183 protein-coding genes, 1 tRNA gene and 1 riboswitch (2 of these 185 only partly in view) are annotated in these 230,686 nt (G+C 43.6%); of the genes, 102 read left to right on the forward strand and 82 right to left on the reverse strand.

The window, feature by feature from the left end; all coding sequences use genetic code 11:
* Positions 1 to 151, forward strand: the 3' end of a protein-coding gene (locus tag M1L62_RS01640; RefSeq protein WP_254411259.1) for a M14 family metallopeptidase. It extends 1,583 nt beyond the left edge of the window; 151 of the gene's 1,734 nt are visible here — the last part of the coding sequence; the start codon falls outside the window, past its left edge; it ends in the stop codon at positions 149 to 151.
* 119 nt (positions 152 to 270) lie between these two features.
* On the opposite strand, the gene M1L62_RS01645 is transcribed toward M1L62_RS01640, so the two are convergent.
* The 3 genes from M1L62_RS01645 to M1L62_RS01655 form a co-directional block, all read right to left on the reverse strand.
* The gene (locus tag M1L62_RS01645; RefSeq protein WP_374760284.1) at positions 271 to 1,308 is read right to left on the reverse strand and encodes a DUF6807 domain-containing protein; all 1,038 of its coding nucleotides are present in this window, start codon (positions 1,306 to 1,308) and stop codon (positions 271 to 273) included.
* A gap of 124 nt (positions 1,309 to 1,432) precedes the next feature.
* Positions 1,433 to 2,773 carry a Gfo/Idh/MocA family protein gene (locus M1L62_RS01650; RefSeq protein ID WP_254411260.1) on the reverse strand — a complete coding sequence of 447 codons (1,341 nt, stop codon included), beginning with the start codon at positions 2,771 to 2,773 and terminating at the stop codon, positions 1,433 to 1,435.
* A gap of 31 nt (positions 2,774 to 2,804) precedes the next feature.
* A complete protein-coding gene (locus tag M1L62_RS01655; RefSeq protein WP_254411261.1) occupies positions 2,805 to 4,181 on the reverse strand; it encodes a 3-keto-disaccharide hydrolase in 1,377 nt (458 codons plus the stop codon).
* Between the two features lie 221 nt (positions 4,182 to 4,402).
* Between M1L62_RS01655 and M1L62_RS01660 the strand changes: the two genes are divergently transcribed.
* The gene (locus tag M1L62_RS01660; RefSeq protein ID WP_254411262.1) at positions 4,403 to 4,864 is read left to right on the forward strand and encodes a DUF6934 family protein; all 462 of its coding nucleotides are present in this window, start codon (positions 4,403 to 4,405) and stop codon (positions 4,862 to 4,864) included.
* Positions 4,861 to 5,019 (forward strand): hypothetical protein, encoded by a 159-nt coding sequence (locus M1L62_RS01665; RefSeq protein ID WP_254411263.1) that lies wholly within the window; start codon positions 4,861 to 4,863, stop codon positions 5,017 to 5,019. The genes M1L62_RS01660 and M1L62_RS01665 overlap by 4 nt, the downstream gene beginning before the upstream one ends.
* A gap of 54 nt (positions 5,020 to 5,073) precedes the next feature.
* Here the strand turns inward: M1L62_RS01665 and M1L62_RS01670 are convergent, their stop codons facing one another.
* The 15 genes from M1L62_RS01670 to M1L62_RS01740 form a co-directional block, all read right to left on the reverse strand.
* Positions 5,074 to 5,991 (reverse strand): sugar phosphate isomerase/epimerase family protein, encoded by a 918-nt coding sequence (locus tag M1L62_RS01670; protein ID WP_254411264.1) that lies wholly within the window; start codon positions 5,989 to 5,991, stop codon positions 5,074 to 5,076.
* Between the two features lie 116 nt (positions 5,992 to 6,107).
* The gene (locus M1L62_RS01675) at positions 6,108 to 7,964 is read right to left on the reverse strand and encodes a RagB/SusD family nutrient uptake outer membrane protein (protein ID WP_254411265.1); all 1,857 of its coding nucleotides are present in this window, start codon (positions 7,962 to 7,964) and stop codon (positions 6,108 to 6,110) included.
* A 26-nt stretch (positions 7,965 to 7,990) separates the two neighbouring features.
* Positions 7,991 to 11,182 (reverse strand): SusC/RagA family TonB-linked outer membrane protein, encoded by a 3,192-nt coding sequence (locus M1L62_RS01680; protein ID WP_254411266.1) that lies wholly within the window; start codon positions 11,180 to 11,182, stop codon positions 7,991 to 7,993.
* Positions 11,183 to 11,494: 312 nt separating this feature from the next.
* Positions 11,495 to 13,186 carry a RagB/SusD family nutrient uptake outer membrane protein gene (locus tag M1L62_RS01685; RefSeq protein WP_254411267.1) on the reverse strand — a complete coding sequence of 564 codons (1,692 nt, stop codon included), beginning with the start codon at positions 13,184 to 13,186 and terminating at the stop codon, positions 11,495 to 11,497.
* Positions 13,187 to 13,232: 46 nt separating this feature from the next.
* Positions 13,233 to 16,379 carry a SusC/RagA family TonB-linked outer membrane protein gene (locus M1L62_RS01690; protein ID WP_254411268.1) on the reverse strand — a complete coding sequence of 1,049 codons (3,147 nt, stop codon included), beginning with the start codon at positions 16,377 to 16,379 and terminating at the stop codon, positions 13,233 to 13,235.
* Between the two features lie 682 nt (positions 16,380 to 17,061).
* Positions 17,062 to 19,263 carry a polysaccharide lyase family 8 super-sandwich domain-containing protein gene (locus M1L62_RS01695; RefSeq protein WP_254411269.1) on the reverse strand — a complete coding sequence of 734 codons (2,202 nt, stop codon included), beginning with the start codon at positions 19,261 to 19,263 and terminating at the stop codon, positions 17,062 to 17,064.
* Between the two features lie 50 nt (positions 19,264 to 19,313).
* Complete coding sequence (locus M1L62_RS01700) at positions 19,314 to 21,191, reverse strand: heparinase II/III domain-containing protein (RefSeq protein ID WP_254411270.1); 1,878 nt, start codon at positions 21,189 to 21,191, stop codon at positions 19,314 to 19,316.
* A 96-nt stretch (positions 21,192 to 21,287) separates the two neighbouring features.
* Positions 21,288 to 22,064: a hypothetical protein gene (locus M1L62_RS01705; protein WP_254411271.1), complete on the reverse strand. Its 777-nt coding sequence runs from the start codon at positions 22,062 to 22,064 to the stop codon at positions 21,288 to 21,290.
* 185 nt (positions 22,065 to 22,249) lie between these two features.
* Positions 22,250 to 23,236 carry a DUF4466 family protein gene (locus M1L62_RS01710; RefSeq protein ID WP_254411272.1) on the reverse strand — a complete coding sequence of 329 codons (987 nt, stop codon included), beginning with the start codon at positions 23,234 to 23,236 and terminating at the stop codon, positions 22,250 to 22,252.
* A gap of 19 nt (positions 23,237 to 23,255) precedes the next feature.
* Entirely contained in the window at positions 23,256 to 23,663 is a 408-nt protein-coding gene (locus M1L62_RS01715) for an SGBP N-terminal domain-containing protein (protein ID WP_254411273.1), read from the reverse strand.
* A gap of 41 nt (positions 23,664 to 23,704) precedes the next feature.
* The gene (locus M1L62_RS01720; protein ID WP_254411274.1) at positions 23,705 to 25,546 is read right to left on the reverse strand and encodes a RagB/SusD family nutrient uptake outer membrane protein; all 1,842 of its coding nucleotides are present in this window, start codon (positions 25,544 to 25,546) and stop codon (positions 23,705 to 23,707) included.
* 12 nt (positions 25,547 to 25,558) lie between these two features.
* Complete coding sequence (locus tag M1L62_RS01725) at positions 25,559 to 29,098, reverse strand: SusC/RagA family TonB-linked outer membrane protein (RefSeq protein ID WP_254411275.1); 3,540 nt, start codon at positions 29,096 to 29,098, stop codon at positions 25,559 to 25,561.
* A 109-nt stretch (positions 29,099 to 29,207) separates the two neighbouring features.
* Positions 29,208 to 30,257, reverse strand: a complete 1,050-nt coding sequence (locus M1L62_RS01730; protein WP_254411276.1) for a FecR family protein — start codon at positions 30,255 to 30,257, stop codon at positions 29,208 to 29,210.
* A gap of 148 nt (positions 30,258 to 30,405) precedes the next feature.
* Positions 30,406 to 31,110 (reverse strand): RNA polymerase sigma factor, encoded by a 705-nt coding sequence (locus tag M1L62_RS01735; RefSeq protein ID WP_254411277.1) that lies wholly within the window; start codon positions 31,108 to 31,110, stop codon positions 30,406 to 30,408.
* Positions 31,111 to 31,239: 129 nt separating this feature from the next.
* Positions 31,240 to 31,629 carry a hypothetical protein gene (locus M1L62_RS01740; RefSeq protein WP_254411278.1) on the reverse strand — a complete coding sequence of 130 codons (390 nt, stop codon included), beginning with the start codon at positions 31,627 to 31,629 and terminating at the stop codon, positions 31,240 to 31,242.
* Positions 31,630 to 31,989: 360 nt separating this feature from the next.
* On the opposite strand from M1L62_RS01740, the gene M1L62_RS01745 reads away from it, so the two are divergent.
* Entirely contained in the window at positions 31,990 to 32,703 is a 714-nt protein-coding gene (locus tag M1L62_RS01745) for an MBL fold metallo-hydrolase (RefSeq protein WP_254411279.1), read from the forward strand.
* A 357-nt stretch (positions 32,704 to 33,060) separates the two neighbouring features.
* Positions 33,061 to 35,709, forward strand: a complete 2,649-nt coding sequence (alaS, locus tag M1L62_RS01750; RefSeq protein ID WP_254411280.1) for an alanine--tRNA ligase — start codon at positions 33,061 to 33,063, stop codon at positions 35,707 to 35,709.
* Between the two features lie 75 nt (positions 35,710 to 35,784).
* On the opposite strand, the gene M1L62_RS01755 is transcribed toward alaS, so the two are convergent.
* The 8 genes from M1L62_RS01755 to M1L62_RS01790 form a co-directional block, all read right to left on the reverse strand.
* On the reverse strand, positions 35,785 to 36,276 hold the full coding sequence (locus M1L62_RS01755) for a CHRD domain-containing protein (RefSeq protein ID WP_254411281.1): 492 nt from the start codon (positions 36,274 to 36,276) through the stop codon (positions 35,785 to 35,787).
* Between the two features lie 205 nt (positions 36,277 to 36,481).
* Positions 36,482 to 37,291, reverse strand: coding sequence for a lysophospholipid acyltransferase family protein (locus tag M1L62_RS01760; protein ID WP_254411282.1), 810 nt, complete (start codon positions 37,289 to 37,291; stop codon positions 36,482 to 36,484).
* Positions 37,292 to 37,360: 69 nt separating this feature from the next.
* Complete coding sequence (locus M1L62_RS01765) at positions 37,361 to 38,410, reverse strand: hypothetical protein (protein WP_254411283.1); 1,050 nt, start codon at positions 38,408 to 38,410, stop codon at positions 37,361 to 37,363.
* A 212-nt stretch (positions 38,411 to 38,622) separates the two neighbouring features.
* Positions 38,623 to 40,449, reverse strand: coding sequence for an STN and carboxypeptidase regulatory-like domain-containing protein (locus M1L62_RS01770; RefSeq protein WP_254411284.1), 1,827 nt, complete (start codon positions 40,447 to 40,449; stop codon positions 38,623 to 38,625).
* 15 nt (positions 40,450 to 40,464) lie between these two features.
* Positions 40,465 to 41,448 (reverse strand): FecR family protein, encoded by a 984-nt coding sequence (locus M1L62_RS01775; protein ID WP_254411285.1) that lies wholly within the window; start codon positions 41,446 to 41,448, stop codon positions 40,465 to 40,467.
* A 12-nt stretch (positions 41,449 to 41,460) separates the two neighbouring features.
* The gene (locus M1L62_RS01780) at positions 41,461 to 42,027 is read right to left on the reverse strand and encodes an RNA polymerase sigma-70 factor (RefSeq protein WP_254411286.1); all 567 of its coding nucleotides are present in this window, start codon (positions 42,025 to 42,027) and stop codon (positions 41,461 to 41,463) included.
* Between the two features lie 200 nt (positions 42,028 to 42,227).
* Complete coding sequence (locus M1L62_RS01785; protein ID WP_254411287.1) at positions 42,228 to 42,548, reverse strand: hypothetical protein; 321 nt, start codon at positions 42,546 to 42,548, stop codon at positions 42,228 to 42,230.
* Positions 42,549 to 42,880: 332 nt separating this feature from the next.
* On the reverse strand, positions 42,881 to 44,377 hold the full coding sequence (locus M1L62_RS01790; RefSeq protein ID WP_254411288.1) for a catalase: 1,497 nt from the start codon (positions 44,375 to 44,377) through the stop codon (positions 42,881 to 42,883).
* A 178-nt stretch (positions 44,378 to 44,555) separates the two neighbouring features.
* Between M1L62_RS01790 and M1L62_RS01795 the strand changes: the two genes are divergently transcribed.
* The gene (locus M1L62_RS01795) at positions 44,556 to 45,488 is read left to right on the forward strand and encodes a hydrogen peroxide-inducible genes activator (RefSeq protein WP_254411289.1); all 933 of its coding nucleotides are present in this window, start codon (positions 44,556 to 44,558) and stop codon (positions 45,486 to 45,488) included.
* 59 nt (positions 45,489 to 45,547) lie between these two features.
* The gene (locus M1L62_RS01800; RefSeq protein ID WP_254411290.1) at positions 45,548 to 46,540 is read left to right on the forward strand and encodes a 2-hydroxyacid dehydrogenase; all 993 of its coding nucleotides are present in this window, start codon (positions 45,548 to 45,550) and stop codon (positions 46,538 to 46,540) included.
* Positions 46,541 to 46,693: 153 nt separating this feature from the next.
* On the opposite strand, the gene mtgA is transcribed toward M1L62_RS01800, so the two are convergent.
* Positions 46,694 to 47,380, reverse strand: a complete 687-nt coding sequence (mtgA, locus tag M1L62_RS01805) for a monofunctional biosynthetic peptidoglycan transglycosylase (RefSeq protein WP_254411291.1) — start codon at positions 47,378 to 47,380, stop codon at positions 46,694 to 46,696.
* A 135-nt stretch (positions 47,381 to 47,515) separates the two neighbouring features.
* Between mtgA and M1L62_RS01810 the strand changes: the two genes are divergently transcribed.
* Complete coding sequence (locus M1L62_RS01810) at positions 47,516 to 48,820, forward strand: DUF2851 family protein (protein WP_254411292.1); 1,305 nt, start codon at positions 47,516 to 47,518, stop codon at positions 48,818 to 48,820.
* Here the strand turns inward: M1L62_RS01810 and M1L62_RS01815 are convergent.
* The 4 genes from M1L62_RS01815 to M1L62_RS01830 all read right to left on the reverse strand — a co-directional run bounded on the left by M1L62_RS01815 (position 48,817) and on the right by M1L62_RS01830 (position 51,591).
* The gene (locus M1L62_RS01815; protein ID WP_254411293.1) at positions 48,817 to 49,017 is read right to left on the reverse strand and encodes a hypothetical protein; all 201 of its coding nucleotides are present in this window, start codon (positions 49,015 to 49,017) and stop codon (positions 48,817 to 48,819) included. The genes M1L62_RS01810 and M1L62_RS01815 overlap by 4 nt on opposite strands.
* Positions 49,018 to 49,115: 98 nt before the next feature.
* Positions 49,116 to 50,531, reverse strand: coding sequence for a CCA tRNA nucleotidyltransferase (locus M1L62_RS01820; RefSeq protein WP_254411294.1), 1,416 nt, complete (start codon positions 50,529 to 50,531; stop codon positions 49,116 to 49,118).
* A 244-nt stretch (positions 50,532 to 50,775) separates the two neighbouring features.
* Complete coding sequence (locus M1L62_RS01825; protein ID WP_254411295.1) at positions 50,776 to 50,934, reverse strand: hypothetical protein; 159 nt, start codon at positions 50,932 to 50,934, stop codon at positions 50,776 to 50,778.
* A 285-nt stretch (positions 50,935 to 51,219) separates the two neighbouring features.
* Entirely contained in the window at positions 51,220 to 51,591 is a 372-nt protein-coding gene (locus M1L62_RS01830) for a globin domain-containing protein (protein WP_254411296.1), read from the reverse strand.
* Between the two features lie 172 nt (positions 51,592 to 51,763).
* On the opposite strand from M1L62_RS01830, the gene M1L62_RS01835 reads away from it, so the two are divergent.
* Positions 51,764 to 53,155: a glycoside hydrolase family 140 protein gene (locus M1L62_RS01835; protein ID WP_254411297.1), complete on the forward strand. Its 1,392-nt coding sequence runs from the start codon at positions 51,764 to 51,766 to the stop codon at positions 53,153 to 53,155.
* Positions 53,156 to 53,167: 12 nt separating this feature from the next.
* On the opposite strand, the gene M1L62_RS01840 is transcribed toward M1L62_RS01835, so the two are convergent.
* On the reverse strand, positions 53,168 to 53,938 hold the full coding sequence (locus M1L62_RS01840; RefSeq protein ID WP_254412053.1) for an AMP nucleosidase: 771 nt from the start codon (positions 53,936 to 53,938) through the stop codon (positions 53,168 to 53,170).
* Between the two features lie 50 nt (positions 53,939 to 53,988).
* On the opposite strand from M1L62_RS01840, the gene M1L62_RS01845 reads away from it, so the two are divergent.
* Positions 53,989 to 54,435, forward strand: coding sequence for a type I restriction enzyme HsdR N-terminal domain-containing protein (locus tag M1L62_RS01845; RefSeq protein WP_254411298.1), 447 nt, complete (start codon positions 53,989 to 53,991; stop codon positions 54,433 to 54,435).
* Positions 54,436 to 54,532: 97 nt separating this feature from the next.
* On the opposite strand, the gene M1L62_RS01850 is transcribed toward M1L62_RS01845, so the two are convergent.
* Together M1L62_RS01850 and M1L62_RS01855 are read right to left on the reverse strand one after the other, a co-directional pair.
* Entirely contained in the window at positions 54,533 to 55,150 is a 618-nt protein-coding gene (locus M1L62_RS01850; RefSeq protein WP_374760293.1) for a YceI family protein, read from the reverse strand.
* Positions 55,151 to 55,193: 43 nt separating this feature from the next.
* Positions 55,194 to 55,658 (reverse strand): MarR family winged helix-turn-helix transcriptional regulator, encoded by a 465-nt coding sequence (locus tag M1L62_RS01855; RefSeq protein WP_254411300.1) that lies wholly within the window; start codon positions 55,656 to 55,658, stop codon positions 55,194 to 55,196.
* A gap of 180 nt (positions 55,659 to 55,838) precedes the next feature.
* On the opposite strand from M1L62_RS01855, the gene M1L62_RS01860 reads away from it, so the two are divergent.
* From M1L62_RS01860 to M1L62_RS01870, 3 genes are all read left to right on the forward strand, one after another.
* Positions 55,839 to 56,417 carry a Maf family protein gene (locus tag M1L62_RS01860; protein ID WP_254411301.1) on the forward strand — a complete coding sequence of 193 codons (579 nt, stop codon included), beginning with the start codon at positions 55,839 to 55,841 and terminating at the stop codon, positions 56,415 to 56,417.
* 36 nt (positions 56,418 to 56,453) lie between these two features.
* A complete protein-coding gene (locus M1L62_RS01865; protein WP_254411302.1) occupies positions 56,454 to 57,986 on the forward strand; it encodes an alpha-amylase family glycosyl hydrolase in 1,533 nt (510 codons plus the stop codon).
* Between the two features lie 70 nt (positions 57,987 to 58,056).
* Positions 58,057 to 59,073: an SMP-30/gluconolactonase/LRE family protein gene (locus M1L62_RS01870; protein WP_254411303.1), complete on the forward strand. Its 1,017-nt coding sequence runs from the start codon at positions 58,057 to 58,059 to the stop codon at positions 59,071 to 59,073.
* A gap of 40 nt (positions 59,074 to 59,113) precedes the next feature.
* Here the strand turns inward: M1L62_RS01870 and M1L62_RS01875 are convergent, their stop codons facing one another.
* Together M1L62_RS01875 and M1L62_RS01880 are read right to left on the reverse strand one after the other, a co-directional pair.
* On the reverse strand, positions 59,114 to 59,683 hold the full coding sequence (locus tag M1L62_RS01875) for a hypothetical protein (protein WP_254411304.1): 570 nt from the start codon (positions 59,681 to 59,683) through the stop codon (positions 59,114 to 59,116).
* Between the two features lie 11 nt (positions 59,684 to 59,694).
* Positions 59,695 to 60,207 carry a hypothetical protein gene (locus M1L62_RS01880; protein WP_254411305.1) on the reverse strand — a complete coding sequence of 171 codons (513 nt, stop codon included), beginning with the start codon at positions 60,205 to 60,207 and terminating at the stop codon, positions 59,695 to 59,697.
* Between the two features lie 276 nt (positions 60,208 to 60,483).
* On the opposite strand from M1L62_RS01880, the gene M1L62_RS01885 reads away from it, so the two are divergent.
* The gene (locus M1L62_RS01885; RefSeq protein WP_254411306.1) at positions 60,484 to 60,981 is read left to right on the forward strand and encodes a GtrA family protein; all 498 of its coding nucleotides are present in this window, start codon (positions 60,484 to 60,486) and stop codon (positions 60,979 to 60,981) included.
* 70 nt (positions 60,982 to 61,051) lie between these two features.
* On the opposite strand, the gene M1L62_RS01890 is transcribed toward M1L62_RS01885, so the two are convergent.
* The 4 genes from M1L62_RS01890 to M1L62_RS01905 all read right to left on the reverse strand — a co-directional run bounded on the left by M1L62_RS01890 (position 61,052) and on the right by M1L62_RS01905 (position 64,683).
* The gene (locus tag M1L62_RS01890; RefSeq protein ID WP_254411307.1) at positions 61,052 to 62,236 is read right to left on the reverse strand and encodes an acetyl-CoA C-acyltransferase; all 1,185 of its coding nucleotides are present in this window, start codon (positions 62,234 to 62,236) and stop codon (positions 61,052 to 61,054) included.
* Positions 62,237 to 62,468: 232 nt separating this feature from the next.
* Complete coding sequence (locus tag M1L62_RS01895) at positions 62,469 to 62,720, reverse strand: DUF6814 family protein (protein WP_254411308.1); 252 nt, start codon at positions 62,718 to 62,720, stop codon at positions 62,469 to 62,471.
* Between the two features lie 46 nt (positions 62,721 to 62,766).
* Positions 62,767 to 64,299, reverse strand: coding sequence for an MFS transporter (locus M1L62_RS01900; protein ID WP_254411309.1), 1,533 nt, complete (start codon positions 64,297 to 64,299; stop codon positions 62,767 to 62,769).
* Positions 64,300 to 64,479: 180 nt separating this feature from the next.
* Positions 64,480 to 64,683 (reverse strand): hypothetical protein, encoded by a 204-nt coding sequence (locus M1L62_RS01905; protein WP_254411310.1) that lies wholly within the window; start codon positions 64,681 to 64,683, stop codon positions 64,480 to 64,482.
* Between the two features lie 307 nt (positions 64,684 to 64,990).
* On the opposite strand from M1L62_RS01905, the gene M1L62_RS01910 reads away from it, so the two are divergent.
* Together M1L62_RS01910 and M1L62_RS01915 are read left to right on the forward strand one after the other, a co-directional pair.
* Entirely contained in the window at positions 64,991 to 65,728 is a 738-nt protein-coding gene (locus M1L62_RS01910; protein ID WP_254411311.1) for a carbohydrate-binding family 9-like protein, read from the forward strand.
* A 27-nt stretch (positions 65,729 to 65,755) separates the two neighbouring features.
* The gene (locus M1L62_RS01915) at positions 65,756 to 66,862 is read left to right on the forward strand and encodes a lactonase family protein (RefSeq protein ID WP_254411312.1); all 1,107 of its coding nucleotides are present in this window, start codon (positions 65,756 to 65,758) and stop codon (positions 66,860 to 66,862) included.
* Between the two features lie 75 nt (positions 66,863 to 66,937).
* On the opposite strand, the gene M1L62_RS01920 is transcribed toward M1L62_RS01915, so the two are convergent.
* Positions 66,938 to 69,052: a hypothetical protein gene (locus M1L62_RS01920; protein ID WP_254411313.1), complete on the reverse strand. Its 2,115-nt coding sequence runs from the start codon at positions 69,050 to 69,052 to the stop codon at positions 66,938 to 66,940.
* 556 nt (positions 69,053 to 69,608) lie between these two features.
* Between M1L62_RS01920 and M1L62_RS01925 the strand changes: the two genes are divergently transcribed.
* From M1L62_RS01925 to M1L62_RS02020, 20 genes are all read left to right on the forward strand, one after another.
* Positions 69,609 to 70,151, forward strand: coding sequence for an RNA polymerase sigma factor (locus M1L62_RS01925; RefSeq protein WP_254411314.1), 543 nt, complete (start codon positions 69,609 to 69,611; stop codon positions 70,149 to 70,151).
* A 69-nt stretch (positions 70,152 to 70,220) separates the two neighbouring features.
* Entirely contained in the window at positions 70,221 to 71,258 is a 1,038-nt protein-coding gene (locus M1L62_RS01930) for a FecR family protein (RefSeq protein ID WP_254411315.1), read from the forward strand.
* 131 nt (positions 71,259 to 71,389) lie between these two features.
* Positions 71,390 to 74,833 carry a SusC/RagA family TonB-linked outer membrane protein gene (locus M1L62_RS01935; protein ID WP_254411316.1) on the forward strand — a complete coding sequence of 1,148 codons (3,444 nt, stop codon included), beginning with the start codon at positions 71,390 to 71,392 and terminating at the stop codon, positions 74,831 to 74,833.
* An 11-nt stretch (positions 74,834 to 74,844) separates the two neighbouring features.
* Positions 74,845 to 76,422, forward strand: coding sequence for a SusD/RagB family nutrient-binding outer membrane lipoprotein (locus tag M1L62_RS01940; protein WP_254411317.1), 1,578 nt, complete (start codon positions 74,845 to 74,847; stop codon positions 76,420 to 76,422).
* A gap of 239 nt (positions 76,423 to 76,661) precedes the next feature.
* Complete coding sequence (locus tag M1L62_RS01945; protein WP_254411318.1) at positions 76,662 to 77,882, forward strand: aminotransferase class V-fold PLP-dependent enzyme; 1,221 nt, start codon at positions 76,662 to 76,664, stop codon at positions 77,880 to 77,882.
* 42 nt (positions 77,883 to 77,924) lie between these two features.
* On the forward strand, positions 77,925 to 79,175 hold the full coding sequence (locus M1L62_RS01950) for an amidohydrolase/deacetylase family metallohydrolase (RefSeq protein WP_254411319.1): 1,251 nt from the start codon (positions 77,925 to 77,927) through the stop codon (positions 79,173 to 79,175).
* A gap of 38 nt (positions 79,176 to 79,213) precedes the next feature.
* The gene (locus tag M1L62_RS01955; protein ID WP_254411320.1) at positions 79,214 to 79,765 is read left to right on the forward strand and encodes a RidA family protein; all 552 of its coding nucleotides are present in this window, start codon (positions 79,214 to 79,216) and stop codon (positions 79,763 to 79,765) included.
* Positions 79,766 to 79,828: 63 nt separating this feature from the next.
* Positions 79,829 to 81,547 carry a PQQ-dependent sugar dehydrogenase gene (locus tag M1L62_RS01960; protein ID WP_374760285.1) on the forward strand — a complete coding sequence of 573 codons (1,719 nt, stop codon included), beginning with the start codon at positions 79,829 to 79,831 and terminating at the stop codon, positions 81,545 to 81,547.
* Between the two features lie 41 nt (positions 81,548 to 81,588).
* A complete protein-coding gene (locus M1L62_RS01965) occupies positions 81,589 to 82,029 on the forward strand; it encodes a c-type cytochrome (protein WP_254411321.1) in 441 nt (146 codons plus the stop codon).
* A 19-nt stretch (positions 82,030 to 82,048) separates the two neighbouring features.
* Positions 82,049 to 83,530, forward strand: coding sequence for a PQQ-dependent sugar dehydrogenase (locus M1L62_RS01970; protein WP_254411322.1), 1,482 nt, complete (start codon positions 82,049 to 82,051; stop codon positions 83,528 to 83,530).
* A gap of 35 nt (positions 83,531 to 83,565) precedes the next feature.
* Complete coding sequence (locus M1L62_RS01975; RefSeq protein ID WP_254411323.1) at positions 83,566 to 84,021, forward strand: RidA family protein; 456 nt, start codon at positions 83,566 to 83,568, stop codon at positions 84,019 to 84,021.
* Between the two features lie 218 nt (positions 84,022 to 84,239).
* On the forward strand, positions 84,240 to 84,851 hold the full coding sequence (locus M1L62_RS01980; protein WP_254411324.1) for an RNA polymerase sigma factor: 612 nt from the start codon (positions 84,240 to 84,242) through the stop codon (positions 84,849 to 84,851).
* A 145-nt stretch (positions 84,852 to 84,996) separates the two neighbouring features.
* On the forward strand, positions 84,997 to 86,115 hold the full coding sequence (locus tag M1L62_RS01985) for a FecR family protein (RefSeq protein WP_254411325.1): 1,119 nt from the start codon (positions 84,997 to 84,999) through the stop codon (positions 86,113 to 86,115).
* A gap of 313 nt (positions 86,116 to 86,428) precedes the next feature.
* Positions 86,429 to 89,863, forward strand: a complete 3,435-nt coding sequence (locus M1L62_RS01990) for a SusC/RagA family TonB-linked outer membrane protein (protein ID WP_254411326.1) — start codon at positions 86,429 to 86,431, stop codon at positions 89,861 to 89,863.
* A gap of 21 nt (positions 89,864 to 89,884) precedes the next feature.
* The gene (locus M1L62_RS01995; protein ID WP_254411327.1) at positions 89,885 to 91,447 is read left to right on the forward strand and encodes a SusD/RagB family nutrient-binding outer membrane lipoprotein; all 1,563 of its coding nucleotides are present in this window, start codon (positions 89,885 to 89,887) and stop codon (positions 91,445 to 91,447) included.
* 39 nt (positions 91,448 to 91,486) lie between these two features.
* Positions 91,487 to 91,951, forward strand: a complete 465-nt coding sequence (locus tag M1L62_RS02000) for a RidA family protein (protein WP_254411328.1) — start codon at positions 91,487 to 91,489, stop codon at positions 91,949 to 91,951.
* An 87-nt stretch (positions 91,952 to 92,038) separates the two neighbouring features.
* Positions 92,039 to 93,268, forward strand: a complete 1,230-nt coding sequence (locus M1L62_RS02005; protein WP_254411329.1) for an aminotransferase class V-fold PLP-dependent enzyme — start codon at positions 92,039 to 92,041, stop codon at positions 93,266 to 93,268.
* Between the two features lie 118 nt (positions 93,269 to 93,386).
* Positions 93,387 to 94,664 carry an amidohydrolase/deacetylase family metallohydrolase gene (locus tag M1L62_RS02010; protein ID WP_254411330.1) on the forward strand — a complete coding sequence of 426 codons (1,278 nt, stop codon included), beginning with the start codon at positions 93,387 to 93,389 and terminating at the stop codon, positions 94,662 to 94,664.
* Positions 94,665 to 94,789: 125 nt separating this feature from the next.
* Positions 94,790 to 95,719 carry an RraA family protein gene (locus M1L62_RS02015; RefSeq protein WP_254411331.1) on the forward strand — a complete coding sequence of 310 codons (930 nt, stop codon included), beginning with the start codon at positions 94,790 to 94,792 and terminating at the stop codon, positions 95,717 to 95,719.
* Positions 95,720 to 95,807: 88 nt separating this feature from the next.
* A complete protein-coding gene (locus M1L62_RS02020; RefSeq protein ID WP_254411332.1) occupies positions 95,808 to 96,914 on the forward strand; it encodes a bile acid:sodium symporter family protein in 1,107 nt (368 codons plus the stop codon).
* Positions 96,915 to 97,008: 94 nt separating this feature from the next.
* Here the strand turns inward: M1L62_RS02020 and M1L62_RS02025 are convergent, their stop codons facing one another.
* Entirely contained in the window at positions 97,009 to 97,512 is a 504-nt protein-coding gene (locus M1L62_RS02025; RefSeq protein ID WP_254411333.1) for a GNAT family N-acetyltransferase, read from the reverse strand.
* A 141-nt stretch (positions 97,513 to 97,653) separates the two neighbouring features.
* A riboswitch (TPP riboswitch) is annotated at positions 97,654 to 97,749 on the forward strand.
* Positions 97,750 to 97,815: 66 nt separating this feature from the next.
* Between M1L62_RS02025 and thiS the strand changes: the two genes are divergently transcribed.
* The 10 genes from thiS to M1L62_RS02075 all read left to right on the forward strand — a co-directional run bounded on the left by thiS (position 97,816) and on the right by M1L62_RS02075 (position 107,926).
* Complete coding sequence (thiS, locus tag M1L62_RS02030; protein WP_254411334.1) at positions 97,816 to 98,019, forward strand: sulfur carrier protein ThiS; 204 nt, start codon at positions 97,816 to 97,818, stop codon at positions 98,017 to 98,019.
* Positions 98,020 to 98,113: 94 nt separating this feature from the next.
* Positions 98,114 to 99,997 carry a phosphomethylpyrimidine synthase ThiC gene (gene thiC, locus M1L62_RS02035; protein ID WP_254411335.1) on the forward strand — a complete coding sequence of 628 codons (1,884 nt, stop codon included), beginning with the start codon at positions 98,114 to 98,116 and terminating at the stop codon, positions 99,995 to 99,997.
* Positions 99,998 to 101,293, forward strand: coding sequence for a thiamine phosphate synthase (locus M1L62_RS02040; protein ID WP_254411336.1), 1,296 nt, complete (start codon positions 99,998 to 100,000; stop codon positions 101,291 to 101,293).
* Complete coding sequence (locus M1L62_RS02045) at positions 101,287 to 102,057, forward strand: thiazole synthase (RefSeq protein ID WP_254411337.1); 771 nt, start codon at positions 101,287 to 101,289, stop codon at positions 102,055 to 102,057. Before M1L62_RS02040 ends, M1L62_RS02045 begins: the two co-directional genes overlap by 7 nt.
* Positions 102,047 to 103,159, forward strand: coding sequence for a 2-iminoacetate synthase ThiH (gene thiH, locus M1L62_RS02050; protein ID WP_254412055.1), 1,113 nt, complete (start codon positions 102,047 to 102,049; stop codon positions 103,157 to 103,159). The genes M1L62_RS02045 and thiH overlap by 11 nt, the downstream gene beginning before the upstream one ends.
* Positions 103,160 to 103,289: 130 nt before the next feature.
* Entirely contained in the window at positions 103,290 to 104,339 is a 1,050-nt protein-coding gene (gene moeB, locus M1L62_RS02055) for a HesA/MoeB/ThiF family protein (RefSeq protein ID WP_254411338.1), read from the forward strand.
* Positions 104,340 to 104,408: 69 nt separating this feature from the next.
* Complete coding sequence (locus M1L62_RS02060) at positions 104,409 to 105,227, forward strand: helix-turn-helix transcriptional regulator (RefSeq protein ID WP_254411339.1); 819 nt, start codon at positions 104,409 to 104,411, stop codon at positions 105,225 to 105,227.
* A gap of 78 nt (positions 105,228 to 105,305) precedes the next feature.
* The gene (locus M1L62_RS02065; protein ID WP_254411340.1) at positions 105,306 to 106,253 is read left to right on the forward strand and encodes a nitrilase family protein; all 948 of its coding nucleotides are present in this window, start codon (positions 105,306 to 105,308) and stop codon (positions 106,251 to 106,253) included.
* A 204-nt stretch (positions 106,254 to 106,457) separates the two neighbouring features.
* Entirely contained in the window at positions 106,458 to 107,342 is an 885-nt protein-coding gene (locus M1L62_RS02070) for a sulfite exporter TauE/SafE family protein (RefSeq protein ID WP_254411341.1), read from the forward strand.
* Between the two features lie 113 nt (positions 107,343 to 107,455).
* Positions 107,456 to 107,926, forward strand: a complete 471-nt coding sequence (locus M1L62_RS02075) for an NADH-quinone oxidoreductase subunit A (RefSeq protein WP_254411342.1) — start codon at positions 107,456 to 107,458, stop codon at positions 107,924 to 107,926.
* Positions 107,927 to 107,991: 65 nt separating this feature from the next.
* Here M1L62_RS02075 and M1L62_RS02080 read toward each other — a convergent pair whose 3' ends face one another.
* Positions 107,992 to 108,753 (reverse strand): hypothetical protein, encoded by a 762-nt coding sequence (locus tag M1L62_RS02080; RefSeq protein ID WP_254411343.1) that lies wholly within the window; start codon positions 108,751 to 108,753, stop codon positions 107,992 to 107,994.
* Between the two features lie 143 nt (positions 108,754 to 108,896).
* Between M1L62_RS02080 and nuoB the strand changes: the two genes are divergently transcribed.
* The 4 genes from nuoB to M1L62_RS02100 all read left to right on the forward strand — a co-directional run bounded on the left by nuoB (position 108,897) and on the right by M1L62_RS02100 (position 113,767).
* On the forward strand, positions 108,897 to 109,418 hold the full coding sequence (gene nuoB, locus M1L62_RS02085; protein ID WP_256527619.1) for an NADH-quinone oxidoreductase subunit NuoB: 522 nt from the start codon (positions 108,897 to 108,899) through the stop codon (positions 109,416 to 109,418).
* A 30-nt stretch (positions 109,419 to 109,448) separates the two neighbouring features.
* Positions 109,449 to 109,952, forward strand: coding sequence for an NADH-quinone oxidoreductase subunit C (locus tag M1L62_RS02090; RefSeq protein ID WP_254411344.1), 504 nt, complete (start codon positions 109,449 to 109,451; stop codon positions 109,950 to 109,952).
* Positions 109,953 to 110,110: 158 nt separating this feature from the next.
* Entirely contained in the window at positions 110,111 to 111,796 is a 1,686-nt protein-coding gene (locus tag M1L62_RS02095) for a hypothetical protein (protein ID WP_254411345.1), read from the forward strand.
* 126 nt (positions 111,797 to 111,922) lie between these two features.
* Positions 111,923 to 113,767 carry a BamA/TamA family outer membrane protein gene (locus M1L62_RS02100; RefSeq protein ID WP_254411346.1) on the forward strand — a complete coding sequence of 615 codons (1,845 nt, stop codon included), beginning with the start codon at positions 111,923 to 111,925 and terminating at the stop codon, positions 113,765 to 113,767.
* A 17-nt stretch (positions 113,768 to 113,784) separates the two neighbouring features.
* Here M1L62_RS02100 and M1L62_RS02105 read toward each other — a convergent pair whose 3' ends face one another.
* Entirely contained in the window at positions 113,785 to 114,492 is a 708-nt protein-coding gene (locus M1L62_RS02105) for a hypothetical protein (RefSeq protein WP_254411347.1), read from the reverse strand.
* Positions 114,493 to 114,741: 249 nt separating this feature from the next.
* Between M1L62_RS02105 and carB the strand changes: the two genes are divergently transcribed.
* A complete protein-coding gene (gene carB, locus M1L62_RS02110; protein ID WP_254411348.1) occupies positions 114,742 to 117,585 on the forward strand; it encodes a carbamoyl-phosphate synthase large subunit in 2,844 nt (947 codons plus the stop codon).
* A 114-nt stretch (positions 117,586 to 117,699) separates the two neighbouring features.
* On the opposite strand, the gene M1L62_RS02115 is transcribed toward carB, so the two are convergent.
* The 5 genes from M1L62_RS02115 to bshA form a co-directional block, all read right to left on the reverse strand.
* The gene (locus tag M1L62_RS02115; protein WP_254411349.1) at positions 117,700 to 117,939 is read right to left on the reverse strand and encodes a DUF2442 domain-containing protein; all 240 of its coding nucleotides are present in this window, start codon (positions 117,937 to 117,939) and stop codon (positions 117,700 to 117,702) included.
* A gap of 3 nt (positions 117,940 to 117,942) precedes the next feature.
* Positions 117,943 to 118,176: a DUF4160 domain-containing protein gene (locus M1L62_RS02120; protein ID WP_254411350.1), complete on the reverse strand. Its 234-nt coding sequence runs from the start codon at positions 118,174 to 118,176 to the stop codon at positions 117,943 to 117,945.
* A 407-nt stretch (positions 118,177 to 118,583) separates the two neighbouring features.
* A complete protein-coding gene (locus tag M1L62_RS02125) occupies positions 118,584 to 118,823 on the reverse strand; it encodes a DUF4834 family protein (protein ID WP_254411351.1) in 240 nt (79 codons plus the stop codon).
* Positions 118,824 to 118,965: 142 nt separating this feature from the next.
* Complete coding sequence (locus M1L62_RS02130; RefSeq protein WP_254411352.1) at positions 118,966 to 120,297, reverse strand: NAD(P)/FAD-dependent oxidoreductase; 1,332 nt, start codon at positions 120,295 to 120,297, stop codon at positions 118,966 to 118,968.
* Positions 120,298 to 120,353: 56 nt separating this feature from the next.
* On the reverse strand, positions 120,354 to 121,490 hold the full coding sequence (bshA, locus tag M1L62_RS02135; protein ID WP_254411353.1) for an N-acetyl-alpha-D-glucosaminyl L-malate synthase BshA: 1,137 nt from the start codon (positions 121,488 to 121,490) through the stop codon (positions 120,354 to 120,356).
* A 201-nt stretch (positions 121,491 to 121,691) separates the two neighbouring features.
* Between bshA and M1L62_RS02140 the strand changes: the two genes are divergently transcribed.
* The 6 genes from M1L62_RS02140 (at position 121,692) to M1L62_RS02165 (ending at position 127,126) form a co-directional block, all read left to right on the forward strand.
* On the forward strand, positions 121,692 to 122,573 hold the full coding sequence (locus M1L62_RS02140) for a geranylgeranylglycerol-phosphate geranylgeranyltransferase (RefSeq protein ID WP_254411354.1): 882 nt from the start codon (positions 121,692 to 121,694) through the stop codon (positions 122,571 to 122,573).
* Positions 122,574 to 122,645: 72 nt separating this feature from the next.
* Complete coding sequence (locus M1L62_RS02145; protein ID WP_254411355.1) at positions 122,646 to 123,341, forward strand: TapB family protein; 696 nt, start codon at positions 122,646 to 122,648, stop codon at positions 123,339 to 123,341.
* Between the two features lie 192 nt (positions 123,342 to 123,533).
* Complete coding sequence (gene purN, locus M1L62_RS02150) at positions 123,534 to 124,106, forward strand: phosphoribosylglycinamide formyltransferase (protein WP_254411356.1); 573 nt, start codon at positions 123,534 to 123,536, stop codon at positions 124,104 to 124,106.
* Between the two features lie 10 nt (positions 124,107 to 124,116).
* A complete protein-coding gene (locus tag M1L62_RS02155; RefSeq protein ID WP_254411357.1) occupies positions 124,117 to 125,040 on the forward strand; it encodes a hypothetical protein in 924 nt (307 codons plus the stop codon).
* A gap of 195 nt (positions 125,041 to 125,235) precedes the next feature.
* Positions 125,236 to 126,303 (forward strand): hypothetical protein, encoded by a 1,068-nt coding sequence (locus M1L62_RS02160; RefSeq protein WP_254411358.1) that lies wholly within the window; start codon positions 125,236 to 125,238, stop codon positions 126,301 to 126,303.
* 181 nt (positions 126,304 to 126,484) lie between these two features.
* Positions 126,485 to 127,126 carry a porin family protein gene (locus M1L62_RS02165; RefSeq protein ID WP_254411359.1) on the forward strand — a complete coding sequence of 214 codons (642 nt, stop codon included), beginning with the start codon at positions 126,485 to 126,487 and terminating at the stop codon, positions 127,124 to 127,126.
* A gap of 58 nt (positions 127,127 to 127,184) precedes the next feature.
* Here the strand turns inward: M1L62_RS02165 and M1L62_RS02170 are convergent, their stop codons facing one another.
* Together M1L62_RS02170 and fabF are read right to left on the reverse strand one after the other, a co-directional pair.
* Positions 127,185 to 127,622, reverse strand: a complete 438-nt coding sequence (locus M1L62_RS02170; RefSeq protein ID WP_254411360.1) for a DUF6526 family protein — start codon at positions 127,620 to 127,622, stop codon at positions 127,185 to 127,187.
* 62 nt (positions 127,623 to 127,684) lie between these two features.
* Complete coding sequence (gene fabF / locus M1L62_RS02175; protein WP_254411361.1) at positions 127,685 to 128,944, reverse strand: beta-ketoacyl-ACP synthase II; 1,260 nt, start codon at positions 128,942 to 128,944, stop codon at positions 127,685 to 127,687.
* Between the two features lie 302 nt (positions 128,945 to 129,246).
* Between fabF and M1L62_RS02180 the strand changes: the two genes are divergently transcribed.
* The 3 genes from M1L62_RS02180 (at position 129,247) to M1L62_RS02190 (ending at position 132,395) form a co-directional block, all read left to right on the forward strand.
* Positions 129,247 to 130,521, forward strand: coding sequence for a BamA/TamA family outer membrane protein (locus M1L62_RS02180; protein WP_254411362.1), 1,275 nt, complete (start codon positions 129,247 to 129,249; stop codon positions 130,519 to 130,521).
* A gap of 77 nt (positions 130,522 to 130,598) precedes the next feature.
* Positions 130,599 to 130,967: a DoxX family protein gene (locus M1L62_RS02185; protein ID WP_254411363.1), complete on the forward strand. Its 369-nt coding sequence runs from the start codon at positions 130,599 to 130,601 to the stop codon at positions 130,965 to 130,967.
* Between the two features lie 99 nt (positions 130,968 to 131,066).
* Positions 131,067 to 132,395: a DEAD/DEAH box helicase gene (locus M1L62_RS02190; protein WP_254411364.1), complete on the forward strand. Its 1,329-nt coding sequence runs from the start codon at positions 131,067 to 131,069 to the stop codon at positions 132,393 to 132,395.
* 14 nt (positions 132,396 to 132,409) lie between these two features.
* Here the strand turns inward: M1L62_RS02190 and M1L62_RS02195 are convergent, their stop codons facing one another.
* Both M1L62_RS02195 and M1L62_RS02200 read right to left on the reverse strand, forming a co-directional pair.
* Positions 132,410 to 133,156: a LytR/AlgR family response regulator transcription factor gene (locus M1L62_RS02195; RefSeq protein ID WP_254411365.1), complete on the reverse strand. Its 747-nt coding sequence runs from the start codon at positions 133,154 to 133,156 to the stop codon at positions 132,410 to 132,412.
* A gap of 11 nt (positions 133,157 to 133,167) precedes the next feature.
* On the reverse strand, positions 133,168 to 134,775 hold the full coding sequence (locus tag M1L62_RS02200; protein WP_254411366.1) for a sensor histidine kinase: 1,608 nt from the start codon (positions 134,773 to 134,775) through the stop codon (positions 133,168 to 133,170).
* Between the two features lie 282 nt (positions 134,776 to 135,057).
* Between M1L62_RS02200 and M1L62_RS02205 the strand changes: the two genes are divergently transcribed.
* Entirely contained in the window at positions 135,058 to 135,312 is a 255-nt protein-coding gene (locus tag M1L62_RS02205) for a hypothetical protein (protein WP_254411367.1), read from the forward strand.
* Positions 135,313 to 135,352: 40 nt separating this feature from the next.
* Positions 135,353 to 135,556 carry a hypothetical protein gene (locus M1L62_RS02210; RefSeq protein WP_254411368.1) on the forward strand — a complete coding sequence of 68 codons (204 nt, stop codon included), beginning with the start codon at positions 135,353 to 135,355 and terminating at the stop codon, positions 135,554 to 135,556.
* Positions 135,557 to 135,642: 86 nt separating this feature from the next.
* Here the strand turns inward: M1L62_RS02210 and M1L62_RS02215 are convergent, their stop codons facing one another.
* Complete coding sequence (locus M1L62_RS02215) at positions 135,643 to 137,217, reverse strand: capsule assembly Wzi family protein (RefSeq protein ID WP_254411369.1); 1,575 nt, start codon at positions 137,215 to 137,217, stop codon at positions 135,643 to 135,645.
* A 462-nt stretch (positions 137,218 to 137,679) separates the two neighbouring features.
* On the opposite strand from M1L62_RS02215, the gene M1L62_RS02220 reads away from it, so the two are divergent.
* Together M1L62_RS02220 and M1L62_RS02225 are read left to right on the forward strand one after the other, a co-directional pair.
* Positions 137,680 to 138,384, forward strand: a complete 705-nt coding sequence (locus M1L62_RS02220) for a ferritin-like domain-containing protein (RefSeq protein ID WP_254411370.1) — start codon at positions 137,680 to 137,682, stop codon at positions 138,382 to 138,384.
* A gap of 28 nt (positions 138,385 to 138,412) precedes the next feature.
* Positions 138,413 to 139,222: a ferritin-like domain-containing protein gene (locus tag M1L62_RS02225; RefSeq protein WP_254411371.1), complete on the forward strand. Its 810-nt coding sequence runs from the start codon at positions 138,413 to 138,415 to the stop codon at positions 139,220 to 139,222.
* 147 nt (positions 139,223 to 139,369) lie between these two features.
* On the opposite strand, the gene hemA is transcribed toward M1L62_RS02225, so the two are convergent.
* Positions 139,370 to 140,629 (reverse strand): glutamyl-tRNA reductase, encoded by a 1,260-nt coding sequence (gene hemA, locus M1L62_RS02230; protein WP_254411372.1) that lies wholly within the window; start codon positions 140,627 to 140,629, stop codon positions 139,370 to 139,372.
* A gap of 276 nt (positions 140,630 to 140,905) precedes the next feature.
* On the opposite strand from hemA, the gene M1L62_RS02235 reads away from it, so the two are divergent.
* Positions 140,906 to 142,201 carry a sensor histidine kinase gene (locus M1L62_RS02235; protein WP_254411373.1) on the forward strand — a complete coding sequence of 432 codons (1,296 nt, stop codon included), beginning with the start codon at positions 140,906 to 140,908 and terminating at the stop codon, positions 142,199 to 142,201.
* 155 nt (positions 142,202 to 142,356) lie between these two features.
* Here M1L62_RS02235 and M1L62_RS02240 read toward each other — a convergent pair whose 3' ends face one another.
* The gene (locus M1L62_RS02240; RefSeq protein ID WP_254411374.1) at positions 142,357 to 144,954 is read right to left on the reverse strand and encodes a BamA/TamA family outer membrane protein; all 2,598 of its coding nucleotides are present in this window, start codon (positions 144,952 to 144,954) and stop codon (positions 142,357 to 142,359) included.
* A 172-nt stretch (positions 144,955 to 145,126) separates the two neighbouring features.
* Positions 145,127 to 145,636: a hypothetical protein gene (locus M1L62_RS02245; RefSeq protein ID WP_254411375.1), complete on the reverse strand. Its 510-nt coding sequence runs from the start codon at positions 145,634 to 145,636 to the stop codon at positions 145,127 to 145,129.
* 192 nt (positions 145,637 to 145,828) lie between these two features.
* Here M1L62_RS02245 and M1L62_RS02250 point away from each other — a divergent pair, with 192 nt between their 5' ends.
* The 6 genes from M1L62_RS02250 (at position 145,829) to aqpZ (ending at position 152,341) form a co-directional block, all read left to right on the forward strand.
* Complete coding sequence (locus M1L62_RS02250) at positions 145,829 to 146,857, forward strand: acyl transferase (RefSeq protein WP_254411376.1); 1,029 nt, start codon at positions 145,829 to 145,831, stop codon at positions 146,855 to 146,857.
* A 250-nt stretch (positions 146,858 to 147,107) separates the two neighbouring features.
* Positions 147,108 to 147,710, forward strand: coding sequence for a gluconate 2-dehydrogenase subunit 3 family protein (locus M1L62_RS02255; protein ID WP_254411377.1), 603 nt, complete (start codon positions 147,108 to 147,110; stop codon positions 147,708 to 147,710).
* 97 nt (positions 147,711 to 147,807) lie between these two features.
* Positions 147,808 to 149,526 (forward strand): GMC family oxidoreductase, encoded by a 1,719-nt coding sequence (locus M1L62_RS02260; RefSeq protein ID WP_254411378.1) that lies wholly within the window; start codon positions 147,808 to 147,810, stop codon positions 149,524 to 149,526.
* A 209-nt stretch (positions 149,527 to 149,735) separates the two neighbouring features.
* Positions 149,736 to 150,929, forward strand: coding sequence for an acyltransferase family protein (locus tag M1L62_RS02265; RefSeq protein ID WP_256527620.1), 1,194 nt, complete (start codon positions 149,736 to 149,738; stop codon positions 150,927 to 150,929).
* A gap of 118 nt (positions 150,930 to 151,047) precedes the next feature.
* On the forward strand, positions 151,048 to 151,437 hold the full coding sequence (gloA2, locus tag M1L62_RS02270; RefSeq protein WP_254411379.1) for an SMU1112c/YaeR family gloxylase I-like metalloprotein: 390 nt from the start codon (positions 151,048 to 151,050) through the stop codon (positions 151,435 to 151,437).
* Positions 151,438 to 151,660: 223 nt separating this feature from the next.
* A complete protein-coding gene (gene aqpZ / locus M1L62_RS02275) occupies positions 151,661 to 152,341 on the forward strand; it encodes an aquaporin Z (RefSeq protein ID WP_254411380.1) in 681 nt (226 codons plus the stop codon).
* Here the strand turns inward: aqpZ and M1L62_RS02280 are convergent.
* Positions 152,338 to 152,817 (reverse strand): hypothetical protein, encoded by a 480-nt coding sequence (locus M1L62_RS02280; RefSeq protein WP_254411381.1) that lies wholly within the window; start codon positions 152,815 to 152,817, stop codon positions 152,338 to 152,340. The genes aqpZ and M1L62_RS02280 overlap by 4 nt on opposite strands.
* A gap of 365 nt (positions 152,818 to 153,182) precedes the next feature.
* On the opposite strand from M1L62_RS02280, the gene M1L62_RS02285 reads away from it, so the two are divergent.
* The 5 genes from M1L62_RS02285 (at position 153,183) to M1L62_RS02305 (ending at position 160,590) form a co-directional block, all read left to right on the forward strand.
* A complete protein-coding gene (locus tag M1L62_RS02285; RefSeq protein ID WP_254411382.1) occupies positions 153,183 to 155,474 on the forward strand; it encodes a peptidylprolyl isomerase in 2,292 nt (763 codons plus the stop codon).
* 98 nt (positions 155,475 to 155,572) lie between these two features.
* A complete protein-coding gene (locus tag M1L62_RS02290; RefSeq protein ID WP_254411383.1) occupies positions 155,573 to 156,943 on the forward strand; it encodes a peptidylprolyl isomerase in 1,371 nt (456 codons plus the stop codon).
* 53 nt (positions 156,944 to 156,996) lie between these two features.
* A complete protein-coding gene (locus M1L62_RS02295) occupies positions 156,997 to 157,959 on the forward strand; it encodes an AAA family ATPase (RefSeq protein ID WP_254411384.1) in 963 nt (320 codons plus the stop codon).
* Between the two features lie 192 nt (positions 157,960 to 158,151).
* Positions 158,152 to 159,741 carry an aldehyde dehydrogenase (NADP(+)) gene (locus M1L62_RS02300; RefSeq protein ID WP_254411385.1) on the forward strand — a complete coding sequence of 530 codons (1,590 nt, stop codon included), beginning with the start codon at positions 158,152 to 158,154 and terminating at the stop codon, positions 159,739 to 159,741.
* 99 nt (positions 159,742 to 159,840) lie between these two features.
* Positions 159,841 to 160,590, forward strand: a complete 750-nt coding sequence (locus M1L62_RS02305) for a DUF1835 domain-containing protein (protein WP_254411386.1) — start codon at positions 159,841 to 159,843, stop codon at positions 160,588 to 160,590.
* Between the two features lie 120 nt (positions 160,591 to 160,710).
* On the opposite strand, the gene truA is transcribed toward M1L62_RS02305, so the two are convergent.
* Complete coding sequence (gene truA / locus M1L62_RS02310) at positions 160,711 to 161,445, reverse strand: tRNA pseudouridine(38-40) synthase TruA (protein ID WP_254411387.1); 735 nt, start codon at positions 161,443 to 161,445, stop codon at positions 160,711 to 160,713.
* A 260-nt stretch (positions 161,446 to 161,705) separates the two neighbouring features.
* Between truA and M1L62_RS02315 the strand changes: the two genes are divergently transcribed.
* The 5 genes from M1L62_RS02315 (at position 161,706) to M1L62_RS02335 (ending at position 165,606) form a co-directional block, all read left to right on the forward strand.
* Positions 161,706 to 163,379 carry a glutamine--tRNA ligase/YqeY domain fusion protein gene (locus M1L62_RS02315; protein ID WP_254411388.1) on the forward strand — a complete coding sequence of 558 codons (1,674 nt, stop codon included), beginning with the start codon at positions 161,706 to 161,708 and terminating at the stop codon, positions 163,377 to 163,379.
* A gap of 195 nt (positions 163,380 to 163,574) precedes the next feature.
* Positions 163,575 to 163,922, forward strand: a complete 348-nt coding sequence (locus M1L62_RS02320) for a hypothetical protein (protein WP_254411389.1) — start codon at positions 163,575 to 163,577, stop codon at positions 163,920 to 163,922.
* Positions 163,923 to 164,034: 112 nt separating this feature from the next.
* The gene (locus tag M1L62_RS02325; protein WP_254411390.1) at positions 164,035 to 164,559 is read left to right on the forward strand and encodes a ferritin; all 525 of its coding nucleotides are present in this window, start codon (positions 164,035 to 164,037) and stop codon (positions 164,557 to 164,559) included.
* Between the two features lie 133 nt (positions 164,560 to 164,692).
* Complete coding sequence (locus tag M1L62_RS02330; protein ID WP_254411391.1) at positions 164,693 to 165,139, forward strand: MarR family winged helix-turn-helix transcriptional regulator; 447 nt, start codon at positions 164,693 to 164,695, stop codon at positions 165,137 to 165,139.
* 29 nt (positions 165,140 to 165,168) lie between these two features.
* Positions 165,169 to 165,606 (forward strand): organic hydroperoxide resistance protein, encoded by a 438-nt coding sequence (locus M1L62_RS02335; protein ID WP_254411392.1) that lies wholly within the window; start codon positions 165,169 to 165,171, stop codon positions 165,604 to 165,606.
* Between the two features lie 186 nt (positions 165,607 to 165,792).
* Here the strand turns inward: M1L62_RS02335 and M1L62_RS02340 are convergent, their stop codons facing one another.
* Genes M1L62_RS02340 through M1L62_RS02355 form a run of 4 tightly spaced genes read right to left on the reverse strand, consistent with a single transcriptional unit; the run spans position 165,793 to position 168,788 of the window.
* Entirely contained in the window at positions 165,793 to 166,350 is a 558-nt protein-coding gene (locus tag M1L62_RS02340; RefSeq protein ID WP_254411393.1) for a GNAT family N-acetyltransferase, read from the reverse strand.
* Between the two features lie 11 nt (positions 166,351 to 166,361).
* Positions 166,362 to 166,844, reverse strand: coding sequence for a GNAT family N-acetyltransferase (locus M1L62_RS02345; RefSeq protein WP_254411394.1), 483 nt, complete (start codon positions 166,842 to 166,844; stop codon positions 166,362 to 166,364).
* 45 nt (positions 166,845 to 166,889) lie between these two features.
* Positions 166,890 to 168,161 (reverse strand): chloride channel protein, encoded by a 1,272-nt coding sequence (locus tag M1L62_RS02350; protein WP_254411395.1) that lies wholly within the window; start codon positions 168,159 to 168,161, stop codon positions 166,890 to 166,892.
* Positions 168,162 to 168,206: 45 nt separating this feature from the next.
* Positions 168,207 to 168,788: an HPP family protein gene (locus M1L62_RS02355; protein ID WP_254411396.1), complete on the reverse strand. Its 582-nt coding sequence runs from the start codon at positions 168,786 to 168,788 to the stop codon at positions 168,207 to 168,209.
* A gap of 199 nt (positions 168,789 to 168,987) precedes the next feature.
* On the opposite strand from M1L62_RS02355, the gene M1L62_RS02360 reads away from it, so the two are divergent.
* A complete protein-coding gene (locus M1L62_RS02360) occupies positions 168,988 to 171,225 on the forward strand; it encodes an FUSC family protein (protein WP_254411397.1) in 2,238 nt (745 codons plus the stop codon).
* Here M1L62_RS02360 and M1L62_RS02365 read toward each other — a convergent pair whose 3' ends face one another.
* A complete protein-coding gene (locus M1L62_RS02365; RefSeq protein WP_254411398.1) occupies positions 171,226 to 172,404 on the reverse strand; it encodes an MFS transporter in 1,179 nt (392 codons plus the stop codon).
* A gap of 428 nt (positions 172,405 to 172,832) precedes the next feature.
* Here M1L62_RS02365 and M1L62_RS02370 point away from each other — a divergent pair, with 428 nt between their 5' ends.
* The 3 genes from M1L62_RS02370 to M1L62_RS02380 all read left to right on the forward strand — a co-directional run bounded on the left by M1L62_RS02370 (position 172,833) and on the right by M1L62_RS02380 (position 176,143).
* On the forward strand, positions 172,833 to 173,033 hold the full coding sequence (locus M1L62_RS02370; RefSeq protein ID WP_254412058.1) for a YwbE family protein: 201 nt from the start codon (positions 172,833 to 172,835) through the stop codon (positions 173,031 to 173,033).
* Positions 173,034 to 173,048: 15 nt separating this feature from the next.
* A complete protein-coding gene (locus M1L62_RS02375; protein ID WP_254411399.1) occupies positions 173,049 to 173,906 on the forward strand; it encodes a DMT family transporter in 858 nt (285 codons plus the stop codon).
* A 101-nt stretch (positions 173,907 to 174,007) separates the two neighbouring features.
* Positions 174,008 to 176,143 (forward strand): alpha-amylase family protein, encoded by a 2,136-nt coding sequence (locus M1L62_RS02380; RefSeq protein ID WP_254411400.1) that lies wholly within the window; start codon positions 174,008 to 174,010, stop codon positions 176,141 to 176,143.
* Between the two features lie 84 nt (positions 176,144 to 176,227).
* Here M1L62_RS02380 and M1L62_RS02385 read toward each other — a convergent pair whose 3' ends face one another.
* From M1L62_RS02385 to M1L62_RS02395, 3 genes are all read right to left on the reverse strand, one after another.
* Complete coding sequence (locus M1L62_RS02385; protein WP_254411401.1) at positions 176,228 to 179,428, reverse strand: PAS domain S-box protein; 3,201 nt, start codon at positions 179,426 to 179,428, stop codon at positions 176,228 to 176,230.
* Positions 179,429 to 179,499: 71 nt separating this feature from the next.
* Positions 179,500 to 179,949, reverse strand: a complete 450-nt coding sequence (locus M1L62_RS02390; RefSeq protein ID WP_254411402.1) for a response regulator — start codon at positions 179,947 to 179,949, stop codon at positions 179,500 to 179,502.
* A 254-nt stretch (positions 179,950 to 180,203) separates the two neighbouring features.
* Positions 180,204 to 182,693 (reverse strand): TonB-dependent receptor, encoded by a 2,490-nt coding sequence (locus tag M1L62_RS02395; protein WP_254411403.1) that lies wholly within the window; start codon positions 182,691 to 182,693, stop codon positions 180,204 to 180,206.
* 240 nt (positions 182,694 to 182,933) lie between these two features.
* On the opposite strand from M1L62_RS02395, the gene M1L62_RS02400 reads away from it, so the two are divergent.
* From M1L62_RS02400 to hslV, 5 genes are all read left to right on the forward strand, one after another.
* Positions 182,934 to 184,169: a DUF819 family protein gene (locus M1L62_RS02400; protein WP_254411404.1), complete on the forward strand. Its 1,236-nt coding sequence runs from the start codon at positions 182,934 to 182,936 to the stop codon at positions 184,167 to 184,169.
* 49 nt (positions 184,170 to 184,218) lie between these two features.
* Entirely contained in the window at positions 184,219 to 186,006 is a 1,788-nt protein-coding gene (gene lepA / locus M1L62_RS02405) for a translation elongation factor 4 (RefSeq protein WP_254411405.1), read from the forward strand.
* Between the two features lie 117 nt (positions 186,007 to 186,123).
* On the forward strand, positions 186,124 to 187,770 hold the full coding sequence (locus M1L62_RS02410; protein ID WP_254411406.1) for a pyruvate dehydrogenase complex dihydrolipoamide acetyltransferase: 1,647 nt from the start codon (positions 186,124 to 186,126) through the stop codon (positions 187,768 to 187,770).
* 25 nt (positions 187,771 to 187,795) lie between these two features.
* The gene (locus tag M1L62_RS02415; protein ID WP_254411407.1) at positions 187,796 to 188,074 is read left to right on the forward strand and encodes a hypothetical protein; all 279 of its coding nucleotides are present in this window, start codon (positions 187,796 to 187,798) and stop codon (positions 188,072 to 188,074) included.
* A gap of 138 nt (positions 188,075 to 188,212) precedes the next feature.
* A complete protein-coding gene (hslV, locus tag M1L62_RS02420; protein ID WP_254411408.1) occupies positions 188,213 to 188,755 on the forward strand; it encodes an ATP-dependent protease subunit HslV in 543 nt (180 codons plus the stop codon).
* Positions 188,756 to 188,805: 50 nt separating this feature from the next.
* On the opposite strand, the gene M1L62_RS02425 is transcribed toward hslV, so the two are convergent.
* Positions 188,806 to 189,219 (reverse strand): GNAT family N-acetyltransferase, encoded by a 414-nt coding sequence (locus tag M1L62_RS02425; RefSeq protein WP_254411409.1) that lies wholly within the window; start codon positions 189,217 to 189,219, stop codon positions 188,806 to 188,808.
* Between the two features lie 7 nt (positions 189,220 to 189,226).
* The gene (dacB, locus tag M1L62_RS02430) at positions 189,227 to 190,699 is read right to left on the reverse strand and encodes a D-alanyl-D-alanine carboxypeptidase/D-alanyl-D-alanine endopeptidase (protein WP_254411410.1); all 1,473 of its coding nucleotides are present in this window, start codon (positions 190,697 to 190,699) and stop codon (positions 189,227 to 189,229) included.
* Positions 190,700 to 190,985: 286 nt separating this feature from the next.
* Between dacB and M1L62_RS02435 the strand changes: the two genes are divergently transcribed.
* The 7 genes from M1L62_RS02435 to M1L62_RS02465 all read left to right on the forward strand — a co-directional run bounded on the left by M1L62_RS02435 (position 190,986) and on the right by M1L62_RS02465 (position 198,452).
* Positions 190,986 to 192,410, forward strand: coding sequence for an MBL fold metallo-hydrolase RNA specificity domain-containing protein (locus M1L62_RS02435; RefSeq protein ID WP_254411411.1), 1,425 nt, complete (start codon positions 190,986 to 190,988; stop codon positions 192,408 to 192,410).
* Positions 192,411 to 192,436: 26 nt separating this feature from the next.
* On the forward strand, positions 192,437 to 193,390 hold the full coding sequence (locus M1L62_RS02440) for an acetyl-CoA carboxylase carboxyltransferase subunit alpha (protein ID WP_254411412.1): 954 nt from the start codon (positions 192,437 to 192,439) through the stop codon (positions 193,388 to 193,390).
* A 19-nt stretch (positions 193,391 to 193,409) separates the two neighbouring features.
* Entirely contained in the window at positions 193,410 to 194,045 is a 636-nt protein-coding gene (locus M1L62_RS02445; protein ID WP_254411413.1) for an HAD family hydrolase, read from the forward strand.
* Positions 194,035 to 195,231: a site-2 protease family protein gene (locus M1L62_RS02450; RefSeq protein ID WP_254411414.1), complete on the forward strand. Its 1,197-nt coding sequence runs from the start codon at positions 194,035 to 194,037 to the stop codon at positions 195,229 to 195,231. Before M1L62_RS02445 ends, M1L62_RS02450 begins: the two co-directional genes overlap by 11 nt.
* Before the next feature lie 37 nt (positions 195,232 to 195,268).
* Positions 195,269 to 195,853, forward strand: a complete 585-nt coding sequence (locus tag M1L62_RS02455; RefSeq protein WP_254411415.1) for a 1-acyl-sn-glycerol-3-phosphate acyltransferase — start codon at positions 195,269 to 195,271, stop codon at positions 195,851 to 195,853.
* A gap of 84 nt (positions 195,854 to 195,937) precedes the next feature.
* Entirely contained in the window at positions 195,938 to 196,945 is a 1,008-nt protein-coding gene (locus M1L62_RS02460) for a phosphotriesterase family protein (RefSeq protein WP_254411416.1), read from the forward strand.
* Between the two features lie 43 nt (positions 196,946 to 196,988).
* Entirely contained in the window at positions 196,989 to 198,452 is a 1,464-nt protein-coding gene (locus M1L62_RS02465; protein WP_254411417.1) for a hypothetical protein, read from the forward strand.
* On the opposite strand, the gene M1L62_RS02470 is transcribed toward M1L62_RS02465, so the two are convergent.
* From M1L62_RS02470 to M1L62_RS02505, 8 genes are all read right to left on the reverse strand, one after another.
* Entirely contained in the window at positions 198,380 to 199,678 is a 1,299-nt protein-coding gene (locus M1L62_RS02470; protein WP_254411418.1) for a sensor histidine kinase, read from the reverse strand. The two genes, M1L62_RS02465 and M1L62_RS02470, sit on opposite strands and share 73 nt — an antisense overlap.
* Before the next feature lie 15 nt (positions 199,679 to 199,693).
* Positions 199,694 to 201,064 (reverse strand): sigma-54-dependent transcriptional regulator, encoded by a 1,371-nt coding sequence (locus tag M1L62_RS02475; RefSeq protein WP_254411419.1) that lies wholly within the window; start codon positions 201,062 to 201,064, stop codon positions 199,694 to 199,696.
* A 259-nt stretch (positions 201,065 to 201,323) separates the two neighbouring features.
* A complete protein-coding gene (locus tag M1L62_RS02480) occupies positions 201,324 to 202,490 on the reverse strand; it encodes an ABC transporter permease (protein ID WP_254411420.1) in 1,167 nt (388 codons plus the stop codon).
* Between the two features lie 5 nt (positions 202,491 to 202,495).
* A complete protein-coding gene (locus M1L62_RS02485; protein WP_254411421.1) occupies positions 202,496 to 203,740 on the reverse strand; it encodes an ABC transporter permease in 1,245 nt (414 codons plus the stop codon).
* A gap of 146 nt (positions 203,741 to 203,886) precedes the next feature.
* Complete coding sequence (locus tag M1L62_RS02490; RefSeq protein WP_254411422.1) at positions 203,887 to 204,549, reverse strand: ABC transporter ATP-binding protein; 663 nt, start codon at positions 204,547 to 204,549, stop codon at positions 203,887 to 203,889.
* An 83-nt stretch (positions 204,550 to 204,632) separates the two neighbouring features.
* Complete coding sequence (locus tag M1L62_RS02495) at positions 204,633 to 206,081, reverse strand: TolC family protein (RefSeq protein WP_254411423.1); 1,449 nt, start codon at positions 206,079 to 206,081, stop codon at positions 204,633 to 204,635.
* 5 nt (positions 206,082 to 206,086) lie between these two features.
* The gene (locus M1L62_RS02500; protein WP_254411424.1) at positions 206,087 to 207,331 is read right to left on the reverse strand and encodes an efflux RND transporter periplasmic adaptor subunit; all 1,245 of its coding nucleotides are present in this window, start codon (positions 207,329 to 207,331) and stop codon (positions 206,087 to 206,089) included.
* A gap of 179 nt (positions 207,332 to 207,510) precedes the next feature.
* Positions 207,511 to 208,773, reverse strand: a complete 1,263-nt coding sequence (locus M1L62_RS02505; RefSeq protein ID WP_254412059.1) for an asparagine synthetase B — start codon at positions 208,771 to 208,773, stop codon at positions 207,511 to 207,513.
* Between the two features lie 246 nt (positions 208,774 to 209,019).
* Between M1L62_RS02505 and M1L62_RS02510 the strand changes: the two genes are divergently transcribed.
* Positions 209,020 to 210,264, forward strand: coding sequence for an ABC transporter permease (locus tag M1L62_RS02510; protein ID WP_254411425.1), 1,245 nt, complete (start codon positions 209,020 to 209,022; stop codon positions 210,262 to 210,264).
* Positions 210,265 to 210,379: 115 nt separating this feature from the next.
* Positions 210,380 to 210,463, forward strand: a tRNA-Leu gene (locus tag M1L62_RS02515).
* Positions 210,464 to 210,508: 45 nt separating this feature from the next.
* Here the strand turns inward: M1L62_RS02515 and M1L62_RS02520 are convergent.
* The 5 genes from M1L62_RS02520 to M1L62_RS02540 form a co-directional block, all read right to left on the reverse strand.
* Positions 210,509 to 213,946 (reverse strand): NACHT domain-containing protein, encoded by a 3,438-nt coding sequence (locus M1L62_RS02520; protein WP_254411426.1) that lies wholly within the window; start codon positions 213,944 to 213,946, stop codon positions 210,509 to 210,511.
* 41 nt (positions 213,947 to 213,987) lie between these two features.
* Positions 213,988 to 215,073 (reverse strand): P-loop NTPase family protein, encoded by a 1,086-nt coding sequence (locus M1L62_RS02525; RefSeq protein WP_254411427.1) that lies wholly within the window; start codon positions 215,071 to 215,073, stop codon positions 213,988 to 213,990.
* 54 nt (positions 215,074 to 215,127) lie between these two features.
* Entirely contained in the window at positions 215,128 to 216,375 is a 1,248-nt protein-coding gene (locus tag M1L62_RS02530; RefSeq protein WP_254411428.1) for a type II toxin-antitoxin system HipA family toxin, read from the reverse strand.
* A gap of 4 nt (positions 216,376 to 216,379) precedes the next feature.
* On the reverse strand, positions 216,380 to 216,676 hold the full coding sequence (locus M1L62_RS02535) for a helix-turn-helix domain-containing protein (protein WP_254411429.1): 297 nt from the start codon (positions 216,674 to 216,676) through the stop codon (positions 216,380 to 216,382).
* Between the two features lie 458 nt (positions 216,677 to 217,134).
* The gene (locus M1L62_RS02540) at positions 217,135 to 217,509 is read right to left on the reverse strand and encodes a Rid family detoxifying hydrolase (RefSeq protein ID WP_254411430.1); all 375 of its coding nucleotides are present in this window, start codon (positions 217,507 to 217,509) and stop codon (positions 217,135 to 217,137) included.
* 582 nt (positions 217,510 to 218,091) lie between these two features.
* Here M1L62_RS02540 and M1L62_RS02545 point away from each other — a divergent pair.
* The 3 genes from M1L62_RS02545 to M1L62_RS02555 all read left to right on the forward strand — a co-directional run.
* Positions 218,092 to 222,378, forward strand: a complete 4,287-nt coding sequence (locus tag M1L62_RS02545; protein WP_254411431.1) for a T9SS type A sorting domain-containing protein — start codon at positions 218,092 to 218,094, stop codon at positions 222,376 to 222,378.
* 25 nt (positions 222,379 to 222,403) lie between these two features.
* Entirely contained in the window at positions 222,404 to 226,654 is a 4,251-nt protein-coding gene (locus M1L62_RS02550; protein WP_254411432.1) for a T9SS type A sorting domain-containing protein, read from the forward strand.
* Between the two features lie 238 nt (positions 226,655 to 226,892).
* Positions 226,893 to 230,686, forward strand: partial view of a T9SS type A sorting domain-containing protein gene (locus M1L62_RS02555; protein ID WP_254411433.1) — the 5' portion only. It continues 451 nt past the right edge of the window; 3,794 of the gene's 4,245 nt are visible here — the first part of the coding sequence; the start codon lies at positions 226,893 to 226,895; its stop codon lies beyond the right edge, outside the window.

Raw genomic sequence — 230,686 nt, forward strand, 5'->3', positions numbered from 1 at the left:
CGAGCTGCAAAAATCTCTTGAAGATAAAAGAAAAACGGATGAGACTTTTGCAAAAAGCGGAGACGCCCAGCTTCGTTTTATCTATGAAAATTCACCTTATCGCGAAAAGGAATATTTAAGATATGCCATCTTCCGGGTGCTGGAAAAATAATTACTGAGCCAAAAAATCGCCGCCTTTTTTTCTCCAAATTTTTGGTAGTAAAAAAGGCGGCGAAATATTTTTCAGATGGTCTATTGCCCATTAAGTCATACGCAATTCATACATCCGTATTATTTTACTTTGGCAAAATCTGCTGCAATAGCATTCAGGGAAGCATCTGAAAGATGTTCTGAGGCCACGACCAGTCTGTAACGGAACGTTGTTGATTCTCCCTTTTTAATTTTAAAGTTCAACACTTCTTTTCCGTCACTGAAAGCTTTCTGTCCAAGCGGATTCACGGCGAATAATCCATAACCTCTTGCGTGGAAATAAGCAGGATAACCAACATTTTTTGGATGGTCAACAATAGCGATGCTGATGTTTTCATCTTTGATCTTTCCGGTCAGATTACACCAGGTAGCTCTTTTAGCCCAAACGGCTTCGCCTTCTACGCCGTTGCTGTTGCGGTAATTTCCCGTAATTCCTTCGTTATTCAAAGAAGGTACTTTGGTGGCAATACCGGCAGCATCCGTGAAAATCTCCGGCTTAGTCGACGGAAGTTCCAGCTCACGGGCAACGCGGATTGCAAACATCCCGTCCTTGATGTCCGGCATGTCAACGTCACCGTTAACGGCGGTCAAAGTGGTAATGCGGTCAACAGTCCGATTATTACCTTTGCCACTGAAAACATAGGTTGTTTTCTCCTGCAAAGTCAGTTTTCCATCTTTATCGATCCAATCGGCGGTTACAGCAAGCTCACCTTTATCCTTTCCACCTTTGATAGAAGTGATCCCCGTGTGTTTGATGGTTCCGTAAGCACGTTTGGCGTGATCAACCGCGTCAGAATTATTCCAGTAATCGTTTCCGTTTACATCCTCATAATTCAGCCAGATTCCTACGTGGTGCGGGTGATCCACACGCTCACCCGGACGCGGGTCCAGCGGCCAGCCACGTGTTACCAGCGTACCTTTTGCAGTCAAAACCGGATAAAGCACTGCTTTTTTCAAAACATCTTCGCCGGGATAGAAATAAGACGTGAATGGTTTTCCATCAATGCTTACTTCCACTTTTTTGTCTTTTTTATTATCGACCAGGTCAACTTTCTGAGCCTGCACCAATCCTGTCATTGCCAAAGAAAAAGCAGCAATTGCTATGCCGGTATGTTTCACTTGTATTTCGGTTTAAAGGTTAAACGCAGAGGTAAGGGGTGTTTTGCACGGAGTTACACTGAGATTTTATTTAATAAAAACGCTGTGTGACTCTGCTTTAAACTGGCTCTGCGTTTAAAATAATTTAACTTAGAATGATATCGCTTTTCTTTGAATCCCAGGTTACTTTTTTACCGGTATGCAAAGCTTGTGTTGACATAATGTTTGCCACAGAGTGGTTAAATCCGGCACGTGCAGGAGCATTTGGCTGCTTACGGCTGCGAATACATTCCATCCAGTTGCGCATGTGAAGCGAAGTCATCGGATCAGATCCTGTGTTGGCGTCAGTAGCAATTTTATCTCCTGCTTTAAGTGACATTTCAGGTAATAAATTTGCCTTCATACCCATTGCCTCAGCAGCTTTGGCTGTAAGCCCGCCTTCCGAAGTAATTTTGTTGGTATCAAGGTTAATCATACCGCCATTTGAGTAGTAATATTCTTTCACGTCTCCGGCTGCCTGGTGCATACGTGCCGAGTAAATTACCTGGAAACCTTTATCCGGGTTATCAAAAGGACCGTAATCGAAGGTTGCTGAGAAAGTATCCGCATTTACACGGCCGTCTTTCCAAACATAAACCCCTCCGTTTGCCACTACGCTGCGTGGCGCTTCCAATCCTGAAAACCAGTGAACTGTATCAATCTGGTGCGACATCCACTGTCCCGGAAGACCCGATGAATAGGGGTAAAACAAGCGATATTCAAGATAATGGCGTGGATTCCACTCTGTTTTTGGGCGGTTCATCAGGAAACGATCCCAGTCTGTATCTTCTTTTCTAATCTGGGCAACCAGGTCAGGGCGTCTCCAACGGCCAGGCTGGTTTACATTCCAGGTCATTTCCACCATTGAAATATCCCCAAATTTACCTGATCTGATAAAGTCATTGGCAGCATGGTAGTTCGGCGCGCTACGACGCTGAGATCCTACCTGAACAATTTGCTTCGAGGCTTCAACAGTTTTCAACGCCAGTTTACCATCGGCCAAAGATTCAGCGAAAGGTTTTTCAACATATACATCACGACCGGATTTCACGGCTTCAACGCAATGCAGTGCATGTTGAAAATCAGCAGTACTGATGATAACCGCGTCAACATCCTTACGCGCCAGTAATTCTTCGTTATTACGTGCCTTTACAAATTCGCTGGCAGACCAGCCTTTTCCTTTTATAAACTTTTCAGCTTCGTCACGGCGACGGTTCCATAAATCGGAAACGCCCATAAACTCGAAATTCAATTCCTTGGAATGCTCAGCAAAACTTGGCGCCAATGAGCTGCGGAAACGATCAGAAAAACCGATAATTCCTACACGTACGCGGTCGTTTGCACCTAAAATGCGGCGATAACTTGACGCATTAACCGAGTTAACACTTACTGCAACTCCGGCAGAAGCCAAAGCGGCCTTTTTGATAAAATCTCTTCTACTGGTCATGATTATAAATGAAAATTTGTAAGATTTTAAACTATTTACTTAACACTTTAACTTTAAGACTACGGAAAGAAACATTATCTCCGTGATCCTGTAAAAGAAGGTAGCCTTTTTCGGAAAGACCAAAACCCTCAAAGCCTTTGAACTTCGAACCTGCTACCAAGTCCTTAAAAGACTGCGATCCGCGAACATACTCTACAACTTTATGATTATTTAAGAAATGCTGCACAGTTCCGTCAGGATTTACAACAATTCGTCCCAAATTCCACTCGCCGATTTTTTTAACTGCACCATTGGGCTTCTCAGAAGTGATAATATCGTAAAGAGAAGCGATGGTACGGTTACCATTTTTACCCATTTTTGCGTCCGGATGTTTGGCATCGTCAAGTACCTGAAATTCCAGACCAACACCTGATTTTCCGTTTGAATTAAATTTCTTATCGACAAAATACTTCACACCGCTATTGGCTCCCTCAGTCAATTTAAACTGAAACTGGTATTCGAAAGCCGGGCCGTAAAGCTGTTTGGTAACAATGTCATTTCCCGTTTCCGATCCATCTGATTTTGCAATGGTAATCGTACCATCATTGTAAGTCCAGCGTTTGGTCGGGAAGTCCGCGCCGCTGTATGACTGCCACTGCTCCACTGATTTTCCATCGTAAAGCAATTTCCAGCCCTGTGCTTTTTCAGCATCCGTAAGCGTATTCGGAATCAGGTTAACGATACGAATATTGGTTTTCGGGCTTGGTTTCAGATTCGTTGTTTTGATACGAACGTTTTTCCAGCTTACCTGTGTACCTTCCAAACTTTTGTCCTTATTCCCGATCGAATGCACCTGCAGGCAGATAAACCCGCTCCGCGTCACATCATCCACCACGTCAGCTACCGGAATCCCGTTCACAAATGTGCGGATTGAATTTCCGATCGCTTCCACACGATACTTGTTCCATGCATCCTTTTTGAAAGCTTTTTTTGCATCCGGATTGATATCCAGGGAATATAACCAACCGCGGCGTGCTTCATCATACAATCCACCCGACCAGGCTCTGTCACTAGGATCAATTTCTACCTGATAGCCATGGACACGGCCGTTCTGATAATCAGGAGTGGAAAGACTTCTGATCTGGATGCCTGAATTCAGTTTATTGTCAACTTTTACATCACATTCAAAAATAAAATCGCCGTAGTTTTTTTCAGTGGTCAGAAACGAGTTTGGCGTGTCCAGTACCGAAGTCCCGACAATAGCACCATCCTTTACTTCATACTTCGCTTTTCCGTTCAGTTGTTTCCAGCCCGAAAGGTCTTTTCCATTAAACAAGTCCTGCCATCCGTCTTTGGATTTTTGCGCGTTGGCAACTGAGAATGACAGTGTTAAAAATAAAAAAGCAACATGTATTTTATATCTTTTCATATTCATTTTGAGCCGAATGGCTGTTTGCAAATTATCAATATTATTTAGGCTTATGTTAAGGAAATACTTTTAACGATATAACGATATATTAGGCTGCATACCCTGACAAAGGTTTAAACGTTTATAAATTATTCTTACTATCTTGTATGATTAAGACAATTTATTTATGCTGCCTTGAATACACACATTAAATCAATATTACACACGCTAGAATCTAAATAGTGAAATATCCAAGATATGAATACCAAACCGAAAGTGAGCTTCATTTTTTTGAATTTACAAGTGTCGGTATCAGAGGAAATGTCAAAAAAATTGTGCAATATTCCAGAGTAAGTATAGACAATATTTACAATCTAGCTTTTGGTGATTATGATGAAACTACTGATCAAATAAACGACCAGATTGTCACTAATAACGGTGATAGTAGAAAAGTATTGGCAACAGTGGTGTCAACCGTTTATGCCTTTACCGGCAGATATCCGGATCGTTGGATTTTCGCAACTGGCAGTTCAGAAGTGAGAACAAGATTATATCGCATGGGGATCACAAATAATTTATCTGAACTAAAGAAAGATTTTTTGGTTTACGGAATGAAAAGGAATGAAACTTTTGAAGAATATTCGATAGGCCAAGATTATCAGGGATTTTTGATTAGAAGAAAAAATAAAGATATAAGCTTATGAAAATTGAAGAATTGAATAATGCTAAAATTCCAATAGTTAAAATTGACACCGAATTGGAAAGATTCAGAGGCAGGGAATTGTTCCCGAAAAAATTGGCATTAGCAAAGAAAATGCTCGCTAATGCCCGATTGCCTAAACATCCAACGGAAGAATAATATTTAACTTATCAATAAAAAAGCCATTCTGCGAATGGCTTTTTTATTGATAAGTTACCCCAACGGATACTTCAACGTTTCAGTAATATATTTCTTATTAATCTGTGCACAGATCAAGGCTGATTTTTCCGGATCAGGCACACCATCCAGCTCTACAACGGCCCATCCTTTAAACTTAATCTTGTTGAGTGACTCAAAAACCGCAGGCACATTCACACGTCCCTGTCCCAGTTCGACGAACTTGTAACCATTTTTTGTATCAGCCGGTTTTGTATCTTTCAGGTGAAGAGAATGGATCATGTCTTTATATTTAATGACTGCATCCTGGGGCTCTCCCCCGCCCTGTTTGTAATGCGCGATATCCAAAAGCAGTTTGATATATCTCGGATCCATCGCCTGCACAATCACATCTACCTCTTCGGGGGTTTCACCCAGCTGGTTCATGTGGTTATGGTAAACGGCCTGTACACCTAAATCGGCTGTTTGTTTACCGATTTCATTCATAACCTGAGCCAGTTTTTTGAGTTCTTCTACTGACGGCGCCCGGTCTTTCGGACGCAAACTGTTTGTCAGCTGCAAAGCGCTTCCGCCCAAGGCCTTCACAAAACTTGCGTGGGCAACATGCGTATCCACCGTACTTTCAAATTTGGCCGGATCAATTTCTACATTGCCGCTGGAAAACATGCACAATGTCAGATTATGTTTCACGAGCGCATCCTTTAATTCAGACACCTTGTTCCGGTAAGGCCCGAACGTATTAGCTCTGAGCTGAATTCCTCTAAAACCAAGCCCCGCCAGATCGGCTATTGCCTGCTCATCTTTTCCTCCCCAGGTAATGGCAGAATAGCCAATCTTCACATCTCCTTTTTTCAGGAGCGTTTCTGCCCAGGCAGAAGATGTCAAAAGCGCGGCGGTACCCAGAGAAAAATTGCGTAAAAAAAGTCTTCTGTCTGCGGCTTCAATTGTTTTCATAGTTGTCTTTTTAGGCAAGGTTCAGAAATTTGTATCACTTTTTTACAAGACGAATATAATGCAGAAAAGCCCCCGAAAACGAGAGCTTTTCTGCAAAATCAATGTAAGGGTTCCGGTTATTTTCCCGGAATGGACGTCAATGCCGGAATGTTATTCTGGAATCCGTTATAACCTTTGTTCTGGTTAATGATCCCTTGCGTGTTGCCGGCAATCGCGGCTTGTGGGATAGGCCACAATACGTGATAGGGACTGATCAGATACTCATCCCCGTGACGCGTCTTCACACCTTTGTTGTAAAAATCGCTTTTTGCAATAATACGGTCAAAGAAATAGTTATTGTCCGAAAAAGCACCCAGGCTGTACGTTTTTCCATTGGGTGCCGGTTTTCCTGTCATCGCAAAAATATAGGCAATCCGGGTAAGTTCCGTTTTGCGCGGCTCTTCAAAATAAAGCTCCCGGGCACGTTCATCCAATACGACGCCGATATCGATTTTCGAGGCATCAAGCGGATCACAATTTGCGCGGGTTCGCACGGCATTTAAATCCGCCGCCGCTTTGGTAAGATCGCCTTTCCAAACATAAGCTTCCGCTCTTAACAAATAGGTTTCAGCCAATCGGAACACATACCAGTCGGAATTACCACCGCTCGGCTGGATTCGGGACGGATCCTCAATGAACAGTTTATAATTCGGCCAGTCAAACCAGCAGCGGATGGTGTCAATGGTCAGCAACACGCCTGCGTCATTTCTCATCTGAAGGTTTTTGCCATAAAAAGGATCTTTCAGGGTCGTACTCAACGCAGGGTTGTTGTAAACGATATCTTCCATTTTCGTCCAGTTACCCTTGATATGCCTTAAATCTTTCTTGTCGTCCCAAACACCGTCCTGCGAATAATACGTCGGACGAACACGGCCAATCCCCCGCCCGAGCGACGATACCTGGTCAATCGCGATGCCATAGGTATCAATGGTGCCACGGTTACCGGCCGGTGTGTTTATGTTATTGTGCCAGAAAGGTACCGTATTACGCATCATCTGTGTTCCGATATTCGATCCGTTATCGATATTTCCGTCAATACCGATCCGGTCAATCACCATCATCAGTCCTTCGGTATTAGCGCCGAGCGACTTGTTGGCCGGACGATGTAAATCCCAGATCACATTTCGCGCAGCGTTATTGGCATCAAGGCCAAAACGGTTGGTCATTAGTTTGTGCTGACCGCCGTCAATCACGTTGCTGGCAGATTTAATCGCATCGTCAAACAACCCCAATGCCAGGTTGACTTTGGTAAGCAAATGACTGACCGAACCCCTGTTTACCGTTCCCTTGTCTGTGACAACCGGCACCCATTTTTCGGCAAATTCAAGATCAGTCTTCATTTTTTGAAGAATTACCTCGCGTTTTGTCGATTGAAAATCCAGTTTCGGGCCAATGATTTCTTCCAAAATCAGGGGCACATCACCAAACTGCTGCGTGAGACGGTAGTAGCGGTAAGCGCGATGAAAATAAGCAGCGCCAAGAATTGCATTTTTTTCAGCCTCATCTTTATAGTTTTTCGGCTGATCAATTCTTGAAATAACCACGTTGGCATATTTTACGCCTTTGTAACCTTCCTCCCAGTACCACCCGATTTTGTTATAGTCACCGCTGTTCAGCTGTGCATCCGGGGTGATCAGCAAATTCATATTTTGCGCAGGCCCTGACTTATCGGTTGTTCCTTCGACGGCAACTTCCGAAAAAATGGCTTCGGTTACCATCGGCGGTGCATCGCCATACCATTCCAGACGCATGTTTCTTTCACAGGCCACAAGTGCGGCTCTTAATCCTCCCGCCTCATTAAAGGTATTGTCGGGGTCATAAAATGACAAAGGTTCGGGTTTAAGATAACTATCCTTACAGCTTACCACCAATGTACCGGAGGCAATGATGGCAAGCGTTAAAATCCTTTTTGATCGTCTATATATTGCGTTCATTATTTCTCAGATTAGGGGTTTGAATTTTACAGCGTAATATCCAGACCTATGGTAAAAATACGCGGGCTTGGTACGGAATAGGCCAGGTTGGTCATCTTATCCCCGTCCGTTCCGTTCTCAGGATCCCAGAATTTCCAGCTTGATAAATATCCCAGATTTCTCACATTTCCATAAATGCGCAGGTTGTCGATATTTATTTTCTGGACAAGCGTTTTAGGAAGTGTGTAAGCCAATGCTATGCTTTCAAACCGGACAAATGATTTTTTCTGATAAACGGTATACCCTGTGGCCGAACCTTCACTGGAATATAGGCGGGCCCACTCGTTGTTCCGGTTCTCTGCGGTCCAGTATGGCAATACATAAGAGCTGCTGCGATCCGGAAATCCCTGGCGGTTTTTCATCTGATTGAATTCTCCTTTTTGTCCCAGATAAGAATACATCATAAAAGACAGATCAAATCCTTTGAAAAGTTTAAATTCATTGCGAAGCGTCAGACGAGCGCGTGGCGAAGTGTATCCCTGAAATACCTTATCATCGTTGGTATATTTTCCATCACCGTTCACGTCAAGAATCTTGTGATCTCCCGGTTTTACACCATATTTGGCGGCGGCATCCGCCTCTTCCGTCTGCCAGACACCAAGGACTTTATAGTTCCAGATTTCATCCACTGCGTGACCGATAAACCATTTATTGGTAATATCGTCAGACTCTCTCTGAGAAATGATATTGCCTGATGCATCTTTCACTACCGTTTGATTTCCGTACAGGTGAACAATCTTGTTTCTGTTCATCTGAAGGTTAAAAGTCGTTCTCCAGCTGAAATTCTCACGTTTCATGTTATTGGAGTTCAAACTCAGTTCAAGCCCCTTGTTATCCACCTGGCCAAGATTGTCCAGTACAAATGCAAAACCGAGTACGTTCGGCAATGCTCTTTTCACGAGCAGATCCCGCGTGGAAGATTTGTAAAGTTCCAGGCTACCATCGATAATGGTGTTGAACAAAGAGAAATCCAGACCAAAGTTTAATGAATTGGTCCTTTCCCATTTCAGGTTCGGATTGGCCATTCTGTCTACATAAAGCTGGCTGGTCTGATACACTGTACCTGCTGCATTGACGTGCAGATATTTCCCGGTAGCCAGGTTGGAAAGGGCGTCATAACGCGCGATATCCCTGTTCCCGTTGCTTCCATAAGAAACCCTCAACTTTCCGTAATTCAGCCAGCTGCTTTTGAAAAACGGCTCATCTGTAAATACCCATCCCAATGCCGCAGAAGAAAATAACGCGGTCGGATTTTTCTGGCCAAATGCCGAATAGCCATCTTTACGAGACGATAAAGTCACCATATACCGGTCTTTGTACGAATAAAACAACCTGGCCATCAATGCACTTGCAGTACTGGTCTGGTCGTCACTCCACAAAATCGGAGAATTTCCTGCCTGGATATTATGATAACCCAGATTATCATTTGGCGCAAAGCCCTTGTTGGAAACGCTGTCGTCCCACATCCGGAACCGCTCGGCATTGACCAGAAAAGTCGCATCAAGGTTGTGTTTCTGCGCAATGGTTTTATTCCATTTAAAAATGTTATCAACCTGCCAGCTCAACGTTCTTGAGTTACGTCGTGAAGCCCTTCCGCCTTCTGCTGCCCAGTCAAGGCTTTTGGACGATTCAGCATTGTAGCGGTGGTACACTTCGTACCGGGGTGTAAAATTTGCCTGATACGTTATTCCGAGCGGAAGCGCCACTTTGGCAAAAATCACGTTGTTTATCGTGATCGACCCTTTGTCTCGGTTGGTAAAACTGCGGGCGTAATACGGGTGGTTACCACCGCTGGCCTCGTCATTTGGCCGCCATTTGTAACTTCCGTCTGCATTTAAAGGCGTTCCCCAGGGTGATAAGTTGGCCGCGACATCATAATTCACCGGTACCTGGCTTTCATCGCGGTCGGCAAATTGTGAGCTGATACCGACAGAGAGAAATTTGCTCACCTTCCCTTCCAGATTAACCCTGGCCCGAACCGTGCTGTATTTATCTCCCACAATGATACCTTCATTGCTGAGATATCCGAGTGACATATAGTAGGAAACCTTATCTGTTTTTCCGGACAAACTGACCGTATGATCCTGGCGCAGAGCCCTCTGAAATACCATCTTCTGCCAGTCGGTACTTTTGCCGTCCTTGTAATTCTGGATTTCTGCCGGCTGCATATTCAGGCGCTGCAACCAGACCGTTGTCGGGTCTCCTTTCGAGCCATCGAAGGCCAGCCACTGGTCCAAAGTCACATCCGAAGGAAGGTTGTTCGGGTTGGTAAAACGGCTCGGCTGTGCCGAAACGTTAATGTTGCGCATCACCTCCTGACGCCAGGAAATAAAACCGTCGGGACTGAGCACATCCTGTTTTTTTGCCACTTCCCCCATCCCGAAATTGGAATTGATATTGATGATAGTCTTTCCTTCTTTTCCTTTTTTTGTCGTGACAAGAATAACTCCGCTTGCTGCTTTTGCACCAAAAACCGCAGCTGAACTGGCATCCTTCAAAACATCGACAGTCTCAATATCATTGGGGTTAATATCCTCTAAACCACCATAATATATTGCACCATCAAGCACAACCAGCGGGCTGCTTCCTGCTGTCAGCGAGTTCGATCCACGAACCGAAAGATTACCTCCGCCCTTCGCGGAAGCAGAAAACCCGACGTTCATTCCGGGAACATTTCCGCGCAGAACATCCTGCACAGATTGTGGATTTTCGTTTTCAAGTTTGGCAGGGCTGATCTGTGAAACAGCTCCGGTAAGGTCCCGTTTTTTAAGGGTGCCATAACCAACCACAACCACCTCATCCAGAGTCTTTTGATCGGATGCCAGTATGATTTCGATGTTGCTCTGGTTGCCAATCTGCTTTTCCTGTGAAAGAAATCCAACGGCTGAAAACACAAGAATCGCATCGTCACTGGGTACGCTTATTTCATATTTTCCGTCCACATCCGTGGTAGTTCCTGTGGTTGTATTTTTCACAAGAACCGTAACACCGGGAACCGGCGTATTGTCGTCTTTGGCTAAAACCCGCCCTGTAATTTTTCTGTCGATACGGGTCCGGATACTTGTTCCGGGCTTGGACCGCGGAACTCCGGCAAAGGTAAATGAAGGGGAAATAAGCAATGCCATCAGCACGCATCCCTTGACCATTCGCAAAGGGATTTGGGAAGATCCTTTGTTCATTGAGTGTAGGTTTAGAATTGGTGAGTAAATCGGTTTAGGTAGATATGCAATCGGTTGAAAATCGTATTTCAACCGATTGCATATCAAAAAACCCCGACGAAATAGAAAGATTCCAACCCCTACAAGTGATTAATTCAATTTTTTAGCAGAATTATTAAAAACAGCGCATATATGTGTCTGGTGGGCTCAAAACGAATATTTATGAAGAATAAAAAAAAGTAAAAAAATAGAGGAGGCCACTCTGAAACAGGGTGGCCTCCTCTATAAAAATTCAAATTTCAGTTAATCAAACTCCATCAGAAAACATCTGAATCAATAACCAGGGTTTTGTGCAAAAACCGATACACCTTCTGCATTTTTTGCACTACGGTCAATCTGGGTTTGCGGGATAGGTCTTAGCAAATGCCGGTCTGTCACGTTGGCCGCTGCCTGAGGGTTGTATTTTTTAACGCGGTCAACTAAATTTCCCCAACGTTTAAGGTCCATCCATCTTGTTTGCTCACCAGCCAACTCTCTCGCACGCTCTTCCATCAGCATTTCAAAAGTCATCTCGGATTCCTTGATCACCATCGCATCTTTTTTTCCTGGCCAGCCTGCTCTTACACGTACTGCATTGATTGCGTCTGTGGCATCCTTCACTTTCCCGGCGCCCAGCTGAGCCTCGGCAAGCATCAAATAAGTATCGGCCAGACGGAATACGAAATAATCGCGGCTTCCTGCCTCATATGTCATATCAGGACGCTTTGTATCAAAAAACTTCTTCAAAGTAGGAAACAATGCTTCTGAATATTTGCTCGGCACCAGAACCTGATATTTCTTTTTAGCTCTGTCCGCTTTTGACATTTCAAACCCAGGAATGAATATTGTTGTGTCACCTGAGGCAAAAGTTACGCTGGTTTTTGAGTCATCAAATGCGGTATTATACGTACCAGGCTTGTTGGATAACCATGTATCCTTAAAGGTCTTTTTGTATCGGGAGTCATTAACTCTTTCTCCAAAAACAACATCGGTAAGGTACGTAGTGGGTCTAAGACGCTTGAACGGACGTCCGTTCAAGATATCGCGCTGCATGCCAGCCTGAACGTCATACTGCATTCCAAAGAAAAGATGCAGGTTATTTCCTCCATTGGTTGCTCCTGTATTGTTGGTCAGGTTGGTAAGCGGGTCAGAAGTATATTGAGCCGCCCATACGATCTCGGTATTTTTTTGGTTTCCTTCATCAAATACACTTGCAAAATCGTCAAGTAATTTGAAGCCGTAGTTGGTTGTAACGCTCTTGCAAAGATCAGCAGCCTTGGTAAAATCGTCAGCGGCTTTCTGTGCAGAGTATGCTTTTGCCAGGTAAACCTTTGCCAATCCCATCTCAACAACAGGTTTGATGATACGGCCATACTGCGCCGAAGTTGCAGGCACACCAGCAAGGGCTTCATTCATGTCCTTGATAATTGCCGCATACATTTCCGCATCCGTATATCTTTTTGTTTCCTTCGTTGCTACCACCGTTTCAGTCAATCGCAGATCGACGCCGCCATATTGCTGAAAAAGAATAAAGTAATAATGAGCACGAAGAAATTTCATCTCAGCGATGCGTAGCTTTTTAGTATCCTCACTGATGCCTGTCACATTAGGCGCTCTGTCAATAATAGCGTTACAGGTATTGATCCCACGATAAAACTCATCCCATAAAGTCGCCAGATAGTCAACAGTCGGGTTCATTTGTGTGTCATAGAAATGGAAACCTTTATAACCACCATCGGCTCCGGTGGCATAGATATCCGTTCCGTATTCGGTCATAGTCAAACCCAGCTGGGTTGCGTAATAGATACGCAAAGCGGAATAAGCAGAGTTAACACCATCCTCAAATCCTTTTGCTGTATTGAGGTAGTTATTGTCGATTCCCGAAACCACTACTTCGTCCAGAAGGTGATTACAAGCCTGTCCCGATAGCATCAAAGCCGCTATGGCAACAACTCTTGCAGGTTTTATGATATATTTAAAATTCATGTCTTGGTCAATTAAAATTTTACAAACTTCTTTGAGAAAACCGTCCTTAGAATTTAACATTCAAACCAACTGTCCAAACTTTGGTAGCCGGTGTAATGCCGTTGTTGACAGATGTTCCATCCGTTTCAGGGTCTACACCATTATACTTCGAGATAAAGCTCGACCAGATTTTTGGCTGCTGGATACTTGTGAAAATTCTCAGCGATTCTAAACCCAATCTTTTGGTAACGTTGTTGGAAAAAGTGTATCCGGCGTTAATATTACGAAGTTTAATGAACGATCCGCTAAAATAGATAAGCGTAGTGTTGTACTGAGGAAACTCCTGGCTGCTGAACGGTCTTGGGTACTGTGCGTTCGGGTTGTCAGGTGTCCAGTAATCCACTTTGATCTGCTGATAGCGACCTGCCAGAGCATTGTTATTTTGGTGGAAACCGCTCACAATTTTTTGTCCAAAGCGTCCGAAAAAGAAGAAAGATAAGTCAAATCCTTTGTAAGCAAAACGGTTGGTTATCCCGGCGCTGAAATTTGGTACATCTGATCCAAGTAAAACGCGGTCTTGTGCATTGATCACACCATCATTGTTAGTATCCTGAACTTTCACCTGACCTACACCGGCACCCAGCGCATTGTTCTGGTCGCCTGGATAGTATTTTTTAGCTTGTTCAGCCTCACTCACCTGCCAGATACCAATTTTTTTGTAGTCATAGAAAGAGTTAAGCGGTTGTCCGATGAACCATTTGTTTCCAACATCGTCTACTTTTCCATTGTACAGAGATATAATTGCTTCACTATTTTTAGTGAACTGCAAATCAGTATTCCATTTAAATCCGCCTTTTGTATTGATGTTGGTAGTTGTGATACCCAACTCAACACCTCTGTTTCTTGTTTCGCCCACATTACGTGTTACCGCGCTGAATCCAATAGATCCCGGAAGCTGATCGGATAACAAAAGATCCGTAGTATTGGTCTGATACACTTCAAGAGATCCCTGAACACGGCCAGCAAAAATACTGAAGTCAACACCAAGGTTTGTAGAAGCTGAACTTTCCCAGCGCAGATCACTATTTCCGATGGTACCAGGTCTGTAACCAAATGCGCCCGTGTTATCCCACGCATACACTGTTCTGGTAAGCAAACCTTGTGTTTGATACGGAGCCACCCCCTGATTACCCACTTTACCCCAGCCAGCTCTCAATTTAAGCAGGTCAAGCCAGGAAGTACCTTTCAGGAACGGTTCATTACTGATATTCCATCCCACAGCAACCCCAGGAAAATTACCCCATTTGGTATTCTCTCCAAAACGGCTTGAACCATCACGGCGCAATGTCAGTGTTACAAGGTATTTATCATTGAAATCATAATTGATACGGCCAAGGAAGGAGTTAATCGTCCATTCAGTCAGGTTACTAACCGTTTGTAGTATTGAACTTGCATTTCCCATGTTATAAAACTGCTGCGACTCAACCGGCACTCCCTGTACATTGGTTCCATAGTTTTCAGTCCTGTCGCGCTGAATGGACTGCACCAATGTTACACCAAGATTATGCTTGTTGGCAAAAGTTTTGTTGTAGCTAAGAATATTCTCAAGAGTCCAGTTGAAGCCGAAACGGTTTAGGTTGAGAGCCTGAGCATCACCACCTTTACGTGCATTGGTTTGAGCACCAACAAATCGTCCCCAACGTGACACAGTAATATCCGGTCCGAAATTAACACGGTATTTCAAACCATTCATGATCTGTGCTTCTGCGTAAATACTGTTAAAGATTCTATATCTTTTCGTATTATCAACCTGTGCACCTTTCACAATTTCAGCCAATGGGTTGGTTAGCAGGGCGTCGTTGGTTGGAGAGAAATTGATACTTCCATCCTCTTTGTAAGGAGCACCCAGCGGATTCTGCTGGATTGTAAAGCTGTATGGATTCAGGTTTTCACCATTCCGGTTGCTGTACATCAAGTACGAAGAGATCCCAACTTTTATCCTTTTATTAATACTGTGGTCAATATTTGTCCTGACAGATGTACGGGTGTAATCTAACCCCTCTGTGATCCCTTTATCCTGGAAAACACCTGCTGAAATATAAAACTGCGTCCGCTCATTTCCTCCCTGAACACCAAGGGTATGGTTTTGCTGAAACCCTTTTTTCAGAATGAGGTCCTGATAATCGGTGCTGCGTCCTGCATCAATCCCTGCCTTTACATTGGGGTCACCACCCAATACAGCGATTTTTGCATCAGCTGCCGGATCGGATTTCCCGGTTGGTACATACACGCCATTGGCATCAGTATAGATAATTTCACCCTTGCTGTTTTTGGTTGAGCGGTAAGCCTCTCTTACATACTCGGCAAATTCAGCGCCATTGAAAAGATCTATTTTGTTCAGTGCCTGCGATTGTCCAAAATAGGTATCATAAGTCACTGTAGTCTTGCCTTTTGCGCCACCACGTTTTGTTGTTACAAGCACAACCCCGTTGGCACCACGAGCACCATAAATGGCTGTGGCTGTTGCATCCTTCAACACCTCCATCGATTGAATATCATTCGGGTTAATATCCTCATAACCAGCTGACAGAGGTATTCCATCAACTACATACAAAGGATCATTTCCGGCGTTGAATGAACGGCGGCCACGGATAAGGATCTTTGGTACGGTTCCAGGCTTGGATCCTGCCTGGCTCACATCAACACCGGCAGTACGTCCCTGAAGTGCTTGTCCAAGGTTGGTAATCGGCATTTCGGTAATTTCCTTGGCTGAAACAGATGAAATAGCACCGGTAGTCTGACTTTTTCTTTGGGTACCATACCCCACAACAACTACCTCACTCAGATTCTTCATGTCGCTCGCCAGTGTCACTGAAACAACACTTTGCGCGCCTACTGAAATCTCCTGTGTAACAAAACCTACGGATGAGAATACCAGAACTGCGCCGTTATCCGGGACATCAATTTTGAATTTACCGTCCGCGTCGGTATTGGTTCCCGTTCTGCTACCTTTTAATACTACTGACACACCGGGAATTGGGGTATTATCATCTGCTGAGAGAACCTGCCCCGTCACCGCTTTGTCGATCGTTGTTCCTTTGATAAAAACAGAAGAACTTAATGGGGCTCCATGAGCAACGGCGCCCAAGCCCATTACACTCACCACGGCACAACCTAATAAGTATTGCCTGATACATGTAAAGTGTTTTTTCATATAAACTGGTTATGTTAGAATTACAAAATATTCCTTAACTCAATGTTGCTGACGAAGAAATAACGATCTACCCTTATGTAAATGATATAATTTTTTCGCCAAATAATTATATCAAAACAGACAAATCGCAGAAACTGGCTTCGGGTGCTCACACTGAGCTAATTGACTTATTTTCAACGACGTAGAAATCTACTTTTGAAAAAGTCACTGTCGATAATTGTTCCGTAGTCATATAGAGATTGGTTAGGTGTATTCAGTAGCAGGCAATCTTTGATCTGCGGTTTGAAAGCAAACTCAGCAGATCACTAAAAATCTAATTAGTCCTTTACTCCATTCATTTCAACCGATTGCATAAATTAGAACAAAACCAATAAGTCTACTTTTTTGCACGCAAAGTACAATTGTTGATTAATAGCTGAGATTATAGAAAGGAGCAGACAATTGAAAAGGAAAGGCGAATTTTTTTTACGCAATCGTTCTCGGGAACGTTGCCAGAATAGGGATTCTTAAATATTAAATTGTAAAATACGACTAACAGGCCACAATTTCCGGACTGCGTGCTTCGACGGATGCGATAAAATTATTGTATTATATTGCTATTAACTAAAACAAAAATAGCATAACAATGACTACGAAACGAGATTATGTAACCTATAAACAACTTTGCTACAATGGGTTAAATTCAATTCGACATTTCGGCCACCACAGTGTTACCGGCCAGCCCTTCGGAAGGCAGTTTAATGGTGACGATGCTTGCCTTTTTTTCCGTGCTCCATGCAGCCTTCCACATTCCCCCCTTACCATGAACCTTACACGTAACACCCAACTGCACTGATTTCAATTTTGCGGTAGGGTCCGACACACTGATCTTTTCTATCAAATTACCTTTCGTTTTAATCATAACCAGACACGGGTTTTCGGCGCTTACCACAATGCCGTTGCCAATTGCAACCTGACCTGCTTTATAAAAAACAATTCCGGTTTGGTTTAGTATCTTGTGCTGAACCGCCTGTATGTCGGCAGTGTTTGCCAGCACGCTGATTACCGGATGTGCGGCGTAATCCTGCAAGCCGTTTTTCCCAATACCCGGAACGACGATGTATTGATAAGAACCATTTTCCGGTCTCGGTCCGTGATCCAGCCAGGCCGTGAAAACCTCCGCCTTTACGTCCTCATTTGTCGCCCAGGCCTGATGATTGATACTGCGCCAGTTCCCAATCTCCGTTTTGTTACTTACAGTTAAATTTGTTTCTTTCGAAAACAAATAAGCGACGCTGTCATGTAATATCCAGCTGACATTTTCCAGCTTGTGACTTCCTGCTTTCAGCGTCTCAACGTTTTTATCGTGATTGACCAGCACAGGTCCTTTCAACAAACACTGATTCAATGTAGTCACAACCGGCAGCTCGGACTGCGCGCTTATGCCCGCTCCCAGACTTACATATTCCTTATCGAAAAAGAACCATGATTTCCTGGCTTTCAACGGATCGTGCACACTGGCAAAATCAAAGGCTGCAACACCGTATCTGCCATCGGTAACACCTCCTGAAAAATCAGTAAGGCCTTTTTTAGCAAGCTCTTTCCAATGTGCTACGGCCGGTTTTTGCAAGACCGTGGTCCCTGGTATTTTTTGCCAGTCCCAAACCGGGAATATCTGGTAATACTCATTTCCGTTACGCGAAATAAAATTGCTGCCATCGCCGTAGTGGTGATTTTGTAATCCCTCCTCGTTGTGCGGCTGCTCCATATTGTTTGCCCGGCTGGAATGCATGCGTACCGAAACATAGTAATCTGGCCGCTGATGCGTGTAATAATGAGAATGCCAGAAATAGCGATCCTGGCTCAAATTCGATTTTATTTCTCCTTTTCTTATCCTGACAATATTTTCCAGTTCGGCTTTGCGGTAAGACGATGCGGCCAGGAGATTCTCAGCCAGTTCAGGCCCGACCGGGTTCAACGCACCTTTTCGGGTTATGCCACGGTTTTCAGCACCCGGGTCCGGATATTTTCCATAAATCAGGGACTGACAAATGCCGTCAAGAAAATAATCGACCAGCAATTTCATGGCCTGATCGGGCAACTTGTATTTTGTCCCCTCAATTTTCACAGCCCAATAGGCAAACGCACTGGCATAACCGGTCCCGTAAGCCAGCGTGGAAATGACATTGTCGGTACGGTGATGAAAACTCAGATCCGGTTTCATTCCCCGTCCGGTGGTGACCTTAATTTCTGATGCCATCACACCAATAACGATCGCGAGTTCCTGCGAATTTCGTTGAAAGAGCGCCTGTTTTCCGCGCATCCCGGCAATCTGGATCAGGTCACCACCTGGCCTTGCACCCGAAGCTTCCAGGTTCGCGCGTCCGGCAATAAAACTCCCCTCCTTCTTTTGTCTTTCAGTCAAATCATCGTCCATCACTAGAAGAATATTGACCATAAGCTGCGGCGTTCCCATTTCATTCCACCACCAGTTGTCACAAATAAAATCATGGTCAAGCCAGAAATCCAGGGCCACTGAGAATGCTTTCTTTACTTCCTGATTTTTGTGAAAAGCCGATCCTTGTTTTTTATACGCACGGCTCAGTTCCAGCATGTTTCTTAAATGTTCGCTATGCTCAAAACCGGTTCTGGACACATCCTGATAGTTGATATCAGGCCAGGTACCATCCGGTTTCTGATTTTTTATCAGTGTGGTAATCTCCCGTTCACTAATCGCCGGTTCCATCAGGTCAGCAACCACTCTTTTTCTGATCAATTCAAGATCCGGATCCGTTTGTCCGTTGCTTGGCATTACAGGCACCGACTTGTGCGGTTCGGAAACGATATTGTTTTGAGCGATGGTCTGAAAATGTAGCAAAAGCAGAATGAACAGAAGTTTTTTCATGGGTCAGGATTTAGAAAAACCCGAAACGAACGCTCCGGGTCAATGGTATCTTATTTCTTGTTAACGTTCCACGAAGCCAGGGCCGGTATAACATCTACCTGCTCTTCATTTGTAAAATGTACATTAAAATGCTGCTCAGAATTGGCAGGAAGTTGGGCTTCAAAACCTACAAACTGCGTATCCGGATTGGGCGCATCATAGTCATGGGTTGGCGTAGTCGACCAGGTTTTTATCTCAATTTTCGCTTCTGTGTCGATGATCAAAAGCATTTTTTTGCCGTGCTGGGATAACTCCACCGTCTTTCCGTTGACAATACGCACAGTCGCCGGCGTGAGTAAATTCCAGCGCATGGTGACCGGTTTGTCAAGTGTTTTTACCTCGTCCCTTACCACTACCGAACGCTGATTCAGAATGGAAATCCCCCGTTTGGCTGATGCGACCTGGCCTTCATACATTTTGGAGAGATCGGAAATAACCGCCGGCTTATCCGCGACGTCGGACCAGGCATCCACTTTGGCATACCCTTTCGCCTGCTGCAACTGGCCGTCGAACGTAAGCGTATTATGTGCCAGATTATTTAAACGGAAAACTTCCCAGCGTTGAGAGTTTTGCGCCCGGTTCCATAAGTCGACACCTTTTGTTTCAAGAGAATTGTAATCCTGCATCCCAAAATCCATTGCCCAACGCTCCCCGTTGGCATCGAGCACAAAAGAACCCACATCCATGTGTGCGTGATTGACGGAAGGCGAGCCGGCTTTAAAACCGACAAAAATTGCATTTGGATCCGTCCAGGACGTGCGCATCAGACCGACAGGATTCGGCCCCTGCCCTACCCAGATTTTCTTCTTGGGCTCTCTGACCGATTCCAGATCCGTTTTAACACCCCAAACCAGCAAGGCCGGCAAAATACGGTTACGTACAAAACCAGTTCCTGGATTATCCAGCAGCTTTTTCTGATTCCATAGAAGTGAGGGATCCCGGGTCTTATCTGCAAACCAGAACATAGCAGGACTTAATCCGTCCCGTAAACCGCTGTCTCCCCAATTGTCGGCCAGTCCCGTAGGTCCCACCAGGTTTTGCAAAAATCCGGCTGTTTTTAAAAATCCGGGCGTGTTGGACAACCCGAAATCTGTGCCCAGCGCTTTTTCTATAACACTGTTAAACAACACATTAAAACTGGTACCGTATTCCCAATAACTAAACCCTTCCGGATAAGCACCGTCTGGTTCATACGACGTCTTCATAGCGCGCGGAATAGAGGCTACGGCACGGGTTATTACCTTTCTGGCCAGTTCAGGTTCGTGTTCCGCGATCGCCAAAACCCCGAAAGTCATCCCGGCATTACATACCTGATTCCAGTTGTGTTCGGCCTTTAAAAATGAGTTGTATTTATCTTCAAAAGAAGGATTGATTCCCTTGGTAATGATCGCTTCCCGGATCGTTTTACGGCTATCCTCCGGAAGTTCATCAAATAGCCAGTCATAGCCAATCGCGACTGCCATGGTCATTTCGGCCACATCCAGAAAATGCGTAGGATTCCAGTCTTCAAAAGCGGAAACGGCAAGCAGTTCCTGTTCCGCTCTTTTCAAATATTTCTTATCTCCTGTGGTTCGGTAAGCATATGACAATTGAAAAACACGCCGCAAACATTCCCTGGACTTATCCAGCAAACGCCTCCCGATTTTGATTCTTTCCACAGGAGGCTGGTCGATAATTTTATTGCATTCTGCCAGAATACCCTGGTGAATGGTATTCCATTGTTTATGTTTTTTGGTCTGGTCAATGATTAATTGCTCTTCGCCTTTTAACAAAAGCAGTCTAGGATGTGCTTGTTTCAGCGACTTAAGAACATCGGGGGAAGACTTGTTTTCCTGGGCAAACACGATATTGTTTAGCAACAGGCAAATCAGGATCAGGACTTTTTTCATGGTTCAGGATTACGTTGTGATTTAGAAAATTCAATCAATAACACTTGAAAACCGCAGCTTTATAAAAAGCGTAAAAACATAAAAAGGCTACTTCATTTATTGACGATCTTTTACGGCAACCAGTTGAAAAACAAGTTCTGAGCCGTCAATATTCCGGTACTCGGTTTTTACAAAACCCCACTGTTCATTAAAATAAAATGTTGCGAACGTGTCGCCCAACGATGTTTTCGCAACGGCTTCAATTTTTTTGCAAACGATTATGCCAATTCTGGTATTGATGTTCAATTCACCGGTAACTCTGTATTCCTGATTGACATGAAAAAGTCCATCAGCAGATTCAAACTTGATTTTCGCCCTATCACAATAAATATCTGTGAAACTGGTATACTGCTTCCAGCTCATTCCGTTATTGAGGGGGAATTTTATTATCGGTATAGGATTAAATGTTGTAAAAACGAATCCATGACTCCCTGGCGGCGTTAGCATGATCATCTTGTCAGATTCGATCGCAGACTTGCCATCCCCGAGAAATATTCTTTTCTCATCATTGTAATATTCATATTTGATCCGGGTTAATCCAGGGTTCCCGTTAAAATCGGGCTCCCGATCAAATACAGTCAGTTCTACCTTGTTGACCGGATAAATTTTATCGTTGTTAAAAACGGAATCTATCGGCACGTACATCCAGTCTACATATTTGTACGAGGAATCTAAAAGTGCTCTCTCATCTTGTACGACAGCATAATGGTACATCGCGCCATTTCTTTTCAATGTATAGGTATAGGTAAATATCCGCCCCCTTACATAGATTCTGCTTTCACCATTTTGCTCATTGAAAGTCGCGCTGTCTTCCATTCCGGCAGGAATTTCCATATCATAAAAACTTTTTTTCAGCTGAGCGAACGCGGCGCAACTGAAAAAAAGAGGCAAAAAAATTGCGGATATGATAGCAGGAAATTTCATCAACTTTTAAGATGTAGTTGCACTTCAAAGCGATTATCAAAATTTTTTCCCGCACGACGGAAAACGTCATGCGGGAAGAATTTTGGGCAGATCATTTATTTCAATGCGTAGCGCTTCATACTGATCTTGGCACTTTTGGTTGTGTTGTTTATCGAATTAATGTAGATATATGCCCTGTACTTTCCATCGGCAGTTTCTACCCAGGCACCGGCCTCTGCCCGCATGTTGATGGCAAAATCAGGTGCGTCGGCTATGCTCAGCTGCTGAAAATCCAGATCATCAATAAAAACACCAAATTGTAATCTTGCCAGCTGCTGATCGCGCAGAGCCCAAACCTTACTGATTTTCGCGCTGCGGGTAACGCCCGCCGGCAATTTCACGCCCGGAAGATATTCCTTGCTGGAAGGAGCCACAAGCGCGTGATTAAAAGTGATGTTGGGAATCGACCGGTAAAGATAAACCAGGTCTATTTTGTCAGCTTTTGCAGCGGCATCAGCAGGGCCGTACACAGCCATATCGGCGATGGAAATGTAAGCGGCGGTGCTGTCCTTAACATCCAGATCCAATACCATGTCCATTTGTGCTATCTTGTATGGCCCCATCGAATAGGTCACCGTTTGCCCGTTGCTGGCATTTGCCGAAAACTTGAAGGTAACTTCCTGCCCTCTCGCTGCATTTGGAATGCGGTAAAAATAACGCAGCGTCGCCGCGATTGTATCTTTCGTAAAAGTCACCGTGGTTTTCGACCCGTTATTCACAGAAGCGCTACCCACTTCAATGCCCACGTCCTGGCCACTTCCATTGGTATAATAGGACTTATTATCAAGATAAGTACCTTCGGCTCCGCCAATAGATGCCTCAACCTGCGCAGAGACCAGTTTTCCCAGTGATTTCGGAATCGCCATCGCATAGGCAAATTCAATATTGAGACCTACCATGTTGGGCCCCAGTGTTCTTTTGATCACATCATTTTGTAATTCATTTTTAGGCGTGACCGTAAGACCATCATCGTCATTACAGGCTGTCATGCCAAACGTCATCGACAGCATGATAATGAAACTGAACAAATATCTGTGTTTCATAATTTTTTCAAGTTTAGGATTAAGGTTTTTGAACCGTAATTTTCACCGTATATGTTTTTTTGATCTGACGGTTTCCCGAAATGACCGTATACTTTTTAGGATTTGCCAGATCAGAAAAATCAACTTTCCCCGTAATTTTCGGTTCCAGTTTTGCGTCCGTGACAAGCGAAAACTGCGGTCTGAGATTTTTCAGGTCGGTGCCGTAGAAAACCTCTACATCGACAGTCTGAGCCACGGTATCAACTACTGCATTTTTTGTCCTTACTGTTTGTAAATCAGAACCAAGCAATTCAAAATTACTGACATAACACTGTGTTCTGCCTGTGATCAGAAGTCCATCCTCGTCAACCGGAAAATCTTCTTTGCAGGCCAGCATAGCCGTGGCTGTAAGCATGACCGCACCTATCAATCTTATATATTTTAACATATTTTTCGCTGTTTAATGTTGAAAATAACTGAGCTTACCCGTTATAGCCATGGTGTATTTTGGGTAAGGTTCGGGTTACGGTCACGTTCTCCCGGAGGTATTCTAAAAATGTAATTTTGCTGATACGTCCGTTCCGATGTGTTCTGAAAATAACGGTCCATGTTCGCCCCATGGGAATCAATCCGCCAGACACCTTCCGTATACGGCGCACCCCAAACCCGCTCCATGGCTCTCCATCGGCGGATATCAAATCCACGATGTCCCTCTGCAAAAAGCTCAACAATGCGCTCCTGCTCAATGGCTGCAAAGAAGGTGGCGCTGCTCGCTGTTTTATCAGCTTTCAAAGCTGGAAGATTGCCCCTGCGGCGAATTTTATTAACCAGTGCAATCGCATCAGCCTGCGGTCCCTTAACGGCGTTGGTTGCTTCTGCATACATCAGATACACATCTGCCAGGCGCATCACAGGATAGTTATAATCCCCATCGCTGCGTCCCTGACCGGCATAATTGCGAAGAAACTTTCTGAATACATATCCAGAATTACTTCCATCCGTATTATAAGTCGTGTATTTGACACCGTCGATCGTAACCGGCTGGTTCCAGGTCTTATAGATAAACGGGCACCACCCTGTCGATTTCAGGGAAATCAATCCGACGCTTACTTCATAATCCCACATGATCGATGATTTCATCCGGTAGTCACGATTTTTATAACTCGCAGGATTCACCGCAGAATTCAGGGCAGTTCTTGCACCGGCATTCGCAGCATTCATCGGGATCAGTTTTGGAGCAAAATCTCCCGTAATCGTCGACTGATACCTGTCTGCAATTTCATACCGTGGCGCTACCCAGCACTGTGATCCTTCATGTGAGCGGCCTGCAACGTCACGCATCAGCTCTTCTCCCTGTCCTGTTCCTGTTCCGCCATGTGTAAAACCCATGATAATTTCCGGATCATTGTTCGCAACCGGCGTGAAGAGATAATAATAATTCGGCAGTTTTTCGGCTTTACCCAGAGAGTCAATATCTCCCGGCTCTCCGTTACGGAAAAGCGTCAGACCAAAATCATTGATCACTTTACCAAAATCAGCGGCCGCAGCCGTGTATGCAGCATCAGCCGCATTCGCGTCAGCCTTAAAGGTGTCCAGTTCCGGCCAGCCAAATTTATTCCAGCTCGCCCAGTACAATTGCAGTTTTCCACGGAAAGCCAAGGCTGCCGGTTTACCGGCACGACCGGTAGTTAATGCCTTTGCCGGTAATTTTTCATAAGCATAAGTAAAATCTGCCATGATGGAATCCTTTACCTGTGCAATCGGCGTACGGGTTAAGCCCGAAACCTCTGAGTTGTTATTGATCACTTTATTGATGTAAGGAACATCTCCCCACATGGATATCAGACGAAAATAGACCATCCCGCGCAATAACCTGGCTTCACCCAAAATGGCCTGAAGGTTCGGAATGGATTCGGGCTTGGCTGTCGCCATCATTTTATTTACATTCTCGATGACATAATTGGCCCGGTTGGCTCCGCCGTATAAATAGCGGTACATTTTATCAAAACTTCCCGCATACCCACTCGGGTTAAAGTTTCCACCCTGATAGGCATCACCAAGTCTAAGGTTATTGTTTGTCACGCTGGTCCCACGCGTCCTGACATATTCTCCATGTCCGTCCAGATAATAGTCACGGTCAAACAATGGTCTTATCGACGAATAAGCGCCCTGAAGAGCGAACGTGGCGTCCTCTTCCGTTTTCCAGAATACATTCGTAGCGACTTCGGTGGTTGGTTCTTGTTCAAGCAAGTCGTGTACGCAGGCACTTGCAAAAAAAAGCAATCCTGAAAGAACAGTTACCGTTACTAGTTTCGGGTTAATATTTTTCATACTCATAGCTTTTTAGATACCGATATTGATACCAACTGAATAAGATTTGTTCAAAGGATACGCATCACTTTTATTTCCATCCATCTCCGGATCGAGGCCTCGGAATTTGGTAAAAGTCGCAAGGTTCTCAGACGACGCGAAAATGCGGAAATTGGTGATACCTATCTTTCTTAACAAAGTAGCCGGCAAAGTGTAGCCCAGCTGCACATTCTTCACACGCAAATAGGCCAGATTATCAAGCCAGAAAGTAGTTTCCTCCCGGTTTGCATTACCGTAAAGACGTGGCCATGCACCACCACGGTTTTCGACAGACCAGGGATTTTCCCAATGCTTCACAGTTGATGCGTAGCGCTGAGTCGCAAAATTGACGTTGTTATAATCATTAAGCCAAAAATCTTTACGTCCAGCTGAACCTTGCAATAAAAATGAAACATCTATCCCCTTCCAGGAGAAATTTGCGTTCATTGAAAAGTTGGTCGTCGGTCTGTTGCGCTGCGTCTTCGGATATGCCTTTTTATCATTATCATCAATCCTGCCGTCTCCATTGATATCTTTCCGAAGGATATCTCCTGGTGAAGCACCTTGTGGAGTGGCGTTGTAAACGTCCTGCCAGGTCTGAGCAATACCGGCATCTTCGTACGTGTACAAATAACTATATGGCATGCCAATAAAAACCGTATTGCCAGACGCATTTACACCATTTACAGAAGTTGTTGCACCTCGTCCCAAAAATTCATTCCATTTTTCAAGACGTGTGGCATTGTAAGAGCCGTTCAGATTAACCATATAACTTACATCTCCCAATTTGTCTCTCCAGGCAAGGTTAATCTCAACACCACGGTTTCTCAAATCACCAATGTTTTTCCTTGGCGCATCATATGCCCCTGTCAACAGGATAGACATTTCTGAAGGCCGGTTCATACCAGTTGTCAAACGATCATAGTAATCAATATCGGTCGTCAGCCTATTATTCAGGAACCCAAGATCAATCCCAAGGTTTAAAACCTTGGTCGTTTCCCAGGAAAGGTCGCGGTTAATCAGTTTTTTATTGATAAAACCTTTTACTATGCTACCGCCAGCCATATAATTGCTGGACGTAAGGGTCTGCTGCTGTTCATACCGGTCCACGCCGCTGTTATTCCCAAGACTTCCGTAAGATGCACGCAACTTACCATTGCTAAGAAATCCGGATGTGAAACCATTGATAAACGACTCTTCGGTAAACCTCCATCCTACTGCTGCCGATGGGAAAAACCCGTATTGGCTGCCCGGCAAAAACTTGGAAGATCCGTCGGTACGGAAGTTTAATTCAAGCAAATATTTGTCAAATGCAGCATAATTAACCCGTCCGATATAGGATCTTAAACCTTCCGTAGAAGAATTCCCGCCCGTTGACTGGATGTCTGTCAAGGCTGCATCCACCTCGTGTAAGGAAGGATACAAACGGTCATTCCGGGAAGTTGCCTGATAGCGATCATACCAGTACTCTTCACTATATACGAACATCGCACCGAACTCATGATTTTTCGCAATTGTCGTGTTATAGTTCAAACGACCGTTCAACATCGTTTTGAAACCTGTGTTCGTAAAATTCCCGACTCCGGCATTGGCTCCAACATAAACTCTGCTCCCAAAACTGTTGGTCTGGAAATTATAGGCCTGGTTCGGAATACTTGCGTTCCAGCGAAACTGATTATAATAATTCAGCGCATAATCAACACGGGCAGTCAGTCCCTTGATCGGCGTCCAGTCCAAATATATACTTGTATTGGCCTCCTGACGGTTTTGTTTGTTAAGATTATTAACATAAACCGTGTAAGGATTGTAGGCCTGCGGATCCTCGTTGTAAGCCATAACCCCGCCGAAATAACCTGTTGCAGGATCATAAGGAACAATACCCGCAATAGCGGCCTTCAAGTCAAAACCAGCCGTGTTGAGCGGATCATCATCGGTAAATCCGTCTTCAAGTGCATAACTCAGATTGGACCAGTTTCCGTTAAATTTGATACCTGTGTTGATATTTTTACGGATCTTGTAGTCATAGTTGAAACGGGCATTATAACGTTTGTAATTGTTATTGACCTGCAACCCTTTTTCATCCATCATCCCCACAGAAATAAAGAAATTGGATTTCTCGCCTCCGCCTGATGCTGATAAATTGTAATTCTGGATGGCGCCATTTCGCATAATCACGTCCCACCAATCGGTATTGGGGTATTTTAGCGGATCAATCATCCCCAGAGCCATCCATTGATCGATGGTTCCATCCTTGAAAAGCAGGTTTGAACGCAATGTGTTAACCGCCGCTGCACGCTGGTGTAAGGTAAGGGCGCGCGGATAATCCGCCATAAAATCGTAGGCTTTGGTCGGAACCTGTACCGCATAATTTCCGCTGAAATTGATCGTGGCTTTTTCCTGTCCTTTTCCCGATTTTGTCGTGATCAGAATAACGCCATTGGCAGCTCTGGAACCATAAACGGATGAAGAAGTCGCATCTTTCAACACTGAAATGCTTTCGATATCATTCATGTTGATCCGGTTAATGTCAACATCGGGCATTCCATCAACCACCACCAGCGGGCTGCTGTTATTCACCGTACCCAGACCGCGGATGATCAGCGCTGCATTATTTCTGCCGGCCATACCTGAATTCTGCGTTACGGCAAGCCCGGGAACAAGTCCGGATAACCCCGACGATACATTTGAAAGCGAACGGCTTGTAATTTTATCATCAATTTTAATAGCAGAAACAGCTCCCGTCAGGTTGACTTTCTTTTGAGATCCATATCCCACAACCACGACTTCTTCCAGCGATTTATCCTCGGATTTAAGCTTGACAGTGAAATTCTGCTGATTTCCAACCTGTATATCCTGCGAGACAAAACCGATAAAACTGAAAGTAAGTGTAGACGATGTACTGGCTACGGTAATGCGAAACTCTCCGTTTGTATCTGTTGATGTCCCGTTGGAAGTACCTTTTTCGATCACATTCACACCCGGCAGCGCGTCACCTTTTTCATCAGCAACTTTACCCGAAACCGTAACTGCCATCGCCGAAATGGCATGGTTCATGACCTGTTGGATCCTCTGTGTATACGCCTGATCTGCCGGCATATTGACCGTAGTTTCCGGCTTAACACTTCCGGAATTACCGGGCAACTTGATTTCCTCTGTTACTGTGCGAGGGCCGGCCGCAGTCACATAAATGGTTTCGTTAACTCTTTTAAAACTCAGCCCTGTTTCCTTGGAGATATAACGCAGCAACTCGCCAAGGCTCTCATTTTCAAAGTTGCGTTTAAGACGCTTATTTACAACAAGTTTTCTATCGTATTGAAAATTCAGATCAGCCTTTTCGACAATCGTGCTGAATGCTTCTTCGAGCTTAACGTCTTTTAATTTGATCGAAATGTAGATTTGTTCGATGCTTTTTTCCTGGAATTTCCGCTCGGTGTCCACCGATGCTTCCGAAATAAAGCTGAACAATAACAAACCGGCTATCGCATACACTTTAAATAATACGCGTAATGGAGGTGGTATAGCTTTTACATTCATTGCTTAAATGGTTAGGTTAGTCAGTAAAATTCGTTGCCAGCGCATCGTCTGGCCTATTGCCCACGAAATCCCCGTTCCGTAGCTAGCTGGTATTTTCATGCTTCTTCATTTATTTTATGGTTACAGAATTCTTGTTGATTTCAAATGAAAACTGGTTCGGATAGCGCACCACGTTCAGAATATAGTCCAGAGACTGGTTGTCGAACTTTCCGCTGAACCTCCATTCCGGATCCAGTTTCACATTTTCGTCGACCTGGATTTTCACGCCATACCAGTTTTCCAGTTTTTTGATCACGCTGCCAAAATCCGTTTTATCGAAGTAGAGCACTCCGTCTTTCCAGGCAAGTTGTTTTTTGCTATCGAATTCAGACACAGCAAGTTTTTTAGCCGCTTTGTCAAAAGTGGCCATTTCATTTTTGACCAGAAAGACTTCCTCTTTTTTATCATTAACCGATGAAAACTCCGATTTCACTTTTACCTTTCCTTCAACCACAGCCACACGGACGTCCCCCGTTTCGGGATATGCCTCGATACCAAAAGTGGTTCCCAAAACCTGCGTGGTAACTTCTCCCGTATGAATAATAAAGGGTGCGTTCTTGTCAGGGGCAACCTCAAAATACGCTTCACCAACGAGGGTAAGCTCCCTTTTGCCACCAGGAAATATTTTAGGAAAGGTTAAAGTTGAGCCCGAATTCAGCCGGACAGAAGTGCCATCGATCAGCTTGATGGTAAGACGCTCACCCTTGGGTGCCGTTCTGGTAACCAGCTCAGTTTTATCAAGATCAGCATTTGAAAACCAGACCTGCTTCACAGCAAAAACTGAAACCAGTAATACGCATGCCGCCGCGACACGCCAAAGCCAGCTTATTTTTCCGAAAAATCTGTTTGGCAAATGTTCCGCAGTATCATCGGTGATAGATGATTTCAGCCGCTCCCAATCCTCATGAACAGCCTCATCTTCTATCTCATACCGATTGAAATTCAGGGCGTGAAACAGCATTTTGGCCTTTTCAACCTCGGCTGCCATTTCTGCATCTTCGGCCAGCCAGCTCTCCCATATAAGATCGTTACCGGGAGCAGTACCGCTTAACCAGGATCTGAAATCCTTGTCCAAAACGAAATCCTTCGCTTTGAAATGATGATATCTTTGCTTTTCCAATTGGATAATATTTGTTCTTTATTATACACAAGCCGGAAATGAAACAAAGTGACCCTCGTTTATTTATTTTTTTTCAATAAATTTTTATATAAATAAAATATTATTTATAACAGACTAATTATCAATAAATTAAATAGAAGAAATATTTTCAGGATTCTCTGATCAGGTCGATAACAGGTTCGAATGGAAGGCTGAAAAACAATGCAAGAAGGAACGGAATACTTTTGGCATAAGGCGCCAGATCTTCGTTTAAGGAATCAAGCGCCTTATAGATCAGTTTATAAACCGCTCTTGTTGAAATATTCATGACCTCAGCAATATCCGAGAAGGACTGGTCGCTGTAAAACCTTAGAAAAAGTGCCTCCTTTTGTCGGTGAGGAAGCTTATCAATAGCCGCCTGTAAGGCATTGATATTTTCGACTGACGTCTGATCATGAATAATTTTGGCTTCCACAGACAGATCGGCGTGGAATTCAATATCATTTTCATCGAGGCCGATGAAGGTATTTTTAGACGCACTCATCCGTTTGATGATGAGTCTGCGAAGGGAGGCCAGCAGGTAATTACGGATCGAATCAGACTCACCCAGATGTTCCTTACGTTCCCAGATTTTAATAAAAAGGATCTGGATGCAATCTTTAACTTCCTCCCGATCGCTGTTGAAACGGATTCCATAATTCAACAGCGGACGGTAAAACGCTTTGAAAACTTTCTCGAAAGAATCAGTTTCGCCAGCTTTAAGGGATTCCCATAAGGGTTCACTGCTAAACATCCTTTCGGCGTTCAGCTCAATATTAAAATGCCGATCACGTAACTGTTCTTCCGTCAGAGAAGTTTGATTTTCCGGTTTCATAGGAGATTTCATGCAAATAACCCTTCCCTCAACAACCCGCGACTATGTCACCGGGCCACCGTAAAAGACGGTAAAATATCGCAATACCCTTAAATATTTTGCAATTTTATCCCCGAATTATTAAAATATTTATTTGAAATGACCAAGCAGTATCAAGCAAAGCAAACCCAACACAGCCATGGAGATCACGCCCAAAATGATATTATTCGGCTTTAAAGCGGAAGAAGCCGGTGTTGCATCAGAATCTGCGGGCTCACGTTCCTTTATAATTTCAAGAGAGTTCCTGATCCTGTCCCAAATTGAATTAACATCCTGATTTGAAAGTGTTTCCGGTCTCCATTCGGTAGTTACAAGAACAAGTTCGCGCGCTTTATCTATTGTATCCTTTTTATAGGGATATTTCGTCATCCAGTTTTCCCAAAAAGAGCGTATAGGGGGGTCATTTGGAAACCTAACCCACCTGATAAAAAGGTTTTCCATCGCTAACTCTTCGGCCGAATACTCCGAGTAGGGTTTCATCTGTCGCACATTAAGAGTGTTAGGGAGATATTTGTTATCTGACACAAATCGAAATATTCCCCGCAATTATTTAAGATTATGACTGGTGCCAATTTTTGTTTGTTGATTATATAAAAAAAGGAGGTTAGCGGGCAATTATACTCAAAGATTTTAAAAACTCATTTTGGCACTATTCCGATCAGTTTCATAGATTTCCAGATAAAACCTTTTAGCTTTTTCACCGTAAACGTTTACGATTTTGCAAACTTTTTTTATTGAACAAAAGTAAGATTCCGCAACTCTCATTTGCAGAGTTACATAGCCCTTTAGGCAGGTTTGAGCGTATTCATTACAGCAAAATTCACCTCGTTAAAACGGAATATGCAGATATTAAAAAATATTTTTCAGGTCGGTGGCGATTTAAACGGTGTCACCTTCGATCAGCCCGGTGCGCTGTGGAATGACGGCAACTCGTATATCATCAAAACAGAACAGGGACTGATTATGATTGACTGCGGATGCGGGAATACCATGGATCAGATTTTTGAAAATATGCGTTCCTGGGACCTGCGGCCAGATAATATCAAGGTCTGCCTGCTCACCCACCCGCACTACGACCACGCCGGCGGCGGGTATATTCTAAAAGACAAGGGTGTAAGTTTTATAGCTATTCAGGAAACGGCAGAGGCCGTCGCCAGCGGCGATGAACGTTGTTGCGGTTATCTCTACCATAAAATTTTCACACCCTTCACAGTCGATCAAACCGTTTCCGATGGAGAAAAGATTAACGTGCTCGGTATAGAATTTACAATCATGCACCTGCCCGGCCACAGCATGGGATGCACAGCTTATTCCTTGATCTGGGAAGGCAAACACATCGTTTTCAGCGGAGACGTTATCGGCACCCTGCTCGGCGGTGATTTCGGGTGGAGCGGCTCCATTGACTTTGACAAAACCATTTATACCGAGTCGCTGCGCAAATTTGCAAAAGTCGACATGGATATCATGCTGCCAGGCCACGGACTTATCTATTTCTACAAGCCCCGAAGACGCGTCGAAGAGGCCCTCAACTCAGCCCTGATGCTGTGGCGTTGACCAGGTTAGTTTTTCTACCACCTGAGACATATGAGGTAACCTTAGAATTGTTTTTGAGTTGAGTTAGTTTAAATTGAATTGGTTAATTTGAATTTACTAAGATTATAGCGTCAACGATACATCCTATCAATTTACATCCTATTGGTATAGTATAAATTCAGTCTGCGACAAATCTAAATTCATCATTTAAAACACTCAGCCCAAACAAGATTTCGGCCGACAAATCCCAATTCCCAACGCCCCTAAGGTTATCTCATATGTCTTAGGTGGTGAAAATCCTCCATTGTTACCGAGCCGAATGCAATTTTCATTAACTTTGCGGGAATTTTTAAGAGACTTAGTACGAACTTATATACAATGACCTCGCATCAGATACGCCAGTCTTTTCTGGATTTTTTCCGCAGCAAAGAGCACCTTATTGTTCCTTCGGCTCCATTGGTAGCTAAGAATGACCCAACCCTGATGTTCAATAACTCAGGTATGGCGCAGTTCAAAGACTTCTTTTTGGGCAATGGCACACCTCCGTCACGTCGTATCGCCGACACCCAGAAATGTCTTCGCGTTTCGGGAAAACACAATGATTTAGAGGATGTTGGATTCGACACATACCACCATACGATGTTCGAAATGTTGGGTAACTGGTCGTTTGGCGATTATTTCAAAAAGGAAGCGATTACCTGGGCGTGGGAATTATTGACAGAAGTGTACAAGCTGCCGAAAGAGCGTTTGTACGTTTCAGTATTTGAAGGAGATGCAAAAGATGGTGTACCATTTGATCAGGAGGCCTGGGATTTGTGGGCGCCGATTGTTGGTGAAGACCGTATTATTCTTGGCAATAAAAAGGACAATTTCTGGGAAATGGGTGATACCGGCCCATGCGGACCTTGTTCTGAAATTCATATAGACTTACGTCCGCAGGCTGATGTGGATACGGTTTCCGGAAAATCATTGGTAAACAATGATCACCCTCAGGTGGTGGAAATCTGGAATCTTGTATTCATGCAGTTTGAACGCAAAGCAGACGGTTCGCTAATACCGCTTCCCGCAACGCATGTTGACACCGGAATGGGTTTTGAACGTCTTTGTATGGCGGTTCAGGCCAAAATGTCCAACTATGACACCGATGTTTTCCAAAATACCATCAACGTTTTGGAAAAATTATCCGGGAAAACATATGGCAGCGACGAACCGTTTACGGACATCGCGATGCGCGTGATTTCTGACCACATCCGCGCGGTAGCCTTTGCCATTACCGATGGACAGCTGCCTTCCAACGTAAAAGCCGGTTACGTGATCCGTCGTATTTTGCGCCGTGCTGTACGTTACGGATATTCTTACCTTGGATTCTCTGAACCGTTTTTCCATAAATTAATACCGGTTCTTTCGAATCAGTTCAAGGATGTTTTCCCGGAACTGACTGCTCAGGAAGAATTCGTGACGCGTGTTATTCTTGAAGAAGAAAAGAGCTTTTTGCGCACGCTTGAATCAGGACTGAAACGTCTGGATATCATTATGACCTCTTTGAAAGAAAAAGAGACCAATGTGATCGCAGGCAACGAAGTTTTTGAATTAAGTGATACGTTTGGATTCCCCGTTGACTTGACTGCCCTTATCGCCCGCGAGAAAAGCTTCATCATTGATGAGGCTGGTTTTCAGGATGCGTTGGCCGAACAAAAAGCACGTTCCCGTCAGGATGCGGCCAAGGAAGCAACCGACTGGATCGAACTACGCGAGTCGGATGGTGTTGAATTTTTAGGTTATGATTTTGAAGAAACCCATAGCCACATTGTCAAGTATCGTAAGGTAAAAACCAAAACCGGCGAAGAATATCATATCGTTCTCGACCGCACTCCTTTTTATGCTGAAATGGGTGGACAGGTTGGTGATACCGGAACTTTACGTTGGGCAGTAAATGGTGAACCGAAGGTGGCAACCATTGTCGATACCAAAAAAGAAAACGACCTTTTCGTTCATATTTCAAAAGATAAAAACCTGGATGACGCCTTGCAAAATGCAGGTATCGTGGTCGCGCATATTGACGAAGAACGCCGCAACAAAATCAAGGCGAACCACTCTGCAACGCACTTGATGTTATCATCCATGCGGGAGGTGCTGGGTACGCATATCGGGCAAAAAGGATCTTACCTGAACGACGAGTTATTGCGTTTCGACTTTTCGCATTTCTCGAAAGTTACAGACGAGGAATTGAAACAAATCGAAGACCGTGTCAACGAGAAGATCCGCGAAAATATTCCTTTGAAAGTAATGACCAACGTGCCTATCCAGGAAGCGATTGCTATGGGTGCAACGGCTACGTTTGGTGAAAAATATGGTGATTTTGTACGCGTCGTTATATTTGATCCTGAGTTCTCATTCGAACTGTGCGGGGGAACACATATTCCTTCAACCGGTGAAATCGGCGTTTTCAAATTTATCTCCGAAGGTTCGGTTTCAGCAGGTGTACGCCGTGTGGAAGCCGTTACGGGTGAAAAAGCACTGGAATTGATGCGTCAGCAGGAGGATACACTTAACCAGCTGAAAGATCTTTTGAAAGGGCCTAAGGATATTATCAAAGCTGTTGAAAACTTGCTTGAAGAGCGCACGCAACTACAAAAACGTATCGAGGCGCTGGAAAACGAAAAAATTCAGCAATTAAAATTACAGCTGCTTGACAAAGTTAAGAGCCATCAGAGTTTTAATCTGATTGTTGAAAAGGTTAACGTGCCGTCAGCGGACTCACTGAAACAGCTTTCTTACGAACTTCGCGAGCAGGTGGAAAATCTGATAGCCGTTTTCGGTACCGAGATCGCAGGCAAGCCTCAGATATCCGTTTACATTGCAGAAAACGTCGTTCAAAATGCCGGACTTAATGCCGGAGCTATCGTGAAAGACCTTGCAAAAGAAATCCGTGGCGGCGGCGGCGGACAGCCGTTCTTTGCCACGGCAGGTGGTTCGGACGCAAGCGGACTGGATAACGCGCTGGAAAAAGCTAAAACCTTGTTTTAAGACTCTGGTTTAAATTTTATAAAACAAAAAAAGTGGAATCCGAGACTGGATTCCACTTTTTTTGTTTCTTTTCTTTTACTCTTTCGCAGACAATTGTCCTCTTATCGCTCCCGCAGGATACTCCTTTGTATGAATATTTACATAATACAAACCAGCCTTCAGATCAGCGACCTGATCGGAAGTAAGTGTATCTGTAAAGGCAAAAGGTGTTGTAAATGTAGTTCCAAAATCAATTACCACTGCTCCCGTTGTATCAGCCGCTCCCTTGTGGATATGCCACGCCGTTGGTAAAAACGCAACAGTCGAGTCTCCCGCAGTTGAATCAGCTTTTGCAGTGTCACTGTATGTAATATTCAGCTTCAAAATATTCGTCTCCTGATCCAGCGTCCCGTCAACTGCACCCGTGGCCGTTAAGTTATTGGCAGGTCTTTCATTCGCTCCCGACAATGTAGTCGTCACTTTCAAAGTCGGTAAAACTTCGGTTGGCGGAGTTACGTCGTCATCATCATTACTACAACCCCATGCAAAAAACAATAAGGAAACACCAATAAATGCTAATTTTTTCATACTCGCTGATTTTAGTGAAAATTCATTTTAACAAAACCCGCCCTAACAAAACAGTGCCTGGTTTGGTAAAACCAATCTTAACCTATGCCAAACCGCGATAAGCTCAGTAATTTAATTTATAACTATTGTGGAAATGATACCACTTTTTGAAGAATTTAGCCCCAATTTGATACTTTGACACGTTCCCAACCAGGTAACCAAGATGTTAGTGATTTTTCCACCGGTCGTGAGACCATAGGTATAGCTCCGGTTTTCTGAGAATTGTTTTTTCGAGCTCATCATAAAACCGGTTTAGGATTCTGTCCTGCGCTTCAAGACTTCCATCCTCCGACAAAAGCTTCAAACGATATTTGTAACAATGCCTTTCCGTTTTTTCAACATCCACATACACAACGGCACATTTCAATTTTTGAGCAATTTTTTCACAACCTGCCTGTACATATGTTTTAAGTCCCAGAAAATGAACGTCGTGCTTGTAAGGCTGAACAGGACGTTGATCTGAAATCATGATATAAACCGTCGGTCGTGCGCTTTTTCGTTTCAGCACCGTCCTGTACCAATCCGATTTGGCAACCAACGTAACCCCGAACCGGGAGCGAAGACTTTTCATCTGTTTGTCAATAACCGGATTTGATATTGGAGAGTACACCGCAACAACTTCATAGTCTGTGATAAGAGGCAGCGTCAGCAGATATTCCCAGTTACCATAATGCGACATCATCAAAAGAACGTCTTTGCCTGATTTCAGAATATTATTGAGCAAATGACTATTTTCATAACGGGCAAAAGATCTTATATCGTTCTCATGTATACCGCTGATTATAAAAGGCTCCACAATCAAATCTGCCATATGGCGGTAATATGAAAGGGTCAAATCAGCCTGCTCATTTTGGGAAATCCATGGAAATGCACTTTTCAAATTTTTCCTGATAACCTTTGACCTGTATTTAAAGATATGTGACAATAGGACAAACAAAACATCCGATATCAGCTCGTAGACGGCAATCAGCAGCATTTTCCGAATATTGACTTTCTTAAAAATGCCCTGTCTTAAAGGAATCCGCAAAGATTGCTCCTTCAACTTTTACAGGATAAAGTGTACACCCGCATTGAACCCCAGGTATAATCCCTGAAAATCTTCCCCTCTGACCTTTTTCCAAAGATAGTGGTCCATCAGCCCGTCCCCTTTTCCCTTGGAGTAATTGACGTAATTCAAACTAGGTCCGCCGAAAATTTCAAGCTGTGATGTAAGTTTAAACGCAGGCTGTATACGCAAGCTGTTTTTGAAATAATCGCCACGCTTAAAATCCGATAACGTAAGGTTTGCAATTTCGGCATTGATCCTGAATTTTCCCGAAACAGGAATGTGAGCACCCAAACCAGCCTCCAGGCCGTACAACGATTTGTTATCACTTTTTAAATTATAACCAATCCCTAAAATTCCGTATAAAACACGACCACCCGAGCGAAACGACGCCAGTAATGTTGAAGTTTCGTCGATGGTGAGACTGATCGATTTCTCTCCGTTTTTCACAAAATTCAAAAGTCCGATGGGATAATCGCTGCTGTCTGCAACGTTGATTAATCCGGCCAGCTGAATCCCTTTTACGTTTTTCGCGATATTCATAAAACCTGCGACCTGAGAATTCACGTTACCGGCCTTATTCAAAAAGCCCGATACCTGAATACCGTTTGCCGATTTATGGGTGATATTGCTGAATCCGGCAATCTGCGCCGCACCGGAATTTTCGCTCACATTCAAAAATCCGGCAACCTGCACGCCCTGGGCATCATGACGGATCACATTGGTGAAACCCGCTACCTGCACACCCTGTGCAGAATTTAAGACAACATTGGCAACCCCGCTCACCAGAACTCCTTTTGCTGAATCTTTGATCAACAAAGAAACACCTGAGATGGCTACGCCCGTTTCTGCTTTTGATAACCCGGCAATGGCATGCAGAGAAAAAGCGTTGGTATACGATCCTGCATTTTTCCCATTCGTGCTGACCGGATAAATCAATCCGACATGGGCAACACTGGTATGGCTTTCCTGCGCAAAAGAGCTGATTGAAAAAAGAAGGAAAAAGCAAACTGCAAAAGCGCTGTTGATGATATTTGAATACTTGTTCATTGTGTCTAAATTAAAAATGGAAGTTTAAACACATACAGCGGAGAAATCCAAAATTGCAGGCCTTCAATCTATTCCCTTTGCCGTATGTACAGAATTGACAACCGGATCAGGAATTACCCTTTTTTTAGACTTAAAATAATTGAAAAAAAATCTTACAATCGAAGAATTACGCAGTCAGAAAACAATTTAACATATTGACAATAAATAAATTATCAATATGAAGATTTGTAATTCCAGTTCAACCCAAACTGCCAGCCAATCCAGGCGTTCGTCGTATTATTCAGTTTAATACGTGAGAAGCCTTTATCCGAAAACGACTGATATCCTTCCTTAAATTCTTTATATTCAGAATAAAAAGTGGAGAAAGAAGGACCGGCAAAAACAGAGAGACCGTTGGTAAGCCTGACATTCAGCCCCGTCTGGATACGGTTTAAAACTGGGAGATTTTCCCAGTGCCCGAGGTAAAAGTTCTGATTGATAAATTCTACGCTTAGCCCCAGGGTTTTGTTTAAAACGATATCTTTTCCCAAACCAAAACCGAAAGTATAGGCTTTGTTATTCATATTTAGCGCTGTGCCCACTGTAAAAATGCTGTACAACTTGTGATTCCCCGATTTCCAGGCAATGTTAACCGGCAGTACTTCATTTGAATACACTGTAATTACACCTTTCCCTTTTTTAACAATATTGATCAGCCCAATGCTGTAACCCGACGAACTATCAGCGATATTAATAACGCCAAACTGCACGCCGTGAAGGTTTTTAGCATAATTAAAAAGTCCCGCCACCTGTACACCTTTTACATCTTTACGGCTTATGTTACCAACACCGGCCACCTGCACGCCATCGACGACATCCTTCCCAAAATTCATAGCACCGGAAACCTGAAAACCTTTCATGTACGCCGTAGCAGAATTAAAAACGCCGCCCACCTGACCGCCCCGAATGTTACTTTTTGCGATGTTTCCAAATCCTGAAACCTGAACGCCGTGAATTTCCCCGGAAACTCTACTCAAAAAACCCGAAACCTGAACACCTGAAAGACTTTTATTGATCTGATTGCCAAAGCCCGATACCTGAACGCCTTTTAACGAGTCGAGCACCTGGTTATAAAACCCGGACATTTGCACCCCATGAACATGCCCGGAAACGACATTAAACAAGCCGGCTACCTGAACATAACGCATATCCTTTTTGGAAATATTGAAAACTCCTGCGATCTCGGCGCCGTTAACGCCGCCCGTGTAACCTCCGATCATGTTCAACGAGAATTTGTTGCTGACCTGAGAACTCATTTTCCCATGCGTACTCAACCCTGGTGTAAACGAAGCCTGATAAGGCAGCGATACGAAAAATCTGCTGATATTGCGGCTTTGCAAACGAAGTCGGGATGAGACAAAAAGTCTTCCGAGCCAGGTTCCGCTGCCTTCGGAATAGCGGACGAAAACCGGATCTAGGTCAATGGCTTTGGGATAAAGCAACAATTTCAGATCAGTGTCCTGATCTGAATTGATTACAATGGAAGTATCGGCATAACCGATTTTACTGACCGTCAGTGTCAACGGAAAGCTCCGGTCTCGCAACCGGAGCTTGAAAAAACCCTGTTCATCCGTCAACGCCGAAGCAAGCTGCTGCTTGGAATAAACACTTGCATAATCTACTTCTTTGCCCGTCTCATGATCGACAATGTGGCCGGTTAAGTGGAAGTACTTTTCCTTCGGCGGTCTTTGAATGATGATATAATCGCCCGTCTCTTTGTATTGATAAACTCCCGTCAGTAACACATCCAAAACCTGTCTCACTGACCGCGACTGAACAGATAAGGTTACAAGGCTATCGCCTGGAATAAGGTTACTGTTGTAGGAAAAGTAAAATTTCCCCTGTTCGCTCACAGCCTTTAAAACCTCAGACACCGGCTTCTGATTTACCTGAATGGAAACAGTTCTGCTGAGTAATTTTTGGGCATGGCAAGCGGACGATAGCATAAAAACCAACGCTACTGATGCAATTGCTCCTAAGAGAGTAAAAGTCCGATTCATGCCGAAAGATACAGCCTATTTTAAAATTATCTGCCCATCATCCCGCACAATGGTTATGTTAAAGGTTACACTAATGATATTCAATATCTCATTCAGTGACTTGTCATCAAACGTGGTATTGATGGGCAGATTCATTTTTTCATGGCTAACAGTAATATTGGCGTGATAGGCTTCATTCAATACCTGCACCAGCTCCGACAGCGGGGTATCTTCGCATACCAGTTTTTTCGTTCGGTAGTAATTATAAAAACGGTTATCATTTTTTTGCTTGACCAGGTCAATGTTTTCCTTCATAACGGTCACCCGTTCTTCTGGGCGGATTCTTACCTTTTGCTCTTTCTTTGTAACCTCAACCAGCCCTGTTTCCACAATCACTTCCGTTTTCTCAGCGGTATTTTTAACGTTAAAAGAAGTTCCAACCACCTTCACGGTAACATCATCAGAATGAATCAGAAACGGCTTAGACTTATCAGGCGTAACCTCGAAAAATGCTTCGCCCGTCAAAACAACCTGCCGTGAATCACCAGCCGTAAAATTCTCTGCATAGGTGATCGTCGAGTTTTTATTGAGAGTTATCACAGATCCGTCTGGCAGTGTTTCTATGCGCGTCTTATCACCCGAATGTACGGCAACCTGCTCCGACAAATTATTCTTAGCCGACATCAGATAAGCAAACCATCCGCCTCCTGCCACTATCGCAATGGCAACTGCAATACGCATAATTCTGAAAAACTGGTTTGAAAACATCGGCAGAACGGGACTCTGAATTTCCTCGACCCGGTCCTTAAACCGAAGCCACGCCATATCTTCATCCACTTCGCTGTGTGTGGCCAGCTGCTTACTCCTGTCCCATATCAGTTTAAAATTTTCAAAATATCTCTGATTAATAGTGTTCCCGGCAACCCATTTCTCCACCACTGCCCGCTCCTGCATGGTCGCTTCACCCAGCAAATATTTCACCAGCAGATCATCCATATTATCGTTCGTTTCTTTTCGCATGATCTTGTTTTGTTAATTCATCAGTAATAATATCAAAGCGGCCGGTAAAAAATCTACCAGTTTCAATCGGAGTAATTTCAGGGCTTTCCCCATTTGGTTCTCTACGGTTTTTACAGGAATATCAAGCTTATCGGCAATTTCCTGATATCTCAATTCTTCAAAACGACTCATTTGAAATATGGTCCGGCATTTTTCGGGTAGCTCCTTCAAGGCAAGATCCAGCCGGTCTTCCAGCTCAGAAAGCTCAATTTCATAAGCCGCATTGTTGTTGTCGGCCATCTGGTTGATCACATAAGTCTGATAAGCATCCCTGACTTTCAAATGTTTGAGATAATTCAGACTTTCATGATAAACAGACCTGTACAGATACGCCCCGACGGACTCTCTGATCTGGATCTGCTCCCTCTTTTCCCATAAACGGCAAAAGACATTTTGCACCATTTCCTCGGCCATCACATCATCGTGCACAATGGTGTATGCATACGAGTGAAGATTTTTGAAATTAGCCTTAAAGACTTTCTCAAATTCCACCTCCGTATCCCTGTCTAATATGCGTGTATCTTCTCCGGTTATATTCATTGCAATGAAATAATTACGAACCAAAAATGCCTGACTTTGACTGTTCACTGAAATGACAACCGGCCAGGCACTTACCCTAAGTTTTCCGGAGAAAAAGAAAATTTATTTTTCACGACCGAATACAGCAAGCCCGAAAAAACAGAAAGGAGTGGCAAATATTTGCCACTCCTTTCTGTTTCGATATGCCTGATGATATCAGATCAATGCTTTTTACCAGCCTTTAAAGAATCTTTCGATTTGTGTTCTTTGAATCTTTTATCTGGTGTTCCGTCTTTTTTCAGATTCTTATTTTCAGCGTAACGCTTATCAGGCGTGCCGTCTTTTTTCAATTTGGCACCGGAAGCCTGCGCTGTTTTTGCATCGGCTTTAACTTCTTCTTTCGTAGCTTTTACTTCTTTTTCAGTTTTCTTTTTTGCAGTTGTCGCCTTTGCAGCGGGAGTCGCCGGTTGTGCAGTCTGAGCGAAGGCAGTTCCGGAAATTACCAGCAGCAACACCATCATAATCGCCTTTAAATTTTTCATTTTAAGTTTGTTTAAGTGAGCAACTTTGTAAAATTTGTTTGACTAAGATACGAATTTGCACAAAAAACTATTGTCATTTCAATCCGTTTCAAAAATGCATTTCAACGATGCGTTCGTATTAAAACGATATTAACCTTTATCGATGTAAAAAAATGCTGCATTTAACCATTCTGGCTATTTATAGAAGTTTTCCAGATCAGTCTGAGCCATTCCGGACAGGAAATCAAACATCATTTTACCAATAAATTTTAATGATTTTTTAACAGAAAAAACAAAGCCGTATGAAAGATTCACACGGCTTTGCGACGTACAATATATTCCTTTATTCAATTTTATCGTCTATGTGCAAACATGCTTTCGTCAATCTGTATGCCCAAACCCTGCGCGATTCTTGCGCCCAGCTCCGGATCCGCGCGGAAGAAATGACAAAGCTGACGGTTAAGGATCAATTCCCGTTTCGGGCCTGATACATTTTTCAACGATCCCAGGAAGTTATTAACCTGCGTTGTTCTTTCATCATCAGTAAAAACTTTACGGAAAAGATCTCCCGCTTGTGTATAATGGTCGTTGTCGCCTTCTCCGTTGCGGTCAAACCAGTCAGCAACCAGCGAATCCATGGTTTGCGCAGGCTCCTTGTAGCTTTGATCGGCTTCGATATCATCAAAACTGTTCGGGAAATAATTCGGAGCGCCCCCTCCATTTCCATCCAGACGCATACTGCCGTCGCGCTGATAATTATTGGTCGCATAAGGACAACGGTTTACCGGCAGCTGCTCGTAGTTCGCGCCAAGCCGGTAACGTTGTGCATCCGGGTAAGAAAGCAAACGTCCCTGCAACATTTTGTCCGGCGAATATCCGATGCCATCCACCACGTGTGCCGGCGCAAAAGCGGCCTGTTCTACTTCGGCGAAGAAATTATCAGGTATTTTATTCAGTTCCAAAACTCCAACATCAATCAGCGGAAACTCTCCCTGCGGCCAGATTTTCGTAACATCAAACGGATTCCAGCGGAAAGTTTTTGTTTGTTCTTCCGTCATGACCTGAATTTTCAAATCCCATTTTGGAAAATCACCGTTATCGATCGCATCCACCAAGTCACGCTGCGCCCAGTCGGCGTCCATTCCTTTCATTCTTCCCGCTTCGGAATCAGTAAAGTTTTTAACCTTTTGCTGTGTTTTGAAATGGAACTTCACAAAAACACGCTCGTTGTCAGCATTGATCAGCGAAAAAGTATGACTTCCAAAACCATGCATATGCCGATAGCTGTAAGGCGTTCCGCGGTCGCTGAAAAGAATCATGATCTGGTGCAGACTTTCAGGATTTAACGACCAGAAGTCCCACATCATCGTCGCGCTTTTGCAGTTTGTGCGGGGATCGCGCTTTTGGGTATGGATAAAATCGCTGAATTTTTTGGGATCCTTGATGAAAAAGATTGGTGTGTTATTGCCTACAAGATCCCAGTTTCCGTCTTCGGTATAAAACTTCAATGCAAAACCCCTAGGGTCACGCTCGGTATCGGCCGATCCTTTTTCGCCGCCGACCGTTGAAAAACGCAGGAATGTTTTGGTCTGTTTTCCGATTTCACTGAACAGTCTGGCTTTGGTATATTTTGTGATATCGTGGGTAACCGTGAAGGTACCATATGCACCAGAACCTTTTGCATGCACTACGCGCTCCGGTATCCGCTCACGGTTGAAATGCGCCATCTTTTCATGCAGAATAAAGTCCTCCAAGAGGATTGGACCACGTGGACCGACGGTTTTGCTATTTTCATGTTCGGCATAAGGTTTGCCAGAAGCGGTTGTCAATTTTTTCTTTTCGTCTGCCATAGTAATGAAACTTAACTGTTTTAGTAACCTTCAAGTAGAAGTATGCTACAAATTAAATGCAGTTAAAATCATCAATCAAACTGATAGTTTCTATCTTTGCATAGATTAATTTTATAACACCCGAACGACGTTTCACATCAGCTGATAACCTGCCGGGTAATTGACTTCACTCCTTTCTATGAACATTCAACAACTAGAATATATCGTTGCCGTTGATAACCATCGTCATTTCGTACAGGCTTCTGAACATTGTAACGTTACCCAGCCAACCTTATCGATGATGATCAGAAAACTGGAAGATGAACTGAGTGTGAAAATCTTCGACAGGACCAAACAACCCATCGTGCCCACGGCGATCGGACGGCTGATTATTGATCAGGCCAAAACGATCCTTTTTGAGGCAAGACAAATGACAGAAATTGCCAAACATTTTAATGGTGACCTGTCCGGAGAGCTTCGCATCGGTATTATTCCGACGATTGCGCCATACCTGCTGCCGCACCTGGTGCAGCCGTTTATTGAAAATTATCCCAACATCCGTCTCCATGTTTCGGAGATGATCACGGAACGTATCATTACGGAACTGAAACTGGGAAATCTGGATGTCGGTATTGTTGCTTCGCTGTCAGGTGATAATGGCTTGCAGGAAATCCCGTTGTATAAAGAACTTTTTTACGCGTATGTATCCGAGAACACGGATTTATACAGTAAGCAATACATACTCCCCGGAGATATCGAACCCAACGAATTATGGCTTTTGGAAGAAGGCCACTGTTTCCGCACGCAGATTCAACGGCTTTGCGAATTAAGCCGCAGCAGTCAGTTTGGCAACAGTTTTCATTACCGGTCGGGCAGTATTGAAACGTTGATCCGGATGGTGGAAAAAAATGGAGGAATAACCATCCTGCCTGAACTTGCCGTGCTTGAACTATCCGATGAAAGAAAAAAGCATATCCGGCATTTTCAGTACCCCGAACCTGCCCGGGAGGTTTGCCTTGTCGTGAACCGGGAACAGGTCAAAACACGTTTGATTGACGCTTTAAAAACCTCGATCACGGACTATGCACCGAAAGAAATTTATGAGAAAAAAGTGGAAATGAGGGTTTTCTAGTGGAGTATTTGCTATCTTAATTGTCGAACACTTCAAACGTTTTTCAATAACTCAACCTCATGAAAGTAGCTTTTTTCAGCGCCAAGTCATACGATAAAGAATATTTCAACAAATTCAACAGCGATCACCAGCACGACCTGACATTCCTTGAAGTTCCGCTCAATGCGCAAACCGTGAGCCTGACAACAGGATTCGACGTGGTTTGTGTGTTTGTAAATGATGTAATAAATCAAAAAGTTATCGACGTAATCCATGCCAACGGGATTAAAGTCATTGCGCTCCGTTGCGCAGGCTTCAACAATGTCGACCTGAAAGCCGCAAAAAGCAGAGGGATTAAAGTCGTCAGGGTGCCGGCTTATTCACCCGAATCGGTGGCGGAACATGCGGTGGCGCTGATCCTTACCTTGAACAGAAAAACTCATAAGGCATATAACCGGGTGAGAGAAGGTAACTTTTCGATCGAAAATTTAACGGGTTTCAACCTTTTCGGAAAAACCGTAGGCGTTATTGGGACAGGGCTGATTGGCGCGTCTTTTTGCAAAATCATGCTGGGTTTCGGCTGCAAGGTACAAGCTTATGATATCCGGGAATCGGAAGAGCTGGTGCAAATCGGCGTTCAATACAAAAGCCTGGATGAAGTTTTCAGGGAGAGCGAAATTATTTCACTGCACTGCCCGCTTAACCCGCATACCGCTTACCTGATCAATCAGGAATCGATTGGAAAAATGAAAGACGGGGTGATGCTTATCAATACCAGTCGCGGTGCGCTGATCAACACGCAGGATGCCATCGAGGGGCTTAAAAGCGGAAAAATAGGCTTTCTGGGGATTGATGTTTATGAGCAGGAAGCCGATCTTTTCTTCCAGGACTTATCGGAAATTGTCATCCAGGACGATGTTATCGCGCGGCTGATCTCCTTTCCCAACGTACTGATCACAGGTCACCTCGGTTTTTTCACCAAAGAAGCGCTGGAAGAAATCGCGACCATTACCTTAGGCAATCTGTCAGATTTTGAGCACGATAAAGAATTGGTGAACGAGGTAAAAAGTTGATGGTTAACAGCTAACTCTTTCGCTATAAACAGGGTATTTCTTCGAGGTGAAATTCTTACGCCTGGCTCGTTAGAGCACCCTGTTTATAGAAAAAATGATTTCGCTAAAAGGACCTGACTCCGTAGGAGTTACCTCACCAAAATACATTAACTACTATAAATCAGCAATGTAGTTCCGCCCGCCAAGATATTTCATCTGCCTTACTATCTGATTTGTCCTTTTATTCACGTAGGCCGATGGGTTTTTGATTGAAAACCGGATTGGATTCGGCAAGACCGCAGCGATGCGCGCGGCTTCAAACCGGCTCAGATCTTTGGCCGGCTTTTTGTAAAAACGTTGAGAAGCAGCTTCTACACCAAATGTCATTTTCCCCATTTCCGCCACATTCAGGTACACTTCAAGAATACGTCGTTTATCCCATATCAATTCGATCAGGACGGTAAAATATACTTCAAGCCCTTTCCTAATATAACTCCTGCCATGCCATAAAAAGACATTTTTGGCTACTTGCTGCGATATGGTACTTGCGCCCCGGGCCCGTTTCCGCTTTTCGGTCATGGCATCATAAATCTCGTCGAAGTCAAATCCCCAGTGATTAGGGAAATTCTGATCCTCCGAGGCAACCACAGCCAAAGCCACTTCTTTTGAAATATTATCGTAAGACTCCCAGTCTTTATGAATTTCCGTATCCTCATCCTCCCTGAACGCATCGATTTTTCGCGAGATCATGAAAGGTGTTACCCACACAGGCACAAATTTCAGCACCACGACCCAAACGATGGAGATAACGAAAAAGTAAATAGAAATTTTAAACGCAAATAATAGCAAACGGCGGAGCATACAATAATTATTTCCTCAGGGTAAGAAACCAAACCAATAAAAACACGTACAAAGTACAGAAACAATTCAGGTTTAGACAAAGAAAAAACCTTTCAGAATTGGATATTTTTTCAACACACGCTATCTGAGATTACCATGAACGAAGATCTGCTCAGTTTTATATGGCAATTCCAATATTTTGACGCATCCGATTTACACACCGAGGATGGCGAAGGTGTCAGCATTTTACGGACGGGCCATCGCAATACCAACGCAGGACCTGACTTTTCCGATGCCCGGATCCGTATTGGTGGTGTGGAATGGATCGGTACAGTCGAAATTCATACACTTTCCTCTGACTGGCTATCACATCAGCATGATAATGACACAGCCTACCAAAGTGTTATTCTGCACGTTGTCTGGGAAAATGACAAACCTATCTATCGACCCGACGGTACCATGCTGCCGGTTTTGTCACTGAAAGGACTGGTCAGGTTGTCGATCCTAGAACGATATGCCTCCTTGATCCATGCGGGAGAGCCTTACAACACGGACGGGATTCCTTGCGCGGAACAATTTGAAGCAGTCAGTGACCTTCAAAAATACTCGATGATCGACAAAGTATTGTTGGAAAGGCTGGATCAAAAGGCTTCCAAAGTGCTGGAATTATTGCAATCCAATCAACAGGACTGGGAAGAAACCACCTATCAATGGCTTGGACAGCATTTTGGTTTTAAACTTAATGATCCTGCATTTCTAAGGCTGACCCAAATTATTCCATTGAAAATTTTGCAGAAACACCGCGGCCAGTCCATACAACTTGAAGCATTGCTTTTCGGGTCAGCCGGGTTAATTCCCGACCCATCCGATGAAATCGAAGAACTTTATGTGACTGAGCTCAGAAGAGAATACAGTTTTCTGTCAAATAAATATCGGCTTGCTGCTTTTCAAATGAATCCGCACGAATTTAAATTTCTCCGGTTAAGGCCGGCAGGTTTTCCCACGATCCGGCTCTCGCAGTTTGCCAGTCTGCTCAACCGAAACAACGTATTATTTTCAGCATTGACCACCGCAACGGACATAAAAAACCTTCAACAACTCTTTGCGTTAAAACAATCGGATTACTGGATCCATCATTTCCAATTTGGTAAACCGTCCAAAAACGCGGTTCCGGTCATGGGCAAAGATGCCATTCACTTGTTGATCATTAATGCCGTTGTCCCTCTTTTGGTTGCCTATTCGCGACATCGTCAGCAGCCTGAATTACTTGATAAGGCATTAAACTGGTTATCTGAAATACCATCAGAAAACAACCGCATCACAAGAGCGTGGGAAACTTTGGGGATGAAGGTCAAAACGGCTGCGGATTCCCAGGCACTTATCGGCTGGTACAATCACTATTGTTCCGCAAAAAAGTGTCTGGACTGCGTGGTAGGCGCTGCGCTGGTTCGGTCGGTTTAAATTCTGCTGATCAGATTTACCCCGGTAAGCAAGAAAACAGAGCCAACTAAAAACGGAACCACAGACTCCCATTTGGACACTGTAAGCCCCAAAACCGGTTTTTCAGAAAGAAATGCTACACATGCGAACAACAAAACCGCGATTCCCAGAAGTGTAAGAAGTGCGCCAAAAAAACGTTTAAACTGTGTACTTTCCATCTTGGATAATTATGAAGGGACTTATTCGGTTTATTCAGGTGTGCAAAAATAGAAAATACATGAAGTTATCCAATGTACTTTCTATATAATAAGGCCATTTACTGCACAGAAAGGCCCATTTTCTTACCTTCTTCGATCATAAAAGCATAGGCTGGCTCATATTCGTTCGGAATAATTCCTTCCAGAATGGCTTCACGGATAATTTCTTTCATGATCCCAACCTCGCGTGACGGTTTCAGCCCAAAAGTTTCGATAATGATTTCACCGGTAATCACAGGCTGGAAACTGCGCAGCTTATCCCGCTCTTCAAGGTCTTTCAGTTTTTGCTCAACGATGTCAAAATTATGGAGAAAACGCTTGACCTTATCCGGATTTTTCGATGTGATATCGGCCCGGCAAAGTTTCATCAATGCTTCGATATCCTCACCCGCTTCAACCAACAACCGCCTCATCGCAGAATCAGTAATTTCTTCTTTCGACAACACAATCGGGCGCAGATGCAGCCGAACCAGTTTTTTCACAAAACGCATTTTTTCGTTTTGCGGTAATTTCATTCTCCGAAAAATCACCGGAACCATTCTTGCGCCGATTTCTTCATGGTTATGAAAAGTCCATCCCGCTTTCTTATCAAAACGCTTGGTTGCCGGCTTGGCAATATCGTGCAAAATCGCAGCCCAACGCAGCCACAGATCATTTGTATTTTCAGATACGTTGTCCAGAACCTGCAAAGTATGGTAAAAATTGTCCTTATGGCCTTTGCCGTCGATGGTCTCCACACCCAGTAACTCGATCATCTCCGGGAAAATGATATGCAAAAGTCCGGAATGAAAAAGCAGTTTAAAACCATAGGAAGGTACCGGTGAAAGTACAATTTTATTCAGCTCGTCCGATATTCTTTCCATCGAAACGATGCTGATGCGGTCCTTCATACTGATGATTGCATCAAAAGTATCGGGTTCAATATCAAAGTTCAGCTGGGAAGCAAAGCGGATCGCCCGCATCATACGCAGCGGATCGTCAGAAAAGGTTATTCCTGGTTCGAGTGGGGTTCGGATAATTTTCTTGCGTAAATCCCGCATGCCCTCAAAGGGATCGATCAGGTCACCAAAAGTGCTTCGCATCAGGCTTATTCCCATCGCATTGATCGTAAAATCTCTACGATTCTGATCATCTTTCAGGGTACCATCTTCTACGGCAGGTTTCCGTGAATCGGGACTGTAAGATTCTTTCCTGGCGCCAACAAATTCTATTTCCAGATCACCCTGACGGATCTGCGCGGTACCGAAAGTTTTGAAAATACTCACATGTACATCCGGCCCGAGCTGTTGTGCCACAAGCTCTGCCAGCTCTATTCCACTGCCGATGGAAACAATATCAATATCTTTACTAGGTCTTTTTAATATCAGATCACGTACAAACCCGCCAATAATATATGCTTCAACACCCAGCTCGGCAGAAGCCCGGGCTACTATTTCAAGTATGGGATAATTTATCAGTTGCTCTTTAAAATTCATGCCGCAAAGGTAAGCAATTCTTGTTCTTTTGATTTATTGCAGCATTCCAAAAGAATGGATAAGCCCTCAGATTAGTACAAAAAGGGTATTTGTGGGTAGTTTTATTTGACTAGGTTTAGCTAAATTAAAATGGATTGTACCGGCTTATGTCTGGTTAAAGAACACGAGGCTGCTCTAAACCTGCCTGAACTGCAAGAGTATATCTCCGGCAAATAAAATTTATAAGCCTAAGATAACCAATCTGCTACCAAACCCATTGCGACCTCACATCGTTTTCACGAATGGAAGTAAAAAGCATGAGCAGTAAATGCACAGGAGCGAGCAAAATGGTGGTGATCATTAAAGAAGCCAGCAGAACAATACCGATAAGACTCCGCAGAAAAAACTCAATAATCATATTCATAACTAATAGAGAGGATAAAATTGTGAAAACTTTCATTCTCGCAGGTGGGTCGGTCTACGTATATGTCTCATATACGTATCCTTTTTAAGAATAGATTTATGGAGGTAAAAATTTTAATTAAAATTAGCCTAAAAATTATTGAAATAGTAATTTTTAGTAATAATTATTATCAGTGACTTTATAGCGAACAAAACTAACACACTAAAAAACAGGCAGTTACATAAATAACAAAAACTTAATATTTAGAATATTAAGTTTTAAAATTTCATGAAAAAGTGACAAAAATCAGCTATTGACCATAAACATGGCCGACTGGGGAAAGCGCGCGAACAATTCTTTTTTCAGATCGTCGGCAATATCCAGGGTCGAAATTGCCCTGTCCATACAGGTAAGCCAGGCTATGGCATCCTCCTCTCCGATGGCATGTGGCAAGTGCCTGGCACGCAACCGCGGATGCCCGTGCACCTCTGAATACAAAGCCGGCCCTCCCAGAAACTGCGTCAGAAAAAGACGCTGTTTTTCTTTAATCTCATCCTTATCACTTTTGAAGAGCCGGGCTATCAATTCATGCTCAAAAACCTGATCATAAAACCGGTCCGTCAAAATTCTCAATGTTTCTTCCCCGCCGATACGGTCATATAATGATGCACTTTCCATAAGTCAACTATCGTATAATTTTATCCAGTCATCCGGTCGGGTTCCTTTGAACGGGCACCAGCCGATACCGATTGAAATGTATTTTCAAAGTATTTCTGAGTAACACAACAGCGGTTGATTCTTTATAGTTTAAAAAATCTTCCGCGCGTCGTATCTTCTGAATTTTACAAATATGGTAAAGAGATTGGTTCTTCTGATGTTCTGCCTGACTTTAAGTCATTCTAATTTTGCTCAGAAAAAATTGCCTCCGCGTTATCGATTACAAAAGTTACACGTGCCGGAAAACAGCAGGTATATTCTGAAAGAAGACGGGAATCCGTTTTTTTGGCTGGGAGATACGGCCTGGGAACTCTTTCACCGGCTCACGTTACCGGAAGCCGAGGCTTATCTTAAAAACCGGGCTGAAAAAGGTTTTAATGTGATACAAAGTGTGGCATTGGCAGAGTTCGACGGACTTACCCAGCCGGATCGCCAGGGACAGCTTCCCCTGATTAATAACAATCCGGCAAAACCCAACGAATTGTATTTTCGTCATGTCGAAAAAGTGATCGACAAGGCTAATGCGCTGGGGATGTATATTGGCTTTCTGCCGACCTGGGGAGACAAGTTCAACAAAAAATGGGGTGTCGGTCCTGAAATATTTACACCCGAAAACGCAAGGATTTACGGGGAGTATCTGGGTACTAAATTTAAGAGTAAAAAGATTATCTGGATTCTTGGGGGCGACAGAAGCCCGGAATCAGAAAAACACACGGCTATCATCACGGCCATGGCGGAGGGAATAAAAAAAGCGGTGGGCGATGGCCAGCTCATCACTTATCATCCCATGGGCGCGAGTTATTCTTCCAAATATTTCCACAAGGAAAAGTGGCTGAATGTTAACATGTTTCAGTCTGGTCATGTAGGCAGGGATATTAAAAACTATCTGATGATCCGCAATGACTATAACCTGACACCGGCCAAACCAACGCTCGACGGAGAGCCGCGTTACGAGGACCATCCGGTTAACTGGAAGCCGGAACTGGGTTATTTCAATGATTTCGACACGCGCCAGGCCGCGTATTGGGCTATACTTTCAGGCGCTTGCGGACATACCTATGGCTGTCATGACATATGGCAGTTCTTCAACTTCGACCAAAATAAACCTGTTTCCGTCGCCCGTACGCACTGGAAAACGGCGATGGACTTACCCGGAGCATTTCAGATGGGTTACATGAGGCAGTTATTCGAATTTTTTCCATGGCAAAATCTTTTGCCTGACCAGTCCGTAATTAAAAATGATAACCCGGAAGATGCAGGTTATCAAGTCGCGGCCGTTTCCAAAGACAAGGATTTGCTGATCGCTTACACGCCTTATGGTCGCCCGTTAAAAATAGACATGACCAAACTTTCAGGCACATCGTTTTACGCTTACTGGTTTAATCCGCGCGACAATACCCGGATCAAAATCGGGACCGTTGCGCATGAGCCAACCGTCGATTTTAAACCGTATGCCGCCGGACCGGGTACCGATTGGGTACTTGTTGTGAAGGATTCGGCTAAATTTATTGGGCACAAGAAATAACCAGACCCGTATTTATTCGAACCTCAAATGTTTTACTGATTCACCTGATTTGGCGAGTTCGGTTAGGGCTTCAATACCTATTTCCAAATGCGTAGTCACATAGTCAGCGGTCACTTTTTTGTCGCTCTCTTCCGTTTTCACCCCCTCAGGTACCATCGGATTATCCGAAACCAAAAGCAAGGCGCCGTGGGGAATCGCATTGGCAAAACCAACGATGAAAATTGTGGCCGTTTCCATGTCAATCGCCATCGCGCGGATTTCCCTGAGATATTCCTTAAAAGAATCGTCATGCTCCCAGATCCTGCGGTTGGTTGTATAAACGGTGCCTGTCCAGTAGTCCAGTTTATGTTTTGCGATGCTGGCAGAAACCGTACTTTGCAGACGAAAAGAGGGCAATGCCGGAATTTCACTTGGCATATAATCGTCACTGGTTCCTTCCCCGCGGATCGCCGCTATCGGCAGGATAAGATCACCCACCTGCGTTTTTTTCAATCCCCCGCATTTGCCCAGAAAAAGCACGGCTTTGGGGCTGATCGCCGAAAGCAAGTCCATAACAGTGGCCGCCATCGGACTTCCCATCCCAAAATTGATGATCGTAATATCATTGGCGGTGGCCGTTTGCATGGCCCTTCCCTGCCCTTTTATTTCCACGCCGAATTTTTCGGCAAACATGGTCACGTAATTAACGAAATTGGTCAGTAAGATATAATTCCCAAAATCTTCTACGGCTGTGCCCGTATAACGTGGAAGCCAGTTTTCTACAATTTGCTCCTTGGTTGTCATCATTTTCCTGTGTTTATTGGCTTCGGTAACTGTGTTGAGTATCTTCGCTTATGGAATCATTAAATCTGCCTGTTTTCGAATACAAAGTAAAAGACGTCAACGGCAAACCCTATATTTTTGACATAATACGAAGAAAATTTGTATCCTTAACGCCTGAGGAATGGGTTCGCCAACATTTTATTCATTTGCTGATTAACCATTACGGCTACCCAAAGTCGCTTTTTGCCATTGAAACCGGTATGCGTTATCACACACTGGCTAAGCGGACCGATATTATGATCCTGTCCAAAGAAAGTACTCCGTTTCTTCTTGTCGAGTGCAAAGCACCGTTCATTCCCGTAACCGAAGCCACTTTCGCGCAGATCAGCCGGTACAATTTCACCTTGCAGCCCGCCTATCTTGCCGTAACCAATGGCATGAGCCATTATTGTTTCAAAGCGAGTGAAGGCCGGATTCAGTTTTTGAATGACTTTCCTTTTTACAGAGAATGGAATTAAGGTATTAACCCTGCCTGTTTTAAATACAAAAAGTCTGCCGGAAAATATTCCGACAGACTTTTCAAAGAGGGTTATTCTAATTTCGTTTGGACAGCAATTATTTAACTGCAACCAATTTGATATCGATTACGAAATCATCATTGATCATTTTGTCTCCCAAAGCAGAAGCATCAAAGAATGATTTTGAGTTGTATTTAATGTCGTATTTAGAACGGTCAACAACCAATTTACCAGTTACGTCAGCACCTGTTGCAGTTGGTTTCACCGTTACAGGGAAAGTTACAGGTTTCGTGATTCCTTTGATCGTAAGGTTACCCGTTACGTCATAAGTACCAGCAGCTTTTGCAACCGCTTTTGTAACTACAAATGTTGCAGTCGGGTGTTTTTCAACACCAAAGAAATCTTCTGATTTCAAGTGACCGATCAATTTACCATTGTATTCTTTGTCAGCAAGGTCAGTACAAGTGATGCTATTAAGGTCAGCAACAAATTTACCGCCAGTCAATTTTGCACCGTCCAAAGTCACAGCACCTTCTTTCAAAGAAATTTTACCTGTGTGCTCGCCTGTAACTTTTTTACCTGTCCATACCAGGTCACTTTTAGAAGCATCAACTTTAAGGTTTGTAGCCTTAACTTTTCCATCAGCAGCAGAAACCGCAGTAAATGTGAACAAAGAAACTGCAACAGAAGCAGCAAACGATTTTAAAGAATTCATTGTAGTCATGATTAAAATTAAATTGAGTTGTTTGTTATTATTGTTAGTTGTTGTTTTTCGATTCGCGTATTTTATCAAGTAATGAGCTGATCAGATCAGCTTCTTCGTGCGTAATGGCATTCATATTGTTATCCCATTCGTCCACCACCGGATCCAGTTTTTTCAGGAGTTCCAAACCAGCTTCCGTAATAACGACATCCACCGCCCGGCGGTCATTCGGGCAGGATTTTCTGTCGACCAGCTTTTTTGCAAGCAACTTATCAATCAATCGCGAGGTATTGGAATTTTTATCGAGCATTCGCTCGGCAATATCACTAACTTTGATCGGGCTGGGATATTGTCCGCGCAAAATCCGTAAAACATTGTATTGTTGCGAAGTAATATCGTGCTCTCTGAATCCATCCACCTGCTGATATTGAATCCAGTTACTGGTATAAATCAGGTTGAGCGCCAATCGTTGATAAGGGCTTCGAAATTTTTTTTGTTTTATATCGGTTTCAATAGACATAGCTTAAATCGTTCAAATGTAATACTGTGTATATACATATAATGTTGAAACATCTAATCAGTTAAATTAAGTTCACGCACTTGAAAAATATTTTCAAATATTTTTCAAGGCATCCCCGTACCCTACTTAACGATCTATTAAACAATACATTATCCAGAGTAATTTCTCACAGAAAAAAATATGTTCCCATTATCAAGGCCGCTGATTCTTGCCTCCAACTCACCCCGCAGAAAACAATTATTACAGGATACAGGATTTGATTTTGACATTGAAGTCATCCCGACGGATGAAAGTTTCCCGAAAAACATGCCCACCAGTGACGTCGCTGCATACATTTCAGCACAAAAAGCGGAGATGTTTATTGCTTTACATCCTGAAAAACTGGTTTTAACGGCTGACACCGTGGTGATCATCGGCGATACAATTTTGAATAAACCGAAGGATTGCCAGGAAGCGCTGCAAATGCTTACGATGCTATCGGGAACAACGCATGAGGTAATTACGGCGGTCAGTTTGCTGGCCGATAACAGTATTCACACGGTGTCCGATACGGCTCAGGTGACATTTCGGACATTAGATAAAAGGGAAATAAACCATTATATTGAGCGCTATCAACCCTTTGATAAGGCCGGCGGTTACGGGATCCAGGAATGGATCGGTATGATTGGGATCGAGCGGATCGAAGGTTCTTTTTATACCATCATGGGCTTGCCCGTTCATATCGTTTACCAGCTTTTAAAACCTTTTATTAAAATATAATCCTGGTCTTCAGGTACTCTGTTTAATTTTATCACAATGCTGATGCGTCCGGTACTTCCCAAATTTATTCCACGCGTTTGTTATGAAATCTTTGTCAGGTCGTTCTGCGATTCTAACGGCGATGGAATTGGTGATTTAAACGGAATTACGTCCAGGCTGGACTATCTCAGTGACCTCGGTATTGAGTGTATCTGGCTGACCCCCATTCATCCGTCTCCGAGTTATCATAAGTATGATCCGGTTGACTATTATGCCATCGAACCTGAATTTGGGACGATGGCTGATTTTAAACGGCTTCTCTCGGAAGCCCGTAAAAGAAACATTGCCGTTTACCTGGACCTTATTGTCAATCATACCAGTACGTACCATCCCTGGTTTGTTGAAGCGAGCAAAGGGAAAGATAATCCCTACCGGAATTTTTACTGGTGGCTGCCGCCTGCTAAAATTGAAGAACTTGGTATCGCCGAGCGCCAGACCTCCGATGATTCCGACGAAGTGTACCCGTGGCACGAGATTCCGGGAGATCCGGAAAAATATTACGGACTTTTCTGGAAAGGGATGCCCGACCTGAACTACGATTCTGAGGCATTAAAAAAAGAACTGGAAAAAATCATTACTTTCTGGCTTTCCGAAATCGGTATTGATGGTTTTCGACTGGATGCTGCCCGGCATATTTATCCGCTTTGGGAAAGCGAAAAAAATCTGAATTTCTGGGCGTATTTTAATCAGATTGTTCAAAAAGTAAAACCGGGTGCATATACCGTCGCGGAAGTCTGGGCGAGTACTTATGAGGTTGCCCCTTATCTGGAAAACCTGAATGCTACCTTTCACTTCGATCTTAGTTTTGCTTTGCAACGGATCCTTATTCAGGGAAAGGATGAAAATATTATTCAGCAGCTTATTGCAAGTTATCAGCAATTCGAGGCGTTTAACCCTGAATTTGTGGACGCCATAATGCTCACCAACCACGACCAGGACCGGATCGGCAGCGTTGTCAGCAACAATCATGAAAAAATGAAACTGGCAGCCTGTTTGCTCCTCACCCTGCCCGGACAACCTTATATATATTACGGAGAAGAAATTGGCATGCTGGGTACAAAACCTGACCCGTATATCCGGGAACCCTTCCTTTGGTCAAAACGTGAGGACGATCCGGATAAAACCAATTGGCAACAGGCCGAATTTTCTACATTGAAAACCATCCAGCCTCTTTCTGTGCAAAGGACAGATCCCGATTCCATTTACAACCATTATAAAAAACTAATCGCATTACGTAAAAGTACACCCGCCCTTTCACAGATTATTTCTCCTAATCTTGAAGAGGTAGAATCGCTTGATGACGAAATTATCGCATACGTCCGAACGCACCCGACCGAGCCCGTTTTGATTATCCATAACCTGAGTGTGGATACAAAATTTATCGACCTGCCGGAAAGTAAAAAGGATTTTAAAAAAGTACTTTTTTCATCGCCTGCCACAACTGTTGATGCAGAAGGAAAATGGGAACTTCCGGCATTGGGAAGTCTTCTTTTGGTAAAAACTCCGCAGAAATCTCCAACTGACATTTAAAATACAGTAGGGAATAAGCCCGCCCGCTCTTTTACCGGATAACTATCGAACATCAGATCAGTCCTGTAACATGAGATTATCAGCTACATACATCGTCCTTATATTATTGTCCGCTTTCACTTCAGTGAGCCACGCGCAGAAGAATTATCCAACATTAGGAAAAATTACTTACAACGACCCTAAACTGGAAAAACTCCTGCCTAAGGATTCAAAACTGGATGTATTGGCGATGGGTTTCGTATGGTGTGAAGGCCCGGTTTGGGTGAAAGATGGCGGTTATCTGCTTTTTTCGGATGTTCCTAAAAATACGGTTTACAAATGGGATGAAAAAAATGAGCTTTCCGTTTTTTTAAAACCTTCGGGTTATACCGGCCTGGGCGAATATAGTAATGAGCCTGGAAGCAACGGTTTAATGATCGATAAAAAAGGCCGGCTTATATCCTGTGAACACGGCGACAGACGTATTTCCGCGATGCCGTTGAACAAGGGTGGAAAAATGACACTGGCTGATCGTTTCGAGGGGAAACGTTTCAACAGTCCTAACGACATTGTCGAACATGCCAATGGCAGCTATTATTTTACAGATCCACCTTACGGACTGGCTGGTTATGAAAAAGATCCTTCGAGAGAAACTCCCTATTTCGGTGTTTATCAGATCACGCCAAATGGTGAGGTAAAAATGATTATTAACGATTTACAAAGACCAAACGGTCTGGCATTTTCAGTGGATGGAAAAACGTTGTACGTCAGTCAGTCAGATCCGGAAAAGGCTGTATTAATGGCATACCCTGTCCTGGCCGATGGTTCTGTGGGAAAAGGAAAACTTTTTTATGACGCGACACCCATGAGCAAAACCGGACTTCCGGGTCTGCCTGATGGCTTTAAGCTGGACGCAGAAGGGAATATCTGGACGTCCGGTCCGGGCGGTATTTTGATTATCTCACCGGAGGGCAAATTGCTCGGAAAAATAGAAACACTCGAAATCGCATCCAACTGCGCCTGGGGAAACGATGGTTCGATGTTATATCTGACTGTCGACGGATATTTGTGCAGGATTAAAACCAACACAAAAGGAGCGAACTGGTAAAAAATAAGGCTGTCGCTTTTGATTTGCGACAGCCTTATCTTTATTTATTGCCGATACCCCGAATATTAAAGAGGATATCTTCCACTTGCTTTCTGGTAGCAGGCCAATCTGTTTTCCCTTCTTTATAAACCCTCACATAGGCTTTATACAAAGTCAGCTGATTGCCGTCAAGCTTGTTAAGCTCCTGCGTAATATTTTCCCGCTCACTTGAAGAAGCATTTTTAAATCGGTCCAGCAGGCTGTCCTTCCGGCGTTCTGTGATATCAAGCTCATAGAGCACAAGATCTCCAAGTTTATCCATCTCGGCATACTGATCAACCAGACGCTGATTATACTCCACTTTTCCTCCTTGCACAGTGCTGGCTCCTCTGGAATCAGTATTGTTAACCGGCGCAGCATAATTTCTTTTTTCAGGCTGCGTTGCATCTCCGGCAGATCTGATTACCGCCACAGAGTCCTTCCGTGGAACAGTCTTGCTGTAATCAGTCTGGGTAGAATAATTTTTGGACCCCGAAGAATCCGACCTGCTCAGGCTGCTTTTAACATTCGCGCAGGAAAAATTAAGTAAAGCAGCTATTACCGTTATCGTTAAAATAGATATCCGACGCATACAAGAGGGTTTTAAAAATTATGTCGCAATCCTAAACTCAAATTAGGGTTGAAATAAAATACCTTTGGAAGCAATTCCAGAAACCCTCCCCCTTCTATGAAAAACGATGTCGGTTTCTGCGCAAAGAAAAATTCTGCACCGGCCGTAAGAGAAGGCCCTGTTGAAATATTATTGGTGTGTACATCCTTGATATTTGGATTGGGATAATAACGGCGGGAGTTGATCTGAACCCCGGCTCCCCCATAAGCCAGCATTCTTTCATTGAACATAGGCACATACCACAAATAAGTACCGTTGATCATAAAACCAATATCCGAATACTCACCGGCTCTATATGTTTTTTTACTTTTCAACAGTCCTGTATACGTTCCGATTGAAACATCCAGCGCGTTTCTGTCTCCATATTTCCGAAGAACAACACCAACGGGTTCGCCTAATTTAAAACCAAGGGCCCATTTTTCGGGCTGCGCATGTGCAATAGAAAAAGTAAAAAACAGGGCAAAAATTAAAATAGCTTTTTTCATAAACGTGTATGACTAAAAATTAAGAATGGGTTTTTAAAACATCAGACTTCCCGAAAACCGGCTGTTAATGAATCAATTAAAATCGAGCCAGTTCACCGCTCCATCTGAATATTTCCTTTGACGAATAAGTAGCGTTTTGGTCACATATCAGCTACCCAGAGATAAGGTATAAATTGTTTCCTTTAAATCAAATTATGCATTGGCCTTTGTTTCAGGATCATTTTATTTCTAATATTGACCCAGTATTTCTTTTATTCAAAACTAACATTTTGCCCGGTGGTTGATAAGACAAAGAGTAAAATCTTTAATTCCAAAGACTTAATTGCGTATTTTCTTGTAGCCGGAACAGGGGCAGTTGTTCAGTTGCTTTGCAGTAGTTTATTCAAAGATTGGTTTGGACTCACATTTCAGGAATCTATTTTACCTGCCTATGCCGCTTCTTTTGTGGTGGGTTTTGCCCTGACCAAATTGTTCGCTTTTAACGCGCGCAAAACCAACCAGACCCGACGGGAAATGGTAAAGTTTTTAATGGTTGCGGTATTTTCCGGATTTGTGACCTATATCTTTTCAACGGCGGCCTATTACATTTCAGACAATTATTTTGAACAATATAATTACCTGCTGCCCTGGTCAAAAAAGTTTGTCAATGTCAATGAAATGATGTGTTATATCGTCGGGATGGGTTTCAGCTTTATCAGCAATTACATCCTTCATAAAACTTTCACGTTCAAAAGCACAGGCTTTTACAACCGCCTGAAAGTGCTTATACGGTAGTACAATAAGATTTCCAACAAAAAATGCACCGGTAATTCGGTGCATTTTTTGTTGGAACACGATCTACGCTTTAAAGTCGTTCAACAATCACGGCAGAAGCTCCACCGCCACCATTACAGATGGCAGCCAGGCCATAGCGGCCGTTTTTTTGTTCTAAAACGGATAACAGGGTGGTAACAATTCTGGCACCGGATGCACCGAGCGGGTGCCCCAGTGAGACCGCTCCGCCAAACACATTAACCTTTTCTAAATCCAGCCCGAGCTCTTTGATGTAATAAAGCGCTACTACCGCAAAAGCTTCATTGACCTCAAAATAATCAATATCCGATAGCGATAACCCTGCTTTTTTTAGCACTTTATGCGTCGCTAAAACCGGTGTTGTCGTAAACCATGATGGATCTTGCTCGGCATCCGCATAGGCAACAATTCTGCCAATGGGTTTCGCTCCTGATTTTGCCACGATGGCAGAACCGGCAAGAATAAGTGCCGCCGCCCCATCATTGATCGTGGAAGCATTGGCTGCCGTGACTGTTCCCTCGGGGGAGAAAACCGGTTTCAAAGAAGGTATTTTGTCAAATTTAACACGTTTGAACTCCTCATCTTCTTCAACAAAAACAGAAGCCGCACCTTTCGGTGAAGGTATCTCGACCGGAACAATTTCATTTTTAAAATAACCGTTTTCACTGGCCCCGGCACTCGAACGGTAAGAGCGGATTGCAAATTCGTCCTGCTGCTCGCGGGTTATGGTATATTTTGAAGCCGTTTTGTCTCCGCAAAGTCCCATGGCATTCTGATCATAAACATCTGTCAGACCATCTTTTAACAATCCATCCAGCACTTCACCGTGTCCGTAACCATATCCATTTCGTGCTTTGGGCAGATAATAGGGAATTTGCGACATATTTTCCATCCCTCCCGCAACAACAACCTGCGCATCACCCAACTGAATAGCCTGCGCACCCAACGCAATCGCCTTCATACCCGAAGCACAAACCTTGTTCACCGTTGTACAAATGACCTTTGACGGCAAACCGCTAAAAACAGCAGCCTGACGTGCGGGCGCCTGTCCCAGATTTGCAGAAATAACATTTCCCATGTAAACCTCATCTACCGAATCCGGATCGATCGAGGATTTTTGCAACGCGCCTTTAATCGCAACAGCGCCAAGACGGGCGGCGTGCACCGAAGATAATGCACCACCAAAACTGCCAATAGGTGTACGGGCAGCCGCAAGAATAAAAACTTCTTCTTTCATGTTCCTGGTTTTGTTGATTTCCGGACGGAGCTTATCTCCATCCATCCTATTTACTTTAACAATAAATATAACAAACCCGGTCTGAAAAAGAAGAAGTTTTTATGTTTCGTTCAATAAGTTGTAACCTAAAAAGTTACAAAGCTGTAACCTTGGTCACGAACCGGTATAGAAAGATTACTACTATAAAATCAGGTTTTATAACCTCGACAATTTTAAAAAAGTAACAGGGATATCAGAGTTCTTCGGAGCTTTGCGGCAGCCGGTCGTATTCACCTTTCAATCCATAATAACCAAAAATCATCAATCCTGCGCAAATCGGAATGAAGATGATGATAATGATCGACCATTGCAATGTCGTGTTTGTTCTGGCAATTCCTTCTGCTGCGGCTGCAATTTTTTCGATGGCCTGCATAACCAGAAACAGAATAATTACTGGTCCGAGTACAATCCAGACAATGCCTAACAATCTTTTTAAAGCGTTCATATTTTCTATTGAATAAAATGTCAAAAATAAAATTCCGGGAAGATTTTTAGTCGTTTACATCCCGGTCACCTTTGTTGTTAATGTAAACTGCCCCGATGATAAATGACAGTGAAGCAATTCCAATCGGATACCATAAACCCGACAAAGGAGTCGATCCCTGAAAGGATGCAACCAGCGTAGCGATAAACGGCACCAATCCTCCGAAAACACCATTTCCGATATGATATGGCAACGACATGGATGTATAACGGATCTGTGTTGGAAACAGCTCAACCAAAAAAGCGGCAATGGGTCCGTAGACCATCGTAACCAATAAAACCTGGAAAAATACAAGTGCGATAATTGTCCAATAGGTGCTGGATGGAAGCGTAACATCCGCAAAGGAAATTTTTGGCTCAACGGCCGCCAAAGTCGGATCGGTATGGATGGTTTCTACTTTCACTTCTTTGAAAGTACTTCCATCCTTTAATGTTTTCACCACTGTGCTCGTAACAACCGAGTCACCTTTTTCCTGTAAAAACTCACGGGTCACAACCGGCGCTGAAACAGACAACAATTCTGTTTTCTGAAATTCCCCTACGTTGGTAGCGTCAATGAAATACTGGTATATCGGGCGATAGAAAATAATACCCAGCAGCATACCTGTAAGCATAATCCATTTTCTGCCCACTTTATCACTCCACGAGCCAAACACGACAAAAAACGGAGTGGCAAATAATATAGCCCAAAGCAAAATATAGCGCGATTCGTTAAAATCAAGCTTGCAGGTATTTTCAAGGAATGACTGTGCATAAAACTGACCGGTATACCAGATCACACCCTGCCCCATCGTCGCGCCGAAAAGTGCAAGCAACACCATTTTGAAATTCGCTTTTTTCTGAAAACTCTCTTTTAAAGGATTCGCAGAAATTTTCCCCTCCGATTTCAATTTTGAAAACACCGGCGACTCATGCATTTTCATCCGGATGTATATCGATACACCTACCAACAGAATTGAAAGCAGGAACGGAATCCGCCAGCCCCAGTCGGCAAAAACATCGGCACCTAAAATATTTTTAGTTCCTACAATTACGCCAAGAGACAGGAACAGCCCCAGCGTTGCCGTTGTTTGGATCCAGCTTGTAAAAAAACCACGTTTTCCCTCAGGCGCATGCTCGGCAACATAAGTTGCAGCACCACCATATTCTCCGCCCAGCGCCAGGCCCTGGACAAGTCGCAATATCAAAACCAGAATGGGCGCAGCGTAACCGATGCTCGAATACGAAGGGATCAGCCCGATCAGAAATGTGGAGCCACCCATTAATACCAGCGTCAGCAAAAAAGTATATTTTCGCCCGATTAAATCACCCAACCGGCCAAATACCAGCGCTCCAAAAGGCCGTACGATGAAACCGGCTGCAAAAATCGCCAGTGTATTGATTAACGCCGATGCTCCGGCGTCGCTTGGAAATAACTGGTGCCCGATGATAACGGCCAGGCTCCCGAAAATGTAGAAATCATACCATTCTATTAATGTTCCCAGTGAAGAGGCTGCAATCACTTTGGTGATGCTTTGTGTAGCATTGTCGTCTGTACGCATTGATCAGGAAAAGGTGAGTAATGATTTAATGAAAAGGAATAGGTTTGCCGCGATAAATGGCAATGAATTAGCAGGATAAGGCAGAAATCCGCTGGCAATACTCATTAAAAAACTAAAAAAGCCTCCCAAATAAATTGGAAGGCTCCTAAAAAAGCTCCTTAATTTTATAACGCTTACTGACTATTCGGGCCATTCGTCGTCCTCATCGTCAACTTCACTGTACGGGATATCATCTATTTCGTCCTCACTTTTTCTTGTCAAATCAGGATCATCAGCCGGCTTTCGGCCAGGAATTGAATTTTCAGGAAAGTCGGGATATACCGGCGCTTCTAAAATCGGTTTGCTGGTATCTGCTATGGCAGGTTCTCCTCTTTTGCGTATCATAACGTTTCAGTTTAAAAGGTTCACTACTAAACTTCTGTGATGAATTTTTCAAATAATCGTTCCTTAAAATATTTTATACCAGAATTTATAGATGTGTAGAGAATTTTCCGTTTTTGTAGAAGATGCGCGCAGTAAAGTTACGAATCGGCAAAGAACATTTTACCTCAGATTTAATTATCGCATTTGGTAATATCTAAAATCGTGGTGAAATTGCCGGACCATAAAATATTTCTTACTCCCTGATCCGCCCGTTCTGTTACCAGACCGGCTGTGTTTCATTATCCCTAATCTCCTAAACCATTTGAAAATGTTTAAAAAAATTATCCCTCTGTTCATGTTGATGACCGGGATTTTCTGCCAGCCTCAGACCTATGGCGCTGCGGCAGATTCTACGCTGATTGTCAAGAAAACTACCGACTTCAAAGTAGACGGCGAAGGAAGCGCTAAAAACTGGGACAGTACAAACTGGTTTGACCTGACCGTGCAAACCGGTCCTAAACAGACTGTACCGGGAAAAGCTTTTCCGACCAAGGTTAAAATCCTTTATTCAGACAAAGGTGTCTATTTCCTTTTTGATTGCGCTGACAAAAAATTAACCGCCACCATCATGGAAGATTTCGGCACTTTGTTTAAGGAAGATGTGGTAGAGGTTTTTCTATGGCCGGATACCTCAGAGCCCATTTACCTCGAATATGAAATTTCACCCCTGGACTATGAACTGGCTATACTAGTCCCAAATTTGAAAGGAAGAGCCCAGGGATGGAGACCCTGGTTTTACAACGACAGCAATAGGGTTCAGCATGCCACCAGCGCGCAGGGCGGACAAAAGAAGAGCATGGCATCCGTGGAAGGCTGGAAGGCCGAATTTTTCATTCCTTATACACTCATGAACCCGATCGTGCAATCACCTCCAAAATCGGGCACCAAATGGAGAGGAAATTTCTATCGCATCGACTACGATTCTGAAACAGCCTACTACTCCTGGAAAAAAACCAGTGGCAGTTTTCATGAATTCAACAAGTTTGGCACACTCATTTTTGAATAAAATTTAATTTCAGATCAATCCTAAATCATGAAAAAAATCACGCTTACCTTAATCTGTTTACTATCTGCGGTCATGGCATTTGCACAGAAAACGAAAACCCGGGAGATACATTACGTTGGAACCTACTCCCAAAAAGGAGAAGGCATTTATGTGTATGAATTCGACCGAAGCAATTTCTCTTACAAGGAATTACAGATTTTGCCTAATAAAAACAGCCCGTCATTTCTTGAATTTCACCCGAATAAGCAATTCATTTACGCGGCCAATGAGGGTAATAACACGATATCTTCCTACAAAATTGATCCCGTAACAGCTAAACTTACACCGCTAAACGAAAAGCCTTCCGAAGGAAAAGGCCCTTGTCACGTAAGCGTTGACCCGAAAGGCAGATTTATTTATGTTTCCAATTATGGAAGCGGACAGCTTGCTGTTTATCTTTTAAACAAAGACGGAAGTATCGGCGAGCTTGCCGACGCCATTCAGGATAAAGGTGCGGCCAACCAAAAACCGCATATGCACTCGATTATCCCATCGGCTGACGGTAAATTTATTTATGCCTCCGACCTTGGAATCGATAAAATCATGGTCTACCTGGTTGATCAAAAAACCGGAAAACTTACACCAGGATCTGTGCCTTACGTAGAAGTAAAGGCTGGTGACGGGCCTCGTCACTTTGCCATTCACCCGAATGGTAACTTTGGTTATTCAGCCTGCGAGCTCAATTCGGTAGTGAATTCATTCCAGATCGTGAAAAATTCAGGTGCTTTGGTTCCTCTGGAAAGAGTAAGCATGGTGCCGGCAGACTTCACCGGAAAAAGTTACGCAGCCGATATCCATTTCTCACCTGACGGCAAATTCCTTTATGCATCAAACCGCGGCCACGAAAGTCTGGCGGTGTACTCCGTAGATGGCAAAACCGGAAAATTGACGACTGTTGGCTATCCCGAAACACACGGGAAACATCCGCGTAATTTCCTGGTTGATGAAAAAGGCGAGCTGGTTTACGTGACCAACCGCGACAATAACAATCTTGTATTTTTCAAAAGAAACAGTGCCACAGGTCTGTTAACCTATACAGAAAAGGAAATCAGCATCCCGACACCTGTTTGCGTGAAGCAATTGTTTTTGAAGTAATTGCTTTGATTATAAAAATAATTAAGAGTATCAAAAATGCCTCAGTTTTGAGGCATTTTTGATACATAAAGAAGATTAATCTTTTAAACACACAATCTTGCCCGCATATCCGTATGTGCCGGTAGAAACGCTATCCCAAACGGTTTTTTGATACGCTATCAAATCAATACTTCCACAGTTCTGCGTTTTGGATGATTTGATCACGAACGCTCCGTCATTGACATTCACAGTCCGGCTAAAACTGGTTGGCGGAGCCGGAAGTGATTTTGCTACTCCACTTAACTTGACTTCTGTAAATTCTCCGACATTTGTTGTCAGTCTGAAATTAAGAAGGTAATTATCATTTACTTTAAAAGTACCAACGATATTGTCCCCTTTGGTAAAATGCGTACAATTTCCCTGATCATTAATGGTTAATTCAACGACAGGAAACGTATTATCCATCTGAATCAAATGAGAATCGAATGAACCGTCAAAATGTTCAATGGTGATTTTCAGCAGATCATTCGTGCCCGGAGAAAACAGCGCTAATTTACTGGTAATATTAACATTGTAATTTTGATACGAGTAATAATGAGCAGCATCAGGAATTACTGGCGTATGCAGCACATTACCGCTGCCATCATATCCTGTAAGGTTCAGCACGTCAGTAAGATAATACGATGAGGCAGTAGCCATATTGGTTACTTTTACCCGGTATTTCTGTCCCGCATAAGGAGCTGAAATTCCATGGATTGTAATTTTGCCTCCAAACGGACTACCCGGCTCAACACCGTTTTGATTTTCGTCAATTTTCGCACCACTTACAGTAAGGCCGGTTGTATTATCGATTTGATCAACAGAAACCCCGCCAAGCACAATTATTTTAGGCGACTTTTGATCCCAGTCCGATATCGGCGGAATTTGAACATATGATTCTTTGACATTTCCCCAGTATTCAGCGTCCAGGGAATCCGGGGCAATGCCCCAGGATAAAATGGCTCTTATCTTCAATACCTTCGGAGCACTGCATTTGGTCTTGAATTCGGTCAAATCATACGGCAGAATCGCAGAATATGACAACCCATTTTGATTGGGTACATCAAATACACTGACCGAAGTGGTTCCCAAATGTTTCCACTGACAGTTCCCGTCTTCCTGCACCCAAAAAGAGACAAACTCCTTCGATCCGGTCGTGCATAAGCTACCGCCATAACCATTATTTCTTTTGATCTTAAAAGTAGCGATAAATGCTTCCTTGTGATAATCCAGGCCAACACACCCGAGTTCTTCATAGGTTGTGTTTCCTTTTAACGCACCAAATTTGCTCAGACTCTCTGAAAAACTCAACGCGTTAGAGTCAAAAGTCGCTCCAATGTTTTTCATCACAGAAGTGCTATTCGAATTTATCGCTTCAAACAAGAGTTTTGTTCCTACCCTGTGCGATTCCACTTCGGCATTAGCCTTTTTATAAATCGTGATAAGCTCAGAAAAATCCTCCTTCGAAGACAACAGCTGGCTTTTCGCATCCGCCAGGTTCTTCTCAACTACCGGATTATTGTCAGCAAGGGTTTTTAAAGAAAAATTTGGGTTTAAAACTGCTTTTTCAAGAAGATTTCCAATATTTTCAATCTCAAAAGAGGGGATTAGCAACCTGAAAGGTTGGATCTGAATTTGCTCCTCTTTCACATTTCCCCAAATATAACCCGGCTGTAAAAGGCCCGGATCATTGGCTGGCGGAACTGTATTCCAGCTCAAAACCGCTTTTACCTTAGGTAAAAAAGGACTGACACATCGCTTGTGAGAAGGATTTATTTTTTTGCGAACTACAAAATCAATCGGTTTTTCCAGCTTTTTATTACAATCGAAGCTATCGGCTATGTCATGGACATTTACACCCGTATAGCCCTCGTCAACATAACCGCTGCCGTAATTAACATAAAATCTTACGTACTCATGAGACCCCTTTGAACACAGGCTACCTCCGTAACCGGAAGGCCTCTTGATTTTGATCAGTGCGGTAAGTTCTTCCGTTTCAGGGTTATAACCAACACAACCAAGCTCTTCGTAAGTGACATTAAATTTCGCCTCAAAAAACTCGTACGAAGTTTGTAATTTCAGTTCCTTACTTTTAACTCCCGCAGCAAGAAATAAATTGGATTCCAGCCTGGCAATAAGTAATTGTTTGTCGTCTAATTGTAATGCACACATGTCGGTAAATCATTTGTATTTTCCCTAATCTGTTGCAGGCTTTTCGGGCAGCGCCTTTTCAATGACTCCAGTACCGAAATCCATATCTTAGTTTTTTCCATCCAACGGCAGGCACAAAACAATCCTTTACAGATTCCAGGCTGTATCGAGTTTAAAAACAAGAGATAAGATGACGGACTACGGATTGAGTCGGAAAGTGCCAGTGCCAAGGAAACAAAATCAAACTGAAAGATTTCAATCTATTAAACAAACACCTGGTTATCAGAGGCATAAATAATAAACTATTACAGAACTACCGGGTCTAACGCTTTCCGGATAAGAACAGGAATAAATATTATTTTTCAACAATTACATAAATTCACATTTACTTTTTTAATTTTATCAATTAATACATTATAATTCTATCGAATTATAAAATCACCAAATTAGTTATTGCTATTTCGTTACAATCCTGCAAATAGCGCACCATAATGGTGTTATTGTTAGACATGGTCATCACTCCTGAAAATTGAATAGTTTTAAGATTCTCTGATATCAATAAAGCAACCGGATTGTTATGATTAACGGCCAGAATGACTTGTTTCTAATTTCCCTGATCAAACAGGGGGATAAGCGCGCACTGGATAGTCTTTTCAAAAAATATTATAATTCGCTCTGCCGGTTTGCTTCCTACCTGACCAGCCGGAACGATCTGGCAGAAGAAATTGTAGCTGACGTTTTTTTCAGGATATGGGATAAACGTGAAAATCTGACTATTGAAAAAAACCTGCGTTCCTACCTTTTTACAGCTACCCGACACACGGCGATCAACTATATGAAGCAGGAAAAACTGGTTATGGAAGAGCTCAGTGAAGACATTATAGAAGAAACACCCGGTCCGGAAGACGTTTTTCTGTATCACGAACTGGAATCCCGGATCACAAACCTTATCAATTATCTCCCTCAAAAAAGAAAAGCAATTTTTCAGTTAAACCGTTTTGAAGGTTTTACCTATAATGAAATTGCCGAAATCCTTTCCCTTTCATCCAAAACAGTAGAAAACCAAATGGGTAAAGCCATTAAGCAATTAAAACTTCTGCAAAAAACTTATCAGATATAAAAAATATTCTGACCGGATGGGGGTATCACCATTTTTTATTTGTCTTAACATTAGAAAGCAAAAAATTTCATGTCGGATCACACACCATGGCCTTTAATCGCCAAGTATTTAGCAGGCGAATGCAGCGAAGACGAAAAACTCGCGATGGAATGGTGGCTTGAAGAAGTTGACAACCGGATTTTGTTTGAGCAGGTAAAAACTGCCTGGTTGCAGCAGTCGGCATTTGAAATAAGTGAAGAATTTAACCCCGAAACAGGAATCAATAAACTGAATGCGCTGATTTCAGAGGCCGAAGATCAGGTATATCATGATGAAGACCAAAAGCGAAAATTTATCAGAATACGTTCGTGGCTGGTCGCGGCAAGTATTATTTTTCTGATTGCTTTTGGCTACTTTTTTATCGCCAAAAGCCCCTCGGATAATGAGATCAGGAATCTCGCATACATTCAAAAAGTCAGCGGTAATGAACAGATTCTCAGTTTTTCGTTACCGGACGGCTCAAAAGTGTGGTTAAATAAGAATAGTAAAATCATATTTCCCGACAAGTTTGCCGCAAAACAACGGGAGGTATTTCTTGAAGGCGAGGCGTTTTTTGAAGTTGTGCCCAACCCGGCCAAGCCATTTGTCGTAAAAAGCAATAAAGTATCAACACGCGTGTTGGGAACATCCTTTAATGTAAGAGCCTATAAAAACGATGAGATAGCCTCCGTCTCGGTGGCAACGGGAAAAGTGGAAGTCAGTAAAGAAATCAGCAGAGGAAATCCGATCAGGATCACGCAGCTGACACCACAGCAGGAACTGGTTATTGATACCAAAAAAGACGAAACGTATATAGATATCGTCAGCGCATCCGGTATAGGCGCATGGAGAAAAGATCAGCTGGTTTTTCATAACAATACGTATGCCGAAGTAATAACCAGACTGGAAGCAAATTACGAGGTAGAAATAGATTTAAAGAAGCAGTCGCTTGCCCGGTGCAGGGTGATGGCGAGCTTCAATGAAAATGCAAGCCTGGAAGAAGTACTGAAACTTCTGAGTATATCGAATCATTTCAGCTACACCGTCACCGGAAAGCAGGTAACGATCCGGGGAGGTCTTTGCAGGTGATTTCACGATAAGAAGTAACGATAAATAGGTACAGCCGCAATCACTGTAACAGTGTTTTACTCAACTAAAATCTTATAGTACCCAAGTTTTATTATCACCTAAATCTCTTAACCTTTCTTACCTAAAAACGTATGAACAAAACATTACGTGCACAACCGCCATTAGCCTGGCGCTGGAAACCTATTGCCCTCTTGCTGGCATTGCTGTTTGTCCTCCAACCCGTTTTCGCCCGTTCGATACAGGGCATTGAAGAAGTCAAAATTTCACTTTATCTGAAAGATGCGACACTGCAAAAAGCCTTTCTGGCCATTGAGAAAAAAAGCGATTACAAGTTTATCACCAGTATCGAGCGCATTGACAACAAAAAGAAAATCAATGTTTCTCTTGAAAACAAAACCGTAAAAGAAGCATTGGAAACCATTCTGGAAGGCACCGGACTGGGTTACACACAGGTTAACAACAACATCATTATCAATACCAAACCTGTTTCCAAAACCAGTTCCTCAGAGAATGCTCCTAACCAGGCTGCTGTGAAAACAGCGGCTAAGGAAGTTTCCGGTACGGTGAAAGATGTCCACGGAGCAGGTATTCCCGGCGCCAACGTTTTGGTAAAAGGCTCAACAACCGGTACAAGCACCAATGTGGAGGGAAAATATTCGATCAGCGTAGTTGATGACGGGTCCGTACTTATTTTTTCTTCGATTGGTTATGCAAGCCAGGAAGTAACGGTCGGCAACCGCACCACCGTCGACATCGTGCTGACCGACGATGTTAAGCAGCTTGGCGAGGTGATCGTGACCGCTCTTGGCATTGAAAAAGACTCTAAAAGCGTGACCTATGCGCAGCAGAATGTTGGCGGTGACGAGTTGACCCGTGTAAAAGATCCCAACATGATTAACTCTCTGGCCGGAAAAGCGGCCGGTGTTGTAATCACCAAAGGTACCGGCGGACCGGGTTCTTCTTCCAAGGTTTTACTCCGCGGCAACAAGTCCATCACGGGTAATAACCAGCCTCTTTATGTAATCGATGGTATCCCGATGAACAATGCCAACAGCTCGCAGGGAACAACATTATTTGATACAAGAGATGCGGGTGACGCGATTTCCAACCTTAACCCCGAGGATATCGAAAATATCAGCATCCTGAAAGGAGCTTCCGCGGCGGCTTTGTACGGAAGTCAGGCGGCTAATGGTGTGATCATGGTTACAACCAAAAAGGGGCGCAAAGGTTATTCTTCCATTAACTTCTCCTCCTCTGCCAATTTTGAAAATCCGATTGCATTGCCGCAGGTACAGACTTCTTACGGGCAAGGGTACGGAGGGGTAGCCAATACCGCCGTTAACGATAGCTGGGGCCCAAAAATCACCAACGGCAGCGACAAACATTTGAAAGACTTTTTCAATACGGGAAAGACTTTCGTAAACAGCCTTTCGATAACCAATGGCAATGACATCGGGCAATTTTATTTGTCTTATGCCAATACCAAGGCCAACGGTATCGTACCTGAAAATGATTACAAAAGACATAACGTCAATTTGAGAGGAACCACACAGCTCTTCAAAAACAAACTATCTCTCGACGCATCCGTAAATTATATAGAGCAAAAAGTATACAATCGCCCCCAGGCCGGGTTTTATTACAGCCCTATTTTCAGCCTTTATCTTTTCCCAACGGGAGACGATTTCTCTAAATACAGCGGCAACAATTTTGAAAAATGGGATCCGGCGCGTCTGATGAATGTCCAGAACTGGCCTTACATCAAAAACGAAGCGAGTTCCAACCAAAACCCGTACTGGTTATCCCACAGAAATCAAAGTGATCAGTTCCGTAACCGGACGATTTATTCATTCTCGGCAAAATGGAACCTTACCGACTGGCTTCATCTTCAGGGAAGAGCGACGTACGACAAAGTTCAGGACACCTTTGAATACCGTCAATATGCCTCGTCGGATCCGACACTCGTGGGCAGCAACGGCGGTTACAGAAAGAACCTGACCAATACAGACCAACTCTATTCTGACCTTTTGCTAAGCGGAACAAAAACACTGGGGAAAGACCTTTTCCTTTCCGCTACACTTGGTTTCAGCAACACGCAAAACACGTTTTATGACATGAATGTGGGAAACAACGGATCAACCAACACCTTGTCATTCCCGAACTTTTTCTCCATTTATGCTTTACAAAGTCTGACGGGACAGGGATTTTTCAATGCAACGGAAAGTCTTCAAAAGAGGCTGACGCAGGCATTCTTCGGAACCGCGACGCTGGGATATAAAGAGACTCTTTTCCTTGATGTAACGGCAAGAAAAGAATGGTCCTCTACCGTAAATCAGTCATTCTTTTACCCTTCTGTCGGCTTGTCATACGTATTGCCGGAGAATATCCTGAAAAACAACAACGTTTTGTCTTTTGCAAAAATCAGAGGCTCCTATGCTGAGGTAGGTAATGCGCTCCCGTTTGGTTTTGCCAACTGGACACCACCTTATTCTCTTGGAAATGATGAAAACGTGAACGGCAGAACAACCCTTCCATTTTTTAGCGGAACGGATACGACAAGCCTGAAACCAGAACGTACCCGTTCCTATGAAATCGGTGCTGAGCTTAAATTCTTCAAGGATAAGCTGGGTGTAAACCTTACGTATTACAACGCTACGACCTACGATCAGGTTTTCCAGATCCAGGCACCGGCCGGTGCGGGGGCATCCAATTTCTACATCAATGGAGGAACGATCCGCAACAAAGGACTGGAAGCAGTGGTAACTTACAAAGCCGACTTTGGCGGGGTGTCATGGTCTCCATCGGTTAACTTTTCAAGAAATATCAACCAGATCAGAGAGCTGAGCAGCCTTTTGAAATCCGACTGGTTTGTACTGCAATCCGGCGGAAACACGCGTATGTTGCAACTATTCCTGACACGGCCGGGAATAGCCAACCTCGGCGGACGCGAGTATGGATCTTATGGTGATTTGTTTGGAAAAACGTATCAGCGCGACGATAAGGGCAACATCAAATACAATGAGCAAACCGGGCTTCCATTGCTTTCCAGCGGAACAGATCAGTACCTCGGTAACGCCAACCCAAAATTCCTGATTGGTTTTAATAACCAGTTTAAGTACAAAAACGTAAACCTTTCATTCCTGGTTGACGGACGTTTCGGAGGTAAAATCGCCTCTTTAACAGAACAATGGCTTGACTTCAAAGGCTTATCGAAAAGATCAGGTGAAGCAAGAGACGCAGGCGGTGTGAATGTGAATGGCAAAACCATTCCGGCGGAAACGTATTACAACTTTATTTCCGGTAAAGGCGACGTAGCGGCGGCCGCAGAGGAATATATGTTTAGCGCCAGCAACGTACGTTTGAGAGAACTTGCCATTGGCTACACGTTTCCAAAAGTTTCCAAGGCAATCAAGGATATCAGCATTTCATTTATCAGCAGAAACCTGTTTTTCTTCTATAAAGATGCTCCATTTGACCCGGAAGTAAGCATCACAACGGCTAACAGCATGCAGGGAGTTGAAGGATTCAACATTCCGGCAACACGTTCTTATGGTGTAACCCTTCGTGCCACATTCTAAAAAATATTCACATGAAATTATTTATAGATAAAAATAAATACAACATACTGGCTCTGAGTTGCCTGTTGACTTTCGCTACCTCGTGTACGGATTATATGGAAACGCTTAATCAGGATAAAAAACTGATAACGGACGAGCAGCTGGTTCAGGATGCCAACGAGGGAGGGATTCTTCTTCCCCTGATGATGAACCGTATTGTATCCACTACCACCGGCGTACAAACCCAGCAGAACCTCCAGGCTGAATCCTACGCTGGTTATCTGGAAACACCTACGCCTTTCCTGAACAATGAAAACACGACCACTTATTTCATGGTGGATGGCTGGAATAACACCGCATGGAACACTTCCACGCAAAATGTAATGGATCAGTGGCTTCAAATGTGGAAAAAAGGGTATGAAACCAAATATCCCGATTTATACGCCATCGCTCTGATTATAAAGGTCACGGCTGCGCACCGCCTCGTAGATACTTTTGGCCCTTACCCTTATACAAAATACGGAACAGCGGCTCAGGTAACTTTTGATTCGGAAGAAGAGGCATATACTGCATTTTTCGCTGATCTGGACAAAGCCATTGTAGCTTTAAAAGCTGCCGAGGCTGCCAATCCTAATGCCGACAAGACCCGTTTTGCCAAATGGGATAAATCCTCACTGGGAGGCGAATACACCAACTGGATCAAACTGGCCAATACCATCAAACTTCGTCTGGCAATACGTATTTCAAAGGTCAAACCAGAGCTTGCCAAAACCCAGGCAGAAAAAGCCGTGGCTGCTGAAAATGGCGGATTGCTTGAAACCGTCGGCTTTTCAGTAACACCAACGACCACAAATCCGTATTACACCATGGCCAATGCATGGTCGGATACGCGTCTGTCGGCGACAATCGAAACTTTCCTTTCAGGTTTTGCTGATCCGCGGTTACCCATCTATGCACTGCCCGCTACCGACGCAGCAGCGGCAGGAAAGATAAAAGGCATCCGGGCAGGATCGGAAAGACCGGAAAAGACAAGATATCAGTCGTTCTCTTTGCCTAACGTAACGACCACTTCCCCCGTAAAACAGGTTGATGTTGCTGAAAGTTATTTCCTTAAAGCCGAAGGCGCGCTGAGAGGCTGGAACATGGGCGGTACTGCGCAGGCATTTTATGAGGATGGCGTAAAAGCTTCCTTCAAAGCCAATGGTGCATCAGGTGCCGAAGCTTACCTGTTAGGAACAACCACTCAGATCAGCTTCGTAGATCCTAAAAACACAGCCAATAACTCGCCTGCATTAACCAAGATCACGGTTAAATGGGATGATACAGCGGATTTTGAAACAAAACTGGAACGGATCATCACTCAGAAATGGATTGCCCTTTATCCTGAAGGAACAGAAGCCTGGTCTGAATTCCGCAGAACCGGTTATCCAAAACTTTATCCGGTAGCAATTAGTAAAAACCCTGATCTGCCACTGGGCACTTTCATCAAACGTCTGACGTATCCGTCGGCAGTTACCAATTCAAGCGGTGATGCCGTCAAAGCAGCAGTAGCCGCACATTTGAACGGAAAAGATAGTGCTGCATCCCCAATCTGGTGGGATATAGATTAACCGTTTAAAAACTGCCTTCCGGAACCACTCGCCGGAAGGCAATTTTTAAAAGCATTAAACCAATATAAAAAATCACCAAAAACAGCATAAACAAAATATTATTTGCGCAATTTTTACAATCAAAAAAATTAATTACCAGCAAAAAGAGTATTTTCGCATATTTCCTGCATCCTTTCTCTGTTCATCCGTCAAACGCGTTTTGACACCCCCTTATCACTTTTATTCAGTCCTGTTACATTATGATAAACCGTAGAGATTTAATTAAGCATTTATCCACTTTCCCTCTTTTGGGTGGATTTTTGGGACAAGGAAATATCGAATCTATTGGATTCACGGCCAAGCTTCCGGCCCGGAATCTGGCAAAGGAACTGGGCATCCGCACATTTGTGAATGCCGCGGGTACCTACACGTTTATGACGGGTTCTCTGATGCAGGACGAAGTAGTTGAGGTGATTCAGGGAGCAGCTAAGGAATTTATGATTCTGGACGAAGTTCAGACAAAAGTCGGAGAGAAAATTGCCGCACTTACACACGCAGAAGCAGCCGTTGTTACAGCGGGTTGCTTTTCTGCATTAACGTTGGGACTTGCAGGCGTTTTAACCGGCATGGACCAAAAGAAAGTAGAAGCTCTTCCGCATCTGGAAGGTACAGGAATGAAATCAGAAGTGATCATTCAGAAAGGCCATAGCATCGGCTATTCTCACGCTTTGACCAACGCGGGTGTTAAGATGGTGGAAATCGAAACACTGGAAGAGCTGGAAAAGGCGATTAATGAAAAAACGGCCTTGATGTGGTTTCTGCATATTCAATCCGACAAAGGAAAAATTATGCACGAAAAATGGCTTGAAGTGGCCAAAAAGCACGGTATCCCAACCATGATCGACATGGCTGCCGATGTTCCGCCGGTTGAAAACCTGTGGAGATTTAATGACCTTGGTTTTGATCTGGTTTGTGTTTCGGGTGGAAAAGCAATGCGCGGCCCGCAAAGTGCCGGAATTTTGATGGGCAAAAAACATCTGATCGAAGCAGCAAGATTGAGCATGCCGCCACGTGGTTCAACCATCGGGCGAGGCATGAAAGTAAATAAGGAAGAAATTCTGGGCATGTATGTGGCCCTTGACAACTTCGTTAAGATGGACCACAAAAAGGAGTGGAAAATGTGGGAAGACCGCGCTGCGCTGATCGCCAACGCAGCAAAAAGCGTTAAAGGTGTCAATGTTGAAACTTTCGCTCCGGAGCTTGGAAACCATACCCCCACCCTGCGGATTTCATGGGACGCGACCAAGGTGAATCTGCCGGTTAAAATGTTGCAGGAAAATCTTCGCAATGGAAATCCGTCGATTGAAATCATGCCTGGTGAAAATAACACGCTAACGATCACCACCTGGATGCTTAAACCCGGCGAGGAGAAAATCGTGGCAAACCGGCTAAAAGAAGAATTGTCAAAAGCGGCTGTTTAAAACAGCGATCAAAGATATTATTCCTAAACCCAATTTTTAAAAATGAAGTGCAAGTCCTTTCTAATCTGTTGCCTGTTATGCCTGAACAGCTTCCTTGCAAGTGCTCAGACCTACACCTTGCTGATCAAGGGCGGAACAGTAATTGACCCTAAAAATAACCTTAACCAACTTATGGATGTGGGTATTTTTGAGGGGAAAGTTAAAACGATTGCAAAGGATATTGACCCAAAAGAAGCCAAACAGGTAGTGAATGCGAAGGGGATGTACGTAACGCCAGGTCTCATTGACATCCACGGCCATGTTTTTTTCGGCACCCAGCCAGACCATTATCTGAGTAATGGTCTGCTGGCGCTGCCACCCGACGGATTCACGTTCCGGGTTGGTGTCACAACCATCGTCGATGCCGGTGGCGCGGGCTGGGAATCTTTTCCTGAATTTAAAAAGAACGTGATCCTGAGCTCAAAAACGCGGGTACTTTCCTTTCTTAATATTGTCGGACAAGGAATGCGTGGCGGCAACTACGAACAGGATACAAGTGATATGGATCCGCAGATGGCGGCAGCCGTTGCGATCAAAAACAAAAACGATATCGTTGGCTTTAAGGTAGCACACTTTATCGGACCCGACTGGACACCGATAAAACGTGTGGTTGAAGCAGGAAAACTGGCCAATATGCCCGTGATGATCGACTTTGGAGGCAACAATCCTCCCCTTTCTCTTGAAACTTTATTTATGAAATACCTTCGTCCGGGAGATATTTTCACACATGCCTATACCCTGCTTGATGGCAATACGCGGGAGACGATCGTCGATGAAAAAACGCAGAAGGTGAAGCCATTTGCACTTGACGCCCGTAAAAAGGGAATCATTTTCGATGTGGGTTACGGAGGCGCCAGCTTTAATTATTCTCAGGCAATTCCGGCGATTAAAAGCGGATTTTACCCCAATACCATAAGCACCGATTTACACACCGGAAGCATGAACGGCTCCATGAAAGACATGCTGAGCATCATGTCAAAATTTCTGGTGATGGGTATTGATCTTCCAACGGTTATCAGGGAAAGTACCTGGGCGCCGGCGCAGGTTATCAAACGGGAAAACCTCGGGCATATATCCGAAAATGCCATCGCCGATGTCGCTGTTTTTTCGATGCGGGAAGGGAATTTCGGCTTTTATGACAAAACAGGTTATAAAATGGAAGGCAAACAAAAACTGGAATGTGAAATGACCATAAAAGGCGGCAAGATCGTTTATGACTTAAACGGTATCGCGCTACCAACGGCCGCGAAATAAGCAAATCATTCATCTTAAAGCATTTAACAAAAATCTGCATGAAAAAGACTTACAATTCATTTCTTCTGGTTCCGGTTTTGACACTTTGCTGCACACTGGTTTCATTAACGTCTCAGGCGCAAACGGTGACGGATTACGAAGCCCGGATCAAAGAAAAAAACATCCGACTGATCAAACCCGTCGCCCCGATCGCCAATTATGTAAAGGCTGTTCAGGTTGGCAATCTGGTGTACCTATCCGGCCACGGACCCGACAAACCGGAAGGCGGACAAATGATCGGAAAAGTGGGGACTGAACTGACCCTGGAACAGGGAAAAGAAGCAGCTCGTCTGACCGGTATTTCATTGATATCGACCTTGAAAGGTTTTCTAGGCGGTGATTTAAACAAAGTAAAAAGAATCGTAAAACTGCTGGGTATGGTTAATTCCACCCCGGATTTCAGTCAGCATCCGATGGTTATCAACGGCTGTTCTGATCTGTTGGTGGAAATTTTCGGGGAGAACGGCAAACATGCACGCTCAGCCGTGGGCATGGGCTCTTTACCTGGCAATATCCCCGTCGAAATCGAAATGATCGTCGAGCTGAAATAACAAAAACAGTACCCTCTTAATCAAAATTCTTAATTCCATTCGGCACCCCTAAACCCGTCGATCGTGAACTTGAAACTGGCTTCCTCGCTAATCGTTATTTTTTTTGCCGGATTTGTTACCCGTCCCGATCCGGAAGTAGTCAACGCCAAAAACGGCGGTCTTTTTCTACCGGAAGGCTTTGAAGCAACTGTGGTTGTGGACAGCCTTCCCGGCCGGGCCCGTCACATCGCCGTCAACGACAACGGCGATATTTACGTAAAAGCAAGATTTGCGGAAAAGGATGAATCCGTGATCGCCCTGCGCGACACCAATCACGACGGGCGGGCTGACATCATCAAAAGGTTCGGCGGATCTGCCAAAGAGCGCGGTTACGGAACCGGTATGCGGATTCACAACGGTTATCTGTATTTCAGCTCCGAACTTGTCGTATACCGGTATAAACTTACGCCCGGCGAGCTCGTTCCGCAAAGCGAACAGGAAGTTATCTTAACCGATGACCACGCCCATGGCATGCACGAGCACATCGCCAAACCGCTTGCTTTTGACAGTAAAGGCAACATGTATGTTCCTTTCGGTGCCCCTTCCAACGCCTGCGAAGAGCTGTTCAGAAAACCCAATTCCAAAGGAATGACGCCATGTCCGTTTCTGGAAGACCACGGCGGCGTATGGCGTTTTGATGCCAATAAATTAAACCAGACCCAAAAAGACGGATATAAATTTGCCACCGGAATCCGGAGTGTGGTGGCTATTGACTGGAATAAATCAGACGATAACCTGTACCTTGTCCAGCACGGCCGGGATGATCTGCTGCGGTTATGGGCAGGACTTTACACGCCATGGCAAAGTGCTGTTTTGCCTGCCGAAGAATTTGTCCGTGTTAAAGACGGAAGCAACGTCGGCTGGCCATATTGTTACTTTGATCAGATGCAGCAAAAGAAAGTCCTGGGACCGGAATATGGCGGGGATGGAAAAATGGTTGGCGACTGTGACCAATATGAAAAACCACTTCTGGGTTTTCCCGGACACTGGGCTCCCAATGACCTGTTGTTTTATCAGGGCAGCCAGTTCCCTGAACGTTACCGAAACGGCGCGTTCATTTCTTTCCACGGCTCTACAAACCGGGCACCCTACCCTCAGGCAAGTTACATCATCGGATTTGTACCGTTTAAGGATGGACAACCCTCTGGTGGCTGGGATATTTTTGCAGACGGTTTTGCGGGTATAGATCCAATCGTCAATACAAGTGACGCTGCCTACCGCCCAATGGGAATCGCTATGGGGCCGAATGGCTCACTTTATTTCGCAGAAACAGAAAAAGGAAAGATATGGAAGATTACCTACACGGGTGATAAATCCAAATTTACAACCACTGCTCTGGCACAAATGGAAAAGCGCAAATCGATGTCGCATATCCGCACACCCGACGTGGTTAACGACAATCTGGATAAAGACAAGCCCGTCGCCGGAGGCAAGGTTTACAGCGTTTATTGTGCCGCATGTCACCAGCGAAACGGCATGGGCGATTCACAAAGATTCCCCCCACTGGCCGGTTCTGAATGGGTCAATGGCGATAAGAAAAAGCTGATGGAAATTATGCTCAAAGGACTTGAAGGCCCCATTGAAGTAAAAGGGCTTCCCTATAACAACATCATGCCTTCCCACAGTTTTCTGAGCGATGAGGAAATAGCGCAGGTGCTGACCTTTATAAGACAGAGCTTTGGAAACAATGCTGCCGCTATCGAGGCAGACGAAATAAAAAAAGCAAGACATGCACTGAAATAATAACAGAAGTACAATTCCTAAATCCATAATAAGTTCGTTAAATGATTTTATACAAAAAGATAGCCGCAAGCTTTTTAATTTCTGCGGGAATCGGGGTCGTTGGTTTGTCCTCGTTTACCATCAATAACCAACCTGCACATCCACACATGCAGGACCGCTGGATTGCGCCGGTATGGGCAGATACACTCAAAAGTCCGTACCATGACGAACCGCTTACGCTGGCCAACGGAGAAGAACTTTTTGGATTATACTGCGCTTCATGCCATGGAGAAAGTGGTTACGGAGACGGTGCTGCGGGTGGAGCATTAGGCCAGAAACCAGCTAATTTTCACGACTCACTCGTTAAAAAACAGTCCGATGGGGCACTGTTCTGGAAGATGTCAAACGGAAAAGGAAATATGCCTCCTTTTCAGGATGTTTTTACTGCCGAACAACGCTGGCAGCTTGTTGCTTATCTGAGAAAATTATCCGTAACCGAATAACCCTTTCCGAGTTAATACCATGAAAAATTCCATGAACCAGATCGCTAAAAATGGACTTTTAGCACTTTCCCTGTTATCCATACCGCTAACAAATTTCGCACAGGGAGGCCGGGACCAGCCAACATTAACGCCCCACGCATTGCGCGACGACATTAAAGTCGAAGCGTATATGAAAGTTGAACCCGAAGCCGTACGTCTGATTATAAATCCCGTAAGTGGCGATATGTACTACACCAGTTTCGATGGAGACGTTTATCACATTGTAAATAAAGAAGGCCAGCCCACCAGTGTGAAATTACTGACCGCCGCCGACCACGGAATCACGCGTTTGCAGGGTGCGGCTTTCCATAAAAACACACTTTTTCTGGCCGGAAATATCAATGTCAATAACAACAAAGGAAATAAGGGAAGAATGGTCCGTTACGAAATTACACCGGACGATTCGAAACCTGAAATGAGTGTTGTTTTTAACACTGTGGAGTACGGTGCCAATAAAACCACTTTTGACCACGGCTGGAATGCTTTGGAGATAAGTCCTGATGGCAAATACATCATGGTCAACTCCGGCGCCCGTACCGACCACGGCGAAGTGCAGGACAATGGCGGCATTTACCCCAATGCCCGCGACAAGGCATTGACAACAAAAATTTACAGTTTCCCGATCAATTCAAAAGATCTGCTGCTCGTTGATGATACGGATAAGTTAAAAGAGCAGGGGTACATTTTTGCCGAAGGAATCCGTAACGCTTACGACATGGCGTACGATAAAAAAGGTAATCTTTTCGCTGTTTCAAACTCCGGCGATTACGATCACCCTGAGGATATGTTCTGGGTTCGTCAGGGGCATCATTACGGGTTTCCGTGGGTAATGGGCGGCATCGACAATCCGCAGCAAAACCCTGACTGGCAGCCGAATCCGGAGACTGATCCTTTCCTGAGTAAATTCGCTTTTGCGTGGTTAATGAAATATTTCCACAACGACCCCGAATTCCCAAAACGCCCTGCCGGCGTAACTTTTACGCCTGCGGTACAGAATCTGGGACCTGATGCCAATGAATACCGCGATCGTAAAACCGGTGTTGTGATGGATGGCGATACCACGGGCGTTACCGTTGGCACTTTTAACGCTCACTCCTCTCCTTTGGCTTTAATTTTTGACAAGGATGAAGTACTTTCAAAAGAATTTAAAGGCGACGGCTTTGTCATGCGTTATGCCGGAGGCGGGCGGACTGGCTCTGCCAACCCGAATCCGCTCAGAAAACAAGGTAAAGATCTGCTTCATTTACACATGATTTATGATAAAAAAGCAGACAATTACAAAGTTAAAACAACCCGGATAGTCGATAACTTCACAAGCCCAACTGATGCTGTACTGATCGGCAACGACATGTACATCATTGAATACGGAGGTAAACAGGGCGGTACAAAATCGGGTGGTACACTTTGGAAAATTACATTGCCGGGCGACGCCAAAGCATTGAAAAAAATGAAGCGCGCATAAAATCATATCCTTAACAAAACTTAATCCATAAGAAGATGAAAACGGAAAGAAGATCAATCCTTAAAAAATTATTCACCTCCATCGCCGGTGTAGCAGGTTTGGGAACGGTTGCCAACGCAGCCGAAAGCGCGCCCGAAAAAGAAGTTGGAAATATCACAACGGTGCAGGATGTCCCTTTGTTCTCAGGCCATACCAAATTCAACAACATGGTGTTCATTGCCGGAAAAGGCGCCCACTTTGAAGGTGATATCACAGCCCATACCAAACACGTTCTGGACGAACTTGAAAAAGAACTGATCGCGGCAGGTTCTTCCATGAGCAAAGTTTTAAAATGCAGCGTTTTCCTTCACGACCTGAACGACTACAAAGCTATGAATGAGGCATATAAAGGACGATTCGGAGCTAAACCGCCGGTTCGCACGACGGTTGCAGTTTATGGAGGCGTACCAGGCAATTCTTTGGTTGAAATTGACTGTATCGCCTACATCTAACCACTCCGGTTAAGATTTACAAAAAAGTCATCCCACTGAATTTCTGTTATTTAGGCGATTCGGTGGGATTGTTATTTCAAAAATTTTCAGTCATAAATTTTACCATATTTTGAAATTTTATAAATAGGCAATATTATATTCTGGTAAATAATATTTTTTATGCCATAAATTTCATATTTCAATAATTTGACTGTTATTTTACAATAACTTATTGATTAATGTTCTTGGATAAAAAGCAACGCATCCTTTTAGAAAATGAAATTCTTCTGGATCTCTGGCAGCAATCAAAAGCCGGAGACAGTGTTGCTTTCTGCCATCTTGCCGACAAACTTTACCGTACGCTTTTCAATTACGCAACCAGTTTCACCAGCGACCGCGAATATATCAAAGACGCAATTCAGGAGCTTTTGATACATATCTGGGAAAAACGCCAGACAATCAATATCCAGTTTGTTACCATTTATTTTCTCAAATCGCTCCGGAATCAGCTTTTACAGGAATTCCGACGCAACAAGCGCCCGTTTTTAGGGATTGACGAAATTGAAGAAATAACGGATAACCAAACGATAGAAACAGAAATTGAAGAAAGTGAAGCATATTCGGAAAGTCAGCGCCGGGTGAAAAATGCGATCAATGAACTTCCCAAACGCCAGAAGGAAGCCATATTCCTGAAATTTTATGAAGGTCTGGAAAATGAGCAGATCGCAGATTTAATGCAGGTCAACAGGCAATCTGTTGCAAATTTATTATTCAAGGCCATTTCAACACTAAAAAGCCAGATACCTTTCATAAGCCACTGGATATTAATCCTTTATACGCTTATTTATTAAGCTCAACCTCCCGATCCGCCACAGCAGATCAGTAGTTTATTTCTCTCTTTCAAAAAAATTCAAAAAATAATTTTACAAAATAGAGTATTGACCAATGATTTCTGCATCCTTTATCTGAATACGCAATACTACCGTCTGACTTACGATGCAAGATTACAGAAATATACAACCTGAGGAACTAGCTGTTGACCATTCGTTCCGCCTTTGGAAATTATCCAATGATGCGGATGCAGGCAATTTCTGGACAAACTGGTTATCTGAAAATCCTGACAAACAAGATGTGATCGATAAGGCCAGCCACTTGCTGGACACCGTATTCCAGGCATTTGACGACGTAAGCGATGACGAGGTTCGTGATGAAATAGATCGTCTGTCGATTTCTTTGGATCAAAAAACAGAAACATCGTCTGCAAAACGATTGATATTCCGTCCGGAATGGTACCGCGCTGCCGCGTCTATTCTCGTAATTCTGGGGCTTGGATGGTGGCTGACCAACAAATATTCTCCGGCCAAACAAAGCAATCCTTTGTACAACCAGATCATCAGCCAGATCAAAGAACCGCTGTTAAAGGCAGTCAATGATACAGAGCAGCCAAAACTGGTTTCTTTACAAGACGGAAGTACGGTGCTTTTGCAACCTAAAAGCAGCATCAGCTATCCTAAATCTTTTACAGGTGAAAAAAGAGAGGTTTTTCTTTCGGGCGAAGCTTTCTTTGAGGTAGCCAAGAATCCTGAGCAACCCTTCTACGTTTACGCAAACAACCTGGTAACCAAAGTTTTAGGAACCAGCTTTATCATCAGCGCATTTGAAGGTAATAAGGATGTTAAGGTTGCTGTCAAAACAGGAAAGGTTTCGGTTTTTGCGCTAACAGACGAAAACCTGGAAACGCAACAGGCTGATAATAAGCTTGGAGGTATGATACTCACCCCTAACCAGCAAATTGTTTTTTCTCCAAAAGATCTTCGGTTGACCAGAAGCCTTATTGCCGATCCGGCACTTCTTGATTTACCGATTCAGAAACAATCATTTAACTTCAAGGGCACACCCATTAAGGACGTTTTTGCTGCGCTTGAAAATTCATATGGTGTCAAAATTCTGTTCGATGCAGAGATTATGAAGAATTGCTATCTGACAGCTTCATTATCAGACGAACCACTGTTTGAAAAAGTAGACCTGATTTGCCGCACCATTAACGCACAGTATGAACAACTCGACGCCAGCATTATCATTTACAGCAAAGGCTGCTCCTATCAAAATGAATAACTGATCATCACTAAAACAAAGGCCAAAATACAGCCGATTTTCATCGAGAAACACACAAGAAAGGCATTAAAAAAGCATTACCGATTTCAGTAATAAGTGAACATTCCCCGCAACCTATACTATTATGAACTCTAAATGAAATTAAGCCTATGACAACAACCTTCGCCTGATTACGCTCCAAAAAAAACAGTCGATGATGCGCCAACATCACCGACCACAGTCATCCCATTTGTAAGCTCATTACACCTTCCGCACTGCTGCGGATACCAGGGAATCATTTTGCCGAATCCATTAACCCGACAAAAACAAAATTATGTCAAAATCAATACATTATCAACATGCTTTGCAGAAAATCATGCGTATGAGTCTGTATCAAGCTTTACTTGCAGTGATCTTCACTACTCTGGTCCACGCAAACAACGTGAACGGACAGAGAGTGCTCGATCAAAAAGTAACCTTACGTTTATCCAATGCCGAAATCGATAAAGTACTGGATAGAATAGAAAATGTTACGAAGGTTAAGTTCATGTATAACCCTCAGATCTTTAATAATCAAAAAGGTTCTTTCAAGTTTCAGGATGAGTCGTTGTCCGAAGTCCTTGGAAAAATTCTGTCACCATATAACGTAACTTACGAGGTAGTACAGGACCGCATCATTTTAAAGCGCGAACAAAGTACGACCGAAACAAAATCTCCAGCCAAAGAGGCGCCAAAAAAGAGTATAACCGGAACAGTAACCGATGAAACGGGCTCAGGACTTCCCGGTGTTAGTGTTCTGGTAAAAGGAACACAACGTGGTACTTCCTCGAATGCGGACGGAAAGTATTCTCTTGAAATTCCGGATGGCGAGCTGGCTACCGCCGTGCTGACATTCAGTTTTGTTGGTTATACTTCACAGGATATACCCGTGAGCGGAAAATCAGAAATTTCCGTTCAGCTTGCACCAGAAGCCAAAGCACTGAACGAAGTGGTTGTAACGGCCCTTGGTATTTCAAAAGAGAAAAAGGCGCTGGCCTATGCCGTAACCGAAGTAAAAGGCAGCGAATTTACACAGGCACGTGAAAACAACGTAGCCAATGCCCTTACAGGTAAAATTGCAGGGGTAAACGCAACGGGCATGTCAACAGGCCCGGGCGGATCAAGCCGTATCATCATTCGTGGTAACGGTTCTTTGAGTGGAAATAACCAGCCATTGTATGTAATCAATGGTATGCCAATGGACAACAGCGTACCAGGCGGTGGAAACGCATCAGACGGAAACGGTAACAACACCGACCGCGGTGATGGTATAGGAGGTATTAACCCCGACGACATCGAATCAATCAGTGTTTTGAAAGGCGGACCGGCAGCGGCTTTGTATGGCGCACGCGCTTCTAATGGTGTTATTTTGATCACCACCAAAAAAGGAAGAGCGCAAAAAGGAATCGGTGTTGAGTTTAACAGCAACTTTTCAACAGAAAGCCTTTCCATTATTCCTGACTGGCAATATGAGTATGGACAGGGATTAGATGGTGTAAAACCAACTACCCTGGACCAGGCTAAAAGTACAGGCCGTCTTTCTTACGGAGCCAGAATGGATGGCTCTCCGGTAATTCAGGTGGATGGTCAGCTACACCCATATTCGCCGCAAAAAGATAACCTTAAAAACTTTTACAGAACAGGTACCAACTACATCAACTCAATTGCTTTCACCGGTGGTAACGAGGTAGTCAACTTTCGTTTTGGCCTTAACAATACAAAATCAAACAGTATTGTCCCTAACTCTGATTTCACAAGACGCATCGCTAATTTAAACGTTAATGCAAATCTCGGTAAAAAATTAAGCGTTGAAACCGTTGTTCAGTACAACATTGAAGATGGCCATAACCGTCCAAAAGTTGGTTACGCAGATTACAACCCGCACTGGGCAACTTATTTGATCGCAAACACAGTAGATATCAGAACCCTTGCGCCGGGATATGACGCATCAGGAAAAGAAATCCAGTGGAATCCTGTTCCTGCGGCACCAAACCCATACATGGTTGTTAATAAATTCAAAAACGACGACAAGAAAAACCGGTTCCTTGGTCAGGCAAACATCCGTTATGACATCCTTGATAATTTGTTCATTAAAGGAAGTGTCAGCCAGGATTACTATAACTTCAAATACGAGTTTATCGTACCAACGAACAACGCTTACCAGCCTTTGGGTACGTACGAAGCCAAAAATACGACATCATCCGAAACCAACGGAATGTTGACGTTGAATTACAACACCAATTTCTTCGAAAACCTTAGTTTTTCAGCCTTGGTTGGTGGTAACACACAAAGAAGCATCTATGACGAAACGACTTACAGAGGAACAGAATTTACAATCCCCAACTTTTACAGTTTCACAAACCTTGCAACCTCTACTACCACTCCCTACTACGCAAAAACGGGTATCAACTCCGTATTTGGATCGGTTGATTTAGGTTACAAAGGATTGGCATACATTACAATGTCAGGTCGTCAGGACTGGTTCTCGGTTTTGAACACTTCAAGCAATAGCATTTTCTATCCGGCAATCGGTGGAACGTTCATTATTTCTGACGCTTTCAAATTGCCGCAAGTTGTAAGTTTTGCAAAACTTCGCGCTTCGTGGGCACAAGTGGGTGGTGCTACGGTGGATCCATACATTATTTATCAGAGCTACGCTATGGCTCAAGGTGGTCATAACGGAAGGCCGGTTCAGCAATTGAACTCTTCTTTGGTTCCAAACCCAAATTTGAGACCATTAACGTCAACAACATACGAAGCAGGTCTTGAAGCAAGATTCTTCAACAACCAGTTAGGACTGGACGTAACTCTCTACAACCGTAAAACAACGGACGATATCGTAAAAAGTGATATCGCTGCGAGCTCAGGATATACTCAGGCTTTGCTAAACGTAGGTGAATTGAGCAATAAAGGGATTGAACTTTTGGTAACAGCTACACCTCTTAAAAAAGCAAACTTCACATGGGATGTGAGCTACAACATGGCTTACAACAAAAGTGAGATCATCCAGCTTGCTGACAACCTGCCAACACTTACGGTAGGAACAGGTGTTGGTGGCGGTGTTATCAACAACAAAGTGGGTGGATCTTACGGGGAAGTTTGGGGATACAAGAAAAAAACAGACAACCAGGGAAATGTTGTTTACAACACAGCCAGCGGATATGCAGTACGGGGTGATCTTGAAAAATTGGGAAGAGGTATTCCTCCTTTGACTATGGGTATCACAAACACATTCCGTTATAAAAACTTCTCTCTGAACATTTTGGTGGATGGTAAATTCGGAAGCGTTGTTTACTCGAACATGTATCAGTATGCATACCGTTTCGGTTTGCCAAAAGAAACACTCCCAGGTCGTGAGACTGGTCTGACTGTAACCGGTGTAACGCCAGAAGGAGCGCCATTCTCAAAAACATGGAAAAAAGAAGAAGTTGATACATACTACGACAATGACAAAAACTACACGTCGATGTTTACGTTCAACAACGACTTCATCAAGCTTCGTCAGGTTATTTTCAGCTACAACCTGCCCGTTAATAAAATCTCGTTCCTGAAACTGCAATCTGCTTCTGTTTCACTTGTTGGTCGTAACCTGCTGCTTCTTTATAAGGATAAGAAAAACAACTATTTCGATCCGGAATCAAGCTACACAAATGGTAACGCACAGGGCCTTGAAGCCTTCGGTGTGCCAAGAACAAGAAATCTTGGTGTGAACCTGACAGTGAAATTTTAATCATTAAAAATTTTAGTGAATATGAAAAAGCTTTTAAGATTATTATATCTGGCCCCTATGGCCCTGCTCTTTGCCTCTTGCGACAACGGGTTTGAAGAAATGAACGTGAATCCAAACGCATCTACTTCGGTTGTGCCTGGTTTCCTTTTCACCAGAGCTCAATTGACAACTGTCAGCAATAATTATACTGGCGCAGCTTACCTGACTATCGGCGGCTCGATGCAGCACTTTGCCACTTACAAAGAGGTTCCTGGTGCTGGCGACAAGTATTTTAACTTTTCTTATTCAACAGGAAGCTGGGCACTTTATGGTGGTGATCCTGCAACGGCTGGTGCTGTTATCGATATTGAGCAGGTTATTGCAGCTGTGAAGGCCGTACCGACGGATGTGAACAAACTTTCCGTCGCACGTATATGGAAGGCGTATCTGTATCACCGACTGACGGATTTGTACGGTGACGTTCCCTACAGCGAAGCCGGCAAGGCACTTACAGACAAAAATTACACGCCAAAATATGACCAGCAGTCCGCCATCTATGCAGATATGCTAAAAGAATTGGAACAAGCGATTGCAGCTTTTGATCCGGCCCAGGCTACTTTCGGCACTTCTGATTTGATTTATGGAGGCGACATCACCAGGTGGAAAAAATTTGGTTATTCTCTGATGCTGCGTTTAGGAATGCGCCTTACACAGGTTGATGCAGCCTTAGCTAAAACATGGGTGCAGAAAGCGATTGCCGGTGGCGTGATTACAAGTGATGCCGACATTGCATCGATAGCTTATGTGGACGGATCAGTTACTGCAAGCAGAAACTTCATTTCAAGCGGTTTGATGAGTACAGATTATGTATCGCCGGGCGGAGATAATGTAGAAGGTGGAAAATTTGCTAAAACGTTGATTGATCATCTTAAAACAACAAAAGATCCACGTCTAAATGTGATTTCTGTTGTTTGGGTTAAACCAACTGCAACGTCCGCTTATGTGGCTGATACGGCAACGGCTTTACAAAAAGGTATGCCAAATGCTGCATTCAACTCGTTGCCTGCTGATTTCGATTCGTACTCGGAACCAAATCCAAATACGATTTTGAAATATAACGCGCCACTTCTGGTTTTCACAACAGCAGAAACACACCTGCTTTTGGCAGAGGCTGCGGTAAGAGGATGGTATACAGCAACAACTGCTGAGGCGGAATACAAAAGCGCCGTTACTGCGGGGATGAAACATTGGGCATTATTTGGAAGCGCGGGTATCATTTCAGATGCACGGATCAACGCCTACCTTACAGCAAATCCATACAAAACAGCAGGAAGTATCGAAGAGCAGATCGAACAGATTTCAACTCAGAAATGGGTGGCTTTGTTCCTTGAAGATGAATACGAAATCTTCTCCAACTGGAGACGCACGGGATATCCTAAATTGACGCCTACGAACTACCCTGGAAACCTAACGGGTGGAAAAATCCCAACAAGGTTCCAGATTCCTGATTCGGAAGGGATTTACAACGAAACAAATTTCATCGAAGCAAGAACGAGACAGGGAGGTACAAACAGCCTTTCCAGCATTGTTTGGTGGGATAAATAATGCCGCAAATTCAATTTTTTTTCAAATAACAATAGCCGTATGAAAACAGAACGCAGATCAATCCTCAAAAAATTATTCGCCTCGGTAGCTGGTGTAACAGGTCTTGGCATCGCTTCTTCACAAGCAAAAGCTTTGGAAGCTGCACCTGAAAAGGAAGTTGGAAATGTTGTTAACCACCAGGACGTACCACTGTTTTCAGGGCATACCAAATTCAATAACATGGTGTTCATCGCCGGAAAAGGAGCCCATTTCGAGGGAGACATTACCGCGCATACCAAACATGTTTTGGATGAATTGGAAAAAGAATTGATCGCAGCAGGCTCTTCCATGAGTAAAGTTTTAAAATGCAGCGTATTCCTTCATGACCTTAACGACTACAAGGCGATGAATGAAGCATACAAAGGTCGTTTCGGCGACAAACCACCGGTTCGTACAACCGTTGCGGTTTACGGAGGTGTGCCGGGAAATTCACTTGTTGAAATCGACTGCATCGCATACATCTAGTAAAAAAATAATATCACTGAGACTGGTCTCCCCGGCCACTCAGTGATATTTTTATTTCTATTCCTAACCATTCAGTGCCGCAATATCATGCTTAGCAGAAGAAAACTTATCAAACGCCTTTCAACTGTACCTCTTTTGGGAGGACTGGTTGGCGGCGTAATACCTTTCGAATCGGCCATCGCTTCAACAGGCCCGAAGGTACCCGCTCCAAGAGATTTATTTAAAGAACTGGGTGTCCGCACGTTCATCAATGCTGCCGGAACACTTACTTATATGACCGGTTCGCTCATGCAGGACGAAGTTCTTGAAACGATCAATTATGCATCGAAGGAATTTTGTATGCTGGACGAATTGCAGGATAAAGTGGGCGAAAAAATCGCCAAACTTGTCCATTCAGAAGCTGCGGTGGTTACATCGGGCGCGTTTTCCGGTATGACATTGGGCCTCGCCGGGATATTGACCGGCATGGATCTTAAAAAAGTACAGCAACTGCCTCATCTGGAATACACTGGTATGAAATCGGAGGTGATCTGCCAGAAAGGTCATGACATTGTTTATAACCACGCATTAACCAATACCGGTTGTAAAATGGTCATGGTGGAAACGGTGGAGGAACTTGAAAAAGCAATTAACGAAAGAACAGCTTTGATGCACTTCCTGCATATCCAGTCGGATCAGGGAAAAATTATGCATGAAGAATGGGTTGCCATCGGTAAAAAACACAACATCCCGACTTCCATAGATATCGCTGCGGACGTACCTCCAGTAGAAAACTTATGGAAGTTTAACGACATGGGTTTCAGTTTCGTAGTCGTTTCGGGAGGAAAAGCCATGCGTGGGCCGCAAAGTGCGGGATTACTCATGGGCAAAAAAGAAATTATTGCTGCCGCGCGTCAGCATATGCCGCCAAGAGGCTTCAATATCGGTCGTGGTATGAAGGTGAACAAGGAAGAGATTCTGGGCATGTTCGTGGCCGTTGAAAAATTCATAAATCAGGATTATAACAAACTTTGGAAAGGCTGGGAAACCAGTGTAGCCTTGATTGAAAGTACAGTCAAAACAATCCCTGGCGTTTCTACACACGTTACTGTAAACCCGCTGGGCAATCACACGCCGACTTTAAAAATCAGCTGGGATGCTTCGAAAACAAAATTCGAAGGAAAGGATCTGATGGAAGCCATGCGCAAAGGAACTCCGTCCATCGAAGTCGGCGGTGGTGGCAAAGATGCTGTGAACGTGACAGCGTGGATGCTTAAGCCAGGGCAGGACAAAATTGTCGCAACAAGATTAAAAGAAGAACTATCAAAAATATCCTGATTGATGAGATCCGAAAACCGGTGAGCAATACCTTCTGAAATAGTAAAGAGTTAATTGCACGCGGGCTGTCATGATAATGAATTGCAGTAAATAATTAACTATTCCTAAATCCCTTAATATGAAACGAGTATTTTTATCCATTTGCCTTCTGGCAAGCTGTTGGAGCATTTCCGCAAATGCCCAGAAATACAGCATCCTGATCAAAGGCGGCCATGTGATCGACCCGAAAAACAACATCAATGGCATCATGGATGTGGCGTTGAACGGCGATACGGTAAAAAGCGTGGCCAAAAATATTGATCCGAAACTTGCCCTTCAGGTGGTGGATGCCAAAGGAATGTACGTGACACCCGGGTTGATTGACATGCACTCGCACAATTTCTTCGGGACAAAAATGGACCAGACTTACAGCAATGGGCCAAATGCACTTCCGCCGGATGGTTTTACTTTCCGCACGGGTGTTACAACGGTGGTTGATGCAGGATGCGCAGGCTGGAAGTCTTTCCCGGAGTTCAAAAAACAAACGATCGATATTTCCAAAACCCGCGTATTATCATTCCTGAATATTGTCGGAGAAGGTATGCGTGGCGGAACTTATGAGCAGAATATTGCTGATATGGACCCGGTGAATACCGCAAGAGTGGCAAAAGAAAATCCTGACTATGTTGTGGGTGTTAAACTGGCCCACTTCAATGGCCATGACTGGACGCCTACCGACAAAGCCGTTGAAGCCGGTAAACTGGCAAACATTCCTGTTATGATCGACTTTGGCGGAAGCACTCCGGTACTTTCGATTGAAGAATTGTTCATGCAGCATCTCCGCCCGGGCGACATTTTCACCCATTGTTTTGGTCAGCTGTCAAGCCGCGAACCGATTCTGGATGTTAAGACCGGCAAGATAAAACCATTTGTTTACGACGCCCGGAAAAAAGGAATCCTTTTTGATGTTGGCTATGGCGGGATCAGTTTTGCTTTTTCGCAGGCCATTCCGGCTGTGAAAGGCGGATTTTACCCGAACACGATCAGCACGGATATTCACACCGGCAGTATGAACGCAGCCATGAAGGATATGCTGAACGTGATGTCAAAATTCCTTGCCATGGGCATGGATCTGCAAAGTGTTATCAAAGCCAGTACGTGGGCTCCCGCACAGGCCATTCACCGCGAACAGCTGGGAAGTCTGACGGTTGGCGGCCTGGCCGACGTAGCCATTCTGCGTGTGCTTAAAGGAAATTTCAGTATGAATGACACCGGCGTTTTTGGCTTTTTTGATTACACAGGAACCAAAATTACGGGTAAAGAAAAGCTGGAATGTGAGCTTACAATCCGCGCCGGAAAGGTAGTTTATGACCTGAATGGCATCACCACGCCGATTGTGGTTTCGAAAAGAAATTAAAATAGATTTTAGTAAATCAGAGGGTAATTAGCCTTTATACTTTGGATTGCAAACCAGTACAGTCATGTAAAAGGTATGCAATCCAAATTTAGCTTGTCAGCCCTCAGTAATATCCAATCAACTTCATGAAATTTAAATTCATTGCTGCCGCAGCACTTTTATTCAGCCTAAATTTTTCCCGCCAGTCGCAGGCGCAGACCATTTCAAAAGAAGAACTAACTTTCCTTACCTCGGAATGGAAAGGTGAAAGATTCCCTGACGGAAGACCGAAAGTTTCCGATGATCTGATTCGCCGCGCGAAGGAAATTGCCATTGAAGAGGCCTGGGTTGTACTTCAAAATGAAGGGTACAATTGTCAGTTTGATGGTAACTGGAAAATGATCCACCAGGATGTAACCGTGGCTGGTCGCGCGCTTACCGCACAATTTATGCCGTCCCGTCCAGATATCGAGAAAAACATCAAGGAGCGCGGAGCCAAAAACGGCCGCATTGGAAACACCAATTCCTGGCCTATCGATCAGCTATCCAAAGGTGATGTTTACGTAGCGGATGGTTTTGGAAAAATTACCCAGGGAACATTGATTGGCGACAATCTTGGCAATTCAATCTTTGCGAAAACCGGCAATGGTGTCGTTTTTGATGCTTCTTCCCGCGACCTGGAAGGGTTATCCAAAATTGAAGGATTTAACGCTTTTGTCCGTGACTGGGATCCGTCATATCTGAAAGATGTCGTGCTTACAGGCCTGAATACGCCAATCCGCATCGGTCGGGCCATTGTGCTTCCGGGTGATCTTGTACTGGCCAAAAGAGAAGGCGTAATATTTATTCCTGCACATTTAGTCGAAAAAGTGGTTATAACAGCTGAATTTATTGCCTTAAGGGATAAGTTCGGAATTCTGATGCTGAAAGAAGGGAAATACACACCGGGGCAGATCGATAGCCAATGGTCGGATAAACTGAAAGAGGACTTCCTTAAATGGCTTGATAAAAACCCAAAGGAAATCCCGATGAAGCGTTCTGAACTGGACGAATACATGAAAAAAAGAACCTGGTAATAAATCTGGGAAGAAAAACGGAAGTATCATTTTCCTTTTTCTTCCTAAAAATGCGTCCGTTTTAAAATTGCATAATTAACATATTTTTATGAACATTTATAAGCTATTATCTGGCGTTGCTATTTTGTGCCTCGTCGTTGCGCTTTATCTGGCTGCAACCGGCAATCTTTCTCAGGCGGGTCCTTTTTTCATTGGTTTTTTCATAGCATTAGCGTTCAGTTTCCGCGGCTCCGATACCCTTAAAGGTTTTACATATACCACCATCATCTTCGCTGCCGTTACCACCGCCCTTTATTATCCGCAATATTTTCAGCAGTATAATGGCTTCAAATTTGCCGTGTTGATTACACCGCTGATCCAGCTGATTATGTTCGGTATGGGGACATCCATGAGCTTTGATGATTTTGTCGGCGTTGTAAAAATGCCAAAAGGCGTTTTCATCGGCGTAGTAAGTCACTTTATTATCATGCCGCTTCTGGGTTTTACACTGGCCAGTGTCAGTGGGTTTCCGGCTGAAATTGCCGCCGGTATCATTCTCATCGGGTGTTCTCCAAACGGTATGGCTTCCAACGTAATCTCTTATCTGGCCAAAGCAAACCTTGCTTTGTCGATAACCATTACGGCTATTTCCACCATGCTTGCGCCGCTGATGACACCAATGCTGATGAAATTATACGCCGGTGCTTTTGTAGAAATTGATATGCTTCACATGATGTGGGACATCGTCAAAATGGTGATTTTACCCATTGGGGCCGGTTTGATATTTAATAAACTGTTCACAGGAAAAGCAAAATGGCTGGACGACGCCATGCCTTTGGTTTCCATGTCGGGCATTGCCTTTATTATCGTAATCATTACGGCGGCCGGAAGGGACAGCCTTTTGACGATCGGACCAACATTGATCCTGCTCGTTCTGATCCACAATCTTTTAGGTTACACACTGGGTTACTGGTCGGGCAGATTGTTCAGAATGAACGAGCGCGATTGCCGTACGATAGCCATTGAGGTAGGTATGCAAAATGGCGGTCTTGCGTCAGGTATTGCCAAAGAAATGGGGAAAATGGCAACCGTTGGCCTTGCTCCTGCCGTATTTGGTCCGTTGATGAATATCACCGGATCAATCCTGGCATCCTACTGGCACCGCAAACCAACAGGCGATGAAGCCACTTACGTAGAAACAGGAAGAGCCCACTAAAAATGCCAGGTATGACGCCCAAGCCCTGAAAGGGCGTCATACCTTCGCATCGGGCAACGCCCGATGTGATCGTTCCCGCGGTGATAATAACGTATTATTCCTCGTCCAGTATCAATTGCATAAAGACAAGGTCAAGCCATTGATCGAATTTAAAGCCGACCTCTCTCAGATACCCCTTATCAACAAAACCATATTTTTTGTGAAATTCGATACTGCCGCGATTTGCCGCGTCAATACCGGCTATCATCGTATGCAGCCCGGACTCCTTGGCGCGCTGGATCAAACTTCCCAGCAACTTCCCTCCCACACCCAGTCCTCTTGATTTTTCATCAAGATAAATGGAATGCTCCACACTAAATTTGTATCCTATTTTTGGACGAAATATACTATACGAACCGTAACCTACGACTGCCCCCTCGAATTCTGCCACAATAACAGGCATTCCATCGTTAACCATTTTCTCGAACCAGGCTGTTTGTTCTTCCAGCGTCCGGATCTCGTAATCGTAAATGGCGGTAGAAGTAAGAATGGCATGATTGATTATTTCCAGTATCACGGGTAGGTCCCGCGGAGCAGCATTTCTGATAATAAGATCCATTAAAACCTGATTCAATTTGTGGTGTTTATTTGATAAGGCCAAAGTTACCTGATTATTACCAAAAAATTTACAGTTTATCTTACCTCTAAAAGCCGGTTTGATTTATTTTTTTTTGAAACTCCATTTTTTGCAATAGCTTTACGGAAACTTTAGGGGTGTCCCGTATGCGGACTGAGATAATACCCTTTGAACCTGATGCAGTTAGTACTGCCGATAGGGAAAAGTAAGAGATACTGCTATTGTATCTTAATGAATCTTTCGCAAGGTCCATTCCTGAAGTTTTATTACAAAACATGATTCAGAATGGAAATCAGCATTAACCAGCAACGCACAGAAATTCCCGACAACGCTTCGGTTGAAGAACTCGTGTCCGTTTTTTTTTCAAATTCTACAAAAGGAATTGCCGTTGCCATCAACCAGGCCATTGTCCCCAAGTCCGAATGGCAGGTTCGTCTGCTTAACCCTGACGATAAAGTTACGTTGATCAAAGCCACTCAGGGGGGATAATCGCTTCCCGAACATTTTCACTCCGAATTATCTGTCACATCGCTGTTGCCGGTCAGGTCTCAATGCCCGTCGATGACAGTCAAACCTTATCAAAATGAAAACCGAAAAAACGCCCAACACGGAAGTAATTACCCGTACTCCTTTCCCAAATTCAAAGAAAATTTACGTCAAAGGTCAAATTCATGACATTTCTGTTGCCATGCGGGAAATATCGCTAACCGATACAAAAGTGCACGGAAGAGCCGGTTTGACAGAAAAAAATCCATCGGTAACTGTTTATGACACCAGTGGCCCATTTACCGATCCGAACGTTGCGATCGACGTAAAAAAAGGTCTGGAACCGTTAAGAACTTCCTGGATTTTGAACCGGGGTGATGTGGAACAACTCGACACGATTTCTTCGGAATATGGTGCAAAAAGGAAGAATGACGCAAGTCTGGATTCGCTGCGTTTTGCACATATCAGCAAACCCTTTCGCGCCAAATCCGGTCAGAACGTTTCACAGCTGCACTATGCAAAAAAGGGAATCATTACGGCCGAAATGGAATACATCGCAATCCGTGAAAACCAGCGGATTGAAGAACAAATTAAAGAACTAAATGGCAAAGGCGCTCCGCTGTCCCATCAGCACGGGGGCCATAGTTTTGGTGCCAATACGCCCAAAAATTTCATCACACCAGAATTTGTCCGCTCCGAAGTAGCCGCCGGACGGGCCGTAATCCCGGTAAACATCAACCACCCGGAAAGTGAGCCGATGATCATTGGCCGCAACTTCCTGGTAAAAATCAATGCAAATATTGGTAATTCAGCGGTTTCATCGAGCATAGAAGAAGAGGTTGAAAAGGCTGTATGGGCTTGCCGCTGGGGCGCCGACACGATCATGGACCTTTCTACCGGAAAAAACATTCACGAAACCCGCGAATGGATTATCCGTAATTCTCCGGTTCCCATCGGGACTGTACCGATATACCAGGCACTCGAAAAAGTAAACGGCAAAGCAGAAGATCTGACCTGGGAATTGTTCCGCGACACGTTAATTGAACAGGCGGAACAGGGCGTAGATTATTTTACCATCCACGCGGGTGTTTTGTTAAGATATATTCCATTGACCGCAAAACGCATCACCGGAATTGTTTCCAGAGGCGGGTCGATTATGGCAAAATGGTGTTTGGCACATCACAAGGAGAATTTCTTGTATACGCATTTTGAAGAAATTTGCGAGATCATGAAAGCCTACGATGTTGCATTTTCTCTGGGAGACGGACTTCGCCCAGGCTGTATCGCCGATGCCAATGACGCGGCTCAGTTCTCAGAGCTTGAAACACTAGGCGAATTGACAAAAATTGCCTGGAAACATGACGTCCAGACGATCATCGAAGGCCCTGGTCACGTGCCTATGCACCTGATTAAAGAGAACATGGAAAAGCAGTTGGAACATTGCCAGGAGGCTCCATTTTACACACTTGGGCCATTGACGACGGATATCGCGCCAGGTTATGACCACATAACCTCGGCCATCGGAGCGGCTATGATCGGCTGGTTTGGTACGGCTATGCTTTGTTATGTTACTCCAAAAGAACATTTGGGTTTACCAAATAAAAAAGATGTAAAAGATGGTGTAATCACCTACAAAATCGCAGCCCACGCGGCCGACCTTGCCAAAGGACATCCGGGCGCACAATACCGCGACAATGCATTAAGTAAAGCACGATTTGAATTCCGTTGGGAGGATCAGTTCAACCTTTCTCTTGACCCGGATACTGCAAAAGAATTCCATGACGAAACCCTGCCGGCAGAAGGAGCCAAAATTGCGCATTTCTGCTCGATGTGCGGACCTAATTTCTGCTCGATGAAAATCACGCAGGATGTACGCGACTACGCCGAAGAAAACGGTTTGATGGAAGAAGTAGTACTGGAAGAAGGCATGCAGGAAAAAGCCCGCGAATTCGCAAACAAAGGAAGCGAAATCTATCTGTAAATGATACTATTAGCCATATCCGATCCTGAGTTTTTCCCTGACGAGGCTGACATTATCAACAGCCTTTTCAGGGAAGGATTGGTGTGTCTGCACTTAAGAAAGCCCGCAAGCTCCCCGAATATGCTGAAAGCCATGCTGTCAAAAATCGAACCAAATTTCATGGACAGAATAGCCCTTCACCAGCATCACGATCTGGCGGGTCAGTTCGGTATAACCAGACTTCACTTTACCGAAAAAGACAGAAAACTTGCTTCTCTGAAAAGTCTGGAAAATTTGAAATCCGCCGGTCATCTGCTGAGCACCTCGATCCATGAGCTGAACGAAATAAGCAGCCTGTCGACACTTTTCAGTTATACATTTTTCGGACCTGTATTTGACAGCATTTCAAAATCCGGCTACAAAAGCGCGTTACCCACAGACTTTTTTCTTGATGAAGAAATCAAAAGAATTCCGGTAATAGCGTTGGGCGGGATTGATATTACAAATCTGAAAAAAGTGAAGGCGATGAATTTTGACGGCGCAGCCGTGTTAGGAACGCTATGGAAAAACCCGCCATCAGCCCCCACCCAATTCAAAAAACTAAAAGCTCAAATAACGCAAAGCCCCAAAGGAGCGCCCTATCTCAGCCCTGGGTACCACCCTGGGGTTCCGGGCCCGTCAACACATAAGACCATGATCGATAAATTACAATTCATATCCAACCAAACAAAAGATATATCACATCTGGAAAGTATCAGACTGGCACTGGACGCCGGTTGTAAGTGGATACAGTTGCGAATGAAAAACGAATCCCCGGAAAACATTTTAAAAACCGCGCTGGAAGCCAAAATACTGACCGATAACTACCAGTCCAAACTGATCATCAACGACTTTCCCCTGATCGCGAAAGAAGTTGGGGCTTACGGTCTGCATTTAGGCTTAAACGATATGCCAATCCCCGATGCAAGAAAAATAGTTGGAAATGAGATGATCATCGGAGGAACAGCCAACACACTGGAAGATATCCTGAACCGAATTCATGAAGGTGCTGATTACGTTGGTCTTGGGCCTTTCCGGTTTACCTCAACAAAACAAAACCTGAGTCCGATTGTCGGTTTGGAAGGCTATCGCTTTTTGCTAAGCACCTTAAAAGAACTTGGTTATTCCATCCCCGTCATCGCTATCGGCGGAATTAATGCCGAAGATATTGCTGCGATAAAACAAACGGGAGTTCATGGCGTAGCGATGTCAGGTTCCATCATTGGTGCACCAAACAGAAAAGATCTGGTTCAAAAAATTAACGAAATTGTATGTTAAAAATAGCTGATAAAGAATTCTCCTCCCGGTTGTTTACCGGTACCGGAAAGTTCAGTTCCTCACAATTAATGGAAGACGCACTTGTCGCTTCCGGCTCCGAGCTGGTAACTGTCGCCTTGAGGCGTGTAGACGTTACGAGCCAGGAAGATGATATCCTGGTACACCTGAAACACCCACAAATCAATTTACTTCCAAATACTTCGGGTGTCAGAAATGCCAGGGAAGCCGTTTTCGCGGCACAATTGGCAAGAGAAGCACTTGAAACAAACTGGATCAAACTGGAAATACACCCTGATCCCAAATACCTGATGCCCGATCCGATAGAAACGCTGTTGGCAACGGAAGAGCTGGCAAAACTAGGTTTCGTGATTTTACCGTACATCCATGCTGACCCGGTTTTATGCAAACGCCTGGAAAACGCCGGAGCCTCTGCGGTGATGCCGCTTGGCTCTCCGATCGGAAGCAACAAGGGTTTAAAAACCATTGATTTTCTGGAAATTATCATTGAACAAAGTAAAGTGCCGGTCATTGTCGATGCCGGGATCGGGTCACCTTCTCACGCGGCGCAGGCCATGGAAATCGGTGCCGATGCCGTTCTGGTAAATACTGCTATCGCCGTTGCCGGAGATCCCGTGCAAATGGCTGTTGCTTTTAAACTTGCCGTCGAAGCCGGGCGGATGGCTTATCATGCCAGACTCGCCAAACAGGGAAATTTTGCCGTAGCCAGCAGCCCATTAACAGCCTTTTTAGATGATGAGTTTTAAAGATTTGTTCGAGTCGTATAGCTGGGACCAGGTAAAGGAGAGCATTTATTCCAAGACCAAAACAGATGTTGAAAACGCACTCAATTCATCCAGAAGGACACTGGAAGATTTCAAAGCGCTTGTCTCCCCCGCTGCGTCCGGTTATCTCGAACCCATGGCGCAGCTGAGCCAGAAGCTGACACAGAAACGTTTTGGCAAAACCATTCAGTTGTATATTCCGCTTTATCTTTCCAACGAATGCACCAATATCTGCACCTACTGCGGGTTTAGTCTGGACAATAAAGTACGAAGACGCACCCTGACCGAAGAAGAGATTTTACGCGAGGTAGCCGTCATTAAAAACCTTGGTTACGAACATGTTCTTTTGGTTACGGGAGAAGCAAACCAAACGGTACACGTCGAATATTTCAAAAAAGTATTACAACTGATCAGGCCCTATTTTGCCCAGGTTTCCATGGAGGTTCAGCCGCTGGATACGGACGAATACACAGAGCTTATTCCGTTAGGGCTGACTTCTGTGCTGATTTATCAGGAAACCTATCACAAAGAAGATTATAAAAAACACCATCCCAAAGGAAAAAAGTCTAACTTCAATTATCGTCTGGAAACGCCGGACAGACTGGGGCAGGCTGGTATTCACAAAATGGGTTTGGGCGTACTGATCGGTTTGGAAGACTGGCGAACAGACAGTTTCTTTACTGCTTTACATTTGAATTATCTTGAAAAAACCTATTGGCAAACCCGTTACAGCTTGTCTTTCCCGCGCCTCCGTCCTTTTTCGGGTGGCCTGGAACCCAAAGTTGAAATGAATGACCGTGAACTGGTGCAACTCATTTGTGCCTATCGATTGTTTAATGAAGAAGTGGAGATATCGCTGTCGACGAGAGAATCGGAAAAATTCAGAAACCATTGCGTGCAGCTGGGGATAACTTCCATCAGTGCCGGTTCCAAAACCAATCCGGGCGGTTATGCCGTAGAACCCGAATCATTGGAACAATTTGAGATTTCCGACGAACGCAGTCCGAAGGCAATTGCTGAAATGATTAAAAGTAAAGGATATGAACCGGTTTGGAAAGACTGGGACAGAGTGATGCAGTGTTGAATTTTGAATGAGTGAATAAAGATTACACAGAGAGACACGGAGTTTTGCTCTCAGAGTTAATCCTTCTTTGTGTACCTCTTACTACTCTGTGGCTCTCCGTGTAACCTTTATTACAATTAAAAAACATAAAATGGAACCACAGGAAAGAAAAAGATATAGTCGCCAGATTATTTTGCCTGAAATGGGTTTGTCCGGACAAGAAAAACTGAAAGCAGCAAAGGTACTTGTCATTGGTGCCGGCGGCCTGGGTTGTCCGGTATTACAATATCTTACTGCGGCTGGCGTCGGGACGATCGGGGTGGTAGACGATGATACCGTGGACATCACCAATCTTCACCGCCAGATTCTGTACGCGGCAACGGATGTTGGAAAGGGTAAAGCCGAAACGGCCGTTGCGAAACTCTCGGCTATGAACCCTTTCGTTAATCTGATCGCGATTCCGGTCCGGCTTGATGAAAAAAATGCGGCAGAAATAATCTCTGGTTATGATATCGTGATCGACGGATCAGACAATTTCCCGACACGATATCTTGCCAATGACATCTGTGTTGCTCTAAACAAACCCCTTGTTTTCGGTTCCATCTTACGTTTTGAAGGCCAGGTTTCTGTTTTTAATTATAAAAACGGCCCAACCTACCGCTGCCTTTTCCCCGAAGCCGAAGAAGGCGACAACTGCGAAGTTGCAGGCGTTATCGGCATTCTACCCGGCATAATCGGGACTTATATGGCGAATGAGGCGATCAAAATCATTTGTGAGATCGGCGAGATTTTGTCCGGGAAATTACTGGTGATCAGTGCGCTGCATAACACCACAAATATTTTTAACTTTTCAAGATCCGCGGATTTTCCTCGACCTGTGCAAACAACCGTTGCAGAAACATCCCATAAAACGCCGGAAAAAGATGCCCGGGAGATGTTATATGACGACCTGGAAAATTTGCTGGAATCAGAACCGGATACAATTCAGCTGATCGATGTACGGGAAGAATACGAATTTGAAGAAGATTTTATCGGTGGCATCAATATTCCCCTGCCCGATCTTCCCGAAAACCTGAACCAGATATCGCCTGATAAAACCGTTGTTTTTTACTGTCAAAGTGGAAAACGCAGCAAACTGGCAGCTGATCTCCTGGCAAAAAGCGGCTTTACGGGAGAAAGTTTATGGGCAAAAAAAGCATAAGCTGTGACCCAAATATTTTTTTATCATGACTTTAACTTAATTTTGAATACCTAAAATGAAGTCAAGGTCATGCAGGTTGCCCCATCTCCAGTTCTAGCCGATGTTATCAAACATTTTCTGATCATTGAAAGTAATTTCAGTGCCGGGACCTGTCACCGCATGTTTTCCGATGGAAACACGGGCCTGGTATTTAATTTCAGTGATCCCCTGTTACACGAGAATTCAGGCCATGGCGAAACCGCTGTGCTTCCCAAAAGTTTTATTTACGGCCAGCTTGACGCTTACCAGAATATTATTACAAAAGGTAAACTCGGCCTGGTCATCGCAGTTTTTCATCCCTATGGCGCCTCCGCTTTTCTGAAACTGCCGGCCACGGAGCTAAAAAATCAAATTGTAGACGCTACCTGCTTTTTTTCTAAAACAACAGACCTGTTACTTGAACAAATACACGAACAATGTGACACCTACAGCCGGATCAAAGCGGTCGAAAATTTTCTGATTGCCACCAGGAAAACACAAGCTGGCTCGGGGATAATTGCTGCTGAGGCCGTGCGGCTCATTCACCACCATCATGGAAATTTGCCAATTACCTCGTTGTTAAGCAGTCTCCAAATCAGTGAACGGCAGTTGCAACGAACATTTGAAGAGCATATCGGAATTTCTCCCAAACGATACTCCGGCGTGACCAGAATCCAGTTTTTTCTCAAACTGTTACGAAACCGGCCTTTGGATACCTCTTTAACTTCACTGGGTTATGATTCGGGATTTTATGACCAGGCCCATTTAATCCGTGAGCTGAAAAACATTTCGGGCATTACACCCCGACAATATATTTCCAAAAATCCTCCTTTGGCTGCTAATCTCGTTCCGATCGTACCGGTTAATTAGTTCTTCTGTCTGCGTCGGATTTGTACAATTTCGCCGGTTCCCGTCCTCTTACTTTTGAATCAACAAATTACAAAAGCTATGGAGAACATTAAAATTGCAACAGCCCAATTCGAAAACCGGAGCGGCGACAAGGAGTATAACCTTCATGTTATGGATCAGCTCGCACAGCAAGCGGCCAGCAAGGGTGCCCAGGTTATCGCCTTTCACGAATGCTCTGTAACGGGTTACACATTTGCACGGCACTTGTCGCGCGAACAACTTTTAGATATCTCGGAATTTATTCCCGATGGTCCGAGCGTAAAAAAACTTGCAGCCATAGCCCGAAAAAACCAGATTGTTGTTCTGGCCGGCTTGTTTGAAAAGGATGCTGACGATAAAATTTACAAATCCTATGTTTGCGTAGACGAAAACGGATTGGTTGCCAAATTCCGAAAACTTCATCCTTTCATCAATCCGCACCTGACACCCGGAAACGAGTATGTCGTTTTTGACCTTTTTGGATGGAAATGCGGCATACTGATCTGTTACGACAACAATATCATTGAAAACGTGAGGGCAACCAAATTACTCGGGGCCGATATCATTTTCATGCCGCACGTCACTATGTGCACACCTTCTACAAGGCCGGGTGCCGGATTTGTAGATCCTGCATTGTGGCAAAACCGGGAATCTGACCCAACATCAATTCGTCAGGAATTTGACGGAGCGAAAGGCCGTATCTGGCTGATGAAATGGCTTCCGGCGCGTGCTTATGATAATGCGATCTATGCCATTTTTTCAAATCCGATCGGCATGGATGACGACCAGCTGAAAAATGGTTGCTCCATGATTCTGGATCCATACGGGGATATCATCGCCGAATGCCGCGAACTGGATAATGCCATTGCCATCGCAACCTTAACACCGGAAAAACTGGAAAGAGCCGGCGGTTCCAGATACGTTAAAGCACGTCGGCCCGATTTGTACAGGGATATCATCGGTCAGGATCATAACCCAGTACAAAAAGTAGTTTGGCTGGAAAAATAACAGGATTTTTAACGTGCCTGGCATTGTTTTCGATCGCCAGGCACTACCTTTTTTAACCAATTTTCAGCAGACGCTGGGTACCTCCGGAAAAACAGGTAAGGAATTAATTTTCAATTAATTTTACTCTATTAATTTGGTAGATTTAATGGTTTTAGTAGCTTTGCATACTGACTCTACAAATACTGAATATTAATAGGAATAGTAATGTTACAAAAAGTTCTCTCCTTAAAGCTTCCAACACGGCCTGTCTGGTATATTCTGCCAATCAGTGTATTCATTCTGTTTATCGGTTTTTTGTTTTTAAACGGCACTTTGTCCGTAACTGAAACCAGCATTGAGACGTTTCTGGCGAGTGATTTCGCATTATATCTTTTGGTTGGCCTCGCTGCTCAGGTTGTCGACGGTGCACTCGGCATGGCCTACGGGGTCACATCCACTTCATTCCTGTTAAGTCTTGGCGTAACACCCGCGATCAGCAGCGCCAGTGTGCACGTTGCAGAAATGTTCACAACAGGAGCCTCTGCGATTTCTCATTTCAGATTTAAAAATATCAATAAAAAACTTTTCAAAGGACTTCTGATTCCTGGTGTGCTTGGAGCTGTGACCGGCGCCTATCTGCTTTCGGATGTTATTGATGGCAATGTGATCAAGCCATATATTGCTTTTTACATGCTGATTCTCGGCGTGATCATCATTCGCAAAGCCATTCAGAAGAATTTTGTAAAAAATAAAACAAAACGTATCGGCCTTTTGGCTGCTACGGGTGGGTTTATGGATTCCATCGGCGGCGGCGGATGGGGCCCTATTGTTACCTCTACATTGCTTGGCCAGGGTCGCGACCCACGTTATACGATTGGCTCTGTTAACGCAGCCGAATTTGTCGTAACGTTTGCAAGTGGTATTACTTTCCTGATTTTCCATGGCGTAAACAGCTGGCAGGTCGTTCTCGGACTGATCGTCGGCGGTGTTATCGCAGCTCCTTTTGGTGCTTTGGTTGTCGGTAAAATAAAACGCAAACCGTTGATGTTAATGGTTGGTATTCTGGTGATTGGCCTGAGCCTTCGCACGATTATCCTGAGTATCCTATAAAACACCAAACGGTTCAGCCTGTTTTCTCTGATTTCAGCCAGTACTTTCTTGCATGATTTTGCCTGCGCCTTTATCAAAAATCCTTAGCTTTGCAGAAACCCGTTTACTGCGTTATGCTGACTGATTTTGGTTATATATTACTGTTTATTATTGCCGCTCTAACGCTGATCGGAGTGGTACTTACCGTTGCTAGATTTTTACGCCCCGACAGACCCAACGAAGAAAAACTTACCACCTACGAATCCGGCGAAGATCCGCTTGGCAATGCCAATGTGCAGTTCAACGTGCGTTTTTACGTCGTAGCGTTAATTTTTGTTTTGTTTGAAGTTGAGCTTTTGTTTCTGTTTCCCTGGGCAGTCGTTTTTGGAAATGAAGATCTTATCGAACAGACAAACGGCCAATGGGGCTGGTTTGCCATGGCAGAAATGACGGTGTTTGTCGCCATACTGGTTCTGGGACTGGCATACGCCTGGGTGAAGGGTTATCTGGACTGGGTTCGTCCGCAGCCGCAGATCCCGGAAGTAAAGTCACCGGTGCCTATGGATTTGTACAAACAGGTGAATGAAAAATATAAAAAGATCTGATTTGAAATACCTGATATAGCAAAAAAGACTTCCTGTTTGGAAGTCTTTTTTGCTTACAAACACGATCAATGCATCCTTCCCCACATCCGGTGTTTAGTTTTGGGAAAGAAAACCAAGCCGATCTGCGCGTACAACTGATTGGGTTTAAACGAAGGCAGATCCGTTACTTTTACATCATCACCCCGCCATTTATCCGTTCTGATAATGGGCAAATGATAAGTCACCTTGCTGCTGATATAAACCTTGTCGTAAACTTTTGGGAATAAATTCATTTTATAATCCACACCGATACCGGCATGTAGGTTAAAACTTCCTGCATGCAGTTTCACAGCATTATAAGCATTAGGATTTTGATTTACCTGAGCGAAGGTCGCCGTCTGATTGCTTTTCACACGCAGCTGATATAACATCAAATCCCAGCCAATAGGCACCAGCACATTCCAGTGAGACGAATTTACAAATTTAGGACTGGCGTCGGCACCAATTCCTATTCCCCAAAACTTGCCGCGCCGGACATTTTCATCGTCATTAAATTTCGTACTATTCATCAGAATAAGCCTGCTTTCGGCAAAAAACCGCTCCGTTTCAATCCTTTTTGCCAGGACAACCGAAGCCATCAGACTTTCAAAGGGTTTGATATTCTGCGCTCTCATTTCGTTGCGAATGGCTTTAAAACTGCTGTTGGATAACACCCCGAACTCGGCGTAAACGGCCATTCCGCTTCTAAATTTTTTCGATGTTGCAGTCGTATCCGAACCTTCCTGAGCAAAGGTTACGTTAACCATAAGTGTAGCAAAAAAAATGCTGAAAAGTAATTTGTTTTTCATATTCGGGATAAGTTGAAGTGTTTGCAATCTAACGCTTTTGGAAGCCCGTTTCTTGTCATTTATGACTACTTTTGCCTAGAAACAGATTAGCTCTTGAATGAGCAAATATTGTACCAGAGAATTACTACTGAAAGTGATAGCTGATGAGTGAAAGAATAAAAACCGGTGACGGTGGGATTATACTGACAAATGCAGAAGACTTAATGAACTGGGCCAGATTATCTTCCTTATGGCCAATGGGTTTCGGACTTGCCTGCTGTGCGATTGAAATGATGGCAACCTATGCTTCCCATTACGATTTGGAGCGGTTTGGTATCATGCCCCGCCCTTCCCCCCGTCAATCCGACGTCATGATCGTTGCCGGAACGGTAACTTTCAAAATGGCTGACAGAATTCGTCGCTTGTATGAGCAGATGCCCGAACCCCGTTATGTAATCTCCATGGGAAGCTGTTCAAACTGCGGCGGCCCCTACTGGGAACATGGATATCACGTGGTTAAAGGGGTTGACCGTATTATTCCTGTGGATGTATACGTTCCTGGCTGCCCACCCCGGCCCGAAGCACTGATCGGAGGGTTTATGAAATTGCAGGAAAAAATCCGCGGGGAACATCCCCTGGCTCCTGAGCTATTTCTGGAAATGGAGCAGAAAGCGGAAACTGTTTAATTATTACCGAGTGAATCATTGAGTCTATATATGGATTTTGAAGCAATAAAACAGATTCTCATTTCACAGTTTGGTGAGCACATAGGCTCAGAAGAAAAAGGTCCGCAGCCAATTTTAACCGCTCCGGCGGACAAAATTGCTGAAATCTGCCAGTTTCTTTTTGAGGACGAACGTTTGTATTTTGATTATCTGCCCTGCATAACGGCGATTGATAACGGTCCGGCGGTTGCAACAATGGAACTGATCTATAACCTGAGCTCTATTCCTTTCGGTCATGAGCTAACGATCAAAATTGTTTTTCCACGTAACACCGAAGACCAGCCGCTGCCTACTATTGCCACGGTCAGCCACATTTGGCGCACGGCCGACTGGCATGAGAGAGAAGCCTTTGACCTTATGGGTATTCATTTTGAAAATCATCCCGACTTGCGCAGAATCCTTCTTCCGGAAGACTGGGTGGGGCATCCGTTGCGCAAAGATTATAATGCACAGGAAAAATATCATGGCATACATGTGCGCTATGAGCATGACTGAATCAATATTGAGTAAATGACAGAACGGTTTCGCAGACTTTGATGCGTCACATTCTGTCATTTGCACCTTTAGATCCTAACCCGCCCGGTCGAAATTTAGTTACAAATTTGTTTGCTTGATAAAGGCTCAGTATTTTTCGTTATTAATTACTGATCAACATGCGAACTAAATTTCCTCTAACATTCATCGTTATATTATTGTGCATTTCTCTAAACGGATTTGCCTCTACCGATTCCCTCATCATCAAAGGACGGATACTAAATCTGACAGGCCGGTTGTACCGACAGGCGCCTGCAATCACCTTTTCCCGAAATAACATTCTCCAACCCAAATCTGAACTGACCAAACAGGCACCTTTGCAGGCTGACGGGACTTTCAGGGTTTCTCTGCCTGTTCTTTTTCCTAATGAGGAGATTTATCTGGATTATAGCGGAAAGGCCGGCACTGCATTTTTGGGATCAAAAGGAGAAATCGAGATAATCTTCGACGGCGATTCCATTGCCAAGGCTAAAAAGCTGTTCTATTTTGCCGGTGTTAATGCGACGGCCAATAATCAGTATACCGAATATCTTGCAACGCTTAATAAAACCTTCACGGCTAACAGTGTTTTGGGCACGAATTTTTACAAGACATTCTGGGAAAAAAGTCCAGCCGCGGCGGAAACGGCAGCAGCAAACCGGGCTGACCTTCGCGCCAGTGTAATCGGGCGCCTGACATCCAGTGTCAGTGATCCTTCACTTTCACAATGGACTCAGAGTATTACGGATGATGAAAAATTACAGAATCTGTATGAATATTATTTAAGCAATCCGCTGGAAACGCCTTCATCCAATAAATCATTTACCGATCTCAGCCGGTTGAACAATAGTCCCTTAACGGCACAGCGCGTTTCCCTCGCCGATCGTTTCGGCAGTTTTGCAGACATCAAAAAAGAAGAAAGGTTAAACTCAGGATCACGGGCAAGTTCTCTTCAGGTCAAGCTGATGGCTACAATGATCAAAGAAAATACCGGACCTTTCTCAGAGGACGAAGCCGAAAAACTGAATTCTATTATAGAAAGAGGCAAAGCTGAAAAAATAGAGCTGGATTTTTTAAATACCCTTTACAAAAGAAATAGCTCGAAACTGGATTTATTTTTTGCATTTGAAGCCGACAGCAGATCCAATCATTCATTGTTCGACAGCGTGGCTGCCGATTTTCTGAGTGCACGTTATCTGCCCGAAAACTTCCACAAATTTTCTTATAAAAATCAGGTCGTACTCAATAATTACATCCAGTCGCGGCTGAAATCACCGCATTTCCGCCAGTCGCTTAACGAACTTGTTAAACTGGAAGTTAAGGACAGCGTCAATATTGCTAAGATGATTGCTTTCAGAGGCATCAAACCAACGCCGACAGAAGTTTTGCCTGAATACTGGCTTGCAGAATCCGAAGGCAGAGGAAATGACTTTGTCAATAGCATTATCGATTTGTATAATGGAAAAACGCTTTATCTGCTGAAATGGAACATCGATGATCCGAAAAGTCGTGAAGAGCTTGAATATGCTTCCGCATTGCGGTCACGCCTTCCGACGAATGTAGAATTTGTTTATGTTCATCTTCCCAATGAAGAAGTTTCTGTTTCAACCGATCTTGTCAAACAATACATTGTAAGACATCAGCTCAAAGGCGTCCATCTGTTTTTAAACAGCAATCAGCTTATTGAATTACTGATCAAGCTAAACCCGCTTGACAGTGCAACCTTTGCCATTATTAAACCCAACGGAAAATTCGCCACTAAAAAGGCTCCGGCACCAAGCCAGACAGAGGAAGTAATCAAGGCGATCCAGCAAGCAGGGAATTAGTAAACATTTTGTTATCTTAACCAATATTAGCTAAATCTTAACATTAGAAAACGGGATTAAATCCCACTACATCTGACATTCGTACGTTTATATACTGTCTAATGATTTGTTCATTGCTATGTGCCCATGTTTAGATACCTTTTACTTTTCCTGATCATCACCACCCCTCTCTTGGCCCAAAGGACCGATAGCCTCAGGAATAGCGGTATCAACCGGGACAGCGTGCGTTATACCAATCTGAAAATCAGGATGTCGAAAACTAAATTTTCGAGGTCCGTATATCGGTTGTTATTCCGTGATGTATACAATCAGGGTAAGATTGCAGAGGTAAAAACCATTGAAACCAATCCTTTCACGCAGTATGAGGGAATGGTAATCCGGAAAATCATCATTAAACAGCTCAATGTTTTAGGCGAATCTGTTTATGATACCGCAAGAAAGGGCAAGCAGCTGGATCGGTTTCTAAGTAAGAATTTTCACACCAACACCCGGGAACGCATCATTCGAAAATCCTTTCTGAGGTTTTCGGAAGGGGACGAAATTCAGGCCAGCGTATTGCGCGATAACGAACGTCTGTTAAGAAAAAACGGGACCATCACCGATGCGCGTATCATTGTTGTGCCCAGAACAGACGTCACATGGATGGCGGATGTTGTAGTGCTCATTCAGGATTCCTGGTCATGGAACATCTCAGCCAGTCCCAGCAAACTCAATAAATTTAGCCTCGGGCTCAACAATACAAACGTGAATGGAACAACGCATTCGCAGCTGACCAAAATACGCTATGACGCGAGTGATTCCCTGCAAAAATTTCAGTTCCGGACCATTTACACCATTCCCTACATTGGTAAAACGTTTATAACCGGTCAAGCGAATTTAATCATTGAACGCGATCAGAAGATACAATCACTCGTCTTTTCCCGCTCCTTTCTTACTACGGAGACAAAATACGCGGGCTCGCTGGAAGCCGGCCACGCCAGCTTACGGCAATACAAAAGAGATCTCGATGACCCTGATAAAGAAAGCCGTTACCGTACCGGTTATTATTACTATGACGTATGGCTCGGTCGATCGTTCAAATTTCCATTTAAAAATTCAGCACTCAGCGAAAAGTCCCGTCTGGTATTTGCTTTGAGGCATAACAAATACAATTTCACACAGCGGCCGGAGGTAAGGGCTGACACAAACAAAATCTACTGGGACCGCAGCGCTACGCTTATGAGTTTTGGTTATTCTAACCGTAGTTACAAAAGAGACGTATTGATTTACGGTTTTGGTAGAACGGAGGACGTTCCGGTCGGGAACCTGCTTTCTCTGACCGTGGGCAATGAAAATACAGAATTTGGCCAGAGAGGATATGCCGGTGTCCAATTCGCAACGGGAAACTATCTTCCGCATAATTCCGGCTATTTATATGGCATTGTCAATGTTGGATCTTATTTTAAAACAGACCGCAGGCAACCTGGCGTTATCAGCGCACAAACCAACTATATCAGCAAGCTGATACCGTTTCGTTACAGTTATTTCAGGCAGTTCATCACCTTGCGTTACACCAGAGGAGTTAATCGCGACCCTGTCGACTACCTCAACATCAGCAAGGAAAACGGTATCCGTGGCATTAGCAGCGACCGGCTTATCGGAACAAAAAAACTGACGCTGGGCCTGGAAACAGTTTATTTCTCTGAAAAAAGTTTACTTGGTTTTCGTATCGCATATTATGCATTTATCGACTTAGGCATTGTTACACAAGACAAAATACATCTATGGAACGCTCCCGTTTATCAAGGTTATGGGCTGGGAATGCGTTTGAGAAATGAAAATCTTTCTATCAACACACTTCAGTTACGTGTTGGTTTTTATCCGAATATTCCCGGAACATCGTCAAGCATACGTTACGCTATTGAAGGAAATACACCACTCAGACTGCGGGATTTTGACATTTCAGCACCTTCAATGGTTCCTTATCAATAACATGTGATGCTGTCAAATCATGGCATGATAACCGGACCCAGAAAAGAAAGCCAAAATATATATCCGCCCAGCCCTCCAATCAACCCGGCAAGCAAAAAGGTGGTTTTATTCTGATCCGGAATAAACTTTTTGTAAACCACATAAACGATAATAAGTCCTGTTACAGCCAGAACAAACGATATGGACCAGGAATCAAATTCCAGATAACGGGCCAAAATTACTTCATCGTTTCGCAGCGGGAAACGTCCTCTTTGCACCGTGATCAATAAATCCAGAACATAATTTCCCGGTTCCCTCAGCCAGAACAATGCAGTAAAAATCACCATCCACTTTTTTAATGAAAGCGCTTCACCGGTAAATTTATTTTTGTTCCAAAAGGCAGCGATCAATCCGAGTGAACCAATCAGCATTGTCAGCAGCGGCCCTCCCAGTGTTATTATAAAAGCTTCATCTTTTATTCTCGTCATCAGCGCCTGATAATCATCTTTTTTTGAAAAATACTCGTTGGTTCTGATCTTGATTCTTTCATCCCTTGTGAGGTTCTCAAAAAAATCCTGATAGGCCTGATTTGTCCAGGTTGTGAAACCGTAACTGACCCGCGCTTCGTAACCAAGGTATTTTGCTGTGAAAAAATGTCCATATTCATGAACGATTGTAGCGATAATATTTGCCACGATAAAACCCAGAATAAGTCGATAAAGCAACTTATTATCTATTTCTCCCATACAATAAATTACAATACCCCCTCTTCACCAAACATACTACCAAAATACTATTCAAAACAGATTTTCATCCTTATTGACAAGCAAATACGCTTTGCACTTTTTTTGGACATTCAGTATTCTTTTTCCAATATGTGAATTAACTTTGTGGAATTTTTGAACGAACCCCTTTTCTTCAAAAGAAAAAAAGTATCAGGTACGCTCCGAAGTTATTAAAAGTTATTTCCAAAATTCTACAAATTACCATTTACTGTGCCCAAAAATCCGAATATCAAGTCCGTTCTAATTATCGGTTCTGGTCCCATCATCATTGGTCAGGCCTGTGAGTTCGACTACGCTGGCTCTCAAGCAGCCCGCTCACTTCGTGAAGAAGGTATAGAAGTTGTACTGATCAACTCGAACCCTGCCACGATCATGACGGATCCAATCAGCGCTGATCATGTGTATCTGCTGCCGTTGGAGAAGAAATATATCATCGAGATTCTTGAAAAACACAGGGCACTTGGGAAGCCGATTGATGCAGTTTTGCCAACAATGGGTGGTCAGACAGCCCTTAACTTAGCAATCGATTGCGATAAGGCTGGCATTTGGAAAAAGTATGATATAGATATTATTGGTGTCGACATCAAAGCGATCGAGACGACTGAGGACAGAGAAAAATTCCGTCTTAAAATGCTTGAACTTGACGTGAACGTTTGTAAAGGACGCACAGCAAGATCATTTTTGGAAGGAAAAGAAATCGCGCAGGAAATTGGCTTCCCATTGGTTATCCGTCCTTCTTTCACCCTGGGTGGAACAGGTGGAGGCTTCGTGGAAAGAGCTGAGGATTTCGACAAAGCATTGACAAACGGCTTACACGCCTCTCCAACACACGAAGTTCTGGTAGAACAGAGCGCAATGGGCTGGAAAGAATATGAGCTTGAACTTTTACGCGATAACAAAGGAAACTTCATCATCATCTGTTCGATTGAGAACTTTGACCCAATGGGGGTTCACACAGGAGACAGCATCACGGTGGCACCTGCCATGACGCTCCCTGATACACTTTACCAGCAAATGCGTGACCTGGCCATCAAAATGATGGACGGTATCGGTAAATTTGCAGGTGGATGTAACGTTCAGTTCTCGGTAAACCCAGCTGACGACCAGATCATCGCGATCGAAATTAACCCACGTGTATCCCGTTCTTCTGCGCTTGCATCAAAAGCAACCGGTTACCCGATTGCAAAAATCGCTGCCAAAATGGCGATTGGATACAACCTTGACGAGTTGATCAACCCGATCACAGGAAGTACTTCTGCCTTCTTCGAACCATCCATTGACTATGTAATCGTTAAAGTACCTCGCTGGAACTTTGATAAATTCCAGGGAGCAGATCGTTCACTTGGCTTGCAGATGAAATCTGTTGGTGAAGCAATGGGTATCGGACGTAATTTCCAGGAAGCATTGCAGAAAGCTTGTCAGTCGCTTGAAATCCGCAGAAACGGACTTGGAGCTGACGGACGTGAGTTGCGCGACCAGGAAGCGATCAAATATAGCTTGCAACATCCAAGCTGGGATCGTCTGTTCCATATTTACGATGCGTTCAAGATCGGTTTGTCTTTCAAAACAATCCAGAATCTTACCAAAATCGATGCATGGTTCCTTCGCCAGATCGAAGAACTTATCGAGCTGGAACATGAAATCGAGAAATTTGAACTGTCGGATCTTCCAAAAGACCTGTTCCTGACGGCCAAACAAAAAGGTTATGCGGACCGTCAGATTGCACATTTGCTTAGCACAAAAGAAAGCAAGGTGTACGACAGACGTAAGGAACTGGGTATCAAACGTGTCTACAAATGTGTGGATACCTGCGCTGCGGAATTTGAAGCAAAAACACCATATTACTATTCAACTTTCAATTCGTCGCAGGAAACTCCTGATAACGAATCGATTGTATCAGATAAAAAGAAGGTTGTCGTTCTGGGTTCAGGACCAAACCGTATCGGACAGGGTATCGAGTTTGACTACTCTTGTGTACACGGTGTACTGGCTGCGAAAGAAGCTGGTTATGAGACCATCATGATCAACTGTAACCCTGAAACGGTTTCAACCGATCCGGATATCTCTGACAAATTGTATTTTGAGCCGGTATTCTGGGAGCACGTTTTTGACATCATTGAACATGAAAAACCTGAAGGTGTAATTGTTCAGCTTGGTGGACAAACGGCCTTGAAAATGGCTGAAAAATTAGAGAAATACGGTATCAAAATCATCGGAACAAGCTACAATTCACTTGACTGGGCCGAAGATCGCGGACGTTTCTCTCCATTGCTTGAAGAACTTGGCATTCCTTATCCTAAGTTTGGAACAGTAAGAACGGCTGACGCAGCAGTAGAACTTTCCCGTACGTTAGGCTTCCCGCTTCTGGTTCGTCCAAGTTATGTATTGGGTGGTCAGAACATGAAAATCGTTATCAACGAAAAAGAGCTGGAAAACCACGTAGTGAAAATTCTTCGTGACATTCCTGACAATAACATTCTTCTGGATCACTTCCTTGAGGGAGCGCTTGAAGCGGAAGCAGATGCGATCTGTGACGGTGAAGATGCTTACATCATTGGTGTGATGGAGCATATCGAACCGGCTGGTATCCATTCAGGAGATTCGCATGCTGCACTTCCACCATTCGATTTAACAGAAGACGAAATCCGTCAGATCAACGAACATACACGTAAAATCGCGCTGGCGATGAATGTGAAGGGACTTATCAACGTTCAGTTCGCTGTTAAAAATGGTATTGTGTATGTGATCGAAGCGAATCCACGTGCTTCACGTACGGTACCGTTTATCTGCAAAGCTTATCAGGAGCCTTACGTCAACTACGCTACGAAGCTGATGTTGGGAGATAAAAAAGTTTCAGACTTTACCTTCAAACCTGTTAAAAAAGGCTGGGCAATCAAAATTCCGGTGTTCTCATTCAATAAATTCCCGAATGTAAACAAGGAACTGGGCCCTGAAATGAAGTCAACGGGTGAAGCCATTTACTTCATTGATGATTTGCAGGACGAGTTCTTCCAGAAAATTTATGGAGAACGTAACCTGTATCTAAGCCGCTAGGTTTTAGAAATATTAGTGAAAAGCCCGGTAAGTCTGCACAGACGCCGGGCTTTTTTATTGCGCTAGCACCGATTCACAAATCGAGCCAAATTACACAGATTTACAAATTGTACACTAGTTGGATGCCATTTCCTTTTCAAAGAAACCGGCAATGCTTAGATCCTCTCCTAATTCAGGCCAGTACAACGCATAGCCATTGACAATTTCGACATTTTGTCTTTGCGAATCAGTTGCGTTTCTTAACAACGGAAAATCAGAGATTTCTAAACAAGATTCTCTTCCGTCTGCAAGTAGTACTTTTATTTCTGTTTCCGTAATCCAGACTTTCTCAGCCTTATATTCGAAAAATTTCATATTTCAAGATTTAAAAAATTCATTCCACCTACCAAGAAAAATTTCCTTATTTTCTTCGATTATGGCTTCCGCTAAATACAAATCCTTATTTTTCAATCCATTATTTTCAAGGCATTCAACAGGTTCCAAAGTAAACCTTGCTTCCCCATCATTATTTCTAACATGAATGTGTGGAGGCCGATGATCATTGCTGTAAAAGAAAAAACGCAATCCAAATAATCTTAATAATTCAGGCATTGACGTAATTGTTTGTACCAATATAACATAATTTTCTCAATCAGGAATTACAGAATCATGGCATAATTTGACTCGCTCCTATTTTTTTACGAAACGATTTGTGAAAGATATCCTCATAACTATCTTATATTTCCGGCCAAAGTATCTCAAACTCCTCTGTTTTCCATATCTCCGGTAGAATGAAAAAAATATTAGCCCTGTTAATTACGCCTGCCCTGTTTTGTAGTTTTAATATCCCAAAACATGAAGGAATAAAAATCATTGCTACACCGAGCTGATAAGATCTTAAAAACCGCATCACAAACGATAACCCACCAACACAGCCATTCAAATCTGAGCGGGCAAAAAAAGCCCGAAATCAGAAGATTCCAGGCCCAATTAAATTTCTATTAAAATATCTTTCCTTTCTATTTAACCTCCTCATAATCCACATATTCGCCTCCGCGGAAACGTGATTGGTTGGCATCCGGTGGAACGACATCAACACGAATTCCTGCCTTCGTCTTTTGTTCATAAGCTTTTGCCTGTCTTTTCTGCTCCTTTACCAATTGCCTTCCAACCAATAAATGGAACATAAACCGGCGAAAAACCGGAACAAACGCTAATAACAAAAAGAATATGACAAGAACATTAAATAAAATTTTCATCTCTCAAAAGTTTTATATCTCCATTATAACGAGAAACCCACTAAAAATAACACACGAATATAACGAAAAGCTGTCAAATCCTCCAACAGCCTTGAAGAATGGTGTACCTTATTGACAAACGGTGAAAAGACGGTGACTGCATTTAAACTCCGGCGGCTTTCTCGTCTTCGGGTTCTGGTTCTTCAACAAATCCAGGTTGCAGGATTTTGGGTTTGAGGATCAGTCTCAGGGACTGATCATAGGTAATGTAGGTCCAAATCCAGTTGATAAAAATCAGTATCCTGTTTTTTATTCCAACCAGCGAAATCAGGTGAATAAACATCCAGGTGAGCCAGGCAAAAAATCCCTGAAATTTAAAAAATGGCAAATCGACAACAGCCTTGTTCCTGCCTATCGTCGCCATAGAGCCCAGATCTTTGTACTTAAACGCTACCGGAGGCTTACCATCGAGTGCCCGCCAGATATTTTTAGCCAGCGTTTTTCCTTGCTGAATCGCTGGCTGTGCAAGCTGCGGATGCCCGTTTTCAAATTCCCCTTCGCTCATGGATGCTACATCTCCGATCGCAAAAATGTCCTGATAACCCATCACGCGGCTAAATTCATCCACTTTGATCCTCCCTCCTTTCACCAGAACTTCGGGATTGATCCCATTTAGAACATTGGCCTTAACCCCTGCCGCCCAAACCAGATTATCGGTTCGTAAATTCATACCTTGTCTGGTGGTCACATATTTGCCGTCATAACCTGTCACCGATTGACCTGTCAGAATTTTCACACCCATTTTTTCGAGATATTCCCTGGACTTCCCAGACGATTCCTCCGACATTACCGGCAGCAGCTTATCAACGCCTTCCAGCAGATAGATGTTCATCAGTGAAAAATCTAGTTCAGGGTAATCTTTGGGGAGAATGTTTTGCCGCATTTCCGATAACGTCCCTACCAGCTCAACGCCCGTGGGCCCGCCACCGACCACCACAATACTCAGCAACCCTTCGATCTCATCGGCCGTATCTACCGACAATGCATCTTCAAAATTTTGCAGCATTCTGTTTCTCAGCGCAAGTGCCTCCGCAACAGATTTCATAGGAATGGCCCGCTGCTCGATTTCTTTCATTCCAAAATAATTGGTGACAGCACCGGTCGCGATCACCAGGAAATCATATGTAATCTCACCCAAACCCGTTTCAACAGATTTTCGCCCGGTATGAATTGCGGACACCTCCGTAACCCGTATGTGAACATTTTTTCTGGATTGAAAAACCTTCCGGAGCGGAAAGGCTATGGAACTTGGTTCGAGCCCGGCGGTGGCAACCTGATAGTAAAGCGGCTGAAACTGGTGATAATTATTCTTGTCAATAATGACAATCTGTAAATCGTCCCGTTTGGCAATTTCTCTTGCCAACGCGAGGCCGCCAAAACCGGCACCGATGATTACAACTCTTTTATGATTGGTATATGGGATATTCGGAAGCATAAGTATGGTATTTGTCGTTGAGAAAACCCCGTTACAAATACCATACCTACAAGCAGTTACACAGCCGCCTTACTATTTTCGATCACGCGTTCGTAGTACGATTCGTAGTGAGGCAAAATCCTGGCTACGTCAAATTCTTTCGCTCTGGCCAGCGCGTTTTCCTTGAATCTCGGCAAATTTTCATCCTCTAAAATATAGGCTGCATTTTTTACCATATCATTGACATCTCCGATATCACTTAGAAATCCGGTAACACCCGGAATATTAAGTTCTGGTAATCCACCAGCATTGGAAGTAATCAGTGGAACCTCACAGGCAAGCGCCTCCAGTGCAGCCAATCCAAAACTTTCAGATTCCGACGGCATCAGGAACAGATCCGCCACAGATAAAACTTCTTCGATCGCATCCAGTTTACCCAGAAAACGGACGTCTGAAAGCATATCAAGATCACGGCATAAACGTTCGATCCGTGCACGGTCAGGACCGTCACCAACCAACAGCAACTTACTCGGTGTAATGTCTCTAAGCTGATGAAAAATCATGATCACATCATCGATCCTTTTCACTTTACGGAAATTCGAAGTATGCACGATCAGTTTTTCGTTATTAGGACAAATCGCGAGTTTGAAGTGGTCCTTTTTTTGTCTGTTAAAACGGCTCAGATCAATAAAATTCGGGATTACTTCTATATCTTTTGTAACAGCAAAATGCCGGTAAGTATCATTTTTCAGCGATTCAGAAACGGCCGTTATCCCATCCGACTGATTGATACTGAAAGTTACCACAGGTTCGTAAGACTCATCTTTTCCAACCAGTGTGATATCAGTACCGTGCAATGTGGTGATGATCGGGATATGAATGCCCTGCTGCGCCAGGATCTGCTTGGCAAGATAAGCAGATGACGCATGCGGAATGGCGTAATGAACATGGAGTAAATCCAGTTTTTCCATCTTCACAACATGCACCATATGGCTCGACAAAGCCGATTCATAAGGCGGGTATTGAAACAACGGGTATGCAGGTATATTTACTTCGTGGTAATAAAGGTTTTCATTGAAAAAATCCAGTCGCTGAGGTTGAGAGTACGTAATAAAATGTACCTGATGTCCCTCTTTTGCAAGTGCTTTCCCTAGTTCCGTAGCAACTACGCCACTACCTCCAAAGGTTGGGTAGCACACAATGCCTATTTTCATGATTTTAAATTTCTATGTTCTGAGTGAAATAATTTAAGTTTAAGCACGACGAACTTTTATAAACGGACGGGTGATTCTTAGCTAACACAAAATCAATGCTTTTTTATCCCGAAGTGTAAGAGAAAGATTTTATTAATTCCTTAATTGACATAAAATGAATAATTTTAATGTCTGAACCTGCATATATTTTTAATAACCTTCATGAATGTGTCTTTAAGACCGAAAGTAAGATTTTGGGATTTTGTTGCCGGAAGCGTGCGCCTGGTCCGCATGAGCAATCTGCTCATCGTGGCTGTTACGCAGTACCTTACGCGCATATTGCTGATTGGCCCGAGACATGAATGGAGAAAAATCATCAGTGATCCCGACTTGTTCATTCTGTCGCTTTCCACGGTTTGCATTGCGGCCGCCGGTTATATTATCAATGATTATTTCGACATTAAAATTGATATCGTTAACAAACCCGAACGCGTTGTTGTTGGCCGTTATCTGAAAAGGCGCTGGGCCATGGGTGCGCATCAGGTGTTAAATGTGCTGGGAGCCGCCCTCGGGCTTCTGGTAAGTCATTGGGTATTCCTTGTGAACGTGATATCCATCACCATGCTTTGGTTTTACTCCGAACGTTACAAACGAGCGCCCTTTATCGGAAACCTCATTGTGTCTTTGCTGACGGGTTTTACACTTTTGATCCTGACGATACGATATCCCGAAAACCGCCAGCTCGTGTTTATTTATGCCGTTTTCTCTTTCTTTATTTCTCTGATCCGGGAAATCATCAAAGATATGGAAGACATTCGCGGCGACGAGGCGCACGGATGCCGGACACTGCCGATCATCTGGGGAATACGACGGACAAAACATTTTCTGTACTGCATTATTTTCATTTTCGTCACGACCTTGTTTTTCATGGCGCATACCCTCAATAATCCTGTGCTGGCTGTGCTGTTTCTTTTACTTTTGTTCCCCATCGGATGGCTTGTTTATACATTAAGCCGCTCGGATACGCGCCGTGATTTCAGAAAAATCAGTTCTTTGTGTAAATTAATTATGCTTCTGGGCCTTGTCACGATGGTTTGGGCATAATCCTGCGGGACACATCGGATCCGGTCTGCAACCAAAAAATCACCAATCAGATAAATCTAAACGATCACCCCTATGAAAAGTAAAATTCTACTATTATTATCCGTCTTTATTGTAAGCATCAGCAGCGTGCGTGCGCAGGAATGCATGGGCACCAACATGAAAGCCGGAAGCGGATTTGAAATGGCCAATTACGATGGCAAAGGCAAACTGATTGGCACGATGACCTACAAAATAGCCAAGGTGACCTCACAAGGAGGCATGTCCGTTATTACCATTGACATGGAATCCTTCAACCCGAAAGGTAAATCCGAATTGAAAAATACCTATGAAATGAAATGCGACGGCAATACCTTGTATCTGGACGCCAGTACGCTGATCAACCAGGAACAGATGAAATCGTTTGAAAATTTTCAGATGAAATTCACTTCGACCAATATCGAGTTTCCCAACAAATTCTCCGTCGGGCAAAAACTTAAAGATGCTTCCATGAAAGGAGAAGGAACTTCGGGGCCGATGACGATGAATTTCAATATGCTTATCTCAAACAGAAATGTAGAAAGCCAGGAAAAAATCACTATTTCTGCCGGAACTTTTGACGCCTACAAAATCACATCGGACATGAAAATGGAGACAAAAATGGGCTTTGGCATAACCATCGATATCAACACCATTTCATGGCGTACACCCGGTGTCCTTTGGGATTTAAAAACCGAATCTTACCGTAAAGGCAAGCTGTTCAGCAGAAGTGAGCTGACTAAAATTTACTAGCCGACAGCATAACAATGCTAAAAGATATGAAGAACGGCTTCCGAATTAACCCCGGAAGTCGTTCTTTTTTATAGCTTTGCCAATTATTTCAAAATTCCGGAAATTCAAAGTGACAGGTGCAAACCAGTCAACTGCTGGCTTTCCGCTCTCAACTTTACACTTTCAACTTTCAACCGCTGCGGCGGCCGCTAAATGAAACATATTGCCATTTTCGCATCAGGTTCCGGATCCAATGCTGAAAAAATCAGCGAATATTTTGCTGAACGTTCCGATGTGCAGATTACATTGATACTGACTAATAATCCACAGGCCGGCGTTATCGAACGTGCGCGGCGCCTGCATATCCCGGTTGTCGTTTTTGACAGAAAAACCTTTTATGAAACTGACCGCATTCTGGATCTGTTGAAAAATAACAAAATTGACCTCATCGTGCTGGCCGGCTTTATGATGCTGATCCCCGCTTCGATGGTAGAGGCATTTCCCGATCGGATGGTCAATATTCACCCGGCTTTGCTGCCGAAATTTGGGGGAAAAGGCATGTATGGTCATTTTGTACATGAGGCAGTGGTTGCAAACAAGGAGAAAGAATCCGGTATCACCATCCATTATGTCAACCAGCATTATGATGAAGGCAATATCATTTTCCAAACAAGCTGCGAGGTAACAGAAACCGATAACGCAGACAGCGTGGCTGATAAAATCCATGTACTGGAACATCAACATTTCCCACGCGTTGTAGACGAAGTACTTTCCAGTTTGAGTTAAGTCATTACGTATGTTATACTTTTTGCTCGCCGTCCTCTTTACCGTTGCACTTTACCTGATCATGCGGTCGTATCCGAAATATCAGGTCAATTCGTTTCATGCAGTGGTTTTCAACTATTACTCCTGCGTAGTGACGGGACTCGTCTTAACACCCGATTTAAAGGCGTTCGGCGAAGTACAATGGAGTTCGCAGGGGACGATATTAACGCTGGCACTTGGAACACTGTTTGTGATCGCCTTTATGTCGATTGGTATGACGGCGCAAAAAGTCAGTGTAACGGCGGCTTCGCTGGCGGGTAATATGTCGCTGGTTATTCCGGTATTATTCGGTCTTTTTATTTTTAAAAATACGAACAAGGCTTTTACTTTTCTGAACTACACCGGGCTGGTGATAGCGCTGGCCGCACTTGCACTAGGTGTCATTCAGACGAAAACAAAAAGTACATCCTTTGAACACGATCAGCCGTTGGAAGTCCCGGTGTTATCTTACGCATGGCTTCTTCCCGTTTTTACTTTTTTGGCAAGTGGGACCAATAATACACTGATCAATTATCTGACCATGCAGTACTACCGCCCCGAGCAAACGACACTGTTCATGATCATTGCCTGCTCCGGTGCTATTTTGATCGGCACTATGCTGCTGCTCTACAAGGTATTTTTTGGCGGAGAAAAGCTGCTTCTGCGCAGTGTTGTCGGCGGCCTGATCCTTGGCGTTCCCAACTTCCTTTCCCTTTACTTTTTATTGCTGGCTTTGGGCTCGTTTGGGAACAGCGCCGCCTTCGTTTTCCCGATTTACAACATTCTGAGTATGCTGGTTTCTTCTCTGGCCGCCTGGATTTTGTATAAGGAAAAACTTAATAACCTGAACAGACTTGGACTTGCTCTTGCCGTCGTAGCCATTATCCTGATTTCTTATCAGGAACTTGGTTTATAGGAATTATCCCGGTGATAATTTTTGTTAGCTTAATTTGGGGCTTTTTGTGCCATTTTTTGCTAGAATTTTATTTACGCGTCCGACGGTGAAAAACCGTCGGACGCGGTGGCCCGTCAGATGGCTTTTTGGCCATCCGACGGGTAAGAAACAAATACAAGGCTATCAGAAGCCGTTGAAATATCTTAAAACAGAATTATGCAAAAATCAAGTGTGCTGCGTATTGGGCAGCCTAAGACGGTTTTAAACAAACGTCAGAAAGAATTTAATCAGTTATCCGACAAAATTGAACAGCTGGATATACTGATTCCGGAACTACGCAATGCTTACTATCTTTTGGTGGAACGTGTTCAGAAAGAATACAATCCGATTGTGATGGAATTTCAGTCATTCCGGGTCGAACTCGTGCGTCACCTCGACCGGATGTATGAAAAAGACTTATACAGAAAAGCATATCTTACCAAGCTCGCTTATCTGATCTCGGAAATTTCCCTTGATCTGATCGTTAATTACAAGTTTGAAGAGCTTCTCCCTATTTTTAATAAATACAGTGAAATTGATTTCGAAACGGCGCTGAAAGAATTAAAACTTTCTGATTCCCAGCTGATCGACAGTAAACTTCTGGCTGAGGAAAATGAAATTACCGAAGAAGAACCCTTTCACGAACTGGACATTGAAGAACAGGAACGAATCAAAGCTGAACTAAGAGCTGCCAAAGCGAAAGCCCAGCAGAACGGTGCCAGACAGATTTTGCAACAGCAAAAAACCACCAAATCCGTCAGAAAAGTTTATATGGATCTGGTTAAGGCTTTCCACCCGGATCTGGAAACGGACGAGGCGGAAAAGCAGCGAAAAACGGAGATCATGCAGCGCGTAACGCAGACGTACCAAGAAAACAACCTCCGTGAACTTTTAAAACTGCAAATCGAATTTGAGCGAATTGATCAGGATCACCTGGAAAACCTTGGCAAGGAGCAGCTGACTTATTATAATTTGGTGCTTAAACAACAGGTTGAAGAGCTGGAAAAAGAAAAAGCGGATATCCAGCAACAGATATCTTATTTGTGCGGCCTCAAACCCGAACATGCCAATTCTCTGACAACGGTGGTCGTTCGTTTCAACACGAATATCAACGAAGTTAAGGCGGAAATAAAGGAAATAAAAAATACGCTGAAACGGTGGAAAGAACCAAGCTTGTTAAAAACATTCCTTAAAACCTACCAGATTCCTAACATGACCATTTTTGACGACGAAGACGATTTCTAATCACTGTTTTGCGCATTTTTGTAGACATCTTACCACAATTTTCCCATAATCTCCCCTATGTAAAAATTGTAATCATCGTATACCGCATTGATTACCAAAGGAACTTCAAAAAACGTCGCTATTTGCATTGACTGGTACAAAATTTGATAAGTATGGTTTTAACTAACTTAATCGTACTGATATGAAAAATTGTATTATTCTTTTATTCGCTCTGACTGTAAGCATTTCTTCTGCCTTTGCTCAGGAGAATGTTTCCATCGGGCCTATCGCGGGCGTCTCGTTTGCTAATCTTCATGGCAACATGGAGCACACAAATGTGAAACCTGGTCTTACTATCGGAGGGTTCTACAATTACAGTTCAAAGACAGGATTTGGATTTAGCGGTCAATTGCTTTTTACGCAGTTGGGCGCCAAAACTTTTGAAAAAACAAATGAAATTAACCTGAACTACATCCAGGCTCCATTGTTTTTCACGTTCTTTTTTGGTCGTTATGGAGACCGCTTTCGTCCGAAATTGTTTGTAGGGCCAAGCCTAAACTTTCTGGTAAGTGCAAAAGACAAAGATGGAAACACCCTAAACGGAACATCTGGCAATCGTTACTTCAATGTTTTTGATCTTGGTATCACAGGTGGAGCAGGATTCAATTACGAACTGAGCCAAAAAATCTGGTTGAATTTTGATGTGCGATATGGCGTCGGCCTTTTGGATGTTGCCAGACCCGACAATGTAAACATTAAAAACAGAAATCTGGGAATCAACGTCGGACTTAGCTTCCCGTTGGGAACGTATGATAAAAAATCCGGTCGGTTGAGAACACGCTAGTCATTTTACACTTCATTTATAAGCGAAAAGGCATCCTCAACGGATGCCTTTTCATGATTTAAACCCGCATATGATCAGGTAACCAGTTGACGATTGACCTTTTGATTTCATCAGCAGATATATTTTCGGTTAATACCCTGCTCACCAAAGCCGGGAGTTCCTGATCGGATGCAAACCGAAGCGCGAATAACTGTCCTTCGGAGAGTTTCCCTTCAAAATCTTCAAGCCTATTTCCCGTCAGCACATAATATCTGAAACGGAGTTCAAGTCTTACGATCCGGTTCTGGTTGTTCAGCGCATAATGCTGGCGAAGCATAAACGCCAGATAACCGAGCATGAACAATCCCAGTGTCACAAATAGCCAGAGAAGCGACTGTTCCTCATATTTAAAAATAAACCAGGTACTAAAACTCATCAGAATCATCAGTACCGGATAAAATACAAAATGATGAGGCGGGTAATAACGGACGTGGTTTTTATAGTTCTGCTCTTCCATATATAATCTAAGAATGTTTCAGCTTGCTTTGTAATAACCATGCCTGAATCAGGCGGTATCCGTTACTGAAATTTCTTGAAAATACTTGAAGCGATGTGACCGCCGAAACCAAGTGTATTATTCATCGCATAATTAACCGTCCTTTGTTTGGCCTTTCCCAACGTCAGGTCAAATTTACCTTCGAACGCCGGTTCAATTTTTAGTGTATTGATCGTCGGAGGAATAATATCGTCGGTGATCGACTTGATGCACGCAATCGCTTCAATTGCCCCGGCCGCGCCCAGCAAATGGCCGGTCATGGATTTGGTCGCACTTATCCCCAAATCGGGATTGGAACCAAATATTTTCTCAATCGAATATAACTCGCTGACATCACCTACCGGTGAAGCTGTTCCGTGTACATTCAGATAGTCAATTTCAGAGGCAGCAATACCCGCTTCTTCCAAAGCCAGTTCCATGGCCAGTGATGTGCCTTCTCCCCCGGGGTGTGTACTCGTTAAGTGATAGGCATCAGCTGTCATTCCTCCGCCGACGATTTCAGCTATGATATTGGCCCCACGACGAACCGCGTGCTCATAACTTTCCAGAATAATCGCCCCGGCCCCCTCACCCATCACAAAACCATCTCTGTCAGGATCGAAAGGTTTACAAGCCGTTTCTGCGTTATCATTGTTGGTGGACAATGCTTTCGTCGCGTTAAAACCACCTACTGAAATTTCATAAATGGGCGCTTCCGAGCCTCCTGTGATGATCATATCAGCTTTGCCCCATTGGATAAAATTAAAGGCTTCAATAATGGCTGTGTTGGCACTGGCACAGGCAGAAACCGAAGTAAAGTTAACACCCCGCAGTCCGTACTTAATCGAAATCACGCCCGAAGCAATATCAACGATCATTTTGGGATAAAAATAAGGGTTGAAGCGTGGCGTCCCGTTTCCGGTCGCGAATTCCGAAACAGCCTGCTGAAAAGTATAAATCCCACCATTTCCGCTACCCCAGATCACACCGATGCGGTTTTTATTCAGTTTATCAAAATCAATGCCGGCATGTTCAATAGCCTCGGCAACCGAAACCAGTGCATATTGCGTGAACGGGTCATACTTACGGGCATCGTTCCGATCGAAAAAATCCTGTGGGTTAAAACCCTTTACTTCGCAGGCAAACTTTGTTTTGAAATTTGTGGTATCGAATTTGGTGATGGGACCAGCGCCGCTCACGCCATTCACCAGGGCATGCCAAAAATCATTTATGTTATTCCCCAGCGGGGTTAAAGCACCAAGACCTGTTACTACTACACGGTTTAATTGTCCGACAAGTTTCATTTATACTTTTATTAAAATTTAATACCGGCGGTTTATTTATCGAAAGCTGTTATTTAAAATAATAAGCATTTATTCAGACTAAATGTTCCAGAAAACTACGCCATGTGATCAGTTCACGATATTCTCGTATTTTTTGTATATTTAATCAGCACTAATATCCGGATTTTAAGCATCACAATCTGACTTAAATATCCACGCTTGCATTTAAACACAAGTTGGTACAGAAATTGCATGGTTTGATAATAAGAAAGTAAAATTACCATTATCCTCCTTGAACTGACTTTATCATTAACGTACCTGATATGAACAATACGTCCCCGACCAATATCTTCTTTCATCGGGGCACCTACATTTTGACTTTTATAACGCTCTTTGCTCTGACCGGCGTACGCAGCATTTTTGCCCAGAGTCCGGGGAATGTTCTTGAAAAAGACTCCACGGTAAGAGGAGATACCAGCAAATTGCTCGACTTGATTGATATTGGTAAGAACTTATTCCATATCAAACCGCGCAAACCTGAAAGCACCGATGGAAAGGTAATTTATTTTTCTGTACTCCCCTTTTCAACACAGGTTCCGGGAGGAGGAACTGCCATTGTCACCTCCACCACCGCGGGCGTATATCTGGGTGACAGGAAAGACACCTACATGTCCAGAATTACGTTCACGCCATACTGGAATTTTAAACAGCGCTTCGGCCTGCCGATTCGCTCTTATATATGGCTGAAACAAAATAAATGGGTCATCAGCGGCGATACGCGGTTTATGGTATATCCTCAGTATACCTGGGGACTTGGCCGACAATATAAAGAAGAAGACAAGCTGCTGATCAATTATTCTTACATCCGTCTTTACCAGCAAGTCTTAAAACGAATATCCAGGGGATTTTTTGCCGGCCTCGGCTATCATATTGATTATAGAATTCATGTAAACACCGATCCGGACGATCCTCCTTTGGCAACATACACCGGTTATGCGTACGGCACCTCACCGGCATTAAACAGTTTTTCATCAGGACTAAGTCTGAACGTCCTGTTTGACACAAGAAACAACTCGCTGAATTCCTGGGATGGTTATTATACCAGTATTCAGTACCGCGTCAATCCTGTTTTTTTAGGTAACGACGATACGTGGAAGTCTATTTACATTGATTTTCGTAAGTACATCCGTTTTAATCATAGTCAGGAAAAACAAAACATGCTGGCAGTATGGACCTATTTATGGAAGGTCTTCGACAAAGAAGTACCCTACCTGGACCTGCCAAGTATCGGCTGGGAAGACTATAACAGCTCGGGTCGTGGTTTTGATCAAAACCGTTATCGGGGCCGCAATCTTTTTTACCTTGAAGCGGAATACAGACGTGATATTACCAATAACGGGTTTCTGGGTTTTGTGGTTTTTGCAAATGCCAATACAGTGAGCGGCCCTAAAAGTACTTTCTTACTGAACTGGAACAGAGGCGCCGGAGCAGGCTTGCGAATTAAGATGAACAAGCGCTCAGGAACCAATATAGCGCTCAACTACGGCTTCAGCAAAGATTATTCGGGTATTAAGCTGACGCTCGGCGAGGTTTTCTGAGTAATTCTGATGTGATCGGTTGTTTGGAATACATGTGCTAAATCACTAAATTTTAACGCAATACATCAACGACCTTTATGAAACACTTCTTCCTCTACCTCATGTCCGCGTTTTTCGTTTTTACGGGCGTTATGCACTTTTTAAAACCCAGGATTTTTCTGGGCATTATGCCTAAATTTTTGCCCTTTCCATTACAACTGGTTTATATCAGCGGAGCGTGTGAATTATTGTTTGCCATTTTATTGGCCATTCCCGCAACCCGGTATTGGGGAGCCTGGCTTATTATCCTGCTGCTCGTCGCTGTTTTCCCTGCAAATATTCAAATGGCTATCAGTTTTTACAGACAGCAAAATCCATATTTATGGCTTGCATTGCTTCGTCTGCCCCTACAATTTGTGCTGATCTGGTGGGCCTGGCTTTATACAAGGCCCAATATTGCAGATTGAAACATACCTGAAATTGTCATTATTTCAGCTTATTCTCAGCATAAGTCGTCATGTACGCAAGATTAGAATTACCTTTGCGGATTATTTAGCAGTAGTGTTATGACTTTTGAAGAATTAAATCTCACCAGACCTTTACTGAACGCATTAGCGGATCTGGGTTATACAACCCCTACAACCATTCAGGAAAAGGTATTTTCCGTGATGATGTCGGGAAAAGATGTGTGTGGAATTGCCCAAACGGGTACAGGAAAAACTTTCGCTTATTTACTGCCGTCACTTCGGCAAATACAATATTCCAAGGACCGCTTACCTCAGCTTTTGATCATCGTTCCAACGCGCGAACTGGTTGTTCAGGTTGTTGAAGAAGTAAAAAAACTGGCCGCTTATATGACACTTACGGCTGTGGGTGTGTATGGAGGTGGTAATATCAAGGTCCAAATGGCCGAGTTAAAAAACGGGGCTGATGTGGTTGTGGCCACGCCGGGCCGTTTGTATGACCTCGCCCTGAACGGCTCGCTTAAGACCAAAGCGATCAAAAAACTCGTTATCGACGAAGTGGATGAAATGCTGAACCTTGGTTTCCGGACCCAGCTTAAAAACATCCTGGACATGCTTCCGCCAAAAAGACAAAATCTTTTGTTTTCTGCGACACTTATTCCGGAGGTAGAGGTGCTGATGCAAACCTATTTCAATGATCCTGTGCGTATTGAAGCGGCCCCGGTGGGAACGCCTCTGGACAACATTGAACAAATGGCTTATGACGTGCCGAATTTTTACACGAAGGTCAATCTGTTGGAATTGCTTTTAAGTGAAGATGAAACCATGTCCAAAGTATTGGTTTTTGCGGCTACCAAACATTTGGCGGATCAGCTTTTTGCGCAGCTGGAAATGAAATTCCCGGAAAGAATAGGCGTGATCCATTCCAATAAGGAACAAAATCACCGTTTCAACAGTGTAAAACAATTTCATGAGGGCACGTACCGGTTGCTGATCGCGACTGATATTATCGCCAGAGGATTGGATGTAGCAGAAGTGTCCCACGTATTTAATTTTGATGTGCCGGAAGTTCCTGAAAATTATATTCACCGTATCGGACGGACGGGACGGGCTGATAAAAAGGGTATTGCGATTTCCTTTGTTACAGAAAAAGAAAAGGAATTTCAGGAGAATATTGAAGCGTTGATGAACTACGAAATTCCGATGCTTGCACTACCCGAGAATCTAAAAATTTCTGAGATTCTTACCGAGCTCGAAAAACCTCATATTTACATGAAAACGCTGGACGTGAAATTGCCCAAAAGGGGAACGGTCGGAGCTGCTTTTCATGAGAAAATAGATAAAAATAAAAAGGTCAATGTCCGGAGAGATCATGCAAAAGAAAAAATGCAGAAATATGGCCGCCCAATTAAAAGATCAGGTAAAAAATAAGGGGCAAAAGCCCCTTATTTTTTATTCATCATATTTTCTTCCAGTAATTTGAAGAAGCGGTCCCGATAGGTTTCTCCCAAAGGAACCGCTGTATTTTTATTCAGAAAAATCTGGTTCCCCTCAACATACTCCACCTTGTTCAGAGCAATAATATAAGACCGGTGCACACGTGTGAAATAGGTATCTGACAGGTATTCCTCCACCTCCTTCATCGTAGACAGTGTGACCAGCCTTCCGGAGTCCGTATAAATGCTTACATAATTCCCCAAACCTTCAATATAGAGAATGTCCTGAAAACGGACCTTCATAATCTTGCTGTCGACTTTAATGAACACGTGATCGTTCGTAGTAGTGGTTGGTGCGTATGCAGCCGGAACGGGCGAAACAACGGTTTTTTCACCTGAACTCTGGATTTCCTTAACCTTTTGCACAGCACGTAAAAACCGGTCAAAAGGTATTGGCTTTAACAGGTAATCAACCACATCGAGCTCATAACCTTCGAGTGCGTACTGGCTGTATGCCGTCGTTAAAATTACCTTTGCACGCCCCCTGAGCAATTTGATAAATTCGAGACCCGAAATTTCAGGCATATGAATGTCAAGAAAAATAAGGTCTATCGGCTGCGTATAAATCACTTCCAATGCCTGTACAGGATCCAGATAAGTACCGGCCAGTTCCAGAAAAGGTGTTTTTGAAATATAATTACTCAGCACATTTATAGCAGCTTGTTCATCATCAATGATCAGACATCGTAAATTCATAACCGTAAAATTTAAAGAATAATGGTTAATTCGGAGGTGTAAAATAAAGGATCGTCGGAAATTTGCAACGTGTGTTTTCCCGGATACCCCAGCATTAGCCTGCGTTTAATATTATCGATACCGATTCCAGTCGAATCTTCTTTGGGACCGTTTCGTTTTTTGTTTCTTACAAAGAAAAAAAGCTTTTCAGCATCGGCTTTCAAATGGATTTGCAGCGGAAATTCTGTCTGATGAAGCTCTCCGTATTTAAATGCATTTTCGACGAAAGTGATCAGCAGCAACGGCATGATCCTTCTGATCTGAACCGCCCCTTCTACCCGAAAATCTATTTGCAGCTGATTGGAAAAACGCAGCTGATTGAAAGCGATGAAATTATGTAAATGCTCTATTTCACCGGCAAGGGATACCTTTGCCTCTTCGTTATTTTCCTGCAAGCCATAACGCATCATTTTCGACAAAAGCATCGTCGCCCGGGCCAGTTCATCCGAAAGTGGCAGGGCCTGCGAATAGAGAAAATTCAAACTATTGAAAAGAAAATGCGGGTTGATCTGATATTTCAAAGATTGAAGCTGTGCATCCAGAACTTCCTTTTCCAGCACTTTTTGCTTTAACATTTCCTTCTGTCTGCTTTCTGCCAAATCTCTCAGCTCTTGTTGATACTGCTCCGATTTACGTCCATAACCATAAATAAAACTAACCAGCAGCATGATCAGATCCCAGGTGTTACTGATTCGGGTTACTTTCCCGAGCGCCCGTCCCAGTTTATATCCTGTCGAATGATCGGTTGTTTGTACACTTGCAAAGACATCAGCGCCATTGAGAACCGATGGTAATCCAAAACCCTTGGTCAGGATAAAAAACCAGATAATTTTAAAAATGACAAGCACTACGAAAAGTCCGAAGCTGCTTGCCAGTGCCAGAATAATCTTGTTTCTAACCAGCAAATTAAAACTGGTTTTAAGGTTTATGTAAAAAAAGAGCATTGAGGGCAAAAGCATCAGCAATGTGGTGCTCCATGCGATGGGTTTTCCCGAAAAAATATCAGAAAAAAGCGTCAGGAAAAGCCAGAGGACCCAGCCTAAAACAAGCCATACCAAATGCACACCCGAAATGCTATCGCTTTCTTTTTTCCACCAGCGATTAATCCTTAATCTCCAATGCCTCCGGCGATGGAAACCTGCTACAATCACGTAAACCATCATCGTTAACGGATTGACAATGATCATGGCAGCAATATAGTCGCGATCCATTGTACGGGAAGCCTTTTTCGCGACCTTCCCGTCGCCTCCCAATGCAAGCTCCACGTGTTCTACCGAAGCCATATACTCCGATTCCGTAATGGTTATTTTCGCGATCAGAAATGACAACATAGAAAATACCAGAATAGCCGAAAAAGCGAACAGCCAGAATTTTAACCGCGAAGTCCGAAGGCGCCATACCGGAACCAGAACATAATAGGCGAATGCATACAAAATGTAGTTAAGCAACAACGTGAGTGGCAATCCCGTGTAATTCCAGGTTGTAAAATAGCCCGTGTAATCCCATCCGCCAAACACAAAGACCAGTGTGATAATCCCTAAAATGAATAATGATTTATGGTCTGCCAATCGTTGTCTCATATTCTATTTAATCTAAAACCAGACTTAAATCTAGTTTCCACAAGGCCAATTCTTCGTTTTTTATGACCAACTCCTTCTTTTCAATGACGAACCCGCCCGTTTTAGTCAAACCATCCCAAAAGATGTACGAACCGGGCTTATCCATGCCTGTTCTGCATTAATCACTCCGATTGCCGGGTTGGTCACAACAAATTTATACTGCGGTTTTCATCCCACACCTTTGCAATGTCATCACGGACAACGATTCTAACAAATTATAACAACATAAACTTTTAAAGCCTTATGAAAACGCTTTCCAAAATTTCCGCTTTTGTCCTTGTTTCTTTGATGTTCGTAAGCTGCCAAAATGAAAACATTACACCGGACTCAGTCGCCTACAACAATGCCCCTTCCGCTCCGACCGTAAATACCGACGGAAATTCAAAAGATTTGCACTTAGAGAAAAATCTGACAGCCGAAACGTACAGAAAACCTGTGACCAATAACGATTCCCTGAAAATCGTTTCATCTAATCCTGAAAACAAGATCAAAGAATAACGGACCTAATAATTATTTTAACCAGCTAATCACCAAATATATGTTGCTCATCATCTTCATTTCGAGTATTGCGTTAATCGTGACAGGGAAAAACTATCTTTTCAGAATTAACAGCACGGCTTTAAACAAGTCACTGGTGTGGGTTGGTCTTTTCGGACTAGGCTTTGTACTCGGCATTCAGATTTACGACCATCTTACCGATATCGTTGCCGGGTTTAACGATGGACGTGCATTAAAACAATAATATGAACAGACTTCATAGGATATCAAACAGGGCTGCCGAAAATATTTCAGCAGCCCTGTCCTCTTGTATTATTTCAACAAATATGTTTACCGACTCCTCCCCCAGCTCGTCGCCCGCAACCCAATATATCCGCCCACCGAAGCAGGATATAAATCTCCCTGATCCACAGCAAGTTTGGTGATTAACCTGGTATTTCCCCATTTCAGCAGCGGCGCATCGACCGTCAATAAATAGGAAAACTGCTTGGCAGTTGGTTCGAAAGGGCGGTTATTCGTCCCGTAATTGGCACTGTATGAGATTTTAGTCCGCCATTGAATTGCTTTTGAAGCCGTTCCTTCCAGCCCTGCATGATATACGACTACGCGGTTATCTGAGAAAAACTCGCCTCCGCCGTAATCCTTCTGGTTAATTTCGCTGGTGGGTGGGAGAAACGGTGTTCCCATTCCCTTTCCAAAATAGGACCATCCCTCCCGATACTGGGCATGATCAAAATAGTTATCATTGCCTTTAAAGTGCGAACCCGGAACATCAAAACCAGCCCCGGACTGATCTTTCGAGAAAAGATATTCCAACAGGACACCTCTCACCTGAACAAATGACCTGGAGGAAGGCGACCTTTTCCAACTCAAACCGTACAGCCCGTCCGGGATATTCTGGAGCTGTAAACCCGAGCCGTCTTCAAAAGGATGGTTATGATATAAAAGCAGTTTCGATTTTTGAAGTTTGTACTCCAAAGCGAGGTCGTACTGACCAACGTGATTCCCCACCCGGTTTTCACCATCAAAATTTGTAAAACGCTTGTTACGATAAACCTTTGGAATCTTCCCGATCACAACGCCCCACAAATAATCTCCAAAATTAGAAGTAAGTTTTCCGTCAATCGCAAAAGGGCTATCCTTCAGATATTCGGCTCTTCCTGCCCAGGTTACACTATGGACTACGCCAACCTGAAGGTTAAATTTGCCCCCGGGTTTCCCGAATTTCCCATACAAGGTTTTCTGATGTAAATAAGCATCCTGGATATAAGGTGAATTATACCAGCCATGGGAGAAAAAACCTTTTATAGAAACCCAGCTTTTCAGAAATTTAAGCGGGACATAGTCAGGGAAACCAAGCTGAATCTTCGGAACCGGTAACGCATTGCCCGACCAGGTGAAAGACCCGGTGCTCAGCGTAGTATCAATGATCCCCAGAATCTCTTTGCGTCTTCCTCCCCAGAATTCCAGTTTTTTCCAGCGCACCTTAAGATAAGCTTCCGGAAGATATAATTTATTATTGCCACTCCCGGCATTATATACCGCCTCAGCACCTGCTCCCCATGTAATTTTGGCAAGCTTTGTCTTTTTTGTGGTATCCAAGGAATAAATCTGTGATTCATAAACTAGTCCAGCCCTTGCTGTGAAATCTGGCCTAGTCAATGGAACAACGCCAAATTGATTTGCCCTGAGCCAGAAAGGTGTTGTGGCATCTGTCCCGATATAGGTCCCCAATTCTGCGGAAGGATTCCAATGCTGCGACTGACCGTATGTCTCCACCGAAGTTTGGACCAGCATGATAAGCACTAAAAGACATATTTTGGCAAGATGGAAAATGAAATAATCAGCTTTCCATTGATAACGAGACTGGTGACTTACTTCTTTTCGAGCGCTTATGAACGCCATAACGTGTGGAGGTAAAGAGTTTTTTACAATAATGTAAGTCTTGATTAAAATACATACGAAAAATCACATCCTGCGGATTTTGTCAGACAGGCAAATTAGTCAAAAGAATCTGAAAAATTCCGAACAACAAAGATTGTTCATGATTAGGTAATCCGGTTTCGTAATCCTCAATATTTATTCAACGGAAGGTGTAAAAAAAATATTTTCAGCTCTCTTCACAATAAATAGAACAAGGTTTAAATTTATTTTCAAAAAATATCGAAATTTTATATCCGGTTATTATCCAATAAAAACGAAACTTTCAGCAACCATATCTCTCATAAATACAAAAACTGCTTTTTTAATAAATAGCCAGCCCTCAACTTTTTTTTCTCCCTCCGATCTATTTTAATCCAACCGTCGTAAGTCTGTTAAAATGCAACGTTTTTCAACAAACTAAAGGGATTAGAAATCATCACGACTATGAAACAAACGTTATCTGACAACCTCGTTTCTTCCGACAGCCAAATATTGGCGAAAGTGAACAGACGGTATTTCCTTAGATCGGCAGGCGTAGCCGCTGCCACTGGTGCTTTTATTCTCGGTGCATGTACGGATCACGATTTAGAAGGTGACAAAATTGTAGAATTGGGTGCTGGTGATGTGGGTATTCTTAACTATGCCTATGCGTTGGAACAGTTGGAGGCTGCGTTTTATATTCAGGTTTTAACAACCCCTTATGTTGGAATTACGGCCGAAGAAAAAGCAATTTTGACGGATATCCGTGATCATGAAATTGTTCACAGACAGTTTTTCAAAGCTGCGCTGCAATCTGCTGCCATTAAAGATTTAACACCAAATTTCTCTTCAATTAACTTTTCGGACAGAGCCAGCGTTCTGGGTGCTGCCAAATTATTTGAAGATACTGGTGTTCAGGCTTATAACGGCGCAGGGAAGTTTATTAAAGATGCTGGTTATTTATTGCTGGCTGGTAAAATTGTTTCGGTTGAAGCGCGTCATGCCTCGGCTATCCGTGATTTACTCATGCCAAATACGGCTTTCTTCGCCGGAGATGATGTGGTAACGACCAGTGATGGATTTGACGGAGCACTACCTCCGCCAGTGATTCTGCCATCGGTTCAACCTTTTGTTGTTAACAAAATCGGTTATTCACAATTGCCAGTTTAATCATCAACTCTTTAATAATCAGACCAACATGAATATTTTTAATATACTTGACAGCATTCAGAAAATTGATGGCGATGCAATCAAGCGTCTGGAACATGCGACTCGCCGTACGTTTATGAACCGTATCGGAAGTACACTGGCGGCCGCAGCAGTTCCTACCGCTTTCGCTTCGATCGTCAGTAAAGCATATGGTGCGACACCAACGGCACTTGAAGTTTTAAACTATGCACTTACACTTGAATATCTTGAAAACGAATTTTACGAAATAGGTAATGCAACAGCGGGATTGATCCCGGGCGAATACAAAGCTGTATTTGCACAGATCGGCCAGCACGAAAAAGCACACGTTAAGTTTTTGGCAACGGCGCTTGCGGGTGACGCGGTAAAAAAGCCAACTTTTGACTTCACAGCCAAAGGTGCTTTCCCGGCATTTACCGATTTCGGCACATTTGTAACCTTATCTAAGGCGTTTGAAGACACAGGAGTACGTGCCTACAAAGGCCAGGCAGGAAACCTGATCAGTGCGCCGAATCTTCTTCAGTATGCGCTTCAGGTGCATTCGGTAGAAGCTCGCCACGCTTCCATCGTGAGAAGAATTCTTGGAAAAATTACCAATGACAAAACGACTAAGGGCTGGATCACCAATGATGCAGGCTTCCCGGGTGCCGTTTATAAAGGAGAAATTAGTGAAAGCAATGTGGTACAAGGTGGCCTAAACGTCCCTGGCATTGCCGGATTGGAAAATATATCATTTGCTGCGATCACAGAAGCATTTGACGAGCCATTGACTATGAAAGAAGTCTTGGACATTGCAGGACCGTTTATCGTGTCGCTGTAAGGATTGTCCAAAAAAATTGTGGAGGGTAAGGTAATGCATAGATCGGATCGCAAGAAGCGACCCGATCTTTTTTTGTGGATATATAAAAAATAACCCCGAATACCTGTGAGGAGATTCGGGGTCTTATATAATTTACGCCAAAATTTTTTAATGCGTTTCCGGTTGTTTTTCCAGATTAAACAAATCGTTCAAAACATCAATCAGAGTTTCTGCTTCTCCACGTTTACAAGCCGCTTTCAATTGCAGAACCGGCAATTTCAGGATTTTCTGCATCATGCTGGTTGTAATACGTTCCACTTTTTCAAGCTCCGAATCCGTCAGGTTTTTAGTAAACCTTGTTAATTCTTCTTTACGTATTTGTTCCAAAGCACCTTTCAATTTCTGAATGGTCGGCGAAACAATCATTTCTTTTGACCAATCATTAAATTCAAGTACAGCTTCACCAATAATCTCTCTTACCTGCGGAACCGATTCCAGGCGGCGTGTCAGCGCTTCATCCGCTCTTGACTTAATAGAATCAATCGCATAAAGCATAACACCAGGAATTTCCTCCACCTCCGGAGAAACGCTGCGAGGCACAGAAAGATCAATAAAATATTTAAATGACATCCCGCGCAGGCGTACCATCATTTCTTTTGTAAAGAAAGGCTCGTCACGTGCTATGGACGACACAATGATATCTGCGTTGGAAATTTCGTCTTCTATATTCTCAAAATCCGCTACTTTAAAACCAAGCTCCTGCGCTAATGCATCCGCTTTGCTTCTTGTACGGTTTACCAAAGTAACATCAGCACCCGTTTTTTGCGCCAGATTACGGCAAACATCCGTTCCGATTTCGCCCAGCCCTACCACAAGAATTTTTGGATTCGGCATTAATCCGTCCAGCAATTCAACAGCTGCATAGGATACCGACGCTGCACCATCACGGAAAAAAGTTTCCTGCGCTACACGTTTGTTGGCAAAAAATATGGTATGTAATAAACGGTGTAAAAATGGTCCCGCAAGGTTCAGATCAGCAGTCCACTGATAAGCGTGCTTGATCTGATTCGGGATTTGCATATCTCCCACAACCTGCGAATGAAGCCCGGTTGCTACTTCAAATAAATGCTGAACAGCAGTTTCTCCCTGAGAAAAACGCTCAAAATAATCCAGAAACGGCTCAATATCGGCAACTCCTTTTTCGATAAGCAGGAGCTTAATAATATCTTCGTTCAGATCTTCTGCCGAAGAATAATATATTTCAGTACGATTGCAGGTGGAAACGACAAGAACATCAGATACTTCGAAGAAATCCTTCAAACGAAGCATAATCCCCTTTGCACTTTCCTCCGAAAGAGCTAGTTGCTCTCGTATGGAAAGGGGTGCATTCCGATGTGATAAACTTATTGATTTGAAATGATTATACATCACTAGGTCTAATTCGATTCACAAAAATACAGCACAAAATTTACAATAGGAACGTTAAGCCAACCGCACATCTTTATTTAGAAGACATATAAATAAAACGATCAACTTTCCTGTAAATTTCTGACTTCCTTCATGGTGATTAAATGACTTGCGTCATATTTTACTATGACAAAGCAACAAATGAAAATCAGGATAAAATCCACTAAGCACGATTATTTTACGTTATTTGTAAGGCCTATTATTAACCGGCAAATTCATCAAGCTTCCGAACCTTAAATGATCGCTGAAACACCTAAAAATAAACCCCGTTTCCGTCTGCATCCGGTGGCTCTTTTAAACAGTGATAAACTTCGTCACTCTTTGATTGGCACGTATGAAAAGAAGGGGGTGCTTAAATATCTGATCGGAATTGTACTGCTGGCACTGAGCATTGGCTCGTTGTTTTACACCAATGATCTGGTTGATAAACTGGAAGAAAGAGAGGAACGCGAGGTAAAATTATATGGGGAAGGGCTTCGGTATATTGTAAACAGCCCGGACGATGAGAATTTCAATGTCATCATGAGTGTTATCCAGGACGCTGTTAATTTTTACCAGATTCCCGTGATTTATGTCGATGAAAATAATTTCCCGATTCATCGCAATATCAACTTCCCAAAAAATGCCTCACTGCGTGAAAAGGAACGCATCATTGAGGCTCAACTCATAAAGATGAAAAGCGAGCACCCGCCCGTCCCTGTTCAGGTTGGCGATGGAAAAGTTGGCTACATTTATTATAGTAATTCATTTCTGCTTACCCAGCTTCGCTATTATCCGTTTGTGCAGTTATCGGTGATGCTATTGATCGGTTATCTGGCATATCTTGCATTTAGTGCCGCCAGAAAAGCTGAACAGAATCGGGTATGGGTTGGGCTGGCTAAGGAAACGGCGCACCAGTTGGGTACTCCCCTATCCTCGCTGATGGCCTGGGTTGAATATTTCCGTAGTGATCCTAACATTGATCCGTCGATTGCCGATGAAATCGAAAAAGACGTCGTCAGGCTTGAAATGATTACCACACGTTTCTCAAATATTGGCTCCATCCCGACTTTAAAACCTGAACCGGTTTCGGAAATTGTGACGCACTTTATCACATATCTTCAAAAACGGGTTTCTTCAAAAGTTCACTTCTTTATTCATGACCAGCTGGCAGAAGGCCAAACCGCGCTATTGAATAAAAATCTTTTTGAGTGGGTCGTTGAAAATATCTGTAAAAATGCTGTTGATGCCATGAGTGGCGTCGGAGAACTGCACGTAACCTTGCAGGCACCGCCGCAAAGCAAAGAAATCCTTATTGACATAACCGATACTGGCAAGGGTATGACCAAAGCCAATGCTAACAAAATTTTCAACCCTGGTTTCAGTACAAAAAAACGCGGCTGGGGTCTTGGACTAACGCTTGCCAAACGTATCATCGAGAATTATCATGGCGGCAAGTTATTCGTAAAAAGCTCCGAAGTCGGTAAAGGAACCACATTCCGGATCATGCTGCCAGCCAGAGTCATGGAAGAAATCATCCAGCATGAGGCTTAACCTTGTTACTTTACCACCTAAGACATATGAGATAACCTTAGTTTAAGTTAGTTAGATTTTGTCGTCAGTTTTGTTTTCCATTCGATCTTATACATTCCCCAAAAAATCTTAGCTTCTCTCAGGTGTCTTAGGTGGTGTTAGAAAAAAACTCAGCTTTAAAAATTGAAGCCCATCGATATATATGGTAGAGCGCCGTCGCGGGAAAAACCTACTGCGGCCTGTATCAGGATCAGTTCTGCTGGTATGATATAAATTCCGCCACCGTAACCGTCGTGCCATTTTTTGGACGATTGCCCCGGTTCCCAAACACGGCCAATGTCGTTGAACCCGACCAGGCCAAGTGTGCCCGGTACGATGTATGAACGAAAATGAAGGATATCCAGTCTTAGGTCAAGATTATGGTAAACCATCGTTTTCCCGGTAAATCGGTTGGTGTGGAAACCTCTCAGACTACGCACACCGCCCAATTGCATGCGTTGAAAAAATGTCGGATCGCCGACCGTAGTTCCTCCGCCAAGTCTGTTTGCCATCACAAAACGGGAATCTTTTGTTCCGATATAATGCCGAACTTCCGACGTAAATCTGCCATACGATTCGTAATTGCCATCGACTTTTTTCTTTGCTGAAAACGTAGTGTTCCAGAAAATTCCTTTGTTGGGCATCGTGATATTATCCCTCGTATCATAAATCCACCCGGCAATAAGACCTGCATAAAATCGGTCCTGAAAAACGGCATATTCGGGATGTTCTGCATTGAAATCGTTGAAGAAACGATACGTATTGGACTCTGTTTTGCTCGTATAATATTCCGTGGAAATCCCACCAAATAATATCAGATCTTTCTGTATCTTTCTTTTCAGTTTCAAATCGACGGTCAGGTAATCGTAACGATTTCGGTAATACGACATTTTCTTATCACCTTCATTGATAAACCGGGTTTCGTTGCCAATCCCAAAAAAGTTGGTCAAATTTCTTGGCCCCAGTAAATGCGCGTCAATTTCCAGGTCGTTATGACCGATAACCTTTTTGAAGTCTCCTACGTAATCAAGAATAAAAGACTGACGACCAGTCGAATAATTAGCCCAGAACTCATTTTTAAAAGCGTAGGGCTCTTTTCTAAAACCCTGCTTTTCAAAAATCATCCCGGCAGCCAACTGAATTCCCTGATCGATATTGTAGTTGGCACGAAAAAGGGGGCCAAGCCTGTTAAACAGAAAGCTTCTCTTATTATACTGATTTACCGTCGTATCGGTTGATAACCTGAGCCTTGCCTTTGAGGAAGGTGGCAGCACATTTTCCTGATCGGAACGATCATACACATAAATCCGGCTCTTATTTTTAAGCGCTTCATCCACCACAAATTTATCAACATCATCACCTCCAACCATCCGTATTTTGATAGGCGATTTAGTAGCCCCATTTACCGAGAATACATCTTCACCGGCAAAACCATACAACCTGATTTCTTTGGTAACATCATGATCAAATACTCTGTGATACACTTTTCTGCCATTACTACCGTCCTTTTTAATATTATAGACAGTCAGATCAATATCTCCTTTTTCCGTATGACGGATGTCAAAATATTCACGCTTGTCCGACAACGAAATCTCCACCGTTTCTGCCAAAAATCGAAAATATTCGAGCGCGTAAACAGGAAGATTGGTTATTCGGCCCAGCAGCGATTTTTGCAGCAACGGTGTAGTCGGATCGGAATAAATACTGTCCGGCAAGGCTTTCATCGCGCTTTCAACCAGAGCAGGCGTGAGTTTTTCCTGTACAAAGGCTATCTCCTCTTTCCAGTCTGCTTCACTTAATTGGCTGAGAAAGTACCGATCCAGATAACGTGCATTAAAATTCCATCCCTTAATATCTCTGATATTTTCGCTATACGGCTGAAGATTAGATTTTAGCCACTGATGTGAAAGAAACCAGGGTAACAAACCCGAAGTTTTGTAAAAAACCTTGTCCCGGTCTCTTGGCACAGGCGTGTACGAAGTTTCACCTTTCGATTTTTCAGGAAACCAGCGCCAGTTATCCTCGTGCCTGTCCCAGTCGCCGATCACCATGTCCAGCAGACGGGCCCGTAGTGTCAGTTTTTCATTAAACCGGGTGTCATTGTCCCGCTCTACCTTACGCTGTGCTTTATCGGTCGCATCTGTTTTTTCGGTTTCAAAAGGATTTCTTTCCTCAAAAAGATAAGCAGCATTGGCAAAAACTTTTTGATATTCCCCCAATCCCGGGTCATCCGCCACATAGACAATTTCCGGATTCGAATGCAGCAATCCCAAGGCCTCGGCAAGTGGAGGAGTCACCAGTGCACCAAAAGGATGTCCGGTAGAAACCTGGTCCTGCACAATATCTTTCGCGATGGTCGGTCTTAAATTTTCCGGCAGTCCACGCTCCGGATATTTCTGAATGGTCCTTAAAACCCACTCGCGTCCGGAAGGATCCTTTAATCGCAGCGAGCGTGTTTGCATTCCTCCACCGAGCTTCACAATCTCCAAACCTCCTTTTTCCGTTTTCAAATCGAGAACCCGCATAGGCACCGGCGTAGCCCAGAGCTTTCGATAATTTTCTCCCAGAAAAAAACGATGTACTTTACCTACATCATTATACTCCGGGGCTATGGCAATGACTAAACTGTCAGATGCCGGAAGATTTTGAGCAAAACAGGTACTCGCTGGCAACAACAAAATACCCAGCAGGTGCTTTGGTAATTTTAAAAATATGTTGGTAAAATTTCGATGCATAGATGTTACGTCCGGTAAAGCAGCTAAATATACGGCTCTTTATCCTTGGATCGTACAAATTCTTACTGTTCTGTCCAATCGGGAATAAAAATCATTTAAAGGTAAGGCTTTTCAAAAAAAGAGCCGATATCCCAACGATATCAGCTCTTCTGTAACTGCATACATTTGTAGTCTATTCAAGTCTTGGCAGACGAATACTATCTGTTTCTATCTGGTTACTTACCCGTAATGCCCGGTCACGGATTCTGATTTTCCATTTATACGGAATAAGAGTCGCACCGGGGAAATAAGGAGCAAATGTGTTAAGATCCAGTCTGCCTTTGATAGGTCCTGACTTCCCGTCCGATTTAAGATCAGGGAAGAATTTGGTGCTGTCTAAAGCCAGTATCGTTTCATGCCATACTTTATTTTCATAAGTACAGGTAACCAACTCATAATTACCCCAGTCCTTATATTTCTCCGTATCACTTCTCTCCGCATCCGATGCCCCTAAATCACCATCTCCATCTTCAAAATCAAGACTAATAATTATATTTTCTATATTATTACCCAAAGAATCTTTTCCCGGATAATGGTCTACACTGTTATAGTAAATTTTCGGTGTATCATTAAAATCAGGAATATCGACGCAACTTGCCAGTGCGATTGCACAAATAAAGAATAGGGAGATTTTCAATTTCATATCATTATCGTTTAAGCCGTAAACGGCCAGCTAATAGATTTTTTTTCAGATTTACGTATTTCAGAAATTAACCTCAGGATATTCTCTTCTTACTTTTCAATGTCAAACACTAACTTCTGACATCTAACTTTTAACTTTGTTCTTCTATTTACGAAAGTACTACGATTGAAACTTCTAAGCAATATATCACCTTTGGAAATACGTCAGGAACTTCGCCGGCAAATTATTGCGCTCAAACCTTCGGATTTTGAATCATTGGCCTTGCGCATTTTTCAATATCAGGCAAAATATAACCCGGTTTACAACCAGTACATATCTTATCTGAACATAGAGCCGGATAAGATAACAAAGCTTACGGAGATTCCCTTTTTACCGATCCAGTTTTTTAAAAATCATACCATCAAGTCCGGGCTTCCTCCTGAACCCACCGTCATTTTTGAAAGTAGCGGAACCACGGGTACTGCTACCAGCCGTCACGCTCTCTATGATGCCACACTCTACGAATCGGTCTCTACAAGCATCTTTGAGCAAAATTACGGGAGATTGAACGATTTCCATCTGCTGGTTCTGCTACCTTCATACCTTGAACGAAACAACTCGTCTCTGGTGTATATGATGCAACATTTTATTGATAAGGCCGACTCTCCTTACTCTGATTTTTACCTGCACAATACGGATGACATGCTCAAAAGGCTGCGTGAACTCGCCGAAAATCCGGATGGTAAAGGAATCCTTTTAATGGGTGTCACCTTCGCGCTGCTTGATCTTGCAGAAAGTGGTACTGACCTTTCTTTTCTTAAAGATATACCAAATCTTAAAGTAATGGATACGGGGGGCATGAAAGGGCGCCGTCAGGAACTGCTCCGGGAAGAAGTGCATGATATCCTCAAAGCTGCCTTTGGGGTGTCAGAAATACATTCAGAATATGGCATGACCGAACTGCTTTCACAGAGTTATTCTTTGGGAAACGGCTTATTTACGCCCGGATTAACCATGCGTGTACTGCTTCGCGATGTGAACGATCCCTTCGCCATTTTCGACCATAATCTTACGGGCTCCAAAACAGGCGGGATTAATGTTATCGATCTGGCAAACCTGGATAGCTGTTCTTTTATCGAAACGCAGGACCTGGGTCGTTTTGGAACGGTTCCCGGCACATTTTATGTCATGGGACGTTTTGATAATTCTGATATCCGCGGATGCAATTTATTGGTTTTATAAAGCGTTTTAAGGGCGGAAATTTCAGGACTCATTCGCTTCCATAGTTCATTTATTCCTTCAATTATTAATATCTTTTTCATCCATTTTACAGAAGTCTGATTAACAATAAGATATAGTGCGCACCTCTTATATAGAATTGTTCTAACCGACCAATAATTGAGAATATTTCATAAATTAGCCGGGTTGTTTTGAATTGCATTAATCTAATGTATTATTACACTTTGGATTGTTAACCTAATAAGTATATAAAATGAAAAGACGTGATGCACTTGCCCGTGTGGCACTATTAATGGGTGGAACAATTTCTGCCCCGACCATGCTGGCTTTTCTGGAGGGCTGTAAATCGTCGACCGAAACATCGACAAGTCTTACTTTTCCGTTCTCGGCTGATCAAAAAAATCTGGTTTCAGAAGTAGCGGAGATCATTATTCCCAAAACAGACACACCCGGTGCAAAAGACGCCAAGGTGGGTGAATTTATAGAAATGATGCTGAAAGATTGCTACGAAGCAAAAGATCAGAACAGCTTTGCAGCAGGATTAAAGGACCTTGAAAAGAGAGATTTTTTAAAGGCGTCACCAGCAGACCAAACCAAAATACTGAAAGAGCTGGAAGCTTCTGCCAAGGTAGAATCTGAAAAGAGCACCGAAGCCAAAAAGAAATTCACGGAGGCTGGAAAAGAGTACACGGATGATCAGGGTGTTCCGTTCTTCAAACTGGTTAAAGAACTTACCTTATTGGGTTATTTCACATCTGAGCCGGGCGCTACACTCGCACTTGATTATGTTCCGGTTCCTGGTCGTTACGACGGCTGCATAGATCTGAAACCCGGTCAGAAAGCCTGGGCGATGTAAGGTTTCATGAAAAAATATTTGAGCCTGGGCACGTTATTACACGTATCCTAAGCTCAGCTGGTAATGGTTTTTATTAAGATATAAGAAAAAATTCACCATGAATTTAAACATAAAAGGTCAGAAAGAAGTGACGTACGATGCCATCGTCGTTGGTTCTGGTATCAGTGGCGGTTGGGCTGCCAAAGAATTAACTGAAAAAGGATTAAAAGTGGTTATGCTTGAACGCGGACGCGATATCAAACACATCACTGATTATAAAACTGCCACGCTGGCTCCCTGGGAACTTGAACACCGCGGCCGCGTGACAACAGTTGCCAAGGAAGAATACTGGGCAGGAATGCGCACAGGATACACGGCAAACCCGGAGCACCGATATCTTTTTGAAAACGACAAAGAAAATCCATACGAGGAAACACGGAAATTTGACTGGATCCGTGCTTACCACGTGGGCGGACGTTCCTTGTTATGGGGACGTCAGAGCTACCGTTTGAACGCGGCGGATTTTGAGGCGAACGCAAAAGACGGAATTTCTATCGACTGGCCAATTCGCTATAAGGACATTGCTCCGTGGTATGATTACGTAGAGAGATTTGCAGGTATTAGTGGTGCAAAAGACGGTCTGGATGTGTTACCCGACGGAAATTATCTACCTCCTATGCAGATGAACTGTGTTGAAAAAACAGTAAAAGGCGAAATTGAAAAGAAATTTGCCGGTCGTCACGTGATCATGGGACGTGCTGCGCATTTGACTCAGCCACAAGCTTTCCATACAGAATTGGGCCGTGCGGCCTGCCAGTTCAGAAATATGTGTATGCGCGGATGTCCGTACGGCGCTTATTTCAGTACGCAGGCAGCGACACTTCCGGCAGCAACAAAAACCGGAAACCTGACACTGATTCCTGATACAATCGTTACGGAAGTGATCTACGACGATAAGCTGGGCAAAGCAACGGGTGTTCGTACGATCAACCAGAATACAAACGAGACTAAGGAATATTTCGCAAAAATCATCTTCCTTAATGCATCCGCAATCGCGTCGGCTTCTATCTTATTGAACTCAAAATCAAAAAGATTCCCGAATGGTTTTGGAAATGACAGCGACCAGGTTGGTCGTAACATCATGGACCACCACCTTGCTGTTGGTGCACGCGGAGAATTTGAAGGTTTTGAAGATAAATACTACTTCGGACGTCGTGCAAACGGTATTTACGTACCGCGTTACCGCAACTGGGGTGACGACAAACGCGATTACCTGAGAGGGTTCGGATACCAGGGTGGTGCAAGCCGCGACAGCTGGGGACGTGGAGCCGGAATGGATGGTTTCGGGGCTGATTTCAAAAAGGAAATTTCGCAGCCAGGCGGATGGAGCATGAACCTCGGAGGATTTGGAGAGATGCTTCCTGATGAAAAGAACCGTTTTACACTTTCAACAAAAACGAAAGATAAATGGGGACTTCCAGTCGTTATATTTGACGCAGCTTACGGAGAAAACGAGAAAAAGATGCGTGTGGATATGATGAACGATGCTGCCGAGATGTTGGAAGCTGCCGGTCTGAAAAACGTATCAAAATACAACGACGAGTCGAAACACCCGGGTATCGGTATCCACGAAATGGGTACGGCACGTATGGGTAACGATCCTAAAACTTCTGTTTTGAATAAAAATAACCAGGTTTGGGGTGCTGAAAACGTATACATGACTGACGGAGCCTTCATGACTTCGGCGTCTTGTGTTAACCCTTCGCTAACCTACATGGCGATGACGGCACGCGCTGCTGACCATGCGGTGAAGGAGCTGAAAAAGATGAATTTATAAGTACGCCAAAATCATAACATAAACCAGTCACCCAGGTGATCGGGAAATGTTAAAAAACGGCGAAATCAAATACTGAAAGCCTTGTCGGGTAAATCCGGCGAGGCTTTCTCTTTTATCGGGAAATAGCCTTAACAAAAAGAAAACATGTAGTATATTGTAATTCCGGCCTTGGAACCGGAAAAATCCCGATAACCATAACCCACTCTACGTTGAAAGATTTTCCTTTACCAGTTGTTCCGCAACGCGTCTCGTCCGTTGACGCCTACCGAGGATTCGTTATGCTGCTCATGATGGGCGAAGTGCTGAAATTTGGCCACGTTTCCGAAGCATTACCCGACAGCTCATTCTGGGCGTTTCTGGATTATCATCAAAGCCATGTTTCCTGGGTTGGCTGCTCATTACATGATCTCATTCAGCCATCGTTTTCATTTCTTGTCGGTGTAGCCATGCCCTATTCCATGGCCAGCAGAGCAGGGAAACAGCAGACCACCGAAATGATGTGGTATCATACCATCCGCCGCTCTCTCATATTGATTCTGCTGGGAATATTTCTCCGTTCCATGCACGCCACACAGACTAATTTTACTTTTGAAGATACGCTGACACAGATAGGTCTTGGTTACCCTTTCCTCTTCGCCCTCGGTTTCCGCTCCGAGCGTACGCAGTGGGCTGCCTTAATAACCATTTTACTCGGATATGGAATATTTTTCGCCGCCTATCCTTTACCCGGTCCGTATTTCGACTGGTCAGAAACCGGCACCACGGCCGACTGGGAGCATAACCTCAAAGGTTTTGCAGCACACTGGAATAAAAACACCAATGCCGCCTGGGGTTTTGACCGGTGGTTTATGAACATTTTCCCACGCGAAAATCCGTTCCGTTTTAACGGGGGTGGGTATAGCACATTAAGTTTCATCCCGACTCTGGGTACTATGACCCTGGGGTTGATTGCCGGAAAATGGCTTAAAAACACAACCTCATCGTCTGCCCTGATCAGACAATTTATATTTACAGCAGCCATTCTTTTTGTGGTCGCGGTGACCTTGAACCTGACCGGCATTAACCCGATTGTAAAAAGAATATGGACACCGGCATGGACTTTGTTTAGCGGCGGCTGGTGTTTTCTGCTTCTTGCTGCATTTTATTACGTAGCCGACGTCAAAGATTTCAAATCCTGGTTTTTCCCGTTAATCGTCGTCGGAACCAATTCGATCGCCGCTTACCTGTTTGCCCATACCATCGACAGTTTTATTGACCAGTCATTCAGAATTAATATTGGCCCAAACTATGATATGCTTTTTGGAGAGGCTTATCGTACGCTGATCAGCGGGGGCATTATTCTGCTGATCGAATGGTGGATTTTATACTGGATGTACAAAAAGAAAATTTTCATCAAGATTTAGGTTTAAGATCAACGATAAAAATTAATGACTTTCTAATCGGTAAAATGTTTTTGGTGTATCGGAAGTTAAATGTCCGAAGTTAACTTTGTTACCTTTAAGAAAAATCAATTTTCACCATATGTTATCATTAAAAGGAATACACCATATTGCTATCATCGCTTCCGACTATGAAAAGTCGAAACGCTTTTATACCGAAATTCTGGGGTTCAAAATTGACCGAGAGGTAAACAGAGAAGAACGGAAATCTTTCAAGCTGGATCTTTCGCTGAACGGCGAATACTGCATAGAATTATTTTCATTTCCTGAGCCGCCGAAGAGGCCGTCAAGACCAGAAGCAACAGGCCTGCGCCATCTTGCATTTAAGGTTGTGAATGTTGAAGAAGCAATCGAGCAGCTTGTTAAAAATGACGTACATCCCGAACCGATCAGAATAGATCATTTAACGGGTAAGAAATTCACTTTCTTCTCTGACCCAGACGATCTCCCTATCGAGTTATACGAAATCTGAAAGTGCAGAAAAAAGCAAAAAGCCCTGAAATGTAGACCAATTACATTTCAGGGCTTTTTCTTGATACCAATCAATCTGCAATACCGCAACGCTCAAATTCTTTTCTCACCGGAACATAGAAATATTTTGCCTTCACGCAGTGACTTAATATAATAGCCGGCGTCTATTGTTCAGAAAATCATCAACAACCTCGTTGATTTAACCACACTAAACAAACAGACGCATGAAAAAGTATACGGCAGAGTTCATCGGAACATTTTGGTTGGTTCTTGGCGGTTGCGGAAGCGCCGCACTTTCAGCTGCTTTCCCTCAGGTCGGAATCGGATTACTTGGTGTTTCCTTCGCATTTGGTCTAACTGTTTTAACCATTGCCTATTCACTGGGCCATATTTCCGGAGCACATCTTAACCCGGCGGTGTCCGTAGGTCTGTGGATTGGCGGCAGATTTCCCGCAAAGGACCTTTTGCCGTACATTGTATCACAAATTTTAGGAGGACTTACCGCAGCCGGAGTCTTGTCATTAATTATAACGGGGAACGGCAGCACCATCGGAGATTTTGCAGCCAACGGTTACGGAGATCATTCGCCCGGAAAATATAGCATGGAAGCCGCACTTATCACCGAAGTAGTCATGACTTTTATGTTTTTGATCGTAATTCTGGGAGCAACGGATAAAAAAGCAGCCGGCGGATTTGCCGGACTGGCCATTGGTCTGGCTCTGACGTTAATTCACCTGATCAGCATTCCTGTTACAAATACGTCTGTCAATCCTGCAAGAAGTATAAGCCAGGCCATTTTCGTAGGCGGATGGGCTATTGAGCAACTTTGGCTGTTTATAGTCGCACCGGTGGTTGGCGCAATTTTGGCGGGAATTGTATATAAATTTATTTCGGGCAATGATTAGGCTACGAACGTGCGATTCAGTTCGTTCCTTTTGACAATTTCCTGCCTGGAAAGGATTTCATAAAATTCGGAAATCCTTTCCAGGTGTTCGTCCACTACCCTTCTGGTTTCCGGATCCCTTTCCAGATATTTATAAAGCGAGCGGTATGACTGAAGAATTCTGCCTTCCGTTCTTTTTAAATATCCCGCAACCTGTTCCTTTTCTTCCAATGCGTGAAGATCAGCAATCGTGTCTGAATTACTCTCTGCTGAATTGACAAGATCTTTGTCGGTAAGGAAACATTTAAAATAATCATAAATCCAGTGAATTTCCTTCTGGAAAAGCAATGCACTGAAATGTCCCTGGGTCAGCATCTTCCTGAGCGGCCCCATACTGTCCTTTTTCAAAGCCTCAAGATAAAGGACTTCCCGTCTCTTCTGATCGTTCCATAAAGCGCTTATTTTCAGAACGAATTCGCTTAATTTTGAATCTTCCATCACCATAACCGATATCTTGTTGAGTTCAGGTATTTTGTACAAATACTATGCCTAAACGGTTACAAACCACAAGAAATCAGGCGATTATTCCTTAAGTAATATTAATTGATTTTATTTTCACAAATTCGCCATTTTTGTAACACTTTCATTAAAAGCTGCGTATCTGAAACTGGGGTCAATTCGCCCTGAAATTTGCTGGTAAAACTGTGGATTCGCGTACTGCAAAACACATGCCCGGACACTATAATTTTTATACTCTGTTGAAAGAAACTAACTTTGTCAGTAATACAATAATTAAGACTTGTTAAAGTTAGATTAAAACCCAGCAAGAGATTACGATCTCTGATTTACGAATTGTGTAATTTATGTTTAAATATTCATTGATATTTTCGCTGCTACCCGCAGTCATATTTAGTTCCTGCAAAACCTCAGCTCCCAAAACAAAACCGGTTTCTGAAGCACCAGCTCTTATTCAGATCGGAAATGAAAAATTCTCGTCCAACGATTTTCTTGACGCTTATTCCAAAAACAAATTTGCCTCAGATTCAGCAAAAGAACTTTCACCGGAAGAGTATCTGCCCATTTACAAGGATGCCAAAATAAAGATACTTGAAGCAAAAAATGAGGGAAGAGATACTACCAACGACTATAAACAGGAAATAGCGTCTTATTATGACCAGCTGGCAAAAAACTTTCTGGTCGATAAGGCACTGGTTGAAAAACTCTCAACGGAAGCTTATGCAAGATTGAAACAGGAGGTTAAGGCTTCCCATATCCTGATTGCGGTACCGGAAGATGCCGCTCCCAAAGACACGACAGATGCCTACAATGCTGCTATTGCCATGCGGGGCAGACTCGAAGAAGGCTCGGATTTTGCTGACATGGCTGCAAGATTTTCCAAGGATCCTTCGGCTTCCAAAAACAAGGGAGATCTTGGTTATTTTACCGCTTTCCAAACGGTTTATCCTTTCGAAACAGCCGCATACGCTATTCCCGTTGGAAAATTATCCCAGCCTATACGCAGTAAGACCGGTTATCATATCATCAAGGTTTATGACCGCCGTGCGAGTCGCGGAACGGTAAGAGTTGCGCACATCATGGCCCGCGTAGAACCCAATGCAACCGAAGCACAAAAAGCAGCTGCAAAGGCAAAAATTGATGATGCTTTTAAGAAACTTCAGAGTGGTCAGGCATGGGATAAAATCACCGAAACATATTCTGACGATAAGCAGTCGAGCAAAAACCATGGCCTCCTTCCTCCTTTTGGGACCGGACAAATGGATCCGAACGTTGAGGAAGCTGCCTTTTCGCTGACAAAATTAAATACCTATGCAGCACCAGTGCTTAGCAGTTATGGCTGGCATATCATCAAACTGGTTGACAAAAAAGGTCTGGAACCGTACAGTGTTATGGCGCCATCACTTCGCCAGAAAGTTGTGACAGATTCCCGTGGAAAAATCCTGGAACAAGCTACTGCGAAAAGACTTCGTGAAAAATATACCGTTCAGGAATTCGCTGATCAGTTTGCTGCCACGCGACCACTGATCGACAGTACGCTGATTTCCGGAAAATGGGATTATATGAAACCCGTTTCTACCGACTGGGCTGCGAGCACTTTGTTTACCATTGAAAAACGGCCATACGACGCGCTTACCTTTTTGAATTATGTAAAAGCACAGCAAAAACCCCGTCCAAAAGGCTCTTCACCCGAAGTTATTTTTAAAAGATTTTATAACGACTTTCTGACAAACCGTCTTTTTGAATACGAAAAAGAGCACCTGGAGGAGAGTTATCCTGAATTTAAAAGTCAGATCAGTGAAATCCGTGAAGGCGTTTTAATGGCACAATTGACGGAGGAGAATGTTTTGCAACGCTCTTTGTCTGATTCTGTGGGGCAGCGTAATTACTACGAAAAAAATGTCGACCATTTCCGTTACCCTGAGCGTGCACTTGGCACGATCGTAACCGCACCGGATACAGCTACGCTTTTCGCAATCAAAAAGGCGTTGACAAAAAGTCCGTATCCTTTGGAAAGAAAAGCAAATGAGCTGATTTTCAAGGAAGGATCGAGCGAACTTACCAAGGAACAGATTGAAAAACTGTATGATGTGTATGTGATTTTGCAAAAAAATCCTGATTATGTCGTTGAAGTATCCGGCTACCGCTCCAATTCCGAAGCTGAGCCAACCTCGTCGGACCGTATCAGAAATGTTGTAAAATATCTGAACAGCAAAAATATTTCGATTGTCAGGATATTGGAAAAAGACTATGGCTCATTCCGCCAGTCAACAGAAGCTGAGCGTAACAGAAGGATCAGTTTCCAGTTTTACAGTAATTCGAAAAAAGATGTTGAGAAAGCCTATAATTCTGAAACCCCGGACGCCGTTATTATCCAGGAAGGCTATTTCCAGAAGAGTAACGCCCTTTTAACGCAGGTTAAATGGGAGGCAGGTGAGCAGGTGATCATGGCAAACGGACTTGCGTACTGGATGCAGATCGAAAAAATCGAGCCAGCCAGAGTAAAAACTTTTACGGAAGCAAGAGGAAGTGTGATCAACGAATACCAAAAAGTGCTGGAAAAACAGTGGCTGGAAAAGCTAAATCAGAAATTTCCGGTGAAAGTGAATCAACAAGAATTAGAAAAAATTAAGCGTTAAACGTAAATTAGCATTTTGAACTGCTGTCGGTTTGTATTTTTACCTGACGGCCCGGTAAATAAACCCTACTATTTCAACTTAGGAACACATAAATTAATATGAAAATAAATAAATTAATTGTACTTCAATTATTTGCAGTCTGCACGTTCTGTTTTAGTCTGACCAGCTTCGGACAAGGACAGTCGGGTGTGATGCTCGACAAAATCATTGCCCGCGTAGATAACCATTATATATTGAGTTCCGAGCTGGAAGAAATGTATAACAGTTATGCAGCCAACGGTCAGAAAGCGCCTGAAAAGTGCCAGATACTGGAATCGCTGATCATTAACAAAATGCTTTTGGCGAAGGCAGAAATTGACTCCGTGACCGTGGAAGACAAAAGCGTCGACAACGAACTGGACGGAAAAATGAATTACATGATCCAGCGCTTCGGATCAGAAAAGAACCTAGTTGAAGCTTATGGAAAAAGCGTTGACAATTTGAAGTCAGAGCTTCGGACGCAGGTTAAAGAGCAGAAAATCGTTGAAAAAATGCAGGGAACCATTTCCGGCAACGTTAAAATCACGCCAAGTGATGTACGTAAATTTTTCAACGCGATTCCAAAAGACAGCTTACCATACATCCCTTCGGAAGTTGAAATCGGACATATCGTTCGTCTTGGAACGGTGACTCGCGAGCAGAAGGACAAGTTAATCAAACAGCTTCAGGAGCTTAAAGCACGTGCCGAAAAAGGTGAAGATTTTGCAATGCTTGCCACAATTTATTCGGAAGACGTAGGATCTGCCAAAAATGGTGGTGACTTGGGTTTTGCAAAACGCGGTGCCATGGTTCCTGAATTTGAAGGCGCAGCACTGGGTTTGAAACCTGGTGAAATGTCCAATATCATCGAGTCTCAGTTCGGATTCCACTTGATCAAACTGATCGAAACACGTGGTGCTGAATATCATGCACGCCACATTCTGTTAAGACCTGACTATAACAAAGGTTCTGATATGACCAGTGCGGTTCGCATCCTTGACAGCTTGCGCGTTCTTATCAAAACAGATACACTGAAATTTGCCAAGGCAGCACTTGATAACTCAGAAGATAAAGAAACTGCCGAAACGGGCGGAATTATCCAGGACAGAAGTACAGGACTTGGCCGTTTGACTTTGGACGCTTCGATGGATCCTGCGCTTTATTTCGCTATCGATACCATGAAAGTGGGCGACCTGAGCGTACCCGTTACTTATCGTACAGAAGATGGGCACAGTGCCATGCGTATCCTTTGGTACAAAAGTAAATCTGAGCCGCATACTGCCAATTTGCATGATGATTACGAAAAAATTGCCCAAATTGTGCTAAGCAATAAACGGAACCATGCTCTGGAAGACTGGTTCAAAAAAGCGCAGGGTGATGTATTTATCAGCGTTGAACCTGAATATAAAAATTGTCGGATCCTCGGCCTTGCCAACGGAACCGACCTCTGACATAGGTATTGAAAATAAGTTTTGAAAACTAAGATTTCCCAAACCGACTCACTGTGAATTATAAATCCGACGTTGAAGCAGCCGAGGCTATGAAAGTGGCCTATGAAAAAATCCGTAGTGAAATAGGACAAGTGATTATAGGACAGGATGAAGTTATCAAACGATTATTAACAGCTATTTTTTGCCAGGGACACTGTTTGCTTGTCGGCGTTCCGGGCTTGGCCAAAACACTTTTGATCCAGACGATCGCGTCGTCTCTGGATTTAAAATTCAACAGAATTCAGTTTACTCCCGACTTAATGCCGTCGGATATCCTGGGCTCTGAAACGTTGGATCAGAACCGTAATTTCAAATTTATCCAGGGTCCTATTTTTGCCAATATCATTCTCGCCGATGAAATTAACCGTACGCCTCCAAAGACCCAGTCGGCGCTTTTGGAAGCGATGCAGGAATATTCGGTGACCATTGCAGGACAAAAACATACGCTGACCCGCCCGTTTTTCGTATTGGCGACGCAAAACCCCATCGAGCAGGAAGGTACTTATCCGCTTCCCGAAGCGCAGCTGGACCGGTTTATGTTTATGATCCAGCTTGATTATCCATCATACGCGGAAGAAGTCAGTATCGTAAAAAATACAACCAACGATATCAAATATCAGGTAAAAGAGGTGATCAGTGCAGAGGAAATTATGGATTTCCAGCACCTGGTCAGACGCGTACCGGTAACCGACCATGTGATTGAATACGCAGTGAAACTCGTGCACAAAACGCGGCCGTCTTCGACACTTGCCAATAAGGATACCAGCGATTACCTGGAATGGGGTGCTGGGCCACGGGCTTCACAGTCGCTGATTTTAGCGGCAAAGTGTAATGCGTTATTATCCGGGAAATATTCTCCGGATATCGAAGATGTGAAAGCAGTTGCCCTACCGGTTTTGCGCCACAGAATTATCAGAAATTTCAAAGCAGAAGCAGAAGGTATCTCGGTTGACGACATCATTGCACGTCTGCTCTAATTTTATCAGAATATTATTTTCAGGAATTTGCGTTGATCTCAAAGGATATCGGCGCAAATTTTTGCTTTTAAAGGTATTTGATCAGCAAGACCGATAGCCGAAACGGCTGAAATCCGGGTATAATATTAGTAAGGAAAATCGCTGAAAGATCCGATTTCCAAAATCTTCAATTATCAAACCAAAGTCCCAATCATGAGCATTCTCGGTAAAAACTTTATAGGATATTCACTTTCGTCACAAAACCAGCATACGTTCAGGTCTTACGTTCCTGCTGAAAATACAGAATTACCGGAAACCTTTCACGCAGCTACACAGGAGGAGGTCGCCAAAACAATGGAACTTGCCCAAAAGGCTTTTGATACCTACGCGCTGATTCCGGCAACCAAACGTGCAGATTTTCTGATCGCGATCACCGAAGAAATACTGGCTATTGGTGATGCCTTGCTTGAACGGGCTCATCTTGAAACCGGCTTGCCGTTAGCCCGTTTGCAGGGCGAACGTGCGCGTACGATTAACCAGCTTACGCAATTTGCCGAGCTGATCCGTGAAGGTTCCTGGGTGGAAGCCAGTATCGACACCGCCATCCCAGACCGCGCACCACTTCCAAAATCCGACCTGCGCAAAATGCTGGTACCCATCGGGCCGGTTATTGTTTTTGGATCAAGCAATTTTCCATTTGCCTATTCAGTGGCAGGCGTTGACACAGGTCCCGCCCTTGCTGCCGGTAACCCGGTCGTTGTGAAAGCACATGCGGCGCATCCGGGCGTAAGCGACCTGACTGCCCAGGCTATTGTAAAGGCTGCGCTGCGAACAGGCATGCCGGACGGAGTATTTTCGATGCTTTATGACGATGGCTACGAAGTGGGCGCTGCCTTGGTAAAACATCCTGCGAGCAAGGCTGTTGGTTTTACCGGTTCTATCAAAGGGGGTATGGCGCTTTATAAAATGGCGCAGGAACGGGAAGAGCCTATTTCGGTTTTCGCTGAAATGGGAAGCGTCAACCCTATTGTGATCCTGCCCGAATATCTTGAAAAAAAGTCACAGCAACTGGCCAAAACCCTGGCAGGCTCTGTGACTTTGGGCGCCGGACAATTTTGTACCAACCCCGGACTGGTATTTGTCACCGAATCAGAATCACTTGGTTTGTTTGAGGAAACGTATAAAAACGAAATCATACACATCGGATCTGCTACAATGCTCACGGCGGGAATCAGAAAAAATTTCTATAAACTACGGGATGAGCTTGTCGCAGAGCCGGGCGTGACAGAACTTGCTTTTTCACCTGTAAGCGCCGACCTGGAAAACCAGTCACAGGCTTCGGTAGCCAAGGTTAGCGGAAAAGATTTTATCGATAATCCGAAAATTCATGAAGAAGTATTCGGCCCGTTTTCACTGCTGGTTGTCTGCAAAGATCATAACGAACTGTTGGCAGCCATTTCACATCTGAAAGGTCAGTTGACCGCTTCGCTGATGGCAGAACCCGCCGAAGCAGCAAAATACCCTTCGCTGTTGCAAAGTCTTTCAAGGATATGCGGGAGGTTTATTATGAACGGCGTACCTACGGGCGTTGAAGTTTGCCCTTCCATGCACCATGGCGGCCCATTCCCGTCCGCAACCGACGCCAGATTTACATCAGTGGGCCGTCATTCGATACTTCGTTTTGTGCGTCCGCAATCATTCCAGGACTGGGATGATTCCTTATTGCCCGACGAATTAAAAAATGCCAATCCGTTAGAGATTTTCCGGTTGGTCAACAATGAAACCACTAAAAGAGAAATCTGATCTCAGACACATTTATTAGTAGCAAAATATTTCATAAGCCACCCGTCCTACGGCTTTTTTGCCGTAGGACGGGTAAACAAACAGCAAAAACTTCAACAAATGTCAATAAAAACCTTTCACGTCCTTAACGGCGACGCATTACTGGATAAATTTCCTGCCGATATTCTGACCGGTGAAATTATCATCGCAAGAGAATGCCTGATCGACGGTCCGGTAGCAGGTGACACCTTCGAAGATTTTTGTCAAACCCGCGCTGATTTCATTCAGGAAACGTACCATGAAGAAACAGACGTGTACTTTAATGATGTCGCTTCCGAATTTGCCAGGATAAAAGCGATTCCTGCCGGTTCCGAGGTGAACTTCTGGTTTGAGGACGATTTATTCTGTCAAATCAATTTCTGGTTTTGTGTTTCTCTTTTGAAACCCGTTTCTGATTCAATCCAGGCGTATATCATCAAGCCCGATATAAATGAAAAAGAACCTGACTGGCGGGGATTTGGTATGATGGACCACCATTTACTGGCCGAGGCATATCAACATAAACTACCTCTTTCTCCGACTGATCTTGATCTGTTTAATGACCTATGGACTGCTTATCAAAACAATGACAGCAAAGCACTGGCCACCTTATCTACGGTTAAATCAGAGAAATTTCCATTGCTTGGAATGGTCGTTCAGGCGCAATTAGATCGCAGCAACAACCGGCCGCAGCGTGTTTTGAAAGATATTATGAAGGAGAAACAAACCGCTGATTTCAATATCATTTTCAGAGAATTCAGCAAACAGGAAGGAATTTATGGGTTTGGAGACTGGCAGGTGGAGAAACTGCTGGAAGAGATCAATAGCTGAGCTATTTTTTTAAATGAGATAAATCAATCGAAATTTCACAGAAGCCAGATTTTTTGAAGCCTCTGAAGAAGTCAAGACTTGGCGTCCCCGTTTTCAAATCTTGACTTCTTCTCGCTCGCTCTAATCCGGATAACCCACTTCAACTAAAAACAAACCCTCTGGCGGAGCTTGCGGCCCGGCTTTGCTCCTGTCCTGAGCCAGAATTATTTTTTCAAAATCTTCTTTACTTTTTTTGCCCGTCCCCACTTCCAAAAGTGTCCCTACAAGCGCACGCACCATGCCGCGTAAAAAACGATTTGACCGGATACTGAATATCAATATCCCATCCTTTTCAAACCATTTGGCCAGGGTGATGTCACATAAAAAGTTATTTACCTGTGTGTGTATTTTACTAAAACTCTCAAAGTTTTTGTGTGTAAGCAGCAGAGCTGCTGCTTCATTCATTCGCGTTATATCCAGGGGCTTATGAAAGATGTGCGATTCACCGCTCAAAAAAGGATTTTTCCGACTGACAATCCGGTATTCATAACGGCGGTATGAAGCATCAAAACGCGAATGTGCTGTTTCTTCAACCTCAAAAATACGATGAACAGCGATGTCAGCGGGTAAAAGACTGTTTAAGCGATAGGTTAGCAAATCTGAGTCTTTGACTGCATTCACAGTGTCGAAATGCGCATACTGCTGCTCGGCATGAACACCAGTATCTGTTCGGCTGCTGCCTACACTCTCAATGGTTTCCCGGTGGATAAGCGACAGTGCCTCATCGAGCAACTGCTGAACCGAAATGGCATTGTTTTGCCGCTGCCAGCCACTGTAATTTGTTCCTTTATAACTGAATTCAATAAAATAACGCATACCACAAAAGTAAAAGAAAGTAGCGAGTTTCCCGTTTCATCGGGTACGGCTTCTTCCTGGATTATTACCTGAAACAAGGCACCAGATCTATAAAATACTTGTTACATACTATTAAGCAAAGTTTGAAAGTTGCGTATAATCATATCATTTTCACTTTACTTTCTTGAATAAAACAGATATTTCATGGAAAGCCTGCAAATTATTTCGGGGTTGACGTGAAGAACATTAACTTTGACAATTGAAATTATTTCCAGTACTGTATGATTACGGAAGAGAAAAAAGAAGAAAAAAGCCTGAATTTTATTGAAGAGATCATCGAGGCAGACCTGCAAGCGGGAAAGTACAAGGAAATTATTACCCGTTTTCCTCCTGAGCCGAATGGTTATCTGCACATTGGTCATGCTTCAAGTATATGTCTGAATTTTGGGTTAACTAAAAAATTCCCAGGTTATACCAACCTGCGGTTTGATGATACAAATCCTACGACGGAAGACACAGAATACGTTGAAAGCATCAAAAACGACATCCGCTGGATGGGTTTCGAATGGGAAAACGAGCTTTATGCTTCTGACTATTTCGATACTTTATATGGTTATGCCATCCAGCTGATTCATAAAGGTTTGGCATACGTTGACGATTCGACCTCTGAGGAGATTGCAACGCTGAAAGGCACGCCGACTGAGCCGGGTAAAAACAGCCCTTACCGTGACCGTTCCGTTGAAGAAAACCGTCTACTTTTTGAACAGATGAAAAACGGTACGTTTCCTGACGGGAGCCGGACTTTGCGGGCCAAAATTGATATGGCGCACACAAATATGCTGATGCGTGATCCAATCCTTTACCGTATCAAACATGCGCATCACCACCGTACCGGCAATACATGGTGCATTTACCCGATGTACGATTTTGCGCACGGACAAAGTGATTCGATCGAAACAGTAACGCATTCCATCTGTACGCTGGAATTTGTTCCTCACCGTGAATTATACGACTGGCTCATTGAGCAACTGGGAATATACCCTTCGCATCAATACGAATTTGCACGCCGCAACCTGAATTATACTGTTACCAGCAAAAGAAAATTACTTCAACTGGTACAGGAAAAACATGTAAACGGCTGGGACGATCCACGGATGCCGACCATCAGCGGTCTGCGCAGAAGAGGTTATACACCGGCAAGTATTCGTGATTTTTGCGACCGTATCGGTGTGGCAAGGCGTGAGAACATGATCGACGTAGGTTTGCTTGAATTTTGTGTAAGGGAAGATCTGAACAAGACCTCGTTGCGCAGAATGGCAGTTCTTGATCCATTAAAAGTAGTGATCACCAACTTCCCGGAAGAACTTTCAGAAACTTGTCTGAGCGAAAACAATCCGGAAGATATTGCTGCCGGCATGCGTGAAATTTTGTTCACCCGCGAGATTTTCATCGAACGAGAGGACTTTATGGAAGTTCCTTCTAAAAAATATTTCCGGCTTGCTCCTGGCAAAATGGTCCGTCTGAAAGGCGCATACATTATCCAGGCTGAATCGGTCGTTAAAGACGAAAACGGCGAGATCTCCGAAGTACATTGTACTTATATCGAAAACAGTAAAAGTGGCCAGGACACCACAGGCATCAATGTAAAGGGAACGCTGCATTGGGTTTCTGCGAAGCATGGCGTGCCGGTAGAAGTACGCTTATACGACCGCCTGTTTTCCGTAGAAAATGTTTCTTCGGAAGAAGGTGATTTCAAAGATTATATCAATCCTGACTCGCTGAATATCATCACCGGTTATGCCGAACCTGCTTTGCGCGATGCCAAACCAGGCGAATCATTCCAGTTCCTACGTAAAGGATATTTCGCAGCAGATCCTGACGGCACAACCGAAAAACCGGTTTTCAACCGTACTGTGACGTTACGTGATAACTGGGCGAAAGCTGGCGAGAAATAAAAGCTGTTAGCCGTTAGGAGTTAGCCGTTGATATCCACTTGGATTGAACGTCGTTTACTTGAAAAAGTGGACGACGTTTTTTTTGCAAAAAATCACTCCATATAATTAGATTGGTTTTAAATAACTCTTGCTTCCTTAGAATTTCCGATTTATCTTTGTGCCAGATTCAGGTTTATATATAAAATGCCAGTTACAGTGAAGCACCCGAATGAATTGTTCAGTACCTCAAAAGGTTTCAGTTTTCAGTGTGATAATAGTTCAAGAATTGTAATTCATTTTGGAGAAATGGTTGCTTCTTTCCGCATCCAGGACTTCCTGAACTTCCGTCGTTTTGTAAATAATATTGATATCAAAAGCAGGTTATTCGACCTTTCGGATGAATCTGATTTTGAATTTGTTGAAGCTCCGCAACTGAATATCAATCAGAAGCTTACGCTTTGCGAGTTGATCCAGCTACGCGAACTTGTGAACGGAACACACTTCGCTATTGAGCTTAACTCTTTGCTTCATTCCATCCTTTATGTAGAGTCAGAATTAGTCTAAATAGCTGACGGCCTTCATATTAGACCAATTCCAAATTTATAAGTACGTCTTGTAATGACGAACTTTCCTATGATATTTGTGCTTATTACTTCAAATGATAAACAGAAATACCATGAGAGATCTACTTAGAGCCCGCACTTCTTTAAAAGAAGAAATAGAGATATTATTGAACAACCAGGTTAAAATGGAAGCAGAAGCTTCGGCTAAATATTTAGCGATGGCTTCATGGTGCGACCGCAATGGCTTCAAAAATAGCGCTGCTTATTTCCTTAAACAGTCCGACGAGGAACGCGGACATATGCTAAAAATTTTCAACTACATCATGACTGTTGGCGGCACAGCTGTTTCACCAGAAGTTCCTGCTGTAAAACAAGAGTACGCGTCATTCAGAAGTGTATTTGAAACTGCTCTTCAAAGCGAAATCAGTGTAACACAATCGATCAACCGTATCGTTACACAGAGCCGTCGCGAAGAAGATTACGCTACTGAAAACTTCCTTCAGTGGTTCGTGAACGAGCAAATCGAAGAAGAAGATAACGCACGTCGTGCCGTTGAACTTTTCGATGTAATCGGCGAAGAAGGAACAGGCCGTTACCAAATCGACAAGGCTATCGCAAAAATCGGTTCAGAAGAATAAGATTAAAAAATATTGGTTCAAGAGCTGTATCACCACGATGCAGCTTTTTTTTGTGCCTTGTGGTAAAATAATCGATCAAAAACTTGCAATTTAATTGTATGCAATTTAATTTTACAAAATCAATAAGGACGATATGGAACTGTTAAAATTATCAAATCAACTTTGTTTCCCGCTTTACGCGCTGTCGAGGAAAATCACGAGTCATTATCTGCCATTGCTGGAAAAAATAGGACTCACTTATCCTCAGTATCTGGTGATGATGGTCCTTTGGGAAGAAAACGGACTTTCAGTGAAAGAACTCGGCCATAAGCTTATGCTGGACTCAGGCACGCTTTCTCCACTGTTAAAAAAGCTGGAAGACCGGGAAATACTGGTTCGTACCCGCCTGAAAGAAGACGAACGTGTCGTTATCATTTCTCTGACCGAGACGGGTGAAAAATTAAAAGAAAAAGCCTCTGAAATCCCTGAGCAAATTAAATGCAGCCTGGATCTTTCCGACAAAGAATTAAGGGAAATGCGGACGCTTGCGGCAGGTCTGCTGGATAAAATCAATAAACTGGAAGCGGTTCACAACAATTAAACAGATAAATAAAACTAAAAATTAACGTTATGATTCAGGCAATATACACCGCCACGGCAACAGCAACAGGCGGAAGAAATGGAAAAGTTACATCATCAGACGGTATTTTAGATTTGGAAGTACGCCTGCCAAAACAAATGGGCGGCGCAAACAATAACTACACAAATCCTGAACAATTATTTGCAGCGGGTTACGCGGCCTGTTTCGACAGCGCACTTAATCTGGTTATCCAACGCAGCAAGATTAAAACAGGTACCACATCGGTAACGGCTCATGTTGGAATTGGCAAAAATGACGCAGATGGTTTTGGTCTGGTGGTGACACTGGAAGCCAATATTCCCGGCGTTGAACAATCCGTAGCCGACGACCTGATCGCAAAAGCACATCAGGTTTGCCCTTACTCAAACGCCACCCGCGGAAATGTAGAGGTAACTTTGATAACGACCGTTGAAGCAATTGTGGAATAGCAGTTTGGCGGTCGGTTTTCGGCGGTCGGCTTTCAGATTTGGAGGCGGTAGAGTCTTTCCCCAAATCCTATTTTTAGCAACGCTTAGGAATAACCCATTATAAGCAAGAAAGACCGCTCGTGGCTTACCGGCGGTCTTTCTCGTTTAATTTTATATCATTCACTAAAATAAGAAATTACTCAAGCATTACCGATAATTGCTGGCAAGCAGGGAATAAACTGCTGTGTCCCAAAACTCGCCATCGAAAAATGTATAGTCTTTAAAATAAGCCTCTTTTACAAATCCATGTTTTAAAGCCAGGTTCACCGATGCAGCATTTTCCGGATTGATAACCGCTTCAATCCGATGGAATTTAAGGTTATTAAAGCCATACTTCAAAACCTCTCCAACCGCTTCATTCATATATCCTTTACCCCAATAAGCCGGGTCAAGCGAATATCCGATTTCGCCCCGGTAATTCTCCTTACTTATTCTAGGATAGCCTACCGTTCCGATCATTTCCGGACTACCCTTTACGGTAATAGCCCAGCTGATGCTGATTTTCTGTTCAAACAAAAACTGGTAGTTCTTGACCAGATCCTCTGCATCCCGTTTTGATTTGAGTAAGGGAATGGAGATATACTCCATAAGCTCTCTCTTGCTACGCTGATAAAACATGGCAGGAACATCTCCCTGAGAAATCGCGCGCAAAATCAGCCGTTCTGTTTCCAGAACAGGAAATTTATCAAAACTTAGAATGAGCATATCCTGGTTTTTTACAGTTTTCTGAACATAATATAGGCATCAACATAGCCAAGTTCCAAATGGTTAAATCCCTCCGGAATTGTACCGATGATCTCAAAACCATGTTTTTGCCAAAGTTTAACGGCCACCTTGTTGGTACTTACCACAATATTAAACTGCATGGCCTTAAACCCAAAACGTTTTGCTTCGATCAGCGAATGCTCGCACAGCAAATTACCGATCCCCCTCCCCTGCGCTTTCGGATGCACCATGTAGGAACCATTGGCAATATGTGATCCCAAATCAATCTGGTTCGGTTTAATTACATACGTCCCAAGTATCTCACCGTTATCTTCCAAAACATAGGTTTCCATGTAGGACGCAAACCAAATTTTATCAAGGTCTTCTTTGGGCGTATCAGGCGCGAAAACATATGTGTCCCCGGTCTGAATTACCGCAGTAAAAATCTCCCAAACTTCATGACGATCCTGATCAATAGCTTTTCTGATATGCATAAACTGAGTTAAAAAATGAGAATACTACTTACTGTCCGACTTATTTTACGCCGCTGCCTTATAGGTATAAACGGTATAAGGAAAGATAAAATGCGCTACAAACCAGGAAATCAGTGACGCAATAACAATTGGAATAAATAGAATATAATTGTCCGCGATGGCGCAAACGAGAAAAATAGAGGTAAGCGGCGCATGTATACTTCCACTCAAAACAGCGGCCATACCGATTACGATGAAGTTCAGCGGAATAAGCCCCAGGTTAAAAAAGTAGTTCAAGGTTAAGGCGGTGATCAGTCCTAAAAACGCACCGATAAACAAACTGGGTGCAAATACCCCTCCGTCCCCACCGGCGCCGAGCGTGATCGAAGTCGCTATGGGTTTAAGAAACAACACAATGACAAATGGCAAAAGCAGGTATAGACTTTCAGGATCCGCAACCGAAGTCAGATTTTTGATACCCGAATAACCTTCTCCATATAAACTTGGAAAAAAGAAAAGCATCGTCGAAATAATCAGCGAACCCGACAATATTTTGATGTAATCATTGCCCAGGGAGCCAAAAAATTTCTTGAAAAACAATACACTTTTAGTGAGAAAAACCGAGTTAAAACCGGCCAGAACACCCAGCAAAATAAAATACGGGAAGGCTTCATTATGCCATTCCGTTATATTAAAAGTGAAAACCTTTTCGTAGAAAAAATATTTGGTCAGTACATAAGAAGTCAGGATGGCCGTAACCAGTGAAGCCAGGTGCGTTTTTTTCCGCCTTTTTGTAAAAACCTCGAAGGCAAACATGAAACCGGCAATAGGCGCATTGAACAATGCTGTAACACCCGCAGCCAAACCGGCACAAACCAGATCGGTCCGGTACTTGTTCAGATGATTTACTTTATGACTGGACAATGCGCCGATGGACGCCGTTGCCACCACCGTAGAAACCTCGATACCGGTCGAACCGCCGAAAATCACTGTCAAAAATCCATTGAAATAATGGGAAGGAATCTTGTATGCAGGTAAAGTTTTTCCATCCCTGGTGATCGCATCGATTACTTCCTTGATACCCTTGTTGGGTTTGTTACGAAACAGAAAATGCCGTAAAATATGAATGGTCGTAAAACCGATAAACGGCAGCAGGAAAATCAGATACTTGTTCTCTTTAAGCCGGTGTACAAAGTCGTGTTCATAATGTTCTGTAATAACTTTTAACGTGTCGGCAATCAAAGCTGAAAAAACACCGATAATCGCGGCGGCTCCCAACACAGCCATTGTCCTCCTGGCTTTTTTCAGCCGGTAAGAAGACGTTGTACTTGTAGTCATAAATTCTGAATCTTGTAAATCAATTTATTAAGCAATGCGGCGGATTTATCTGTATCTGCGTTTCCAGATTTTGTACCACAGTTTATTTTTAGGATAGGTCCGGTGAGAAGTCATATTATTAACGACCAAAGCAACAAGTAACAATATAAGTACGCCCGATAAAACCGGACTTAATACATAAAGGTATCCAAGACTGGTAACTTTCTCGGATCCGATGTTGGCAATCAGTGCCGTAGCGCCGCCCGGAGGGTGCAGGGTTTTGGTCATCTGCATCGCCACAATCGACAGAGAAACCGCAAAAGCAGAGGAAAGCCAGACTTCATTGGGAATGATATAATGAACCGTGACGCCTACAAAAGCACAAATCACGTGCCCTCCAACCAGATTTCTCGGCTGTGCAAGGGGACTGTTAACAATACCATAAATCAACACAGACGAAGCGCCAAAGGAACCGATCAGAAAAAGATTATCGGTGTGTGAGAAGTTTTCCTTGTTTAATAAACCGATTAAAGCGATACCCGCAAATGAGCCCAGAAAAGTCCAGAAGTGATCTTTAAAATCAATTAATGTCTCCTTGTAAATAACATAACGCGCCAGTCTCGCGTGTTTTCTTAATCGTTTTCTCAAAACCGATACAAATTATTTTGCAAAATCTATTAAATAGAACCACGTTCCCAAATTTATGGTTCGGCACGGTTTCTACAAAATTTTATAATCTGTCCGCCGACTGTCCATAAGTGGAAATTTTATTCTGTTCAGGTATCGTTTTTGTCAAACTTAAAGCGGATATTGGAAGCATAGAATTAGTCACTGTTTACCGTTTTGCATGAATTACCTTGATGAGTTTAGAAAATTTATTTCCAGCCATTATCTCTACACGGGCGTCAGGCTCACGTTGGGAGCCGTAATTCCGTGCCTGATATTTCATCACTACGGCGTATTAAGTGATTTCATTGCCTTTCCACTTGGAACCTTACTGATCGGCACCACGGATAACCCGGGTCCCCTGCATCGCAGAAGAAATTCGCTGACGATCGCCATCGTAACCTGTTTCCTTGTAGCCTGCGCTACGGGTTATCTGCGACATATCCATTTCATCGCCTTCATTGAAATTATTCTTTTCGGGATGTTTTTCTCGTTGGTCGGGGTCTATGGCAACCGGGCAAACAGCATCGGGCTGATCGCATTGCTCGTTTTTGTGTTCAATGTCGATAACCACATGAGCGGCGATACTGTCCTGAAAAATGCCCTGATTTTCTCAGCGGGTGGAATCTGGTACCTTATTCTTTTCCTTGTCCTTCAAAAAATCCGTCCTTACAAACTGATCCAGCAGCTGCTTGGCGAAAACTTCGTGGAGCTCGGCAAACTGCTTTCTGTCAAAGCCGGTTATTATTTTGCAAAACCGGACTACGACGAGCTGTTTAACCAGATGATTCATCAGCAGGTTATCCTGCGGGAAAACCATGAAACCTTACGGGAAATTTTGTTCAAAACCCGTCAGATCGTAACGGAGTCTACCAATACCAGCCGGATTCTGATGCTGATGTTTCTGGACAGCGTCGATTTGATGGAGCGCATTATCAATTCGCAGCAAAATTATTCCAACCTGCACCGCGCTTTTGACCATACCAAAATCCTCCGGCTGTTTGGCACCTATATCACCTGGCTAGCCGCCGAACTCCAGCACATCGGGCTGGCTGTACAAAGTGGTTTTCCTTCCAAACCCAAACACGATCTTGACGAAGCTTTCAACAAATGTCAGCGGACTTTTGACAGTATCCGGGAACGAACGATGACGCATGATAACATCGAGGATTTTATCATGTTGCGCCAGATTCTGAACAGCTTACAGGACATTACCGAGCGTGTAAAAAAACTGCACCGGGCCACCAGGTACGACTCAGACCTTGGCAATGAATATAACCTGAATGTTGAAATTGACGATTTCACAACCAAGCAAGAATATCATCCAAGAATTTTACTGGATAACCTTTCGCTGAAATCCAGTCATTTCCGACATGCTCTCCGGATTACGATCGGTTTGATCATCGGTTTTCTGGTTTCCCTTTTCTTTAGTGTTGGCCACGGTTACTGGATTTTACTGACGATCGTAACCATCATGAAACCTGCTTTCAGTATCACCAAACAGCGGAATCTCTACCGGATCGCCGGTACAATGGTCGGCGCATTTGCCGGTTTTATGACTTTGTATTTGATCAAGGATGATACCATCATCTTCATCATTATGATGCTGGCGATGATTTCGGCATACAGTTTTCTTAAGATCAATTATTTCATTGCTTCCATCGGCATCACGCTCTATGTGCTGCTCTGGTTTAATTTTTTAAATCCTGAGCACATCACCGCGGTGTTGCAGGACCGCGTTATTGATACCGTGATCGGTTCTATTATCTCTTATTTTGTTTCGGCTTATGTACTGCCCGTCTGGGAACACACGCAAATTAACCAGTACATGCGGGCGGCGCTTGATGCAAACCGGAAATATTTTGACAATGTTTCGTTGATTTTCACGGGTGCCTCACTGGACATTCATGAGCTTAAACTTCACAGAAAAGAGGCGATCATTGCAATGGCAAACTTGTCAGATAACTTTCAGCGAATGCTTTCGGAACCTAAAAAGCAGCAGGTCAAAATGGAAGAACATCACCAGTTTGTGGCTACAAGCCATATGCTTACTTCCTACATTGCATCCCTGTCGACCTATGCCCAGACGGTTGGACAAACCTATTTTTCAGAAGAATTCAAACCCATGGTACGACAGATAGACCGGCAGTTTGAATCGGCAATGCAGGTACTGGATAAAAAGGAAAATGCAGGATTGGAGATTATAAAAGAATCCCTTCCTCAAAACCAGAAGCTGATACAGCTCTTATCGGTCCGGAAGAAGGAAATCAAAGAAATGGGTATTGAAAAATCGGCACAGTCACCGGCCAGAAAAGCATTGTCGGACCTTAAAACCATCAATGGCCTGTTCGAGCTAATCAGCACGATCACCATCGATGAGATCAAGATCCTGCACAAAATTGCTGACGGGAAGGCCTGATCAGGCCGGTTGTAATTGCGGAACTTCTTCTTTGCTGCGTTTTGAATGCAGCATCAAAACCAGTGAAACCAGCACCCCGCCCAAAGCCATACTGGCACCAACCCATTCAGGCGAATTGTAACCCAGACCGGCTGCAATAGGCAGACCGCCGAGATAGGCACCGAGCGCGTTGCCAATATTAAAACTGGCCTGGCTAACCGAAGCGGCCAGCATTTCGGCGCCTTTGGCCGTGTTGATCATCAGCATTTGCAGCGGCGAGAGCATTGCAAAAGCCACTGCCCCGGTAATAAATGTTGAAATCAGTGTCAGGATTTGATTATGTGATACAAAATATACCATGGTCAATGAAAGCACCATGGCCAGCAGCAAAGCCGCAGAGGTATAAAGCGGCGAGAACTTATCGGCCAGCCTTCCGCCAATAAAATTACCCACAACCATGCCCAGCCCGGCCAAAACCAGAATGTACATAATGGAATCATCATTAAATCCGGCAACTTCTGTCAGCAAAGGAGCGATGTAGCTATACCATGAAAAAAATCCGCCCGTGCCGATGGCAATAACCAGCACGATCAGCCAGGCATCAAGACGTGTAAAAAATTTCAGTTCACTCAGCAAACCTTTGGTATTGGTTACCGAAAGCGCTGGCATCCACAGTTTAATGCTTGTGGTTGTCAGTAAACCGATGATACCAACGATCATGAAAGTGATGCGCCAGCTGATATGATGCCCGATGAAAGTCCCCAGCGGCACGCCGATTAAATTGGCAATTGTTAATCCTGCAAACATCAGAGAAACCGACCTTGCTTCTTTTCCCTGATCAGCAAGTCTGCCGGCTACAACCGCACCTACCCCGAAAAAGGCACCGTGGGGCAAACCCGAGAAGAAGCGGGATATCAACAGCATTTCATAACTCGGAGCAAATGCCGATAACGTATTGAAAACAGTAAAAAGGCACATTAAAACCAGCAAAATAGTTTTTGGCGGCTTACTTCCGGTAAACCCGATTAATAACGGCGCTCCCACCACCACACCCAGTGCATAGGCAGACACCAAATGACCGGCCTCGGGAATTGTTATCTGCAAAGATTTAGCGATATCCGGTAAAATACCCATGATCACAAATTCCGTCATACCGATACCAAAACCACCCAGGGTTAATGTCAAAATACTCTTTTTCATTTCAATCTTCAATTACAAATACTACTGCCGCGAATCTTGGTTTTGTTAAAATTAATCAAACTACATTCAGGATGGTTTATCCTGGTCTGGCCTGATTAACCTCAAAGGGTCACAGCATAAACAGTTTCTTTCAATTTGTAACGCGTCAGGTTTAAAATGTGTTCAATTTGAAAATTTGAGGGAATTCGCTCAGCGAAAATTCATTTAAACATTTGAAGAACAGAAAGGATTTATCTGATCCGGTGTGCAGTCATTACAAAAAGTGTTAACAAACGATTAATAAACCGACATTGCATTTATTCTAAAAAATTGGAAAAATATAATTTTATAGTCATTAATGAATGAATCGGGGTGAAGATTATGCCGCCGCGCCGATTTGTCTTACTTTTGAAGAAAATTTCGTTACCAATCGTAAAAAAGTCGAAAACATGAATGAATTATCGGGCACAGAACGGAGAAATATTAATCCGGGACTTTCTGTTTCTATCGTTTTAAAACAGGATCAACGCACTGGTAAATTGACAAAAGGCATTGTAAAAGATATTCTGACGAGTGCTCCCAAACATACGCATGGCATCAAAGTGAGGCTGGCTACCGGTGAAGTTGGCCGTGTGAAAATTATCGGGTAACAGAAAACGCAAATTATGTTTAATCCTCGGATAAGCTTACTCATCGGTGTCATTGCAATCAGCATCTTTCCGGTGCTGGTCAAATGGGCTCCGGTATCGGGCATTTCCTCTGCATTTTACCGGATGGCTATTGCTGTGGTTTTTCTGTTACCTTATGTTCTTTTCAAAAAACAGCTGCAAAAACCAGAGGGATCGTTATGGCTTCCTATTTTCATATGCGGGATTTTATTTGGCAGCGACATTGCCATATGGAATCTTTCGATTCATTATTCCAACGCAACGCAGGCCACTTTACTTACCAACTTATCTCCGGTTTGGGTGGGTATCGGCTCGGCCATTTTCCTGAACGACCGCCCCGCCAGGCAATTCTGGATCGGGACAATTGTTGCACTGGCCGGCATGGTCATTCTGATGGGGCTGGATACTTTCACCCGGATGCAGTTTGACAAAGGTTTTCTGATGGCCGTCACGTCGGGTTTGCTCTATGCCAGCTATATGATCGTCAGCAAAAGGGTACTTAACCGGATCAATATTGTCAGTTTCATGACGTACAGTATGGCTATTTCCAGTGTCTACCTGTTGATCATCTGCCTCCTGACGCAACAGCCGCTATGGCATTTTACGCCAACGATTTGGGGTGTGTTAAGCATTCAAGGACTGATTTGTCAGCTTCTGGGCTGGCTCACGATCAGTTATGCCGTTCAAAAACTTGACGCGCAACGGGTATCATTAAGCCTTCTTAGCCAATCGATTGTAACGGGACTTCTGGCGTGGATTTTCATTCACGAGAAAGTTTCCTTTCAGATGATCGTCGGAGGCATCATCATCCTGATCGGCATCGGGATTACCTTTATGAAGAAAAAAGTCTCCTGATCGTTTTCACAATGCTACCAGTGTTTTAAACGAGTATATTCCCGAATAAGCGTCTTTATTACATTTATTCTTTTCCTAAAAAAGATTTAATAAGGCGTGTAATGAAAAGCAACCCGTTGATAATGCTGGCTTATTTTTTAATGTTGAATACGGCACTTTTTGCACAAAAAGCTCCGGTGCCGATTCAACAAAGCGATACCAGTGCCTGGTGGAAAAAGAATAATCTCCGCGTCATCCAGACCAATTTACCCGCTTATGAAGCCGCGACACTTCATCCGGATTCTCTGCTAAAAGACCTCGAAAACTTTTCGGCCAATACGCTGCTGATCAACGCGGGCGGCATTATGGCTTTTTACCCTTCTGATCTGGATTTTCACTACCGGAACCCTTTTCTGAAAAATAACAATATGCTAGCTGATGTTGTCAGGAAATGTCACGAAAAAGGCATTCGTGTGATCGTCCGTTTTGATTTCAGCCGGGTTCAGGAAAGTATTTTCAAGGCCCATCCCGACTGGTGTTATATTTCTCCGAAAGGCGAACGGATTATCAATACCGACATGTACGTGGTTTCGATAAACGCGCCCTACGTACAGGAAAAAGCTTTTCGCATCATCGAAGAAGTTATTGACAAATTCCCGATCGACGGTATTTTTTTAAATATGCCCGGTTATCAGGTCAACAATCCCTATGAAGGGAAGTACCATGGCATTGACCAGAACGACTATGACAAAAAACGCTTTGCCGAATACAGCAAGGGCCTGGCATTGCCTACGGAAGAGAATAAGGCAGATCCCTTGTTTCAAAAATATCTGGAATTTAAAAAATTCACCATTGAAGACTGGTCGCACCGGCTTAACACGCTGATTAAAAGCAAAAACAGCAAAATTGCGATTTGTACTTACATGGATAAGTATGTTGACATCATCCGTCATGAGTCGCAGAGCAGCACGGTATTGCCTTACTGGCCGTACACGGCTTCTGATAATGTTGGAAACGCTGTCAGCTCCTACCCCAACCACGTGATCAGCAACAGCAGCATCCAGCAGATTTCTTTCCAGTCGCGCTACAATGCCGTGGAGCCCGAAGAAGTCAGGATTCGTTTATACGAAAACATCGCCAACGGTTCGGGACTGGATATCAGCATGATGGGCGACATGCGCGGTTACGAGGACGAGCGAAATTACGAGGTTATCAAAGAGGTGTACGCACACCATAAAAAACATGAGCCTTATTTCGGGAAGTATAAGTCTGTTGCGAAAATTGCGGTAATAGCACCCGGCTCATGGCCAAGCGGTCCAACGATGCAGGAATACCGTGGTATTTTGCTGATGCTGAAAGAATCGCATATTCCTTTTGATATCATTGAAGACGCGCAGATCGGGAATCTGGAAGCGAAAGTGAAAAATTACCGCCTGATTATTTTGCCCGAAATTACGTATCTGAGCAAGGAATCGCTGCGCGTTCTCAAAGACGCCGTGAAACAGGGCACCAACCTGATTGCAACCAACAAGACTCTTTTCGATACGCCAGAAACGTTGCTTGACTTGTTTGGAGCGAAGATTGTAAACAATGAAAACGAAGGTAGCGGGAATTATCTGCAACCCGATAACAAATCCATTTTCAAGCGTTTTTCAAAACAGAAAATGCTGTTCTGGAAATTCAATCTCGGGCTTTATGATTTTAAGTCAGCTGACCAAACGCTCTTGCCTGTTTTATCCAAAGGAAGACCTGGTCCGCCGGAAATCATCGGAGGGCACGAACCGACCGGTTATTTTGCAGTTGGCATTAAAAACCACCCTAAAAGCAAGGCCGTTCTACTACCCGTTAACCTTGGCCGGCTTTATTATATGCATGGTTATGAGGAACATAAAAATATTCTTCTCGACCTGATTGACTATATCTATCCCGATGCGAATAAAATTATTCAAACCAATGCGCCGGCCAGAGTGGAAGTAATTCTTCAAAAATATACGAAAAACAACGGACAGCAAAACCTGTCGGCTGGTGAAAACGGGATGATCATGCACCTGGTTAACCTGACGGGTTTCAGCGGAAACACTTACTTTTCGCCACTTCCCGTACAGCAGCTAAAATTCAGGATTCAATCCGATTTCAAGCCATCCAAAATGTTTTCCATGGTAAATCAGCGCCCGGTTAATTTTACCTGGAAAGATGGGTTTCTGGAATTTAACCTTGATAAACTGAGAGCCTTCGATGGCATTGTTATCGACAAATGAGTTAAAATCTACGGGAATAGATTACACCTCGTTTTGCGAAAGTAAAATCCTGATTACAAAATAGTTTGATGACGTAAAGAAAGATTAACGTGGAAAGTAGATCACAAATGTGGCTCCAACGTCCGGCCGACCGATAGCCGTGATCAGCCCCTGATGGTTATCGACTATTTTCTTGCAGATTGCCAAACCGATTCCCGTTCCCTCGTATGAATTTTTACTATGTAGCCGCTGAAAGACCTGAAAAATCCGGTCGGTAAACTGGGGATCAAAACCGATTCCATTGTCTTCAAAGGAGATATACAGGTAGTTTTTATCCGGGTTTGCCTCCGGAACATTAATAAGATTCCCCATGATAAAGCCTGAGGTAATCCGCATTTCCGGACGAACGCCAGCTCGTACAAATTTCAAAAAGTTAGTGATCAGATTGGTAAACAACTGCTCAAACTGGTAAACAATTACATGAAGTTCAGGCAAATCCGTGGCAATGATCGTCGCACCTTTTTGCTGGATGCTTTCCTGCAATTGCTCAGTGACATTATTCAACAGACGATTCAGATCTGTCAGCTCAAAGTTGCGCTCTACGGCATTTGCCCTTGAAAAAGCGAGCAAGTCAACGATCAGCTGCTGCATCCTCGTCGATGAAGCCTGCATCCGGTTGAAATAGTCCCTACCCCGATCCGATAGATTCTCCTTCTCAGTCTCCATGATCCGGGTGGAAAAAGTCTGTATTTTCCTAAGCGGCTCCTGCAAATCGTGACTGGCGACGTAGGCAAACTGTCCCAGCTCAATATTGGTTTTAACAAGCTCATCATTAATCACCGTGAGCTCCCTTGTACGCTGCTGAACTTTGGATTCCAACTCGTCAATAAACAGCTTACTGTCATGGATATCAGTACCCGTCCCAACCCACATCTGAATAACCCCCTGTGCGTCTTTCTGCGGGATAGCGCGGCTTAACTGCCAGCGATATGTTCCGTCAGCATTACGAAAGCGATGTTCGCAGATGAAATCATATCCTGTTGCAACTGCCTTTTTCCAAAGACGAATCGTCATTTCCCTATCATCCGGGTGGACGAGTTGCAGCCAACCGTCCTTTTCAAGCTGGTCATAGGTCAGCCCGGAATAGTTAAAAACCGACTGGTTATAATAATTCAGATTACCTTCCGTATCACCGGTCCAGATAAACTGCGGCATGGAATCAGCAAGCGTCCTGAATTTACCCTCACTTGTGCGCAGGGCAAACTCGGCCATTTTCCTGTCCGTGATATCAATTACCACGTTCAAAGCTCCGGTGATATTTCCACTGCTATCCAGGATCGGTTTCGGATTTTCTATCACGTGACGGATATTTCCATCCGGCCATTTGACATAGGCCTCTACATTCAGCGCACGTTTTTCCTTTAAAGCCAGACCCATTGGACAGTTTTCCCGGGAAAGAAGTACGCCATCCAGCGTGTACAGCTCATAAGCCCCACACCATAACTCTTTCCCAAGCTCGGGCACCCGTCCCCACAATTTTGCCGCGGCTTCATTGAAAAGATTGATCAAGCCTTTTTCATCTACCGTATAAACTGCCACCGGCAAAGCCTGAATCAGATCACGATACCGCTTTTCGCTTTCTTCGATAATTCGCTCCGCCCGTTTTTGCTGGGTAATGTCCATCATCGTTCCTAGCATCCGCAACGGCTTATGGTCCTGATCAAAAATAATTTTCCCTTGTGTTCTGATCCAATGCTCCGATTGGTCGGGATGAATAACCCGTGCCTCATAAAAATAAGTACCGGTCTTTAAGGCAGCTTCAAAAGCCTTTTCAACAATATTCACCCGGTCGTCAGGATGAACCTGATCTCTTAAAGCCTGATGCGTAAGAATTTTGGACTCGTCCTGACCAAATAATTGGTTAAGTCGTGGTGTGTAAACAATTTGTCGGTTTTCAAGATTAAGATCCCAGGTCGCCAGCTGCGTACCCTCTGTGGCGAGGCTTAGCCGCTCTGCCGAGTCGTTAATAAGCAACCTGGCCTCAACTTTTTCCGTTACGTCATTGACAGAAACCAGTACGCCTCTTACGGCTCCTTCCAGATCAAACATGGGCGCATACTGGAAATCCAGGTAGTATTTTTTGGTACCTTCTTTGCTCTCCACATAGGCAATTGCCTCATTTTCCTTATGCGTAACGCCCCGGGTATATACCTCATGTAATATTTCAGGAAATTTCTGATTTGTCAGTTCCGGGAAAACATCCAGAAGTTTCCGACCCTGTACCTCGTGCAATTCTCTTTTCCACAAATCGCGGAGCATGGTTTCATTGGCAATTGTAATCACCATATCTTCCCCTTCAAAAACCGCTTTCGCAAAAGGCGACTGCGTCACAAGGTTACGAAACTGATTTTCACTTTGCTGCAATGCATGTTTAGCCCTGACCTGCTGCGTTACCTCTGTTGCCACTACGATGATACCGCTGATTGAAAGATCCGTTTCCAGAAGCGGCTGATAAACAAAGTTGAAAAAGGCTTGCTGTCCACGGCCTGCGCGAACGAGCGTCACTTCAAACTCATTACCGTAATAGGGAATGCCGGTTTGCAGGACACCATCCATAATTGGTTTTACAGCGGTTTCGACCTCCGGTAAAGAGTCAAACAAAGGCCTGCCTACAATCTCAGATTCCAGCCGGTCGACGATCTGAAGATAAGTATCATTGGCCATCTCCACAATCAACTGCGGGCCCCTAAGAATGGTCATACCCACCGGCGCTTGCATCATGGTGTTACGAAACCTGCTTTCGCTATCCTCTACCTTTTTTCTCACCTCGTTGGCTTTGTCCATTTCCGTCCTGATGCGCTCATCCAGCGTCAGCAGCGTATCGTGCAGTTGCAGCAGCTCCTTGTAGTTAATGGTCAGCTCATTGCCGATTGGTTTTTGCCCTTCGTTACCGGATTTCAGTTTAAGTTCTACTACCGAAAGCAGCGTCATCAGATTGCTGGAAATTAGTTCGATCGTGGCAAGCCCCTCCCTCGCTTTTTCTATATCGCCCTGTTTGTAGAACCGAACAAGCTCAAACGCATATCGATGCAGTTTCTCATGTACTTTTTCCAGATCCTGCATCTCCGGAACATGTCCGTATTTTTCAAGTGCATAACTGTAAATCCACTGCCCAACCGCACACTCACGATGATCCACGACCGACTTTTCGTCGATCGCAATACCGTATAAAATAGATCTCAGATTGGTTTTAAATAAAAGGTGCTTTGCCTTGGCTCTCTCAAAATCCAGTTCGAGTAAATCCATACTTCAATCCTATTTTCCCACTAAATGAATAAGCTATAAATACCTACTGGCATTCAGCCAATGGCGAGATTCTAAAATTGAAAATAAAAATTTTCTTTAAAAGTATTCAAACTATTTTTTGTCCAGTCAATTGCAAGGATCTGCTGGATGGCCATTTTCAATTTAGGAAAAGAGCCCGGTTTTTTAATAAAATAGTTGGCTCCCTGCGCATAAAGACGGTCAATCGCCTCTTCTTCTCCTGTTGTTGAAAAAATAACCACGGGTATATCTTTCAGGCTTTGCGTATTTCGAATTTCTGCCAGACATTCAAAACCATTTTTCTTCGGCATATTGAGGTCAAGAAATATAACATCAGGCGGCGGAGGGACAAGTTTACCTAAAATTGTCATCAGCTCAACTCCGTCATTGGCCATAGTAAGCTCTGTCGAAGCACTTACTTCTCTCAATGCGTCTTCGAACAAAAGGCAATCGTCCTCGTCGTCGTCAGCCAGGAATATATATTTTCTTGCACCTTCATTCATAATAGGAGTATTTAGTTCTTTCTTAACGTCGAGTTTATCTTTCGCCTGACAAGTTACTAATCATCAGTTTGAATGAACAACAAATGGTACGGAAATGTGCGTGTTTTGAAATAAAAAATATCAGGAATTAAGTATTAACGATTGTCAATACAACTTTATTTCGAACATATTCGAATTTGAGCATTGATAAACAGATCGTTACCAAAACACGCAGCTACGAAAAATAACTGATCTGCCCTGCCCGAAAACCTGTCTTAATACTCTCCCTCTACCAGCTCTTTCTTTTTCTTGGCCTGATGTAAACGGTAATTCAGTGTCAGGTTTATTTGTCTTAATCGTCCCTGCGAGCTGGTCGTAGTGTAAAAGTTCGCCCCTTCCAATATGGACCTGTATTTACGTGAATTGAAGACATCTGTTATGCTTAGCGTCAGTGTTCCGTTGTTTTTTAAAATGTCGCGGCTTGCGGCGATATCCAACGTCGCCAGGGACTTGCGTCTTCCCTGCGGGGTTTGCTGAGGCGCTTCATAATTTCCACGCAGCTGCAAATCCGTATTTTTCCATAATGTAAATCGCGACGTCGCGCGAACAAACCAGCTATATGTGTCACTTTTGAAACTCTCGTCCAGTCCGGTGCCATTGGTTATCGCACGGAAAAAGTTCAAGCTTCCATCCATTTTCCACCACTGATAAAAGGAATAAGAGCTTGTAAACTCAGCCCCGTAAGAATTTTCAGTCCCCAGATTTTCAGGTTTTGTATAAGAATTCCCATTTTCCTCAACCCTGCGGATACTTATGATTTTACCATTGGTATGACGGTAATAAATCGAAGAACTGATTGAGCCCTTTTCCACGTACTTAATATGCCCGAACTCAAACGCATTCGTGAATTCAGGGTTAAGATCCGGGTTCCCGCTAAAATAATTTCTGTTATCGCTATAAGTCATGAAAGGACTCAAATCGTTATACTGCGGACGGCGGACACGTCTGCTGAAACTTAGCTGAAGGGCATGCTGGCGCGGTAAGTCGTAAGTGGCATGTACGCTGGGAAATAAATTGGCATATTTCCTTTTGTTAATCTCATTGGTCTGTTTCAAAGTCGTCGTCACACCCGTCCATTCTGCACGCAAACCAACCTGATAGGAAAATTTATTGGTTTTATTTCCTACAATTCCATAAGCCGCGTTGATATTTTCTTCATATAAAAAGTCGTTGGTAAGCCCTGGAATAGGACTAAAACTTCCATCATCATTTTTCTGCGTGACCGTATAATCGTTGGTCATATCTCTCGAACTGCTTCGGGCACCCGCTTCCAGTTTTCCGCTTTTGCCAAAAGGATGCACATAATCAACCTGGAACAAAAGTTGTTTCTCAGTTTCATAGTTAACCGCGCGCTGCAAAGTCGGCGGCACATCCGAAGCACTGCCATCGGGCTTAAAAGATTTCTCGTTGTAATACTGATCCGAGTCTTCCCAGTTGTCCAGATACCGGACATCTGCCGTCAGTTCCTGTCCTTTTCTTTTGAAAGTCTTCTTATAGTTTAATGCATATTCCGAATTCGGCTCCGTTTCGGTTTCGTCCTGCGTACGATAGGTTGTACTTTGAAGATTGCTTAAATTCGATAAATAGTCACGGTAATTAATCTCAGAAAACCTTTTTCCTTTGCTCAGACGATAGGTATAAGACCCGGTTAGTACATTTTGATCATTAAAATAATAATCGATCCCGGCACGTGCGCTGTTGTTCTGTCCTTTCAGACGACTTTCCATTTCTTTTAGTGTTATGAAAGTCGAATCGTTGCGGAAAAGCTGCTGGTTTTGAGAATTTCTTCCTGGTGTATTACGGTAAGAAACGGTATAATTCACAAAGAAATTCAGGTTTTTTCTACGGTAATTAACATTCGCCGCAGCGCCAAAATTCGTGGGATGTCCGGTGATGATATCAAAAGAACCATTAAATCCTTCTTTCCTTTCTTTCTTCAAAACGATATTGATAATCCCTCCCATACCCTCTGCTTCATATCGTGCAGACGGATTTGTAATGATCTCAACACGCTCAATCATACTGCCTTGCAACTGCTGCAAACCGCTGCCTCCTTTCAGACTTACGAGTCCGGAAGGTTTACCGTCAATTAATATACGCACATTATTACTACCTCGCAGGCTTACATTCCCTTCCACATCCACCGCTACGGACGGAATATTGGTCAGGATATCTACCCCTGTTCCACCAGCATTTGCCAGATCTTTTCCCACATTAAATACTTTTTTATCCAATGAGAGCTCCATTGTGCTCTTCTCACCCTGCACCACCACTTCATTCAGCGTTTTTGCAGAGGCAGTCAGTTTAATCGTACCGATATGCAATGGCGAATTTTTTGAAGACACCGTCACGCCAGAAGTTTTGTGCGCATTGTATCCGATAAATTCCGACAGTGCATAATAATTTCCCGCGTTTACCTCAATAACAAAGGCCCCCGTTTCATCCGTAATTGCTCCGGTAATAAAAGTGCTGTCCGAAACATTAAACAAACGGACGCTGGCATAACCTAAACCAGAACTGTTTTGATTATCCGTCACTTTTCCGGTTACGGATAACTTGTTGGCTGTTTGCGAAAATGAACTGTAAGAAGTAATAATCAATAGTGTGAAAACTATGGATACACTGAACCGCCGGTTTAACCGGTTATATCTTTTTGCAAAAAAATTCTCTTCCGGGCCTGCCATTGTTTGTAACGATCGATTCATTTAAATACTCAATAGGGGTTTGTATGCTTATGTTTCTACTAAAACCCACAAAACCACTGGATTTACTCTGAATATTTATGGAGAATACCCCAATATTCTGATAAAGCCATACCTGCGCATATCCCGGCCTGTTTTATTTTGCATCTTTCAATGTTTCAAAGTAATCCAACTTTGTTTGGGGTAAACCTAAGTTCCTATATTTGACCTGTTAATTCCTTCAAACCCACAAAATGAAAGATTATGTTACAAAATGATGCTTCTGTATTAGGCCTGTTGCTGGTCATTCTGGCCATGGTATTTTACACAGCGTCGCTTCCGCAAAAAGGCTGGCAAAAGTTTTATTCCGTGTTCCCGCCTTTGCTGTTGTGTTATTTTATTCCTGGTCTTCTCAATTCCTTTGGCATCATCAATGGCGCCGGTTCTCAGCTTTACCCGGTTGTCTCCCGTTATCTTTTACCCGCTTGCCTGGTCCTTTTCACACTTGGAATGGACTGGAAACAATTGGCTAAACTGGGACCGCCGGCCATTATTCTGATGTTGGTTGGCTCATTCAGCATTATTATCGGCGGGCCCATTGCACTTTTCATTGTCGGGAAGATAAGTCCTGAAACGGTTGCCGGCGAAGGCCCGGACGCCATATGGAGAGGGCTTGCGACCATTGCCGGAAGCTGGATTGGCGGCGGTGCTAATCAAACAGCGCTTCGGGAAGTTTTTAAACCAAGCGACAGGTTATTCTCCCAAATTGTGGCGGTCGATGTAATTACTGCTGAACTGTGGATGGCCGTTTTGATTTACGGAGCTGGTTTTGCCACAAAAATTGATCATTTCCTAAAAGCAGACAGCAGCCAGATCGACGAAGTAAAAAATCATCTGGAAGAATTTCAGCAGACCAACCAACGTATCCCTGCCACGCGCGACTACATTTATCTGAGTGCTGTGGGACTGGGCGCGACAGGATTTGCGCATTGGCTGGCAGAAAAAATAACACCCTATTTGGCTGAACATTACCCGGCTCTCGAAAAATATAGTCTTACTTCCACTTTTTTCTGGATAACCGGACTGGTCACACTGATGGGAATAATATTTTCGCTAACGCCGCTGAGAAAACTTGAAAATGTCGGAGCATCAAAACTTGGAAGTGTATTCCTGTATATACTGGTCGCGACCATCGGGATGCAAATGGATCTGGGCTCGATTGCCGATAATCCGGGACTTTTTGCCATAGGGGCGATCTGGATGCTGGTTCATGCAGGAACGATTGTGCTAGTCGCACGGTGGCTGAAAATTCCCTACTTCTTCCTGGCAGTGTCCAGCCAGGCTAATGTGGGTGGGTCGGCATCCGCATCGGTGGTCGCTGCGGCTTTTCATCCTTCCCTTGCCTCGGTTGGAATAATATTGGCAATTCTGGGATACGCCATTGGGACTTATGGAGGCTATCTTTCTGCACTTATGATGCAGTGGGTTAGCGAAATGTAGGATTTGAAAGTTTAGGCGTGTAATTTTGTCAGCCTATATAATTAATTTCATGAAGAACATTCGTAATTTTTGCATCATTGCCCATATTGACCACGGAAAAAGCACCCTGGCAGATCGTTTACTGGAATTTACCAAAACGGTATCCAACCGCGACATGCAGGCTCAGCTCCTTGACAATATGGATCTGGAACGCGAACGCGGCATCACGATCAAGAGCCACGCAATCCAGATGACTTATCTTTACAAAGGGGAAGAATACACACTGAACCTTATTGATACGCCGGGACACGTCGATTTTTCTTACGAAGTTTCCCGTTCTATTGCCGCTTGTGAAGGTGCACTACTGCTTGTAGACGCGTCACAAGGGACAGAAGCGCAGACAATTTCCAACTTATATCTTGCGATAAACCATAACCTTACAATCATTCCCGTACTTAACAAAGTGGATTTACCAGGTGCAAGGCCTGAGGAAATCAAGGACGAGATGGTTGATCTTTTGGGTTGCGACCGTGATGACATCATCCCGGCCAGTGGAAAGGAAGGCATTGGTATCAAAGAAATCCTGGACGCCATTATTGAAAGAGTTCCCGCACCAGTTGGTGATCCGGAAGCTCCCTTACAAGCACTTATCTTCGACTCGGTGTTTAACTCGTACCGTGGTATTGAGGTAATTTTCCGTATTAAAAACGGAAGTATCAAAAAAGGTGATAAAGTAAAGTTCATGAACACCGGTAAGGAATATATTGCCGATGAAATTGGAACACTTGGCCTTGTTCAGATACCAAAACAAGTGGTTGAATGCGGTGATGTAGGTTATCTTATCTCAGGTATCAAGGTTGCCAAAGAAGTAAAAGTAGGTGATACGATCACGCATTTGCATCGTCAGGCGTCTGAGTCCATCGTTGGGTTCTCGGAAGTAAAACCGATGGTATTTGCAGGTATTTACCCAGTTGATACCACCGAATTTGAAGAACTCCGTGACGCCATGGAAAAGCTTCAGTTGAATGACGCAGCCCTGGTTTGGGAACCTGAAACATCTGCCGCGCTTGGCTTTGGTTTCCGTTGCGGTTTCCTTGGCATGCTCCATATGGAAATTGTTCAGGAGCGTCTGGAACGTGAATTTGACATGACCGTTATTACCACCGTTCCGTCGGTTCAGTTCAGAATTACCAATACAAAAGATCAGTTGATCAACATTAGTGCGCCTTCTGAAATGCCGGAGCCTAACTTAATCAACTGGATTGAAGAGCCTTATATCAATGCACAGATTATCACAAAATCTGACTACATCGGCCCGATCCTTACGCTTTGTATGGACAAACGCGGCATGCTGAAAAATCAGGTTTACCTGACAGCTGAACGTGTAGAGCTTCAATTCAGATTGCCGCTTGCAGAAGTGGTGTTTGACTTCTTTGATAAACTGAAAACGATTTCCAAAGGATATGCTTCTCTGGATTACGATCTGGCAGGATACGAAGAATCGGACATGGTAAAACTTGACGTAATGCTTAATGGTGAGCCGGTTGACGCTTTGTCGGCCATCGTTCACAGAACAAAAGCTTACGAATGGGGTAAAAAACTTTGCGAAAAATTGCGCGAGCTGATCCCAAGACAAATGTTTGAAATCGCGATCCAGGCTGCTATCGGACAGAAAATCATTGCCCGTGAAACCGTGAAGGCGATGCGTAAAGACGTATTGGCAAAATGTTACGGTGGTGATATTTCCCGTAAGCGTAAATTGCTTGAAAAGCAGAAAAAAGGAAAGAAAAGAATGCGTCAGGTTGGTAACGTAGAAATACCTCAGGAAGCATTTATGGCTGTATTAAAGATTAATTAAATTGAATACAGCGTTATAATTTAATAACAAAAGAAAGTGCTTCGTAAGCCTTTTGTTGTAAATTTGACTCGAATCTATTTGTAATACCCAAGAAACTAAAATACGACAAATACCGATATGGCAGAAGTAATCCGTATGCCCAAGATGAGCGACACCATGGAAGAAGGTGTTATTGCAGAATGGCACAAACAAGTTGGTGATGTAATCAAATCCGGTGAAATTATAGCCGAAGTCGAGACCGACAAAGCTACTATGGATCTTGAATCGTATTATGATGGTACTCTTCTTTATATAGGCGTAAAAAAAGGCGATGCTGTTCCTATTGACGGGATTATGGCTATCGTTGGTGAAAAAGGCGAAGATTATAAATCATTACTGGAAGAAGGTGGTGGAAACGGAAAAGCGGAGGCAAAAGAAGAAGCCAAAGCTGCACCGGTAGAAACTCCTGCACCAGCGGCTGAAAAACCTGCTGCTGCACCAGCAAAATCTACTGAAAAAATTAATGCTGCCGTAGTTCGTATGCCAAAAATGAGCGATACGATGGAGGAAGGAACTTTGGTTTCCTGGCAGAAAAAAGTGGGTGATAAAGTAAAATCAGGAGATATTCTGGCCGAAGTTGAAACCGACAAAGCCACAATGGAACTTGAAGCATACGAAGATGGTACTTTGCTTTATGTAGGTATCAAAGAAGGCGAAGCAGTTCCTGTTGACGGAATTATCGCAGTGATCGGTGAAGAAGGATCTAACGTTGAAGCCTTGCTAGCCCGTGAAAACGGCGAAGCTGAGCCAGAAGCGGCACCGGCTGCCAAGGAGACTGCACCAGAAGCAGCTGCTGAAAAACCAACTTCGGTTGCTGATTCAGGAGACCGTATCAAAGCTTCTCCTCTTGCACGTCGTCTTGCTGACGAAAAAGGAATCAACATCAATCAGGTGGCAGGAAGCGGTGACAATGGCCGTATCGTGAAACGTGATGTGGATGAGTTCAAACCAGCTGCCAAAACAGAAGCTGCACCGGCTGCGAAAGCTGCTGAATCGGCACCTGCGAAACCAGAAGCTCAGGCAGCAGCTGCACCGGCAAACGGCGATTTCGTTGACACACCGGTTTCACAAATGCGTAAAACGATTGCACGTCGTTTGAGTGATAGCTTGTTTACTGCACCGCATTTCTATGTAACGATGGAAATTGTGATGGACAAAGCAATGGCATTACGTCCGCAATTGAATGAAGTTAGCCCTGCTAAAATTTCTTTCAACGACTTCGTAATCAAAGCTTGTGCAATTGCATTGAAACAACATCCTGCTGTTAACTCTGCATGGTTGGGAGATAAAATCAGAAAATACAATTATGTAAATATCGGTGTTGCCGTTGCGGTTGACGAAGGACTTTTAGTGCCTGTAATCCGTGATGCTGACAAGAAAAATCTTTCTACTATTTCGTCAGAAGTAAAAGATTTTGCCGGTAAAGCAAAAGATAAAAAATTGCAGCCTAAGGATTGGGAAGGAAATACATTCTCGATTTCAAACCTGGGTATGTTTGGTGTGGACGAATTCACAGCGATCATCAACCCACCAGATTCTTGTATTTTGGCGATTGGTGGCATTAAGAAAGTAGCAGCCTTCAAAGAAGATGGTACTGTATACCCAACCAACATCATGAAAGTTACCCTTTCTGCTGATCACCGTGTTGTGGACGGAGCACTTGCCGCTCAGTTCCTGAATACCGTGAAGAAGCTGTTGGAAGAGCCGATGAGCATGTTGGTTTAAAGTATTAATTATAATCACACACACTATGGAATCAGAAGACCGCTTAAATCAGATCGAGCCACTTATTGCCAAAATAAGTAGAAGGTTAGACGAAATGGATGGAAGGTTAGATGAAATAGCCGGAGTATTAGGCAAAATTGTTGAAAAATTAGATGTAATAACTGAAAGATTAGATCGAAAAACAGATGGAATGGGTGTAAAGATGGGTACTGATTCTGCTGAAATAAAGAGAAGACTTATTGAAAATGAGAACTCTAGGCAGGAACTCCAATCCATCTTAAACTTCCTGCAAAACAATAACTAGTTTTTCGAAATGATTTCAATTTAAAAATACAATAATGTCAAAAGTGTCAGGTTTTACAACCTGGCACTTTTGTTTTAATAACAGAATAAATTTTTCTGCGGTGTAAGCAGACAACCATTCAGAATTCATAACGAGAATATGGAAAAAATACATGCAACCACCGTGCTTGGTGTACTTCACAATGGTACTGTATCACTCGGTGCGGACGGACAGGCGACAATGGGAAATACCGTTGCCAAGAGTAACGTAAAAAAAATACGTACACTGATGGGTGGCAAAATCCTGGTAGGATTTGCGGGATCAACAGCTGACGCCTTTACCCTTCTTGAACGCTTTGAAGAGAAATTAAACGCCTATGGAGGCAATATGAAACGTGCCGCCATCGAACTTGCAAAAGACTGGCGCACGGACCGGTATCTGAGAAAACTGGAAGCGATGATGATCACGGCGAATAAAGAAGAAATTCTGGTGATATCCGGAACAGGTGATGTGCTCGAACCTGAAAACGGAATAGCAGCTATCGGTTCTGGTGGAAATTTTGCTTTGTCCGCAGCGCAGGCTTTGAAAAAACACGCCACGCATCTGACAGCAGAAGAAATGGTTCGCGAGGGGCTAACGGTTGCTGCCGATTTGTGTATTTATACCAATCATAATCTGGTTATTGAGAAAATCGCTCAATAGCAAAACGTAAAACGGGTGAGGTGTTTTTGACTCACATCACCCGTTTTACGTCATTTCAGCAGTTTTTCAATCTTGTAATAGTCAATACCTTCCTTTACAAAGACCTCTGAAAATTTCTCAAAACCTACCCTTTCGTAAAAATGTAAGGCATCTGCCCGGGCATCACACCAGATTCTTTTAAAACCGGCTTCCCTGGCATAATCCATCACGAACAATATCATTTTTTTCCCAAGACCCTGATTCTGAAATTCAGGCAGGGTGGCAAATTTTCGAAAACGGATGCTTTCCCCTTCACCGAACAGCGAGATAATCGTTACCAGTTGGGCGTTCTGATACAATCCAAAATGAACTCCTGTTTCATCTCCTTCTACTTTGACAAATTCAAAGGGTTTGTCAGGCCATAACACAACATGCCGGATTGGCAGTATCTCATCCAGAGCAGCTTTTTTGATTTCAATTTGCATAAAACTATTATAACTCAGCCAGCAATGTCATTAGCCTCACCAGCTCTTCCGACACGGTCCGGCTGCTTTCCTGTTGATATTTATTTGCGATCATGGCGAAACTAAGCACCATGCCGGATTTGGTCGTTACATAACCTGCATAAGCTCTCGTACCTTCAATAGAGCCGCTTTTTGCATGAATATTTCCTGCCGCCTTCGTTCCCTTCCCCAAATTCCTGACGGTTCCGTTAAGACCTAAAACGGCAATACTCTTATAAAAATCAGGATAGGAAGCCTCCTTGGTGGCAAGGCTCAAAATATCGGTGAGGTTATGGGTCGTAATAGATCCCGACGGTGATAGTCCGCTTCCATCTTTGATAAAAAAACCTCTCATGTCAGCCTTTCTGTTCAACCAGTAATTGGTTACGGCCTTGGCCGCATCGTCATAATCAGATCTGCCTTCCAGTTGTTTCCCCGCTTTTTTAAGAAATGCGTCAGCATATAAATTCACACTCCAATAATTAGCCTGCTGACAAATATCTCTCAATGGCGGTGATTTGTACTCATCCAGTACTTTCTTACCCGTCGGAATCAGCGAAGTCGCTGTTCCTTTTAAAGCACCTGGCTCGGAAATAAAGGCGATGGTTCCGGATAGACCTTGTTTTAAGGCGTACGCTGCGTACATCGCCGGATCCGGAATAGATCCCTTCACTGAAAAACTCACGACACCTCTGGGCACGGTTCCGGTCAATATAACCTGATTGCTCAAAGGATTTCCATACACAACCGTTTTATCCCCTGAACCTCGTTCGCCGGTCGTCACACGATTGGTAAAAACCAGGTACGGTATGGCCGGTTCAATACCCAGCAAACTCGTCGGATCGCCTTCCTCAACGCCAGGTTTAAATTTAATCCGGTACTGGTTATCGTTAAAATTAAGCCCTGAAACGCCCGCGCCGTAATAATTCCCCAGATCACCCCAGATCCAGCTGTCTGCCAACGTATTGCTGTCGAAATAAGACGCATCAGCCAGAACATCTCCTTTGATATATTTAATCCCCAGTTTCTGAATTGCAGCCGTCCACCGGCTTATCAGCTGCGTACTGCCCGGATAATCCTTAAAACGATCGCTGCCCAAGGAAGGATCCCCCGCTCCGCGGATATATATGTTACCGACAAGCGTATCTTTTTTGATCAAACCATCATATTCCAGAAAGGTCTGATATCTGAAATCACCTCCCAGGACAGAAAGAATTGTTGCGGTACTTACCAGTTTGAGTATAGATGCCGATGGCAGAGACTTTTCAGGATTAATCGCAAAAATAGTTTTCTTGTCGGCCACGGATTTTACGCTCACAGACAGTGTCCCGTTCCTGATCAGCTCGCTGTTTTGGAGCTCAAGCACGGCATCGCTAAAACCCGTTAATGCCAAACTATCAATGGATTGAGCCTTTATCTCATGCAGGATCAGCATACAGAAAAAGGTAAATATTAATTTCATAAATCTTTATTTGGTCTGGGTCGGTTAAAAAAAAGAAGCATTCTCATGCTAAACTATATAGACTTCGGCAATTCTACGCCTCTTTTTTGATACTTTTGTAGTTAAATGTTTAAGTTAAGTTGATTATATTCCGCAACAATTGCCGTGATTACATAAGCATTATTTTGCTGCTCACGTTTTTACTTTAACTTAATCTTTTTGATTGACCATTAAGATTCGAAATAATATTGTTTTTTCTCACATAGAGGAAGATCATAATATAGATATTCACGGTATTACATAACACATGAAATTGACATTTTGGGGAGCCGCCCAGCAAGTTACCGGCAGTATGTTTCTACTGGAAACAGACGACTACCGGATCTTGATCGATTGCGGCTCGGACTTTGATTTAGACGAAAAAGACAGAAGAACGCGCTATGATGAACAAAAAAGTGTTTTCCCTTTTGATGCAAGCCTAATCAATACAGTGCTGCTTACGCACGCACATATCGATCACTCCGGCAACATTCCCAACTTATTTAAAGAAGGTTTTGAAGGAAGAGTTGTTTGTACAGAACCCACACTTGCCCTTACTTCCCTACTCTTAAAAGATGCAGCAAACCTGCATCAGAAAAGGCTGAATGCCCAAAACGGCTCTTCCAATAAAAAGCGAGGCAGAAAAAAGAAGGATGTTCCCCGGGATTATTTCGTGGAAAAAAATGTGATTGAGGCACTGGATAATTTTGTTCCGGTTTCTTTTGGCCAGCGTTACCGGATCGCCGATCACGTTTCGATTACATTTTATGCAGCCGGGCACTTACTTGGCGCGGCACATATCGTGGTTGAAGTTACTGAAAACGGAGAAAAAAAACGGATCTGTTTTTCAGGAGACATTGGCAGAAGCAACTATCCGCTGCTGATTGACCCGCAGGAAGTGCCTCAGGTCGATTATCTGGTTTGTGAGTCGACCTACGGAAATCGCCTGCATGAGGATACCACCTCTCCTGCAACCGCCCTTGCCGATGTGATCAAACGTACCTGTGTCGACATTCCGGGAAGGCTTATTATCCCTTCTTTCAGCGTTGGGCGGACACAGGCTTTACTGTATACGCTAAACAAAATTTACGCCGATCATGCTTTCCCTAACCTGAAAGTATTTTCTGATAGCCCGCTTGCGCATAGCAGCACAAAAGTGTATCAGCGTTATGTGAGGCTTTTGAATAAAGAAGCCAGAAACTTTCATGCTGATAACGACATTCTTTTTGATTTTGACAACCTGATCTATCTGGAAAGTTCGGATGCCAGTCGTGCCGTATCCAACTACAATGAACCCTGCATTATCATTTCTTCGTCGGGAATGGTACAGGGCGGACGCGTTGAACAACACGTGGAGGCCAACATCGGCAACCCGTACGCAACCATTCTGATGATCGGTTATGCGTCCGAAGGAACCCTGGGATGGAGGCTTTTAAACGGGCAGGATAGTATTTCGATTCGTGGAAACAAGCTGCCTGTCTTGGCTAATATTGAAAAAATTGACGTATTTAGCGGCCACGGAGATCAAAATGACCTGATCCGGTTTGTAAAAATGCAGGATCCTGAGAAATTAAAGGCTGTCTTTTTGGTTCACGGTGAACAACAAAGCATGTCTGATTTTCAAAATAAAATTAATGAAATTGGCTACAATACGGTAGAAATACCGTTAAGGGGACGCTCCTATGAACTTTAGTCCGGGCCACAAAGAAGAAATATAACATGAGAACATACCTTGATTTTGAAAAACCAATGGCCGAGCTAGAACGTAAGCTCGAAGAGATGAAGGCATTAGCGCAACAAAATAATGTTGATGTTTCTGATGCCATTTCCCTGCTGGAAAACAATATTACTGAACTTCGTAAGGAAATTTTCGGAAAGCTTACCAGCTGGCAGCGTGTCCAGCTTTCGCGCCATCCGGACCGCCCTTATACACTGGACTATATCCAGTTAATCTGTGATGAATTCATCGAGCTTCACGGCGACCGCCAGGTACGCGATGATCCTGCCATGATTGGCGGACTTGCCAACATCGACGGACAGACTTTCATGCTTATTGGTCAGCAGAAAGGCCGCAATACCAAGCAGCGTCAGCACCGCAACTTCGGGATGCCAAATCCGGAAGGGTACCGCAAAGCATTGCGCCTGATGAAGATGGCGGAAAAATTCAATATTCCAATCGTTACGTTGGTGGATACGCCGGGTGCATTTCCCGGAATGGAAGCGGAGGAACGCGGACAAGGTGAAGCCATTGCACGCAATATCAAAGAGATGTTCCTGCTTAAAGTACCCGTTATCTGTATCGTTATCGGAGAAGGTGCTTCCGGTGGGGCAATTGGTATTGCCATCGGTGACCGTGTTTTGATGTTGGAAAACACCTGGTATTCGGTAATTTCTCCTGAAAACTGCTCAACTATCTTATGGCGCAGCTGGGATTTCAAAGAACAGGCTGCCGAGGCGATGAAGATCACCGCCAAGGATATGAAAAACAATAAACTGATCGACGGCATTGTTCCTGAGCCACTTGGCGGAGCACATCTGGATCACGCATGGATGGCTGCCGAACTGAAGAAAACCATCCTGAGTAATTTTAAAGAAATTTCTTCTATCTCTCCCCAGAAAAGAATTGATCAGCGTATTGATAAATTCTGTGCAATGGGTGTGGTTGTAGAATAATCAAGCTTATAGCCGTTCCATGAAAAATAGCCGTATTAAGAATATAGTTTTTGACCTGGGTGATGTCATTCTCAATATCGACGTTCCCCTCGCTTCGAGTTCTTTTAGCAAACTGAGTGGTAAGGAACAACATGAGATCCTGACGCTTTTTAAAGAAAAAGAGCTCTTCCGCTTGTTTGAAACCGGATTGGTGGATGAAGACGGATTTAGAAACATGGTCAGGGAGCTGCTTGAATTCCCTGACTGGTCAGAAGAAATTATTGATACGGCCTGGAATAGCCTCTTACTGGATATTCCTCCGGCGCGCATTGAGCTGATAAAAGCGCTAAGCAAAAATTACCGTTTGTTCCTGTTGAGTAACACCAGCTCCATTCATATCAAAGAGGTTAACAAGATTTTGCATGCGGCTTCGGGCGTTGAAAAACTGGATGATTTGTTTGAAAAAGTTTATGTTTCCTATAAAATGGGACTGATGAAACCAAACCCTGAAATCTATCTTCAGGTACTACGGGAGTCAGGTCTGGTGGCAGAGGAAACACTTTTCCTTGACGATAATGCAGACAATATTGCAGCAGCTTCCAAATTAGGCATCGACACAATTCTCGTACAAAAGCCTGTCACAATATTGGACTATCTTAAAGATTATGTCGCCTAATACCCGTACCCACCTGATTCAGGGATTGCTTTTTCTTGCCACCGTTATCACTACCACCATGGCGGGTGCCGAATGGATGTTTGGCAATTTTTTTTCCTTCGTAACCTCGTCGGTTCATTTCTTAGCCGAAAAAATATCAGGAAAAGATATTCTTTTGACAAAAACGCCGATGGGCTGGACCCAGTTTTTTGCCGGTTTCCAGTTCTCCATCCCGTTTTTGGCAATCCTGACAATCCACGAGTTTGGCCATTATTTTACGGCCAAATTACATCAGGTTAAGGTTACACTTCCCTATTACATTCCGATGTGGTTTGGAATTCCACAAAGTATCGGTACGATGGGTGCTTTCATCAGAATAACTTCTGTGGTTCGTTCCCGGCTGAAATTTTTTGATATCGGTATTGCAGGGCCTCTGGCCGGATTTATTGCTGCGCTGGTGGTGTTGTATTATGGTTTTACGCACCTTCCGCCACCCGAATATATTTTCACTATTCACCCGGAATATGCACGTTACGGACTAAGTTATCCGCAGTTTGCCTACGAAAATGCAGAAGGGAATTTAGCCTTGGGCGACAATATTCTCTTTTGGTTCTTCAAAACCTTTGTTGCTGATCCCGCGCGCGTACCCCATGCTTATGAGATGACTCATTATCCGTATATTTTTGCAGGATATCTGGCCCTATTTTTCACATCATTGAACCTGATTCCAATCGGTCAGCTTGACGGTGGCCATATTCTGTACGGGATGATCGGTAAAAAGAAATTCGATGTCGTGGCGCCTGCGCTTTTCGTTGTATTCATATTTTACGCGGGTTTGGGTATGTTCCGCACCGAGGACTTCGCGATCAGCAGCGATTCTGTTTTTTATGAGCATTTGCTTTCTCTGTTTATCTACATTTATTTCCTTTACATCTGTCTGAGAAAAATCAGCGAGAATCCTGCAAACGCCATTATGCTTAGTCTGATGATCGTGGTTGCCCAGTTTGGTGCTACCTACATCCGTCCGGACTGGGATGGTTATTCAAATTTTCTTCCCTTTGTTTTCATCCTCGGACGCTTTTTAGGAATCCGTCATCCTGAAACCGAAGACAACAAGCCCATCGGAACGGCCCGGATGATTCTTGGAATATTTGCACTGATTATCTTCATTATTTCGTTTAGTCCAAAGCCATTCATAGTTCTCTGAACCAGCTGGCCAAACTAGTCAACCTCTTATCAATCCGATGTTAAACAACCTTGCGGCATTCATCTTTCGTATCGCCGGTTGGAAAATCATCGGAAGGCCGCCCTACGAAATCAGGAAGGCTGTGTGGGTTGGAGCGCCGCATAATTCCAACTGGGATTTCATGGTGTGTCTGGGTGCCCGGGGAGAAATAAAAATCAATATCGGTTTTCTGGCAAAAAGTCAGCTTTTCAAATGGTACTCCGGCTGGCTGTTTCGTGCGCTGGGATGTTATCCCGTTTACCGGAATAAGTCTACCAATATGGTTGATGCCGTTGCCAATCTTTTCAATGCAAATCAGCAGCTGCACATAGCCATAACCCCGGAAGGGACCAGAAAAGACGTTGAAAGACTCAAAACCGGCTTTTACCACATCGCCCTCAAAGCACAAGTTCCGTTAGTTTTAATAGGATTTGACTATCCCCGCAAAGCTCTGGTGATTAGTGAACCATTGTTTCTCACGGGTCATATGGAAACAGACCTGAAAAAAGTTTACGATTTTTACAGCAGCATTCAGGGCAAACATAAAACCTGGCTTCGGGAATACGAACGAACCGGGACGGTAATAAGCCAACAAAAAGACTGAAAGACGCTCAAAAAAAAGCCGTAACTTATTAATTGTCAATTCATCAATTAATATTACATTGCATAAGATTCAATATCTAAGCGTATGCAATCTCGCCGGGAATTTCTCCAATCCTGTCTGGCTACTCCTTTACTTTTGAATAATTTCCGTTATTCAGATGAAAAAATCATCACCGTTCTTGGAGAAGTAACCACTTCTCAACTAGGCCCCGCCCTGATTCACGAACACATTCTCGTTGATTTTATCGGTGCAGACAAGATCAGTTCAAATCGTTGGGAGCATAGCCAGGTGATCAGCAAAGTATTGCCTTATCTTACCGAGATCAAAAACAGAGGAATCAAAACGCTTGTGGAATGTACGCCTGCGTATATCGGTCGGGACGTATTGTTATTGGAAAAAATTTCCAAACAAAGTGGTATCCATATCATCACCAATACCGGTTATTACGGTGCCTCAGACAATAAATATCTTCCGCCGTGGGCTTTCCGGGAAACACCGGTTCAGCTGGCAAGACGCTGGATTTCCGAATCTGTCAACGGTATTGAAGGGTCTAAAATCAGGCCTGGTTTCATCAAGATCGGGGTTAATCCTGGTCCGTTATCACCCATGCATCAAAAACTTGTAAAGGCCGCTGCTTTAACCCATCTCGAAACAGGCCTTACCATTTGCTCCCATACCGGACCCGCAATCCCTGCTTTTGAACAAATTGAGCTGTTAGAAAAGGAGGGCGTTCATCCCGGTGCATTCGTATGGGTGCATGCCAATAGCAGTGACACCAATAATTTTATAAAAGCTGCTAAAATGGGCGCGTGGATCAGTCTGGACGGAATCAGTGACGATAGTCTGTTAAAAAATGCGGAAATCATTCATTTACTCAAAACTGAGAATCTTCTGAATAAAGTGCTCATCTCCCACGACGCCGGCTGGTACAAACCAGGCGAGGAAAACGGAGGCGAGTTCAGAGGTTTTACAACGATTTCCGATAAGCTGCTCCCTTTACTAAAAACAAAGGGATTTACCAATGCCGATCTGGATCAGCTGATGCTCAAAAACCCTGTTCAGATGCTCTCGGTAAGGGTCCGTAAAACATAACCCAATCCCCGTAAACTCGTAATTTAACTCACTCCGATAACTTATGACATCATTCTCTACCTTACATGCAACGCAAAAGAAAATTGCCATGCTGGCACTCGCAGGTTTTGCATTTCTTTATTTTATCTGTTCTGCCGGCATTAACGGCTCCAATGACGGCAGCCATTTTGCGCTGGCAAAAGCTGTTTACCAAAACCAGACAACGGAGGTCAAACCTTTTTTCAAGTACATCAAATGCTGCGATTTCGCCGAAAAAGATGGCAAAATCTACTCCGACCGGCTTCCCGGAACAGCGTTATTGATGCTACCCTTTCTGGCCTATGCGCAGTTGATGGAATCGATTGGACTGCATAATCTTGGAAATTTTTACGAATCCGATGTGGTAGCCATTTCGCTTCTCCCCAATATCTGCGCTGTGATAAGCCTGGTCCTCTTGTTTTTATTATATCGACAATCCGGTTTTGGCATAGAATTGGCCTTCGCAAGCACCGTCATATACGGCCTGGCGACGTTACACTGGCTTGAAGCGACACACGCATTTTCGCACATGCCTTCCGCGATGCTTATTTTACTGGCATTTTATTATACAGCCAACGTGAAGGATATACAAAAGAATCAGAAGGCAATTCTTTTGATCACGGCCATCATCAGCTTTTCCTCGCTGATTGAGCTTCAAAACATCCTGTTTCTTGCTCCGTTTTACCTTTATCTGTTTTATAATTCAACCAATCGGGACTATAAAAACTGGGTCCTGATGTTGGCAAAATCTGCGGTGGTTGCTGCTTTTTTCGTTGGATGCCTCTTGCTGTATAACTACGTAACTTTTGGTGAACTGATTTTAAAAAGCAACACCTATAATCCGAATTTTCCGGAAGAGAAGACGTTGGCAACCTCCCTGGGCGGCAATTTCATCCTGGGACTGGATAAATTACTGACCAGTTTCTCCAATATAGAAGTGTATTACAAATGGTATAAAGGCCGAAACAATGATACACCAGGCATTTTTGTGAGTTCACCGGTTATGCTTGTTTCACTCGCCGGCTATTTTCTTTTTATCAAAAAAGAGCGCAGCAAAGCGCTGCTTTTTATCTCGATGATCGTCATTTCAATACTGATTGCAGCCTTTCATAAAACCACGCTTACCAGGCATATTTTTACCATCACACCCTTTTTCTTCTTTCCCTTTATTTACGTGCTGCAAGCAATCTGGCAGTCAAAAACATACCGGCTTATCGGACTTTCCGTTATTGGGACAATTGTTCTGCTTAGTATGATGAGGATCTTTTACATCAATGTGACTTATTGGGAGCACGGTGTGAAAGGTTTTCCAAGGTACCTGACCGAGCTACCTTTTTTCTTCGCGTTTTACATTCCCTTGATAACCTTCCTGGTGCTGTGGAGAACAGCACACCATTTGAACTGGTTTTCAAATATTTACAATATTTTTCCGATAATAAAAGTCGTCCACCCGGCGGCATCTGAAAGCAGCGAAAAAGAAAAACCGTGATTTAACAGAATTTCCCTGGTCAGGGTAAGCCCTATGCCCTGGCCATCTTTTTTTGTGCTAAAAAACGGATTGAATAACTGCGTCGCCGTCTCTTCGGAAATAGGCTCACCATTGTTCCGGATCGCGATATGATTTTCAAAAACTTCCAGCTCTATACTATTTCCGGGCTGACAGGCATCAATTGCATTTTTTATCACATTGACAAAAACCTGCTCCATTTGAGCGATATCAATACGTGCCCAAAGCTGCTGGCTCTCGCCCACTTTGATATGCAGATTTAATCCTTTCTGTTCCGCGAGTGCGCGCATAAATACCCCGACACTTTTGACTAACGCAGCGACATCGGTATTCTCTGTTTTAGGTGCAGGCAAGCGCACGACGTCAGCGAAATTTTTCATAAATACGGCCAGTTTCTGATTCCGCTCCGAAGCCACTTTAAGCGCCTCACGCAAATCCAGAAAAGAATCCTCGGAAAGATAATTCCGCGTCGTCTGCAAAATTGAATCGGTTGCGCCCAGTGTATTGTTTACCTCGTGAGCCATCATACGGATCACTTTCCCATAGGCCTTTTTCTCCGATTCCAGGATATCTTCCGTCAGTTCTTCGATCATTAAAAAAGAACGTCGGAAGCCCTGGTCCATAAAATGAGAACGCTGGACTTTATAGGTTTCCACGCCATTTATTTTGACCGTTTTGGAATCTCCGTCCTGCAAATCTTCCAGTTGATTGAGTAGGGAGAGATTAAGTTCTTTCAGCCTTTTACCGATAAAAAACTCAGACTTCCGATCAAACTGCCGTCTCGCTTTTTCATTGATCTGGGAAATCTTTTCATCGAAATCCAGAATCAGAATAGCGATCGGTGAAGCTTCTATTAACTTTTCCAGAAAAAAATGCTGCTCATTCAGTTTGATACGTTCTTCTCTTAACTGATCGATCATGAGGTTGTACACTTCAATCAAAACGTCCACTTCATTTTTCCCGGTCGGCACAAATTTGATGGTAAAATCCTTGTCCTTAATGGCTTCAATCCCGGACCGAACAAAGTCGATCGGCCTGGAAAAATCCCGGTAGATCTGCACTGAGATAACGATGGAAATAACGATCAGTACCTCCGACGCTATAAAATACAACTTATTTTCACTTAGCCACTTAAAGGCCAGAAACACCAGTATCGCATGGATTGTGATGATGAAAAAAATGTACTTATAACGAAGTGGTAATTTCATGAACAACGATATGGATTAATTTTCAGATTCGTAAGAAATGCCATATTTCTCCAATCTGCGGTATAGTGCAAATCGCGTGATACCCAATGATCTGGCCACACGGGAAATCTTCTGCTGGTGAAATTCCATCGCACGAATAATCATCTGATACTCCATTTCTTCAAGCGTGAGCGTCCCCACTTCGGGTAAAGCGCTTTTTCCCGAGGGCTGCGGACTGGGATTGAGGTTTCTTTTGAAATCATCAATATCCAGAATATCCTGTCCGGAAAGCAATACCGTCCGCTCCACAATATTTTTCAACTGACGAATATTTCCCTGCAACGTTAATGTTTTCAGCCATTTTAAAGCAGAAACTCCCAGTTGCAAATCCGGACGCTGGTAAATTACTTTGAGGTTATTAACAAAAAACTCTGCCAGGATAGGAATGTCTCCGGGACGCTCGCGGAGAGCCGGAAGTTTCACGGTAATCAGGTTGATCCGGTAAAACAAATCCTCCCGAAAAGTGCCCTGAGCCACCATTTCTTCCAGATTACGATTGGTGGCACATATCACCCGGACATCCACTTTCCGGCTTTTGCTGCTACCAAGCGGCTCAAAAGTACGCTCCTGCAATACCCTTAATAACTTCACCTGACTTGCCAGGTCCAGCTCACCGATTTCATCAAGAAAAATGGTACCACCATGCGCCATTTCGAACCGACCGATACGGTCCGCCTTCGCGTCGGTAAAAGCACCTCTCACATGTCCAAACAGTTCACTTTCAAACAATGTTGAAGAAATGCCTCCCAGGTTCACCTTGATGAAAGGTTTCGATTTTCTTTTGCTGTTGAGGTGGATCGCCTCCGCAATCAGCTCCTTTCCCGTGCCGCTTTCGCCGGTTATCAGCACAGGCGCATCGGTCGCCGACACCCTTCCTATCGTTTCAAGGATTTCTAAAAGCCTGGGATCTTCTCCCACAATATTTTCAAAATGATAGGTTTGTTCCAGTTTCCGACGGCTGGCCGACTGCGGTGTCTGTTGCGCCAGGTTCAGGATCGTTTTAACAGATTGCAGTAAATAATCATTTTGCCAGGGTTTTGTGATAAAATCCCTCGCCCCTTCCTTCATGCCTTTCACCGCCAGGTCAATGGTGCCCCAACCTGTAATTAATATCACCGGTATTGCCGCGTTGAGTTTTCGGATACGCTGCAACAGATTCATACCTTCTTCGCCGGAGGTTTCGATCGAAAAATTCAGATCAAGAAGAATTAATTCCGGAGTATCCTTATTTAATATTTCAATGGTATCCTCAGGAGAAGCCGCGCCCCTGACACTAAACCCTTCTTTTTTCAGGAGAAGGGCCAGAGAAGTACGGATGGCCAGGTCGTCGTCAACGATGAGGATCATAAGGTTTGCAATTGATTTTACCCGAAACTACTAATATTTTGAAAAGACATTACATTTTGATCGATCCTTGCCCTGTTGGGGCATCCTGTTTATAGAAAAAAGTGGCCTTGCATCTTCGCGCACTCCGTAGGAGTGTCCTGCTCGATTGTCGGTGATAAAAATATCGTGCTGTCAATCAGGAGGCTCCTACGGAGCCAGATATTGTTATCAATCCTAAATTTCTATAAACAGGCAGCTCTTAAAAGAGCTGTTCCTAAATTTACTCCTCATGCAAAGCAACCGCCGGATGAATTCTTGATGCCTGCCGGCTTGGATACCAGGCACACAATGTCACAATTAAGAAAATTATAATGACAGCCGCTATCATAGCCGTGACATAAATACTGCTGGCAATATCAAAAACATTCAATAGCGGAAACTGGACTGAAAACACCAGTCCTACAACCATACTCAAAGTTGCAAGCACCCATATTTCACCAAGAAATTGACCGGTCACCTTTCCTTCCGTCGCCCCCATGGCCCGACGAAGACCAATCTCATTTTTTCTTCTGGCAATACTCAGATTAAGTATCCCAAAAAGACCGAGTGCAACATTTGTCAATAAAAACCCACTGATGATCAGAAAGATCGATACAGGCACGAGTGTCAGGTTATGACGATTTTTGCGTGATTCTGTTAAATAACTAACTTCGATCCCCCAGCCAGGCAACATAGTTGCGATATCTTTCACGAGCCGGGCTTCGAAATTGGCATCGGTTCCCGGCTTGGTTTTGATCAAAATATTGCTGTTCCACGAATCATCTTTTTGTATCATCTGGAACATCGCAGGATTATCCGACATAAACTCGCCTTTGGCTTTGAATTTATCAACCGTTCCGACCACCTTATAGGAAACTTTCTCATCAACCCTGATCACTTTTCCCAACGGATTTTCATCAAGAAACAGCTTTTCCTGCAATTTTTTATTGATCACGATCGGAATAAACTTTGACACCAGATCAGTCTCGTTGTACCAACGGCCTGTCAACATGGGCAGATCAATTGTCTTACTAAAATCTGTATCCGTATTGTAGTGATCCGCCAAAGCAGACGTTTTTTTGTAAGTGATGGAATTGTTCATCTGGTTGGCCGAAAATGGCGTATTGCTGCTCATACGCGACGCAGATTCCACATTCTGATAAGACCTTATCCTTTGCAAAATTCTTTCCAGCTTACCTCCCACCTCCACCGTATCCTGATTGCTGGCCAGATCCACATTCCAAACATTTTGATATTCAAATCCTATAGGTTCCACATAGTTGCTGACATTAAAAACGATCAGCGAAAGCACACCGAACAATACCATAAAGGAGGCCCAAATCTCGATAATGAGCAGTGAATGCGCACCTTTTTTATTCCAGATTAATTTAAATAAGTGTCGTAACATGAGATTCAGGATTTTAAAGCGTCCACAATTTTTAACCTAGACATTCTGAAAGCAGGCAGAACACCGGACAACAATCCAAAAAACAGACAAACCAGAATGCTTATCAGAAAAACAGTGAAATTGATCGTTAGGTCTGCATAGGCTATCCAGCCGCTGGCATTAATCATTTGAACGATTGCAAACGAAAAAATCAAAGCAAAAACACCGCCGATAAGTGTGATAAAAACATTCTCGATGATGAATTGCCACAGCAACGCCTTCGACGGCGCACCGAATGCCTTTCTGACACCAATTTCCGATGCTCTTTCCAGGATGCGACTAACGTTGACATTGACAAGATTGATGGCGGGCAAACCCATTAACATCAGTAAAACCAGTCCCACGATCGCGTAAAAAAAGATTTTCTGGGTTTCATCCCTCGCCAGACTGTTCAAAAAATGATCAAAATATCGGTCTGCCTTGATAATTAAGACTGGAAATTTTTTCACATCACCAATTTCAGACTTGGGAATTCGGGCAATACCGCTGTCAAACTCTGACTCAATTTCGTCAAGATCAGATTCCTTTTTCCCCAACAATAAAGCGATGTACCGGCCCCGGATGCCTTTGTTTTCATAATTACTTTTCGGCGCCGTGTACGGAAAGTAGACGTCGCTGTACGTATAAACACGAGTCGGCGGGCTCCCTTTTACCACACCAATGACCTTGTAATTAACGCTTTCTATCTCAATATTCTTACCGACAACATTTTCGTCTCCCTTTTCGAAATATTGATTTTTTAGCGCATCCGTAATAACGGCAACATGATCTCCATTTCTGATATTCTGATCGTTATAGGGCTTCCCTTCGAGAAACTGAAAATCGGTAACACCCCAGAATTCAGCATCCGTATATTTAGTATTCAGCTTGATACGCTTCCCGTTCACATAGGTATTGGAAAAGCTGAAATTGGAAAAAATGGTAACCTTCTCCGGTGTTTTCAGTGATTTGGCATATTTGTTCAAAAAGCTGAAAGTGGCCGGTCCGGAAGAGATGGAAGTTCTTGCTGAGTCCGTCTGGATCACCATCCCGATATACAACGTCTTGTTGCGTTTTGTTTCCGGATAATGAGCTCCAAAAAGATGATCCAAAAACGATGTAATCACCATCAGCACCGTCAGCGTCAGACTGATCCCGAATAGCGTGATAAATGTATAGAAAGGATGCCGAAGCAAAACCTTCCAAGCGATTTTTATGTAGTTTATAAGCATGGCAGCAGGAATATTTTAGATAAGACTGACTGATAAGATGGTAAAATGAGTGAATGATAGATTGATAGAATGAGAGAATATTTTCTGTACGCCAGCTCATTCTATCATTCAAAATTCAATCATCGCACCGGCGACCCGGTCAAAATTCATAAAACCTGCGTCCCGTCAAATAACCTGATCAGTCTGTGCGTTCTCTTGGCCATAGCGTCGTCGTGGGTTACCATGACGATCGTCGCGCCATCTTCATTAAGCGATTGCAGAATGTTAATAATCTCGTTTCCCATGGCACTGTCCAGGTTTCCGGTGGGTTCATCGGCGAGGATAATCTCCGGTTTCCCGACAATGGCTCTGGCAATTGCCACCCGCTGTTTTTGCCCGCCCGACAACTGTTTTGGAAAATGTTTCATTCGGTTGGCCAAACCCACTTTTTCCAATGCTTCTTCCGCAAGTTCTCTGCGCTGTTTGGCATTGGTGGAGCGGTAAAGCAATGGAATTTCCACATTATCGATTACCGAAAGGTCATTGATCAAATGGAAGCTCTGGAAGATAAATCCGAGCATTTTGTTCCGTAAGGGAGCGATTTCCTTATCGTTAAACCGCTCAACTTTGCGTCCGTCAATTTCAATAATACCCTTCGACGGCGCATCAAGCAGACCAATGATATTCAACAAGGTACTTTTCCCGCAGCCGGAGGGTCCCATGATGGACACAAATTCTCCCTTTTTTACATCCAGATTGATGTTGTTAAGCGCAAGTGTTTCTATCGAGCTCGTCCGATAGACTTTTTCAACATTTTGCAGTTTGATCATGGCAGGTTTTTATGTTTAAGTTTTGTGAGGAGAGGCGTATGGCAAAGAGCAGGGTAATTATCCCATGCCCCCAGCCCAACACCCTAGGCCCCAATTTTCTGGTTTCTTTCAAAGTCATACAAGGTCAACAAACGCAGGGTGTAATATGACTGCCAGTAATCCCGCAATGCCAGGATATAATCCCGCTTGGCCCGGTCCTTTTCCTGTATGGCAATACCCAGATCGGTGACACTTAAATTACTTAGTATAAAACGATCCTGTGCGATCTGATACCGGTTTGCAGCAATCTGATCGGCTAGTTTTGTCAATTTTACCTGCTTTTGCAACATCTGCAAAAGCGTTACCTGCGTAAAAATTTCCTGTTCAAAAGTAAGCTTATCCTGCTCAACGGACTGCTGCGCAAATTCCTGATTTGCCTTGGCGACTTCCGTTCTGGCCTTGTTACGCCCCCAAGTCATTATGGGCAGCGTAAATTGCAGCTCGACAAATTCCCGATCCTGCGGTTTTACATAAATATCACCCGGTCGTGGTCCCTGATTAGATAATCCAAAAGTAGCGCTAACCGATGCATTCAGGCCATTTTCCTTTTTTGCCTGCACCACATCCCGATTCGCTTCCAGTAATCTGCGCGCAAAAGTAATTGCATCGGCACGATTGGCGAAAGCTTCGTCCAGCGCTTTTTGCGGATCAATGGCAAATTCATCCAGCTCCTGCGGCACCTCCAGTTCCAGTTCGCGCTCATCCCGCGAACTCAGGAACATTTTCAGTTTCAATGAAGCAACCGCTGCCGATTGATTTGCCGAAGCAAGATCTTTTTGCGCAGTCAGCAGTCCCATTTGAAGTTGTAAAAGATCGTTCTGGGATATCTTGCCAAGTTCCAGCTTGTGGCCCGCAATTTTGTAAAGGGTATCGTTATTGCTCCTGTTTTTACCGGCAATCTGCAAGTTTACCTGTGCCACCAGCAAATCAAAATATAAACCTGTGGCTGCCAGAGCTACCTGTTCAAGGTCACCGATGTATTTCTGATTACCTTCCTGAAATTTCAACGGCTCAATTTTCCGGTCCCATTTCATTTTATTGAAACGAAACAAAGGCTGATCGATGCCGAATTCAAAAGGAATACCATTATAACTGGTTCTATTTCCGGCAAAATCGTCAAACCGCTGCATTTGCTGCTGAATGTAAATTGTACCGCCGGTCAAGGCAACGCTTTGATTCAACAAGAGGTTAACCGTTGAATTGTTATTAGAAACCGACTTGAAGGAAACCGTCCCGTCCGGCTGAACAACCTGAATATAGGAATTCGTAAAACCCGGCACCGTACCGTTCAGGCTAAGCTGTGGTTTGAAGTCGGCCAGAAAAGAACGGTACTTCCAGTAATTCGTTTTCTTTAACGTAACCGCCTGTTTCGAGGCAACGGATTGCTCCCTGGCCTGCTGCACCACCTCCGTCAACGACAACCGCAGCGCCTGCGCAACTGAAAAATGTGCCTGAAAAACAAACAGAAAAAAGTATAAACATCTCATTTTCATACCCCTTATTGAATTGAGATTTCTTCCAGATTTTCAAACTGACTCATATCGGTCAGGATCACATTTTCGCCTTTTTGCAGCCCGCTTTTAATTTCAACGTAATCGAAATTGGATAAGCCAACCTCAACCTCCCGTCGCTCGGCAACGCCGTTTTTGAGAACGTAAACAAACTGTTTTCGCTTCCCGTTGAATGCAGGGCCGTTGGCAACACGAAGCGTTTTTACACGATGATCGGTGATGATAAAAACTTCCACTTTCATGTTCGGTCTGAGCGATTCATTTTTGGCATTGTCAAGCTGCACCACAAATTCGATGATTCCGTTTTTAATGGACGGTTTCACTTGCGTAATGATTCCGCGCAACACTGTTTCGTTCATTTTAATGATAACCGGCAAACCCGTTTTGACCTGATCCGCATATACGTCTGAACAGGAACCATCGATTCTGAAACTGCCCAGATCGGCAACCTTTGCCAGCATTTCGCCCTCATTAACAGCTGATCCGATATTTTCGTTAACCCATGTTAGTACACCTTTTCGGTCGGCAACAATGTCTGCCATTTTCAGTTTATGCAGCAGTTCTTTTAGATTATTGCCTTCAATCTGTGCGCCAAGCTGTGTTTCCTTCAAACTGGCACTCATCGATTCACGGTTATAGGACAGGTCATTTTCCAACTGTTTTTTTTCCAGTTCTGCTATTCTTAGCGCATTTTCGGCCCGGGTAATGTCCTCCCCCGTACCTCCGCCCACTTTTTGGAGGCGTTTGGCATCTTCAAAATCAGCACGAAGTTTATTGATGTTAAGGGACTTGATCTTGTCGTTAATCTCCGCATCAAAAAGGTCTTTGTTAAGCTTCATCCGCAGCTGTTCAATGCTGTTGCGCTTTAATTCCAGCTGATCCTTAAACTTTTCCGATTCAATTTCGGTGAGCGATTTATCCAGATCCACGATCGCTTGTCCGGGCATCACCGGTGTCCCCGGCGTAATTAAAATCCGACGAATGCTGGCACGAATGGGGCTGGTGATAATCTGTTCATAAGCCGGAATGATCTCTCCGGAAGCAGTCAAAGTATTTTCAACATCACCGATTTCCACAACACTGCTGCGGATACGGGATGCTTCCATGGTCCCTTTCAAAGACTTTCGTAAAAAATAAACGGCGGCGACCAAAACGAGAATACCGGCAATGCCGATAACCCACCGGCGGTTTTTCTGTTTTTTAATATAATCCGGTTCAACTTCCCGATCCATTTTGTAAAATTTTAGATACAGACAATTTCAATTTCATGGCTAACTGTATTTTTTAGTCAGAGAATTGTGCCAAAACCTAAATATCTATCAATGAAGTATTTACAAGAAAAATAAAAAGAAAAAACCGTGCGATAATGCACGGTTTGTGTGTTATTGAACGATAAGGACTAAGCGCCGAATCAGGTTTTCATCTTTTTCTTTTTCGCTGCCGGGAAAAGAATGTTATTCAAAATCAAACGATATCCCGCCGAGTTTGGATGCAGATTCAAATCAGTCGGCTCCTCTCCTACGCGGTGTTGATAATCCTCCGGATCATGACCGCCGTAAAAAGTAAAAAATCCTTTCCCGTGCGTGCTGTGGATATATCTGGCTTCCTGTGCGGTTTTATTTTCAGCAAGCACCACAACTTCCGGTTTCACAAAACGATTTTTAAATGCAGTAGTCTGCCCCAAAAATCCTTTGATAATGGTTTGGTGATTCTGCGTCAGCATGCTTGGTACAGGATCCCATTTGGCAGAAAACTGGAAAAGCGAAAAGAAATCATTTCCTTCACTCAGGCCACGTTCATCCGGTTGGTTGTCAATATCCGAAAACTCCACCTCGTAAGGATAAGGTATTGTTTTAAAATTCTGAAAGGCAAAAGTATTGCCGAAATTCAGCTTGCTGTTCGCGGTCGGATCTGCCGGCGAACCATCATACATAGCCTCAACAATATCAATACCCTCGGCGGCCAAAGCAATGTCAAACGTATCTGTGGCGTTACACATCGCAAACATATACCCCCCACCCGACACAAATTCAGAAATTTTCTTAGCCACAGCCAGCTTCATTTGCGGCACATTGGCAAACTGAAATTTGTCCGCGACGCCTTCCGCCTCCTTTTTCTGCTCACGATACCAGGGGTAATCCTTATACTGGAAAAACTTACCGAACTGGCCGGTAAAATCTTCATGATGCAAATGCAGCCAGTCGTACTCGGGTAACTTTCCACTTAAAACCTCATCATCGTAAACGACGTCGTAAGGAATTTCAGCATAGGTCAGCACCAACGTTACGGCATCATCCCAGGGTAATTTTGATTTGGGAGAATAAACAGCCACCCTTGGCGCCTTCTGCAACTTCACCGCATCCATATTGACATCAGGCGCACTGATCTGGTTTAAGATCTGTCCGGCCTGTCCTTCTGAAATGACTTCAAAACTCACCCCCCGCACCGTCATCTCAGCCGCAAATTGCTGATTATAGGCCACCATAAAACTTCCTCCGCGATAATTCAGCAGCCAGTCCATTTCCATTTCGTAGCTTTTCAATATCCAGTACGCTATTCCATAGGCCTTCAAATGGTTTTTCTGAGAGTCGTCCATCGGAATCAATAGTCTGTTGCCAAGACATTGGCCAGAAATGGCTAAAAAAATGATAAACGGAGCAAAGAGCCGTACCATTGGTTTGATTCTTTCACGCATCATGTGCAGCTTTACGAATTAATAAAAACAGGTTGTCTTTTACCAAAAACGAAGGTTAATAAGTCATCCTGATACCAAGAGAAATTCCCGGGTTACTTGAATGACGGCCTCTACTGCGGCTCCAATCACCCGGATTCATAACGAAAGATACGCTTATCACCGCGCATTTTTTATCCGAATTAATGTAATTTTATTAAATATGGCACGTAACGCATAATTTATACGATGAATATTAAGGAAAATGTAGACGAGGGCTTGCGTTCCATTCAGTCGAATCTGCTCCGTACGGTACTTACTGCCCTCATTATTGCGATTGGCATTACTTCACTGGTGGGCATTCTTACGGCCATTGAGGGTATTCAGAATTCGGTTAACAGCAGCTTTGCAGACCTTGGAGCCAACACCTTTACGGTTAAGAATCATGAGGAAAATAACTTCCGGAGCGGAGGACGGCGCGGGAAACGTTATCCGGTTATAAATTATCGCGAGGCTTCTGAATTTTCTCAGCGTTTCAGGGATGAATACGAAGGAACGGTATCACTCTCGGCCATGATTGGCGGGGCGGTCCAGGCGAATCACCTCTCGAAAAAAACAAATCCGAACAGCAGTGTGATCGGTGCCGATGAGCAGTATCTCGGAATAAACGGTTATAAAATAGATTTCGGAAGAAACCTTAATAAAAACGATCTTGAAAATTCCCTGAATGTGGCCGTTCTGGGACAGGAAATTGCCCGGAACCTGTTTGATCAGGTTGACCCTGTCAACAAGGAAGTTACTTTCATGGGTTCAAAATATAAGGTCATCGGCGTTCTTGAAAAAAAAGGATCTCTGGGCGGTGGCACTGACTCCGACCGTATCATCATCATCCCGCTGGACAACGGACGCGGGCTTGCGGCCAACAGGACATTAACTTACAACATCACTGCCTCTGCCGCCAACATTACCGATGGCGAGTTTATTATCGAAGAAGCCCGTGGCCTGATGCGACGTATCCGCAACGACAAACTTGGAACCGAGGATTCCTTTGTACTGGAACGTGCCGATGCGATGGCAAAGGATTTTGAGAACATTTCCGGTTATTTAAGAATTGGCGGATTCGGGATTGGCATTATTACGTTGCTGGGCGCTTCCATTGCACTGATGAACATCATGCTCGTTTCAGTGACCGAACGTACCAGAGAAATCGGGATAAGAAAATCACTGGGGGCAACACCAAAAGTGATACGTTTTCAATTTTTGATCGAAGCGATCGTGGTGTGTATCATTGGCGGGATTGCCGGCCTTTTCCTTGGAATCATCATTGGTAATATCATTTCCAACTCCATTAGCGAAGGCAGTTCGTTTGTAGTGCCGTGGTTGTGGATGGCGCTGGGAATTATTGTTTGTGTCGTCGTCGGTGTACTTTCAGGGATTTATCCGGCAATAAAAGCTTCACGACTGGATCCTATCGAAGCATTGCGTTACGAATAACCTTATGAGCATCAGCACACTTACAAATATCACAAAAATTTATGTAAAATATTTAGCGCAAAAGTTTGGGTAATCCGATTTTCTCCCTACTTTTGCACTCCCAACACAACACAATGCCCAGATGGCGGAATTGGTAGACGCGTTGGTCTCAAACACCAATGAGGTTACACTCGTGCCGGTTCGACTCCGGCTCTGGGTACAAATGGCTCTGACGATAAGTCGGAGCCATTTTTTGTTTTTGGACCTATAAAAGCTCTTCTAATATTTTTTCAGCGTTGTTTTTAAATCGATAGTCTACCAAAACCTTGTCAAATAATACAAGAAGTTTTTGTCGTTGCATTTTACTAACATCGTCGTTTTCGTTCAGTGCGTTAAAAGCTCCCACAATAAACTTTATAGACGAATTATCAGAACCAAAACCAAAACGTTTATCTACATTTCCACCTTTGTTATTCATCGCAAGTTCAAATAACTCGATTGCTATTAAAGGCGATCGGGTGCATTGCAAGGTCAGATAGCCCAGAAAATATTCGGTAATGGTAAAATATCTTGACTGAACATATTTCCTAAGGAATAAATGGATATCGTCTAATGCAAGATTTTCTGCGTTTAGAAAACTCCAACTCAACCGCTCATAGTCTTCTTCCACTGATTTGTTCAGCACATAATCAAGCAGAGAGTTATTTTTATCTTTGGCATTCGGAAAAAGATTATAGTGCTTTACAATATCGTTAACTGCACCAGAACAGCTATGTTTATTATTATCCAAAAGCGTATACAACAGACTATCTGCATTGGGCTGGTCATGTAAGTAGGCTCCATACAATTGAATAAACAAAGAATGACTATCGTTTTCCCGAAGATCCTTTGATACTGCCATTTTCATGTAAGCAATATCCAAAGCTTCGAAATTATAATTACCCATGTAACCAAATGACCAAATACCTGACGCAAGCACGTCGATGTCAGCTTCTAAATTGACACTTAAGGCAAATAGATGGAAGGCTCTATCCCGATCCAGATTCATTAAGTATGCAAACTGATACAATGCCGCAGCCCTAGCGTCTCTTGGGCCTTCAAAAAGAATTTTCTCAAAAGTATCAAAAATCAAATCCTTCAATTCAAAATCGCTGACATGCACTAACGCATGCGCCGCAGAGCCTGAGGGTGTATTTATACCTATCATAACAAGCTCTTCAGTCATCGATCTTTGCCTTTGGTTCAGCTGTATCTTATGGAATTCATCACCAAATCTTAGTGCAGTCTTTACAAGGAAATTAATTATATCAACATCGTCCTTCTCCTCACCAATCAAATTTGATGCTATCCTAACCAAATCCGAAACATATTGCTCACAGTCCTTCACTAGTAACTCTTTAAATAAAAGAATTACCTGAGTTAAATTTTCCTTGCTTTCACTTAATCCGCGAAGACCGCTGATTGAGTATTTTATATCAATATTTGGATCATTAATTGAGATTTTGATTATACCAAGTTTTTCGCTCGAAGGATTTTCTTTAACAACTGTCTCGAATGCAGATGCTAGTTCGTCCACTCCTCCCTTAAAAAAATCATGGTCCGATCGATCGCGCTGCCTGTTGTATTTCCTAAATGAATCAATCCAATTTGTCTTACTCATATATTTGTGAGCTTCGGCAGGAATGGGACTAAAAATCCCTCCACTCCTCATCCCTCCCGGTGCAGTGTCACAATATTTAGGAAACTTTCTCTTTAATTCTAGAAAAGATCTTCTCACACTAGTATTTATGACCAACAACTCTTCCGGTATCTGCAAAATCCATTGATATTTTGTCTGTCCCCAGAATGAGTGAAATCTATGCTTTTTAGAATCTGGGTCTTTATAGCAGTAAATTTCATTTGTATCAACAATTTGATCAATTTCCCTAAGAGAAATGTCAATCTGATGTTTTGTAAAAAACGAAAATGATTGTCCGAAGAGTACTCTCATTTCAAACCCAAGTCTGGAATGAAAATCTTTACGACGAAATTCTATGAAATAATTGAATAGATCAAAAATCTCCGCCTTATATCCTTCCTCATTACCGGTAAGAGCAAAAACCAACAATCGTAAAATGGAATAGTAGTTAGACTTTTTGTGAGCATTTAGGAAGTCATAAAAACTTGCAGCCTTTGATTCGGCCGAGCTGCGGAGGCATATTGCCAAAAGACGATATAAAAACTCTCCCCTCTCCAGATGGTCATCTTCCAAATCGATCGACCGATATTTAAAATCACTTAGTATGTCATCCTCTACTATTATCGTTTTCTCAATATCCGGACGAATAATATCAAATAAAATAGGAAACAATTTTTCCGGGACACTTTTCGCAAGATTTTGGAGTAGCGTTCCCTCCTCATACTCTCTCGCTCGTTTATTACTTTTATAATGCGACAATAATGAGTTTCTGACCTTTTTTAACACAAATTCAGGATCTGTCTTCGCTATGTTATCTAATACATGATAGTATGCAAAGGAATCGATCTCTTCAAAATCGGAACAACTATTCAAAAGCTCATAAGAAATTGGATTACTCCAATTTTCAATAGAAAATAAGATATTTCTTAGTATGGACTGGTCTTCAACCTCCTTTGTAAATTCCCAGGCGGCCGATAAATTGTCACTTAATAAACAATTTCTGAGAAAGCCAATACAAACAAATCTTAAAAAAGATAATTCTTGCGCTAATACACCTACCCAAAAGCTTTCTATTGCTGCTGGCTCTGCCTTTTTTAAAAAATTAAGTAATGAATTTTCATTACTTAATTCGAACCAAGCATTCCCTCTGGCTTGCTCAAAAAATAAAGTCGCAAAATAAATAGACTCCCTGAAAGCTTTCAATACAACTTTCTTCTCCTGCTGTGTAGGATGATCTTGTGACGAGATTGTGGATAATAGGATATGCTTAATATGAAACAGAATTTGATCATCCCAAAGAATTCTATCAACGGTTCTAATATACAAGTCAGAATTAAAATCTCTAAGATAACCTAATATCATTTTCACCGCTGATCGAATATGTATTGATTGTTCGGCTTCAATTATATATTCAAACAAGTCATTTTCTTTTTCAACAAATTGTTTTGAAAAGACAAAATCATAAAATGACTGATGGAAAAATTGCAGTTGTTTTCCTTCTTGCTTAATCAACAACTCACTTTCCAAGTACTTTAACTCAGTATTATATTCTTCAAAACGATGTACGGAAACAGTTATACGCTGTGATTCGTACATCTTCGCCGCTATATGATAAAGCACTTCTTTTACTTTGGCCGGCTCCACTCGAATTGGACTTGATACATTTATGACTTTACTATTCCAAAGTTCAAAATATAAATCCTGCACGGTTGCTGCTTGAAAGCTATTGTTATTGTTTAATGCTATCCGAGAAAAAACATTTAAATGATTCGGTGTTTTAAGTAGTTCCAATAATTTCTGTGAAATCTGTTCTTTAACAATCCCAATTTTCGACAATTGTTCTAATACCTGAGGCTCATTGAGAAGTTTAGCAGTAACAGTTTTAACATTTTTATACACTCTGAGAGATGGATCACAGTGTAAATCGGCAGTTCGTACAGAAATGACAATTTTAATATTCTCTCTACCAACAAAATTGTCAATAAGTGATTTATAAACGTTGAGAAAACTTCTGTCCGATGACATTGACTGTGATAAAGCATCAATTTGATCAACCAATATTACGGTCAGAGGAAAATATTTATGACTTGTTTCGAAGAAATCATACACCGGAATTGAAAGACCAATATTTTTTTTTGTAAATCCGAAATTGTATAAGAATATAACTTATCAGCTTTAAGCCCTAAAACTGGAATATCCTTTTTTGAAATCTCGTGATAAAGATCTCTTAAAATAACAGTCTTCCCATATCCTGCCTGCCCTGAAAGCAAACAAATATTTAATGGCTTGCCCTCACTATTTCTGATCGGGTCTGCTACAATCCATTGCAATAATTCTGCTGTTTCGTCTCTCTCAATATGCGAATGTTGAATACCCTCAAATTCATTACTCTCACTTTTCAATCCAACAGAACCCGCGTCAAGCTCCTTTATGATTCCCTCTGGTGTCAGCTCCTTAATTAAAACATTCCTTAAACTGGCAATCTCAGAATTATCGGTTATAGTTCGAACTTGAAAAAACAATGGTACTAATTTAAAACAGGCTGGCTCATTTAAATACACATCAATATCCTGAGGAACAATTTTCCGCACTTGAATGGAGCCAAGTATACTCTTTACCTCTTCTGTTCGATCATGCAATCCGAGTGATGCAAGAGTAGGCGCCGAAAGATTTTTTTGAACCCAATGACTCAAATTTGATTCGTTTCGAATATTATTTTGGAAGTCATCAATAAAGTCTCTGCAATCAGCAGTAAAATCAGTTGACACCATGATATAATAAATAAAATTTTCTTTATCATAAATCAACCGTTCATCAAGTAAACTATAAAGTACAAATTTGGTAATCTCTAATCCAAAATTCTCTTTGCTGTAATGAGTGGTGTACTTCTTACACTGGATTACGCCATGCGCTTTTCCTTTTTTAAAAAGTGCACAATCTCGTCCTTTGTCTGCTACACCCGACATCAAACTTACGTCATCGAAACCGTCAAAACCTTTATCAGAAATTTTCTCTTTACAAATACTATAAATTAATTCTTCGAATCGACGAGGGTTGGCTATTTGATTGTATGGATATCCCTGCCCCGCCATTGGAACAGGTCCTTCCAAATCTTTTTCAATTACCGGGTTTTCAAACGTAATAATATCCATAACAGAAATTCCCTTATTAATATACGAAATACTTAATGTACCTGCCAGCTAATTTTACAACCGAAAAGCAGAAGCCATCATTGTCTGCTCAGCTCTTGAAATCCCAATTTCAGCTGCCAGTTTTTGCCATTGTGAAACGGATGATTTGACCTGATCTATGATTTGGTTCATCTGTTTCTCTCCCAGCCGAAAATACATCCCAACTTGTTTTGCTATTTCAATATCAAGTTGATTGTCTTCCATATCAATATTGATTGCAAGGCCATCTTTGTCAATGGATGGATTAATGTCAAAAGCGGGAGATAGACGCCAGCCTTTGGCAGTCAGAATGAATCCGTGATTTCTCAGGTGATCATCTGTATTGGATATTGTTATATTAAACACCATTCGCCGCCAGAGCTGACTAAGATCTTCGTCTACACTACTTCCGGAAAATTGAATAAATTCAACCATGTCCAGATACGACGGCGCATCGTTCCGGATCAGTTCTTCATTTTTTCCAGTCATTGTCATGGCAGAAGCAAAGTGGACTCTCGCCTGCCTGTCACGGTCAAAACGTTTGGTAAAAAAAGTATGGTACTTGCCGGCGACATGCTCCAATTTACTTTCAGCCATCTCTATACCTGCATGAACCGCCAGCTGGTAAGCGAGATATTCCCATGCGGCTTTGTCGGTGCTGTCATTTTTTGAAGGAAATTTGGCGATCCAGGGCTGTCCCAATTCATCAACAATATTAGCTTTAGGTCTGGCTCCCCCCAGAGAAGAGCCCGGAGCCATTAGCATAGCTAACCATTTTCTGACCTCTGCGGTGTCTTCGTTGGACTCAATCAGGGATGCTCCGTGTTGCAATTCACGTATAGTGGTCCAGGGAGGGGTGGGAGACACAGGATCGTTGTCAAGAAAAGGTCCTTGAGGGTCAAGTTTAAAACGCAAAGCTCCCATGCGGCTTTCATCATGAACGCCCAGTAGAAAATCAATGTCATACAATGTCTTTGATGAAGTGCCTTTTTCTTTTGCCTGAATAGAGGCTCTTCTTTTCATCAGCGTACGCCCCCAGGTGTCTGGCATTGAATCCAGAAATACGCCGAAATTTTCTTTCTGATTTGGATATTGAGAACCGCCAAACCAGGCAATGTCCGGGTCCAAAAGAAGTTGCTCAGTTGATTTGATCCAATCAGGATCGTATGTGAAACTAAATGATTTTCTTCCTTTCGCTTGCTGGGCAGCCAGTATACCGATACATTTTGGACCAGACATTCCTATCCAGTCGGCATAAACCCAAATGTCTGTCTTATCTGCCATATTATTATGATTTGCCGATCAATTCCAAATCTTGCAATTTTCTTCCAAAAGTATCGTCAGCGGCTAGTTTCAAAAAATCATCCTGTAATCCAAGAACCCTCAGCACATTGAAATACGCGCCCAATGATACACTTGGGTTGCCCTTTTCGATATGATATAATGTAGTCCTGTCAATACCAGCTCTTTCAGCAACCTGTATTGTCGTAAGTTTGCGTCTCTTCCGTGCCAGTTTGATATTCTCACCCAGCTGTTCAAGGATTTTTGCAAATTTGGGAAGAAGAATCTGTTTTCTATTGTTCATAAATGTTGTTTATAATCAACAATAATAGATAAATTGTTGATTATAAACAACATTTACTGAGATTGTTTAATATTCATTAACCACCCAAAACGTCAACGTCTGTAAATTGAAATAATACACTTGATTAAATGTCTTTTCGAACAAGGGAAAAATCATCTTTACCATTTAAAAGATACCAGCTACAATCATAACTGATATCAATTGTTTAGGCTATCAGCTTAACTTTTTTTTCTAAATCTTCTAAAAAGTGTTTCGATAACTGTTCGGGAAGGGGTACAGATGGCTCTGACGATAAGTCGGGGCCATTTTTTGTTTTAGCACATCGCTAACTGCTCGATCGTGAAATAAGCAACACAAAAAAAAGAGATTCCCAAACCGGAAATCCCTAAATAATATACCCCTCCTATCCATAATGATAACTACGAAACAGAGGAAAGAAGTTAAAAGTGAGTTTCAACTCATTCGACTTTCAGACTGGCAACCGTTGTCATTTCAACACGGGCAAGCTTAGGCAAACCGGCTACCGCAATGCAGGTACGGGTTGGAAAACGATTTTTGAAATAAGTGGCATACACCAAATTCAGCTCGTCAAATAATCTCATATCGGTAAGATAAATGGTAACGCTGACCACATGATCAAAAGTGAGATGATGTTCGGTTAGTATCGTCTCAATATTCGTTAAGACTTGTTTTACTTCATCAGCAAAGGATGTAGTTACCAGCTTCCCGCCGGATGATCCGATCTGGCCTGAAATAAATAAAAATCCGTTTGATACTAAGGCCTTTGAAAGAGGGAGCACGGCTGCGACGTTTTTTTCCTGGTTGATATCCATGTATTTGATTTTTCACGCAAGATAATCAGACTTAAAATATAGGCAGCCGTAACTCAGTAATTATTAATAATTGCCTTAGATCCTTCCTAGTGCCTTCCATAAAAAAATACGTCATAGTGACTACGCTTAACTAACAAATAGCTTACGTGAACGCCAAGTAAAAATCAATGTTACACAAAGTCAATGATCGCGTTCCTCTTTAACTGGCCCGAATAGAGGATTTTCTTTTTATCAGAGTTCGCCACAAGTATCAGGCATTGAATCCGGAAATACACGGTTATAATTCAGATTTATGCTGCCACAAATAACCCTAACTTATCGTCAGAGTCATTTTTTGTCTTTGGACAAAATTTCAAAAATACATTTCCAGACTATTATATATTCTTTTTTTATAAGGCAGGCAGCTCTCCGCATTTCTCCGGACAAGTCATTCTACTGGCCTGTCGCAGATTGACGATTCGGTCAAAATAAAATGTAACCGGAAGTTGTTTTTATTGCATTAATCGGAATAAACTTGGAAATTGCCCTGGCAATTCGGTTTCTAGTTCGGGACCTGGATTGCAATTAACCTCCCCTAACTCTATGTTCAAATTTTTACGCTTTCTATTTTTTTGCCTTTGCTCATTTGCCACTTTCGCCCAAAGTCCCAGTCTGAGTATAATCCGGGTTAATTCGGAAAATTATTGTTTAGGAACTGAACTAAGCATAGACGTGGATGTTAAAGGCGCATTTCCCTCGGGTAACAAATTCACTGTGGTAGTTTACCGGAACTGGAATAACCCTGCCGAGCGGTGGGAATATCCTGCCGAACTCAAAGGTGATAAGCTGGTTACTGTTTTGAAAGAACCTTCCCTGGCCAATTCGCAAAGTTTTGGACTCAAAGTTCTCACTTCAAATCCGCAAACTGAAACCGACGGCTACTATTCAATCAGAGCACTAACAAAGTCAAGAGTGCAACTGACAACCCGCTGGGGTTTCAAGGCCGACACGATCAATTCCACGGATCAGATCGCGCTAGCCGTCATCGCGACCCCTTCTACCCGTGGTACCGTGACACTAAACACTGGCGACACATTTGACCTTCACTACGCCACCGACTGGACAGCGCCATATCCGACTTTCATCACCCTTCCGAAAACAAAGGCAGGTTCTTATTTTATCAAAGAGGCCAGCAATATCTGCGGACCAATGGCTATAGACGGACAGGTGAATATCAAAGTCAATCCGATCGACTTCATGCCGGTTGCTTTCAGCCCTGAACGGCCTTGCAATGGCGGGAACATTAAGGTAAATTTCAATACAAATGGGGCAGAATTTGATGCAAATACAAAATTCAAAATCCGTTTCACCAGCGATAATTCATATATCGACTCGTATAAATATGTTGATGCCCCGGCAACTTTGAGCGGTAAAAATGAGCTGACCGCCCGCGTCCCTGAGAATCTGACAGACGTAATGCGCAACGATGGAATTTATTTAGGTATTGTTACGGAAAACCCCTCCGCTATTTCAATCGCCAAGGCACTGAAAGTGTATGTTTACCCCAAGCCTTCATTTATCCTGAAAGCCGAAAAGACAAGTGTAAATCTTGGCGAAAGCATCTATCTCTCCGGCAACCCGACCGGTATGCCGCCATTTAAAATCACCCTGACTTCCGGGGAAGTAATGGAGTACTCGATCCAAGTGAGCCCAGAAAAGACAACAAATTATCAGGTAAAGACATTTGAATCGGGCTGTGGTCTCATCCAAAATCCATCGAATACACCAGTAACCGTTACTGTAAATCCGAGCCTTTTACTCACCGAGAATGCTTATACCAGTAATCCGAAAATATTCTGTGAAGGACAAACGGCCCGCTTAGGCTTTCGTGCTAATGGTGTCTCTTCGCAAACCACTTATTCGCTGGAAGCCAATACTTATTCAGGGAAAAAGATTATGTTTCAGACCAAAGTCGTGGGAGATTCCCTTGAATTTTCTATCCCTAAAAACACAAATCAGGACCGAGATCTCAATTATGGTGAAATCACTGGTGTCCGCATCATATCAGCTAATCCGACACTATCTTCACCATTTGTAAGCTTGAAGATCCAAAGCCCGCCCACGATGGTACTGGCCGTCAATTCGCAGCAAAGCGTACAGTTCCCTTCTCCCCTCCGGCTGGACTTCGACCTTCTTGGCGGGGCTCCCTACACGGTCGAAATGGAGAATGGTTCAAAGAATACTTATGACTACCGAAACGTTTGGTTCGAACAGTTTGTGAAGCGGGATACTACTTTCAAACTGACCAGGCTATCTAACACTTGTTTTGTAAATAACAATCCACCTTCATTTCCGATCAAAGTCGTAAATCCGGCCGGCACCACACCAAGTGTATTTGCCAGATTGATCAAAAAACCTTATTGTATGGGTGACAGCGTGGAGGTTGAACTGGCAGTCCACGGACAATTTGATGCTGGTAATCAGTTCACTTTGTCTTACCTTCGGTTTGCGCAATCGGAAACCTTTACAATCCGGAACGTGACCAAGTCGGGCATTTACAAGGTTAAATTGCCTGTACGGATGGAAGAGGGATATGATGCGAGCTTGCAAATAAGTTCCACCTTGCCTAGGCTTACTTCTGAAACCGAACGGTTTTTCCTCGGTGTTCCACCTCGGACACCGACGATCTCACCGATAGGCAGGAAGGAAAATCCCGAAAGAATGTACCTGGGTGCGCATCCCAGGGTTACAATAAATGGCAGTGCTTACAGTCCGGTCATTTATTCAGTTGACGGCCAGGAAAACAAGGTAATTTCTGACAACAATGGGAGGTACAATGTTGCATTACCTTTGCAGAACGGCAAAACATCCGAATTCAAACTAAAATCGGTAACCAATGCATGTGGTGCCTGGAATGGCGAAATAGTATCCTACTTTTATGGTATCGGATACAAGATGGTCATCGATCAGGCTGTATTTGGCGTATGGCATTGCACAGGTTCCGAAGCTGAGGTTCGTTTTTCATTCGAAAGCGGTAAGGCCACAACGGGTACAAAATTCACGCTTCAGATTTCCCCATCCGGCGACGCCGGCTCTTACACAGACGTTGCCACCGTTACCGACAGCCAGATAATCAGGTTTGTCACGCCTAATCTGAAGGCAGGTAGCTACTATACAAGAATTTACTCTTCGGACAATATCTATTCCGAAACCAGGAACATCCTGATCGGTCAGGCGCCGACAGCCAACCTGATCAGCAATTATCCGACGCCTGGAGCGAATAACGCTACTGTCGAATACGGCACGCCGGTATATATGACAGCCAACCTGACCGGCAATGAGCCCTGGGGGATCGTCTATAGTGATGGCATGCAACAGCAGGTGACGAGCAATTACGGTTCCTACTCTCCGGTAATCACCGCCCCACAGACCTTCACGATTGCTAAGGTCTGGAATTCATGCGGTTACGGAACGGCCAGCGGCTCAGTGAGCGTTAAGGTCAAATCTGCGTTGGAAATCAATAAATTCCCTGCAAACGCAGATCCTACAATATGTCCGGGCCAGAAAATTCAGCTGAATTTTGCGGTCAAAGGCCCTGAGTTACCGGTGAACGCCTATCTGGTTTTTTCCATAAGGGGTGATAAAGGTGAACCGATCAAGCTGGACTCGGTCAACAGCTTGACAGGAAGAATTCAGCTCACGATACCTGATAATATTGCTGGTGAAGTATTTTTCGTAAAAGCAGAAATCACTTCACTTCAACTTTCTAAAACAATTGCATATCAGCTTTACTCGGTACCTGATTTGACATTGATCGGCGACAATATTATTACGGCTGGAGAGTCGACCAAGCTGTATGTCCGCTCGAATTCAACTTTTGCCTACAATACACCTTTTGAACTTTCCGACGGTAAGTCATATCTAAACACAGCTCCTTCGCCGGGAGGTATTACGGAAATCAAAGTAGCGCCTTCCACTACCACAACCTACACGTTAAAGCCGTTGCAGAGTGTCTGCGGCTCAGGTAAGGTATCAGGCTCGGCTACGATCACCGTACAACCCAAACTGGCTCAGTGGCTGTCCTTACAACGCATTGAAAGTTTACGGCGGTCGAACATCTGCAACTCAGATACTGTACAAGTCCATTTTTACCTCAATGGGAATCAAGGGAACAATCCAGAATATGAAGTGCTGCTTTCGGATAGCACGGGCAAAAACTTAGTCTCCATTCCTACTTCCGGACAGTCTTCACCGGTGACCGCTATTATCCCAACGAGTGTTAAACGATCTGGTTTTTACAGACTTCGCCTCAATTCGAAAGATCCAAAGGTAAGTGGCAGCACCTATGCAGAGACGCTCAGGATCGGGGAACGCGCTCGGGCGAAAATACTCACGCCATCTGTTTTGTATCAGGCTGGCCAGTCCGTAAACGTGGTAATCGGCCTTGAAGGCAGCAGCCCGTTCTCTTACCGCTTTGGTGACGAGAATTTTTTCCAGTACCGCTCGGCAACGAAATATTCAGACACACTTAAGCTGACACCCGTAACACCACTTGCTACGTACAAGATCTCGCAGGTGTCCAATGAATGCGGGACCGGCACGATTGAGGAACCGTCATCACTCAGGATCGAGCTGATCACAGCTACCGAGCCCCTGGAGGAAATCATTACTTTTGGCCCCAACCCTACCACCGGCACACTATTCATCCGGTTTGAGGGAGCCGCCGTCCGAAATCTCGAAATTATGAATATTGCAGGGCAGGTGATTTCCTCAGGCAGATATATCGGCAAGAATGCAACCGTCGACCTGTCGGCATTCCCGGCGGGCGTCTACCTTTTACAAGTCAGGAAAAAGCGAGCCGTGGCGACCTACCGCATTGTGAAATACTAAAACCCTATCCGTAAACCTCTTCAAAATGAAATTAAAAACGCTATTGCTAGCCTGGCTATGCCTGCTTGGCTACGCCTCCATTGGCCAAATTACCATGCCACAGGTCGTACCCACTTACAACTATGAAGGCAAGCTTTGCTCTTACACGGAGACCAAAATTCCGGTGCAGATCCTAGGCAAATTCAATGATGACAATCGGTTTTCCGTAGAGCTGTTGTCTTATGATTATAAGCCATTAGGAAGTTACGACGCTGAGCTAAAAAACGGAAACCTCGTTTTTACAATCGGCGGTGATCTGGCGGAGAATTATAGTCGGATCGACTACCGGATTTCGACAACCAGCCCAGCTACCAAAACCACTATTTATTCAAATAATTGGTATACCCGCGGAAAAATTTCCATCGCCCGTCCGGCAGGCGATTCTGATACGCTGAATGCGGGAATGTCGTATCTTTTAAATGTGGGTGTGGACGCCAACAATCCCGTCACCATTACATTCAGCGACAGCTCAGTTCGGGAAATCGCGCGAAACGGCTATCAGCAGACAACGAGCCTGTTAGCTTCCAAATCGACCGATATTTTTATAGTCAAAGCGGTTAACAGCTGTAACGTGCCTGTTCCGTTTTCCGGAAAAGTGCCGCTGGTCATTAATCCGATGTCTATCATTCCCGTCAAGGTAAATAGCCAGACAGCGCTCTGTGAAGGCAATGAAATAGAACTGAATTACGCTGTTTCCGGAGGTATTCTCCCAGAATCTGCAACATTCAGGCTTCGCATTTTTAAACCTTATGCGAATTCAAATGAAAAACAGATATTCGAAGTACCGGCAACAAGAAAATCAAATGGCGTGCTTGTGGCCCGTATCCCGGAAAAAATCACGACGTATTCCGGTCTTTTCAACATAGCGGTGCTGGTCGATAAACCTGCGTTGGTCAGTTCCTATCTTAAATCGGTATCTATTTACGAAAAGCCGGTTGCGTCATTTCGCAGCCAGAGCGACTCTGCGCGCATTGGAGAACCCTTTACAATGTGGCTAAATGTGGCTGGCCCCGAGCCCTATACCGTCGAATTGAACAACGGTGTTTCATACGCCCTCGATGGGAACCGTAACATCAATATTTACCCTCTTAAAACGGAAACATTCTCAATCCGCTCATTACGCACAGCCTGCGGTATCACAACAGACCTTCCCAAACAAACTGTTATAGCAAGCCTTCCGCCCGGCATCACCATTAATTCGCCTTCCGATCAGAAATGGTCAATCTGCGAAAACCAAAAACTCCGGCTGCCTTTTGTAACCAATGCAACATTGAATACCAACACAAAAATCACGGTAGAGGGCCGTACTTACAACAATACCACTTATCAGTTCGAGGCAAAAATTGTGAATGATTCGATCGAATTCCTGATACCGCATTCACCGGCCGAATGGATCACTGAAGGTTATTTCAATATCAAATATTTCAGGATCAAAACATCCAACCCAACACTTATCTCCCAATACAAGTCTGGCTTCAACATCAAGGGTATACCGAGGGTTGCTTACTTGACTAACAGTTCGCTCACACTGAACGGAAAAGGTTTCTACACATACTCCCTCGTTGTTTCAGGAGGCACTCCATACACCGTAATCGACGAAAAAGGAACAAAGAGTTCGGCAGATTATGTACCAATGTTCCAGAACACCTTCGTTCCTGCCACTGGTGCATACGGTCCTAAGTCGGTACAAAATGGCTGCTATGCCAATAGCGATCTGGACAAACTCAACTTAACTGTAAATCCATCCACAAGCCAGGCACCAGCCATTGTAGTACATCCGCCTGCACAGAAATATCATTGCGATTCCGACAGCGTGGAAGTGTTTTTTGAAGCGCTTGGAAAATTTGATGAGGGGAACGAATTTCAGATTACCAGAGGTGACAATCCAGGAGCAATCCTACTTACGGTAAGCAAGCCCGGACGATACAAAATACCCGCCTCGGTACTGGGTTCCGGATATATAAGCATACAGGTCAGGTCTACAAGGCCTGCGACACAGGTTATCTCAGGTTTTACGGCGATTATAGACAGCAAACCGGTTCTGTTATATCCAGGTGAACTGAGCGGGTCGACAGCTGAAAAACCCAGGAAATTTGCAATGGATCAAACGCCTTCCATTTACATGCAAAACAACAGCTACTCACCCTACACAGCTGAATTCACCGATGGTTCAAAAGATTATCATTTTGAACAAGTGTTGCAATATGACTCCTTTCTTCCTATAATTACCAAGTCGAAAGTGACAGCCTACACGCTCAAATCGATGAACAACGTCTGCGGCACAACGAATGTCAATATGACCATGTATCTGTACTGGATCGGTTACAGCATATCATTAAAATATTTTCAGGAAGATAAGTCTTTCTGCACCGGACAGCAAATCGTGGTTCCGTTCAATATAGAAAGAGGCAGCGCTCCGGCAGGCACGACCTACCAACTCCAAGTCGGTAGAGTACTGGGCGACTATAAGACCATTGCTTCGAACACATCACTCGAAGATTTTAAATACATCATACCAGAATCGATGGAAGGCGAGTATTACGTACGCATCGTCACCGACGCCGGCATTGAATCCGGAGGAAAAAGATTCTTTGTTAATAAAACGCCTACCGGGACGATTTCCCTCAGTAACCAATTAAGCGCAGAGATCGACTACGGTCAAACGGTATACATCGACTATAACCTCACAGGTGGAGGACCATGGGAAATAATTCAGAATGAACAGGGTAATATGACTGCCAGCGCTTTGCCATTCACAAGGTCTTACACCCTCACCCAAGGAACTGTCTTTCAATTACGTTCTATTAGTAACCAGTGTGGATATGGCTCGGTATCCGGCAGCATCGCTGTGCGCGTGAAGCCTCGAATCGTCACATTCCAACCCGAAAAAAACAATGCGTGTAACGGGGAACCAATCAATGTAAGATACCAGGTTGGCGGCGACATTCCTACGGGAGAGAAAGTCGGTTTTTATCTCAAAAATACAAACGGGACCAGATTTGAACTTCTCTCGCTTAATGCGATAACCGGCACCGCGTCGCTCCCGATACCCGCCACAATCCCCGGTGGTTACTATGAGCTCATTTGCTACATTACCGGTTCCAACATTTTTGAGTCGCGCCAGATCAGCATTTACAAAACATCGGACATTGAACTGATCGGTAACACAACGATTAACCAGGGTGAATCTACATATCTCCAGATACGATCAACCAATGCAGGCAATGTGCCACTGGACATTACCTTATCTGATGGTACAAAAAGCACTTTTCCTGCCTGGGAACCTGGTTCACATTCTTATGTTATGGTAACACCTGCTACTTCCACTACCTACTCAATACGCTCGGCAACCGGTAGTTGTGGTAACGCAAGATCGTCGGGAAGTGCGACAGTGAGAGTGAATGCAGCTTCCGTAAGGACAGTTCGCGTTACTGGTTTAAATAAGATCAATCCATTCTGCGAAAAGGATACATTGTTGGTCTATTACTCGATAACGGGGGCATTCTCAGCGGATAATCAATTCACAGTTCAGTTTTACGATAGCCAGGCTAAACTCGTCAATTCTCTGCCGGCAACAGGGAAGGAATCTCCACTTCGGGTCCTTATCCCAGCCGGCTTCTCAACTACCGAGCCCTATCGTATACGTATCGCCGCAAGCGATCCGAACACGGGTTCGAGTGATTTTCCACAGATATCGATGTTTGGTACAAAGGCAAACGCCTCTTTCACCAACAGCAATGCAGTGCTCGACGACAAGGGAAATGCTAAGGCCGTCGTGTTGCTTGCAGGAACCGGTCCCTGGCGATACAACTATGGAAACGATCTCGGTGCTATTCAGCGATACGCTTCCACGTCTCCCGATACCCTTATCATCGCAAGCAAAGAACCATCAGCCTATTTCAAGCTACTGTCTGTCACCAATGGCTGTGGCACAGGCACGATCAATGAACCGTCAACAATCAGAGTTGAAATCATTCTGGGTACGGAAGAACCAGGTCAGGGCGCGGAACCAATCACATTCGGCCCCAATCCAAATAATGGCCGGGTAATGCTGCATTTCAAAACCGGTTCAACAAAACGGCTTGCTTTGTACAATACCAATGGTGTTTTGATTTGGGCAAAAACAATTTCAGAAACTGATCCTGAGATCAATATGCAGCAATACCCCTCCGGAAGCTATCTATTGAAGATTACACATTCGAAAACAGAGCAAACTTTACGGATTGTGAAAGAATAAGACCCGGATACTCGCCAACCCCACCTAACCGAATTTCCCGGCAACTACGACATGATCTTTCCATCCGATGAAATCTTGTCTGGCTCGGGGCTAATTTGCCGGAGAAGGTTGGCGAGCCCCCTTTCGAATAAAGAGCTATACTTAATCTAACAGGAATTAGCTGACCACCTATTGTTTTAAGTTACCCTCATTATACAATCTATTTTTTTGTTATTTTTGGATTAAATATTCCACCTCTATGAAAAAAATATACTTACTGGCTTTTGCTTTTTTTTATTCATTAAATCTGATTGCCCAATCTCCCTCAATTGTTATTACATATCCTGAAACTGCCTGCCTGAATACGGCACAAAAGATCCAGGTTGCAATCTCCGGCACTTTTAATACGGACAACAAATTTTCGGTGCAGGTAAGGAAAAGTGAGAATAGTCCCGTAATCTCTGAACTTCCCGCACGCTTGATAAGCGGAAAAATTGAGGTAATTCATACGGATTCAAGCCTGTCGCTTTTACCCTACATCCAGCTCCGGGTAGCTGCTACTTCTCCCAAAGCTGAGAGTAACTGGTACAATGTGCTTATTAATACAAAAGGTAGTGTCAACCTTTCGGTAGCTAACTCAGACACGATTAATGCCGGGGAAGCGCTGACTCTCAAATTCACGACTTTCAGTTCCAGTACTGCCAATATCGTGCTGAATGACGGTTCCGGGTTTTCTGTCTCTTCTTTTGAACGTGGCTACTTTAATACCTATCATCAAAAAGGCATCAACGTATCTACACCATTTTATATACAAAAAGCAGAAAATATCTGTGGTCCCATGTCCGTCAGCGGACAGGTGAAGGCCACGATCAATACGGTTTCACTAAAAACTATTTCCGTTTCCCCCGCAGCTACCTGTGAGGGGAACGAGATAAAAGTTGGATTTTCGGCCTCCGGACCAGCTTTGCCTGCGGGTACCCGATACAAGCTGCGCATCTCAGTTTATCAGGGCGATCTGCTCAACGTAAAATCTGTGGAGGTCCCTGCCCGGTTGATAGAGAATATACTGGTTGCTAATTTTCCGAAAACATTTAATCTATCCGGCAGAAGCAAGTACAAGGTACGGGTGCTAACAGAAAACCCCGCATTGGCAGGCCTGGACACTGATTTCGACTTTGTCGTTTATCCTGCCGCGTCGGCCAATATCACTACCCCCAGCAAAACTATAAATATCGGCGAGCAGATTACCATTGGTGTTGGTTTTTCGGGATTGGCACCTTATTCTGCAATTTTACAGAACGAAACCGTTGCAACAACAAACTCCTACGGCGACATTCAGGTAAGGCCGGAAAAATCGACCTCCTATAAAGTCAGCGGTCTGACAACCGGCTGCGGCGTAACTCCGGAACCTTCCGGACCAACCATGGTCGTGACCGTCAGGCCGGGTATTGCAATGGAGCCATTGACAGGCAGCAAATCCTTTTGTGCGGGGTCGACCGCGAGAATCAGAATGCTGTCCAATGTGGAATTCAATACAGGGACAACTTTCAGCGTCAATGCAGTGATCAATAATAAAACAGCTTATTCTTTTCCGGCCCAAAAATCAGGAGAATATCTTGAATTTCAGATTCCGGTACTTGCTGAAAATACAGACAGGTCGCTGAGCTATGACAAGATCAGCGCATTTTTTATTTCCACCACTTCTCCTGCCTACCAGTCGGCTTATTCGTCCGGCTACCTTATCAAAAGCAAGCCGGATATGTTGGTACTTCCCCACTCGGTTACCATCCACAAGGAACCTTCCCAGGCGTTATTTGGATACGAACTATTAGGACAGGGACCTTTCAGCATTGAAGACGCAGCAGGCACTGTCAATCAAATTGAAGGATACACCGCCTGGTATCCCGACTTGTATATCAACAAAACGCAGGATTTCAAACTAAAATCGATCAGTAATTCCTGTTTTAAAAATGAAAAACTACCGACTGTCAGCCTCACGCTCGACACCGCTGGTGCTGCGCCGGGCATCCACATGCAGCCACTGAAAACTTTGGTCTGCCGACAGGACAGCATTGAGATTACTTTTATAAAAACGGGCAGTTTCAAGGCAGGAAATGCATTCCGGATTGAAGGTTACAGTGATTGCTGCGAATTTCAACTACTGGCAAGTGTGAATAAGGATGGTACTTTCAAAGTGAAGGTGCCGGTCAGTCAGCAGTCAGCGTTCTCACGCTTCAGGGTAACGTCAACCAATCCTGTGCTTTCCAGCAGAGATTATCAGATTCAAATGCAAACGCCGCCCGCAGAATTTAGAATTTCTCCTTCGGCAACACGCGAATCTCCCGCGCAGTATCTTGCAGAACAAGATGTAATTCTCTCCTTGTCAACCCGGGACGGCGGACTTTCATCATTCGTTTATACGGACGGAGTTACTGAACAGACGTTTCTAAGTAGTCCGGGCGGATACGAGGCGCGGATTACGCCGCCAAAAGGGCAAGTAACTGCATATACCATCAAAACGGCCACAAATCAGTGCGGAACGTTTCCGGTCAACCAGACTACCTACATTCAGGTGTTGCCCTACCGGATTTCAATTCAGGGTGGTGAAGAGGGAAAAAATCTTAGCGCCTGCCAGAACGGGAACCTTACGGTCCCTTTTGTAACGCTTAACGGCGACGCGTCGAATGGAAAATTTTCTTTACAAATAGCCAAAGACAAAAACACGGCATTTTCGGACATTGCCAGCAATATCACTTCACGTGTTATATCCACGTCCATTCCTGCAAATACTGCCCCGGGACTTTACCAGATGCGGATTGTATCATCAGAAGGCAGTATTTCCAACATAGTAAATCTGTTTATCGGTTCTCCTCCGACGGCTACGCTTACTGCTACGGCTACCGGCCCGATTACTATCAATCCTGGCCAGGGCGTTCCGTCGTCAATCAGTTTCACCGGCTCTCCGTCATGGACGATCATTTACGAAAACAGTGAAAAACAAATAACCGACAACAATCCCTATACCAGAAATCTTACGACAGACAGAGGGAAGGAGTTTTCACTAATATCTGTTTACAACAGCTGTGGGTATGGAGCTGTTTCGGGCAAAATCGCCGTGAAAGTAAATCCTACCCTGCACGCATTCGCCGAGCAGGAAGAAGTTTGCGTAGGCGCTACTGTGCCTGTCAGGTACCTCTTGCAGGGTGACGCTTCGCTGGATAATGATTTTATAGTTTTTCAGCTTGTCGATACTCAAAATAATCAAACGATCAGGCTCGATTCGACAAAGAACCGGGAGGGTACCATCATTTTAAAGATCCCTGCAAACCTGTCCGGCAACTTTTACGAACTACGAAGCATTTTGAAAAGTTACGCGATTACTTCTTCGGTTAAGCTAACTGTCAAGAAAAAAACGGATGTTTCGATCATCGGCAATACAACCATTAACCCCGGAGAAAATGCACAATTGCAGCTGAGAAGCAATTTACCTTTTAACGAGGCTATTCAATACAAACTGTCAGACGGACAGACCGGAACATTCTATGGAGGCACCGGTAATTCCGAGTTTTTCGTCAAAGTAAGTCCGTCGACAACTACCGTTTATACCATCATATCTGCTGATAACGGCTGTGGAGAGGGTAAAAAATCCGGAAGTGCTACGGTGGAGGTCAATCCTGTGAGCGAACGCACAGTTACCGTGACGAGCTGGGATCCTTTTGAAAGATCAGCATTCTGTGTTGCTGAGGCAATTTTAGTGAATTACACCTCAAAAGGTACTTTTTCCGCTACTAACACCATGACCGTGCAACTCTCGGACACGACGGGGCGAAATTTCAAATCTATTGTCACTACCGGCACATCATCACCCTTAAAAGCGACTGTGCCTGCTGATCTGGTTCCTGGAAAAAAATATAGGATCAGGGTTATAGCATCCGATCCGGGCACCGGAAGCGGGGCCTACGAATATCCATTGTCTCCCGGCACACGGGCAACCGCACGGTTTTCCTCTGCATCACTCCTGGAAGACCCTTCTGGCATATCCAAACTGGCAGT

This window comes from Dyadobacter diqingensis, assembly GCF_024220585.1.
Classification (GTDB): Bacteria; Bacteroidota; Bacteroidia; order Cytophagales; family Spirosomataceae; genus Dyadobacter; species Dyadobacter diqingensis.

Coding starts and splice junctions, on each gene's coding strand:
- M1L62_RS02425 (WP_254411409.1), bottom strand. CDS start 189,219: ATGCAAATTGAAATCAAAAAAGCTGCTCTGGATGAGATACTGCCAATC.
- M1L62_RS02325 (WP_254411390.1), top strand. CDS start 164,035: ATGAGAGATCTACTTAGAGCCCGCACTTCTTTAAAAGAAGAAATAGAG.
- M1L62_RS01930 (WP_254411315.1), top strand. CDS start 70,221: ATGTCGGATCACACACCATGGCCTTTAATCGCCAAGTATTTAGCAGGC.
- M1L62_RS01965 (WP_254411321.1), top strand. CDS start 81,589: ATGATTTTATACAAAAAGATAGCCGCAAGCTTTTTAATTTCTGCGGGA.
- M1L62_RS02525 (WP_254411427.1), bottom strand. CDS start 215,073: ATGGATATTATTACGTTTGAAAACCCGGTAATTGAAAAAGATTTGGAA.
- M1L62_RS02490 (WP_254411422.1), bottom strand. CDS start 204,549: ATGATCAAACTGCAAAATGTTGAAAAAGTCTATCGGACGAGCTCGATA.
- M1L62_RS02040 (WP_254411336.1), top strand. CDS start 99,998: ATGATACTATTAGCCATATCCGATCCTGAGTTTTTCCCTGACGAGGCT.
- M1L62_RS02380 (WP_254411400.1), top strand. CDS start 174,008: ATGAAAAGCAACCCGTTGATAATGCTGGCTTATTTTTTAATGTTGAAT.
- M1L62_RS01925 (WP_254411314.1), top strand. CDS start 69,609: ATGATTAACGGCCAGAATGACTTGTTTCTAATTTCCCTGATCAAACAG.
- M1L62_RS02500 (WP_254411424.1), bottom strand. CDS start 207,331: ATGGATCGGGAAGTTGAACCGGATTATATTAAAAAACAGAAAAACCGC.
- M1L62_RS02070 (WP_254411341.1), top strand. CDS start 106,458: ATGTTACAAAAAGTTCTCTCCTTAAAGCTTCCAACACGGCCTGTCTGG.
- M1L62_RS01780 (WP_254411286.1), bottom strand. CDS start 42,027: ATGAATATAACCGGAGAAGATACACGCATATTAGACAGGGATACGGAG.
- M1L62_RS02205 (WP_254411367.1), top strand. CDS start 135,058: ATGAAAACGCTTTCCAAAATTTCCGCTTTTGTCCTTGTTTCTTTGATG.
- M1L62_RS02195 (WP_254411365.1), bottom strand. CDS start 133,156: ATGAATTTACGATGTCTGATCATTGATGATGAACAAGCTGCTATAAAT.
- M1L62_RS01835 (WP_254411297.1), top strand. CDS start 51,764: ATGGTAAAGAGATTGGTTCTTCTGATGTTCTGCCTGACTTTAAGTCAT.
- dacB (WP_254411410.1), bottom strand. CDS start 190,699: ATGAAATTAATATTTACCTTTTTCTGTATGCTGATCCTGCATGAGATA.
- M1L62_RS01655 (WP_254411261.1), bottom strand. CDS start 4,181: ATGAAAAGATATAAAATACATGTTGCTTTTTTATTTTTAACACTGTCA.
- M1L62_RS02210 (WP_254411368.1), top strand. CDS start 135,353: ATGTTGCTCATCATCTTCATTTCGAGTATTGCGTTAATCGTGACAGGG.
- M1L62_RS01915 (WP_254411312.1), top strand. CDS start 65,756: ATGAAAAAAATCACGCTTACCTTAATCTGTTTACTATCTGCGGTCATG.
- nuoB (WP_256527619.1), top strand. CDS start 108,897: ATGAGTGAAAGAATAAAAACCGGTGACGGTGGGATTATACTGACAAAT.
- M1L62_RS01910 (WP_254411311.1), top strand. CDS start 64,991: ATGTTTAAAAAAATTATCCCTCTGTTCATGTTGATGACCGGGATTTTC.
- M1L62_RS02100 (WP_254411346.1), top strand. CDS start 111,923: ATGTTTAGATACCTTTTACTTTTCCTGATCATCACCACCCCTCTCTTG.
- M1L62_RS01855 (WP_254411300.1), bottom strand. CDS start 55,658: ATGTCTATTGAAACCGATATAAAACAAAAAAAATTTCGAAGCCCTTAT.
- M1L62_RS02385 (WP_254411401.1), bottom strand. CDS start 179,428: ATGGATTTACTCGAACTGGATTTTGAGAGAGCCAAGGCAAAGCACCTT.
- M1L62_RS01685 (WP_254411267.1), bottom strand. CDS start 13,186: ATGAATTTTAAATATATCATAAAACCTGCAAGAGTTGTTGCCATAGCG.
- M1L62_RS02455 (WP_254411415.1), top strand. CDS start 195,269: ATGTTAAACAACCTTGCGGCATTCATCTTTCGTATCGCCGGTTGGAAA.
- M1L62_RS01755 (WP_254411281.1), bottom strand. CDS start 36,276: ATGAAAAAATTAGCATTTATTGGTGTTTCCTTATTGTTTTTTGCATGG.
- M1L62_RS02370 (WP_254412058.1), top strand. CDS start 172,833: ATGAATGAATTATCGGGCACAGAACGGAGAAATATTAATCCGGGACTT.
- M1L62_RS02225 (WP_254411371.1), top strand. CDS start 138,413: ATGAATATTTTTAATATACTTGACAGCATTCAGAAAATTGATGGCGAT.
- M1L62_RS01705 (WP_254411271.1), bottom strand. CDS start 22,064: ATGGAAATTCCTGCCGGAATGGAAGACAGCGCGACTTTCAATGAGCAA.
- M1L62_RS01735 (WP_254411277.1), bottom strand. CDS start 31,110: ATGAAACCGGAAAATCAAACTTCTCTGACGGAAGAACAGTTACGTGAT.
- M1L62_RS02010 (WP_254411330.1), top strand. CDS start 93,387: ATGAAACGAGTATTTTTATCCATTTGCCTTCTGGCAAGCTGTTGGAGC.
- mtgA (WP_254411291.1), bottom strand. CDS start 47,380: ATGCTCCGCCGTTTGCTATTATTTGCGTTTAAAATTTCTATTTACTTT.
- M1L62_RS02475 (WP_254411419.1), bottom strand. CDS start 201,064: ATGATCCTCATCGTTGACGACGACCTGGCCATCCGTACTTCTCTGGCC.
- M1L62_RS02520 (WP_254411426.1), bottom strand. CDS start 213,946: ATGTCATCGGACAGAAGTTTTCTCAACGTTTATAAATCACTTATTGAC.
- M1L62_RS01850 (WP_374760293.1), bottom strand. CDS start 55,150: ATGAATTCTTTAAAATCGTTTGCTGCTTCTGTTGCAGTTTCTTTGTTC.
- M1L62_RS02185 (WP_254411363.1), top strand. CDS start 130,599: ATGAAACACTTCTTCCTCTACCTCATGTCCGCGTTTTTCGTTTTTACG.
- M1L62_RS01880 (WP_254411305.1), bottom strand. CDS start 60,207: ATGAAAAAAGCTATTTTAATTTTTGCCCTGTTTTTTACTTTTTCTATT.
- M1L62_RS01945 (WP_254411318.1), top strand. CDS start 76,662: ATGATAAACCGTAGAGATTTAATTAAGCATTTATCCACTTTCCCTCTT.
- M1L62_RS02240 (WP_254411374.1), bottom strand. CDS start 144,954: ATGCATCGAAATTTTACCAACATATTTTTAAAATTACCAAAGCACCTG.
- truA (WP_254411387.1), bottom strand. CDS start 161,445: ATGCGTTATTTTATTGAATTCAGTTATAAAGGAACAAATTACAGTGGC.
- fabF (WP_254411361.1), bottom strand. CDS start 128,944: ATGAAACTTGTCGGACAATTAAACCGTGTAGTAGTAACAGGTCTTGGT.
- M1L62_RS01990 (WP_254411326.1), top strand. CDS start 86,429: ATGTCAAAATCAATACATTATCAACATGCTTTGCAGAAAATCATGCGT.
- M1L62_RS02530 (WP_254411428.1), bottom strand. CDS start 216,375: ATGGCAGATAAGACAGACATTTGGGTTTATGCCGACTGGATAGGAATG.
- bshA (WP_254411353.1), bottom strand. CDS start 121,490: ATGAAAATAGGCATTGTGTGCTACCCAACCTTTGGAGGTAGTGGCGTA.
- M1L62_RS01970 (WP_254411322.1), top strand. CDS start 82,049: ATGAAAAATTCCATGAACCAGATCGCTAAAAATGGACTTTTAGCACTT.
- thiH (WP_254412055.1), top strand. CDS start 102,047: ATGAGTTTTAAAGATTTGTTCGAGTCGTATAGCTGGGACCAGGTAAAG.
- M1L62_RS02015 (WP_254411331.1), top strand. CDS start 94,790: ATGAAATTTAAATTCATTGCTGCCGCAGCACTTTTATTCAGCCTAAAT.
- M1L62_RS02540 (WP_254411430.1), bottom strand. CDS start 217,509: ATGGATATCAACCAGGAAAAAAACGTCGCAGCCGTGCTCCCTCTTTCA.
- M1L62_RS02215 (WP_254411369.1), bottom strand. CDS start 137,217: ATGGCGTTCATAAGCGCTCGAAAAGAAGTAAGTCACCAGTCTCGTTAT.
- M1L62_RS01725 (WP_254411275.1), bottom strand. CDS start 29,098: ATGAATGTAAAAGCTATACCACCTCCATTACGCGTATTATTTAAAGTG.
- M1L62_RS02285 (WP_254411382.1), top strand. CDS start 153,183: ATGTTTAAATATTCATTGATATTTTCGCTGCTACCCGCAGTCATATTT.
- M1L62_RS01860 (WP_254411301.1), top strand. CDS start 55,839: ATGTTCCCATTATCAAGGCCGCTGATTCTTGCCTCCAACTCACCCCGC.
- purN (WP_254411356.1), top strand. CDS start 123,534: ATGAAACATATTGCCATTTTCGCATCAGGTTCCGGATCCAATGCTGAA.
- M1L62_RS02330 (WP_254411391.1), top strand. CDS start 164,693: ATGGAACTGTTAAAATTATCAAATCAACTTTGTTTCCCGCTTTACGCG.
- M1L62_RS02060 (WP_254411339.1), top strand. CDS start 104,409: ATGCAGGTTGCCCCATCTCCAGTTCTAGCCGATGTTATCAAACATTTT.
- alaS (WP_254411280.1), top strand. CDS start 33,061: ATGACCTCGCATCAGATACGCCAGTCTTTTCTGGATTTTTTCCGCAGC.
- moeB (WP_254411338.1), top strand. CDS start 103,290: ATGGAACCACAGGAAAGAAAAAGATATAGTCGCCAGATTATTTTGCCT.
- M1L62_RS01955 (WP_254411320.1), top strand. CDS start 79,214: ATGAAAAAGACTTACAATTCATTTCTTCTGGTTCCGGTTTTGACACTT.
- M1L62_RS02090 (WP_254411344.1), top strand. CDS start 109,449: ATGGATTTTGAAGCAATAAAACAGATTCTCATTTCACAGTTTGGTGAG.
- M1L62_RS02460 (WP_254411416.1), top strand. CDS start 195,938: ATGCAATCTCGCCGGGAATTTCTCCAATCCTGTCTGGCTACTCCTTTA.
- M1L62_RS02025 (WP_254411333.1), bottom strand. CDS start 97,512: ATGGATCTTATTATCAGAAATGCTGCTCCGCGGGACCTACCCGTGATA.
- M1L62_RS02390 (WP_254411402.1), bottom strand. CDS start 179,949: ATGAATGAAGGTGCAAGAAAATATATATTCCTGGCTGACGACGACGAG.
- M1L62_RS02140 (WP_254411354.1), top strand. CDS start 121,692: ATGAATGTGTCTTTAAGACCGAAAGTAAGATTTTGGGATTTTGTTGCC.
- M1L62_RS02400 (WP_254411404.1), top strand. CDS start 182,934: ATGTTACAAAATGATGCTTCTGTATTAGGCCTGTTGCTGGTCATTCTG.
- M1L62_RS02340 (WP_254411393.1), bottom strand. CDS start 166,350: ATGCTCATTCTAAGTTTTGATAAATTTCCTGTTCTGGAAACAGAACGG.
- M1L62_RS02260 (WP_254411378.1), top strand. CDS start 147,808: ATGAATTTAAACATAAAAGGTCAGAAAGAAGTGACGTACGATGCCATC.
- M1L62_RS01815 (WP_254411293.1), bottom strand. CDS start 49,017: ATGGAAAGTACACAGTTTAAACGTTTTTTTGGCGCACTTCTTACACTT.
- thiS (WP_254411334.1), top strand. CDS start 97,816: ATGGAAATCAGCATTAACCAGCAACGCACAGAAATTCCCGACAACGCT.
- M1L62_RS01995 (WP_254411327.1), top strand. CDS start 89,885: ATGAAAAAGCTTTTAAGATTATTATATCTGGCCCCTATGGCCCTGCTC.
- M1L62_RS02165 (WP_254411359.1), top strand. CDS start 126,485: ATGAAAAATTGTATTATTCTTTTATTCGCTCTGACTGTAAGCATTTCT.
- M1L62_RS02345 (WP_254411394.1), bottom strand. CDS start 166,844: ATGCATATCAGAAAAGCTATTGATCAGGATCGTCATGAAGTTTGGGAG.
- M1L62_RS02435 (WP_254411411.1), top strand. CDS start 190,986: ATGAAATTGACATTTTGGGGAGCCGCCCAGCAAGTTACCGGCAGTATG.
- hemA (WP_254411372.1), bottom strand. CDS start 140,629: ATGTATAATCATTTCAAATCAATAAGTTTATCACATCGGAATGCACCC.
- M1L62_RS02415 (WP_254411407.1), top strand. CDS start 187,796: ATGGAATCAGAAGACCGCTTAAATCAGATCGAGCCACTTATTGCCAAA.
- M1L62_RS01680 (WP_254411266.1), bottom strand. CDS start 11,182: ATGAACAAAGGATCTTCCCAAATCCCTTTGCGAATGGTCAAGGGATGC.
- M1L62_RS01865 (WP_254411302.1), top strand. CDS start 56,454: ATGCTGATGCGTCCGGTACTTCCCAAATTTATTCCACGCGTTTGTTAT.
- M1L62_RS01765 (WP_254411283.1), bottom strand. CDS start 38,410: ATGAACAAGTATTCAAATATCATCAACAGCGCTTTTGCAGTTTGCTTT.
- M1L62_RS01710 (WP_254411272.1), bottom strand. CDS start 23,236: ATGAAACACAGATATTTGTTCAGTTTCATTATCATGCTGTCGATGACG.
- M1L62_RS02005 (WP_254411329.1), top strand. CDS start 92,039: ATGCTTAGCAGAAGAAAACTTATCAAACGCCTTTCAACTGTACCTCTT.
- M1L62_RS02200 (WP_254411366.1), bottom strand. CDS start 134,775: ATGAGACAACGATTGGCAGACCATAAATCATTATTCATTTTAGGGATT.
- M1L62_RS01875 (WP_254411304.1), bottom strand. CDS start 59,683: ATGCGTCGGATATCTATTTTAACGATAACGGTAATAGCTGCTTTACTT.
- M1L62_RS01650 (WP_254411260.1), bottom strand. CDS start 2,773: ATGACCAGTAGAAGAGATTTTATCAAAAAGGCCGCTTTGGCTTCTGCC.
- M1L62_RS01975 (WP_254411323.1), top strand. CDS start 83,566: ATGAAAACGGAAAGAAGATCAATCCTTAAAAAATTATTCACCTCCATC.
- M1L62_RS01715 (WP_254411273.1), bottom strand. CDS start 23,663: ATGTTAAAATATATAAGATTGATAGGTGCGGTCATGCTTACAGCCACG.
- M1L62_RS02105 (WP_254411347.1), bottom strand. CDS start 114,492: ATGGGAGAAATAGATAATAAGTTGCTTTATCGACTTATTCTGGGTTTT.
- M1L62_RS02550 (WP_254411432.1), top strand. CDS start 222,404: ATGAAATTAAAAACGCTATTGCTAGCCTGGCTATGCCTGCTTGGCTAC.
- M1L62_RS01770 (WP_254411284.1), bottom strand. CDS start 40,449: ATGAATCGGACTTTTACTCTCTTAGGAGCAATTGCATCAGTAGCGTTG.
- M1L62_RS02350 (WP_254411395.1), bottom strand. CDS start 168,161: ATGACTACAAGTACAACGTCTTCTTACCGGCTGAAAAAAGCCAGGAGG.
- M1L62_RS02245 (WP_254411375.1), bottom strand. CDS start 145,636: ATGAAATTGAAAATCTCCCTATTCTTTATTTGTGCAATCGCACTGGCA.
- hslV (WP_254411408.1), top strand. CDS start 188,213: ATGGAAAAAATACATGCAACCACCGTGCTTGGTGTACTTCACAATGGT.
- M1L62_RS01900 (WP_254411309.1), bottom strand. CDS start 64,299: ATGCGTACAGACGACAATGCTACACAAAGCATCACCAAAGTGATTGCA.
- M1L62_RS02075 (WP_254411342.1), top strand. CDS start 107,456: ATGCTGACTGATTTTGGTTATATATTACTGTTTATTATTGCCGCTCTA.
- M1L62_RS01700 (WP_254411270.1), bottom strand. CDS start 21,191: ATGAAAAAAGTCCTGATCCTGATTTGCCTGTTGCTAAACAATATCGTG.
- M1L62_RS02095 (WP_254411345.1), top strand. CDS start 110,111: ATGCGAACTAAATTTCCTCTAACATTCATCGTTATATTATTGTGCATT.
- M1L62_RS02365 (WP_254411398.1), bottom strand. CDS start 172,404: ATGAAAAAGAGTATTTTGACATTAACCCTGGGTGGTTTTGGTATCGGT.
- aqpZ (WP_254411380.1), top strand. CDS start 151,661: ATGAAAAAGTATACGGCAGAGTTCATCGGAACATTTTGGTTGGTTCTT.
- M1L62_RS01985 (WP_254411325.1), top strand. CDS start 84,997: ATGCAAGATTACAGAAATATACAACCTGAGGAACTAGCTGTTGACCAT.
- M1L62_RS01740 (WP_254411278.1), bottom strand. CDS start 31,629: ATGAAACCCTACTCGGAGTATTCGGCCGAAGAGTTAGCGATGGAAAAC.
- M1L62_RS01760 (WP_254411282.1), bottom strand. CDS start 37,291: ATGCTGCTGATTGCCGTCTACGAGCTGATATCGGATGTTTTGTTTGTC.
- M1L62_RS01745 (WP_254411279.1), top strand. CDS start 31,990: ATGCAGATATTAAAAAATATTTTTCAGGTCGGTGGCGATTTAAACGGT.
- M1L62_RS01670 (WP_254411264.1), bottom strand. CDS start 5,991: ATGAAAACAATTGAAGCCGCAGACAGAAGACTTTTTTTACGCAATTTT.
- M1L62_RS02545 (WP_254411431.1), top strand. CDS start 218,092: ATGTTCAAATTTTTACGCTTTCTATTTTTTTGCCTTTGCTCATTTGCC.
- M1L62_RS01785 (WP_254411287.1), bottom strand. CDS start 42,548: ATGAAAAATTTAAAGGCGATTATGATGGTGTTGCTGCTGGTAATTTCC.
- M1L62_RS02470 (WP_254411418.1), bottom strand. CDS start 199,678: ATGAAATTACCACTTCGTTATAAGTACATTTTTTTCATCATCACAATC.
- M1L62_RS01790 (WP_254411288.1), bottom strand. CDS start 44,377: ATGGCAGACGAAAAGAAAAAATTGACAACCGCTTCTGGCAAACCTTAT.
- M1L62_RS01830 (WP_254411296.1), bottom strand. CDS start 51,591: ATGGAAAGTGCATCATTATATGACCGTATCGGCGGGGAAGAAACATTG.
- M1L62_RS01825 (WP_254411295.1), bottom strand. CDS start 50,934: ATGAATATGATTATTGAGTTTTTTCTGCGGAGTCTTATCGGTATTGTT.
- M1L62_RS02235 (WP_254411373.1), top strand. CDS start 140,906: ATGATCGCTGAAACACCTAAAAATAAACCCCGTTTCCGTCTGCATCCG.
- M1L62_RS02120 (WP_254411350.1), bottom strand. CDS start 118,176: ATGCCTGAATTATTAAGATTATTTGGATTGCGTTTTTTCTTTTACAGC.
- M1L62_RS02280 (WP_254411381.1), bottom strand. CDS start 152,817: ATGGAAGATTCAAAATTAAGCGAATTCGTTCTGAAAATAAGCGCTTTA.
- M1L62_RS02145 (WP_254411355.1), top strand. CDS start 122,646: ATGAAAAGTAAAATTCTACTATTATTATCCGTCTTTATTGTAAGCATC.
- M1L62_RS01695 (WP_254411269.1), bottom strand. CDS start 19,263: ATGAAAAAACTTCTGTTCATTCTGCTTTTGCTACATTTTCAGACCATC.
- M1L62_RS01800 (WP_254411290.1), top strand. CDS start 45,548: ATGAAAGTAGCTTTTTTCAGCGCCAAGTCATACGATAAAGAATATTTC.
- M1L62_RS02125 (WP_254411351.1), bottom strand. CDS start 118,823: ATGAAAATTTTATTTAATGTTCTTGTCATATTCTTTTTGTTATTAGCG.
- M1L62_RS02290 (WP_254411383.1), top strand. CDS start 155,573: ATGAAAATAAATAAATTAATTGTACTTCAATTATTTGCAGTCTGCACG.
- M1L62_RS01895 (WP_254411308.1), bottom strand. CDS start 62,720: ATGAACGCTTTAAAAAGATTGTTAGGCATTGTCTGGATTGTACTCGGA.
- M1L62_RS02440 (WP_254411412.1), top strand. CDS start 192,437: ATGAGAACATACCTTGATTTTGAAAAACCAATGGCCGAGCTAGAACGT.
- M1L62_RS01820 (WP_254411294.1), bottom strand. CDS start 50,531: ATGAATTTTAAAGAGCAACTGATAAATTATCCCATACTTGAAATAGTA.
- M1L62_RS02020 (WP_254411332.1), top strand. CDS start 95,808: ATGAACATTTATAAGCTATTATCTGGCGTTGCTATTTTGTGCCTCGTC.
- M1L62_RS02155 (WP_254411357.1), top strand. CDS start 124,117: ATGTTATACTTTTTGCTCGCCGTCCTCTTTACCGTTGCACTTTACCTG.
- M1L62_RS01810 (WP_254411292.1), top strand. CDS start 47,516: ATGAACGAAGATCTGCTCAGTTTTATATGGCAATTCCAATATTTTGAC.
- M1L62_RS02375 (WP_254411399.1), top strand. CDS start 173,049: ATGTTTAATCCTCGGATAAGCTTACTCATCGGTGTCATTGCAATCAGC.
- M1L62_RS02315 (WP_254411388.1), top strand. CDS start 161,706: ATGATTACGGAAGAGAAAAAAGAAGAAAAAAGCCTGAATTTTATTGAA.
- M1L62_RS01795 (WP_254411289.1), top strand. CDS start 44,556: ATGAACATTCAACAACTAGAATATATCGTTGCCGTTGATAACCATCGT.
- M1L62_RS02115 (WP_254411349.1), bottom strand. CDS start 117,939: ATGAAATTTTTCGAATATAAGGCTGAGAAAGTCTGGATTACGGAAACA.
- M1L62_RS02410 (WP_254411406.1), top strand. CDS start 186,124: ATGGCAGAAGTAATCCGTATGCCCAAGATGAGCGACACCATGGAAGAA.
- M1L62_RS01935 (WP_254411316.1), top strand. CDS start 71,390: ATGAACAAAACATTACGTGCACAACCGCCATTAGCCTGGCGCTGGAAA.
- M1L62_RS02045 (WP_254411337.1), top strand. CDS start 101,287: ATGTTAAAAATAGCTGATAAAGAATTCTCCTCCCGGTTGTTTACCGGT.
- M1L62_RS02305 (WP_254411386.1), top strand. CDS start 159,841: ATGTCAATAAAAACCTTTCACGTCCTTAACGGCGACGCATTACTGGAT.
- M1L62_RS02395 (WP_254411403.1), bottom strand. CDS start 182,693: ATGAATCGATCGTTACAAACAATGGCAGGCCCGGAAGAGAATTTTTTT.
- M1L62_RS02130 (WP_254411352.1), bottom strand. CDS start 120,297: ATGCTTCCGAATATCCCATATACCAATCATAAAAGAGTTGTAATCATC.
- M1L62_RS02220 (WP_254411370.1), top strand. CDS start 137,680: ATGAAACAAACGTTATCTGACAACCTCGTTTCTTCCGACAGCCAAATA.
- M1L62_RS01905 (WP_254411310.1), bottom strand. CDS start 64,683: ATGATACGCAAAAGAGGAGAACCTGCCATAGCAGATACCAGCAAACCG.
- M1L62_RS01940 (WP_254411317.1), top strand. CDS start 74,845: ATGAAATTATTTATAGATAAAAATAAATACAACATACTGGCTCTGAGT.
- M1L62_RS01665 (WP_254411263.1), top strand. CDS start 4,861: ATGAAAATTGAAGAATTGAATAATGCTAAAATTCCAATAGTTAAAATT.
- M1L62_RS02160 (WP_254411358.1), top strand. CDS start 125,236: ATGCAAAAATCAAGTGTGCTGCGTATTGGGCAGCCTAAGACGGTTTTA.
- M1L62_RS02000 (WP_254411328.1), top strand. CDS start 91,487: ATGAAAACAGAACGCAGATCAATCCTCAAAAAATTATTCGCCTCGGTA.
- M1L62_RS02360 (WP_254411397.1), top strand. CDS start 168,988: ATGAATTACCTTGATGAGTTTAGAAAATTTATTTCCAGCCATTATCTC.
- M1L62_RS02485 (WP_254411421.1), bottom strand. CDS start 203,740: ATGCTTATAAACTACATAAAAATCGCTTGGAAGGTTTTGCTTCGGCAT.
- M1L62_RS02335 (WP_254411392.1), top strand. CDS start 165,169: ATGATTCAGGCAATATACACCGCCACGGCAACAGCAACAGGCGGAAGA.
- M1L62_RS02180 (WP_254411362.1), top strand. CDS start 129,247: ATGAACAATACGTCCCCGACCAATATCTTCTTTCATCGGGGCACCTAC.
- M1L62_RS02255 (WP_254411377.1), top strand. CDS start 147,108: ATGAAAAGACGTGATGCACTTGCCCGTGTGGCACTATTAATGGGTGGA.
- thiC (WP_254411335.1), top strand. CDS start 98,114: ATGAAAACCGAAAAAACGCCCAACACGGAAGTAATTACCCGTACTCCT.
- M1L62_RS02190 (WP_254411364.1), top strand. CDS start 131,067: ATGACTTTTGAAGAATTAAATCTCACCAGACCTTTACTGAACGCATTA.
- gloA2 (WP_254411379.1), top strand. CDS start 151,048: ATGTTATCATTAAAAGGAATACACCATATTGCTATCATCGCTTCCGAC.
- M1L62_RS01845 (WP_254411298.1), top strand. CDS start 53,989: ATGGAATCATTAAATCTGCCTGTTTTCGAATACAAAGTAAAAGACGTC.
- M1L62_RS02445 (WP_254411413.1), top strand. CDS start 193,410: ATGAAAAATAGCCGTATTAAGAATATAGTTTTTGACCTGGGTGATGTC.
- M1L62_RS01675 (WP_254411265.1), bottom strand. CDS start 7,964: ATGAACGCAATATATAGACGATCAAAAAGGATTTTAACGCTTGCCATC.
- M1L62_RS02450 (WP_254411414.1), top strand. CDS start 194,035: ATGTCGCCTAATACCCGTACCCACCTGATTCAGGGATTGCTTTTTCTT.
- M1L62_RS01720 (WP_254411274.1), bottom strand. CDS start 25,546: ATGAAAAATATTAACCCGAAACTAGTAACGGTAACTGTTCTTTCAGGA.
- M1L62_RS02465 (WP_254411417.1), top strand. CDS start 196,989: ATGACATCATTCTCTACCTTACATGCAACGCAAAAGAAAATTGCCATG.
- M1L62_RS02535 (WP_254411429.1), bottom strand. CDS start 216,676: ATGAACAATAGAAAACAGATTCTTCTTCCCAAATTTGCAAAAATCCTT.
- M1L62_RS02065 (WP_254411340.1), top strand. CDS start 105,306: ATGGAGAACATTAAAATTGCAACAGCCCAATTCGAAAACCGGAGCGGC.
- M1L62_RS02480 (WP_254411420.1), bottom strand. CDS start 202,490: ATGTTACGACACTTATTTAAATTAATCTGGAATAAAAAAGGTGCGCAT.
- M1L62_RS01950 (WP_254411319.1), top strand. CDS start 77,925: ATGAAGTGCAAGTCCTTTCTAATCTGTTGCCTGTTATGCCTGAACAGC.
- M1L62_RS02510 (WP_254411425.1), top strand. CDS start 209,020: ATGAATATTAAGGAAAATGTAGACGAGGGCTTGCGTTCCATTCAGTCG.
- M1L62_RS01690 (WP_254411268.1), bottom strand. CDS start 16,379: ATGAAAAAACACTTTACATGTATCAGGCAATACTTATTAGGTTGTGCC.
- M1L62_RS01890 (WP_254411307.1), bottom strand. CDS start 62,236: ATGAAAGAAGAAGTTTTTATTCTTGCGGCTGCCCGTACACCTATTGGC.
- M1L62_RS01870 (WP_254411303.1), top strand. CDS start 58,057: ATGAGATTATCAGCTACATACATCGTCCTTATATTATTGTCCGCTTTC.
- M1L62_RS02170 (WP_254411360.1), bottom strand. CDS start 127,622: ATGGAAGAGCAGAACTATAAAAACCACGTCCGTTATTACCCGCCTCAT.
- M1L62_RS01980 (WP_254411324.1), top strand. CDS start 84,240: ATGTTCTTGGATAAAAAGCAACGCATCCTTTTAGAAAATGAAATTCTT.
- M1L62_RS01920 (WP_254411313.1), bottom strand. CDS start 69,052: ATGTGTGCATTACAATTAGACGACAAACAATTACTTATTGCCAGGCTG.
- M1L62_RS02300 (WP_254411385.1), top strand. CDS start 158,152: ATGAGCATTCTCGGTAAAAACTTTATAGGATATTCACTTTCGTCACAA.
- M1L62_RS02505 (WP_254412059.1), bottom strand. CDS start 208,773: ATGGTACGGCTCTTTGCTCCGTTTATCATTTTTTTAGCCATTTCTGGC.
- M1L62_RS02080 (WP_254411343.1), bottom strand. CDS start 108,753: ATGAAAAACAAATTACTTTTCAGCATTTTTTTTGCTACACTTATGGTT.
- lepA (WP_254411405.1), top strand. CDS start 184,219: ATGAAGAACATTCGTAATTTTTGCATCATTGCCCATATTGACCACGGA.
- M1L62_RS01775 (WP_254411285.1), bottom strand. CDS start 41,448: ATGCGAAAAGAAACGAACGATAATATGGATGATCTGCTGGTGAAATAT.
- M1L62_RS02495 (WP_254411423.1), bottom strand. CDS start 206,081: ATGAAAATGAGATGTTTATACTTTTTTCTGTTTGTTTTTCAGGCACAT.
- M1L62_RS01840 (WP_254412053.1), bottom strand. CDS start 53,938: ATGACAACCAAGGAGCAAATTGTAGAAAACTGGCTTCCACGTTATACG.